General features: G+C 70.6%; 195 protein-coding genes, 2 pseudogenes and 1 riboswitch (2 of these 198 running past the window's edge). Of the genes and pseudogenes, 118 read left to right on the top strand and 79 right to left on the bottom strand.

Annotation, left to right across the window (positions count from 1 at the left end; genetic code table 11):
• Positions 1 to 1,421, top strand: the 3' portion of a protein-coding gene (locus ACFYP0_RS05915) for a M14 family zinc carboxypeptidase (RefSeq protein WP_356974793.1). Its footprint begins 1,060 nt before the window's first position; the window shows 1,421 of its 2,481 coding nt (coding positions 1,061-2,481); its start codon lies beyond the left edge, outside the window; its stop codon occupies positions 1,419 to 1,421.
• An 80-nt stretch (positions 1,422 to 1,501) separates the two neighbouring features.
• On the opposite strand, the gene ACFYP0_RS05910 is transcribed toward ACFYP0_RS05915, so the two are convergent.
• Complete coding sequence (locus ACFYP0_RS05910) at positions 1,502 to 1,969, bottom strand: cupin domain-containing protein (RefSeq protein ID WP_356974795.1); 468 nt, start codon at positions 1,967 to 1,969, stop codon at positions 1,502 to 1,504.
• Positions 1,970 to 2,080: 111 nt separating this feature from the next.
• On the opposite strand from ACFYP0_RS05910, the gene ACFYP0_RS05905 reads away from it, so the two are divergent.
• The gene (locus ACFYP0_RS05905; RefSeq protein ID WP_244219165.1) at positions 2,081 to 2,557 is read left to right on the top strand and encodes an RrF2 family transcriptional regulator; all 477 of its coding nucleotides are present in this window, start codon (positions 2,081 to 2,083) and stop codon (positions 2,555 to 2,557) included.
• Positions 2,558 to 2,596: 39 nt separating this feature from the next.
• Here the strand turns inward: ACFYP0_RS05905 and ACFYP0_RS05900 are convergent, their stop codons facing one another.
• The gene (locus tag ACFYP0_RS05900) at positions 2,597 to 2,950 is read right to left on the bottom strand and encodes a VOC family protein (protein ID WP_356974798.1); all 354 of its coding nucleotides are present in this window, start codon (positions 2,948 to 2,950) and stop codon (positions 2,597 to 2,599) included.
• Positions 2,951 to 3,009: 59 nt separating this feature from the next.
• Here ACFYP0_RS05900 and ACFYP0_RS05895 point away from each other — a divergent pair, with 59 nt between their 5' ends.
• On the top strand, positions 3,010 to 3,150 hold the full coding sequence (locus tag ACFYP0_RS05895; RefSeq protein WP_356974800.1) for a hypothetical protein: 141 nt from the start codon (positions 3,010 to 3,012) through the stop codon (positions 3,148 to 3,150).
• Between the two features lie 46 nt (positions 3,151 to 3,196).
• The gene (locus ACFYP0_RS05890; protein WP_356974802.1) at positions 3,197 to 3,859 is read left to right on the top strand and encodes a tetratricopeptide repeat protein; all 663 of its coding nucleotides are present in this window, start codon (positions 3,197 to 3,199) and stop codon (positions 3,857 to 3,859) included.
• A 58-nt stretch (positions 3,860 to 3,917) separates the two neighbouring features.
• On the opposite strand, the gene ACFYP0_RS05885 is transcribed toward ACFYP0_RS05890, so the two are convergent.
• Both ACFYP0_RS05885 and ACFYP0_RS05880 read right to left on the bottom strand, forming a co-directional pair.
• Complete coding sequence (locus tag ACFYP0_RS05885; protein ID WP_356974804.1) at positions 3,918 to 5,132, bottom strand: RNA polymerase sigma factor; 1,215 nt, start codon at positions 5,130 to 5,132, stop codon at positions 3,918 to 3,920.
• Positions 5,132 to 5,518, bottom strand: coding sequence for a YciI family protein (locus tag ACFYP0_RS05880; RefSeq protein ID WP_355496853.1), 387 nt, complete (start codon positions 5,516 to 5,518; stop codon positions 5,132 to 5,134). The genes ACFYP0_RS05885 and ACFYP0_RS05880 overlap by 1 nt, the downstream gene beginning before the upstream one ends.
• A 437-nt stretch (positions 5,519 to 5,955) precedes the next feature.
• On the opposite strand from ACFYP0_RS05880, the gene ACFYP0_RS05875 reads away from it, so the two are divergent.
• The 4 genes from ACFYP0_RS05875 to ACFYP0_RS05860 all read left to right on the top strand — a co-directional run bounded on the left by ACFYP0_RS05875 (position 5,956) and on the right by ACFYP0_RS05860 (position 10,544).
• Positions 5,956 to 7,155, top strand: coding sequence for a cellulose-binding domain-containing protein (locus ACFYP0_RS05875; protein ID WP_386994639.1), 1,200 nt, complete (start codon positions 5,956 to 5,958; stop codon positions 7,153 to 7,155).
• A gap of 256 nt (positions 7,156 to 7,411) precedes the next feature.
• Complete coding sequence (locus ACFYP0_RS05870; protein WP_386994635.1) at positions 7,412 to 8,053, top strand: GNAT family N-acetyltransferase; 642 nt, start codon at positions 7,412 to 7,414, stop codon at positions 8,051 to 8,053.
• Between the two features lie 132 nt (positions 8,054 to 8,185).
• Entirely contained in the window at positions 8,186 to 8,332 is a 147-nt protein-coding gene (locus ACFYP0_RS05865) for a hypothetical protein (protein WP_167362386.1), read from the top strand.
• 178 nt (positions 8,333 to 8,510) lie between these two features.
• A complete protein-coding gene (locus ACFYP0_RS05860) occupies positions 8,511 to 10,544 on the top strand; it encodes a hypothetical protein (protein ID WP_386994633.1) in 2,034 nt (677 codons plus the stop codon).
• A gap of 69 nt (positions 10,545 to 10,613) precedes the next feature.
• On the opposite strand, the gene ACFYP0_RS05855 is transcribed toward ACFYP0_RS05860, so the two are convergent.
• Positions 10,614 to 11,030: a hypothetical protein gene (locus ACFYP0_RS05855; protein ID WP_386994631.1), complete on the bottom strand. Its 417-nt coding sequence runs from the start codon at positions 11,028 to 11,030 to the stop codon at positions 10,614 to 10,616.
• A gap of 137 nt (positions 11,031 to 11,167) precedes the next feature.
• Between ACFYP0_RS05855 and ACFYP0_RS05850 the strand changes: the two genes are divergently transcribed.
• The 4 genes from ACFYP0_RS05850 to ACFYP0_RS05835 all read left to right on the top strand — a co-directional run bounded on the left by ACFYP0_RS05850 (position 11,168) and on the right by ACFYP0_RS05835 (position 15,114).
• Positions 11,168 to 12,196, top strand: a complete 1,029-nt coding sequence (locus ACFYP0_RS05850) for an NBR1-Ig-like domain-containing protein (RefSeq protein ID WP_386994629.1) — start codon at positions 11,168 to 11,170, stop codon at positions 12,194 to 12,196.
• A gap of 207 nt (positions 12,197 to 12,403) precedes the next feature.
• The gene (locus tag ACFYP0_RS05845; RefSeq protein WP_386994628.1) at positions 12,404 to 13,267 is read left to right on the top strand and encodes a peptidoglycan-binding domain-containing protein; all 864 of its coding nucleotides are present in this window, start codon (positions 12,404 to 12,406) and stop codon (positions 13,265 to 13,267) included.
• A 32-nt stretch (positions 13,268 to 13,299) separates the two neighbouring features.
• Complete coding sequence (locus ACFYP0_RS05840; RefSeq protein ID WP_386994626.1) at positions 13,300 to 14,184, top strand: peptidase inhibitor family I36 protein; 885 nt, start codon at positions 13,300 to 13,302, stop codon at positions 14,182 to 14,184.
• 6 nt (positions 14,185 to 14,190) lie between these two features.
• Positions 14,191 to 15,114, top strand: coding sequence for a peptidase inhibitor family I36 protein (locus ACFYP0_RS05835; protein WP_386994625.1), 924 nt, complete (start codon positions 14,191 to 14,193; stop codon positions 15,112 to 15,114).
• Positions 15,115 to 15,184: 70 nt separating this feature from the next.
• Here ACFYP0_RS05835 and ACFYP0_RS05830 read toward each other — a convergent pair whose 3' ends face one another.
• Both ACFYP0_RS05830 and ACFYP0_RS05825 read right to left on the bottom strand, forming a co-directional pair.
• Positions 15,185 to 18,058: an FAD-binding and (Fe-S)-binding domain-containing protein gene (locus ACFYP0_RS05830; RefSeq protein WP_386994622.1), complete on the bottom strand. Its 2,874-nt coding sequence runs from the start codon at positions 18,056 to 18,058 to the stop codon at positions 15,185 to 15,187.
• A gap of 23 nt (positions 18,059 to 18,081) precedes the next feature.
• Positions 18,082 to 19,278 (bottom strand): anhydro-N-acetylmuramic acid kinase, encoded by a 1,197-nt coding sequence (locus tag ACFYP0_RS05825; RefSeq protein WP_386994620.1) that lies wholly within the window; start codon positions 19,276 to 19,278, stop codon positions 18,082 to 18,084.
• Between the two features lie 377 nt (positions 19,279 to 19,655).
• Here ACFYP0_RS05825 and murQ point away from each other — a divergent pair, with 377 nt between their 5' ends.
• Positions 19,656 to 20,549: an N-acetylmuramic acid 6-phosphate etherase gene (gene murQ / locus ACFYP0_RS05820; RefSeq protein WP_386994618.1), complete on the top strand. Its 894-nt coding sequence runs from the start codon at positions 19,656 to 19,658 to the stop codon at positions 20,547 to 20,549.
• Between the two features lie 346 nt (positions 20,550 to 20,895).
• On the opposite strand, the gene ACFYP0_RS05815 is transcribed toward murQ, so the two are convergent.
• Entirely contained in the window at positions 20,896 to 22,134 is a 1,239-nt protein-coding gene (locus ACFYP0_RS05815; RefSeq protein ID WP_357007643.1) for an MFS transporter, read from the bottom strand.
• Positions 22,135 to 22,208: 74 nt separating this feature from the next.
• A complete protein-coding gene (locus ACFYP0_RS05810) occupies positions 22,209 to 22,874 on the bottom strand; it encodes a DNA alkylation repair protein (protein WP_208741114.1) in 666 nt (221 codons plus the stop codon).
• 110 nt (positions 22,875 to 22,984) lie between these two features.
• On the opposite strand from ACFYP0_RS05810, the gene ACFYP0_RS05805 reads away from it, so the two are divergent.
• Positions 22,985 to 23,698, top strand: coding sequence for an alpha/beta fold hydrolase (locus ACFYP0_RS05805; RefSeq protein WP_124857019.1), 714 nt, complete (start codon positions 22,985 to 22,987; stop codon positions 23,696 to 23,698).
• A 66-nt stretch (positions 23,699 to 23,764) separates the two neighbouring features.
• Here the strand turns inward: ACFYP0_RS05805 and ACFYP0_RS05800 are convergent, their stop codons facing one another.
• Entirely contained in the window at positions 23,765 to 25,648 is a 1,884-nt protein-coding gene (locus ACFYP0_RS05800; protein WP_158629592.1) for an alpha/beta hydrolase-fold protein, read from the bottom strand.
• 225 nt (positions 25,649 to 25,873) lie between these two features.
• Between ACFYP0_RS05800 and ACFYP0_RS05795 the strand changes: the two genes are divergently transcribed.
• Positions 25,874 to 26,266 (top strand): YybH family protein, encoded by a 393-nt coding sequence (locus tag ACFYP0_RS05795; RefSeq protein WP_112588689.1) that lies wholly within the window; start codon positions 25,874 to 25,876, stop codon positions 26,264 to 26,266.
• Positions 26,267 to 26,386: 120 nt separating this feature from the next.
• Here ACFYP0_RS05795 and ACFYP0_RS05790 read toward each other — a convergent pair whose 3' ends face one another.
• Complete coding sequence (locus tag ACFYP0_RS05790; protein WP_356974826.1) at positions 26,387 to 27,952, bottom strand: alpha/beta hydrolase; 1,566 nt, start codon at positions 27,950 to 27,952, stop codon at positions 26,387 to 26,389.
• A 69-nt stretch (positions 27,953 to 28,021) separates the two neighbouring features.
• Positions 28,022 to 30,853, bottom strand: a complete 2,832-nt coding sequence (locus ACFYP0_RS05785; protein WP_356974828.1) for an AfsR/SARP family transcriptional regulator — start codon at positions 30,851 to 30,853, stop codon at positions 28,022 to 28,024.
• 184 nt (positions 30,854 to 31,037) lie between these two features.
• On the opposite strand from ACFYP0_RS05785, the gene wrbA reads away from it, so the two are divergent.
• Positions 31,038 to 31,646: an NAD(P)H:quinone oxidoreductase gene (wrbA, locus tag ACFYP0_RS05780; RefSeq protein ID WP_356974830.1), complete on the top strand. Its 609-nt coding sequence runs from the start codon at positions 31,038 to 31,040 to the stop codon at positions 31,644 to 31,646.
• Positions 31,647 to 31,737: 91 nt separating this feature from the next.
• Here wrbA and ACFYP0_RS05775 read toward each other — a convergent pair whose 3' ends face one another.
• Positions 31,738 to 32,289 (bottom strand): class I SAM-dependent methyltransferase, encoded by a 552-nt coding sequence (locus ACFYP0_RS05775; RefSeq protein ID WP_356975348.1) that lies wholly within the window; start codon positions 32,287 to 32,289, stop codon positions 31,738 to 31,740.
• A 104-nt stretch (positions 32,290 to 32,393) separates the two neighbouring features.
• Between ACFYP0_RS05775 and ACFYP0_RS05770 the strand changes: the two genes are divergently transcribed.
• The 4 genes from ACFYP0_RS05770 (at position 32,394) to ACFYP0_RS05755 (ending at position 35,114) form a co-directional block, all read left to right on the top strand.
• Positions 32,394 to 33,185: a hypothetical protein gene (locus ACFYP0_RS05770; RefSeq protein ID WP_356974832.1), complete on the top strand. Its 792-nt coding sequence runs from the start codon at positions 32,394 to 32,396 to the stop codon at positions 33,183 to 33,185.
• Between the two features lie 79 nt (positions 33,186 to 33,264).
• Positions 33,265 to 34,101 carry an alpha/beta fold hydrolase gene (locus ACFYP0_RS05765; RefSeq protein WP_386994613.1) on the top strand — a complete coding sequence of 279 codons (837 nt, stop codon included), beginning with the start codon at positions 33,265 to 33,267 and terminating at the stop codon, positions 34,099 to 34,101.
• Entirely contained in the window at positions 34,094 to 34,684 is a 591-nt protein-coding gene (locus tag ACFYP0_RS05760) for a TetR/AcrR family transcriptional regulator (protein ID WP_386994611.1), read from the top strand. Before ACFYP0_RS05765 ends, ACFYP0_RS05760 begins: the two co-directional genes overlap by 8 nt.
• A gap of 115 nt (positions 34,685 to 34,799) precedes the next feature.
• Complete coding sequence (locus ACFYP0_RS05755) at positions 34,800 to 35,114, top strand: chorismate mutase (protein WP_386994609.1); 315 nt, start codon at positions 34,800 to 34,802, stop codon at positions 35,112 to 35,114.
• Positions 35,115 to 35,133: 19 nt separating this feature from the next.
• On the opposite strand, the gene ACFYP0_RS05750 is transcribed toward ACFYP0_RS05755, so the two are convergent.
• Positions 35,134 to 35,925, bottom strand: a complete 792-nt coding sequence (locus ACFYP0_RS05750; RefSeq protein ID WP_386994607.1) for an IclR family transcriptional regulator — start codon at positions 35,923 to 35,925, stop codon at positions 35,134 to 35,136.
• A gap of 161 nt (positions 35,926 to 36,086) precedes the next feature.
• Between ACFYP0_RS05750 and ACFYP0_RS05745 the strand changes: the two genes are divergently transcribed.
• From ACFYP0_RS05745 to ACFYP0_RS05715, 7 genes are all read left to right on the top strand, one after another.
• The gene (locus tag ACFYP0_RS05745) at positions 36,087 to 37,334 is read left to right on the top strand and encodes an ABC transporter substrate-binding protein (RefSeq protein WP_386994605.1); all 1,248 of its coding nucleotides are present in this window, start codon (positions 36,087 to 36,089) and stop codon (positions 37,332 to 37,334) included.
• A gap of 76 nt (positions 37,335 to 37,410) precedes the next feature.
• Positions 37,411 to 38,364: a carbohydrate ABC transporter permease gene (locus tag ACFYP0_RS05740; protein ID WP_124857043.1), complete on the top strand. Its 954-nt coding sequence runs from the start codon at positions 37,411 to 37,413 to the stop codon at positions 38,362 to 38,364.
• Positions 38,361 to 39,191, top strand: coding sequence for a carbohydrate ABC transporter permease (locus ACFYP0_RS05735; RefSeq protein ID WP_386994603.1), 831 nt, complete (start codon positions 38,361 to 38,363; stop codon positions 39,189 to 39,191). Before ACFYP0_RS05740 ends, ACFYP0_RS05735 begins: the two co-directional genes overlap by 4 nt.
• An 8-nt stretch (positions 39,192 to 39,199) precedes the next feature.
• The gene (locus tag ACFYP0_RS05730; RefSeq protein WP_386994601.1) at positions 39,200 to 40,381 is read left to right on the top strand and encodes a mandelate racemase/muconate lactonizing enzyme family protein; all 1,182 of its coding nucleotides are present in this window, start codon (positions 39,200 to 39,202) and stop codon (positions 40,379 to 40,381) included.
• Complete coding sequence (locus ACFYP0_RS05725) at positions 40,378 to 41,586, top strand: fumarylacetoacetate hydrolase family protein (RefSeq protein WP_386994599.1); 1,209 nt, start codon at positions 40,378 to 40,380, stop codon at positions 41,584 to 41,586. Before ACFYP0_RS05730 ends, ACFYP0_RS05725 begins: the two co-directional genes overlap by 4 nt.
• Entirely contained in the window at positions 41,583 to 43,100 is a 1,518-nt protein-coding gene (locus ACFYP0_RS05720; RefSeq protein ID WP_386994595.1) for an aldehyde dehydrogenase family protein, read from the top strand. The genes ACFYP0_RS05725 and ACFYP0_RS05720 overlap by 4 nt, the downstream gene beginning before the upstream one ends.
• Before the next feature lie 320 nt (positions 43,101 to 43,420).
• The gene (locus ACFYP0_RS05715; protein ID WP_386994593.1) at positions 43,421 to 44,995 is read left to right on the top strand and encodes an alpha/beta hydrolase-fold protein; all 1,575 of its coding nucleotides are present in this window, start codon (positions 43,421 to 43,423) and stop codon (positions 44,993 to 44,995) included.
• Positions 44,996 to 45,104: 109 nt separating this feature from the next.
• On the opposite strand, the gene arfA is transcribed toward ACFYP0_RS05715, so the two are convergent.
• Positions 45,105 to 46,628, bottom strand: coding sequence for an arabinosylfuranosidase ArfA (gene arfA, locus ACFYP0_RS05710; protein WP_386994591.1), 1,524 nt, complete (start codon positions 46,626 to 46,628; stop codon positions 45,105 to 45,107).
• Positions 46,629 to 47,337: 709 nt separating this feature from the next.
• On the opposite strand from arfA, the gene ACFYP0_RS05705 reads away from it, so the two are divergent.
• The 7 genes from ACFYP0_RS05705 (at position 47,338) to ACFYP0_RS05675 (ending at position 56,977) form a co-directional block, all read left to right on the top strand.
• Positions 47,338 to 48,360 carry a LacI family DNA-binding transcriptional regulator gene (locus tag ACFYP0_RS05705; protein WP_386994589.1) on the top strand — a complete coding sequence of 341 codons (1,023 nt, stop codon included), beginning with the start codon at positions 47,338 to 47,340 and terminating at the stop codon, positions 48,358 to 48,360.
• A 171-nt stretch (positions 48,361 to 48,531) separates the two neighbouring features.
• Positions 48,532 to 50,715, top strand: coding sequence for an alpha/beta hydrolase (locus ACFYP0_RS05700; protein ID WP_386994588.1), 2,184 nt, complete (start codon positions 48,532 to 48,534; stop codon positions 50,713 to 50,715).
• Between the two features lie 104 nt (positions 50,716 to 50,819).
• A complete protein-coding gene (locus ACFYP0_RS05695; protein ID WP_386994586.1) occupies positions 50,820 to 52,160 on the top strand; it encodes an ABC transporter substrate-binding protein in 1,341 nt (446 codons plus the stop codon).
• A gap of 76 nt (positions 52,161 to 52,236) precedes the next feature.
• The gene (locus tag ACFYP0_RS05690; RefSeq protein WP_386994584.1) at positions 52,237 to 53,178 is read left to right on the top strand and encodes a carbohydrate ABC transporter permease; all 942 of its coding nucleotides are present in this window, start codon (positions 52,237 to 52,239) and stop codon (positions 53,176 to 53,178) included.
• The gene (locus ACFYP0_RS05685) at positions 53,178 to 54,062 is read left to right on the top strand and encodes a carbohydrate ABC transporter permease (protein ID WP_386994582.1); all 885 of its coding nucleotides are present in this window, start codon (positions 53,178 to 53,180) and stop codon (positions 54,060 to 54,062) included. Before ACFYP0_RS05690 ends, ACFYP0_RS05685 begins: the two co-directional genes overlap by 1 nt.
• Before the next feature lie 88 nt (positions 54,063 to 54,150).
• Positions 54,151 to 55,878, top strand: a complete 1,728-nt coding sequence (locus ACFYP0_RS05680) for an IlvD/Edd family dehydratase (RefSeq protein ID WP_355579035.1) — start codon at positions 54,151 to 54,153, stop codon at positions 55,876 to 55,878.
• A 112-nt stretch (positions 55,879 to 55,990) separates the two neighbouring features.
• Complete coding sequence (locus tag ACFYP0_RS05675; protein WP_356975352.1) at positions 55,991 to 56,977, top strand: LacI family DNA-binding transcriptional regulator; 987 nt, start codon at positions 55,991 to 55,993, stop codon at positions 56,975 to 56,977.
• Between the two features lie 100 nt (positions 56,978 to 57,077).
• Here the strand turns inward: ACFYP0_RS05675 and ACFYP0_RS05670 are convergent, their stop codons facing one another.
• From ACFYP0_RS05670 to ACFYP0_RS05660, 3 genes are all read right to left on the bottom strand, one after another.
• Positions 57,078 to 58,793 (bottom strand): cellulose binding domain-containing protein, encoded by a 1,716-nt coding sequence (locus ACFYP0_RS05670; protein WP_386994579.1) that lies wholly within the window; start codon positions 58,791 to 58,793, stop codon positions 57,078 to 57,080.
• Positions 58,794 to 58,968: 175 nt separating this feature from the next.
• Entirely contained in the window at positions 58,969 to 59,904 is a 936-nt protein-coding gene (locus ACFYP0_RS05665) for a hypothetical protein (protein WP_386994577.1), read from the bottom strand.
• 111 nt (positions 59,905 to 60,015) lie between these two features.
• Positions 60,016 to 60,531, bottom strand: coding sequence for a hypothetical protein (locus tag ACFYP0_RS05660; protein WP_386994576.1), 516 nt, complete (start codon positions 60,529 to 60,531; stop codon positions 60,016 to 60,018).
• Positions 60,532 to 60,742: 211 nt separating this feature from the next.
• Here ACFYP0_RS05660 and ACFYP0_RS05655 point away from each other — a divergent pair, with 211 nt between their 5' ends.
• Positions 60,743 to 61,570: an SAM-dependent methyltransferase gene (locus ACFYP0_RS05655; RefSeq protein ID WP_124857158.1), complete on the top strand. Its 828-nt coding sequence runs from the start codon at positions 60,743 to 60,745 to the stop codon at positions 61,568 to 61,570.
• A 72-nt stretch (positions 61,571 to 61,642) separates the two neighbouring features.
• Here the strand turns inward: ACFYP0_RS05655 and ACFYP0_RS05650 are convergent, their stop codons facing one another.
• Complete coding sequence (locus ACFYP0_RS05650) at positions 61,643 to 62,149, bottom strand: MarR family winged helix-turn-helix transcriptional regulator (protein ID WP_386994574.1); 507 nt, start codon at positions 62,147 to 62,149, stop codon at positions 61,643 to 61,645.
• 161 nt (positions 62,150 to 62,310) lie between these two features.
• Between ACFYP0_RS05650 and ACFYP0_RS05645 the strand changes: the two genes are divergently transcribed.
• Positions 62,311 to 63,114: an LLM class flavin-dependent oxidoreductase gene (locus ACFYP0_RS05645; protein WP_386994573.1), complete on the top strand. Its 804-nt coding sequence runs from the start codon at positions 62,311 to 62,313 to the stop codon at positions 63,112 to 63,114.
• Between the two features lie 260 nt (positions 63,115 to 63,374).
• Entirely contained in the window at positions 63,375 to 64,589 is a 1,215-nt protein-coding gene (locus ACFYP0_RS05640) for an FAD-binding oxidoreductase (RefSeq protein ID WP_386994571.1), read from the top strand.
• 35 nt (positions 64,590 to 64,624) lie between these two features.
• On the opposite strand, the gene ACFYP0_RS05635 is transcribed toward ACFYP0_RS05640, so the two are convergent.
• The gene (locus ACFYP0_RS05635) at positions 64,625 to 65,335 is read right to left on the bottom strand and encodes a DNA alkylation repair protein (protein ID WP_386994569.1); all 711 of its coding nucleotides are present in this window, start codon (positions 65,333 to 65,335) and stop codon (positions 64,625 to 64,627) included.
• A gap of 265 nt (positions 65,336 to 65,600) precedes the next feature.
• Here ACFYP0_RS05635 and ACFYP0_RS05630 point away from each other — a divergent pair, with 265 nt between their 5' ends.
• Both ACFYP0_RS05630 and ACFYP0_RS05625 read left to right on the top strand, forming a co-directional pair.
• Positions 65,601 to 65,804 (top strand): hypothetical protein, encoded by a 204-nt coding sequence (locus tag ACFYP0_RS05630; protein WP_386994568.1) that lies wholly within the window; start codon positions 65,601 to 65,603, stop codon positions 65,802 to 65,804.
• 4 nt (positions 65,805 to 65,808) lie between these two features.
• A complete protein-coding gene (locus ACFYP0_RS05625; RefSeq protein ID WP_386994566.1) occupies positions 65,809 to 66,090 on the top strand; it encodes a GNAT family N-acetyltransferase in 282 nt (93 codons plus the stop codon).
• Here ACFYP0_RS05625 and ACFYP0_RS05620 read toward each other — a convergent pair.
• The 3 genes and pseudogenes from ACFYP0_RS05620 to ACFYP0_RS05610 all read right to left on the bottom strand — a co-directional run.
• A pseudogene (locus ACFYP0_RS05620) lies at positions 66,068 to 66,169 on the bottom strand (alpha/beta hydrolase-fold protein); the annotation flags it as partial. The gene ACFYP0_RS05625 and the pseudogene ACFYP0_RS05620 sit on opposite strands and share 23 nt — an antisense overlap.
• The gene (locus ACFYP0_RS05615; RefSeq protein ID WP_386994564.1) at positions 66,170 to 68,221 is read right to left on the bottom strand and encodes an N-acetylmuramoyl-L-alanine amidase; all 2,052 of its coding nucleotides are present in this window, start codon (positions 68,219 to 68,221) and stop codon (positions 66,170 to 66,172) included. It lies immediately after the preceding pseudogene.
• Between the two features lie 19 nt (positions 68,222 to 68,240).
• Complete coding sequence (locus ACFYP0_RS05610) at positions 68,241 to 69,062, bottom strand: FG-GAP repeat domain-containing protein (protein WP_386994562.1); 822 nt, start codon at positions 69,060 to 69,062, stop codon at positions 68,241 to 68,243.
• 243 nt (positions 69,063 to 69,305) lie between these two features.
• Here ACFYP0_RS05610 and ACFYP0_RS05605 point away from each other — a divergent pair, with 243 nt between their 5' ends.
• The 13 genes from ACFYP0_RS05605 to ACFYP0_RS05545 all read left to right on the top strand — a co-directional run bounded on the left by ACFYP0_RS05605 (position 69,306) and on the right by ACFYP0_RS05545 (position 85,744).
• Positions 69,306 to 70,433, top strand: coding sequence for a DUF4185 domain-containing protein (locus ACFYP0_RS05605; protein WP_124857082.1), 1,128 nt, complete (start codon positions 69,306 to 69,308; stop codon positions 70,431 to 70,433).
• 211 nt (positions 70,434 to 70,644) lie between these two features.
• The gene (locus ACFYP0_RS05600) at positions 70,645 to 71,178 is read left to right on the top strand and encodes a hypothetical protein (RefSeq protein WP_124857084.1); all 534 of its coding nucleotides are present in this window, start codon (positions 70,645 to 70,647) and stop codon (positions 71,176 to 71,178) included.
• 63 nt (positions 71,179 to 71,241) lie between these two features.
• Positions 71,242 to 72,126 (top strand): pyridoxal-phosphate dependent enzyme, encoded by an 885-nt coding sequence (locus ACFYP0_RS05595; protein ID WP_386994559.1) that lies wholly within the window; start codon positions 71,242 to 71,244, stop codon positions 72,124 to 72,126.
• 101 nt (positions 72,127 to 72,227) lie between these two features.
• Positions 72,228 to 72,503 carry a hypothetical protein gene (locus ACFYP0_RS05590; RefSeq protein WP_386994558.1) on the top strand — a complete coding sequence of 92 codons (276 nt, stop codon included), beginning with the start codon at positions 72,228 to 72,230 and terminating at the stop codon, positions 72,501 to 72,503.
• A 98-nt stretch (positions 72,504 to 72,601) separates the two neighbouring features.
• Entirely contained in the window at positions 72,602 to 73,792 is a 1,191-nt protein-coding gene (locus tag ACFYP0_RS05585) for an MFS transporter (RefSeq protein WP_386994555.1), read from the top strand.
• 65 nt (positions 73,793 to 73,857) lie between these two features.
• Positions 73,858 to 74,487: a VOC family protein gene (locus ACFYP0_RS05580; RefSeq protein ID WP_112588769.1), complete on the top strand. Its 630-nt coding sequence runs from the start codon at positions 73,858 to 73,860 to the stop codon at positions 74,485 to 74,487.
• Between the two features lie 311 nt (positions 74,488 to 74,798).
• Positions 74,799 to 75,623: an AfsR/SARP family transcriptional regulator gene (locus ACFYP0_RS05575; protein WP_124857092.1), complete on the top strand. Its 825-nt coding sequence runs from the start codon at positions 74,799 to 74,801 to the stop codon at positions 75,621 to 75,623.
• A 33-nt stretch (positions 75,624 to 75,656) separates the two neighbouring features.
• Complete coding sequence (locus ACFYP0_RS05570; RefSeq protein ID WP_386994552.1) at positions 75,657 to 78,974, top strand: type 2 lanthipeptide synthetase LanM family protein; 3,318 nt, start codon at positions 75,657 to 75,659, stop codon at positions 78,972 to 78,974.
• A 70-nt stretch (positions 78,975 to 79,044) separates the two neighbouring features.
• The gene (locus tag ACFYP0_RS05565) at positions 79,045 to 79,296 is read left to right on the top strand and encodes a mersacidin/lichenicidin family type 2 lantibiotic (RefSeq protein WP_112603060.1); all 252 of its coding nucleotides are present in this window, start codon (positions 79,045 to 79,047) and stop codon (positions 79,294 to 79,296) included.
• Positions 79,297 to 79,384: 88 nt separating this feature from the next.
• The gene (locus tag ACFYP0_RS05560; RefSeq protein WP_091399738.1) at positions 79,385 to 79,663 is read left to right on the top strand and encodes a mersacidin/lichenicidin family type 2 lantibiotic; all 279 of its coding nucleotides are present in this window, start codon (positions 79,385 to 79,387) and stop codon (positions 79,661 to 79,663) included.
• Between the two features lie 93 nt (positions 79,664 to 79,756).
• Positions 79,757 to 83,086, top strand: a complete 3,330-nt coding sequence (locus ACFYP0_RS05555; RefSeq protein WP_386994550.1) for a type 2 lanthipeptide synthetase LanM family protein — start codon at positions 79,757 to 79,759, stop codon at positions 83,084 to 83,086.
• Entirely contained in the window at positions 83,079 to 83,573 is a 495-nt protein-coding gene (locus ACFYP0_RS05550) for a hypothetical protein (protein WP_386994548.1), read from the top strand. Before ACFYP0_RS05555 ends, ACFYP0_RS05550 begins: the two co-directional genes overlap by 8 nt.
• Positions 83,570 to 85,744 carry a peptidase domain-containing ABC transporter gene (locus tag ACFYP0_RS05545; protein WP_091399730.1) on the top strand — a complete coding sequence of 725 codons (2,175 nt, stop codon included), beginning with the start codon at positions 83,570 to 83,572 and terminating at the stop codon, positions 85,742 to 85,744. Before ACFYP0_RS05550 ends, ACFYP0_RS05545 begins: the two co-directional genes overlap by 4 nt.
• Before the next feature lie 6 nt (positions 85,745 to 85,750).
• On the opposite strand, the gene ACFYP0_RS05540 is transcribed toward ACFYP0_RS05545, so the two are convergent.
• Both ACFYP0_RS05540 and ACFYP0_RS05535 read right to left on the bottom strand, forming a co-directional pair.
• Positions 85,751 to 88,588, bottom strand: coding sequence for an AfsR/SARP family transcriptional regulator (locus tag ACFYP0_RS05540; RefSeq protein ID WP_386994546.1), 2,838 nt, complete (start codon positions 88,586 to 88,588; stop codon positions 85,751 to 85,753).
• Between the two features lie 162 nt (positions 88,589 to 88,750).
• Positions 88,751 to 89,359, bottom strand: a complete 609-nt coding sequence (locus ACFYP0_RS05535; protein ID WP_355496995.1) for a TetR/AcrR family transcriptional regulator — start codon at positions 89,357 to 89,359, stop codon at positions 88,751 to 88,753.
• A gap of 116 nt (positions 89,360 to 89,475) precedes the next feature.
• On the opposite strand from ACFYP0_RS05535, the gene ACFYP0_RS05530 reads away from it, so the two are divergent.
• Complete coding sequence (locus ACFYP0_RS05530; protein ID WP_355496998.1) at positions 89,476 to 90,486, top strand: aldo/keto reductase; 1,011 nt, start codon at positions 89,476 to 89,478, stop codon at positions 90,484 to 90,486.
• A gap of 156 nt (positions 90,487 to 90,642) precedes the next feature.
• On the opposite strand, the gene ACFYP0_RS05525 is transcribed toward ACFYP0_RS05530, so the two are convergent.
• A complete protein-coding gene (locus ACFYP0_RS05525) occupies positions 90,643 to 92,223 on the bottom strand; it encodes a helix-turn-helix transcriptional regulator (protein ID WP_386994543.1) in 1,581 nt (526 codons plus the stop codon).
• A 197-nt stretch (positions 92,224 to 92,420) separates the two neighbouring features.
• Here ACFYP0_RS05525 and ACFYP0_RS05520 point away from each other — a divergent pair, with 197 nt between their 5' ends.
• The 3 genes from ACFYP0_RS05520 to ACFYP0_RS05510 are packed head-to-tail and all read left to right on the top strand — an operon-like array spanning position 92,421 to position 93,827.
• The gene (locus ACFYP0_RS05520) at positions 92,421 to 92,681 is read left to right on the top strand and encodes a hypothetical protein (RefSeq protein ID WP_124857110.1); all 261 of its coding nucleotides are present in this window, start codon (positions 92,421 to 92,423) and stop codon (positions 92,679 to 92,681) included.
• A gap of 13 nt (positions 92,682 to 92,694) precedes the next feature.
• On the top strand, positions 92,695 to 93,453 hold the full coding sequence (locus tag ACFYP0_RS05515) for a cupin domain-containing protein (RefSeq protein WP_386994540.1): 759 nt from the start codon (positions 92,695 to 92,697) through the stop codon (positions 93,451 to 93,453).
• Positions 93,450 to 93,827 carry a cupin domain-containing protein gene (locus ACFYP0_RS05510; protein WP_386994537.1) on the top strand — a complete coding sequence of 126 codons (378 nt, stop codon included), beginning with the start codon at positions 93,450 to 93,452 and terminating at the stop codon, positions 93,825 to 93,827. The genes ACFYP0_RS05515 and ACFYP0_RS05510 overlap by 4 nt, the downstream gene beginning before the upstream one ends.
• 68 nt (positions 93,828 to 93,895) lie before the next feature.
• Here ACFYP0_RS05510 and ACFYP0_RS05505 read toward each other — a convergent pair whose 3' ends face one another.
• The 5 genes from ACFYP0_RS05505 to ACFYP0_RS05485 all read right to left on the bottom strand — a co-directional run bounded on the left by ACFYP0_RS05505 (position 93,896) and on the right by ACFYP0_RS05485 (position 100,210).
• On the bottom strand, positions 93,896 to 95,371 hold the full coding sequence (locus tag ACFYP0_RS05505; RefSeq protein ID WP_124857114.1) for a PepSY-associated TM helix domain-containing protein: 1,476 nt from the start codon (positions 95,369 to 95,371) through the stop codon (positions 93,896 to 93,898).
• A gap of 279 nt (positions 95,372 to 95,650) precedes the next feature.
• Positions 95,651 to 96,214: a copper resistance CopC family protein gene (locus ACFYP0_RS05500; RefSeq protein ID WP_124857116.1), complete on the bottom strand. Its 564-nt coding sequence runs from the start codon at positions 96,212 to 96,214 to the stop codon at positions 95,651 to 95,653.
• Entirely contained in the window at positions 96,211 to 97,419 is a 1,209-nt protein-coding gene (locus tag ACFYP0_RS05495) for a Dyp-type peroxidase (protein ID WP_124857118.1), read from the bottom strand. The genes ACFYP0_RS05500 and ACFYP0_RS05495 overlap by 4 nt, the downstream gene beginning before the upstream one ends.
• Positions 97,420 to 97,442: 23 nt before the next feature.
• Entirely contained in the window at positions 97,443 to 98,045 is a 603-nt protein-coding gene (locus ACFYP0_RS05490) for a copper chaperone PCu(A)C (RefSeq protein ID WP_124857120.1), read from the bottom strand.
• A gap of 65 nt (positions 98,046 to 98,110) precedes the next feature.
• The gene (locus ACFYP0_RS05485) at positions 98,111 to 100,210 is read right to left on the bottom strand and encodes a copper resistance protein CopC (protein ID WP_386994533.1); all 2,100 of its coding nucleotides are present in this window, start codon (positions 100,208 to 100,210) and stop codon (positions 98,111 to 98,113) included.
• 121 nt (positions 100,211 to 100,331) lie between these two features.
• Positions 100,332 to 100,548: riboswitch (cobalamin riboswitch) on the top strand.
• 195 nt (positions 100,549 to 100,743) lie between these two features.
• Between ACFYP0_RS05485 and ACFYP0_RS05480 the strand changes: the two genes are divergently transcribed.
• The 3 genes from ACFYP0_RS05480 (at position 100,744) to ACFYP0_RS05470 (ending at position 103,922) form a co-directional block, all read left to right on the top strand.
• Positions 100,744 to 101,190 carry an acyl-CoA thioesterase gene (locus tag ACFYP0_RS05480; RefSeq protein WP_238684380.1) on the top strand — a complete coding sequence of 149 codons (447 nt, stop codon included), beginning with the start codon at positions 100,744 to 100,746 and terminating at the stop codon, positions 101,188 to 101,190.
• Positions 101,191 to 101,597: 407 nt separating this feature from the next.
• Positions 101,598 to 102,674: a cellulose-binding domain-containing protein gene (locus ACFYP0_RS05475; RefSeq protein ID WP_158629596.1), complete on the top strand. Its 1,077-nt coding sequence runs from the start codon at positions 101,598 to 101,600 to the stop codon at positions 102,672 to 102,674.
• Between the two features lie 183 nt (positions 102,675 to 102,857).
• Entirely contained in the window at positions 102,858 to 103,922 is a 1,065-nt protein-coding gene (locus ACFYP0_RS05470; RefSeq protein WP_124857124.1) for an ABC transporter substrate-binding protein, read from the top strand.
• Here the strand turns inward: ACFYP0_RS05470 and ACFYP0_RS05465 are convergent.
• The 5 genes from ACFYP0_RS05465 to ACFYP0_RS05445 are packed head-to-tail and all read right to left on the bottom strand — an operon-like array spanning position 103,843 to position 108,985.
• Positions 103,843 to 104,523 (bottom strand): ABC transporter ATP-binding protein, encoded by a 681-nt coding sequence (locus ACFYP0_RS05465; RefSeq protein ID WP_244218954.1) that lies wholly within the window; start codon positions 104,521 to 104,523, stop codon positions 103,843 to 103,845. The genes ACFYP0_RS05470 and ACFYP0_RS05465 overlap by 80 nt on opposite strands.
• Positions 104,520 to 105,524 carry an ABC transporter ATP-binding protein gene (locus ACFYP0_RS05460; protein WP_124857128.1) on the bottom strand — a complete coding sequence of 335 codons (1,005 nt, stop codon included), beginning with the start codon at positions 105,522 to 105,524 and terminating at the stop codon, positions 104,520 to 104,522. The genes ACFYP0_RS05465 and ACFYP0_RS05460 overlap by 4 nt, the downstream gene beginning before the upstream one ends.
• Positions 105,521 to 106,405 carry an ABC transporter permease gene (locus ACFYP0_RS05455; protein WP_124857130.1) on the bottom strand — a complete coding sequence of 295 codons (885 nt, stop codon included), beginning with the start codon at positions 106,403 to 106,405 and terminating at the stop codon, positions 105,521 to 105,523. Before ACFYP0_RS05455 ends, ACFYP0_RS05460 begins: the two co-directional genes overlap by 4 nt.
• A complete protein-coding gene (locus tag ACFYP0_RS05450) occupies positions 106,398 to 107,417 on the bottom strand; it encodes an ABC transporter permease (protein WP_244218955.1) in 1,020 nt (339 codons plus the stop codon). Before ACFYP0_RS05450 ends, ACFYP0_RS05455 begins: the two co-directional genes overlap by 8 nt.
• A complete protein-coding gene (locus tag ACFYP0_RS05445) occupies positions 107,387 to 108,985 on the bottom strand; it encodes an ABC transporter substrate-binding protein (RefSeq protein ID WP_244218956.1) in 1,599 nt (532 codons plus the stop codon). Before ACFYP0_RS05445 ends, ACFYP0_RS05450 begins: the two co-directional genes overlap by 31 nt.
• Positions 108,986 to 109,174: 189 nt before the next feature.
• Here ACFYP0_RS05445 and ACFYP0_RS05440 point away from each other — a divergent pair, with 189 nt between their 5' ends.
• Positions 109,175 to 109,675, top strand: coding sequence for a signal peptidase II (locus ACFYP0_RS05440; protein WP_124857132.1), 501 nt, complete (start codon positions 109,175 to 109,177; stop codon positions 109,673 to 109,675).
• Here ACFYP0_RS05440 and ACFYP0_RS05435 read toward each other — a convergent pair.
• Genes ACFYP0_RS05435 through ACFYP0_RS05420 form a run of 4 tightly spaced genes read right to left on the bottom strand, consistent with a single transcriptional unit; the run spans position 109,664 to position 113,164 of the window.
• Positions 109,664 to 110,266, bottom strand: coding sequence for a LutC/YkgG family protein (locus ACFYP0_RS05435; protein WP_244218957.1), 603 nt, complete (start codon positions 110,264 to 110,266; stop codon positions 109,664 to 109,666). The genes ACFYP0_RS05440 and ACFYP0_RS05435 overlap by 12 nt on opposite strands.
• On the bottom strand, positions 110,263 to 111,708 hold the full coding sequence (locus tag ACFYP0_RS05430; RefSeq protein WP_124857136.1) for a LutB/LldF family L-lactate oxidation iron-sulfur protein: 1,446 nt from the start codon (positions 111,706 to 111,708) through the stop codon (positions 110,263 to 110,265). Before ACFYP0_RS05430 ends, ACFYP0_RS05435 begins: the two co-directional genes overlap by 4 nt.
• A complete protein-coding gene (locus tag ACFYP0_RS05425) occupies positions 111,705 to 112,415 on the bottom strand; it encodes a (Fe-S)-binding protein (RefSeq protein WP_124857138.1) in 711 nt (236 codons plus the stop codon). The genes ACFYP0_RS05430 and ACFYP0_RS05425 overlap by 4 nt, the downstream gene beginning before the upstream one ends.
• A gap of 29 nt (positions 112,416 to 112,444) precedes the next feature.
• Positions 112,445 to 113,164, bottom strand: a complete 720-nt coding sequence (locus ACFYP0_RS05420) for a GntR family transcriptional regulator (RefSeq protein ID WP_124857140.1) — start codon at positions 113,162 to 113,164, stop codon at positions 112,445 to 112,447.
• A 124-nt stretch (positions 113,165 to 113,288) separates the two neighbouring features.
• On the opposite strand from ACFYP0_RS05420, the gene ACFYP0_RS05415 reads away from it, so the two are divergent.
• The 10 genes from ACFYP0_RS05415 to ACFYP0_RS05370 all read left to right on the top strand — a co-directional run bounded on the left by ACFYP0_RS05415 (position 113,289) and on the right by ACFYP0_RS05370 (position 123,765).
• The gene (locus ACFYP0_RS05415) at positions 113,289 to 114,338 is read left to right on the top strand and encodes a sugar ABC transporter substrate-binding protein (RefSeq protein WP_208741122.1); all 1,050 of its coding nucleotides are present in this window, start codon (positions 113,289 to 113,291) and stop codon (positions 114,336 to 114,338) included.
• Positions 114,338 to 115,426: a mandelate racemase/muconate lactonizing enzyme family protein gene (locus tag ACFYP0_RS05410; protein ID WP_124857142.1), complete on the top strand. Its 1,089-nt coding sequence runs from the start codon at positions 114,338 to 114,340 to the stop codon at positions 115,424 to 115,426. Before ACFYP0_RS05415 ends, ACFYP0_RS05410 begins: the two co-directional genes overlap by 1 nt.
• A complete protein-coding gene (locus ACFYP0_RS05405; RefSeq protein WP_386994526.1) occupies positions 115,423 to 116,496 on the top strand; it encodes an ABC transporter permease in 1,074 nt (357 codons plus the stop codon). Before ACFYP0_RS05410 ends, ACFYP0_RS05405 begins: the two co-directional genes overlap by 4 nt.
• A 5-nt stretch (positions 116,497 to 116,501) precedes the next feature.
• Complete coding sequence (locus ACFYP0_RS05400) at positions 116,502 to 117,443, top strand: ABC transporter permease (RefSeq protein WP_158629597.1); 942 nt, start codon at positions 116,502 to 116,504, stop codon at positions 117,441 to 117,443.
• Positions 117,440 to 118,972 carry a sugar ABC transporter ATP-binding protein gene (locus ACFYP0_RS05395; protein WP_124857148.1) on the top strand — a complete coding sequence of 511 codons (1,533 nt, stop codon included), beginning with the start codon at positions 117,440 to 117,442 and terminating at the stop codon, positions 118,970 to 118,972. The genes ACFYP0_RS05400 and ACFYP0_RS05395 overlap by 4 nt, the downstream gene beginning before the upstream one ends.
• The gene (locus ACFYP0_RS05390) at positions 118,969 to 119,946 is read left to right on the top strand and encodes an aldo/keto reductase (RefSeq protein ID WP_356974885.1); all 978 of its coding nucleotides are present in this window, start codon (positions 118,969 to 118,971) and stop codon (positions 119,944 to 119,946) included. The genes ACFYP0_RS05395 and ACFYP0_RS05390 overlap by 4 nt, the downstream gene beginning before the upstream one ends.
• Positions 119,943 to 120,788 carry an amidohydrolase family protein gene (locus tag ACFYP0_RS05385; RefSeq protein ID WP_356974887.1) on the top strand — a complete coding sequence of 282 codons (846 nt, stop codon included), beginning with the start codon at positions 119,943 to 119,945 and terminating at the stop codon, positions 120,786 to 120,788. The genes ACFYP0_RS05390 and ACFYP0_RS05385 overlap by 4 nt, the downstream gene beginning before the upstream one ends.
• Positions 120,785 to 121,624, top strand: a complete 840-nt coding sequence (locus ACFYP0_RS05380) for a fumarylacetoacetate hydrolase family protein (protein WP_356974889.1) — start codon at positions 120,785 to 120,787, stop codon at positions 121,622 to 121,624. Before ACFYP0_RS05385 ends, ACFYP0_RS05380 begins: the two co-directional genes overlap by 4 nt.
• Positions 121,624 to 122,928 carry an L-fuconate dehydratase gene (locus ACFYP0_RS05375; RefSeq protein WP_356974891.1) on the top strand — a complete coding sequence of 435 codons (1,305 nt, stop codon included), beginning with the start codon at positions 121,624 to 121,626 and terminating at the stop codon, positions 122,926 to 122,928. The genes ACFYP0_RS05380 and ACFYP0_RS05375 overlap by 1 nt, the downstream gene beginning before the upstream one ends.
• Before the next feature lie 81 nt (positions 122,929 to 123,009).
• Positions 123,010 to 123,765: an SDR family NAD(P)-dependent oxidoreductase gene (locus tag ACFYP0_RS05370; protein ID WP_356974893.1), complete on the top strand. Its 756-nt coding sequence runs from the start codon at positions 123,010 to 123,012 to the stop codon at positions 123,763 to 123,765.
• Between the two features lie 109 nt (positions 123,766 to 123,874).
• Here the strand turns inward: ACFYP0_RS05370 and ACFYP0_RS05365 are convergent, their stop codons facing one another.
• Entirely contained in the window at positions 123,875 to 124,594 is a 720-nt protein-coding gene (locus ACFYP0_RS05365; protein ID WP_356974895.1) for a hypothetical protein, read from the bottom strand.
• Between the two features lie 619 nt (positions 124,595 to 125,213).
• On the opposite strand from ACFYP0_RS05365, the gene ACFYP0_RS05360 reads away from it, so the two are divergent.
• The 3 genes from ACFYP0_RS05360 (at position 125,214) to ACFYP0_RS05350 (ending at position 127,983) form a co-directional block, all read left to right on the top strand.
• Positions 125,214 to 125,996 (top strand): hypothetical protein, encoded by a 783-nt coding sequence (locus ACFYP0_RS05360; protein WP_386994523.1) that lies wholly within the window; start codon positions 125,214 to 125,216, stop codon positions 125,994 to 125,996.
• Positions 125,997 to 126,235: 239 nt separating this feature from the next.
• Positions 126,236 to 127,237, top strand: a complete 1,002-nt coding sequence (locus tag ACFYP0_RS05355; RefSeq protein WP_386994850.1) for an RNA polymerase subunit sigma-70 — start codon at positions 126,236 to 126,238, stop codon at positions 127,235 to 127,237.
• A gap of 5 nt (positions 127,238 to 127,242) precedes the next feature.
• On the top strand, positions 127,243 to 127,983 hold the full coding sequence (locus ACFYP0_RS05350; RefSeq protein ID WP_356974901.1) for a DUF6069 family protein: 741 nt from the start codon (positions 127,243 to 127,245) through the stop codon (positions 127,981 to 127,983).
• Positions 127,984 to 128,043: 60 nt separating this feature from the next.
• Here the strand turns inward: ACFYP0_RS05350 and ACFYP0_RS05345 are convergent, their stop codons facing one another.
• On the bottom strand, positions 128,044 to 128,832 hold the full coding sequence (locus ACFYP0_RS05345; RefSeq protein ID WP_124862076.1) for a FadR/GntR family transcriptional regulator: 789 nt from the start codon (positions 128,830 to 128,832) through the stop codon (positions 128,044 to 128,046).
• 183 nt (positions 128,833 to 129,015) lie between these two features.
• Between ACFYP0_RS05345 and ACFYP0_RS05340 the strand changes: the two genes are divergently transcribed.
• From ACFYP0_RS05340 to ACFYP0_RS05295, 10 genes are all read left to right on the top strand, one after another.
• Positions 129,016 to 130,254 (top strand): ABC transporter substrate-binding protein, encoded by a 1,239-nt coding sequence (locus ACFYP0_RS05340; RefSeq protein WP_386994520.1) that lies wholly within the window; start codon positions 129,016 to 129,018, stop codon positions 130,252 to 130,254.
• A gap of 75 nt (positions 130,255 to 130,329) precedes the next feature.
• Complete coding sequence (locus ACFYP0_RS05335; RefSeq protein ID WP_356974905.1) at positions 130,330 to 131,283, top strand: carbohydrate ABC transporter permease; 954 nt, start codon at positions 130,330 to 130,332, stop codon at positions 131,281 to 131,283.
• Positions 131,280 to 132,095, top strand: coding sequence for a carbohydrate ABC transporter permease (locus tag ACFYP0_RS05330; RefSeq protein WP_356974907.1), 816 nt, complete (start codon positions 131,280 to 131,282; stop codon positions 132,093 to 132,095). The genes ACFYP0_RS05335 and ACFYP0_RS05330 overlap by 4 nt, the downstream gene beginning before the upstream one ends.
• Positions 132,096 to 132,102: 7 nt before the next feature.
• Positions 132,103 to 133,251 carry a galactonate dehydratase gene (gene dgoD / locus ACFYP0_RS05325; protein WP_356974909.1) on the top strand — a complete coding sequence of 383 codons (1,149 nt, stop codon included), beginning with the start codon at positions 132,103 to 132,105 and terminating at the stop codon, positions 133,249 to 133,251.
• 31 nt (positions 133,252 to 133,282) lie between these two features.
• Positions 133,283 to 134,512 carry a D-mannonate dehydratase ManD gene (manD, locus tag ACFYP0_RS05320; RefSeq protein WP_356974911.1) on the top strand — a complete coding sequence of 410 codons (1,230 nt, stop codon included), beginning with the start codon at positions 133,283 to 133,285 and terminating at the stop codon, positions 134,510 to 134,512.
• Positions 134,502 to 135,092, top strand: coding sequence for a gluconokinase (locus ACFYP0_RS05315; RefSeq protein ID WP_356974913.1), 591 nt, complete (start codon positions 134,502 to 134,504; stop codon positions 135,090 to 135,092). The genes manD and ACFYP0_RS05315 overlap by 11 nt, the downstream gene beginning before the upstream one ends.
• 56 nt (positions 135,093 to 135,148) lie before the next feature.
• Positions 135,149 to 136,855: an ABC transporter ATP-binding protein gene (locus tag ACFYP0_RS05310; protein ID WP_356974915.1), complete on the top strand. Its 1,707-nt coding sequence runs from the start codon at positions 135,149 to 135,151 to the stop codon at positions 136,853 to 136,855.
• Positions 136,852 to 138,678, top strand: coding sequence for an ABC transporter ATP-binding protein (locus tag ACFYP0_RS05305; protein ID WP_356974917.1), 1,827 nt, complete (start codon positions 136,852 to 136,854; stop codon positions 138,676 to 138,678). Before ACFYP0_RS05310 ends, ACFYP0_RS05305 begins: the two co-directional genes overlap by 4 nt.
• Before the next feature lie 170 nt (positions 138,679 to 138,848).
• Complete coding sequence (locus ACFYP0_RS05300) at positions 138,849 to 139,427, top strand: sigma-70 family RNA polymerase sigma factor (RefSeq protein WP_356974919.1); 579 nt, start codon at positions 138,849 to 138,851, stop codon at positions 139,425 to 139,427.
• Between the two features lie 183 nt (positions 139,428 to 139,610).
• Positions 139,611 to 140,072, top strand: a complete 462-nt coding sequence (locus ACFYP0_RS05295) for a hypothetical protein (protein WP_124857178.1) — start codon at positions 139,611 to 139,613, stop codon at positions 140,070 to 140,072.
• Positions 140,073 to 140,156: 84 nt separating this feature from the next.
• Here the strand turns inward: ACFYP0_RS05295 and ACFYP0_RS05290 are convergent, their stop codons facing one another.
• Entirely contained in the window at positions 140,157 to 145,619 is a 5,463-nt protein-coding gene (locus tag ACFYP0_RS05290) for an ATP-binding protein (protein WP_356974922.1), read from the bottom strand.
• A gap of 294 nt (positions 145,620 to 145,913) precedes the next feature.
• Here ACFYP0_RS05290 and ACFYP0_RS05285 point away from each other — a divergent pair, with 294 nt between their 5' ends.
• Positions 145,914 to 147,011: a winged helix DNA-binding domain-containing protein gene (locus ACFYP0_RS05285; RefSeq protein ID WP_386994514.1), complete on the top strand. Its 1,098-nt coding sequence runs from the start codon at positions 145,914 to 145,916 to the stop codon at positions 147,009 to 147,011.
• A 37-nt stretch (positions 147,012 to 147,048) separates the two neighbouring features.
• On the opposite strand, the gene ACFYP0_RS05280 is transcribed toward ACFYP0_RS05285, so the two are convergent.
• Positions 147,049 to 148,110 (bottom strand): hypothetical protein, encoded by a 1,062-nt coding sequence (locus ACFYP0_RS05280; protein WP_124857186.1) that lies wholly within the window; start codon positions 148,108 to 148,110, stop codon positions 147,049 to 147,051.
• 315 nt (positions 148,111 to 148,425) lie between these two features.
• Here ACFYP0_RS05280 and ACFYP0_RS05275 point away from each other — a divergent pair, with 315 nt between their 5' ends.
• Positions 148,426 to 149,160 (top strand): cellulose binding domain-containing protein, encoded by a 735-nt coding sequence (locus ACFYP0_RS05275; protein WP_124857187.1) that lies wholly within the window; start codon positions 148,426 to 148,428, stop codon positions 149,158 to 149,160.
• A gap of 56 nt (positions 149,161 to 149,216) precedes the next feature.
• Here ACFYP0_RS05275 and ACFYP0_RS05270 read toward each other — a convergent pair whose 3' ends face one another.
• The 4 genes from ACFYP0_RS05270 to ACFYP0_RS05255 all read right to left on the bottom strand — a co-directional run bounded on the left by ACFYP0_RS05270 (position 149,217) and on the right by ACFYP0_RS05255 (position 154,095).
• The gene (locus ACFYP0_RS05270; RefSeq protein ID WP_124857189.1) at positions 149,217 to 150,014 is read right to left on the bottom strand and encodes an SAM-dependent methyltransferase; all 798 of its coding nucleotides are present in this window, start codon (positions 150,012 to 150,014) and stop codon (positions 149,217 to 149,219) included.
• 129 nt (positions 150,015 to 150,143) lie between these two features.
• Positions 150,144 to 150,800 carry a response regulator gene (locus ACFYP0_RS05265; protein WP_124857191.1) on the bottom strand — a complete coding sequence of 219 codons (657 nt, stop codon included), beginning with the start codon at positions 150,798 to 150,800 and terminating at the stop codon, positions 150,144 to 150,146.
• Entirely contained in the window at positions 150,797 to 152,092 is a 1,296-nt protein-coding gene (locus ACFYP0_RS05260; RefSeq protein WP_386994511.1) for a sensor histidine kinase, read from the bottom strand. The genes ACFYP0_RS05265 and ACFYP0_RS05260 overlap by 4 nt, the downstream gene beginning before the upstream one ends.
• Positions 152,093 to 152,133: 41 nt before the next feature.
• Positions 152,134 to 154,095 carry a serine hydrolase domain-containing protein gene (locus tag ACFYP0_RS05255; RefSeq protein ID WP_386994508.1) on the bottom strand — a complete coding sequence of 654 codons (1,962 nt, stop codon included), beginning with the start codon at positions 154,093 to 154,095 and terminating at the stop codon, positions 152,134 to 152,136.
• Positions 154,096 to 154,405: 310 nt separating this feature from the next.
• Here ACFYP0_RS05255 and ACFYP0_RS05250 point away from each other — a divergent pair, with 310 nt between their 5' ends.
• Complete coding sequence (locus tag ACFYP0_RS05250) at positions 154,406 to 155,089, top strand: hypothetical protein (protein WP_386994506.1); 684 nt, start codon at positions 154,406 to 154,408, stop codon at positions 155,087 to 155,089.
• On the opposite strand, the gene ACFYP0_RS05245 is transcribed toward ACFYP0_RS05250, so the two are convergent.
• On the bottom strand, positions 155,086 to 156,450 hold the full coding sequence (locus tag ACFYP0_RS05245; RefSeq protein WP_386994503.1) for a serine/threonine-protein kinase: 1,365 nt from the start codon (positions 156,448 to 156,450) through the stop codon (positions 155,086 to 155,088). The two genes, ACFYP0_RS05250 and ACFYP0_RS05245, sit on opposite strands and share 4 nt — an antisense overlap.
• Positions 156,451 to 156,506: 56 nt before the next feature.
• On the opposite strand from ACFYP0_RS05245, the gene ACFYP0_RS05240 reads away from it, so the two are divergent.
• Positions 156,507 to 157,055, top strand: coding sequence for an RNA polymerase sigma factor (locus ACFYP0_RS05240; protein WP_386994501.1), 549 nt, complete (start codon positions 156,507 to 156,509; stop codon positions 157,053 to 157,055).
• Between the two features lie 156 nt (positions 157,056 to 157,211).
• Positions 157,212 to 159,293 carry a PQQ-dependent sugar dehydrogenase gene (locus tag ACFYP0_RS05235; RefSeq protein ID WP_386994499.1) on the top strand — a complete coding sequence of 694 codons (2,082 nt, stop codon included), beginning with the start codon at positions 157,212 to 157,214 and terminating at the stop codon, positions 159,291 to 159,293.
• Positions 159,294 to 159,317: 24 nt separating this feature from the next.
• Here the strand turns inward: ACFYP0_RS05235 and helR are convergent, their stop codons facing one another.
• Both helR and ACFYP0_RS05225 read right to left on the bottom strand, forming a co-directional pair.
• On the bottom strand, positions 159,318 to 161,465 hold the full coding sequence (helR, locus tag ACFYP0_RS05230) for an RNA polymerase recycling motor ATPase HelR (protein WP_386994498.1): 2,148 nt from the start codon (positions 161,463 to 161,465) through the stop codon (positions 159,318 to 159,320).
• 163 nt (positions 161,466 to 161,628) lie between these two features.
• Complete coding sequence (locus ACFYP0_RS05225; protein ID WP_208741144.1) at positions 161,629 to 162,009, bottom strand: YccF domain-containing protein; 381 nt, start codon at positions 162,007 to 162,009, stop codon at positions 161,629 to 161,631.
• A 449-nt stretch (positions 162,010 to 162,458) separates the two neighbouring features.
• Here ACFYP0_RS05225 and ACFYP0_RS05220 point away from each other — a divergent pair, with 449 nt between their 5' ends.
• From ACFYP0_RS05220 to ACFYP0_RS05210, 3 genes are all read left to right on the top strand, one after another.
• Positions 162,459 to 163,226, top strand: a complete 768-nt coding sequence (locus tag ACFYP0_RS05220) for a glycerophosphodiester phosphodiesterase family protein (RefSeq protein WP_356974937.1) — start codon at positions 162,459 to 162,461, stop codon at positions 163,224 to 163,226.
• 1 nt (position 163,227) lies between these two features.
• Entirely contained in the window at positions 163,228 to 163,776 is a 549-nt protein-coding gene (locus ACFYP0_RS05215; RefSeq protein ID WP_356974939.1) for an SLATT domain-containing protein, read from the top strand.
• A gap of 125 nt (positions 163,777 to 163,901) precedes the next feature.
• The gene (locus ACFYP0_RS05210; protein WP_356974941.1) at positions 163,902 to 164,498 is read left to right on the top strand and encodes a hypothetical protein; all 597 of its coding nucleotides are present in this window, start codon (positions 163,902 to 163,904) and stop codon (positions 164,496 to 164,498) included.
• A gap of 117 nt (positions 164,499 to 164,615) precedes the next feature.
• Here ACFYP0_RS05210 and ACFYP0_RS05205 read toward each other — a convergent pair whose 3' ends face one another.
• From ACFYP0_RS05205 to ACFYP0_RS05180, 6 genes are all read right to left on the bottom strand, one after another.
• Complete coding sequence (locus tag ACFYP0_RS05205; protein ID WP_386994495.1) at positions 164,616 to 165,353, bottom strand: hypothetical protein; 738 nt, start codon at positions 165,351 to 165,353, stop codon at positions 164,616 to 164,618.
• 74 nt (positions 165,354 to 165,427) lie between these two features.
• Positions 165,428 to 165,808: a DUF742 domain-containing protein gene (locus tag ACFYP0_RS05200; protein ID WP_124857205.1), complete on the bottom strand. Its 381-nt coding sequence runs from the start codon at positions 165,806 to 165,808 to the stop codon at positions 165,428 to 165,430.
• The gene (locus tag ACFYP0_RS05195) at positions 165,786 to 166,235 is read right to left on the bottom strand and encodes a roadblock/LC7 domain-containing protein (RefSeq protein WP_091399587.1); all 450 of its coding nucleotides are present in this window, start codon (positions 166,233 to 166,235) and stop codon (positions 165,786 to 165,788) included. The genes ACFYP0_RS05200 and ACFYP0_RS05195 overlap by 23 nt, the downstream gene beginning before the upstream one ends.
• Entirely contained in the window at positions 166,232 to 168,184 is a 1,953-nt protein-coding gene (locus ACFYP0_RS05190) for a sensor histidine kinase (RefSeq protein ID WP_386994491.1), read from the bottom strand. Before ACFYP0_RS05190 ends, ACFYP0_RS05195 begins: the two co-directional genes overlap by 4 nt.
• Entirely contained in the window at positions 168,181 to 170,742 is a 2,562-nt protein-coding gene (locus ACFYP0_RS05185; RefSeq protein WP_386994489.1) for a LuxR C-terminal-related transcriptional regulator, read from the bottom strand. Before ACFYP0_RS05185 ends, ACFYP0_RS05190 begins: the two co-directional genes overlap by 4 nt.
• 5 nt (positions 170,743 to 170,747) lie before the next feature.
• Entirely contained in the window at positions 170,748 to 172,007 is a 1,260-nt protein-coding gene (locus ACFYP0_RS05180) for an Hsp70 family protein (RefSeq protein WP_124857209.1), read from the bottom strand.
• Positions 172,008 to 172,307: 300 nt separating this feature from the next.
• On the opposite strand from ACFYP0_RS05180, the gene ACFYP0_RS05175 reads away from it, so the two are divergent.
• The 4 genes from ACFYP0_RS05175 (at position 172,308) to ACFYP0_RS05160 (ending at position 180,774) form a co-directional block, all read left to right on the top strand.
• Positions 172,308 to 173,192: an IniB N-terminal domain-containing protein gene (locus ACFYP0_RS05175; RefSeq protein WP_124857211.1), complete on the top strand. Its 885-nt coding sequence runs from the start codon at positions 172,308 to 172,310 to the stop codon at positions 173,190 to 173,192.
• Positions 173,193 to 173,388: 196 nt separating this feature from the next.
• The gene (locus tag ACFYP0_RS05170; RefSeq protein ID WP_386994484.1) at positions 173,389 to 175,164 is read left to right on the top strand and encodes a dynamin family protein; all 1,776 of its coding nucleotides are present in this window, start codon (positions 173,389 to 173,391) and stop codon (positions 175,162 to 175,164) included.
• Entirely contained in the window at positions 175,161 to 176,621 is a 1,461-nt protein-coding gene (locus ACFYP0_RS05165) for a hypothetical protein (RefSeq protein WP_386994481.1), read from the top strand. The genes ACFYP0_RS05170 and ACFYP0_RS05165 overlap by 4 nt, the downstream gene beginning before the upstream one ends.
• Positions 176,622 to 176,832: 211 nt before the next feature.
• Positions 176,833 to 180,774 (top strand): ThuA domain-containing protein, encoded by a 3,942-nt coding sequence (locus ACFYP0_RS05160; RefSeq protein WP_386994479.1) that lies wholly within the window; start codon positions 176,833 to 176,835, stop codon positions 180,772 to 180,774.
• Between the two features lie 114 nt (positions 180,775 to 180,888).
• On the opposite strand, the gene ACFYP0_RS05155 is transcribed toward ACFYP0_RS05160, so the two are convergent.
• Positions 180,889 to 181,173, bottom strand: a complete 285-nt coding sequence (locus tag ACFYP0_RS05155) for a hypothetical protein (RefSeq protein ID WP_356974960.1) — start codon at positions 181,171 to 181,173, stop codon at positions 180,889 to 180,891.
• Between the two features lie 327 nt (positions 181,174 to 181,500).
• Here ACFYP0_RS05155 and ACFYP0_RS05150 point away from each other — a divergent pair, with 327 nt between their 5' ends.
• Positions 181,501 to 181,692, top strand: coding sequence for a hypothetical protein (locus ACFYP0_RS05150; RefSeq protein WP_356974962.1), 192 nt, complete (start codon positions 181,501 to 181,503; stop codon positions 181,690 to 181,692).
• Positions 181,693 to 181,740: 48 nt separating this feature from the next.
• Here ACFYP0_RS05150 and ACFYP0_RS05145 read toward each other — a convergent pair whose 3' ends face one another.
• Complete coding sequence (locus tag ACFYP0_RS05145; protein ID WP_356974964.1) at positions 181,741 to 182,010, bottom strand: hypothetical protein; 270 nt, start codon at positions 182,008 to 182,010, stop codon at positions 181,741 to 181,743.
• Positions 182,011 to 183,829: 1,819 nt separating this feature from the next.
• Here ACFYP0_RS05145 and ACFYP0_RS05140 point away from each other — a divergent pair.
• Positions 183,830 to 183,997, top strand: a complete 168-nt coding sequence (locus ACFYP0_RS05140; RefSeq protein ID WP_356974968.1) for a hypothetical protein — start codon at positions 183,830 to 183,832, stop codon at positions 183,995 to 183,997.
• Between the two features lie 437 nt (positions 183,998 to 184,434).
• Here ACFYP0_RS05140 and ACFYP0_RS05135 read toward each other — a convergent pair whose 3' ends face one another.
• Positions 184,435 to 184,701 (bottom strand): hypothetical protein, encoded by a 267-nt coding sequence (locus ACFYP0_RS05135; protein ID WP_356974970.1) that lies wholly within the window; start codon positions 184,699 to 184,701, stop codon positions 184,435 to 184,437.
• Positions 184,702 to 185,125: 424 nt separating this feature from the next.
• Positions 185,126 to 185,605 carry a septum formation initiator gene (locus ACFYP0_RS05130; RefSeq protein WP_356974972.1) on the bottom strand — a complete coding sequence of 160 codons (480 nt, stop codon included), beginning with the start codon at positions 185,603 to 185,605 and terminating at the stop codon, positions 185,126 to 185,128.
• Between the two features lie 102 nt (positions 185,606 to 185,707).
• Between ACFYP0_RS05130 and ACFYP0_RS05125 the strand changes: the two genes are divergently transcribed.
• The 3 genes from ACFYP0_RS05125 to ACFYP0_RS05115 are packed head-to-tail and all read left to right on the top strand — an operon-like array spanning position 185,708 to position 188,275.
• A complete protein-coding gene (locus ACFYP0_RS05125) occupies positions 185,708 to 186,403 on the top strand; it encodes a response regulator transcription factor (RefSeq protein ID WP_356974974.1) in 696 nt (231 codons plus the stop codon).
• Positions 186,400 to 187,692, top strand: coding sequence for a sensor histidine kinase (locus ACFYP0_RS05120; protein WP_355499505.1), 1,293 nt, complete (start codon positions 186,400 to 186,402; stop codon positions 187,690 to 187,692). Before ACFYP0_RS05125 ends, ACFYP0_RS05120 begins: the two co-directional genes overlap by 4 nt.
• Before the next feature lie 28 nt (positions 187,693 to 187,720).
• Positions 187,721 to 188,275, top strand: a complete 555-nt coding sequence (locus tag ACFYP0_RS05115; protein WP_355499508.1) for a DUF5872 domain-containing protein — start codon at positions 187,721 to 187,723, stop codon at positions 188,273 to 188,275.
• Between the two features lie 111 nt (positions 188,276 to 188,386).
• Here the strand turns inward: ACFYP0_RS05115 and ACFYP0_RS05110 are convergent, their stop codons facing one another.
• Positions 188,387 to 189,481, bottom strand: coding sequence for an ROK family transcriptional regulator (locus tag ACFYP0_RS05110; RefSeq protein WP_356974977.1), 1,095 nt, complete (start codon positions 189,479 to 189,481; stop codon positions 188,387 to 188,389).
• An 87-nt stretch (positions 189,482 to 189,568) separates the two neighbouring features.
• Between ACFYP0_RS05110 and ACFYP0_RS05105 the strand changes: the two genes are divergently transcribed.
• Positions 189,569 to 190,843: a DUF1479 domain-containing protein gene (locus tag ACFYP0_RS05105; RefSeq protein ID WP_355499513.1), complete on the top strand. Its 1,275-nt coding sequence runs from the start codon at positions 189,569 to 189,571 to the stop codon at positions 190,841 to 190,843.
• Between the two features lie 118 nt (positions 190,844 to 190,961).
• Positions 190,962 to 191,498 (top strand): PepSY domain-containing protein, encoded by a 537-nt coding sequence (locus tag ACFYP0_RS05100; protein ID WP_386994473.1) that lies wholly within the window; start codon positions 190,962 to 190,964, stop codon positions 191,496 to 191,498.
• A 103-nt stretch (positions 191,499 to 191,601) separates the two neighbouring features.
• Here the strand turns inward: ACFYP0_RS05100 and ACFYP0_RS05095 are convergent, their stop codons facing one another.
• Complete coding sequence (locus ACFYP0_RS05095; protein WP_356974981.1) at positions 191,602 to 193,494, bottom strand: ABC transporter ATP-binding protein; 1,893 nt, start codon at positions 193,492 to 193,494, stop codon at positions 191,602 to 191,604.
• Positions 193,495 to 193,530: 36 nt separating this feature from the next.
• Here ACFYP0_RS05095 and ACFYP0_RS05090 point away from each other — a divergent pair, with 36 nt between their 5' ends.
• Positions 193,531 to 194,406, top strand: a complete 876-nt coding sequence (locus tag ACFYP0_RS05090) for an alpha/beta fold hydrolase (RefSeq protein ID WP_356974983.1) — start codon at positions 193,531 to 193,533, stop codon at positions 194,404 to 194,406.
• A gap of 125 nt (positions 194,407 to 194,531) precedes the next feature.
• Here the strand turns inward: ACFYP0_RS05090 and ACFYP0_RS05085 are convergent, their stop codons facing one another.
• From ACFYP0_RS05085 to ACFYP0_RS05075, 3 genes are all read right to left on the bottom strand, one after another.
• Positions 194,532 to 195,782 carry an HNH endonuclease signature motif containing protein gene (locus ACFYP0_RS05085; protein WP_356974985.1) on the bottom strand — a complete coding sequence of 417 codons (1,251 nt, stop codon included), beginning with the start codon at positions 195,780 to 195,782 and terminating at the stop codon, positions 194,532 to 194,534.
• A 63-nt stretch (positions 195,783 to 195,845) separates the two neighbouring features.
• Complete coding sequence (locus ACFYP0_RS05080; RefSeq protein ID WP_386994470.1) at positions 195,846 to 196,358, bottom strand: HAD domain-containing protein; 513 nt, start codon at positions 196,356 to 196,358, stop codon at positions 195,846 to 195,848.
• A gap of 703 nt (positions 196,359 to 197,061) precedes the next feature.
• Positions 197,062 to 198,273, bottom strand: coding sequence for a chitosanase (locus ACFYP0_RS05075; protein WP_386994468.1), 1,212 nt, complete (start codon positions 198,271 to 198,273; stop codon positions 197,062 to 197,064).
• Positions 198,274 to 198,536: 263 nt separating this feature from the next.
• On the opposite strand from ACFYP0_RS05075, the pseudogene ACFYP0_RS05070 reads away from it, so the two are divergent.
• Together ACFYP0_RS05070 and ACFYP0_RS05065 are read left to right on the top strand one after the other, a co-directional pair.
• Positions 198,537 to 198,758 (top strand): annotated as a pseudogene (locus ACFYP0_RS05070) (RNA polymerase sigma factor); the annotation flags it as partial.
• Positions 198,759 to 198,784: 26 nt separating this feature from the next.
• Complete coding sequence (locus ACFYP0_RS05065; RefSeq protein ID WP_386994466.1) at positions 198,785 to 199,408, top strand: hypothetical protein; 624 nt, start codon at positions 198,785 to 198,787, stop codon at positions 199,406 to 199,408.
• A gap of 46 nt (positions 199,409 to 199,454) precedes the next feature.
• Here ACFYP0_RS05065 and ACFYP0_RS05060 read toward each other — a convergent pair whose 3' ends face one another.
• On the bottom strand, positions 199,455 to 201,080 hold the full coding sequence (locus ACFYP0_RS05060) for a glycoside hydrolase family 43 protein (protein WP_124857245.1): 1,626 nt from the start codon (positions 201,078 to 201,080) through the stop codon (positions 199,455 to 199,457).
• Positions 201,081 to 201,388: 308 nt separating this feature from the next.
• On the opposite strand from ACFYP0_RS05060, the gene ACFYP0_RS05055 reads away from it, so the two are divergent.
• Entirely contained in the window at positions 201,389 to 202,372 is a 984-nt protein-coding gene (locus tag ACFYP0_RS05055; protein ID WP_386994848.1) for a LacI family DNA-binding transcriptional regulator, read from the top strand.
• A gap of 6 nt (positions 202,373 to 202,378) precedes the next feature.
• Here ACFYP0_RS05055 and ACFYP0_RS05050 read toward each other — a convergent pair whose 3' ends face one another.
• Positions 202,379 to 203,086 carry a SanA/YdcF family protein gene (locus tag ACFYP0_RS05050; RefSeq protein ID WP_124857249.1) on the bottom strand — a complete coding sequence of 236 codons (708 nt, stop codon included), beginning with the start codon at positions 203,084 to 203,086 and terminating at the stop codon, positions 202,379 to 202,381.
• Positions 203,087 to 203,608: 522 nt separating this feature from the next.
• Here ACFYP0_RS05050 and ACFYP0_RS05045 point away from each other — a divergent pair.
• A complete protein-coding gene (locus tag ACFYP0_RS05045) occupies positions 203,609 to 205,669 on the top strand; it encodes a cellulose binding domain-containing protein (RefSeq protein ID WP_386994464.1) in 2,061 nt (686 codons plus the stop codon).
• Between the two features lie 49 nt (positions 205,670 to 205,718).
• Here the strand turns inward: ACFYP0_RS05045 and ACFYP0_RS05040 are convergent, their stop codons facing one another.
• Positions 205,719 to 206,462: an AraC family transcriptional regulator gene (locus tag ACFYP0_RS05040; RefSeq protein WP_124857253.1), complete on the bottom strand. Its 744-nt coding sequence runs from the start codon at positions 206,460 to 206,462 to the stop codon at positions 205,719 to 205,721.
• Between the two features lie 54 nt (positions 206,463 to 206,516).
• Here ACFYP0_RS05040 and ACFYP0_RS05035 point away from each other — a divergent pair, with 54 nt between their 5' ends.
• Positions 206,517 to 207,662: an MFS transporter gene (locus ACFYP0_RS05035; protein ID WP_356975000.1), complete on the top strand. Its 1,146-nt coding sequence runs from the start codon at positions 206,517 to 206,519 to the stop codon at positions 207,660 to 207,662.
• A 67-nt stretch (positions 207,663 to 207,729) separates the two neighbouring features.
• Here the strand turns inward: ACFYP0_RS05035 and ACFYP0_RS05030 are convergent, their stop codons facing one another.
• The gene (locus tag ACFYP0_RS05030) at positions 207,730 to 210,453 is read right to left on the bottom strand and encodes a M14 family zinc carboxypeptidase (protein WP_356975002.1); all 2,724 of its coding nucleotides are present in this window, start codon (positions 210,451 to 210,453) and stop codon (positions 207,730 to 207,732) included.
• A 250-nt stretch (positions 210,454 to 210,703) separates the two neighbouring features.
• Here ACFYP0_RS05030 and ACFYP0_RS05025 point away from each other — a divergent pair, with 250 nt between their 5' ends.
• From ACFYP0_RS05025 to ACFYP0_RS05015, 3 genes are all read left to right on the top strand, one after another.
• Positions 210,704 to 211,087, top strand: coding sequence for an effector-associated constant component EACC1 (locus ACFYP0_RS05025; protein ID WP_386994460.1), 384 nt, complete (start codon positions 210,704 to 210,706; stop codon positions 211,085 to 211,087).
• Between the two features lie 201 nt (positions 211,088 to 211,288).
• Entirely contained in the window at positions 211,289 to 213,382 is a 2,094-nt protein-coding gene (locus tag ACFYP0_RS05020; protein ID WP_356975007.1) for a hypothetical protein, read from the top strand.
• Between the two features lie 10 nt (positions 213,383 to 213,392).
• The gene (locus ACFYP0_RS05015) at positions 213,393 to 215,654 is read left to right on the top strand and encodes a hypothetical protein (protein ID WP_356975008.1); all 2,262 of its coding nucleotides are present in this window, start codon (positions 213,393 to 213,395) and stop codon (positions 215,652 to 215,654) included.
• 116 nt (positions 215,655 to 215,770) lie between these two features.
• On the opposite strand, the gene ACFYP0_RS05010 is transcribed toward ACFYP0_RS05015, so the two are convergent.
• Complete coding sequence (locus ACFYP0_RS05010) at positions 215,771 to 217,099, bottom strand: glycoside hydrolase family 18 protein (protein WP_356975010.1); 1,329 nt, start codon at positions 217,097 to 217,099, stop codon at positions 215,771 to 215,773.
• Positions 217,100 to 217,244: 145 nt separating this feature from the next.
• Between ACFYP0_RS05010 and ACFYP0_RS05005 the strand changes: the two genes are divergently transcribed.
• On the top strand, positions 217,245 to 218,129 hold the full coding sequence (locus ACFYP0_RS05005) for a bile acid:sodium symporter family protein (protein WP_356975012.1): 885 nt from the start codon (positions 217,245 to 217,247) through the stop codon (positions 218,127 to 218,129).
• A 60-nt stretch (positions 218,130 to 218,189) separates the two neighbouring features.
• Here the strand turns inward: ACFYP0_RS05005 and ACFYP0_RS05000 are convergent, their stop codons facing one another.
• Positions 218,190 to 218,609 (bottom strand): PPOX class F420-dependent oxidoreductase, encoded by a 420-nt coding sequence (locus tag ACFYP0_RS05000; RefSeq protein WP_030337921.1) that lies wholly within the window; start codon positions 218,607 to 218,609, stop codon positions 218,190 to 218,192.
• Positions 218,610 to 218,748: 139 nt separating this feature from the next.
• Between ACFYP0_RS05000 and ACFYP0_RS04995 the strand changes: the two genes are divergently transcribed.
• Complete coding sequence (locus ACFYP0_RS04995; protein WP_356975015.1) at positions 218,749 to 219,642, top strand: NAD-dependent epimerase/dehydratase family protein; 894 nt, start codon at positions 218,749 to 218,751, stop codon at positions 219,640 to 219,642.
• Position 219,643: 1 nt separating this feature from the next.
• Here the strand turns inward: ACFYP0_RS04995 and ACFYP0_RS04990 are convergent, their stop codons facing one another.
• The 4 genes from ACFYP0_RS04990 to ACFYP0_RS04975 all read right to left on the bottom strand — a co-directional run bounded on the left by ACFYP0_RS04990 (position 219,644) and on the right by ACFYP0_RS04975 (position 222,687).
• A complete protein-coding gene (locus ACFYP0_RS04990; RefSeq protein WP_356975017.1) occupies positions 219,644 to 220,747 on the bottom strand; it encodes a glycoside hydrolase family protein in 1,104 nt (367 codons plus the stop codon).
• Between the two features lie 170 nt (positions 220,748 to 220,917).
• A complete protein-coding gene (trxA, locus tag ACFYP0_RS04985; protein ID WP_356975019.1) occupies positions 220,918 to 221,265 on the bottom strand; it encodes a thioredoxin in 348 nt (115 codons plus the stop codon).
• Positions 221,244 to 221,627 carry a MerR family transcriptional regulator gene (locus ACFYP0_RS04980; protein WP_124857271.1) on the bottom strand — a complete coding sequence of 128 codons (384 nt, stop codon included), beginning with the start codon at positions 221,625 to 221,627 and terminating at the stop codon, positions 221,244 to 221,246. Before ACFYP0_RS04980 ends, trxA begins: the two co-directional genes overlap by 22 nt.
• A gap of 97 nt (positions 221,628 to 221,724) precedes the next feature.
• The gene (locus ACFYP0_RS04975) at positions 221,725 to 222,687 is read right to left on the bottom strand and encodes an AraC family transcriptional regulator (protein WP_386994455.1); all 963 of its coding nucleotides are present in this window, start codon (positions 222,685 to 222,687) and stop codon (positions 221,725 to 221,727) included.
• Between the two features lie 215 nt (positions 222,688 to 222,902).
• Between ACFYP0_RS04975 and ACFYP0_RS04970 the strand changes: the two genes are divergently transcribed.
• The 4 genes from ACFYP0_RS04970 to ACFYP0_RS04955 all read left to right on the top strand — a co-directional run bounded on the left by ACFYP0_RS04970 (position 222,903) and on the right by ACFYP0_RS04955 (position 227,856).
• A complete protein-coding gene (locus tag ACFYP0_RS04970; protein WP_386994453.1) occupies positions 222,903 to 224,444 on the top strand; it encodes a flavin-containing monooxygenase in 1,542 nt (513 codons plus the stop codon).
• 116 nt (positions 224,445 to 224,560) lie between these two features.
• The gene (locus tag ACFYP0_RS04965) at positions 224,561 to 225,760 is read left to right on the top strand and encodes a low temperature requirement protein A (RefSeq protein ID WP_356975026.1); all 1,200 of its coding nucleotides are present in this window, start codon (positions 224,561 to 224,563) and stop codon (positions 225,758 to 225,760) included.
• Between the two features lie 158 nt (positions 225,761 to 225,918).
• Complete coding sequence (locus tag ACFYP0_RS04960) at positions 225,919 to 226,815, top strand: acetyltransferase (protein ID WP_356975028.1); 897 nt, start codon at positions 225,919 to 225,921, stop codon at positions 226,813 to 226,815.
• A gap of 75 nt (positions 226,816 to 226,890) precedes the next feature.
• Positions 226,891 to 227,856, top strand: coding sequence for an alpha/beta hydrolase (locus tag ACFYP0_RS04955; protein ID WP_356975030.1), 966 nt, complete (start codon positions 226,891 to 226,893; stop codon positions 227,854 to 227,856).
• Positions 227,857 to 228,013: 157 nt separating this feature from the next.
• Here the strand turns inward: ACFYP0_RS04955 and ACFYP0_RS04950 are convergent, their stop codons facing one another.
• A complete protein-coding gene (locus ACFYP0_RS04950; RefSeq protein WP_356975032.1) occupies positions 228,014 to 229,102 on the bottom strand; it encodes an aldo/keto reductase in 1,089 nt (362 codons plus the stop codon).
• Between the two features lie 132 nt (positions 229,103 to 229,234).
• On the opposite strand from ACFYP0_RS04950, the gene ACFYP0_RS04945 reads away from it, so the two are divergent.
• Positions 229,235 to 229,891, top strand: a complete 657-nt coding sequence (locus tag ACFYP0_RS04945; RefSeq protein WP_124862742.1) for a TetR/AcrR family transcriptional regulator — start codon at positions 229,235 to 229,237, stop codon at positions 229,889 to 229,891.
• Here the strand turns inward: ACFYP0_RS04945 and ACFYP0_RS04940 are convergent.
• Positions 229,873 to 230,466, bottom strand: coding sequence for a DUF305 domain-containing protein (locus ACFYP0_RS04940; RefSeq protein ID WP_355499592.1), 594 nt, complete (start codon positions 230,464 to 230,466; stop codon positions 229,873 to 229,875). The genes ACFYP0_RS04945 and ACFYP0_RS04940 overlap by 19 nt on opposite strands.
• A gap of 71 nt (positions 230,467 to 230,537) precedes the next feature.
• Positions 230,538 to 230,686: the end of a DUF1996 domain-containing protein gene (locus tag ACFYP0_RS04935; protein WP_355499595.1), read on the bottom strand. Its footprint extends 766 nt past the window's final position; only the last 149 of its 915 coding nucleotides appear in the window; its start codon lies off the right edge, out of view — the gene reads right to left on this strand; it ends in the stop codon at positions 230,538 to 230,540.

Here is a 230,686-nt window from a genome sequence, read left to right as displayed (position 1 = left end):
CGCCGACGAGCACGGCCGCCGAGGTGGCCGAGGCGCTGCGGACCCGCTCTGCGGGGCTCATCGACCGGGCGCACCCGTACCGCACCAACGAGGGCACCGGCATCGTCGCTCCGACGGCCGGCCCGGTCGCGCTGACCGACTTCCTCGACCAGAAGCGCGTCGGGGCACCGGAGGGCGAGGTGCCGCGCGGCCCCGCGACGATCCCGGTCCTGCGGATCGGCAAGCACCGTGACGGTAAGAAGCCTGGTGTCCTCATCCAGGCGCAGGACCACGCCCGCGAGTGGGTGCCGGCGACGACCAGCCTGGAGTCGGCCGAACGTCTGGTGCACAACTACCGGTCCGACCGGGAGACGAAGAAGATCGTCGAGAACACCGACGTCTTCTTCATCCTGTCCAACAACCCCGACGGGGCGAACTACAGCTTCTACAACTTCGCCTCGCAGCGTAAGAACATGACGAACCACTGCCCGGACGCGAGCGCCGATCCGGCGCAGCGGAACTCCTGGGGCGTCGACCTGAACCGGAGCTACCGGGTCGGGTCGGGCCACGACGGCTACGCGGGAGGGTCGACCAACTGCGTCAGTGGCACCTACCAGGGGCCGGGGGAGCTGTCCGAGCCCGAGTCGAAGAACATCATCTGGCTGGTCGAGAAGTACAAGAACATCAAGTTCATGATGTCGGTGCACTCCAACGGCGGCCAGCTCTTCTGGCAGCCCGGCGCCTACATCGCGGACGGCCGGATCACCACGCCGCGTCCGCCACTGGGTGACGAGGCGTTCTACTGGCAGTCCGCCGCCCGGATCCTGTCGCAGGTCAAGGCGCACCGGGAAACTGTCGTCACGCCGGAGAACGTCGGCGGCTCGTCCGACGTCCTCTACTCCTCGGCGGGCAACGTACGCGAGGACCTGTACCACACCTACGGGATCTACGCGTTCGGCTGGGAGGTCGGCGGCTCCGTCTACAACCCGGCCACCGGCGACTGGCAGGGCGGTTCGTTCCAGCCGGAGTGGGACGGGAACCCCGAGCTCGTCAGTGGCCACGCCGAGACGATGGAGTACGCCAACGGGATCATGGAGATGTTCCGGGTCGCGGCGGACTGGGGCAGGGACAACAAGAACCCGACGTCCCAGCTGGTCCCCGGTGCGGGTCGCTACTCCGGGCCTGTCGACGTGCACTTCGAGACCAGCGAGCCGGCCACCATCTACTACACGACCGATGGCAGCCGGCCCACGCTCGAGTCGCCCCGCTACGCGGCGACCGAGTTCCGTGAGCCAGGGCAGGTGTTCCACGTGACCGAGACGACGACGTTCCGCTGGTTCTCGGTCGACAGCGCCGGCAACATCGAGAAGAACTACGACCCGACGAAGAACGACAAGCGCAACAACTACCGCACCGCGACGATCAAGATCGCCAAGAGGTAGCGCCCCACGGCAATCGTTGCCCTGTCGGTGCGGACCACCCGCGCCGACGGGGCGACTTCTGCACGAACAGGTCGCGCCGGTCAGCCTCGTCGGCCGGCCCACAACGGGCTGTCCACGTAGTGGTTGTCGTAACGGTCCTGGGTCTCGGCGACGTCCTGCCAGGTGGCTTCGCCCTGGTGCACCTTGTCGAGCAGTCGGTAGTAGTCGAACCGGGGCTTGCCAGGGGTGATCACGACGAGGAAGTCGGCATCCTGGCCGTCGGCGGGGGCGAAGGCGTGCCGGGTGCGGGGCGGAACGAACAGCGTGTCTCCCTTGCGCAGGGTGCGCACCTTGTCGTCGACGAGCATGTCGAGGGCGCCGTCGAGGATGAAGAACAGCTCGCCGGACTGGGTGTGCAGGTGTGGCGGAGCACCGTCGCTGCCGTGCTTGAGCAGGGTGCGGTTGCTGGTCAGGGCGCCGCCGGTGTGCTCGGGGTCGAGGAGCAGCGTGATCACGCTGGCCGGGTCGCTGTCGAGAACCTCGGCCTGGGCTGCGCGTACCAAAGTCATTGTCGGCTCCTTCGTCGTTCAAACGATTCCTAGACATTAGATGTCCAGAATAAGGCGACGCCACCGTTCATGACCGACGTCCCAAATCCTGGACAGGTAGAGTCCAGGAACATGCGGATGAGTCAGGGTGTCGAATGGGCCCTCCACACGTGCCTCAACCTGAGCTGGCTGGACGCGCCGGTGCCGACCAGCACCCTCGCCGCCTTCTACGAGCTACCGCCGGCGTACCTGAACAAGCAGCTCCAGGCCCTCGTCCGAGCCGGAATCCTGACGTCGACCTCGGGGCCGCGCGGGGGCTTTCAGCTCGCCCGCACCCCGGCGGAGGTCTCCCTGCTGGACATCGTGGCCGCGATCGAAGGCCCCGAGGAGCTGTTCCAGTGCGACCAGATCCTCCGCAAGGGCCCGGGCGAGCACGCGGGCGTCGACTATCGACAGTCTTGCGCGTTCGCCCAGGCCATGCGCGGCGCCGACCTGGCCTGGCGGCGGGAGTTGGCCGGTAAGACCGTTGCCGACGTCCGGGCCGACGTCGAGCGCGGGCACCCCGAAGCACCAGCCAACACCCGCGCCAGGATCGTGGAACTGCGCTAGGCCGTGGTCCGGCCCGCGGTCAGAATTGTCGAGATCACCTCAGGTGCGGTGAGCCGCCACGTTGATGACATTGCCGTCCGGAGCGCGGACGAAGAACCTGCGCACACCCCACGGCTCGGTGGTCAGCGGGTGCACGATCTCGTAGCCGAGCCGCTGTGCCTCGACATATGCGCCGTCCACGTCATCCACCTGCACGCTGATGACCGAGTCCTCGGGTGCGGTCGCGTCGCCGGAGACGAGCTGCACGGCCACGTCGGGGTCGCGCGAGGTGTAGCGGGCCACCCAACCCAGGTTGAATGCCTCGGCGCTCAAACCGAGAAAGTCGGTGTAGAAGCCCTTCGCGGCGCTGACGTCAGCCACCGGAAGGTTGGGCAGAATGCGGATGACGCGCATGCGAACCTCCAGCTCGGATGTCTGAGGTCCCTGATTATCCGCCTGACACAGCATTCGCCATGGCGGATCCTGACGCGGTGGCAGCCGACGACATGAGCGATGCCGAGAACTGGACCGGCGGGTTCTACGAGCTGATCCTGATCCTCGGGGCAGCCGATGACGCCCGACTCGACCGGGCCGTGGACGCGTCTGCCGATTAGGCTGCCGGGCCTAGGACGGTAGCGGCGATGCCAGCGGGGGGCGAGGATGAGCACCGACGATCGGATCGTACGGGCCCGAGAGATCTATGAACGGGCGGTGTTCGGCGGCGACGCCAGCGGGCTGAGAGGCGCCGAGCAGGGTCTGCACGCCGTCGAGGCCGATGCGGCGTTGGCGCGGGGGATGATCCTGCACGCCCGGTTTCAGAGCGCGCCCGCCGACGCCGGCTCGTCGCCTACCGAGGATCCCGCCGAGCTGCCGCTGTTCGAGCGTGCGCTCGAGCTGTACCGGGCGCTGGGGGACCCGCGCGGGGAGGCCGAGGCGTTGTTCTGGATTGGTTGTCTGCACCAGTTCATCCGACGTGACGACGAAACCGCGGTTCCGTACCTGGAGCGGTCCTGCCGGCTCGCGGCGCAGACCGGCGACAAGCCGACCCGGTCGGAGGCGCTCCGGCATTTGGGCATCGCGGCGCACGCCGCCGGCCGGCTGGACGAGGCGCGCGAGCGGCTTGAGGAGTCGACCCGGCTGCGCCGGGAGGTCGGAGCGCTGGCGGGCGTGGCCTCCAACCTGGTCGGGCTGGCTTACATCGCCGCCGCCCAGGACCGCGGAGCGGACGCCCTCGCCATCCTCGACGAGGCGCACGTCATCGCACGTACGCACGGCGCGCACGCCATCGCCCGGCACATCGAGCAGGCGAGAACGCAGATCTGAGCCTGCGACCACGGGCGGGCGAGCGGCCTTCGGGGTTCGGTCGGCGGTGCTGGAGCAGTCAGCTCAGCGCGGCCGCCTTGCCGAGCAGCACCGCGCGTTCGCGCTGATTGGCGCAGAGCCGGGCGGCCAGTTCCAACTCGGCGCGCGCCTCCGGAAGCCGGCCGAGGCGGGTCAGCAGCTCGCCGCGTACGGTCGGGACGAGGTGTGACCCGGGGAGCCGGTTGGAGGCGATCAGCTCGTCCACGATGGCCAGGGCTGGCGCCGGACCCGAGGTCATGGCGACGGCGACGGCCCGGTTGAGTTCGACCACCGGCGAGGGCGCGACCCGGCCGAGAGTCTCGTAGAGCCGGACGATCCGAGCCCAGTCGGTCTCCTCGACCGAGGGTGCCGACGCGTGCGTTGCCGCGATCGCGGCCTGTAGACCGTAGGGGCCGAGGCCGCGCTGCGATGCCCTGGCCAGTGCGGCCAGCCCACGGCGGATCGCCGGGAAGTCCCACAGCCGGCGGTCCTGGTCCTCAAGGAGGATCGGGGTGCCGTCCGGGTCGGTCCGGGCCGGGAAGCGCGCGGCCGTCAGCTCGCACAGCGCGAGCAGGCCGTGCACCTCCGGCTCGTCCGGCTGTAGCGCGGCAAGTGTGCGGGCCAGCCGGATCGCCTCGTACGCCACGTCGAGGCGCAGCAGCCGGTCGCCCGACGTGGCCGTCGACCCCTCCGTGAAGATCACGTAGAGGACGCTGAGCACACCGCCCAGCCGCTCCCGGCGCTCGCCGGCCGGCGGCAGCTCGAACGGCACTCCGGCCGTCGCGATCGCCTTCTTGCCCCGGGTGATGCGGGCCTGCACGGTCGGCACCGGCACCAGGAACGCACGGGCGATCTCCTCGGTGGACAGGCCGCCGACCACCCGCAGGGTCAGCGCCACCCGCGCCTCGCGGGAGAGCACCGGGTGGCAGCTGACGAACATCAGCGCCAGCACATCGTCGTCGATCCGGTCGGGGTCGATCTCCTGATCGAGCGCGGGATCGGCCGCCAACAGGGCGTATCGCTCGTGGAGGGCGACCCGGCGGCGGATCGCGTCGATCGCCCGCCGCCGGGCCGTGGCCATCAGCCACCCAGCCGGATTGGCCGGAGAGGCACGTGGCCAGGACACCAGCGCCTCGGCCACCGCCTCCTGGGCGGCGTCCTCGGCCAGCCCGAAGTCACCGGTGAACCGGGTCAGCGCGGCCACGATCCGCGCCGACTCGATCCGCCAGACGGCCTCGACGTCGGCCGTACCCATCAGACCTGGCCGTTGCTCTCGCCGCCCTGCGGGACCTCGTCGGCCTCGGCCACCCGCCGGACCTCGATCTTGGACCCGCGGACCGCCGGGACCCGCCTGGCCCATTCGACCGCCTCCTGTTTCGTGGCGACATCGAGCAGGAAGTAGCCGCCGAACAATTCCCTGGTCTCGCCGTACGGACCGTCGGTGACCACCGGTGCCTCGCCACCGAAGTCGACCACGACGCCCTGGCGCGGATCGTCCAGCCCTTCGGCCGCGACGAGAACGTCGGCTTTCATCATGTCCTCGATGAACTGGCGGGTGGTGGCCATCATCTCGTCGAGGTTGGCCATCATGGCCGCGTTCGTCTCATCGGTGCCCCGCATGATCAACATGTACTTCGACATCGCGTTCTCCTCATCCGACGGGGCCGTCTCCCGGCCCCAGCATCCCCACGTCGAACGGGCGGCCCACGGATCGACACGAGCCCGGACCATTCTTTCCCTGTCCCTGCTCCGCGATCTTGCACTTGCTGTCCCGGCATAAGGGGCATCCCGCCTATGTCGACAACTGAAACTGCATGATCGACGCGGCGGGGGAGCGCCGCCGACGCTTGATTCAATAGGCGTTCGTCAATAGATTGAGGGTGGGCGCCGCCGGGGTCCGGGGGACCGGACCGTCGGCGACTGACAGGTCCACCCCCGAGCCGGGCATTTCGGTCGTACGCGCGACCGGTCGCTGTGGCGCACCGCCGCGCCGCATCCAGGGCACGTTGTCGCGCCGCGTCCGTCCAGGACGCGCCGCCGTGCCGCCTCCGCTCAGCTCGATGGCAGAAGGACCCTTCATGACGATTTTCCGTGCCCGCCCCGCCGCGACCCTGGTGGTCGTCGCCGCGCTGGCCGCCGCCGCGACCACCACCGGAGCGGCCCTGCTCACCGGCCCGGCCGCAGCCGCCCAGGGCTGCCGGGTCGACTACACGCCCAACCAGTGGCCCGGCGGATTCACCGCCACCGTCAAGGTCTCCCCGGGAGACGCGGCCGTCTCCAGTTGGACCGTCACCTGGACGTACGCCGGGGACGAGCGGGTCACCAACGGCTGGAACGCCACGGTCAGCCAGTCCGGCGCGACGGTGACCGCTCGCAACGCGTCGTACAACGGCAGTATCCCGGCCGGCGGCTCCACCGAGTTCGGGTTGCAGGGCACGTACGGCTCCAGCGGTGGCGCGCCGACCGGGTTCAGCCTGAACGGCGTGCCGTGCAACGGCGCCACCCCGCCGCCGACCACTCCGCCGCCGACGACGCCGCCACCCACCACCCCGCCGCCGACCACCCCGCCGCCCACCACCGAGCCGCCGACCGGGTGTGCCGGAGCGGTGCTCTGCGACGGCTTCGAGGGCCAGACCGGTTCGACGCCGTCCGGTGACTGGGCCGTGGTGAGCCCGGACTGCTCCGGCGCGGGTACCGCCACCATCGACACGGCGACCACGCACAGCGGCAGCCGGTCGGTTCGGATCAACGGCGCCGCCGGGTACTGCAACCACGTCTTCATCAGGTCCACGAAGAACCTCGGCAGCGTGGGCAACGTCCGATACGGCCGGGTCTGGGTCCGGCACACCACCGGCCAACCCACCGAACACACCACGATGATGGCGATGGCCGACGCCGCCGACGGCAACAAGGACCTGCGGTTGGGTGGCCAGAACGGCGCGTTGCAGTGGAACCGCGCCTCCGACGACGCGACCCTGCCCGAGCAGAGCCCGGCCGGGGTGGCGCAGAGCCTGCCATTGCCCACCAACCGGTGGACCTGCGTCGAGTTCATGGTGGACGGCGCGGCCGGTCAGCTGCGTACCTGGGTGGACGGCACCGCCGTCGCCGGGCTGACCGCGGACGGCGCGCCGACGCACGACATCGACGGCCAGTGGTACAACCGCACCTGGCGGCCGCAGCTCACCGACCTGAAGCTGGGCTGGGAGAGCTACGGCGGCGGGGCCGACACCCTCTGGTACGACGACGTCGCGCTGGGGTCCAGCCGGATCGGCTGCTGACCCTCGGAGGTCGTGGCCGGGGACCGTGAGCGGTGCCCATCCAGATCAGTGAATGTGTCAAGGGTGTGACCCGGAAGCCGGGTCACACCCTTGATCGTCATTGATCCTTCTTCACGATACGGCGGGCCCACAGCTGCTCACCTCACCCGGGAGGATGTCTGAACACTGTCTGCCCGCGCCGTGGCAAGGGGCGGGAGGCCAATCGCCGCGTCCACCCTCGGCAGCTGGGCGGTCGGAGACCGAGGGAGAGGCGATCATGGACCGCACGTTGACCGACATCCTGGACGCGGCGGCGCACGGGCACTTCCCGCCATCGGACGGCGGGACCACAGTGGTGCCACAGCCAAGCCGCCGCGATGCCGGAGTCATCGCCTTCACCGGGCATTCGGTCGTGTTCACCGACGAAGACCCCCAGTGGGTACGCCGTACGCTGGCGACTGTCGACTGCGACTCCCTGGCGGCCACGATGAATCCGCGTTTCCTGGGGGCGCTGCTCGACCGCACCCGGCGCTCCATGGACACGATCGACCTGCTGACCGTGGCGGGCAGCCTTGACGGGCCACCTCCATTGCACCTGGCTGAGCTGGCGGACGCCGATCACCCTCGAGAGGTCAGGGCACGTCGGCGTCGTGACGACATCCGCGTCTGGGCCGCCGAGGGTGGGGTGGTCGTGCTCGGCCGCGGGGTAGCCGGTCGTTGGGAGGCAGCGATAGAGGTCGACGACGAGTGTCGCCACCGGGGTCTGGGAAGGGCGCTGGCGACGGCCGCCCGCCATCTGGTGCCCGACGGCCAGCCGATCTGGGCCCAGCAGGCCGCCGGCAACGCGCGCAGTGTGCGCGCCTTCCAGGCGGCGGGCTTCCGACCGGTGGGCGCCGAGGCGCTTCTTCTCCAGGCGTAGGCACTCCACCGGGGGAGCCGCACGTGCCACTGTGGGCCGAACCGTGATCGGCAGGAGGGTTTCCGAGATCACGCCCGAGGGCATCTCGCGGATGACGTCAGCCGCCCGCTACCCCTGATCGAGGAGAGCACCATGTCGGTCCAGGCATTTCTCTACATCGTCGCCGTCATCCTGATCGTGCTCGCTGCTCTGCCGCTGCCCACGAGGGGTGTCTCGCTCGCGCTTCTGGGTGCCGCCTGTGCCCTGCTCGCCTACGCCTGGCCGGTGATCACCGACTGACCTTCCCGTGAGTCGTCGTTTGCGGCCGGTGGCCGGCAGCCAGAGCGTGATGGGCTGCCAGCCACCGGCCGCAAGCCTGTTGCCCTCACGGGGTCGGGGATCGCTTGCTGAGTTTCTTTCACGAGCGTAGGAAGAACACCACTCATCGATCCGCCGTACAGCATCGAAGGAGATGCCTGTGACCACCTCCAGAGGGCTCCGTCTGGCCGTGTCCGTGCTGGTGACAGCAGGCGCCGTCCTGCTCGGCACGGCGGCCCCTGCCGCACCGCCAACGACTCCCGCACCGACCGGGCACCCGTCCTGCGACCCGATCGACCCGACCGCCTGCCTGCTGCCGTTCCCGAACGACTACTTCACCGTGCCGGACCGGAGCAGCCCCACCGGCAAGCGGGTGCGGTTCCCCGCCGCCGCGATGCCCGCCAACGTGCAGGGAACCCCGGTCGACCCGACCGAGTGGAACCGGCAGGACGGGTTCAGTCCAGGCTCACCGATCCTGGTGCGCGTACCCGGCCTCGACGCCGCGGCGAGCGGGATCGCGCCGGTCACCGACATCGGCCGCTCGCTGGCGCCGAACGCGCCGATCGTGCTGCTCAACACCCGGACGGGTGAGCGCACGCCGTACTGGGCCGAGTTGGACGCGCACGCCGCCGGCCAGCCCGACCGGCAGCTGCTGATCATCCGGCCGGCGGTGGCGCTGGCCGAGGGCACCCGCTACGTCGTCGGGTTGCGCGGTCTGCGGGACGGCAACGGGGCGTTGATTCCGGCGCCGAAGGCGTTCACGGCGTACCTGACCGGTGCCGGCCTCAAACAGCGTGACGCGCGGGGGCCGAAACTGAGGCGGATCGTCGCCGAGCTGAGCCGGACCGGCGTCAAGCGGCACAGCCTCTACCTGGCCTGGGACTTCACGGTGGCCAGCCGGCACGGGCTGACCGGGCGGATGTTGGCGGTCCGGGACGGCGCCTTCGCCGACCTCGGCCGGGCCGCGCCGCCGGTCACCGTCACCCAGGTGACCGACTATTCACCGGAGCAGGACCCGCTGATCGCCCGGCAGGTCAGCGGCACCATCGGCGTACCGTCCTATCTGACCGGCGACGGTGGGCCCGGCTCCCGCCTGCACTACGGGCCGGCCGGCGGCGCCGGGACGCCGCCCACGCCGAACGCCCTGCCCACGCCGTCCGGCGCGACGGTGGCGGCGGACTTCGTCTGCAACATTCCGCGCAGTGCCTCGGCCGCGCGGCCGGCGCACCTCTCGCTCTACGGCCACGGACTGCTCGGCCGGCCAACCGAGATCAATGCCGGCAACGTCAGGACCATGTCGAACACCCACAACTTCACCTTCTGCGCTACCAGCTGGATCGGCATGGCCGCCGCCGACGTTCCCTTCGTGGCCAGCGCCTTCACCAACCTCAGTGTCTTCCCCGCGGTGGCGGACCGGTTGCAGCAGAGCTTCCTGAACTTCCTCTTCCTGGGTCGCGCGATGATCCACCCGGCGGGGTTCGCCGCCCACCCGGCGTTCCGGGACGCCACCGCCCGGCCGCTGATCAATCGCGTCGGCGGGCTGCACTACGACGGCAACAGCCAGGGCGGCATCAACGGAGGTGCGCTCACCGCCATCGCCCAGGACTGGACCCGGTCGGTGCTCGGCGTACCGGCGATGAACTACTCCACGCTGCTGCAACGCAGCGTGGACTTCGCACCGTTCCAGACCGTGCTGGACGGCTACTACCCGGACAAGGTCGACCAACAACTGGTCCTCGCGCTGCTGCAGATGTTGTGGGACCGGTCCGAGGCCAACGGGTACGCCCAGCACATGACCGACCGACCACTACCGCGCACCCCGGCGCACCAGGTGCTGATGCACGTGGCCTTCGGCGACCAGCAGGTCTCGCCGGCGGCGGCGGAGGTGCAGGCGCGCACCATCGGCGCGCGCCTGCACACCCCCGCGCTCGCCGACGGCTGGTCACTGGATGTGCGGCCGTACTGGGGCATCACGCCGATCCGCCGCTACCCGTACAACGGCTCGGCGATCGTGATCTGGAACAGCGGCGCGGCCTACGCGCCACCGCCGACCAACCTCGCACCGGCCGGGCCGGAGTACGGCGACGATCCGCACGAGTTCCCCCGCGCCCAGGCCGGAGCCCAGAAACAGAAGGCGGTCTTCCTGCTCACCGGCGAGGTCGTCGACGTTTGCGCGCGGACGCCCTGCCCTTGACGCTAGATCGGAACGAAGCGGGGCGCTGGCCGTGTCAGCGCCCCGCCGGGAAACGTCGACCCTGTCGGGTCAGCAGCGCACCTCGGTCTCCTTCTGCGCCACGTCCGAGATGCCGCCGAGGGCACGGGTGCACACCGACAGCGTGTTCGCGCCCAGGGACCAGACCTCCGGACCACTGGAACACTGCAGGTCGCGCAGCGTGCTTCCGGTGACGATGGAGGTGCAGACCTGGTACGAGCCGTGGCTGGCCCGGTACTGCTGCCACACGTACGTGTAGGCGTAGTTCTTGCCGCAGCCCTTGTACTGCTTGACCGATGCCGCGGTCTGACCGCCGACGGTGACGTACGCGGTGGCGCCGATCTGGACCGAGTCGACGCAGCGCGGGTTGGTCTCGGCGTGCGCGGGTCCGGCGAACGCCAGCGTCGCGGGCACAGCGAGACCGGCGGCCGCGAGGATGCGTACGCCGCGGCGGGAAAGGTTCCTCATGGGTGACCTCCTTCAATGCACCGGGACCGTGGCGCCCGGTGTCGTCGATGCACCACATTGATGGCGGCCTTGTCCCGTTCGGTACCCTCTGACACGCTCTGACAACGCCTGACGACGTCGTCTGACATGGGGGAGTGATGAAGGACCAGCGTGCCGCCGCCCAGTCGCTTCAGGACAGACAGGCGGCCGAGAGGTTCGCCGAACAGCTTCGGACCTTACGGACCAGCGTGGGTGACCCGTCGTTTCGGAAGATGGCCGGACGCTCGGGCCGGATCTCACACACCACACTGCACGAGGCCGCAGCCGGCACCAGGTTCCCGTCCTGGGAAACGGTCCGGGAGTTCGTCCGAGCCTGCGAGGCGGACGAGGCCCAGTGGCGGCGTCGCTGGGAGGACGCGCAGCGTCCCGCGTCCGCCTACGGTTCAGAAGACGGCGACACCGCCCCGGCCAGCACCGATTCCCCGACCGGCGCCGACACCCAGATCACCACGGGTGAAATGAAGTCCGACACCGGGACCCGCGCCCCGGAGACGAACGGGCCCGTCGTGTCCGTCGTTACCGTGCCGTCGCCGGAGCGGCAGAACCCGCTGCGGAACACTGACTATCCGCCGACCGACCAGGACGTCACGAGGGGACGGCGGCACCGGTTGCCGTGGCTCGCCGCCGCCGCCGTGGTCCTGGTGGTGGCGATGGTCGCCGTGCTGGGCGTCATCGTCCGCGGCCGGTCGTCCCGGGACGACCCCGGCACCGTGGCGGCGTCGTCCACACCGCCCGTGTCGCCGTCAGCGTCGGCGTTCTCGGACGCGCTGATCCCCGGCGACTCGAGCAAGTTCATCGCCGACGTCACCATTCCCGACGGCACCCGGGTGCGGGTGAACTCCCAGTTCGTCAAGGTGTGGGCCCTCAAGAACGTGGGGAAGGTCGCCTGGCACAACCGTTTCCTGGCGCGGACCAACCCGACCGCCGACGCCGACGGTTGCCAGGTGCCGGATCGGGTGGCGATCGGTGACACACCACCTGACGAGCAGGTGATGATCAGTGTTGAGGTCACCGCGCCGAGCCGCCCGGGGAAGTGCTGGGTGAGCTGGAAGATGGTCGACGAGAACGGGCAGGAGTTCTTCCCCACCCGCCGGCCGGTGTATTTCATGGTCACCGTCACCGCCTGAGTGCGCCCCCCGGTTGCCCTGGCCGGTGTAAGAGCGGCGATCGCTCGATGTCAGTCCCGGGTGCCACCAAAGCTGACAACAGCACATCCATCGAGGTCGGCGACGGCCTGACGGATCTGACAGACAGTGGGGGTACCGAACAGCAGGCCGATTCTCGCAAGGTGATGTCCGTTCCGAACGACTCACCAACTGCGAGGAGGATCGACCTTGCGCCGTCCCTGGTTATCCGTCGGGCTCGCCGCGCTCTGCGTGGCCGTCGGGGTTCCGGCCCACGCGTGGGCCGCGACATCCGGCGCCACAGCGCAGCGAACCGTCACCGCGGCCGCGCGGCCGGTCGTGGACATGGAGGCCACCGTCCTGGCCGCCCAGATCGACCCCCGCCGGGCCGACAACACCCTGACCCCGGGCGCGAAGAACTCCGTGCTCGCCGTCGAGCAGGCGTTGCAGGCGCAGGGACTGCTCAACGCGCAGTGGGTCGACGGTTACTTCGGCACCGTGACCGTCTCGGCGTACGCCGCCTACCAGCGTTCGCTCGGCTACACGGGGCTGGCCGCGAACGGGCTGCCCGGCACGACGTCACTGACGAAACTCGGGCAGAACCGCTACACGGTCGCCAACACGATCGGCCCGGGCGCGAAGGTCCCGCGTGACGGGTACGTCGTCAACGCCCGTACGCAGGCGATGTTGGCCGAGGCGCAGCGTCTGCTCGGCTACACCCTGGTGCTCGACCAGGGCTCGTACAACCCCGGGGGCGACCCCACCTCGGCCGGTACGCACGACGGCGGGGGTGTGGTGGACATCGCTGTCACCGGCATGACCGCGGCCAAGCGCACCGCCGTCGCCCGGGCGCTGCGCAAGGTCGGCTTCGCGGCCTGGGTCCGCAACCCGAATCAGGGCGACTGGCCGTGGCACATCCACGCCACGGCGATCAACGACACGGACCTGTCCAGCCAGGCGCAGCACCAGGTCGGCGACTACCACCTCGGCATGAACGGCCTGGCCAACCAGGGACCGGACGACGGCCCCCAGGTCCCGATCAGGACCTGGGAGCAGTACCAGCGCGGGCAGTGACCCGCACCCCTCACCGTTTTGGAAAGGACACCATGAACATCCGTAAGAGCCTCGCCGCCGTCGGCGTCGCGCTGGCCGCGAGCACCTCGATCCTCAGCGTCGCATCGCCAGCGTCGGCGGCGGCCCGCGACGGGGTCTGCGACAGCGGCGAGTTCTGCTACTACTACAACAGTGACAACGCGGGATCGGTCTCGGACTTCACCGGCTCGCTCGACGACTACGGCACCGAGCAGCCCTCGTGCTACGACTTCAAGGGCGCCGGCGCCGGCAAGGGCCTGTGCATCAAGAACGAGGCCGCCTCGGTCTGGAACCGCAGCACCAAGACCGTACGCGTCTACTACAACAGCGGCTACGCCGGTTCTTACCAGGACTTCGCGGCCGGCGCGAAGACCAACCTCAACGCCACGCTGAAGAACAACAACGCCTCGCACCAGTTCTCGCCGTCGACCCGCACGAACCTGTCGTACGCCCTGTACCAGGCCAGCGGCGGCACTGTCACGTGCGGCTTCGACGGCTACACCACCACGCCCGGCCGGCACGAGGGCATCGACATCGCCCGCAGCGTCGGCTCGGACGTGCGCGCCCTGGTCTCCGGAACGGTCATCTACGTCGCGCGGGGCGCCACCGGCAGCGGCGGCCTGTCCACGGTCTCCGTCTACAACTCCTCGCTCAACAAGACGGTGATCTACCTGCACACCGCGCCGAGGTCCGGGGTGAGCGTGGGCGACGCCATCAGCAAGGGCGAGATCATCGCCGATGAGTCGTGGCACGGGGTGTCCTCCAGCTCGGGCGCGCACACCCACGTCGAGGTCCGGGCCGGGCGGCAGACCCACGCGGCCGTCAGCGTCGGCGACCCCACCCTGGACAACGCCGACCCGACCGCGTTCTGGAACTCCCAGGGCTACAACGAGAAGTAGGACGCCATGAGTATCCGCAAGGGCCTCGCCATCGTCGGCGCCGTCCTCGCCATGTCCACCTCCATCCTGAGTGTCGCCTCGCCGGCAGCGGCGGCGGCACGGGACGGAACCTGCGACAGCGGCGAGTTCTGCTACTACTACAACAGCAACCAGGCGGGATCGGTCTCCGACTTCACCGACTCACTGGACGACTACGGCACGACCCAACCGACCTGCTACGACTTCAAGGGCGCGGGCAGCGGCAAGGGCCTGTGCGTGAAGAACAACGCCGCGTCGGTGTGGAACCGCACCGGCAAGACCGTGCGGGTCTGGTTCAACAGCAACTTCGCCGGTGCGAGCCAGGACTTCGCGTCCGGCGCGAAGGGCAACCTCAACGCCACGCTGAAGAACAACAACGCCTCGCACGAGTTGGTGAGCGGGCCGACGGGCTGTAGCACCGACGGCACCAACAGCAAGCTGCCGAGCACCATCCTCGTCTACCGGGTCGGTCTCGGCCGGGTCGACCGGGTCGACTTCAAGACGTACGTCAAGAACGTTCTTCCGAACGAGTGGGTGACGAGCTGGCCGGCGGCCTCGCTGGACGCCGGTGCGATGGCCGTCAAGAGCTACGGCTGGTACTGGGCGCTGCACTCGACGCGGAAGACGTCCGGCGGGCAGTGCTACGACGTTCGGGACGACACCGGCGACCAGGTCTACCGGCCGTCATCGGCAGTGTCGTCGACGTCAGCGGCGGTGGACCGGACCTGGTCGGCCCGGATGACCCGGAGCGGCAACATCCTGCGGGCCCACTACTGCGCGACGACGACCGCATGCGGTGGCTGGGTGGACGGGGACTGGCTGTCGCAGTACGGCTCGCGTGACCTCGCCAACGAGGGCAGGAACTACCAGGCGATCCTGCGCTACTACTACCGCGACATCGCGCTCTCCTGAAGTAAGGCACCAACCGACGCCGCCCGCCGCAGCTCTGCGGCGGGCGGCGCGCTCACGGGTACGGCACCGGCTACGCCGGCGGCTCGACCGCCTCGACGAGCACCTCGAGCACGTGCCGGTACGGCTGGCCGGTGGCCCGACTCATGCCCATCTCGCAGGTGCGGTTGCAGGAGGCGTACGCGTCGTGGTCGCGCTCATTGATCTCGGCGGCCTGCGCCGCGGTGGCGCCGGCGGTGACCTCGGGGTGCAGCAGCCCTCGGTCACCGGCGAAGGCGCAGCACCCCCAGCTGTCCGGCACCGTGACGGTGTCGGCGACGGCCCCGGCCACCGCGCGCAGGTCGTCGATGCCGCCGAGGTGCACAGTGGAGCAGGTGGGATGCAGGGCCAGCGAGCCGAGTCGCCGGGGCTGCGGCAGCGCCGGCAGGAGATGCTCGGCGGTGAAGGTCACGCTGTCGACGAAGCGCAGCGCGCCGTACCGTGCCCGGTCCTCCTCGGCCAGCGCGGAGGTCAGCTGCGTCAGGCCGTGCGTGCACGATGATGCGTCGCACACGACGGGCAGGCGACCCTCGTCGCTGGCCGCCCAGAGCGCGGCCAGGGTCCGCTCGGCCATCTCCCGGTGACCGGCGGGGTAGCCCTTGGACTGCCACGGGGTTCCGCAGCACAGACCCGCTGTGCCGGTCGGTACGACGAGCGGCACCCCCGCCAGTTCGCAGAGGCGCAGGAACGCCGCTGCCGAACCGCCGGACGAGCCGTCCTCGGGTGCGAAGAGACTGCCGACGCAGGCCGCGAAGAACACCGCCTGGGCGTCCGGCGCGCTGCGGGGGGTGGGTCGGGGCGCACCAGCGCGCGGCATGTCGTCGCTCCACAGCGGCACGAGCTCGGTGGTGCCGAGCCCACGGATCGCCCTGGTGGCGGCGCGGGTCACCGGTGCCGGTACGGCGTGCGCGGCGGTCAGTCCGACCCGGACGCCCGTCACGGCGGCCTTCCAGTGTCGCGCGGCAGTGCGGGCGGTGCGCTGGGCGCGAGGGGTGTGCCGCTCGGCGCGCAGCCGTTTCATCGCCGCCCCGGTGTCGATGCCGACCGGGCAGGCGGTGACGCAGAGGCTGTCCGCGGCGCAGCTGTCCACCGCTGCGTACTCGTAGTCGGCGGTCAGCTCCCGGCGGCGCTCCTCGTCGCCGGCAGCGGTGGCGAGGGCGATCTGCCGTTGCAGGACGATGCGCTGCCGGGGCGTGGTGGTGACGTCGGCGGTGGGGCAGACCGGCTCGCAGTAGCCACACTCGACGCAGGCGTCCAGCTCGGGGTCGACCGTCGGGACGGCCTTGAGCTGCCGCAGGTGCACTGTCGGGTCGTCGTTGAGCAGCACACCGGGGTTGAGCAGGCCGCTCGGGTCGCACAACCGCTTGAGTTCGCGCATCACGTCGTACAGCTCGTCGCCGTACTGCCGGCGGACGAAGGGTGCCATGGCCCGACCGGTGCCGTGCTCCGCCTTGAGTGTCCCGCCCTCGGCGAGCACCAGGTCGACCATGTCGTCGGTGAACCGGGCGTAGCGGTCGATCTCGGCCGGGGTGTCGAAGGACTGGGTGAGCATGAAGTGCAGGTTGCCGTCCCGGGCGTGTCCGAAGATCACCGCGTCCGGGTAGCCGTGCCGATCGAACAGACGGATCAGCCCGTCGCAGGTGCCGGTCAGGCGTGGCATCGGCACCGCGACGTCCTCCAGCAGGGCCGTGGTGCCGGGCGGGCGGGCCCCGGCGACGGCGGTGTAGAGGCCCTTGCGCAGGCGCCAGAGGTTGGCCCGTTCGCGCGGGTCGCGGGTCAGCTCGGTGCCGGTGACGGCCCGCAGCCGGTCGAGTACGGGCCGGGCGTCGGCCAGCGTCGCGGCCAACTGCTCCGCGCTGTCCTCGGCGAACTCCACCAGCAGCGCGGCGTGGCCGGTGACCGTCAACCCGCGCAGGGCCGGGCTCGCACCCAGGTCGCGCTGGCTGACCCGCAGCGCGGCCGCGTCGAGCAGCTCGGCGGTACGGGCGCCGGCGGCGAGCAGAGCCGGCAGCGCGTCGGTGGCGTCGGTGAGACCGGGCAGGATCAGCAGGCCGGTGGCGGCGTGGTCGTGGATCTCGACGGTACGGAAGACTGCCTCGGCCACGAAGCCGAGCGTGCCCTCGCTCCCGATCATCAGGTGGGCGAGCATCTCGACCGGGGTGCTGTGGTCGAGCAGCGAGTTCAGCCCGTACCCCATGGTGTTCTTCATCGCGAACAGCCGCTCGATGGTGGCGCGCGAACCCGGCGTCGATCGCACCCGATCGCGCAGGCGCAGCAGCCCGGCGTGCAGCTCGGGCTCGTCGGCCCGCAGCCGGTCGTCGGCGTCGCGGGCGCCGGAGTCGACGACGGTGCCGGACGGGAGCACGAAGCGCAGCGACTCCATGGTGCGGTACGCGTTGTCGGTGGTGCCGCAGGTCATCCCGCTGGAATTGTTGGCCACCATCCCGCCCACCGTGCAGGCGGCCTCGCTGGCCGGGTCCGGGCCGAGCCGGCGTCGGTAGCGGGCCAGCCGGGCGTTGGCCTGCCGGATGGTCAGGCCCGGCTGGAGCCGGATGCGGCGGCCGTCGTCGAGGACCTCGGCGTGCCGCCAGTCGGTGCGCACGTCGACCAGCACGCCCGCGCCGCCGGCCTGCCCGGCGAGGCTGGTGCCGCCGCCGCGCAGGGTCAGCGGCACGCCGGCCTCCCGGGCGCCGGCCATCAGCGCCCCCACCTCGGCGGCCGAGGCGGCGCGAACCACGGCCTGCGGCTCGAACAGGTACGGCGAGGCGTCGTGCGCCGCCGCCAGCCTTCGGGGCAGCTCGGCGCTGGCCCGGCTCGGATCATCGAGGCGCGAACGCAGCAGCTCGGCGACCGCGCGGGCGCGAGCGCCGGCCGCGGTCGGCGACGGTACGGGTACGACGGGTCTCATCGGCGGATCCTCCCGGAGCGTGGTCAGCCGGCCACCGGCGGCACGGCGGGACGGCCGGCGATCAGCAGTCGGCGGGGACCGGTGCTGGCCGGAGCCGGCAGCCGCAGCAGCTGCCGGCCGGGGGTGATGCTGCCGAGCACGGAGGCGTGTCGCGCGCCGGTGCCCGAGAGCAGAGTGCCCGGCAGCCCGTGCACGGTCAGGTAGCCCAGCAGCGCGAAGGCCAGCGCCTCCTTGGCGTCCGACGCGACGCCCAGGTCGTCGCTGGAGGACAGTTGGACGCCGGACAGCTCCTCGGCGATCATGCGCATCAGCGTCGGGTTGTGTGCGCCGCCGCCGGAGACGACGAGCCGGGTTACGCCGTGGTCGCGGCAGGCGCCGGCCACCGTGACCGCCGTCAGCCGGGTGAGCGTGGCCAACACGTCCCGCGGGTCCGGTGTGGGCGCGTCGTCGAGGGCGGCGAGCAGGTAGGGCAGATGGAACAGCTCTTTCCCGGTGCTCTTCGGGCCGGGCAGCCGGTAGTACGGCTCGTCGAGCAGCTGCCTCAGCAGCTCCGGATTCACCTGCCCGGCGGCCGCCCCGCGCCCGTCCCGGTCGTACTCCTCGGTGCCCCCGCTGAAGTGGCGCGCGGCGGCGTCGATGAGCGCGTTCGCCGGACCGGTGTCGAAGGCAAGCGGGTCCGCGTCCGGCGCGACGACGGTGATGTTGGCGATGCCGCCCAGGTTCAGCGCGGCCGGGACGCCGGGCAGGCCACCCAGCAGCAGTGCGTCGAAGAGGGCGACCAGGGGAGCGCCCTGGCCGCCGGCGGCCACGTCGCGGCTGCGCAGGTCGGACACGACCGGAAGGCCGGTGGCCTCCGCGATCCAGGCCGGCTGACCCAGCTGGAGGGTGCCCCGAACCGTGCCAGCGTCGACCCAGTGGTGCATGGTCTGCCCGTGCGAGACCACCAGGTCGGCCTGGCCGTCGCACAGCTGGGCGAGGGCTCGCACGCCGGCCTCGGCGAAGGCCTGGCCGATGCCGGTGTCCAGCACGCAGATCGCCTCGGTGGTGGTCGCCGCGGGCGGCAGGGCGGCGGCGATCTGCGTGCGCAACTCGTCGGAGTACGGGTGGCTGAGCCGGCCCAGCGGTCGCATCCGCAGGGTGTCCCCGCTCAGCTCGAACTCGGCCGCGGCGACTTCGATGCCGTCGTAGGAGGTTCCGGACATCAGGCCGATCACGCGCATCACGTCCTCCTTCACGCCGGCCGGCGGGCGCCGCCGCCGCGTCGTCGTCGACCTCGTCGGTACGTCCATGGTCGTACGGAGTCTTTGGGGCCGGGTGGAACCGGCTGGTCGAGTTGACGCACGGCTCGCTCCAAACCAGCGGGTGTCAATAAGCGACGTGGTCCCACCATAACGCGAAACTTTTTGCCACCGCCCGTCCGGGCTGGTTACGCTGTGGTTTCAGCCTGCTGATACGGGGATTGTTCGCAGCTGCGCCCTCGGCCTGGCCGCGGCGGCGGGTCGCGAGGACGCGCTCGACGGCGAGCCGCCGCCGGGCAACCGGAGCACCTCTCCCCGCTGGCCGGCGACTGCACACCAGCGAGAGGAACGAGCACCCCGTGGACCTCAGCACCCTCGGCACCGAGACCCGCAACGACAAGACCGGCGACCTCGACCGGATGTCTCCCACTGAGTTGCTTCTCGCGATGAACGACGAGGACCAGACGGTCGCTGACGCCGTCCGCCAGGCCGTGCCGGACATCGCCGCCGCCGTCGACGTCATCGTGGCGTCGCTCCGTCAGGGCGGACGGCTGATCTACCTCGGCGCGGGCACCAGCGGGCGGATCGGCATGCTCGATGCCGTCGAGATCCCACCCACCTTCGGTACGACGCCCGAGCGGGTCATCGGTCTGCTCGCCGGCGGGGCACGAGCCTTCGGTGTCGCCGTGGAGGGCGCGGAGGACGACCCGACCCGCGCCGTCGCCGACCTCGACGCCGTCGGCCTGACCGCCCGCGACACGGTGGTCGGGCTCGCCGCCAGCGGCCGTACCCCGTACGTGGTCGGTGGGTTGGATCACGCCCGCGCGCTCGGCGCGGCGACCGTCTCGGTGGCCTGCAACACCGACGCGGTGACCAGCCGGCACGCCGACGTCGCCATCGAGGTGCCCACCGGCCCCGAGGTGCTCACCGGCTCCACCCGGCTCAAGGCCGGCACCGCCGAGAAGCTGGTCTGCAACATGCTCTCGACCGCCACGATGGCCCGGCTCGGGAAGGTCTACGGCAATCTGATGGTGGACATGAACGCCACGAACGAGAAGCTCGTCGACCGGGCGCGCCGGATCGTCGCCGAAGCCGCCGACACCGACCTCGACACGGCCGCGCGGGCGCTCGCGGCGGCGCACGGGCATGCCAAGACGGCCATCGTGCTGCTGCTGGCGAACTGCACCGCCGAGGAGGCCGCCGCCCGGCTGCGCGCCGCCGACGACGACGTACGGGCGGCCGTCGCGGCCTGATCCAGACGTTCGCGGTGGCGCCCTGATCCGGTCAGGGTGCTCGTAGCCCGGTCGGGCGTCAGTTCCCCAGGTCGAACGCGAACGCGCCCGCCTCGACGCGGTCGATGAGCTGGCGGACGTCGTCGGCCTGCTGGACGGCGTTCTCCCACCCGCCGCTGGTGATGTCGACCAGCAGCACCGGGGCGGGGTCACTGCGCAGGTCGAGGACGAGCTGTTCTCTGGAGCCGTCACCGCCGATGATGGCGATACCAGGGTGCGCGACGCTTGCCCCGGCCGATCGCGGGCTACACCTCCGTCGATGTCTCGACTGAGCGATGTGGACAGACCGGGAGCGTGCCCGGCCGGGTCACACCCGAGCTTCGGTGGGTGTCGGCGTGGGGTCGAGCGGCAGGTCACGCAGCCGGCGGATCGGCGTCGACAGGTAGATGATCGGGGACAGCACGGTGAGCGCCCCGAAGATCAGCAGGGTGGTACGGGCACCGAGTGGCCCGGCCAGGACGCCGGCGAGCAGGCCGCCGACCGGGATGGCACCCCAGGAGACGAACTTGACCGTGGCGATCACCCGGGAGAGCAGTTCCGGTGGGCTGGCGAGCATCCGGTAGGTGCGGGTGGTCACGCTGAGCACCACGTTGGAACTCGCGAAGATGAGGTTTCCGACGGCAAAGGCCACGAACGCGGCGGTGCCGGTGCCCAGCGGGATGATGAGCGCGCCGGCCACACCGACGAAGGCCGCGATGATCAGGCCGCGTGCGGTGCCGAACCGATCGGTGAAGCGGGTCGTCAACGCCGCGCCGATGAGCGCGCCGAGGCCGTCGGCGGCGATCAACAGCCCGACCATGAGCGGCGGTGCGTGCAGCTCACGCACCAGGTAGAACGGGAACAGGGCGAGCATGGCGCCGTTGACGAAGTTCGTCGCGGTGGCGTCCCACATGGCCGGTCTGATGATCGGGTGCCGGATCACGAAGTGCCAGCCCTCGCGGATCATCGTGATCATCGGCGGCCGCTCGGCCGGTCGCTGCACCCGCCGGGCCGGCAGGGTGCGCAGCAACGTGGCGGAGAGCAGGTAGCTGACGGCGTCCACGAACAGCGTCGGCACGGCGCCCAGCAACTGCACCGCGAGACCGCCCAGGGATGGCCCGCCCAGCGAAGTGGCGGCGTGCGTGCCGGAGGTGAGGCTGTTGCGGGCCTGCAACTGCGCGGCCGGCACGATCTCCGGCAGGAAGGTCTGGTTCGCCACGTCGAACAGCACGTTGGCGAAGCTCACCACCAGGGCGACCGCGATCAGTTGGGCCACCGTCAGCATGTCGAACCACCAGGCCAGCGGGACCGACGCGATGGCGAGCGCCCGGACCAGATCCAGGGCGACCTGCATGCCGCGCAGCGGCAGGCGCTGCACGATCACGCCCGCCGGCAAACTGATCAGAAGGTACGCCAGATAGCTCGCCGCCGTGATCAGACCCATCTCGAAGGCCGACGCGTGGAGCACGGTCAACGCGGTCAGCGGTAGGGCCAGCGTGCCGACCGCCGAGCCGAGTTGGCTGGTCGTGCCGGCGACCCACCACCGCCAGAATGCAGTAAGTCTCATAATGGAACTCACTATAGGGGTGCACGGGAGACGCCGTCGACCCCGCCGATGCGGGATCGACCGGCATTCGCTGCCTATCGCGCTCGGCGCACCATCTCGCTGATCCAGGTGGGCGCGAACGGAGACGTACAGCCGGGGGAGGTGGGGTAGTCCTTGAGCACCTCGAGGCGTTCGCCGATGTCGATCGCCCGGGTGCGGTGCTCGGCGTGCTCGATGCCGATCTGCGCCAGGCAGTGGTTCATCGCCCACTGGAGGCGATCCGGCGCGTCCTTCATCTCGGTCTCGATCACATCGAGCAGTCGCGGGAGGTCGAGACTCTCAGGCTTCTTCGTCACGCGCTCGGTGGTCAGCGCCCAGCCGGCACTCGCGACCACGGGATCCGGGTCGGCGAACCAGGCCAGCCGCAGCTCTTCGGAGTGCGGGCTCTTCTTCACCACGTAGTTCACCAGCCAGTCGTGCACCTTCGGGGTGCGCGCCTCGCGCAACATGACGTCCACCTCGTCCCGCTCGAACGCCCGGGGACGGCAGATCAGGATTGCCAGCAGCCGCGCCGAGACGTCACCAGTCGCCCAGAGCTGGCGGGCGAGATCGTGCTGCGTCTTCAGCCGCTTCGCGAGCGCCCGAAGCGCGCCGAGGTTCACACCATGATCGTCACCGTGCCTGGCGTTCACCTCACGTGCCTTCGGGTCCTCCAACCCGGCCAGCTCGGCCATCACGTCGGTCACCGTCGTCGTATCCATCGCAGCCTCCTGCCACATCGGGGCCGGACGTTTCACACTCGCGTAACGGGTATCCAGGCGTACCAGTGCGACCGCGGTGAACAGCTTCACGGAGTGAGGGGGCACCTATCATGCCTGATCCACAGCCCACGCTCGTGCTCGTGCACGGCGCGTTCGCCGAGTCGGCGAGCTGGAACGGTGTGCTTGAGCGGCTGGGTTCGGCGTACAACTCGGTGGCCGTCGCGAACCCGCTGCGCAGCGTCGCGGGCGACGCCGAGTACGTGCGAGATGTCGTCCGCGGGATCGGCGGCCCGGTCATCCTGGTCGGCCACTCGTACGGCGGCATGGTGATCACGCAGGCCGCAGCCGGCGACACCTCGGTGCGGGCCCTCGTGTACGTCAACGCCTTCGCCCCGGACACCGGCGAGTCGGCGCTGGCGCTGTCCGCGAAGTTCCCCGGCAGCACCCTCGCCGACACGCTGGTGCAGTACCCGGTGTCGAGCGGTGGGAACGAGGTGGCGATCGGCCAAAACCAGTACCACGCGCAGTTCTGCGCGGACGCGTCGAACGACATGGCCGCGCTGATGGCCCGGACCCAGCGGCCGATCACCGAAGAGGGCCTGGGCGGCAAGCTCACCGGCGATCCCGCCTGGCGATCGCTGGCCAGCTGGTTCGTGTTCGGGGACGCCGACAAGAACATTCCCGTCGAGGTACACCGCTTCATGGCCGAGCGGGCCAACCCCCGGGGGCAGCGCGAGATCGTCGGCGGCTCACACGCGATGGCGGTGGCCCGGCCGGGCGAGGTCGCCGAGACGATCATCGAGGCGGTCCGGGGCGTGAGCTGACGGTCCGGGGCGGGCAGCTGACGGTGGGCCGACGACGAGCGGTCGCCGGCCCACCCGGTCGGCTGGTTAACGAACCCGCAGCTGCTGGTGGACCGCTGCGGTGGGAGCGTGCACCGGGTCACCGGAGTAGGCGACGTGCACCGGGTGCACCCCTGCGGGCAGCCCGTCGGTCGGCAGCGTGACGACGGCCGCGCCGGCGCGGAGCGGAACCACCTGGGTGGCACCGCCGAAGGTGACGGCGACGTCGCCGGTCACCTGCGGAGCCTTCCGGTGCGGAGACTGTGCCCGCACGTCGACGGTCAGCGTGAACGTGTCACCCCGGACGACCGAGGCGGGCGCCGCCTTCGCCTTCACCGCGACCCGTGCCGTGCCCGGAGGCGTCAGGGTGACCTGGGCCGAGCGTGACTTGGTCGGATCGACCACCGAGGTCGCCACGACGGCGAGCGACGACGCGGTCTCCGTGGCGGCGACCGAGAGCAGACCATTCGCGGAGATGGTGGTGCCGGTGGAGGTCGCTCCCCGGACCGACCACGTCACCGCTGGGCTCACGCCTGCGTTGGTCGTCACCTGAGCGGTGAACTGCCTGTTCCAGTTCCAGCCCTTCGTCAGGTTCACCGTCGCGGGCGTCACCGACACGGAGTCGACCCCCGACCACAGGTGGTCCCGGGCGAAGATCGTGAACAGCTGCCCGGCCGTCATTCCGTCGTGCGCGCCGGGGACCTGGGTCGTCGCGGCGGCGTACCCCCGGGCCCGGAAGTTGTCCGCGATGGCGTTCTGGGCGTTGAGGTTGCCCTCGAAGACGCCGTTGCCGAGGAAGACGGTGAGGTCGTCGTCCCCGACCGCGTTCGCGATGGTGTCGTAGTCCTGGGTGGTGAGCGACGGGTTGCCGGAGAAGTGTCCGTAGAACGCGAAGGTGGTCGGGTAGTTCCTGATGACGACGCCGCCCGTCATTCCACCGTACGAGAACCCGGCGTAGGCCCGCCCGGAGCGCTCGGTCGAGACGTTGTAGCTGCTCTCGATGAGGGGCAGGATCGTCTGGACCAGGTTGTTGGCCGCGTTGGTCTGGTTGTAGGACGCGAAGCCGAGGCTGGTGCCCGTGAAGTGGTTGCCCATGGTGACGACCACCGTCGGCTCGATCTCGCCCCTGGCCGTCATGTTGTCCAGGATGTTCGGGACGTTCGCGGGGACCATGAAGTCGGTCTCGTCGCCGAAGATGCCGTGGGCGAGGTACGCGACCTTGTACGGCTCCGCGCGGTTGGCGTCGTAGTTGGCCGGCAGGTAGACGCCGAGGTAGTGGCCGCTGTCGCCCAGGATCGTGGTGTACGGGATGTACTTGACGGTTCCCCGCTTCGCGCGGTCGGCCACCGGCAACTCGTAGTCCGCACGCGCCTTGAGCCCCGGGTCGTTCTGCTTCTTGGCGTACGGCACGTGGACGGCATCGAGGACGTCGTTGTTCCTGACCCGGAACGAGGACTCGCCTGGCGGCCGAGGGTTCGTCGAGGCGGGGTCCCAGATGCGCTTGTTCTCCCAGCCCTGGGTCGGGTCCCAGACGCGGTACCAGTAGCTGAGACCTCCGGCGTGCAGCGGGACCGAAACCGACCAGTTCCCCTTCGGGTCCCGGGTCATGTCCCGGAGGAACTCGGTGCCGCCCGCGTGGTAGCGCCCCGGCTGCCACTCTTCCGGCTGGTAGCGCGTGGTGCCGGTGTCGACGTCGAGCAGGGTCAGGTCCCCGGCGAGCCGGACCTGGGTGGCGTGGGGATTGCGGTAGACGAACGTGACTGTGTATCCGGTCGGTGACTTGCGGTCCGCCTTGACCGTCGCACCCGGCGCGGGCGCGGGCCTGCCGGCGGCGGCAGCCGGCGCGGGGACGATGGCCCCCGCACCGAGTGCCGTGAACGTGAGAATCGAGATCGCAAGCCGGAGCCTGCGTCTTCCGGTCGTTTCCCTCATGCGCGAAGACTCCTTTGTGGTGGTCGCTCGTCGCGGTCTGGTCCGGTGCTGGAGTTGAGGGCTTCGATGGCAGCTAAATCGAATTAGCATCGGGAGTGTGGCTGGATACCCCTTTCGATGTCAAGGGTGTCCAGGGCCGAGGCCGGCCAGCGCCTCGACGGGTGCGCCACCCGCGGCCTGCGGGTTTTCCCAGCTGACCGCCGCTCGGATGGCAGGGTGAGGGCCATGGACAGGAAGCACGTCGAGGATTGGCTTGCCACCTACGAGCGGCTCTGGCGGACCCCGGGCACGGACGCGTTGGTTACGCTCTTCACCGAGGACGCGAGCTATCAGCAGGGGCCGTACTGGACGCCCGTCGTCGGCCTGCCGGCCATCGCTCGGATGTGGGAGAAGCAGCGCAAGGGCCCCGACGAGGTGTTCCAGCTGACCACGGAGATCGTCGCGGTCGAGGGTGACACCGCCGTGTCGCGCCAGGAGGTCCGCTACGGCGACCCGGTCGACCAGGAGTACCGCGACCTGTGGGTCATGCGGTTCGCCGACGACGGACGGTGCCGCTCATTCGAGGAGTGGCCGTTCTGGCCGGGGCAGCAGCCGGCCGAGCCGTCCGACGGCTCCTGACCTGAAACGGTTGCGGTGGCGACGCCCCAGCCACCGGGTAGGGGACCTGACCGACACGCCGTCGGGGTGGGTCGCACTACCTACCGTGAGCTGGGGCGTCACCGTGACGATGTCGACCCGTCAGACCGGGGCGGCCGGGCAGCTCGCTCCGGTCGGCGGTGTGGTTCTGGTGATGAGGTACCGCTCCACCTGACGACGGGTGCACTCGGTCCGTGGGTAGCTGGCGTGGCCCGACCCCTCGTAGGTGACGAGGTGGCCCCGGCTGCCGAGCTGGCGCACCACCCGCTGAGCCCCGTCGTACGGGGTGGCCGGGTCGTACCGCCCGTTGAGCACCAGCAGCGGCGCGCTCGTCCGTACCCGCAGCTGATGTTGTGGGTTGGTCGCCGTCCAGCCCAGGCAGATCGCGCCGAAGCGGACGGCCAACGGGGAGGCCCGCAGGTGCGGTGCCGCGGCGCGGGACAGGTCGAGATACCGGTTCCAGTCGGCGAACCCGTCGACCGGCAGCGACCAGTCCTGGCAGAACGCCGGTAACGCGTACTCGGTCAGGGCCTTGTCGCCGTCGACCGGCACCATCGGGGACGCGAGTGAGGCGGGCTCGCCCCGCTCCAGCGCGAGCAGCATGTTCGCGAGATCGGCCCAGGTCGCGTCGAAGAAGTTGACGAAGGTCGCGAACCCAAGCTCGAACCAGGTCAGCGGGGTGCCGGTGGCCGCGTCGAGCAGCGTGCCCGCATCGGCGCGGCGCATCAGTTGGTCGTAGAGCGCCGGCACGTCACGTCCGTGCAGCGCGCAACCAGGGTTCCGCTCGCACCAGGTCACGAACTCGTGGAACAGCGCCTCGTTACTGGCCGCCCCGCTGCGGAAGTATTCCCTGACCCCCTGGCTGTGGTCCATCACGCTGTCCATGACCAGTGCGCGGACACGGTCGGGAAACAGCTCGGCGTAGGACTGCCCGATCAGTGTGCCGTAGGACCACTGATAGAAGCTCAGCTGTCGCTCACCGAGCGCGGCCCGGATGGCGTCCGTATCGCGCGCGACGCTCACACTGTCCAGGTGGTCGAACAGTGGGCCACTGTGGGCGCGGCAGTCGTCGCGCAACTGGCGGTTGTAGGTACGGAGTCGCTCGAACTCCGCCGCGTTGGCTGGCGTCAGGGAGGGATGCTGGCCCAGCAGCTCCGATGAGCAGCGCACCCGTGCGCTACGGACCGTGCCCCGGGGGTCGAAGCCGACGATGTCGAAGCGGCGTAACACGTCCGGCCCGAGCTGACTGGCGGCCGTCAACGCCACGTCCACCCCGGACAGGCCGGGCCCGCCGGGGTTGAAGACCAGAACACCGATGCGGGCGGCCGGATCGGTGGCGGGTCGCCGGGCCAGGGCCAGCGGGAAGGTCTCCCCGCCCGGTCGGGCCCAGTCGACCGGCAGGCGCAGGGCGCCGCACCGTGTACCAGGATCGTCGGGCTGTTCCGGGCACGCCTGCCAGTCGATCCGACCGTTCCAACCGCCGGCGGTGTCTGTGGCGACGGGCCCGGTGCCACCGGCCGTCGGCGTGGTGCCCGCGAGCGACGGTGGGGCGTTGAGCGAGAGGGCGACGAGGACCGCGACGACGGCCGAGAGGCTACCGAGGAGCCGCCGGCGTCGACGGGCGACCCCGCGGGGATGCCGGAAGGTGGTTCTCTTCGTGGTCAACATTCGTCCAGCCTGCCGACGCCCGGTCCACGTCGGATCCATGCCGGTCCGCAGACGCTCGGCGCAGGGCGATCATCGGTACGCCTCAAGCCGCTCGGACAGCATCGTGGCCTGCGGATGACCAACCCGGTCGAGGATCGCCAACGCCTGTCGCCACAGGTCGACCGAGGTGTCGTGGTCGCCCACCGCCTGATGGGTGTCGCCGAGGCGGACGAGTGTGTCCGCCCTTCCGCACGGGTCCTGGACGTCGGAATAGAGCGCCAGAGCGCGCCGGTAGCAGTCTGCCGCGGTCGGATGCTTCCCGAGGCCGTGATAGGCGAATCCGAGACTGTCCCAGGTGTGGGCCGCGCCGAGCTGGTCCTCGACCTTCTCGTAGAGCGCCAGCGCCTGCTCGCAGTAGGTGATGGCGCGGGCGTGCTCGTCCAGCCGCGCGTGGCTCCAGCCGAGAGCATTGAGCGCGGCCGCCTCGCCGAGCCGGTCGTCGGTGCTGCTGGCCAACGCCAGTGCCTGCCTGGCATGAGGCAGTGCCGCCCCGGCGTCGCCCTCGATGTCGGAGAGCCAGGCGAGGTGCAGGTGCGCGCTGGCCTGCCCCGGGAGGTCGCCGGCCTGGTCGTACCGCTCCATCGCGCGCCGGAGGTGATGATGGGCCGCACCGAACCGGCGGTGCTGGATGTGGGCCAGCGCGAGGTCCCGGTGGGCCAGCGCCTCGGCCCGTGGATCACCGCGGCGCTGCGCGACCGTGACCGCGATGGCCTGTACGGCGGCCAGGTCGTGCCACTGCGAGAGCCGGCTGAGCAGGGGAGTGAGGGCCTGGGCGAGGTGCCCGGCGTGGGCGTCCGAACGGTGCGCGACCGCGTCGTCGACGGCGGCCAGCAGCACCCGCTGTTCGATGGTGAACCAGTCCAGCGCGGCCCGGTGGTCGGCGAACGCCGACGGTGACGCGTCGGCCGGCAGGGGCGGCGGATCGAGCGGCTGCCAACCAGCGTCGACCAGCCTCGCCGCGTCACGGGCGACACGCAGGTAGTGGTCGAGCACGCGCCTGCGGACGGCGCTACGGTCGGCCGGGCAGTCGAGCGCGTACGTCAGCTCCTCCCCGTAGGCGCGGAGCAGATCGTGACAGCGGAAGCGGTTGGGGGACGGCTCGGCCAGCAGGTTCGCCCGGGTCAACTCGTCGAGCGCCGGCCGGATCAGGTGCGGCGTGGCCCCGGCGAGGCTGGCTGCTGCCGCCGCGCTGACGACGTCGGCGGCGGGGTGCAGGCTGATCTGCCGGAACAGTCGGGCCGCGTCCGTGCTGAGGAGTCGGTACGACCAGGAGAGCACGGTACGCACGTCGGTGGCGGCATCGTCGGTGGCCAGGGCGGCGAGCCCGCCCCGGCTCGCCGCGAGATCGTCGGCGATGGCCTGGAGCGGAAACGCGGGCCGGGCGGCGGCCCGCGCGGCCACGATGGACAGGGCCAGGGGCAACCGCGCGGTACGTCTGATCAGCTCGTCCACCGCTGCCGGCTGGGCGGCGGCCCGTTGCGCACCCAGTCGGCGAACGAGCAGTTGGCGCGCTTCGTCGTCGCTGGGCAGGTCCAGCGCGAGGGGATGGGCGCCATCGGTGGCGACCAGGCCGGGCAGGGTGTGGCGACTCGTCACGAGCACGCCGCAGCGGGTCGACCCCGGAAGCAGGGGCCGCACCTGTTCCGCGTCGCGGGCGTTGTCGAGCAGTACGAGCAGCCGTCGGTCCGCGGTCAGGCTGCGGTACAGGGCGAACTGGGCCGCCGGCTCCGTGGGGATTTCCAGGGGTTTCACACCCAGGGCGGGCAGGAGCGAGTGTACGACGACGGCCGAGGGGGACGCCTCCTGCGTCGCGGTGCCGAATCCACCCAGGTCGACGTGGAGCTGCCCGTCGGGGAAGTGATGCAGGTTGTCGTGCGCCCAGCGCAGCGCCAGCCAACTCTTTCCGACGCCGCCCGTACCGGTGACGACGACGGTGCTGGCCGAGCGGGAGTCACCGAGCAGCAGCGTGGTGAGCCGGGCCAGCTCCGCGGCACGGCCGGTGAACAACGTCGGTGGGGCCGGCAGCTGCCGGGGGGCGATTCGCGGCGCGACTCTTTCCGATGGCCGCTGATCGAATGTCAACAGCTCCCGCTCCGCTCGCAGGATGCGGGTGTGCAGGTGTTGGAGATCGGGACCGGGTTCGACTCCCACCTCCTCGGCGAGGAGGTGACGGAGCTGCCGGTACGTCGCGAGCGCGTCGGCACGCCGGCCGGTCCGCGCCAGGGCCACCATCAGTTGCCCCCATGGGCGCTCGCGCAGCGGATCGTCGTCGATCTGGCTCCGCAGCGGTTCGATCAGCTCGTGATGCCGTCCGGCGCGCAGCTGGAGGTCCGCGACCTCTTCCGCCAGGCTCGACCGCTGCTCCTGGAGCCGCGCTCGGACGGAGAGCAACACCCCCCAGCCGGGGAGGCCCGCGAACGGCTCCCCACGCCAGAGCGCCAACGCGGCCTCGAACGACTCCTGGGCGGCTGACCAGTGACCCTGCCGCAGCGCGGAATACCCGCGCTGGGCCAGGTCGTCGAAGGCCACGCTGTCCACCGTCAGCCCGTCCAGGGCGAGGCGGTAGCCGGTGGGCCCGGCGAGGATGGCGGGGTCGGGGAAGCCGGGGGAACGCAGCGCCCGGCGCAACGCCCAGACATAGGTCTTCACGTTGCCGGCTGCCGTCTTCGGTGGGCGCCCCTGCCACAGCTCGTCGACGAGTTGGTCGATGGACCACCCGGTGCCCGGCTGTGACATCAGCACGGCCAGGAGGCGCACCTGCATCGGCGTGCCGAGGACCAGCCGTTCCCCGCAGGCCGACCGCACCTCGACCGGTCCGAGCAGTTGGTACCGCGCCGCCGCTGGCGCCCCGGCGGGGTCCATCGCCTCATCGTAGGGGCCCGAACCATTCCGCCTCATCGGCTGGACGGCCGCGCCCGCGCCCCTCTCCTGGTGTGCTCCGTCACGCAGGTGGGCATGGTCAGGACGTTGGGGTGCGGCGAGGTGGCTGCTACAGTCGAGATTGTTGCGGCCGCAAATTTATCAGCGGCAACTACTTTGGGAAAGGATGCCTCCGATGACCAAGCTCTCCGTCATCTACTACTCGTCCACCGGAACCCTCCACGCCATGGCCAAGCGCCTCGCCGAGGCCGGCGAGAAGGCGGGCGCCGAGGTGCGGCTGCGTCAGGTTCCGGAGCTCGCCCCGGCCGAGGCCATCGCCTCCAACTCCGCCTGGAGCCAGCACTTCGACGCCACGAAGAACGAGCCGAAGGCGACCGCCGACGACGTCGTCTGGGCGGACGCTGTGCTGTTCGGCACGCCCACCCGCTACGGCAACGTCGCCAGCCAGCTCAAGCAGTTCCTCGACACCCTCGGTCCGCAGTGGGCGCAGGGCCAGCTCGCCAACAAGGTGTACGCCGGCTTCACCGCCTCCATGACCGCGCACGGTGGCCAGGAGTCGACCCTTCTGGCGCTCTACAACACCATCCACCACTTCGGCGGTCTGGTCGTCGCCCCGGGCTACACCGACCCGCTGAAGTTCGCCGACGGCAACCCGTACGGCGTCTCGCACGTCACCGGCGGAAGCAACGACGCCCCGCTGGGCGATGCCCAGTTCGCTGCCCTTGACCACATGGCCGAGCGGGTCGTCAAGATCGCCGGGAAGCTCAGCGCCTGAGCGCTCTGGCACCGTAACGCACGCCCGCGTCGACGCGGGTGCTCAGCTGGGCGAGGGCCGGTCTCCCGATGGGGGCCGGCCCTCGGCGGTCTCACACCGCGATCGCCGCGACGGCGGCAAGCGGCCGATGCTCGTCGGTGCCGGGCCGCCGGAGACGTTCCACCTCCCGGAAACCGGCTCGGCCGAGTCGTTCGGAGACCTCGTCGACCGGCCAGCGGTAGGCGGTCAGGACCTTGTGGTCGAAGGCGCCGACCTCTTCGGCGTCGAAGACGCCCAGGACCAACCGCCCGGCCGGGACCAGCACCCGCCGGAACTCCTTGAGCATGCCGTCGAACTCCGGCGGCGGAAGATGAATCAACGAGTACCAGGCCAGGATGCCGTCGATGGAGTCCTCCGCCACGTCGAGGCGTTCCATCGAACCGATGTGGAACTCGACGCCCGGGTGGGACGCCCGCGCATGCGCGATGAACTCGGGGACCAGGTCGATCCCCATCGCGTCGACGCCCAGCTCACGAAGGTAGCCGGTGAGGTGGCCAGGCCCGCACCCCAGATCGAGCACCCGGCCGGGCAGGTCACCCAGGTGTCGTTCGATGAGGGCGAGGTCGTCGGCGTCCACCTGCTGGCTCGTGCCGAACAGCTCGATGTAGAGCTCCGCGACCGACCCGTAAGCCTGCCGTACCGTGTCCGTTTGCGTCGCGGCACTATACGGGTCACCAGACCTTGCTGAGGCGGCCTACCGTGATGGCCATGACACGTCGAGCCACACTGGCCGGCATTTCTGCGGGCCTGCTCCTGCTGGGTTGCTCGGTTGGCGCGCCGACGAAGAGCGAACCCAAACCTGAATCCGCCCCGGTTTCGGCCGCCAGCGCCGATGCCGATGCCGATGCCACCACGACGGCCGAGGCGATCGGCCTGCTGCGTGGGGGGACGGCGTTCGTCAATCAGACGAGTTATCGCAGCGACGTCGACATCGCCAGCCAGGTCACGTCGCTGTCGCACACCGACAACGTCCACAAGCGTCTGACCGCCAAGGTTGCGGCGCCGGGTGGGGCCATCGAGATCCGGATGATCGACGACGAGGTCTACATGAAGACCAGTCTGTTCCGCGGTGTCGGCGACGGATGGATGGTCCTCGACCCAGCCCGGGTGCCGTCGGACTTCGCCCTCAGCTTCGCACCGGGCAAGAACGACTCCGGCGGCTCCGGCCGCCTCATCGACGCGATCGTCACGGCACGAGCGGACGGCCCGGAGATCTCCGGGACGATCGACGCGACCCGGATTGCCGCCGGTAACGGGATCAGCTTCCGCCCCGGTCCCGGTGGCGTCTTTCCGGACAGCGCGCGCAGGCACGCGTTCCGGGCATCGCTGGACACCGAGGGTCGGCTGGTCAGCTTCCTGATGCCGGAGGCCGGCGGGCTGCCGAACGCGTCCCTGCGCTACAGCGACTTCGGTACGACAGTCAGTGTCGCTCGGCCGCCCGGAGCGGTCGCCGCCCCCGACGCTCTCTATCCCCAGCTCGGTTTGGGCGGAGGGAAGTAGCGGCGACACCGGCGTTTGCCCTCTGCGGCTAATGCGGTTAGCCTTTAGCTAATCACGTTAGCTTCAGTGGAGGGGCGTCATGACCGAATACCTGGACATTGCCGGCAACACCATCGCCTACGAGGTCACCGGGCAGGGCCCACTGGTCGTCCTGGCACACGGGATGGGCGACAGCCGGCACTCGTACCGGTTCGTCGCTCCGGCCCTGGCCGCGGCCGGATACCGGGTCGCCAACGTCGACATCCGTGGCTGCGGCGACTCCAGCCTCGGCTGGGGCGGCTACAGCCGCACCGACATCGCGGGTGATCTCGTCGCCGTCGCGCGCCACCTGGGCGGTCCGGCCGTGCTCATCGGCCAGTCGATCAGCGGCGGTGCCGCGACCATCGCGGCCGCCACAGCGCCCGACCTGATCACCGGCGTCATCGAGCTGGCGCCGTTCACCCGCGCACAGTCCTTCGACCTCGGCGGATTGGTGCGGGTGAAGCGCTTCCGGGCCGGCTACCTCCAACTGGCGCAGGTACTCCTGCGGGGCAGCCTGGCGAACTGGAAGAAGTACCTCGACGTGGCCATCCCCACCAAGCCCGCCGACTGGCACAGCGAGCTGGCGCGCATCGAGGCCAAGATGAGTGAGCCCGGTCGGATGAAGGTCCTCCAGGCCATGGCCAAGACCACCCCGGCCGACGCCGGTCGGCAACTGTCCAACGTCACCTGCCCGGTCCTGGTGATCCAGGGCAGCGCCGACCCCGACTGGGCCGACCCGCGGGCCGAGGGCGAACGCATCATCGCCGACCTGCCGCGAGGGCTCGGCGAGCTGGCAGTCATCGAGGGCGCGGGCCACTACCCGCACGCCCAGACGCCCGACGAGGTCCTCGCCCTGGCCCTGCCCTTCCTCGCCCGGACGCTCACCAATGCCTAAGGCCCGGCTCACCCCGGCAACGGTCACCGAAGCCGCAGCCGCGCTCGTCGACGAGGTCGGCTTCGACAACCTCAGCATGGGTCTGCTCGCCGAACGGCTCGGGGTCAGGACCCCCTCGCTCTACAAGCACGTCACCAGCCAGGCCGAACTGGCGCACCGGATCGCCGTCCTGGCCATGACCGAGGCCGGCGATGTCATCCGCGACGCCATTCAGGGCCGGTCCGGCAGCAATGCCCTCGCTGCGGGCGCCCAGGCGATGCGGACGTACGTGCGGGAACACCCCGGCCGGTACGCGGCCGCCAACGCCACCCGCCCGACCGGCCCGGACGACCCGTTCATCCCGGCCAGCGAGCGGGTGCTCGCCTCCTGGGCGGCAATGCTGAGCGGGTACGGCCTGGATCCCGCCCAGGAGATCCACGCCATGCGGACGCTGCGCAGCGTCCTGCACGGCTTCGCCACCCTGGAGGCGGCCGGTGGGTTCCAGATCGACGCGTCCGTCGACGAGAGCTTCACCTGGCTGATCAACTTCATCGATCAGGGCCTTCGCGCCGGCGCCGCCAACGGCAGCGACGTCGGCCGCTGACACCGGGTCGCCTCGACCCGTACCGGCTGCCTCACCGTGCGGTGCCTACCCCTGGTGGCAAGTGGTTGGGTCCGGCAGGGCTCGCAGTACGTCGAGTTCGTGCGACGATTTCGGCTTGGCAGAGACTGCGGCGACGTTGACCGAGATCCGCGCTGGGATCGACGTACTGGATCGGGAACTGGTCTGCCTGCTCGCCCGGCGGGAGGCCCTGGTCCGGCAGGCCGCCCCGCTCAAGAGCGACGGCCAGGCGGTCCGTGCGCCGGACCGGGTGGCGCAGGTGATAGCCCGGGTCCGCACGTTGGCCAGCGAGGCCGGCGCGGACCCGGATCTGATCGAGCGGATCTACCGGGGCATGATCCAGGCATTCATCGACATGGAGACCGGCGAGCATCACCGCATCACCGGCGGGTCGGCGCCGAGAACGCGGTGATCGCCCGGGGCGTGCGCGCTCAGGTGGCGGAGCGGCTCTCACCGTCCGGGCTCGCCGAGGTGGGCGGCGCGTAGCCGAGCTCGTACGAGATCTTGTCGGCGGTCTCCAGGAGCAGCGGAAGGTTGCTCTTGAGCTGGTCGAGGCTTGCGATGACCTCGATCGCCGTGATCGAGGCGGCGGCGATGACCTGCCCCCGCGAATCCCTGACCGGCGCGGCCACGCACATCACGTACGCGTCGTGCTCGCCGTTGTCCACGGCCCAGCCGCAGTCGTTGATGCGGGCAAGTTCGGCTTCCAGGGCGTCGTGGTCGGTGAAGGTGGTGTCGGTGAATTTCTCGAAGACGACGTGCGAGAGAAGACGGTCGCGTTCCTGCCGGGGAAGGTAGGCCAGGATCGTCTTGCCCACGGCGCTCGCGTAGATGGACACCGCGCGTCCCACCCGCGAGGGCAGCTTGACGGCGTCGAACGCCGGGCTGTCCACCTTGTCGATATAGATGATCTCGTCGCCGGTCAGTTGCGCCAGGTGTACGGTGTGGCCGGTCGCGCGTTGCAGCGCACGCAGGTGTGCGGCCGCGGGCTGGCGGAGGTCCATCGAGCCGAGCGCCAGCTCGGACAACTCGATCAGGCCGCTGCCGAGCACGTAGGTGCCCGCGCCGGTGCGGCGGACGAAGCGCGCGGACTCCAGCGTCTGCAGGATGCGCAGGGCTGTGGACTTGTGGACGCCGAGCACGTCCGCAGCCTCCGTAAGGGACAGCGGGTGCTCCGCGGATCGACGGATGAGGTCGATCGCGCGACGGATTGATTGCGCCAAGGCTGTGTCTCCCTTCGCGCGACGGTAGCGCCGTCGCTTTCATTGCGCATTATGCAATATAGATGACGCCATGCGCAATCGCCTCTTGACACCGTTGCGCATGGCGCTACGATCGTTGCAATTTAATCGGTTCGGTGCCAACGCGTAACACTGGAGTAACGATGGGTAAAGAGCGCGCTCATTTCGGCATCGCCAGGGCGACATGTGCCCTCGGCCTGGCCGCCACCCTCCTGACCGGTTGCGGGTCGGACGGCGATTCCGGCGACGGCGTCACGAAACTGACCTTCGCCGCCTCGACCTTCGGCGACCCGGGTCGCGGGCCCCTGCTGACGAAGTGGCTCGACGAGTTCAACCAGAGCCAGACCAAGGTCCAGGTGTCCGCCGCTGCGGTGCCGTACCCGACCTTCGGCCAGACCGTGCTCACGCAGATGGGCAGCGGCAAGGGCCCCGACCTTGTCCGCTTCGACATGCCCGAGTTCGAGGCGGCCTCGGACGCCGGCCTCGTCGCGCCGCTGGACAAGGTGATCGACGCCAGCAAGTACGACCTGCTCAAGCAGCCGGACCAGTTCATGGTCCACGACGGTGTCCGGCACGGCGTCATCTTCGAGGCGTCGAACTACGCGATGTTCTACAACGCGGACCTGATCCCGACGCCGCCGACCACCTACGAGCAGTTCACCTCCACCGCGAAGTCGCTGACCAAGGGTGACGTCTTCGGCCTGGCGTTCCGTCAGACGGAGGCCGAGGAGGCCGGTGTCTGGCAGGACATCTTCAACTACGTCTACGGCTTCGGCGGGGCGTGGTCCGACGGCAAGAACCTGACGATCAACTCGCCGGAGAACCTCAAGGGCCTGCAGGCGTTCAAGGACCTGTACGACGCGAACGTGATCCCGCGCGGCGCGGACGCGGCCACGTTCCGGCGGATGTTCGCCGAGGGCAAGGTCGGAATGGAGCTCAACAACGGCGGCTACGTGACCGCCACCCGCGGCCAGAACGCCAAGCTGAACTTCAACGTCGCGCCCATCCCGTTCCCCGTTCGCAAGCAGGGCGCGATCCTCGCACCGATCGTCATCAACGAGGCGAGCGAGGGCAAGGATGAGGCCGGCACCTTCATCAAGTGGGCGCTGGAGCCGCAGAACCAGGTCAAGCTGCAGGAGATCCTCGGTGCGAGCAGCGTGGCCACGACCACGCAGCGCAGCGCGGAGGCGCTCAAGGCGACCCCGTTCCTCCCCGTCTTCGACGGACTCACCGAGACCAGCCTGCCGCAGATCGTGCTGGGGTTCGAGGCCAAGACGCCGGACATCCGCAAGGTGGTCGTGCAGAACGTGGTCGCGGCGCTGCAGGGCAAGGCCGACCTCAAGTCGGCACTGGATCGCGCCCAGCAGCAGGCGAGCGAACTGGTCCGCTGACCGCCCGACACGGCGACGCTGCCGGCGCAACGATCCGTGCGCCGGCAGCGTCCTTCCCCCAGAAGGATCGCACCCGATGACTGTGGTCGAGCAGACCGGAGCACCGAAGACAACAACCCCAGGCCGGCCCCGGCGTCGGCCCAGCCCGCTGGGTAGCAAGTGGACGCCGTACCTGTTCCTGGCACCCGCCGCCCTGTTCATCCTCGTCTTCCAGGTGGTACCCCTCATTCAGGAGGTGTACCTCAGCTTCACCAGGACGAGGCTGCTCAACCCCACCCGCAGCGAGTGGGTCGGGCTCGACAACTTCAACCGGATCTTCGGCGACCCCGAATTCCACCGCACCCTGCTGATCACAGTCGTCTACGTGATCACCTGTGTGGTCGTCGCGATCGGCGCCGGACTCGCCGTCGCGCTCCTGCTCAACAAGAAATTCCGCGGCCGGGGCGTGGCACGGGCGCTGGTGACCGTCCCCTGGGCCGCACCGGGCATCGCGGTCGCGCTCATCGCCACCTGGATGCTCAACGCCCAGTACGGCATCGTGAACCGGTTCCTCGACGCGGTCGGGCTCGGCGTCCCGGGTGGCGCCATCCTGGACAGCTCGCGCTACGCGCTCCCGGCGGTGCTCGCCACGACCATCTGGCAGCTGTTCCCGTTCACCTCCGTGGTGCTGCTCTCCGCCCTGCAGTCCGTTCCGCAGGACCTCAACGAGGCCGCGACAGTGGACGGCGCCGGACGATGGGCCACCTTCCGCGCGGTCACCTGGCAGGTCATCAAGCCGACCGTGGGCCTGCTGGCCCTGCTGATGACGATCTGGTCGCTGCGGCGGTTCGAGCTGATCTGGCTGATGACCAAGGGCGGACCGGTCGGTGCCACCGAGACGCTCGTCATCGACCTCTACTCGCAGGCGTTCGACTCGAAGGAACTCGGATCGGCGGCGGCCATCGGAATGGTCGGCGTCGTCATCTCGCTCATCGTCATCATCGGCAGCCGCCTGGTCGCCCGTGCCGTGGAGAAGGGGGACGTCCGATGAGGCGCTTCCGATTCGGTGTCACCGCACGGATCATCGCCGTGCTCGTCGTGCTGGGCATCGCGGTGTTCCCGCTGTACTGGATGTTCGTCACGGCGCTGTCCAGCAACAGCGACCTCTTCGCCGATCAGCCCCGGCTCACACCCGACCTCGGCCAGTTCGGGGTCTTCGTGGACGCCCTCGCCGAGGGCAAGGCGGCCGGGTGGCTGCTGAACAGCCTGATCATCGCCGTCGGCACGATGGTTCTCTCCGTCGGCCTGGGCATCCCGCTCGGCTACGCGCTGTCCCGGTTCTCGTTCTGGGGCAAGGCCGTGCTGACCGTCGTGCTGCTGTTCACGCAGATGCTCCCCGAGGCGCTCATGGTCGTCCCGCTGTTCGCGCTGTTCCGCCGCTTCGAACTGCTCGACTCGCTGACCGGCCTCGTCCTGGTGAACTCCGCCTTCGTCCTGCCGATCGTCGCGCTGATCCTCAAGGGCGCCATCGACGGCATCCCGAAGGAGCTGGAGGAGGCCGCGCGCGCCGACGGCGCCCGGCCCTTCACCACCCTGACCCGCATCAACGTGCCGCTCATCGCGCCGTCGATCGCGGCCACCGCTGTCATCGCCTTCTTCCACGCCTGGAACGAGTACGTGTTCGCGGTGACGTTCATCTTCAACCCCGATCTGCAACCCGCCTCCGTCGGAATCGCGAACTTCATCGGCGAACTGGGTACGCCGATCCAGACGGTGATGGCTGTCGCCTTCCTGTTCACGCTGCCCGCCGTCGCCTTCTACCTGTTGGTGCAGAAGTACGTGGTGTCCGGCATGACCGCCGGTGCGGTGAAGGGTTGAGCCGAAAAATGAAGATCGTCTCTGTCGACACACTGGTCGTCGACCTCTACCGTACGAACCTCGTCATCGTGCGGGTCCACACCGACGACGGGATCATCGGGCTCGGTGAGGCCACCCTGGAGGGCAAGGAACGCGCCGTCCAGGGTGCCATCGCCGAGCTGGCCGAGGCGGTGGTGGGCCTGGATCCCACCAGCATCTCGAAGATCCTCTACGAGACCGCGCGGGACTGGTACTGGCGCGGCGGGCCGGTGATCATGACGGCGTTGAGCTCGCTGGAGATGGCCCTCTGGGACATCTCGGCGCGTGAGCTCGGCGTACCGGTCTCCCGGCTTCTCGGCGGCGCGACCCGCGACCGGGTCCGCGCGTACGCGAACGGCTGGTTCTCGGGTGCCGTCACGCCGGAGGACTACGCCGCCGCCGCGCGCCGGACCGTGGAATCGGGCTTCCGGGGCCTCAAGTGGGACCCGTTCGAGAACTACGACCTGACCATCACCACCGCGCAGTTGGACCGGGTGCTGGCCCAGATCGACGCCGTCCGTCAGGCGGTGGGCCGCGAGGTGGAGCTGTTCGTCGAGGGGCACGGCCGCTTCGACGTCCGCCACGCCATCAAGGTCGCCAACGAGATCGCCCAGTTCGACCCGGTGTGGTTCGAGGAGCCCTGCCCACCGGACAACCTCGATGCGCTCGTCGACATCCGTCGCGCGTCGCCGGTGCCGATCGCCGCGGGGGAGCGGTGGTACGGGCGACAGGGCTTCGCGCCGGCGCTGGCCCGCCAGGCGGTCGACTTCGTCCAGCCCGACGTGACGCACGCCGGCGGCATCGCCGAGCTGGCCTTCATCTCCACGCTCGCCGCGACCAGCTACGTGGGCTTCGCGCCGCACAACCCGAGTGGTCCACTCAGCACCGCCGCGACGCTGCAACTCGGGGCGACGTTGCCCAACTTCCGGTACCTGGAGATCATGGCGACCGACGTGCCCTGGCGTCCCGAGATCACCAACGAGCGGCTGGTGCTGACCGACGACGGCGACATCCTCATCCCGACCGGGATCGGGCTGGGCATCGAGGTGGATCTCACCGCGATCGAGCAGCATCCGTTCACACCGCACCCGCTGCGGATGTTCCAGGACGCCGTCTTCGACATCCGTCCCCGCGACGAGCGGTCCTTCTTCAACCTGGAGAGCGACTCATGACGCTGCCACGGCCCCGGGGGTCGGCCGCGGCCGCGGACTGGGTCGGTACCGCCGCCGAAGCGTTGCCGGACGATGCCGACAGCGTTCTCATCGGCCGGATCTGGGACCCGTCCGGCGACGGCCCCTCACCGGTGACCGTCCGCGACGGCGCGGTCATCGACATCAGCCACCGGTTCCCGACCGTCCGCGACATCTGCGAGCTGCCCGATCCCGCCGCGACGGTGGCGGGGCTCGACGGGCCGAGGGTGGGCGACTTCGGGGAGATGCTGGCCAACACGGGGGCCGCGACCCGGGACCGCAGCCAGCCCTGGTTGCTCGCCCCGGTCGACCTCCAGGCGCTCAAGGCCGCGGGCGTGACCTTCCCGATTTCCATGATCGAGCGGGTGATCGAGGAACGGGCGCGGGGTGACCTGGCACTGGCGGCGGACATCCGGCACCGCATGCTCGCCGACGTCGGCGTCGACCTGCACAGCCTGGAGGCGGGCTCGCCGGAGGCGGATCGGCTCAAGAGTCTGCTGGTCGCCGAGGGCATGTGGAGCCAGTACCTGGAGGTGGGCATCGGCCCGGACGCCGAGATCTTCACCAAGGGACAGATCCTCTCCGCCGTCGGCACCGCCGTTCCGGTCGGCGTGCTCGCCGCGTCGACCTGGAACAACCCGGAACCCGAGGTCACGCTCATCGTCCAGTCCAGTGGCCGGATCGTCGGCGCCACCCTCGGCAACGACGTGAACCTGCGCGACATCGAGGGCCGCTCGGCGCTCCTGCTTCCCCTGGCGAAGGACAACAACGCCTCCTGCGCCCTCGGCCCCCTGATCCGGCTCTTCGACGACCGGTTCGGCATGGATCGGGTACGCGAACTCGAGGTGCGCCTGGATGTTCGCGGCGAGGACGGTTTCCACCTGGAGGCGGTCTCGGAGATGACCCAGATGTCGCGCGATCCCGAGGAGCTGGTTCGGCAGCTGATCGGGCCGCACCATCAGTATCCCGACGGCGCCGCCCTGATGCTCGGCACCATGTTCGCGCCCATCCAGGACCGGGACCGCCCTGGTGAGGGCTTCACCCACAAGGTCGACGACGTGGTACGGATCAGCTGCCCAGCGCTCGGCACCCTGGTCAACCGGGTACGGCACGCGGAGGAGTGCGAGCCCTGGCACTTCGGCGTCCGCGATCTCATGGGCAATCTGGTAAGGAGAGGCCTGCTGTGAACGTGGTCAACACTGTCGATCCGCGCGACGGTAAGAGTCGCGCGACGGATCTCACCGAGACCGACGAGTCCCGGCTGGAGGTGATCGCCGGTCAGACGTCGGCGGCGGCGCAGTGGCTGGCCGCGCGCGGGAGGCTCGGCCGCGCGGAGCTGCTGGACGCGATCGCAGCGTCGCTGGAGTCCCGCAGGGAGGATCTGGTCGCTGCCGCGGAGGCGGAAACCGGGCTGAGCCACGCGCGACTCGACGGGGAACTCACCCGGGCGGCGCTCCAGTTCCGGATGTTCGGCGATGTGCTGCGCGACGGAGCGTACGTCGAGGCCGCCATCGACCACGCCGCCGACACACCACTCGGACCGGGACCGGACCTGCGGCGGATGCTCGTACCCCTCGGACCGGTCGCGGTCTTCGGGGCCAGCAACTTCCCGTTCGCCTTCTCGGTCGCCGGAGGTGACACGGCCGCCGCGCTCGCCGCCGGGTGTCCGACGATCCTGAAGGCCCACCCGTCCCACCCGCTGACCTCACACGCCTCCGCCGCCGCGATCGAGTCGGCCGTCCGCGACCTCGGCGGGCCCGAGGGCGTCGTCGCGACCGTGTACGGGGAGCAGGCCGGTCGCGCGCTGGTGCGCCACCCGGCGATCCGCGCGGCCGCCCTGACCGGCTCGGTCAACGCCGCCCGTGCCATCCAGGCGGCCATTGACGAACGACCCGACCCCATTCCCCTGTACGCCGAACTGAGCAGCGTGAACCCGATCGTCGTCCTGCCCGACGCGGCCGCCACCCGAGCAGACCAGATCGCCGAGGGGCTGTTCGGCTCCTTCACGAACTCGGGCGGTCAGTTGTGCACCAAGCCCGGCCTGGCGTTCGTTCCGTCGGATCCGGGTGGCGACGGCCTGGTCGAGGCGCTGCGGGCGAGAGTCGACGCGTCGGGCGGCAGTGTCCTGCTCAACGAGCGCATCCGGGACGCGTACGAGAACCGGTCCACCGAGTTCGAGCGGGCCGGCGCCCGGGTGTCGGCGCGGCCCACTGTCGAACCCGGCGCGGGCTTCACAGTGGCCCCGACCCTCCTGGAGGTCGGCCTCGCCGGCCTGACCGCCGAGATCGCCGACGAGTGCTTCGGCCCGCTCCTGATCGTGGTCCGCTACGACGACGCCGCCGACCTCGACGCCGCGCTGGCCACCGTCCCGCCGTCGCTGACCGGCTCGCTTCACCGCGGGCAGGACGACGACGTCGACGTCGTGCGCCGACTGGTCGACGTGCTCGCCGCCCGCGCGGGTCGCATCGTCTTCGACGGCTACCCCACCGGTGTCCGGGTGTCGTGGGCCCAGCACCACGGTGGACCGTGGCCGTCGACCAACGCCGTGCACACGTCGGTGGGCGCCACGTCGATCCGACGGTTCCTCCGCCCGCTGGCGTGGCAGGACGCCCCGGCCTGGGTCCTCCCCGAGGAGTTGCGCGACGACTACACCGTCATCTCCCGGCGAGTCGACGGGAGGTTGCAGCCAGCGGTCGAATAACCGCGTCTGCCGGTCTCTTCCGGGCGCGTTTCCGGCCACCTGCGACTGGCGCGCGAATTCCTTGACGAAATTGACCCGACAGAGAATTCGCGCGCCAGTTGTCCTGGTGCCGCTGAAGCGCGCCCGAATTGTTTGGACGCGATTCTCCGCTCCGATTTCCGTCTTGACCGTCAATGCAATTCATGGTTCTGTTTTCGACAGGAACGATATTAGCGCTCGCATGGCTGCATCGCTCGTTACTGGTATCCCTTCACCTCACCATCGAATGTCGGTCGGCCGCTCGGTGCGGTCTGACCACATGCCGAAGAGGGAGCAGGAACATGCCCGTCGCACCTCCCCGTCCCCCGAGGCCGACACCGACACGCTGGCTGATGCTCGCGCTGCTCGCCGCCGTCACCGTGACGGCCGGAACGCTCGCCGCCCCGGCGGCCTCGGCGGCACCGCCCGCGCCGCTGGGCCCGACCGTCACCCGCACCGACAAGCCCCCGACCGGATACACGGTCACCTTCCGGTACCGGGCGCCCGAGGACGTCCAGCAGGTCCACGTCTACGGCGACTGGTTCTACTCCCGACCGGAGAACATCGCCTGCCAGGACTGCGGCGACGCGCGGCCGCCCGCCGAGTGGCAACCCGGCGACGTCGCGGCCACCCCGTGGCACATCCAGGCCATGCGGAAGGGCCCCGACGGGGTCTGGACCTTCACCACCCCGCTGCCGGCCGGCACCTTCCGCTACGCGTTCATCCACGACTGCGCCAACGAGCTCGCCACCGGCTGTGTCCTGCACGACGACCCGGCCAACCGGTGGCAGATTCAACCGCAGTACCCGGGAGCGCCCGGTGCGGTACGCAGCACGATCTACGTCCCGACCAGCAGGAAGTTCCCGACGTACGACACCGGTTACCAGGCGCCGGTCGCCAAGGTCGGCCGGCTGGAGTCCCGGCGGTACACCTCGCCGCTGTCGACCAACCCGGCGGGAGTCCACGACATCGTCGTCTACCTGCCGCACGGCTACGACCCCAACCGGGCCACGCCGTACCCGACCCTCTACCTGAGCCACGGCAGCGGCGACCACTCGACCGCCTGGACGATGCAGGGCGTGGCCCACCTCATCCTGGAGAACGCCATCAAGGACCGGGCGGCGCAGCCCATGGTGATCGTGTCCACCGATTTCAACGGCCTCCCCGGTGGCAACGAGGGCTACGTCGACGAACTGCGGAACAACATCTTCCCGTTCGTCGAGCAGAACTACCGTGTCTCGACCCGGGCGCAGGACCGCGCGTTCGCCGGCTTCTCCGCAGGTGGCAGCCGGGCGTACACGATCATGTACAACCACACCGACCTGTTCGGCTACCACGCGGCCTGGAGCGCGGGCGGCCCGGCAGCCACCCAGGCCCAGGTCGACAGCATGAAGTCGGTGGCCGGCGGCATCATGATCGGCACCGGGCTGCAGGACCGGCTGGGCAACATCGCCGAGAACTCGCAGCGCAACGCCGCCGCCCTGCGGGCCGCCGGCGTCGAGCTGGACGAGTACAACGTGCCGGGCGTGCACACCTGGCACGTGTGGCGTCCGCTGCTGAACCACTACCTGCGCACCCTGACGTTCCGGGCCACCACCACCGATCTCGACGTCACCACGTCACCGGCGGGCCTGTCGCACCACACGAAGGTCACCGCCACCGCGACGGTCGGCACGGTCAGCACCAGCACGTCGGCACCCTCCGGCACTGTCGACTTCTACGCGGGTGACACGCACCTCGGGTCGGCCCCGGTGCACCACGGCGTCGCCCGGCTGAAGAAGACCGTCCATGGTGAGCTGAACGCACCGGTGGTCGCCCGCTACCAGGGCGACGAGCTCTTCAACGACTCCCGCAGCGATCCGGTCGACGCCCGGTAGTCCCGGGCTGGACCCCGTACTCCCTGTGGTGGGGAAGCCCCGGCCGCGCGCCCCCGGTGAAGTCAGGGTGTGCGCGGCCGGGGCACGTCCGGGACCGTTCGTCAGCCGATCACGGGGTCGTGTCGGTGGCGCGCAGGCGCAGCATGGTCCAGGACGCTGGCGGAAGAGTGAGCTGGACGCTGGCGTCGGCGCCGCGTGCCGTGCCGTTTGGGCGCGGCGCGGCGTGGTCCGGACCGTCGGCCGTGTTCTTGGCGTGCAGGTCGGTGCCGCCGACGGTGACGCACTCGATGATGTCGCTGACCTGGGCGCCGGCGACGTCGATGGTCACTTCGGCCGGGGTCTCGAGGGCGCGGTTGACGAGGAAGACGGTCATCTCCCCGGTGGTGTCGTCCCAGGTGGAGACCGCGTCGACCGCGTCGATCTCACCGTAGCGGCCGGTGGTCGTCGTGCTGCCCTCGCGCAGCACGTCCAACACGGTGCCCTGAGCGTGCCGGGCGGTGCGGGCGAAGGGGTGGAAGATGGTCTGTCGCCAGGCCGAGCCGCCCACCTCGGTCATGATCGGTGCGATGACGTTGACCAGTTGGGCCTGGCAGGCCGCGCTCACCCGGTCGCTGTGCCGCAGCAGGCTGATGAGCAGGCCGCCGACGACGACCGCGTCGGCCACGCTGTAGTGGTCCTCCAGCAGCGGCGGCGCGACCGGCCAGTCCTCGCCGCTCGGCGGCGTGGACGGAGCGGCGGACTGGTACCAGACGTTCCACTCGTCGAACGCGATCATGATCTTCTTGGGCGACCGACGGATCGCTCCGACCGAGTCGGCGATGGCGGTGACGGCGTCGATGTACCTGTCCATGTCCTCGGCCGAGGCGAGGAAGCTGGCCAGGTCGTCGTCGACCGGCTGGTAGTACGCGTGCAGCGAGATCAGGTCCACGTCGTCGTACGCCTCGGTCAGCACGTCGCGCTCCCAGCTGCCGAAGGTCGGCATGCCGAGGTGGGAGGAGCCGCAGGCGACGAGTTCGAGGTCGGGATCGAAGCGGCGCATGGCCTTCGCGGTCTGCGCCGCGAGCCGCCCGTACTCGGTCGCGCTGCGCTGACCCACCTGCCACGGGCCGTCCATCTCGTTGCCCAGGCACCACAGCTTGATCCCGTACGGATCGACGGCGCCGTTGTCGCGGCGCTGGTCGGCGAGGTGGCTCCCACCGCGGTGATTGGCGTACTCGAGCAGGTCGACGGCCTCGGCGGTGCCACGGGTGCCGAGGTTGACCGCCATGATCGGATCCACACCGGCCTTGCCGACCCACCGCATGAACTCGTCGAGCCCGAACGCGTTGGTCTCCAGGCTGTGCCAGGCGAGGTCGAGCCTCGCCGGTCGTTCGTCGACCGGGCCGACGCCGTCCTCCCAGCGGTAGGAGGAGACGAAGTTGCCGCCGGGATAGCGGACCGTGGTGACGCCCAACTCCCGCACCAGCGCGAGGACGTCGCCCCGGAAGCCGTCGGCGTCGGCCGTCGGGTGTCCCGGCTCGTAGATTCCGGTGTAGACGCAGCGGCCGAGGTGCTCGACGAACGAGCCGAAGAGTCGACGTGGCACCGGAGCGACGCGTCGGCGGGGGTCCAGGGTCAGGCGGGCCGTGTTCACGCCGTTCTCCGGCGCGCTGTCGAGGTGGGTGTTCAGGGCTGGCTCCCTTCGTGCAGGTCAGACGCGGGCAGCACTGCCCGAGCGCCGGAACCGAGGGGTGGTGGAGGCAGTGTGAGCTCTGGACAAGGTGATCGTCTTCGTCTACGTTCTCGATCTATGTAAACGTTACCGATTACGTTTACGTAAGGGAACACGGCGCCTGGATCAATGTCCGGCCGACAGGGCCCCAGGGCCATGCCGCCCAGCGCGCGGCCGGGCGCCGGTGGCGTGGTGACCGACGAGGCCGAAAGACCAGCTTGTCGCGGTGATTGGGGTGACCGGGTGACCACTGTTGAGACGAAGATCGAGGCGACCTACACGGACGCGACCGCGCCCGTCGAAGGGGTCTTTACCGGGACGGCCGAAGTTCGGCAGCTGTGAGCGTTCACCCGGATCCGGGGAATGGCTCTTGACGGAGCGTGCCGTCCTGTTGCCAACGGGTGGCACCGGCGCTGAAATCGGGCCCCACTTCGACCTCGGCAGAGGATCCCGATTGCGTTATTCGCAACGGCGTCCACGGGTCAATCGCGCCCTTGCGATCGTCCAGGTAGGACGTTCTGTTGGACAGTCGGGTAAGGACCGAGAGGTCTTGTGTTCGTAATCGTTCTCAGTTACGTTGGCAACATCCTGGAAACGTAACCGATAACGATTGCAGTCCAGAGAGAGCGGCATGATTGAAGTCAATGCGCCGGTAACAATGAGTGATGTCGCCCGAGCTGCTGGCGTTTCCACCGCCACCGTCTCGCGCGTCGTCAACGGGCATTACGGCGTCAGCGCTCGCACAGTCGCTCAGGTGCGTTCCGCCATCGAGCAGCTCGGCTACGAGTCGAGCCTGGTGGCCACCAGCCTCCGGCGCAGCCGCACCAACGTTCTGGGCCTCGTGGCGCACAGCTTCCAGTCGTACACGGCGGAAGTGCTCAAGGGCGTGATGAAGGCACTGAGCCGCTCGGGCTTCGATCTGATCATCTACGCCAACAGCGACCTCTACGGGTCGTATTCGGAGGGTTGGGAGCAGCGCCACCTGACCCGCCTGTCGGGCACCCTCACCGACGGGTGCATCGTCGTCACGCCCTGGGGTGACATCCGGAGCCGGACGCCGGTCGTGGCCATCGACCCGGTGCGGGGCTCGACGGCACCCTCGGTGATTTCCGACAACCTCGCGGGCGCCACCACTGCGGTCGAGCACCTGCTCGGCCTGGGCCATCGGCGCATCGGGTTCATCGCCGGCCGCGACAGCCTGGCCTCGGCCTGGTCCCGGGAGGAGGGCTACCGGGCCGCGCTGGCCGCCGCCGGGGTTCCGGTCGACCCCACGCTGATCGGCCGGGGAGATTTCAACCCCGAGTCGGCAACTCCGCTGGCGCGCGTCCTGCTGCAACGACCGGACCCGCCATCGGCGATTTTCGCGGCGAGCGACGGGATGGCCCTCAAGGTTCTGGAGGTCGCCAGGGAACTGGGGTTCTCGGTGCCGGGGGACCTGTCCGTGGTGGGGTTCGACAACATCCCCGAGTCGGCGTCGACCCAGCCGGGTCTGACCACTGTGGACCAGTCGATGTATCAGCTCGGGTACGAAGCCGCGCGGATGCTGAAGTCACTGGTGACCGGCGAGTGGGACGAGCCGAGCCAGATCGTGCTTCCGACCAGCCTCGTCGTGCGCGACTCGACCGCACCACCGAAGAGCGCGGCACGACCATGACATCAGCCCATTGGCGCGCGAGCCTGATCGCTCCCGACACAGCGATCAAGGCAGGTGTGCCGGTGGCAGCAGCCTGAAGGAGGTGCACCCAGCACGCACGGCCAGATCCACCGTTGAGTTGAGCCGGTCAGACGGGTCGCATCCGCTGCCGGCGCATGGAGGGAGTGGAGTGTGGTTACCGAACAGTATCACGGGCGTTTACGTCGTCTGGGCGTACGCCGGCGGCTCTCGGCGGCGTTCACCGTCGGGGTCATCGCCGCCGCGGCCGTGCTCATCGCGCCGCAACCAGCCGCGGCGGACACGCCGTGGCTGAACGTCTCCGCGGACCGCTACGCCACGTTCGCCGTCCCGGCGGCGTACGTCCAGGAGAACCTGGGCACCGTCTCGCAGGTCGTCGTCGAGGGAAACTTCGGTCCGTCGGCCAGCTGGGCGGAGTTCGGTCTGACCCGTCGGGGTGACGTGTGGTCGGGTGTTCTCGGCGCGTTGGAGCCCGGGCTGTACAACTACCAGTTCACGGCCGACGACACCAAAACCATCAAGGACCCGACGAACAGCACCAGTGTCGCGTCCGTCCCGCTCCTGAGCACCTTCCTCGTCGCGGGTGACTCGGCACGGTGGCTGCTCGACGCGCCAGCCGGCACCGGCGGAAAGATCGAGACGCTGACCTATCGGGCGAGGAACGCGCAGCGCTCCGCCCTGGTCTGGACGCCGCCGGGTTACGCGGCCAAGGGCCCGAAGGGATACCCGGCGCTCTTCCTGCAGTCGGGTGACGGTGTCGCCGCCACCGACTGGCTCGACCTCGGCCGATCCAAGCAGATCCTCGACAACCTCTCGGCCGCCGGCGCCATGAGCCCGATGGTGGTGGTGATCAACAACGCCAACGCTTCGGACGACAAGGAGTTGAAGGACCTCCGGAAGGCGGTCACCGACAACTACCGGGTCCTTCGCGATCCGGCGCACCAGGCGATCGCGGGTGTGTCCGACGGCGGCACGCAGGCGCTCCGGGCCGCGCTCACCAAGCCGGGTCAGTTCGGTTACGTCGGTTGGTTCTCGGGCACGTCGGCTCCGGAGATCGACCGGAAGGACGCCAAGGCGATCAACCACGGCGTCAAGCTGCTCCGCCTGTACACGGGCAACGTCACCGATCCCGCGTACAACACCACCTACCGCCTGACGAAGGCGTTGGGCCGAGCCGACGTCCGGTTCGAGTTCGACGGGGTCAACCCGGACGGCGGCGCAACCTGGACCACCTGGCAGGAGAACCTCGTCGACTTCGTGCCGCGGTTGTTCCGGCACGTGGCCGATCACGGGCCGAGCCCCGGTCACCAGCCGCTCAAGCGGGAGTTCACTCCGCCGCAGGCCGGCACCACCCCGACGCCCTTCGTCGCCGAGGACGGGTTCGTCACCTTCGAGACCACCACGGACTTCACTGACGCTCAGCACGTCACGGTCTGGGCGAACGTTGCGCCGGGCGGCAGCTGGCTGCGACTGCCACTGACCCGCGACGGTGACCGGTGGCGGGCAACTGTGGGCCCGCTGAAGCCCTGGTTCTACTACTACCGGCTGATCGTGGACCGGGTCGCGGTCAAGGACACCTCGAACCCGACGAAGGTCACCACCGAGCCGATGTGGAGCACCTTCTTCATCCCCGGGCCGGGTGCCCGACTGCTGTCGGACGTACCCGCCGGTCGTGGCGGGAAGGTCGAGAGCATGACCTACACCAGCACGGTGGCCGGCCAGGACCGCACCGCGCTGGTGTGGACCCCACCCGGGTACGAACCCGGCAGGGCGCAGCCGTACCCCGTCCTCTACCTCCAGCACGGCGGCGGCCAGAACTACACGGACTGGGTCGAGATGGGCCGCGCCAAGCAGATCCTCGACCATCAGTTCCTCGACGGCGACCTCACGCCGATGGTCGTCGTGATGGGCAACGGCAACTCGTCGAACTTCAACAGCGAGTTGCGGGAGAACATCCTTCCGACGGCCCGTGCCCGCTACAACATCTCCAGTGATCCGTCGCAGCAGGCCCTCGCCGGCCTGTCGATGGGCGGCGGGCAGGCGTTCGGGGTGCTGCGGGCCTACCCGGGCGAGTTCGCCTACGTCGCCGCGTTCTCGGCCGGTTTCGGCAGTGGCACCGGCGTCGACGTGGCGGCGATCAACAACGGCACCAAGATGCTGCGCCTCTACGTCGGTGACCAGACCGACTTCGTGTACCCGAGCTTCATGGCATCGCTGACCACGTTGGACAACCTCGGTATCCGCTACGAGTTCGACGGGGTCACCCCCGGGCCGCACGGCTGGGACGTGTGGCAGAAGAACCTCATCGACCTGGCGCCCCGTCTGTTCAAGCGCTAGGAGCCTTCGCCGGCGACGCCACCGGGAGCAGGGCTTCCTGGCCCCGGTGGCGCCCGCCGACGCATGGATGCAGTGCACCGCCATCGCCGAAGGGAACGATCTCAATGAAGAGAAGACGAATACTCGCCACGGTAGCCATGCTCGCGGCGGGGACCGGCCTCGTCGCCTGCTCCTCCGACGAGGGCGGCAGCGACGCGAGCAATTGCACGAACACCATCACCAAGCAGAACGTGCCGGTCGTGACGATGTGGGGCTGGTACCCCAACACCCAACTCGTCGTCGACAACTTCAACAAGCAGCACGACGATGTGCAGGTCTGCTGGACCAACGTCGGCCAGGGCAGCGACGAGTACGACAAGTTCCAGACCGCCATCTCGGCGGGCACCGGCGCACCAGACGTGATCATGGTCGAGGCGGACCGGATCCCGACGTTCCAGATCCAGGGCGCGCTCGTCGACATCAAGCAGTACGGCTTCGACGCGGTCAAGGCCAACTACGGCGAGGGCGCCTGGAAGGACGTGTCGGTCGGCGACAAGGTCTACGGCGTCCCGGTCGACGGCGGCCCGGTGGCGATGATCTACCGGAAGGACATCTTCGACAAGTACAAGATCACGCCGCCGAAGACCTGGGCCGAGTACGAGCAGGCCGCCCAGAAGGTCAAGGACGCCGGCGGCCCCCTCTTCGGTGACCTCGGCGCGAACGTCTCGGCGCTCACCATGGCGCTACAGATCCAGAAGGGCGCCTCGCCCTTCACCTACGACCCGGCGCAGCCGAAGGCGATCGGGGTGAAGCTCAACGACCAGGCGTCCAAGGACGTGCTGGACTACTGGGGCGGCCTCGCCAAGAAGGGCCTGGTCGGTACGCAGGACCAGTTCACCCCGGAGTACATCTCCGGCGTGATCAACGGCAACTACGCGACGTACATCTCGGCGGCCTGGGCGCCCGGCTACCTCACCGGGGCCGGCGTCGGTAAGGGGAAGGACACCGGCAAGTTCGCGGTGGCGCCGCTGCCGCAGTGGGACCCGGCCAACCCGGTGCAGGTCAACTGGGGTGGGTCGGCCTTCTCGGTGACCAGGCAGGCCAAGAAGCCGGAGCTGGCCGCGAAGGTCGCCTACGGGCTCTACGCCGACAAGGAGTCGCTCACCGACGGCTGGACCAACCAGATCATCTTCCCGCTGAACCTCACGGCGCTCAAGGACCCCGCGTTCGTCGACCTGAAGGTGGCGTTCTTCGACGGCCAGCAGGCGAACAAGGAGGTCTACCTTCCCGCCGCAGACGCCTACAAGGGCGTCGCGTACGCCCCGTTCGGTCAGTACTACCTCGACGCCATGACGAAACAGGTCAGCGAGATCATCAAGGGCTCCGTCACCGGTTCGCAGGCTGCCGACCGGCTCCAGGAGGACGTGGCGAAGTACGCCAAGGAACAAGGCTTCACCGTCCAGTGACCGGATTGGTGGGCCGCGCCGACACTGGCCGGCCGGCCCACCCGTCCCGCTCAGCGTCCACGTCCCGGAGACCAAGATGACACTCCTGACCGAGAAGCGCGCACGGCGTCCTCAGCCCGAGACGCGCAAGATCCGTGGCAAGGTGCACCTCCGCGAACACCTGATGGGGTGGCTCTTCGTCGGGCCGTTCGGGATCGTGTTCCTGGCGTTCCTCATCGCGCCGCTGGGGTACGCGCTGTACCTCAGTCTCTTTCAGAAGAAGCTGATCGGCGGCACCAGCTTCGTTCTCTTCGACAACTACGTGAAGGCGTTCACCGACCCGAGCTTCCTGTCCGGGGCGTGGTTCGTCATCCGCTTCTCGCTGGTCTCGATCCCGCTGCAGATCGTCATCGCGCTCGCGCTGGCCCTCATCCTGGACTCGGTGACCACCCTGTTCGCTCGCTTCTCCCGCCTCATGATCTTTCTGCCGTACGCGATCCCCACCGTGATCGGGGCCGTGATGTGGGGGTTCCTCTACAGCCGGGGCTTCGGCCCGCTCACCGACATCTTCGGGCTGTTCGGTGCCACCGCACCCGACTTCCTGAGCAGCGACCTGATCTTCTACGGGCTGCTCAACGTCGTCACCTGGCAGTGGGCCGGCTACTACATGATCATCCTGTACGCGGCGTTGCAGGGCGTCGACCCGACGCTCTACGAGGCGGCCCGGATGGACGGCGCCGGGCGGTGGCAGATCGCGACGCGCATCAAGATCCCGCTGATCGCTCCCGCCCTGATCCTCATCCTGGTCTTCTCGCTCATCGGCACCCTGCAGTTCTTCAACGAACCGCAGATCCTGCGATACCTCGCCGCGGGCACGATCGGCTCGGACTTCACCCCGAACATGTACGCGTACCAACAGGCGTTCTCCCTCGCCAACTTCAACTACGGGTCGGCGATCTCCTTCGCCCTCGGCGGGCTCGTGTTCATCTGCGTGTACGCCTTCCTGTTCTTCACCCGCAAGCGGAGGAGCTTCCTCTGATGACCGACCACACCAGCGTCCGCGCCGGCGCCCGCCGACCGCAGCGCTATCTCCCTATGCAGATCCTCCTCGGCTTCCTGGTGATCTACTTCCTCGTACCGTTCTGGTGGGTCATCGTCAACAGCTCCAAGGACGCACCGGGTCTGTTCGGCGGCGGCAACACCCTCTGGTTCACCGACCAGATCGACTACCTCGGGAACCTCCGGCAGCTCTTCACCTACGACGGTGGCATCTACCTGCGGTGGATGCTCAACTCCACGCTCTACGCCATCGCCGGCGGCATCGGCGCCACCGTCCTGGCGGTCATGGCCGGCTACGGGTTTGCCAAGTACCGGTTCGCCGCCCGACGCTTCAGCTTCGCCGTCGTGCTCGGCGCGCTGATGGTGCCCGCCACCGCTCTGGTCATCCCGACCTTCATCATGTTCTCCCGGCTCGGCCTGACGAACACGGTCTGGGCGGTGATCCTCCCGTCGCTGCTCAACCCGTTCGGCGTCTACCTGATGCACGTGTACGCGCGTGACGCGGTGCCCGACGAACTCCTTGACGCGGCGCGGGTCGACGGCGCGGGAGAGATACGGACGTTCATCCAGATCGCTCTTCCGCTGATGCGTCCCGCGGTGGTCACCGTGCTGCTCCTGTCGGCCGTGGCGTCCTGGAACAACTACTTCCTGCCGCTGGCCATGCTCTCCGACAACCGGCTCTTCCCGGTCACCGTCGGTCTTGGCCTCTGGCAGGGAATCGCGTCCGCGAACAACGCGGGAACCACCTCGCTGTGGAGCCTCATCATCCTGGGTTCCCTGGTGTCCGTGATCCCGCTGATCATCGCGTTCTTCAGCCTGCAACGACACTGGCGCGGCGGACTCTCCGTCGGAGGTCTGCGGTAGGCCGCGCCGACGCCACCAGCCCAATCCACCACACGCGCATTGATCGCCGCGCAGAACGCGGCCGGACGGATGACAGAGAGGTGTGCTGATGTCGACGACGAATCGACCGCTGCGCAGCGGGGAGTGGTTCGGTGCGGAAGGCCGCAACGGGTTCATCCATCGGTCCTGGATGCGCAACCAGGGGTTCGCGGACGACGTCTTCGACGGTCGCCCGGTGATCGGTATCGCCACCACCTGGTCGGAGCTGACACCCTGCAACGCCCACCTGCGCGACCTCGCCGAGTCGGTGAAGCGGGGCGTGTGGGAGAGCGGGGGCCTGCCGCTGGAGTTCCCTGCGATGAGCCTGGGCGAGCCGCTGATGCGGCCCACGACAATGCTCTACCGCAACCTGCTGGCGATGGAGCTGGAGGAGTCGGTCCGCGCCAACCCGCTCGACGGGGTGGTCCTGCTCTCCGGCTGTGACAAGACCACCCCCGGCCTGCTGATGGGAGCGGCGAGCGTCGACCTGCCGACCCTGATGTTGACCGGTGGCCCGATGCTCAACGGCAAGTTCCGTGGCCAGGACATCGGCTCGGGAACCGTCGTCTGGCGCTTCACCGAGGAGATGCGGGCCGGTCGGATGACCGCGGCCGACTGCTCCGAGGCGGAGGTCGGCATGTCCCGGAGCCGAGGCCACTGCATGACAATGGGTACCGCCTCCACGATGGCCTGTGTGACCGAGGCGCTGGGCGTGCAACTGCCGGGGGCGGCCGCCGTGCCGGCGGTCGACTCCCGGCGGTACGCGCTCGCGCACGCCGCCGGACGCCGGATCGTCGCCATGGTCGAACAGGACCAACGGCTGTCCTCGGTGCTCACCAGGCAGGCGTTCGAGAATGCCGTCCGGGTCAACGCCGCTATCGGCGGCTCCACCAACGCGGTCGTGCACCTGCTCGCGATCGCGGGACGCCTCGGCGTCCCCCTGTCGCTGGAGGACTTCGACACCCTCACCGCCGACGTGCCCATGCTCGTCAACCTCATGCCGTCCGGGACGTACCTGATGGAGGACTTCGCCTACGCCGGCGGCCTTCCGGTGGTGATGAAGGAGCTCGCCCCGCTGCTGCACATGGACCACATCACCGTCAGCGGCAGGAGCGTGGCGGAGAACGTCGACGGCGCCCAGTGCTGGAACCGGGACGTGATCGGCACCATGGAGGAGCCGTTCCAGCCCGCCGGCTCGGGCACCGTGGTGCTGCGCGGCTCGCTCGCCCCGTCCGGGGCGGTGCTGAAGGTCTCCGCCGCCTCCGCCCACCTCCTCACGCACACCGGCCCGGCGCTCGTCTTCGACCGGATCGAGGAGTACGTCGTCGCCGCCGACGATCCGGACCTCGACGTCACCCCCGACACGGTGATCGTCGTCCGCAACGCCGGCCCACGGGGCTACCCCGGCTTCCCGGAGGTGGGCAACGTGCCCATGCCACGACGGTTGCTCGCCGACGGCATCACGGACATGGTGCGGATCTCCGACGCTCGGATGAGCGGCACCGGCTACGGCACCTGCATCCTGCACGTGGCACCGGAGGCGTCAGTGGGTGGCCCGCTCGCGCTGGTACGCACCGGTGACCTGGTCGCCGTCGACGTCGCGACGCGCCGCCTGGACCTCCTGGTCGACGACGCGGAGCTGGCCCAACGCCGCTCCGGCTGGCAACCGCCGAAGCCGGTGGCCGACCGGGGCTGGGTGCGGCTCTACAGCGAACACGTGCTCCAGGCCGACAGCGGCGCGGACCTCGACTTTCTGGTCGGTGGCAGCGGCAGTGCGGTGCCCCGTCACTCACACTGACGGCCACCGACGGCCGAGGCCCACGAAGAACTGATTCCACGGAAGAACGGACGGCCCGCCAGTGCGAGTTCACGCAAAGGCCGCTGTGACAGCGGCCGACCGGCCACCGGTCATGGCCGACGTCGCTCGCCTGGCGGGCGTGTCACACCAGACGGTGTCCCGGGTCATCAACGGGGCACCCAGCATCAGGCGCGAGACGCGGGAGCGGGTCCTCGAAGCGATCCGACGGCTCGACTATCGCCCCAACACGGCCGCCCGCGCGCTGGTGCGCGGACGGTCCGGGATGATCGGCATCATCGGCACGGCCAGGACGCTGTTCGGTCCGACGAGCATCCACCGCAGCGTCGAGGACGCCGCCCGCGCGGCCGGCTACTTCGCCACCTCGGTGAGCCTCTCCGAGGTGACGGTACGGGCGCTCAGCGACGCCACCGAACACCTCATGCGCGTCGGCGTGGAGGGCGTCGTCATGATCGCCGGCAACGACGAGGCCCTCGAGGTGGTGCGGATGACGCGCTCGGGTGTCCCCTTCGTCGTCGTGGAGGGCGATCTGTCCAGGGCCAGCGTGACCGTCGGCGTCGACCAGGTGCTCGGCGCCCGGATGGCCACCGAGCACCTCCTCGACCTCGGGCATCGGGAGATCGTGCATGTGAGCGGTCCGCTCAACTGGGCGGAGGCCCGCGCTCGCCTCGAAGGTTGGCGTCAGGCGATGAGCGCGGCGGGCCTACGCCCGCCGGAGCCGGTCGAGGGGGACTGGAGAGCGCACAGCGGCTACGCCGCCGGGCTGCGGATCGGTGCGATGCGCGCGACCACCGCGGTGTTCGCCGCCAACGACCAGATGGCCATCGGTGTACTGCGCGCGTTGCACGAGCGTGGACGGCGGGTGCCGCACGACGTCTCCGTCGTCGGATTCGACGACGTGCCCGAGGCGCCCTACCTCATCCCGCCGCTGACGACGATCCAGCAGGATTTCGACGCGGTCGGTCGGCGGGCCATCACCGCCGTCACCCAGGCCATCGACGACACGGTGCCGCAGCGTCTGCCGCTGGTCGTCCCCAAGCTCGTGGTGCGGCACAGCACGGCGCCGCCGACCGTTACCTGAACAGCGGTTGATCTGCACCGGCTGCCCGCCGACGGGCGGGAGCCCCAGCGTGTGGCCGGGGCTCCCGCGCAGTCGATGGTGCTCGGGGCGAACGAGGTGTTCAGAGGGTGAAGACGAGCGTGGAGATGCTGCGGGCGCCGACGTTGATGGTGGCCTGGCCGCCGTTCACGCTGGTCGGCTGGCTGGCCGCGTTGGCGTTCTGCGAGGTGAGGTAGTGCTCGGCCCGGCTGACGTTCTGCGGGGCCTGGATCACGGCGTTGTTGACCGCGCTGTTCGAGCGGTTGAGGATCACCAGGGTGATCTTCCCGTCCCCCTGGTAGGCCGTCACCTCCAGCGGTGCGGCCTTCGAGCTCTTCGTCAGGGCGACCCGCTGGTAGCCGGGGCGGACGTACTTCGCGTACTGCGAGAAGGCGTACCCGCGCTTGAGCGGAGCGCCCGCGACGGTGCCGAACGTCGACTCGCCGTCACCGATGAAGGAGTAGTAGCGCTTGCCGTACCACCAGATGTAGGCGTTCCAGTTGGCCTCCATCGACTTGTGCACGGTGCGCATGATGTCGTCGAGGGTCTCGTTCCAGACTGCCGCGTTGGCGGGGTTGCCCCAGATGTTGGAGCCGCCACCGTCGGCGGCGTGCAGGTTCCACTCGGTCATCCACACCGGCTTGTTGTGCTGCTCCGCCAGCGAGTACGGCCGCAGTCGGCCCGACTCCTCGGTGCCGTACAGGTGCCCGCCGATGTAGCCGATGTTGTTGCGGGCGGACGCGTCGTTGAGGGTCGGATCGGTGTAGCCGTAGTTCATGTTGACCGCCTCGGCCACCATCAGCTTGGTGTTCTGCACCTTGCTGCCCTGGTCGCGGACGAAGGTGCGCAGCTCGGTGCCGCTCCAGTCCATCGAGTCGTAGTCCGGGTGCCAGTCCGGCTCGTTCTGCACCGACGTGACATCGATGGGTACGCCCTGGCCACGCATGTACTGCACGTAGCTGTTCAGATGGTTGGCGTAGTCGTCGTAGTAGTCGGTCTTCAGCTTGCCGCCGTTGACCCGGCTGTTGTTGGTCTTCCACGCCGCCGGCGCGGTCCAGGGCGAGGCGAGGATCTTCACGTTGGACCCGTACGACTTCGCCGTCTTCAACGAGTTCACGTGCGTCGTCCACTCGCTGGACACTGGCGACAACCCGGTCCGCACGATCGACAGCCCCAACTGGTTGGCACCCATCCCGACCAACGTCTGGGTGTCCGTCGTCGACCAGGCGCTACCCCAGATCGACTGCGCGGCCCCGAACCCGTCGACCGTCTGGTACCTGGTCGCGCTGTTCACGGTGACGTCCGCCGGCCCGTTCGGCGGCGGAGTCGTGGGCGGTGGGTCGGTCGGCGGCGGAGTCGTCGGCGGCGGAGTCGGCTCGGTGCCACCGGTGCAGCCCACCCCGTTCAACGCGAAGGTGGTGGGATCGGGGTTGCTGCCGGTCCAGGATCCGTTGAAGCCGAACGACACCGTCCCGTTGGTCGGGATGGCCCCGTTGTAGCTGACGTTCCTGGCGGTGACCGCGGTGCCGCTCTGCGTCAGCGTCGTGTTCCACGCCTGCGTGACGGTCTGTCCGGCGTTGTAGTTCCAGGTCAGCGTCCAATTCGTCACCGCGTCACCGAGATTGGTGATGGTGACGTTGGCGCCGAAGCCGCCCTGCCACTGCGACGACACGCTGTACTTCACTGAACAGCCGCTGGCTGCGGCCCCCGCTGGCATCGCCACGGCGACCGCTGCCGACGCCAGCAGGACGGCACCGGCCGACACCAGGGCGGCGTTGGTCACTCTTCTTCTTCTCATGAAACTCCTCCTGAGGTGGTGGTGGCTTCCAGGCCTCGGGAGGGCTCGTCTGCGGCGAGATTCAGCGATGGTGTGGGCGGCGGAAGGATTGGGAGCGCTCCCAGGTGCTGATTCCAGCAAGTTAATTCGTCCAACGACTCCTGTCAATGCAATCGACCCACGGTCAGTGGTGCCGTCACCGGCCGCAGGTGCCGCACTGCCGCCGATTGCGCAGGTGGTAGTCGGTGGACCCGATTACCAGACCCACCCCCATGACGAGGTACGCCGACATCGCCGCCCACAGGAACGCGTCGGAGAACTCGCTGTGCGAGCCCGACGTCACCTGCACCATTCCCATGCCGAAGTAGGCCACGATGCCCGCCCCGAGCCCGAAACCGGGCACCAGCAGCAGCGGACGAGGAATGGTGCGCCCGGCGAGCAGCGGCACCCACCCCGGCCAGACCTCACCCCAGTGGTACACCAGCGCCAGCGGCAACAGCACTCCGGCCAGCACCAGGCCGATCTCCAACCCCAGCAGGGAGGCGCTCTGGTCGACCTGGTCGAACCCCACCACGAACTGGGCCGCGAAGCGGGTCACGAGACCGCCCACGGCGGCCCACGCGGCCCAGCGCGCCCATCGCGCGGGTGCCGAGCGCCGCGTGCCCGGTCGGACCGTCCGGCAGCAGGCTGGGCAGTCGCCCCGGGTGCGCCGCTGATAGCGCGCGGTGGCCAGAGCGAGCAGTGCCGCTCCGGTGACACAACCGAGCCGGCTGACGAACGCCAGCGGGTCGAAGAACGGGCCGACGGTGAACAGCAGGAAGCCCACCAGCTCCGGCAGCAGGATCGCGGCGGCCGCGACCAGCGCTCCGGCGACCGTCCAGGCGAGCCCCGCGAGCGCCGGCCGCCAGGTCGCCACCCGGTCCAGGGCAACCGCCAGCCCGCCCGCTGCCGCACACAACGCCACCGACCACCAGCCGGTGAAGCCGAGCAGGTCCAGCCCGAGCCGCCCGAACTCCGGAGCCTCGCCGACCGTCCAGGCCAGACGCACGCCCCCGTATGCCACGGCCCAGCCGAGCACTGCGTACGTCAGGCCATGGAGGCTCCGCCTGACGATTCGTGTCGATGTCGTCATGCACCGATCCTGCCGGCGGGCCGCAGTGGGCGGACCCCGCTGACAGGGGAAGGCGCTCCCTCGCAGGAGGGACGTACCGACGGGGCCGGCGGCGATCGGCGTGGGCAGGCCCTAGCCGGACTGGGTCGGGTCGTCGGACCCGAACAGCGCCGAGGTGGGCGGTGCCGAACGCGGATCACGGACGGTGTGAGTGATGCCGGCTGCCTGTTCGTGCGCGCGGTTCACGATCGCCTCCGCCTCCCGGCGAGCGGCGCTCACCGTCTTCTCGGCGTCGAGCTTCGCGGCGTTGAGGTGGTCTTCGCCTTGCTTCTCGGCGAGTTGGAGGATCTGCTCCACCCGGTTGCCCAGGCCGCTGAGTGTCGGCCTTTCCGGGCTCGATCGCTGCCGTTTCGCGACGCCCGAGGTGCCCGTCCCCGTTCCGTCGCCGGACACGCCGGTCGGCTCGTCGCGGTTGGCCAGGCCGTCCTCCACCAGGTCGGACTCTGTCGTGCCGATCAGGGAGAGCCCGATTCCGAGTGCGGCGACCGCGACTCCGGGCCAGACCGCGTCCGGCCCGAGGGAGGGTCCGACCGCGACGCCGACGCCCAGCCCGAAGAGGGCTGTCGCGGTCTTGACCGGCTTACGCATGGGGTCCTCCTGAGGTGGTACGGGAACCGGGCCTCCCGTTCCAGCATGGCGAGCGAGTCAACCAGGCTCGGTCTCGTGTGGAGTGACGGGTGTGGTGAGAATCCTCGGCCTTCTATACCGTGGCACGGTCACGGGTGGCCACTTCCTCGACCGGGCCGTCCCGCGACGACGTCGCTTACGCGTTCGACATGGGGGGGGTTTCGTCGTGACCATGGAATCGCCGACGACCGGTCGGCACGAGGCCGGTGAGGCCGATGTACAGCAGAAGATCGACACGTCGGTGCCGCATTCGGCGCGGATCTGGAACTACTGGCTCGGTGGCAAGGACAACTTCGCTGTCGACCGCGAGGCCGGGGACCAGTATCGCCAGGTCTTCCCCGGCGTCGTCGACGTGGCCCGGGCCTCTCGGCAGTTCCTGGTTCGCTCGATCATGTTCCTCGCTGCCGACGCGGGCATCCGCCAGTTCCTCGACGTCGGCACCGGGCTGCCGACCGCCAACAACACGCACGAGGTGGCCCAACGGATCGCCCCGGACGCGCGGATCGTCTACGTCGACAGCGACCCACTGGTGCTGGTGCACGCCCGCGCGTTGCTGGTGGGCACGGCCGAGGGCAGGACCGCCTACATCGACGGCGACCTGCACGACCCGGCCGCGGTCATCGCCGAGGCCGGCAAGACGCTGGACTTCGCGCAGCCGATCGGTCTCATCCTCAGCGGCGTCATGGGTCACGTGCCCGACTACGAGGCGGCCCGTTCGGTCACACGGCAGCTGGTGGCGGCACTGCCGAGCGGCAGTTACCTCTCGCTGAACGACGGCACGAGCCTGATCAGCGCCGAGATGCAGCAGGCGCAGGACGACTACAACGACACCGGCGCGACCCCGTACACCCTGCGCTCGCCCGACGAGATCGCCGGCTTCTTCGACGGCCTGGAGCTGGTCGAGCCCGGCGTCGTGCCGTGCCCGCAGTGGCGCCCGGACGACGCGGTCGACACGCCGGCCGACATCGACGCCTTCGGCGGGGTGGGCCGTAAGCGCTGACGCTGTCGCGCGGCGGCGTCGCCACCAGGGTGGGTCGTTCCTGGTGGCGACGCCGCCGCGCGGTACGGACGGTCAGCTGGCCTGGTCGGCTGGCGGAAGGACGCTCTGCACCGCCACGCAGGGGTCCGTGGCGGGTGCGGCGGCGTGGATCGCTTCGGCGGCCCGGGCGGCGAGGTCGCGAAAGACCCTGCGCTGCTCCTCGGGTAACCCGCCCAGCACGTGGTCCTCGGCGTGGGCGACCCGCCGCTCGGCCTCGGCGAGCGTCTGGCGTCCGCGTTCGGTGGCCACGACCCGTCGGGCCCGCCGGTCCTGGGGGTCAGGCCTGCGCTCGATGAGACCGGCGTTCGCCAGGTCGTCGATGACGTAGGTCAGCACGCTGCGGTCGATGGCCAGGCGAGCGGCCAGGGCCCCCTGCGTGGGCACCTCTTCGTGCACGACGACGGCCAGGATGTGGTACCCCCACTGCCGTGCGGCAGGTCCTTCAGCAGCTCCTCGACGCGCTCGTGCCAGCGGCGCAGCACCATGCCCAGCGACCAACCGAAGTTCGAACCGCGCTTGCGGTTGGCCGGCAGTTCGCACGGATCGGTCACGGACATGTCCCGATGCTAGTGGCCGATACGTTGATCATGATCCGACATTGCGGCACCCCAGGAATGATTGGCGGCGAAGATAGGTTGTCTGACAAACGATAGGCGTATCACATGATAGGTTGATCAAACGATCGCGTGGATGGTGAAGCAATGTCGGACTACGGGCACGAACTCCGGTTTGGGTCGTTCCTGACACCCAGCGTGCACGACCCGGATCAGGTGGTGGCGCTCGCCGAGCTGACCGAGGCGGCGGGGCTGGACCTGGTCACCTTCCAGGACCACCCGTACAACGCGGAGTTCCTCGACACCTGGACCCTGCTGAGTTGGGTCGCCGCCCGCACGGAGCGGCTCCGGATCTCCGGGAACGTCCTCAGCCTGCCGCTGCGTCCGCCGGCCGTTCTGGCCCGGGCCGCGGCGAGCCTGGACCGGTTGTCGCACGGCCGTTTCGAACTGGGCCTCGGCGCCGGCGCGTTCTGGGACGGGATCGAGGGCATGGGCGCACGTCGGCTGACCGCGGGGCAGGGAGTCGCGGCCCTGCGGGAGGCTGTCGACGTCCTGCGCGGCGTCTGGGACGACACCGCCACCGGACCGCTGCGGCTGGACGGGGAGTACTACCCCGTACCCGGCATGCAACGCGGCCCGAAGCCGGCACATGACATCGACATCTGGCTCGGCGCGTACCAGCCGAAGATGCTCGCCCTGACCGGCCAGAAGGCCAACGGCTGGCTGCCGACGCTGGAATACCTGCGATCTCCGGACCGGGTGACCGCCAACCGGCTCATCGACGATGCGGCCATCGCCGCGGGCCGCGAGCCCCGGGAGATCCGGCGGCTGCTCAACCTGTTCACTGTCGACGTCTCGTCGCGCAGCCGCGGCTTCCTCCAGGGCCGGTCGAGCAGTGGGTCGACCAACTCCTTCCGCTGGTCCTCGAGGAGGGGTTCAGCACCTTCCTGATCGGGCGCGACGACCCACGCCTCATTCAGACCCTCGGGCAGGAGATCGCCCCCGCGCTGCGGGAGGCGGTCGCCAAGGAGCGCACCGGGGGTCAGGTCGGCACCGGGCCGGTCCGCACGACCGTCGCGCTGGCCGAGCGGCACCCCGGCCTCGACTACGACGCGCTGCCGCCGTCACTGACCGCCAGGTCCGTCGAGCCCGGTGACCAGGAGTACGAGCGGGTACGCCACACCTACAGCTGGCACGGCTCGCCGGCCCTGGTGATCCGTCCGCAGAACGCCGCCGAGGTGGTCGCCGCCGTGTCGTACGCCCGGACGCAGGATGTCCCACTGTCGGTGCGCAGCGGCGGGCACGGCATCAGCGGCCGGTCGACGAACGACGGGGGAGTCGTCATCGACATGTCGAGGATGAACAAGGTCGAGGTGCTCGACCGGGCAACCCGTCGGGTGCGACTGGAGCCGGGTGCCCGGTGGGGCGACGTGGCCCAGACGCTCGCCCCGTACGGCCTGGCCATGAGCTCGGGTGACTACGGAGACGTGGGCGTCGGTGGTCTCGCCACCACCGCCGGCGTCGGCTACCTGGCGCGCAGGCACGGCCTGACCATCGACCACGTCGTCGCCGCCGAGATCGTCACCGCGGATGGGCGTCTGCTCCGCGTCGACGACGAGCATCACGCCGACCTGTTCTGGGCCATCCGCGGAGCCGGTGGAAACTTCGGTGTGGTCACCGCGCTGGAGCTGGAGGCGTACGAGGTCGACAAGGTCGTCCACGCCCAGCTCGTCGCGGACGCGACCGACACCGCCGGACTGCTGCGCCGGTGGGGCCGACTGGTCGAGGACGCGCCACGGGAGTTGACGAGCTTCGTCTCCCTCTTTCCCGGCCGCCGTGGCAACCCCCCGGCTGCCCAGGTCACCCTCGTGTACGCCGGTGACGACGTCGAGGCGGCGCAGTCCGCCCTGAGCCCGTTCCTGGAGATCGGGCCGATCCTCGACCAGCAGGCGCAGCTCGTGCCGTACCCGGCGATCGTCGTGCCGCCGGGCAACCAGCATCGGGGGCAGGGGCTGAAGGACACCCGCAGCGGCCTGTTGCACCACGTCACACCGCAGGCGGCCGACCTCATGGAAAACATGATCCATTCCGGCGATGTGATGATCATGCAGTTGCGATCCGTCGGTGGGGCGGTCAACGACGTCGCCCGTGACGCGACCGCCTACCCACACCGCGAGCAGAACTTCTCGGTGCTCGCCGCCACGGTCCCGGACCGCCGGCCCCAACTCGACAAACTGTGGGCCGAGCTGTACCCGTACCTCGACGGCCTGTATCTCAGCTTCGAGAGCGGCACCGATCCGGCTCGACTGCTGGATGCCTGGCCCGAGCCCACCCTCGGCCGGCTGCGCGCCATCAAGGCCAGCTACGACCCGGACAACGTCTTCAACCGGAACTTCCCCATCCCACCGGCTGAGCCGGTCGACTAGGAAGTGTCGGCCGGCCAGCACTTCCGGAAGACGCCCTAAAGGGCGCCGGACAGGTAGTCGCGGCGACGCTGCGGTTCGAACTTCTCGATCGCGTACCGCAGCATGACCCGTGGCATGACCCGGTAGCGGCGGGCGAGGAACTCCTCCTCCGCCGCTCTGTCCCGGTTGCCCACCTCGCGCAGCATCCAGCCCACCGCCTTCCGGACCAGGTCGTGCGGGTCGTGCAGGAGCCGGTCGCCGAGTCGGAAGGTCCACTCGAAGTCACCGGCCCTGATGAAGGCGAAGGTCGCCATGACGGCGATGCGCCGCTCCCACACGAGGCTCGACTCGGCCAACCGGTCCAGGACGCTCCGGTCCCTGTCGAGCAGCCAGGGGCCGACGATGTACGGCGCGGACGAGTCCACCAGGTCCCAGTTGTCGATGCGGGCGGTGTTGGCCAGGATGGTGTCGAAGATCCGACCCCGCTCCTGCTCGTCGCCCTTGGCGAACTTCCGCACCAGGATGAACAGCGCGGTCAAGCGCTCCTCGTGCGCGCCTTCGATGAGCAGCTTCGTCGTCTCGGCCAGCGAGAGGTCGCGCCAGAACCGGGCGGCCACCGTGCGCTGGTCGGGCACGGAGACACCGAGGGCCCGGTCGCCCTCGCCGTACCCACCGGGGACCATCTGGAGGAACCGGCTCGACGCCTCGGCTCGACGTGGATCGGCGAGGCTGGCGAGTGCCCGACGCACGTCGACGCTGGTGGCCATGACCGTCGACGCTACCGGGGGTCAGCCCGCGCGGCGTAGGCGTCCGAGCATTCCATCGAGGTCCTGAACGAACAGGTCGTGGCGGAAGAAGTGCCCACCCGGCGCCTCGCGCCACTACGGCGTCCGGGTTGGGTCGTAGTACCAACTGATGAGGCCGTTTTCGTTCCCCGTGTCGATGGCACGGCCGACATTCGGGGCCAGAGTGGATGCAGCGTCGCCGCACGGTCGGCGGGGGTCCTGGCACCAAGGTCGAAAGAGGTCATCCGTGAGCGGGGAAGAGCAGCAGAACGGCAAGTGGGCGCCCTGGTGGATCTATGTCCCCGTCATCCTTGGCAGCAACTACGTCAAGCAGTACCTCGTTCAGGACCTGCCCGTGGCGGTCAACGCCGTGATCACCCTCGTGCTCGTCGGCACGCTCTTCCTGATCATCACCGTGGTGTATCGCAGCATGAGACACGTCGACCGGTAACGACGTGGAAGCGGGCGCGGTGGGGGTTCTGGCTACGCTCAGGGCATGTTCCGGGCGGCTCGGCGTCGTCGTGGAGGAATCACGGCGAGGCACCGGTCTGGGGCGGCAGATCATGGCCGACACACTCCGGACGGCATGGGATGCCGGCTGCCACAAGGCGATGCTGATGACGGGTTCGCGCAACCCCGCGACGCACGGTTTCTACCGCGCCTGCGGGTTCTCTCCCGACATCAAGACCGCGTATCTCGCCCGACCAGCGGCCTTGCCGGCCCGGAGTGCGAGCTGACCGAGCAGAAGTGGCCGTAGTACTTGGCCGCGTACTTCAGCGCACCGAAGTCGCCCATCGAGAAGCCGGCCACCGCGCGTCAGAAGGTGGTCTCGTTGGGCAGGCCGAAGAAGTCGTGCCATTTGGTGGCGCCGAGGAAGTTGGTGCCGGTGGAGAGGCCGACGTGGACGTCGTTGAAGCTGCCCTTGGTGAAGGCGACGATGTCGTCCTTGCCGTCGCCGTTGTAGTCGCCGAGGTAGGGGAACTCCCCGGGCAGGCAGAAGAGGTCGTTCCACTTGACTGTGGTGCCGACGAACGAGGTGCCGGTGGAGACGGCGGCGTAGACGTCGGCGTCGGCGTTGCAGGTGAAGGTGACGATGTCGTCGCGGCCGTCGCCGTTGATGTCGCCCACGCGGGGTTGTTCTGTCCCGACGGCGAACAGGTCGTGCCACTTCTGGGGCGCGCCAAATCTGCTTCCTGTGGAGAGGGAGACGATCACGTCGCTCGCCGTGGCCGGCCCCTGGGTGAAGGTGATGATGTCGTCGCGGCCGTCGCCGTTGACGTCGCCGAGCGCGGGAAACTCGCCGGGGATGGAGAAGTAGTCGTGCCACTTCAGGCCGGGGCCGAAACCCGTGCCGGTGGACAACGCCACGTACACGTCGGCGTTGGTGTCGTGGGTGAAGGCGATGATGTCGTCGCGTCCGTCGCCGTTGACGTCTCCGACCGCGCCGACCTCCGCGCCCGGCGCGAACCACTCGTGCCACTTCTGACCGCCGCCGAAACTGGTACCGGTGGAGAGGGCCACGTAGACGTCACCGAGAGTGCCGTGGGTGAAGGCGACGACGTCGTCCCTGCCGTCGCCGTTGACGTCGCCGCTGAGCAGGGTCTCGCCGTTGAGGCCGAAGAAGTCGTTCCACTTCACCGAGGTACCGTCGAAGGCGCTGCCGGTGGAGGTGGCCACGTAGACGTCGTTGAGGCTGCCCTGGGTGAACGCGACGATGTCGTCACGGCCGTCGCCGGTGAAGTCCGTCGGTGAACCGGCCAGGTACCGGCCCCCCGAGCCGCCGGCGTTGACCAGGGAGATGTAGTAGTTCCAGTTCCAGTTCGGCCCCGGGTCGGTGTGGTCGTTGCCGGGCAGCTCGTTGTGCCCCTTGATCGACGCACGGGTCTTCGGCAGCCCGTACTTGTCGCAGAGGTAGCGGGTCAGCGCGGCGGACGACCGGTACATGGCGTCGGTGAACCAGGCCGGATTGTCCACGAAGCCCTCGTGCTCGATGCCCACCGCGTATGGATTGGCCGAGCGCGCGTGGTAGGCCGTGTCGCCCTCGCGCACCATCTGCGTGATCTCGCCGTTGCTCGATTTCACCACGTAGTGCGCGCTCACCCCCGCCGACGGGTTCTGGAACCAGCTCACCGTGCCGGCGTACGACCCCTGCGTCACGTGCACCGCCACAGTGGTTATCCGCGCCGACCGGCCGGCCTGGTAGTTGCCGCCGTAGGCGGACACCCACCGGGCCGGCGCGTACTCCGGCACGGCCGCCGCGACGTTCGCGCCGGCGGCGCCCGCAGGGGCGACTCCCGCGTAGCGACCGAGTTCGGGTCGGAGCGGTCGAGGCGCGACCCGTACCGCTCCGGCGGCGATTCCGGTACGCAGCAGGTCGTAGACGTGGTCGGCGTAGAGCCGGGCGGTCGACGCGTCGACGGCCGCGCTGTAGCGCGCCACCACCGGATACCAGGCGGAGAGCCGGTCGCGTGCCCCGCCGGTCAGCCCCTCGTCGTCGGCCAGGTCGCGGAGCACCGCCGCACCGCCGCGGATGTTGGCGGAGGTGACCGAGCGCAGGCGGTCGACCGGTTCACCGGTGAGCGTGGCCGCCCGCTCCAGGCTGTGCTGGGTGGGATTGCTGACCAGGTGCATGACCCCGTACCCGTTGGCCTGACTGGGCAGGCCACCGTGCCCGTCCAGCCGGGACTCCCCGTAGGCGACGGCGACCAGCAGGTCCCGGGGTACGTCGAACTCGGCGGCTGCCCGGGTGAAGTCAGCGGTGAGCGAGCCGGGTGCCGCGGGTCCGGCCGCGTCGGCCGGCGCGACCGCCACCTGGCCGGCCAGCGCCGCCGCCAGTAAGAGGGTGCACGTGCGCCTGGTCAGTCGCATGAGATCTCCAATCCACTGATCACAGCGTCGTCTCGCCGTTGAGGCCGAAGAAGTCGTGCCATCGGGTGGCGCCGAGGAAGCCGGTGCCGGTGGAGAGCGCGACATGGACATCGTTGGTGGCGCCCTTGGTGAAGACGATGAGGTCGTCCCTGCCGTCCCCGTTGGCGTCGCCGAGGTAGGGGAACTCGCCGGCCAGGCAGAAGAAGTCGTGCCACTTCACTGTGGTCCCGGCGAAGCCGGTGCCGGTGGAGGTGGCGACGTACACGTCGGCGTTGGGATCGCAGGTGAAGGTGACGATGTCGTCCCGGCCGTCGCCGGTCACGTCCGTGGCGGATCCACCGGCGATGGCGTGGGTGCGGGCCGCCTCGTTGAGCTGGGCCCGGGCGGTGGCGGCCGCCTGGTCGTACCGGTCGGGGAAGCCGGACCGTTGGACGCACTGGGCGACCTGGCCCGCGCTGAATCCGGGGTTGTCACGGTCGCAGACGATGGCCCGGGTGACGTACTGGGTGCTGGCGTAGACCGGGTCCATGATCTGCTCCGGAGTGCCCCACCCGTAGTCCCAGCGCTGCTGGAACACCCCGAGCGACGACTTGTCGCCACACGGCAGGTTGTTCATGCGTGACTCGACCCAGCCCGCCTCGAAGGCGGACAGCGTCACCTTGTCGTTGGCGTTGTAGGCCCGGGCGACCCGGTAGACGACCAGGGTGACCGCCGGGTCGCGGTTGGCGGGGATGGAGGGGCAGGCCAGGGTGCCGACCGGGTCCGCGTGCGCCGGCATGGCCGGGACCGTCGTGCCGGCGACGCCGAGGGCCATCAGCAGGGCCAGGAGAATACGTCTCACGCTGCTCCTCGTCGGGTCGGGATGGCCGACGATGGCGTAACGGGACCGCCCACGACCGGGGACCGATTGCTGAGAGTTTCTTCAGCGCGCTGATGAGAGTCAATGTTCTATGAAGAATTCCTTCAGAGCATCGTTCAAGGCGGGCAGGTATTGACAGCGGTTGTCGTCGGCGGGTTTACTCGCCCGCAACCGCTGTCCAATCACGCGGCAGGGCAATGACGAGTGCGACAGGAGAGGGCAGCCATGGGCATACGTCGTCGCTCGTTGCTCGGCCGCGCCGCCGCGATCGGGGCCGCCAGCGCGGTCGGTTCCGTAGGCGCGATCCTGACCACGGCCGCTCCGGCCCAGGCGGCGGTCTGGAAGAAGCGGCTGACCGGTGCGGACCTGGACACCAGTCGCCGATGGCGGGTAGCCGGCACCGATCTGGGCATCCCGTACGTGCTGGAGAACGGATCCATCGGCTACCTCTTCGGCGACACCTTCGACACGCCGTGGCCCGAGGGCCCGCCCCTGCCGAACGACTGGCGGTCGCCGGTCATGTTGCGCTCCGCGGTCCACCCCGGCGCGCCGGGCGGAATCGTCTTCGACAGCGCCGCACGCGTCGCGGGCAACGGACGGGCACCGGAGCTGATGCACAACGGCCACTATGGCATCGGCATCGACGGTCTTCCCGAGGTGACCGTCATCCCCAACGACGGCATCAGCTTTCCGGAGACCGGTCGGCAGCTCATCTCCTACATGAGCATCGAGAACTGGAACTCCGCCGGCCCGGCCGGGCCGCAGTGGAAGTCCCGCTACGCGGGGTTGGCCTACTCCGACAACGGCAACGACTTCATCCGTACGCCGCTGAAGTGGTGGAACAGCCCGGACAACAAGGACCCGTTCCAGATGTGGACCATGCAGCGCGACGGCGAGTACGTCTACGTCTTCTCGGTCCGGTCCGGGCGGCAGGACGGTCCGATGATGCTGCGACGCGTCCGGTGGGATCGGCTGTTCTACCCCGAGTCGTACGAGGGCTGGGGCTGGAACGGCACCAACTGGGGCTGGGGGAGGCCCTGCACACCCATCCTCACCGGCCGCTTCGGCGAGCCATCGGTGCGCCGGCTGGCCGACGGAACCTGGGTGATGTCCTACCTCAACTGTCAGAACGGGTGTCTGGTCACCCGTACCGCGTCCGGACCCGACCGGGCCTGGACGGGGGAGAAGATTCAGCTGACGGGCTGGCAGGAGCCGGCGCTCTACGGTGGGTTCATTCATCCCTGGTCGAGCCGGAACGCCGACGACCTGCACCTCATGGTCTCGAAATGGACCCGCACCCCGGACGGCCGAAGCACCGCCTACCACGTCAGTCAGTTCACCGGATCGGTGTGACGGGCCGCCGAGCCGCCTTCGTCGTGGCCTCACACTCGCGTCTCTGAACCGTTGGACGCGCGTGCACGGCAGGGCTGACAACTGGAGGGGGCATGTCTTGACCCGATTGGGCGGTACCCGCCCCGAACGGTGGCGCACCAGGCAGTCGTCCGGAATGAGGTCCGCTGACGATCGCGAGTGTGGGTGCCTGATCGCTGGGTAGGGCTGAACCATGCTGAAGCGAGCGGTGTGGCAGGGACTGGTGGCGGGCATGGCCGGGGCGGTGGTGATGACGGCCGCTGAGAAGATCGAACAGCGGGTGACCGGTCGGCCCGACTCCTACGTGCCCGCCCAGGTTCTGGCCAGGCTTACCGGCCTGCCGGAAACCTCCGGGCAGCAGCCCCGGTGGCAGAATTTGGCGATGCACTACGGCCAGGGCGCACTGGTCGGTGTGCTGCGCAGCGTCATGGCGCAGGCCGGGCTGCGCGGCCCCTGGGCCTCAACGATGTTCACGGCGGTGCGCCTGACCAACGACCAGATCCTGGAGAACGCCACCGGCGTGGGGGCGCCTCCGCTGACCTGGCCCCGCCCCGAGCTCGCCATCGACGTGTTGCACAAGTCCATCTACGCGTTCGCCACCGGAGCGGTGGCCGACGTGCTCGCCGCCCGCGACGGAGCGGGACCCGGGCAGCGGCACGCGGCGCTCCGTCCCGGTCGCCACGCTGACGTCGGTCCGCTGCCCCGGGCAGCAGCACGTCGGGCATAGCCGCGGAGGTGCGCCCACGGCCAGGAAGCTGCGTGCGGGGCCGGGGAGTGTTTAGCTGCACGGATGAGTACACCCGTTCCCCTCGGTACCTGGCCAACGCCGTTGGAGGCCGCGCCCCGGCTCGCCGCCCGGCTGGGGTTGGCCGAGCTCTGGTTCAAGCGTGACGATCTCACCGGCCTCGGCGGGGGCGGCAACAAGATCCGCAAGCTCGAGTACACCTGTGCGCAGGCGATAGCCGACGGCGCCACCACTGTCATCACCTCGGGGGCTCCGCAGAGCAACCACGCCCGGCTCACCGCGGCCGCGACCGCGCGGCTCGGCCTCTCCTGTGTGCTGGTGCTCGCCGGCCCGCCCCCGGAGAGTCGGCGAGGCAACCTGCTGCTCGACGGGTTCGCCGGCGCTGAGATCGTCTGGAGCGGAGAGCGTCCGCTCGCCGAGGTGGTGGCGGCCGAGGCGGAGCGACGATCGGCGTACGTCATCCCGTTCGGCGGCACCGCTCCCGCGTCGATCCAGGGTTATGTGGACTGCGGTCGGGAGCTGCGGGCCCAGTTGCCCGACGCCGACGGGGTCGAGGTCGTCGCGGCGCTCGGTTCTGGCGGGACGATGGCCGGCCTGGTGCGGGAGTTGGGCGTGCAGCGGGTGATCGGCGTGGATGTCGGTGCCGTGCCGGACCCCCGGGCGACCGTCGCCGGGCTGCTCGTCGGCGAGGTCGAGCCGCACGCCCTGCGGATCGACGGCACCCAGGTGGGTGCGGGGTACCGCACGCTGACCGACGCCGTCCGGGCGGCGCTGGAGGTGACCGCGCGTACGGAGGGGGTCTTCCTCGACCCGACGTACACCGGTCGGGCGATGGCGGCGTTGCTGGCCGGCAGCTTCCCGCACGGCGACCGGGTCGTTTTCCTGCACAGCGGCGGGCTGCCGGGGCTCTTCGGTCACCCCGAGCTGTAGGGGCACCGACCGGGCGCGCGCGGCGGTGCCCTCCGGCGGAGTCGCGTCGGAGGGCACCGCGCCGAGCTGTCGACGGATCAGACGCTGGCGAAGTGCTCGCGGTGATCGCGAACGAACTCGGCGAAGGTCCGCGGCTGCCGACCGACGATCCGCTCGACATGGTCGTTGGTGAAGTCGCCCCACCCGGAACCGTAGGCGACCCGGTACTCGGCGAGGACCTCGGCCGACCACTGGTCGAGGTCGGCCTGGAGCAGGCCGTTGGAACGGCTGGGCTACGTCCGGCGTACGCCCGACCCGGCCGACCGCCGGGCAGAGTTGATCGTGCGGCCCGTGGCGTGGCGAGCCTCCCGGCGACCGGCGACGACACCGAGGGCTGAGCTGGCATGTGCCGGCGCCAACCGGGTAGGCCGCCGTGGCCCCGAGGGCCGGCGGAACGCCCAGGCTGACCGCTTTCACGCAGCCGAGGAGCACCGACATGCCTATCGCCGGGCGGGCCCGACTCACACCGACGGTCTCCCTGGTGCTGCTGGCGTCGATCCTGGTGTCGTTCCTGGCCGCGTCGGCGGCCCCGACCCCGCTCTACGGTGTGTACCAGGAACGCTGGCACTTCTCGCCGGTCACCACCACCGTGGTGTTCGCCGTCTACGCCCTCGCGGTGCTGGCGTCGCTGCTCACGTTCGGCAAGTTGTCCGACCACGTCGGTCGGCGGCCGGTGCTGGCCGTGGCGATCGCGGTGCAGATGCTCGCGTTGGTCGTCTTCATCTTCGCCAACGGCGTTGCGGCCCTGCTGGTCGCCCGCCTCGTGCAGGGGCTGGCAGCAGGCGCCGCCACCGGCGCGGTGGGCGCCGCCATGCTGGACATCGACCGGGCCCGGGGCACGCTCGCGAACTCGATCGCCCCCGGCATCGGAACCGGAAGCGGCGCCCTGCTCTCGGCGCTGCTCATCCAGTTCCTGCCCGCGCCGACGCGACTGGTGTACCTCGTGCTGCTCGTGATCCTGCTGATCCAGGCCGTCGGGGTCGCGCTGATGCCGGAGACGGTCACACCGATGGCCGGGGCCCGAGGCAGCCTGCGGCCGGACATCACGCTGCCCCGCTCGGTGCGCCAACCGGTCCTGGTGGTCATCCCGGTGCTCTTCGCGGTCTGGGCGCTGGCCGGGTTCTTCGGCGCGCTCGGCCCGGCGCTGATCCGCAGCCTCATGAACACGTCGATCGTGATCGGCGGTCTGGTCCTCTTCGTCTTCGCCGTCTTCGGGTCGATCGCCGTGCTGGTACAGCGCAACACCGCCGCGCGGACCGTGATCCTGACCGGAATCGTCGCGCTCATCCTGGGGATGATCGTCACGTTGGTGGCGGTCATGGCGCAGTCCATCCCGGTCTTCTTCGCCGGCCTCGCGCTCGGGGGCGTCGGCTTCGGCAGCGGCTTCCAGGGCAGCCTCAAGACAGTCATGCCGCTGGTCGAGGCGCACCAACGCTCCAGCGTGCTGTCCGTGCTCTACGTCGTCTGCTACGTCGGCTTCGGTCTCCCCACCGTGATCGCCGGCTTCCTCGTGGTCTACGCCGGCGGCCTGCCGAGGACCGCCGACGAGTACTCCGTCGCCGTCATCCTCCTCGCCCTGGTCGCCCTGTTGGGGGTGCGCAGGGCAACCCGGATGGCGTCGGGCTGATGCCGGGAAGCCGGCGCCGAGCAGGGACTCAAGCAGTAGCGTGGTGATCAGGAAGGGGGGCGGCGATGAGCCCGAAGGTGGCCCAGGGCGACGCGAGTGCGACGTCGCGGATCGAGAGCCTGGACGTCAAGCTTGAGGTGATCGTCATCCCGGTGTCGGACGTCGACCGGGCGAAGGCGTTCTACGAACGGCTCGGGTGGCGGCTCGACCAGACCCCTCCCGGCATCGTCCAGTTGACGCCGCACGGCTCCGCGTGTTCCGTACAGTTCGGCCCCGGGCTGACGTCGGCGGCACCCGGCTCGGCCATGGCGTACCTGATCGTCTCCGACATCGAGGCGGCCCACGACACCCTCGCCGCCGCCGGCGTCGAAGTCGGCGACGTCTTCCACGTCAGCCCGGACGGCCCGGTCGACGGGCCGGACCCGCAGCGGCGCAGCTACTTCTCGCGCGCCACGCTGCGCGACCCGGACGGCAACACCTGGCTGATGCAGGAGATCACCACCAGGCTTCCCGGACGCATCGAGGGCGGCCTCACGTCGTTCGGCTCCACGAGCGACCTGGCGAGCGCGCTTCGACGCGCGGCCGCCGCGCACGGCGAACACGAGAAACGTACGGGCGAGCATGACGACAACTGGCCCGACTGGTACGCGGCGTACATGGTCAGCGAACAGTCGGGGGCCAAGCCGCCCGAGTGAGCTACGCCCACGCGTAAGACCAGCTGATCGACGTGCTGCCGGTGAGTCACCTGATGACTCACCGGCAGCACCGTTTCCGTTTCGGAGTGCGCGTCGCTGTCCGCTGGGCGCTGTTCGTACGGGCGATGTACGCGAGTTGTACGCCGACCGTCCTACCATCCCCTGGACACGATGATCTTCGATCCGTGCGGCACCGCCGGATTCAGCGCCGACCCAGGTGCGTGCCGTGCCTCGTCGCCTGTGTGCGGTCCCCCGGCCGCCGGTAGGGAGGAGACCTCGATGACGAGTCCTGGTGCGGGCGGTGCGATGCCGTGACGCGGGTACGGTTTCTCGCCCTCGGCCCGCTGCACGCCGAGGTCGGCAGAGAGTGGCTCGACCTCGGGCCCGTCCGGCAACAGGCGGTCTTCGCGATCCTGCTGTTCAACGCGAACCGCGTGGTCACACCGGCGTCGATCCTGCAGGGAGTCTGGGGCGGCCAGGCCCCGCCGACCGGCACGAAGCTGATCCCGCCGTACATCTATCGGCTGCGACGCACTCTCGAGGCGGCGTGCGTCGGCCACGACGGTCCCGCGATCGACAGTTCCCGCATCGGCTACCGGCTGCGTCTCGGTTCGGCCCGTACCGACGTCGCGGACTTCGACGAGGCGGTTGAGCGGGCGGCTGCCGCCGAGACGGCCGGCGACCTCGCCGGGGCCGCGGCGCTACTGGCCGAGGCCGAACAGAGCTGGGCGGGCGAGCCGTTGGCGGGCCTGACCGGTCCGTACGCGGAGAGCCGTCGGCAACACCTGCTCGAACGCCGCATCGTCTGCCTGGAACACCGGCTGGAACTGCACCTGCGGCTGGGCGACTGCCACCGGGCGATCCCCGCGCTCATCGCCTTGCAGGCGGAGTATCCCCTGCGGGAACGGCTGGCGATCATGCTGATGACCGCCCTGTACCAGACCGGCAGGCAGAGCGAGGCGATGGACGTGTTCGGCGCCTTCCGTACCCGTCTGGCGACCGAGTTGGGCGTCGAGCCGACCCCGGCGCTGCTCGCGGCGTACACCTCGATGTTGCGCGGCGACCTGGGCCCGCCCTGGGTGTCGGGCCGTTTTCCCGAAGGACCCGCCCGGGCACGGGCGGCCACCACCACGTGATGCGCGGCGATGCCGCGCGGTGAGGCGGAACAGATGGACGACGGCCTTGCCCCGGTGCAGCCGGGGGACGCCGGATGGTTTCTGGGTCACTCCCTGCGGGAGCGGCTGACCGGCGCGGTGCCGACCGGCCCCGTCGACGAGGATCTCGGCCGGATCCGGCTGAAGATGTGGCTGGACGAGCCGGTCCACGCGAGGCGGCCCGACCTGATCGCGCAGCGGCTGGCCCAGCACGGGCTCGACGAGGCTGGTCTGATCCGGGTCCTGGGCGAGCAGCCCGAGACCGTTCGGGCCCGGTTCGACACGGCACCGGATTACGCCCGTCGGCTGGTCGAGGCCGCGCGGCGGCAACCGGCCGCCACTGTGGCGCCTGGCCACGGCGCGGCCGGACACGATGACGGCGCGGGATTCGCGGTGCTCGTCGGGCCACTGATCGCCGCCGCACTCGAACGGTTGGGCGCGCGGGTGGCGGCGCTGGTCGACGGCCACCCCCACCTCTCCGCCGAGGCGCTGACCACGCGGTTGGGCCCGGGGCCGGTCGACACCGTCAACATGCTGGTGGCCCGGACGATGGCGCTGGAACTCAACGTGCTGCGGATCCGGGGCGAGCTGTCCGGGAGCAGCCCGCACGAGCGCTTCCACGACTTCCTCCACCGGTTGGAGCAGCCGCAGCACGCGTTGCGCCTGCTGCGCGAATATCCGGTGCTGGCCCGGGATCTGGTGCGGGTCGTCGACAACTGGGAGGCCAGCCGGCTGGAGTTCGCCGAGCGCGTAGTCGCCGACCACGCGGAGCTGTCCGACCGGTGCGGCGGGCCGGACTCGCTCGGCGACCTGGCCGAGGTGAGCTTCGGGGCGGGGGACAACCACCGGGGCGGTCGCTCGGTGGCGGTCGTCCGCTTCGCGACCGGCGAGCGGGTGATGTACAAGCCCCGGCGCCTCCAGGTCGACGGCCACTTCCAACACCTGCTGGCCTGGCTCAACGAGCGCGGCGCGCACCCCGCGCTGCGGACGTTCTGGGTCGTCGACCGCGAGGTGTACGGGTGGACCGAGTTCGTCGAGAGTGGACCCTGCGCCGACCGCGACGCCCTCGGCCGGTTCCATCGGCGGCAGGGCGCGCTGCTGGCCCTGTTGCAGGCCCTCGGTGCGACGGATTTCCATCAGGAAAATGTGATCGCCTCCGGTGAGCATCCGATGCTCATCGATCTGGAGGCGATGCTGCACAACTGGCAGTGGGAGCGGCCGATCGGCGACCAGGCGGGCTACCTGCAGAGCGCCGGGGTCGGGTTGATGAGCAGGTCCGTCGTCACGGTGGGGCTGCTGCCGGCACCTGTGATCTGGACCGAGGGCAACCAGGTCAACCAGTTCGACATGAGCGGGATGTCCGGGGCCGGTGGGCAGTTGACCGCCCGGCCGGTCACGGTCTGGGACGGGTTCGGCACCGACGAGATGCGCCTGGATCGGCGGCGGGTCCCGCTCCCCGGTTCGGGGAACCTGCCCACCCTGGGCGAGCAGCGTCTGGACGTGACGGAGTTCGCGCCCGAGATCGGCGACGGATACCGCACGCTCTACCGGATCCTGCTGCGACACCGGGACGAGTTGCTGGGGCCGTCCGGCCCGTTGGCCGCGTTCGCGCACGACGAGGTGCGGGTGGTCCTGCGCGCCACCGAGTCGTACGTCCGGCTGCTCGCCGAGGCGCAGCACCCGGACCTGCTGCGTGACGCGTCGGACCGGGACCGGTACTTCGAGAACCTGTGGGCCGGGCACGAGCACCGCGAGGACCGCGACCTCCTCATCGCCGCGGAACTGGCCCAGATGTACGCCGGCGACGTGCCGATCTTCGTGACCACACCGTCGTCGACGGACCTCACCGGTGGCGACGGCACCGTGGTGCCGGGGGCACTGCGAAAGACCGGCCTGGACGCGGTCCGCGACCGACTGGTGGGCATGTCCGAAGACCACCTGGCCCAGCAGAGCTGGATCATCGAAGCCTCGCTCACCGCGCTGATCATGGGAGACCCGTCGCGGTGGCGTCCACCGAGCCGCCCGGGCGCGGTGGTCCTGCCGCCGCCGGTCGTACCCGCGAAGGTCGTGCACTCGCCTGTTGCCCCCGCCACGGTCGCACCCGAGCGCTTCGTCGACGCGGCGCGCATCATCGGGGATCGGTTGCTGGCGACCGCGCTCACCGAGGACGACCGAATCTGCTGGCTGGGCCTGAGCCTGATCGCCGACAAGGTGTGGATGCTCGGCCCGAGCGCCATGGACCTCTACAACGGCATCAGCGGCATAGCCCTGTTTCTCGCCCGGCTGGCGGACGTCACCGGCGACACCGTCTACCGGCAGGCCGCCGACCGGGCCGCCACGATGATGCTCCGCGAGGCGCGGAGCTGGCTCGCCGGCCCGACCGCGACCGCGGGCGTCGGCGGCTTCGACCACCTGGGCGGGTCGGTGTACGCCCTGAGCCACCTCACCGCTGTCCTGGACCGCGCCGACCTGGTCGACACCGCCGTGGGCCTGGCCGCGTCGATGGTCACGCACGCCACCGAAAGCCGCGAGTACGACATCATCAACGGCAGCTCCGGTGGGCTGCTGGCCCTGCTGTCGCTGCACCGGGTCACCGCGGACCCCAGCGTGCTCGACGGCGCCCGGACGCTGGCCCGGCACACGCTCAGCGGCGCGCAGCCGGTCGGCGACGGGGTCGGCTGGTCCGGCACCCTCTACGCGGACACGCCGCTGGCCGGCTTCTCCCACGGCGCGTCCGGTATCGCGACCGCCCTGGCCCGATGGGACCGGTACACCGGGAAGCGCGAGCATCGCGACACGGTGGACGCGGCGCTGCGCTACGAACGCACGGTCTACGACGAGGCGACCGGCAACTGGCGCGACCTACGCCCGGACACGCCGGAGGGCGACTCCATGGTCGCCTGGTGCCACGGCGCGGCCGGGGTCGCGATGGCACGCGCCGAGCTCCTGGGCTACGCCACCGACGACGCGCTGCTGCGCGACGACCTGCGGCGTGCGCTGACGGCGACCCTCAAGCCGAGCAACCTGCTGCACAACCACTCGATCTGCCACGGGGACCTCGGCAACGCCGAGGCCGCACTGGCCGCCGCCCGAGCCCTCGGGGACGACGAGGCGGTCCAGCGCGCCGCCGCGATCGGGGCGACCGCCGTCGCGGACATTGAGAACCGTGACTGGCGGTGCGGCGTGCCACGGGGGGTGGAGACACCGGGGCTGATGAGCGGCCTGGCCGGCATCGGCTACGCGCTCCTGCGGTGGGCCGATCCGGCGGGTGTGCCGTCGGTGCTGCTGCTGGAGCCGCCGACCGACCATCGCGGTGCCATCGATCTGCCATAGCGCGGTCCTACGGTTCCGCCGTGGAGGTCCATCCACGTATCGCGTCACCACCTATAGATGGGAGTTTCACATGGACTACATCAGGGCGTGGAAGGACCCGGTCTACCGGGCGTCCCTCAGCGCCGAGGACCGGGCCAGCCTGCCGGCGAACCCGGCCGGCTTCGTCGAGCTGAACGACCAGGAGCTCGACGGCGCCGACGGCGGCACGTGGACCCCGACTCCCACGATCACCGTGGTCACCGGGGCCGCCGGCTGCTTCTCCTTCAACGGCACCTTCTGCAACGGCACCTGCGCGGCGTTCACCGCCGGCTGTTGCGGCTGACCGATCCACCTCGGCGGGGAACCCGAACCGTCCCGCACGGGCGCGTTTCCTCGCCGGTACACCCCGAATTCCCTGAGGAGAGCCCTTAATGAACATCGTGCAAGCCTGGAAGGACCCCGAGTACCGGGCGAGCCTTTCCGCCGAGCAGTTGGCGGCGCTGCCGGAGCACCCCTGCGGCGTGGTCGAACTCGGTGACGACGTCCTGGCGCACATCGCCGGTGCGCGCACCGAGGGCCTGTGGACCCTCGGCTGCTGCGGCGGCTTCACCGCTCGCGAAACCCCGTGCGGTTCCTGTGGCGCGACGTGCGGCGGAACCACCTGTGGCACCTGCCAGACGCAGTCGACCTGCGGTCTGTGCACCGCCTGATCCACCCGCTCCACCGGCGGTGCCCGGACATCTGAGGTGTCCGGGCACCGTCCCCCGCGAGACCCGACCGCTGCGCGAGAGAGAGCACCCCCGATGACGCAGTCGCACCTGCCCGGCCACGACCCGGTGGACGTTTCGAACCCCTGCTGGTACCTGGCGTACTCCCTGCCGGAAAGGCTCGGCGGCGCGGCGCCGACCGGCTCGGTGGACGAGGACCGGGGGCGGCTCCGGCTCGATCGGTGGAAGAACGAACCGGTCTTCGCCGGTGACACGGACCTGTTCGAGAGCTGGCTCGACGCCCTCGACCTCGACGACGAGCCCACCCTGACCAGAGTGCTCGGCGAGACGCCGGAGACGGTCCGCAGCAGGTTCGCCGACATCCCGGACTACGTGCGCACCATCGAGCGCGCATGGCGCAACCACCGGCCGGGCGAGACCGCTGACAACGACCACCACGGGCACGACCATGACCACCACCACGAGCCGCACCCGCACGCCGCGTTCGTCGAGCTGGTGCGCCCGCTGGTGGACGACGGCGTCCGTCGGGTACGCGAGGCGGTGCATGCGGCCTGCGCCGAAACGCCGGGCCCACACCTCGATGCCGACCTGCTCGCCGACCAACTCTGCGAGCCGCCCTACGGGGCGATCAACCTGCTCGTCGGTCGGGTGCTCGTGCTGGAACTCAACGTCCTGCGGTTGCAGGGGCAGTTGGAGGGGGAGACCTCGCAGCAGCGCTTCCAGGACTTCGCCCGGCGGCTGCGCGACCCGAAGTACACACTCGACGTCCTGATGGAGTACCCGGTGCTGGCCCGGGACGCGACCATCCTCATCGACAACTGGGTGGACGCCCGGATCGAGTTCGCCCAGCGCCTCACCGCGGACGCCACCGCCCTGACCGCCCGGCTGGGGGACCCGGCGGAGCTGGGCAGCGTGACGGAGGTGTCGTTCGGCGCCGGTGACTCACACCGCGGTGGCCGCTCGGTCGGGTTCGTCCGCTTCGCCAACGGCGCACGCGCCGTCTACAAGCCCCGAGGACTGCAGGTCGAGCTGCACTTCCAGCAACTGCTGGACTGGCTCAACACCCGCGGCGCGCAACCGTCGCTGCGCACCATGTGGGTGCTCGACCGCGGCGACTACGGCTGGTCGGAGTTCGTCACCGCCGGGCCCTGCGCCGATCACGACGCGCTGCGCCGTTTCTACACCCGGCAGGGCAGCTACCTGGCATTGCTGCACAGCCTCGCGGCCGTCGACTTCCACCTGGAGAACATCATCGCCGTCGGCGAGCACCCGATGCTGGTCGACCTGGAAGCCCTCTTCCACCCGCAGGGCGAGCAGACGGACCAGCAGATCGGCGTCTCGGCGGAGTCGTTCCGGACGATGCGGGAGTCGGTCCTGGAGGTCGGGCTCCTGCCCCGGCCCATCATCTACCAGGACGACGACGGCGTCGGCGGCGTCGACTTCAGCGGCCTGGCCGGCACAGCCGGGCAGCTCACGCCCACCCCGGTCGCCACCTGGGAGGAGTCCGGCACCGACGAGATGCGCCTGGTCCGCAAACGGATCGAGATGGGCGGCGGGCAGAACCTTCCCAGCCTGAGCGACGCGGCACACCACACCCTCGACTTCAGCGCCGACATCATGGCCGGGTTCGAACAGACCTACCGGCTGCTGCACCGCCACCGCGACGAACTGCTGGCACCGGACGGGCCGGTGGCCGCGTTCGCCGGTGACGAGGTACGCGTGATCCTGCGCGCCACCCGCACCTACGGCAAGCTGCTGCAGGAGAGCCGCCACCCCGATCTGCTGCGCAACGCGCTGGACCGGGAGCGGTTCTTCAGCTTCCTCTGGTTGCAGGAGGAGTGGCCCGGCGCCGAGGCCCGGATCGCCACCGCCGAGCAGGCACAGCTGAGCCGCGGCGACATCCCCTTCTTCAGCACGACGCCCGCGTCGCACGACTTCGTCGCCGGAGACGGCTCGGTGGTCGCCGGGGTGCTGCCCACCAGCGGTCTGGAGCGGTCGCGGCAGCGCATCGACGCCCTCTCCGAAACGCACCTGGCCCAGCAGACCTGGATCCTGCGCAGCTCGCTCGCGGCGCTGACGATGGGCGTGGAGAGTCAAGGGCAGTGGTCGGAGTACCAGGTCACCGCCGCCACCGTTCCCGCCGACGTGGACCGGTTCGTCGCCGCCGCGTGCGCCGCCGGCGACCGACTGCTGCTGTCGGCCGACACCGGCGAGGACTCGATCGCCTGGCTCGGGCACACCCTGGTGGCCGACAAGATCTGGCAGCTGGGCCCGGTCGGGATCGACCTCTACAGCGGGTTGTCCGGGATCGCGATGTTCCTCGGCTACCTCGGCGAGGTCAGCGGCGAGCAGCGCTTCCGCAGCGCCGCCGAGGTCGCCGCCGGCATGCTGGTACGTCAGATCGACCTGCTCGACGAAACGCCGACGGAGAGCCTGGAGAACTTCACCGTCGGCGCCTTCAACGAGCTGGGCGGACCGCTGTACGCGTTGAGTCACCTGGGCGCCCTGTGGCAGCGCGACGACCTGTTGGACGCCGCCGGACGCATCGTGCCCGTCCTGCTGCACCTCGCGCCGCAGGACGAGGCGTACGACGTGATCAGTGGCGCGGCCGGAGCGATCCTCGCGCTGCTGGCGCTGCACGCGGCGCGGCCGTCGGAGCCGGTCCTCGACGCCGCCCGCACGTTCGCCCGGACCCTGAGGGACAAGGCCGAGCCGGCCGGCGACGGGATCGGCTGGGCGGGCGCGGTGAACCCGAGTCGGCCGCTGGCGGGTTTCTCGCACGGGGGGTCCGGCATCGCGGTCGCCCTGGCCCGGCTGGACCGGGCCCTCGGCAACCGCGACCATCTGCCGCTGGTCGAGGGAGCGATGCGCTACGAACGCTCGGCCTTCGACCCGGAACACATGTGCTGGCTCGACCTGCGCGACACCACGCCGGAGCGGTACTCCATGGTCGCCTGGTGCCACGGCGGGCCCGGTATCGCGCTCGCCCGCGCCGACCTGGCCGGCTACGTCGACGACCACGAACTGCTCGATCGCGACCTTTCCGACGCCAGCACCGGCATGCTGCGGTTCGGCCTGACCGGCGAGGTCATCACGGGCACCGGCAACCACAGCATCTGTCACGGCGACCTCGGTAACGTCGAGGCCCTGCTGGCCGCCGCACGGGTCCGTGGCGACGAGGACGCCGCCCGGCAGGCCGAGCTGGTGGCCGCCAGCATCCTGGACTACATCGACCGGGACGGCTGGCTGTGTGGGGTTCCGCTCGGTGCGGAGACTCCCGGCCTGATGAGCGGCATCGCCGGCATCGGCTACAACCTGCTGCGCCTGGCCTTGCCGGAGCGGGTTCCGTCGATCCTGCTGGTCGAGCCTCCGGTACCGGCGGTGGGCGGTGACCCGCGTGGCTGAGCAGCAGGTCTGGCCGTACCGGCCGCAGGCGTTGGCGACCTACCGAGGTGGCGTGCACGACGGTCAGGGGCGGAGCCCGATCCGGTCCTCACGACGGCCGCTGGTCGCGCTCGCCGTGCTGCTGCTGATCGGCGTGGGCTTCGCGGCGGTCATGCGGGTGCCGCGGACGGCCGACGGTGCCGTGATCGGTGCCGACGGGCCGAATCTGGTCTCCATGTTCGCCGGGCGCCTCAATCCGCAGCCGGCGCCGGGCACGGAGGTCACCCTCGTGCAGGAGGGTGGCCGGGCGACCCTGCGGGTCGTCCGGGCCGAGGTCGTCGACGACACCGCCGATCGGCGCTGGAACATCCCGGCGGAGGTGCCCCGGCCGATCACCATCGTCTGGCTCGCCGGAGACGCGAAGGAGAGCTTCGGCCGGCTCAGTCTCGTGGTCGCCAACCCCACCCTGCTGGAGCTGGTGCCGGGCGTTGAGGGGGTCCTCCGATGACGATGAGCTGGCTGCGACCGCGTCGCCGGGTGCCGATCATGCTCCAGATGAGCGCCACCGAATGCGGTGCCGCGTGCCTGGCCATGGTCTTCAGCTCCTACCGGCGGTGGACCTCTGTCGCCGAGTGTCGGGAGCAGTTGGGCATCGGCCGCGACGGGGCCACGGCGTTGCAGATGACCCAACTCGCCCGCCGGACGGGGATGCGGGCCCGAGGTGTCAGCGTCGACCTCGACGGACTGCCGCAGTTGCGGTTGCCGGCGATCGTGCACTGGAACTTCCGGCACTATCTGGTGCTGGAGCGGTGGGACCGACGCGGTGCCGTCGTCGTCGACCCGGGGATGGGCCGGCGGCGGATGAGCCGCGAGGAGTTCGGCGAGGGATTCACCGGCATCGCCATCGAGCTCACCCCGGGCGAGGAGTTCGAACGACGCCCCAGCCCGGGACGGCTGGCCTCGCTGCGGTTCGCCCGCAGCATGCTGACCTTCTCCCGTCCATTGCTCGGCCTGGTCCTGGTCGTCTCGCTGCTGCTCCAACTGGCGGTGCTGCTGCCCGCACTGATCACCAAGTTCGCGGTCGACACGGTGATCGGAAAGGGGCAGGTCGACGCCCTGACCGTCCTTGGCCTGGGCATGCTCCTGCTGTTGGCCACCCAGGGGGTGGGCACCTACGCCCGAGGTGCCGCTCTCAACGTGTTGCACGCGCGCATGGACGACACCATGATGCGGCGCTTCTTCGACCACCTGCTCGCCCTGCCGTACTCCTACTTCCAACTGCGCAGCAGCGGCGACCTGCTGATGCGGATGTCCAGCAACACCGTCATCCGCGACCTGGTCACCAGCCAGACGATGTCCCTCGTCCTCGACGGCCTGTTCGTCGTCGTCTACATCGGCATGCTCCTGGCGTTCACACCGCTCTACGCCTGGCTGGTGCTGGGCCTGGGTCTGCTGCAACTCGGCGCGATCGTGGCGACGTACCGGGCCATGCGGGAGCGCACGCACCGGGACATCGCCGCCCAGGCCGAGGAGCAGAACTACGCGGTCGAGGTGCTGGCCGGCGCCGAGACGGTGAAGGCGATGGGCGCCGAGCAGCAGGTCCTCGGTCGCTGGTCCGGGCTGTTCCAGACGCGGCAGTTCGCCTCGCTGCACCGCCGTCAGCTGGAGACCGGGTTGGAGGCGACGCTCGGGGTGTTCCGGATGGGGTCGCCGCTGCTCCTGCTGTGGGTCGGCGCGCACCAGGTCGTCGCCGGTGCGATGTCACTGGGCACCATGCTGGCGCTCAACGCCCTCGCCGCAGCCGTGCTCACCCCGCTGATGGGCCTGGTCAATACAGCCCGTCAACTACAGACGGTCGGCACCCACCTGGAACGGATCCGGGACGTGATGGACGAGGCCGCCGAGCAGGACCGGTCCACGTCCCAGCCACCGGGCCGCATCTCCGGGCAGGTGACGCTGACCGGGGTCGGCATGCGCTACAGCGCCAACGCCGCCTGGGCCGTACGCGGCGTCGACCTGACCATCCCGCCCGGCGCGAAGGTGGCGCTTGTCGGGCGGACCGGATCGGGCAAGACGACGCTCGCCAAGACCATCATCGGGCTGTACGTGCCCAGTGAGGGCGAGGTCCGATTCGACGGGCGTCTGCTCCAGGACCTCGACTTCCGCGAGCTGCGCCGCTGGTGTGGCATGGTCACCCAGGAGCCTGCCCTGTTCGCCGGGTCCGTCCGCGACAACATCTCCCTCGGGCATCCGTCGGCGACCTACGACGAGGTCGTCCTCGCCGCCGAGCGCGCGCAGATCCACGACGAGATCATGGCGATGCCGATGGCGTACGAGACCCGACTCACCGAGGGCGGCGGAGGGCTCTCCGGCGGCCAGCGGCAACGGCTGGCCCTCGCCCGCGCCCTCGTGCACAACCCGCCGCTGCTGCTGCTCGACGAGGCGACCAGCCACCTGGACGTGGTCACCGAGCGTCGCGTGGACGAGGTCCTCTCGGCGCTGTCGTGCACCAGGATCGTCATCGCGCACCGGTTGAGCACCGTGCTCAACGCGGACCTGATCGGTGTGATGGAGGAGGGTTCCCTGGTGGAGCAGGGCACGCACGACGAGCTGATCGCGCACGGGCGCTACTACGAGGCGCTGATCCGCGACCAGCTCCAGACGGCCCGGCCGCTGTAGCCGGGTCTATCCGGCCGGGGTCACCGGGCCGGAGTGGCCGGGCGCGACGCGTGCCAACAGCTGTCGCACCACGTCCGCGGCGGGGTCGCCCAGGTCGTCGTAGATCCGGATGGCCCGCTGCCATGCCTCGGCGGCGGCCGGAGGGTCCGCCATCGCCTCGCGCGCCTCGCCGAGCCGGACCAGGGTCAGCCCTTCGTGATACCGGTTGGCCGATTCCTGGAAGCGTTGGACGGACTGCTCGTAACAGGCCGCCGCCCTGGCCGGGTCACCGAGCCGGTGGTACGCGAAGCCCAGACTGTCCAACGTCGCGGCCTGCCCGACGCGATCGTCGATCGCCTCCTGTTGGGCCAGCGCCTCGGCGCAGTCGACGACGGCCTGGTGGTAGTCGCCGGTCAGGGCGTGCAGGTAACCCTTGACGTTCAGCGCGCGCGCCTCGGCGTACCGGTTGCCGATGAGCTGCGAGACACGCAGCGCCTCGGCACTGTGCTTGAGCGCCTCGTCCAGCCGGCCGTACTGGGTGCAGTGCTCGGTGTACTGGCGCAGGATCAGCGCCAGGCTGTCCAGGTCCTCAAGCTGTTCGTACAGTTCGAGCGCCCGCTGCACGTGGTGCTCGGCCGCGTGCTGGTCGCCGAGCCGCATGAGCGCGCGGGCGAGCATCCGGCTGGCCTGCGCCTGCGCCCGGACGTCGCCGATCCGCTGTGCCGCCGCGAGCGCCGCCTGCTGGGCCGCGAGCTGCTCCTGGAACATGCCCCGAGGCGCGAGGTACGCGGCCAGGGCCCAGGCGAGCTGGCAGGCGTACCGCTCGAAGCCGGTCTCCGCGGCCTGACGCAGCACCCGCAGCAGGACGGGGTGCTCGGCGTGGAACCAGGCCGCCGCGACGACCCGGTCGGGCATCGGCACGTGCACGTTCGCCGGCATCGGTGGTTCCAGCTCGATGGCTGCCCAGGTCGGCTGGAGCAACACCGCGCCGGGGTGCGCGCTGTGCAGGTAGTGGTCGTACATCCGGCGCGCGGCGGCCCGGCGCTCCTCGGCCAGGTCTGATGCCTGGGCCAGTTCGGCCGCGTAGGACCGGAGCAGGTCGTGCAGGGCGTACCGCTCGGGCAGGTGCTCGGTCAGCAGGTGCAGCCTGGTCAGCTCCTTCAGCAGCGGGGTGACGGTTGCCCGGGGACGGCCGAGCAGCGCGGCGGCGGCGTCTCCGGTCAGGTCGGGGCCCGGGTGCAGGCCCAACAGACGCAGCAGGCGGGCCGCCTCGGTGCTCAGCGCCCGGTACGACCAGGAGAAGATCCGGCGGACGTCCCCGTCGGCCAGTTGCTCCAACCGGGACTCGGACGGGCGCAGTTGGGCCGCGACGGCGTCGATCGGGAAGGTGGGCCGGGCGGTCAGCCGGGCCGCCACGATGGACAGGGCGAGCGGGAGGCGACCGGTCGACTCGATCACCTCGCTGGTCGCCGCCGCTTCCGCGATCACCCGGTCGTCACCCAGCCGGCTGCGGAGCAGCCTCGTCGACTCGGCGGCCGTCAGCACCTCAAGCGTCAACGGTCGGGCGCCCTCGGCCACGGTGAGGCTGCTGAGCTGGTCGCGGCTGGTCACCAGGACCGCGCACTGGCCGACGCCGGGCAGCAGCGGTCGTACCTGGTCGGCGTCGCGCGAGTTGTCGAGGACGACGAGCATCCGACGCGAGGCCAGCAGGCTGCGGTACAGCCCGGCCCGAGCGTCGACGCTGCTGGGGATGCGGCCGACCGGTACGCCGAGCGCCTCGAGGAAGTCGACCAGGGCATCGGCGGGGGACACCGCGTCCGCGTCGTCGTAGCCGCGGAGGTTGACGTACAACTGACCGTCGGGAAAGCGGCCGGCGGCCCGATGGGCCCAGTGCAGCGCGAGCGTCGTCTTGCCCACGCCGGCCATGCCGCTGATGGTGACGATGTCCACCGTGGCAGGTCGTTCGGGGCGGGCGCCGAGGGTCGCGTCGAGGAGGTCGAGTTCGGCGCTGCGCCCGACGAAACCGGGCAGGGCCAGTGGCAGTTGCTGAGGGCGGCCCGGTGCAGCGCCGGCCGACGCGTCGTCCGCGGGCCTGGTCGTCGCGCCCTGCTGGCCGAGGCGGTGGTGCAGGATGTCGTCGTGCAACCGGGTCAGCTCGGGGCCGGGGTCCATCCCGGTCTCCTCGGCCAGCGCGCGTCTGGCCTGCTGAAACGCTGCCATAGCTCCGGCGATGTCGCCGATCTGGTAGAGGCCGGTCATGAGTTGGGCCCAGGCCCGTTGCCGCAGTGGGTGACGGTCGAGCAGTGCCCGCAACCGGGGGATCACCTGGGCCGCCTCGCCAAGTGCGAGCCGCGCCGCGGCGTGGTCCTCCTCGGTCAGCAGCCGCCGCTCGGTGATCCGCGCGACCCGGCCGCTGAGGAGCCGGGGCAGCGGCAGCCCGGCGAAGGCGGGCCCCCGCCACATGCCGAGCGCGAGGGCCAGCTCCGGCTGCGCCGCCGCCGGGTCGCCGGCGGCCAGCGCTGCCCGTCCGCGCGCCGCCGCCGCGTCGAACCGGTCCACGTCCCGCTCGTCCGGCTCGACGCGAAGCAGGTAGCCGCCCGGTGTGGTGAGGATCCGGCGGCGCTCGCCCGCGGCGCAGTCGAGTGCCTGGCGCAGCCCCCGCAGGTAGGTGCGCAGGTTCGCGGCGGCCGAGGCGGGGGGCTGGTCGCCCCACACCATCGTCATCAGCTCCTTGGCGGAGATCGCCTCACCGGGGCGTAGCAGCAGAGCGGCCAACACCAGCTGCTGTTTCGTCGACCCGAGGGCGACCGGTCGGCCGTCCCGTGACACTGTCAGCGGCCCGAGCAGGTCGAAGTGGAGGGGCATCCTCACCTCAGGTTGCGGTGCCGGCCGGGCGAGAGTGGCGATCGTATGAGCATCGATCAATGACGTTAGCACCGATTGAACATGATCTTCATGTTTGGTCGGGCGGCCGCCCGCGGGGCCCGGTCGCTCCGTGGCATGCGCGGTGGCCGGACCGGTTGCCGGTCAGCGCAGTCCGCGGATGAGGTTGTCGACCAGGGTGCGGGCGAAGTCCTCGGTGAGCGGCAGGTCGGCGATGAGAAGCCGGTGGTAGCAGGCGCCCCAGAGCTGGTCGACGACGGATTCGGGGTCGATGTCGGCGCGTAGCTGCCCCCGGGTCATGGCCCTGGTGAGGGTTTCGACGGCGAGGGCCCGGCGGGGGGCGGAGTAGCGCTCGCGGTAGGCGGCGGCCAGTTCCGGGTCGGTCTGCGCCTGCCCGATGAGTTGGCTGATGACGCGCCCGGCGGTGGTGTCCCGCACCAGGTGGACGAAGGCGACGAGCTGGTTGGTCAGGTCGGCCACGATGTCGCCGGTGTCCGGGAACGCCAACGTGGGCGCGACGACGGTGAAGTAGCCGTCCAGGGCGAGCGCTCCCTTGGAGGGCCACCACTTGTAGATGGTCATCCGGCTGGCTCCGGCGTGGGCCGCGACCTTCTCGATGGTGAAGCCGGCCATGCCCTCGGCCAGTAGGAGTTCACCGGCGGCCGTGAGGATTTCCGCGCGTACCTGATTGGCCGGCCGGCGGCCGCGACCACGGCGCGCTGGCGTCTGGGCATCCGGCGTGAGTTCGGCCACTGGTCCTCCTGGTTATATGGACACGCTGTCTACTTGCTGGTTATATGGACACAGCGTACACAGCGGTGCCCGGACGCCACGAGGCACCGCGACGACGACCGAAGGAGACGAGGGACATGACGGGTCTACGACGGCGACGGTTGGGCGCCTCCGGGCCGGAGGTGTCGATCATCGGGCTCGGCGCGATGGGCATGTCCGACCTGTACGGGCCGGCCGACGAGGCGGAGAGCGTCGCGACGCTGCACGCGGCGATCGACGCCGGTGTGAACCTGATCGACACCGCGGACTTCTACGGGTCGGGTCACAACGAGATGCTGATCGGCCGTGTGCTGCGGGAGCGTCGCCGGGACGAGGTGGTGCTCAGCGTGAAGTTCGGCGCGCGCCGGACACCCGACGGCGGCTTCCAGGCGGCACCGTACGACGTGTCGGCGGCGGCGGTGAAGGACCGGCTGGCGTACTCGCTGCGACGGTTGGGTACCGATTACATCGACATCTACCGGCCGTCCCGGCTGAACCCGCAGGTGCCGGTCGAGGAGACCGTGGGCGCGCTGCTGGAGATGCAGCAGGCCGGCTACATCCGGCACATCGGGCTGTCCGAGGTGGGCGCGGACAGCATCCGCAGGGCCGCGGCGGTGGCGCCGATCAGCGACGTCCAGATCGAGTACTCGCTGCTCTCCCGGGGCCCGGAGGCCACCATTGTGCCGGCGCTGCGGGAGCTGGGCATCGGGTTGACCGCCTACGGGGTGCTGTCCCGAGGTCTGCTCAGCGGCCACTGGTCGGCGGACCGTGCGCTGACCGGCACGGACTTCCGGGCCAACAGCCCACGGTTCCAGGGCGAGCACCTGGCCGCCAACCTGCGCCTTGTGGAAGCGCTCGGCCGGGTCGCGCAGCGGCTGGGTGCGACCACGAGCCAGGTGGCGATCGCCTGGGTGGCCGCACAGGGCGAACAGATCGTGCCGTTGGTCGGGGCACGGCGGCGGGACCGGCTGACCGAGTCGCTGGCCGCGGTCGACCTGGTGCTCGACCAGGACGCCCTGGACGAGATCGAGCGTGCCGTGCCGGCCGGCGCCGCCTCCGGCCAGCGGTACGCGACCGCCATGATGGCGCTGCTCGACAGCGAGAAGTGACAGCGGCGGGCGCCTCAGGAAGCTGCTCGCCAGACCCAGTTGCGGCGTTCTTAGAGCGGCACCAGCCCGGCCCGACGCATGTTATAGGAGTGCATGAATTCGCACTCCACGGCTTCGGCGAGCGGCGTCAGGTCGGCTGGCGCGGTCATCGGTTGATTATCGTCTGGTCCGTTCCCAGGCCCGCACCAACTGCATCCGATTGCGAATGCCCAGCTTGTGGTATATGGAGCGGAGTTGGGTGTCCACGGTGTGGAAGGAGACGAAGAGGCTCTTGGCTGCCTCCTTCTTCGTGGCGCCGGCGGCGAGCATCTCGGCCACCCGCTCCTCGGCGGGGGTGAGCGCGCCGATGCCCCGGCTTGGCGGCCCGTCGATCGACGGCCGGTGGCGCGGGGTAGCGGCGAGGTCGGCGCAGCGCCGGTCCGCGATCGCCTGGTCGCCAGGAGCGCCGATCCGGGCGTAGAGGGCAGCCGCCTCGTGCGCGGCATCGCGCCCCTCCCCGGATCGCGCCCGGGGACTGTTCGCGAGGTCGAGCAACGCGTCGGCCAGCGCCGGCCGCGCGGCGGTGGCGCGCAGCCGGTCGACCGCCGAACGGAGGGCGTCCGGGTCGCCGTCGCGCAACCCTCGGCTCTGGTCGGCCAGCGCCTGCCACAGCGGCACGGGGGTACGGGTGGAGACCAGCTCGACCAGCTCGGTGACCCGGCGGGCGGCCCGGGTGTCGTCGGCCGCCACCGCCGCGCGCACCAGTCGGGGGCCGAAGTGCGGCACGGGCAGGAGTGACCGGACCGACCGGTGTAGGTCGGCAACGACCCTGGTGAGCAGGCCGGTCGGCGCGCTGAGGGCGGGGTCGCGCACCGCCACACAGAACGCGTACGTCCACATTGTTCGGTCGGGCCACCGGTCCTCGGCGAGGCAGGCGCGGAGGACGGCGCGGGCGTCGTCGGGTTCGCCCCGGCGGTAGCGGACCTCGCCGATCACCGCGACCAACAGGGCACGCACCTCCCTGCTGAGGTCCGCAGAGCCGGAGCTGAGCGTCGTCACGGCCAGCGCGGCCGCCTCGGGCAGCTCTCCCACGGCCACCATGCGCAGGCAGTCCAACGCGGTCAGGCCGGTGAGTGAAACGTCGGCCGCGTCGGGCGCCTGGCGCGTCGCGGCCCGCGCGTCCTGGTGCCGGCCCAGACCGAGCTGCACGAGGATCCGTTCCGCCCGGATGGACGGGGCGTCGGCGCGTGCCGCCCAGGAGCCCGGGTCGAGGGCCGCCAGCACGGCCTGGGCACCCGGAAGATCACCGTGCGCGAGCGAGCGGGCGGCCCGGCCGAGGGCGAGGTGGCGAGCCGACGTCGGGTCACCCGACGCGGCGTGCGCGGTGCCCGCGTCGCGCAGCAGGGCATCGGTGTCCGGATGACCCGTGCGGGCCGCGATCGTGGCGACCAGGGCGAGCAGGGTGCCCCGGCTGTGGGTTTCCAGTCGGAGGTTCAGCGCCTCCCGCAGACCGGCGAGGGCGATGCTCGGCTGCTCCAGCGCCACGATCTGCGCCAGGCGGCCGAGCAGAAGGGCCCGGTGGCGCTCGCCGCTGCGACTGGTGGCGAGCTCCGTCGCCAGGACGTGCAGCGCCTCCATCCCGCGTCCGGCGAGCCGGAGCTGGTCCGCCGTGGCGAACAGCCGGTGCCGTCGCTGCTCGGCGTCGCCGGCGATGTCGTCGGCCGGAAGGGTCCCGGCATTGAAGGGTGATTCGGACAATGGCGTTCTCCCCGGTTGTTACCAGGCGCGTCGAAAGGCCGTCCTGCGACCGAGCCTAGCCACGGCGACAGGTACGGGCGACCAGATCGACGAACCGACGGGAGTGCGCCGAATGACCCCACTGTCCGGGATTCGACCTGCGGTAATGGCGCGATCACGTGATGCCACGTACGACGTTCGGCACCGATCATCGAACCATGGCCCAGCTCACCGAACTTCCCGGTCTGCATCGGCTCCGGGTCGTACTGCTGATGTTCGTCCTCTACGCCAGCACCGGGGCGGCTGGTCACGCTCCGGTGTGGACCCGCCTGGTGCTGACGGCTGCCGCCGCGGCGATTCCGGTCGCGATCGCGGTCCAGTACGGCTGGCCCGGACTGCGTGCCCTGCTGGGGATCTCGTCCCGGCTACGGCTGCGGGGCGGATCCGTTTCCGCACCCAATCCGATCCGACCCGAGTGAGGAGACAGCGATCATGGCGAACAGCGATCCAGAGCCGCGACGAGGCGACCAGGGCGCCTCGCCCTTCGCGGGCCGCAACGTCGAGCTCGAACGGCAGAACCCGGACCTCCTGGTTCCACCGACGACCGACAGCCGGCTGGTGCCCAACCTCAAGTTCTCCTTCTCGCAGGCGCACACCCGGGTGGAAAAGGGCGGCTGGACCCGGGAGGTCACCAGCCGCGACCTCCCGATCGCCAGCCAACTGTCCGGAGTTCAGTTCGGTCTCGAGCCGGGCGCGTACCGGGAAATCCACTGGCACCAGCAGTCGGAGTGGGCGTACATGCTCAGCGGCAGCTGCCGGATCAGCGCCGTCGACCACGAGGGCCGCAACTTCATCGAGGACGTGAAGGCCGGCGATCTGTGGTTCTTTCCGCAGGGCGTGCCGCACAACATCCAGGCGTTGGAGGACGGCGCACAGTTCCTGCTGGTCTTCGACGACGGGGCGTTCTCGGAGAACAACACGTTTCTGCTCAGCGACTTCTTCGCACACACCCCTCGGCACGTGCTGGCCAAGAACTTCGGCTGGACGCTGGAACAGATGGAGAACCTGCCCGAGCGGGAGAAGTACATCTTCCAGGGTGATGTCCCACCGCCCCTGCAACAGGACCGGGTGGTCAGCCCGACCGGTGACATCCCCGGAGCTTCAAGCACCGAATGCTCGCGCAGACCCCGCAACGATTCCGCGGGGGTACGGTCCGGATCACCGACTCGACAAACTTCGCCGCCGCCGTGACCACCGCGGCGGCCCTGGTGGAGGTCGAGCCGGGTGGGATGCGCGAGTTGCACTGGCATCCCACCACCGACGAGTGGCAGTACTACATCTCCGGCACCGGGCGGATGGGCGTCTTCGCCGCGCAGGCCGCCGCCCGGACGTTCGACTTCCAGGCCGGCGACGTGGGTTACGTCCCCTTCGCGTACGGCCACTACATCGAGAACACCGGCGACGAGCCACTGGTGTTTTTGGAGATGTTCCGCCATCCCCGGTTCGAGGACATCTCGGTGATGCAGTGGATGGCGAACACGCCCCACGAGGTCATCGCCGACACGATCAACGTGCAGAAGTCGATAGTCGACGGCCTGCCGAACACCAAACAGGTCGTGATCTGAGCCAGCCAGCCAGCCAGCCAGCCAGCCGTCCGGCCGTCCGTCGGAGGACGGACGGCCGGTCCGGTGGGTCAGCTCCCCGCGGGTGCCGGGGAGGTGGGAGCCGCGGCAGGTCGTCGGCGTCGAGACACCGCACCCACCGCCACGTCGATGACGAGGAAGGCGAGCAGGGTGAGCCCGAACAGGGGCAGCGCCCAGCCGATCGCCACGGTCACCGGTACGCCGATCAGCAGCGCCCAGAGCGGCAGACCGCGTACGCCGCCGCGGGCTGGCGGGGTGCCGGCGATCGCACGGCGGTCGACACGGGTGGGCCGGCGTTGCCACCACATGCGGTAGCCCCAGAAGATGACGCAGAGCAGGCCGAGGGCGAGCGCGGCGAGCAGGATCTGGTTGACCAGGCCGAAGAGGATCCCCATGTGGGCCTGGATGCCGAGGCCGCTCAGTTTGGCCAGCAGGGGCCAGTCGGCGAAGTCGCTGCGGGCGGTGACCGTGTCGGAGGCCGGGTCGACGGCGATGCGGTCCTTCTTGACCGGCCAGGTGTTGTCGACCTGCGTGACGGTCCAGGCGGAGCCGGGCTCCGGCGCGGGAGTGATCTCGACCGGCCCGGAGAGGCCCGCGCCGCGAGCGACCGTCAGGACCCGATCGAAGGCCGCCGACTCGACGAGCCCGCCTGCCCCGGCGGCGCCGTGCTCGTGGCCCCCGCCGGTCTCGGCAGGGGCGGGGGGACCGGCGGTGAGGCTGGTGGAGATCTCCGGAGTGCGGGCGCTCAGCGCGTCGAGACCGGCGGCGAAGTTCGCGCCGGCGTAGCGGGACCAGGTCAGGCCGGTGACGGAGAGGAAGAGGAGTCCGACGGTGAGCCAGATGCCGGTGGTGGCGTGCCATCCTCGGGTGCGGCGGACACCCTTACCGGTGGACAGGTCCGGCACGAGCAGGTGCCGAGCGGCGGCTCGGGCTGCGCCGCGTCGACGCCACCAGAGGATGACCCCGCCGAGCGCCATCACCCACAGCCAACTCGCGGCCAGTTCGGAGTAGTGCTCGCCCACCGTGCCCAGGTGCAGGTGGCGGTGCAGGTCGTCCAGCCAGGTGGTGATCGGCGTGGACCCGAACCAGGTGGTGAGCTGCCCCTGGGACTCGCCGGTGTACGGGTTGATGTAGACGGTGTGCTGGTTCTCGCCGAGCTCGGGCAGGGAGAACACCACCTTGGTGGTCCGGTCGCCGTCGCCGGGTTGCACTGTGGTGATGCTGCCGTCGGGGTGCGCGTTGCGCGCGGCCCCGATCTGCGCGGCCAGTGGCAGCTGACGGTCACCCACCTGGGCGACGGTCAGCTGGTCGCCGTAGAGGATCGAGTCGAGTTGCGGGGTTGTGGTGTAGGCCAGGCCGGTCAGTGCGGCGACCACCAGGAACGGGGCGACGAGGATGCCGGCGTAGAAGTGCAGCCGCAGCAGCAGCGCGCCGAACGGCGACGTGCGCCGGGCGGCTCGGGCCGGTTTCTCGGCGGTCGTGGCGGGCTCCGGCGTCGGTGCGCCGGACAGTTCAGTCAGAGACATGGTGATCCGATCGGAAGAGTCGGGAAGCACGAAGGTGTTTCCCGTACTGGTCTGGTCGCCCGGTGAGGTGTCGCGTCGGCCCTGACTGGTAGTCGGGGGAGAGACGCCGGCGGTTCCCCGAAGACGGTTCCCGATGTCAGGGCTGGTCCGGCCGGACCGTGCGGCCCTGTTCACGCTGGTCGGCGCGGATCCACTGGCGAATCAGGACGATCATGACGACGATGGCGGGCAGCTCGCCAGCGCGACGAGCGGATGGGTGAGCAGTTTCGCGAGCCGGGATCAGCGTCGGGCCGCCCGCCGCCACAGCAGCGCAGCCGTTACCAGGACGAGGAGGGCCAGCACGGCAGCCGCGACGAGTACACCGGCGCTCGGACCACCGCCGGACTCTGCCGCTGCTGCGGCCGGGGCGGGCGCTGACGCGCTGACAGCGACAACCGGCGCGACGGTGGACGTCGGATCGGCCACCGTGAACGGATAGGACCCCTGAACCGGGTGCCCGTCGACGGAGACGACCCGGTAGGCGACCGTGTATGTCCCGTTCGGCAGGGTGTCGGTCACCTGCACCGTGCTCTTCGCTCCGGTGACCACCGGTTCGCCGGTGGGAAGCTTCCGCTTGGCGGCGTCGGTGAGCACGATGGTGGTGAACGCGGGGTCGAGTCGCTGCATGAATTCGAGCGTGACCTCGGTCGGTGCGCTCGGCACTGTCGCGTCCCGAGCGGGCGTGGCCGTTCGGAGCGAGTTGTGCGCCCAGGCCGGGCTGGCCGGGACGAGCACCGCCACGAGGACGGCGAGCACCGCCGCGCCGAGTCGGACGGCTGCGGGACGGGACGGCGGCACGCTCATGCGAGCACCTGCTCGCCGATCCACCCGCCCGGTTGACATCCGGGCGGGATGGCGAAGACAGCGGACCCGATCGGCGTGGTCCACTCGTTGAGCAGGTCCCGGTCGGCCAGCCGGCGCTGGATGGGCAGGAACTGTCTTGCGATGTCGGCCTGGTACGAGGCGAAGATCAAGCCGCTGTCCGCGTGGCCCTCCGCCGTCGGCACCCCGTCGTAGTTGTAGGGCCGGCGCAGGATCTTCAACCGGTCGTCGGTGACGTGGGCGCGGGTCATGTGCGAGAAGTCGGGGATGACGGTCAGGCCGTCGGCGTCGGTGGCGGCGAAGTCGGGTTCGTCGTGTTCGGCGGTCCCGGTGAGCGGGGCGCCGGTGTCGAGCCGTCGCCCGACGGCGAGTTCGCGGTCGGTCCGGCCGAGCAGGTCCCAGGTCTCCATGTTCATGCTGATCCGCCGGAGCACCACTGTGGTGCTGTCGCGCAGCCACGCCGGGCCTTCCGGGACCCAGAGCGCGGTGTCCATGGGCGCGCCGGGTCGGGGGTTGGCGGTGCCGTCGAGCTGACCGAACAGGTTGCGTTGGGTGTGGCCGCCCGGCTCGACACCGGGGCTGCGCCGGAAGCCCTGCTGGACCCACCGCACTGTCGCGAACGGTCGGCTGTCCTTGATCAGGACCCGCTGGGCGTGGGCGACGGAGATCGCGTCGTCCGCGCAGATCTGTAGCAGCAGGTCACCGCCGGACCAGGCCGGCTGGAGTCGGTCGATGCGGAACGACGGCAGTTCGGTGACCGATGCCGGCCGGCGGTCGTCGACGCCGGCCGCCCGGTAGAGGCCCGGCCCGAAGCCGAAGGTCACTGTCAACCGTGCCGGCAGCAGCCCGAGTTCGGCCTCGGTGTCGGCCAACGCGGGTCGGCCCTGGGTGAGCCGGGCGGCGTCGTCGGTGAGCAACCGCAACATCCGGCCCAGCGCGGCCCGGTCGGTGCCGCGCCGCAGGGTGAGCGCCACGAACGACGCGTGCGCCTGCGGTTCGGTGGACACCCCCGCCTGCCGGGTGCCGTGGAACGGCTCGACCAGGCCGCCGACGCTCGCCACCGGCGTGGTGTCGGCGGAGGCCGGTGGTGGCCCGCTGCCGGTACGAGTCGTGGCGATGGCGGCACCGCCGGCCAGGGCTCCTCCGGCAGCCAGGGCTCCGCCGGTGAGCAGGCCACGCCTGCTCACCGGCCGGACGGGTGGCGTCTGCGTCACGATGACGGGCTCATGCTCATCTCCGGCGTGGCACTCACGCCGGGCATGGGCTGACCGTGCCCGGGGGCGTAGCTCTCCTGCGCGCCGGTGAACGGCTTGGCCACGGCGCTGAACTGTTGGGTCTTGCCGTCGGCGAAGGTCAGCGTGAAGGTCAACTCGTCGCCGGCCTGAACGGGCTTGGTGAGGTTCATCAGCATGAGGTGGTCGCCGCCGGGCTCCAGCGCATGCGCGCTCTTGGCCTTGATCACGATGCCGCCCTGCTTCTGCCGCATGACCATCTTCCCGTCCTTCATGGCCATCTCGTGCAGCTCCATCGGCGACAGGGAGGTCGTGGCCCCAGTCACCGTGACATCGGTGTCGCCGTCGTTGACCAGGGTCCCGAAGGCCGCCGTCATGCCCTTGTCGGCCGCCTTCACCCACGGGTCACGAATGCCGAGCACACCAGCGTCCGGGTTGGCCGGGGCCGACGCGGACGGGCCCGCCTGCGCGGTCGACGGAGAGTCGGACGACCCGCACCCGGCGGCGCCCACCGTCAGGATCGCGGCGGCGAGGATGGCGGCCGAGCGACGGCGTGAAGCGTTTGGGCTGGTGGTGCGCATGTGTTCTTCCTCCGATGGTTGCTGCTGGGAGGTTGGTCGGCCGCAGCTGGGAGAAAGTTCCGGACTCAGGGAAGGTTGATCGTGAACTCCCCGGTGTGCACCTTGCCGGCGACCTGGAAGTCGAAGAAGGCCCGGTACCGGCCTGAACTCGGTGCGGTCAGCCAGAACTTGACCGTCCCGTCGACCAGCTCCTGCTCGGGGTGGACGTGCACGTAGCCGAGGTCACCCTCACGAACCACTACCAGGTGCCCGTACGCGGCAAGGTATCGCTCCAACTGCACGGGGGTGGTGGTGTCGGCGCTGGCGACCTGGAAGTGGATCGGCGCCGTCACCCCCACCGTCGGGGTGCCGGTCATCGACACCGCGTACGGACCAGCCGTCGCCTGGGCCTGTGGCGGCGGCAGCGCGGTCGGGGTGTGCGCGCCGGGCACTGTGTGGTCGACGCCCAGCACGAGCGGCAGCGGCGTGCCGTTGGCAGCGGTGACGGAGAAGTCGGCGTAGACGCGGTACCCGCCGGGTCGGGCCAGCGTCATCGGGACGCTCCAGGTGCCGTCGGGTGCCATCGTCGGGTGCAGGTGCTGGTAGCCGGTCAGGTCACGGCCCACGACGATCATGTGCAACGGCTTGTCGTGGACGACCGCGAAGCGTGTCGCCGGCTGCCGGTCGGTGCCGACGATGCGGAAGCGGTAGTCGGCGCGTACCCCGGCGGGTTGGGTTCGTTCCAGCGGTTGCAGCGTGTACCCGCCGGCGCTGACGGTCGTCCCGGTGGCAAGCGTCTCGCCCGTTGCGCCGTCACCCCGGTGCGTGTGCGGTCCGGTGCCCTCCGGGTGTTGGTGTCCGTCGTTCGCGGACCCTGCCGGGCCGGAGGCGGGCGGACCGCCCGCCGGCTGCCGGGCGTTGTTGGCGGCCGGGCCCTCGTTGCCGCTGATGCGCGCCAATCCGAACCCGCCGAGCAGGGCCAGCACCAGGGTACCGACGAACAGTGCCAGGCTGGTGTTGCTCAGCCGGGACCCGGGCGTCGCCGTGGCCAGATCCGGGTCAGGCGATGCCCCGGAGTCGACGGGCGGTCGACTGTCCGTCGTGGCGGGGGCTTTCGCGTTCTCGTCGGTCGGAGTCGGATCGACAGCCACGCCCGTCCGAGCCACGACGACGGCGGCGTCCTTACGGGCGGCCGGCACGGCGCTGGGTCGCCGCTTACCGTCCGAGGTCTGCGTACCGCTGCCGGTCGCCGCGACGGTCCTGTCTGCTCCGGTCCTGTCACTGACCGCTCTGCCGCCGCCAGTCCTGGCAACGGCGGGCTTGCTACCGGTGGCCTTGGCGCTGGCAGTCCTGGTGCCGGCGGTCCTGGTCCCGGGACGGGTGCCGGCGCCGCGTCGAGCGGATGTCGCCGACGCGGTACGGCCCCGGCCGGCGGGTCTGCCAGTGGGGGTCGTCCGCCGACGCCAGACGACGAATCCGGCCGCCGCGGCCGCCACCGCGACCACCGCCAGGCCGACCCACGCGACCGCTCCGGGGCCGCTCTCGTCAGTCGATCCGGTCGGCGCAGCCGCTGCCGCGGACGGTGGAACCGCCGTCTCGGCCGCGACTGTCGGCACTGCCGACGCCTGCCCGGACGACCCGTGTTGCTCGGCGGTGGCCAACAGCGCCGGATCTGGCTGGGTCGACGGTGGGCTCCACCCCTTGGGCGCCGCCGTCACCGGCCCGTCGTAGCGGAAGGTCAAAGTGCCGCGTACGGGGTCGCCGTCCGAGGCGACCGACAGGTAGCTCACCGAGTACTGCCCCTTGGCCGGCAGGTGCGCGACCGCCACCGTCGCGGGGAACCCGGTCGTGTACTCGCGTGGCTCGAACTGCCCGTTGACCATGAAGTACTCGCGCACCGGCTTGTCCAGCGGCTTCGGCTCCCCGTACGACCAGCCATTGTCGACCCGGATGCCACCCGGCGCGGTGATCGTGAAGAACGCGTTGACGGCGGCCTTCTCGGTGAAGAACAGCTGCACCGACGTCAACGGCTCGCGCACCGTGGCGCCACCCGCCGGCGTGGACATCGCGAGGGTCCCGTGAGCTGCGGCGGGCTGAGCGGACGCGAGGAGAGCGACCGCCGAGGCGAGGAGGAGCGCGAGGAGGCCCGAGACCACCCGCCCAGGAATCTGAGGGTGACGACGCATCTGAATATCCTCACTGCGCTGAGACTTTTTACAAGAGGTGACGAACTTTTTCCTCACATGGCTAAAGTCGAACACCTTCCGGGTGGTAGGCCGGCCTGAGAGGCCGTCGCCCCTGGCCAGCTATGCTCCCGGTGGCGCTGGTTCGCCCGGTCATGAGCTGGCCGGGCGTCGTAAGAGGGAACCCGGTGGGAATCCGGGGCTGCCCCGCAGCGGTGAGTGGGAACGACCGCCGTCATCAGCACTGGGCCAGTGGCCTGGGAAGCGACGGCCAGTAGGGGACCGGCGTGGAGCCGGTCGGGCCCGCGAGTCCGAAGACCTGCCCGCGCCGCGTACACAACCGTGTGCGCTGCCGTCGGCCTCGCGGGTGGGCTGAGCGGGTGACGTGCCGGGCGGTGTGCGCCGGTGTGTCCTCGTCAGCGTGTGCCCGTGTTCCGGCGGTGTGGTTTCCCGAGGGACGGACTACCGCTGTGCACGACACCACCACGATCGCCGGCCGAGCGCCGTCGGCGTCGCACCTGACCCTGTCGCAGATCATGGATCAGCACCACACCAACCTGATGGGTACGGTCCACGGCGGCCGGATCCTCAACCTCATCGACTCCGTCGCTGGTGTGGTCGCCGCCCGCCATTCCGACGGGCCGGCGGTCACCGCCGCCATCGACGAGACCGCGTTCCTGCGGGCGGTGCGGGTCGGCGACGTCGTGCATGTCGACGCGCGGATCACCTGGGCCGGTCGCAGCTCGATGGAGGTCGCGGTCAAGGTGACCGCCGACCGGTGGGACCGGGCGGTGCCACCCACCGACGTGGCCACCGCCCACCTGGTCATGGTCGCCATCGACGACGACGGCCAGCCTCGTACGGTGCCGCCGCTGCTACCGGAGACCGACGGTGACCGGCGGCGGTACCGGGAGGCGGAGATCCGCCGGAAGCACCGGCTGGCGCTGCGGCGCGCGCTGCTCGACGGTGCCGAAGACGACTGACCCGGCTGGTACTACCGCTACCGGCGCCCACATCACGAGAGGGTGCACCCGCGCTGTGACTCGCAGGCTGACTGATGGCCGTCAGTCTGGTGATCTGCTCACTCGCCGGTCCACATTGCAGGCTCGCGTACCCGGCGCTCGGTTTTCTGCCGGGACTTGGCCGCCCACTTCGTTGCGTTCTTTGACGCGAAGTCGTCCAGGACCTGGCGGTCAGTCGCGGTCCAGGCGGGAAGCTGCGCTGTCCACTCTTCTGCCTGTTCGGCGCTGTGGCCGCTACCGATCAGCCATGGCGGGCTGTCCGTTGTCCTGCCGGCGGCAGGACTGCCGTGCGTGCCTTGACAGGAAGGTGGAGCAGCAGGACAGTCGAGATATTCATAGACGTCCAACTATTTACGGCGAGGTGTGCCATGCGGAAGTCGCTGACTGCTGTGGCCGCCATCGCTGTTGCCATGGTCGCGATGATGGCCGCGATCTCACACGCCAGTGCGGCGAACGCGGCGGCCGGGTGTCGGGTGAACTACGTCGTCACCAGCCAGTGGACCGGTGGCTTCCACGCCGACATCGCGGTCACCAACTTGGGTGACCCAGTCAACGGGTGGACGCTGCGGTTCGCGTTCCCAGCAGTCGACCAGCGGCTCACGCAAACCTGGAGCGCCACCTGGGCCCAGGCGGGCCAGCAGGTCAGCGCGACCAATCTGGGCTGGAACGCGACCCTTGGCACCAATGGCTCCGCGAACATCGGTTTCGTTGGCGCCTGGTCGGGCAGCAACCCCATACCAGCGTCGTTCACGCTCAACGGCGTCACGTGCACCGGCGGCGTCCTGCCCAGCGTGACGCCGACCCGGACGACCACACCGCCGGTCGCTGACTGGCCGGCGATCGTCACCTGGCTCAGCCCGACCGCCGGCGCGGTGTACACCACGCCGGGAACCGTCCCGCTGGCTGCGACCGCGACCGTGGGAGGCGGACACAGCATCACCTCGGTGTCGTTCCGGGTGGACGGCGTCACGGTGGCCCGGGGGGTGAGGACGACCGGTGACCGGTTCGAGGCGCTGTGGACACCACCGATCGGGGAGCCCGGCACCAGCACCACCTTCGTGCTGTACGTCTCGGCCGGCACCGACCAGTCGCTGTCTGGCGCTGCGCCGCCGTTGCTGGTCACGGTGGTGACGCCGGCGTCCACCGGCACCAACCACCCGCCGGCAGTGGCGTTGAGCACCCCCGGCGGGCAGACCTACTTCCTCGAGCCGACGACCGTCACGCTGGTCGCCGACGTCGCCGACACCGACCCCGGGGACCTCGTCAGCCGCGTGGAGTTGTACCTCGGGGCGACCCGGCTGGCCGTGACGCCGACCAACAGCGGACAGCGCTACCAGTTCCAGACGGCCCTGTCGGCCGGCACGTCGTCCACCTTCACCGTGCGGGTCCATGATTCCCACGGCGGTATCGGCATCTCGAACCCGCTGACCTTCACCATCCGTTAGCGCCTCGGCCCTCCGTCAAGGGCTGACCAAGGTCCTTCCACTGGCCGTCGACACGTTTGCGAGTCGGCACGCTTCCTCAGCTGGCTTCGGTGAGCATCCTGCGGCCCGGTGACGAGAAGTTCCCCTACAGCGACGGCTCGCACAAGTGGACGTGGCGCGGTCGCGCCTGGTAGGCAGGCGGTTGTGCGCATCGTTTCCCTGCTGCCGGCGGCCACGGACATCGTGGCCATGCTCGGCCTGACCGGGCACCTGGTCGGCCGTACCCACGAGTGTGACTGGCCGCCGGGGGCCCTGGCCGACGTCCCGGCGGTGACCGCGACGTCCCTGCCGGAGACCTTGACGAGCCGGGAGATCTCGGCGGCGATCGCCGGTGACGCGCACCGAGGCTCGTCGTTGTACCAGCTCCACGTCGCCATGCTGGAGCGGTTGAAGCCGGATCTGATCCTGACCCAGGATCTGTGCGACGTGTGTGCGGTCTCCTACGAGCGGGTCAACGACGCGGTTGGTCTGATCGATCTCGACACCAGGGTAATGTCCCTGGAGGCGCGGACCATCGACGGGATCCTGGACACTGTCGATGCCGTGGCCGCGCTGACCGGCACCGAAGGCAGGGCGGCGGAGATCCGAGCCGACGCCGAGCGTCGCCTCGCCGCGTTGCCAGGGCCGGTGCCCGGCGCGCCGACGGTGCTGTTCGTCGAGTGGCTCGACCCGTTGATGCCGGGCGGGCACTGGGTTCCGGAGCAGATCACCTACGCGGGTGGGCGGTCGCTGCTGCTCGGGCCGGGTGCGCACAGCACCCCGCACCCGTGGTCGGTGGTCGCGGACCTGGCCCCCGACGTGGTGGTGTTCGGGCCGTGCGGGTTCACGCCGGAGCGAACCATCGATGAGCTGTCCGTGGCGACCGCGCAACCCGGCTGGGCGGACCTGCCCGCGGTTCGTCAGGGGCAGGTGTGGGTGGTCGACGGGCCTGCCTACTTCAACCGCCCCGGCCCGAGGGTCGTCGACGGCGCGGAGATCCTCGCCGGCATCCTCGGCGGGCCGCCCCGACTCCCGCGCCCGGCGGGTGCAGCTCGACGTCGGCTGACGCTGTCGCGCCCGAGTGGCGGAGGCGGACCTCCGATGCCGATCGCCCGTTGCCCCTGGCATTCGCGACGGCCCGGAGTGCGGGTCAGGTGCGCGCCCTCGCTGCACCGGCGAGGTCGACGATCCGGTCACTCCAGTGGTCCAGCAGGGTCTGGTCGTGGGTGATGACCAGGACGCCAGCCCGCTGGGTCCGCTGGTAGTCGCGGATGACGGCGGCGACGTGCGCCTGGGTCGAGGCGTCCAGCATCGCCGTGGCCTCGTCGCAGAGCAGGTAGTCCGGCCGGTGTACGAGGGCCCGGGCGAGGCAGGCGCGTTGCAGTTGCCCGTCGGACACCGCGTGTGGCCGTCGGCCGCGCAGGTCGGCGGTGAGGCCGACGAGGTCGGCGAGTTCGGCCACCCGCTCCCGAACCGTCGCCTCGGGGGTTCGGACGGCACGTAGCGGTTCGGCGATCAGGTCGTCCAGGCTCAGCCGGGGATCGGCGGCGGCGCGCGGGCTCTGGAACAGGACGGCGACGCGGGTCCGCAGGTCGACCGGCACGGCGTACCGCACTCCGTGGACCGGCGTGCCGTCGATGCTGACCTGGCCGTGGTCCGGGCGGTGCAGGAGGGCCAGGACCCGGACCAGTGTCGACTTGCCACATCCGGACGGGCCGCGGAGTCCGACCGTCTCGTCCCGGCCGACCCGCACCGTGACACCGTCGAGCACGACCTGACGGCCGTACCCGACGGTCACCTCGTCGGCGAGCAGGTGTTCTGGACTGGTCACGTGACGGCTCCGGTGCGGATCGGGTGGTGGCAGGCGACGGTGCCGTCGTCGGCGATCGGCGTCGGCGGCGGCTGGCTCGCGCAGGTGTCGGTGCGGTGCGGGCAGCGGGGCGCGAACGCGCAGCCCGGAGGCAGCGCGGTGAGCATCGGCGGGTCGCCCGGCACCGGCCGGAAGGCACGGTCCGGCAGGGCGTCGAGCAGCGCCGAGGCGTACGGGTGGGCCGGTGCGGTGAAGAGTCGGTCGGTGTCGCGGTGTTCCACGATGCGGCTGGCGTACATGACGGCGACGGTGTCGGCGACCCGTTGCGCGGCTGCCAGGTCGTGCGTGATGAGCACGACGGCCGAGCCGTTGTCGCAGCGGCGTCTCAGCAGGTCGAGGGTGTGGTCGACCAGGGGTCGGTCCAACCCGGTGGTGGGCTCGTCGGCGATGAGCAGCGACGGGTCGGGTGCCAGCGCGAGCGCGGTGACCAGACGCTGTGCCATGCCACCGGAGAGTTCGTGGGGGTAGCGGTCGAGGTCCGCTGGGTCGAGCCCGACGTCGACAGCCAGTTGGTCGGCGTCGGCGCGGTCGTGGCCGTGCGCCCGCAGCGTCTCGGCGAGCAGTCGGCGTCCGGTGCGCACCGGGTTCAGGGCGGTGGCCGGGCTCTGCGGCACCAGCCCGACCCGGCGCCCACGCACTCTGCGCGCCAGGTGGCGCTGACCGCAGGTGATCAGGTCGACCGGTTCGCTGTCCGGCTCGTGCAGGACGGCGTGGCCGGTGGTCGTGGCGTTGCCGGGCAGCAGGCCGAGCAGGGCGTGGGCCAGGACGGACTTGCCGCAGCCGGACTCGCCGACGATGGCGAGCAACTCGCCGGCCCGTACGGTGAGGTTGAGGTCGCTGACGGCACGCACCGTCGCGTCGCGGAGTCGGAACTCGACGCCGAGGCCATCAACGGTGAGCAGCGGCTCACTCGTGCCGGCGCGGGGCGACGCGATGGCGGGACCGGATTCGGTGGTGGTCACAGGTGCAGCTCCGCTCGGACCCGGGGATCGAGGCGGTCGCGCCAGCGGGCGGCGAGGACCGCGATGGCCAGGGTGACGACGACGATGACCGCGCCCGGCGCCAGGCTGGCCCACCAGGCACCTGTCAGCAGCGACCCCTGACCGTCATTGATCATGTTGCCGAGTGAGGCGAGGTGCGGCGGTAGGCCCAGGCCGAGGAACGACAGGGCGGTCTCGTGCCATACCGCGTGCGGGATCATCAGGGTGGTGGCCAACGCCAGCCGGGGCAGGACGTGCGGCAGCAGGTGTCGGGTGAGGACCCGGAATCGGCCGGCCCCACCGCTGATCGCGGCGTCGACGAACGGTCGGGTCCGCAGGCTCAACAACTCGGATCGGACGATGCGGGCGGTGGAGAGCCAGTGGGTGAGCCCGACGGAGGCGATCACCGCGCCGAGGCTGGGACGCAGCATGGCGACGATGAAGATGCCCAGCAGCAGGTGGGGCATCGCGGCGATGGTGTCCACCATCCGCATCAGGAGCCGGTCCACCCGGCCGCCGAGCATGCCGGCGATCCCGCCGACCACGCCCCCGAGAACCGTGGCCACGAGGGCGGCGACCGCGCCGACGAGCAACGAGACCCGCAGTCCGTAGACGGCCCGGTGTGCCACGTCGCGGCCCAGGTCGTCGGTGCCAGCGAGGTGGGTCCAGGACGGTGCCAACCGGGTCTGGTCCAGCGCGACCGCGCTCTGGTCGAGCGGCCAGACGAGCGGAGCGAGCAGCGAACCGACGACGGCCACCAGCAGGACCAGGCCGGCGATGACGACGCCGGTCTGGCCGGGTCGCAGCCGCAGCCGGGACCGGGCCAGGTGGAGCAGCGGCGGTCGGGTTGCAAGGTCAGCCATCGAGTCGCACCCTTGGGTCGGCGGCGGCGTAGGCGAGGTCGGTCGTGAGGTTCGCGGCCAGCACCACGGCGGTGGTGACCAGCGTGATCGCCGCCAACAGCGGGAAGTCGCTGCCCAGCGCGGCGGCCACCGTGACGGCACCGAGGCCCGGCAGCGAGAAGACCGTCTCGACAAGCACCGCCCCGCCGACCAGCTCGGGCAGGTGGGTGCCGACCAGGGTGAGGAACGGCAGCAGCGCGGTCCGTAACGCGTGCCCGAACAGGACCGTCCGCCCGGGCAACCCGCGGGCCCGCGCCGCGAGCACGTGGTCGTCGCGCATGCTCTCCGCTACCGCGTCCCGGACGAACAGCACGAACCACGGTGCCTGGGAAACGGCCAGCACTCCGACCGGCAGGATCAGGTGGTGCGCCACGTCGGCCCACGAGGTGCTGGTCGCTGTGACATCGGTGAGCCCACCCGCCGGAAACCAGCCCAGGGCCAGCGCGAACACGGCGATCGCGGCCAGGCCCAGCCAGAACACCGGCATCGACTGCACCGCATAGGCGGCAGTCCGCAGCGCGCGGTCGAACAGCCCACCCCTGCGGTACGCGGCCAACGAGCCCAGTAGCAGGCTCCCGACCAGGGCCAGGGCCAGGGCAACGCCGATCAGCAGCAGCGTCCAGCCGGCCCGGGCGGAGAGCACCGAGGCGACCGGCTCGTGACGACTCGTCGACCAGCCCAGATCGCCCTGGACCAGGTTGCCGATCCAGCGCAGGTACTGCACCGGCAGCGGGTCGTCGACACCCCAGTTGGCGCGGATCTGTGCCAGGTTCTCCTCGCTGGCGGTGAAGGCCGCCGCGCCCGCGTACTGCTTGGCGGGGTCGACAGGTGAGGCGGCCCCCAGGGCGAACATCCCGATGCTCGTCGCGGCGAGCACGGGCACGGCTACCAGGAGGCGGCGTCGGACCACCGCCCCGGCCCCGGCCAGTCGGCCGGAGCGGGTCATGAGCGCGTCCAGGTGTTGATGTTCCACCAGATGCTGTTCGCCACCCCGTGCTCGTGCGCCTCGACCCGGGGGGCCGTGCCCTGGACGGAGGACTTCAGCACGTAGGTGTGCCGCAGGTAGGTGAGGAACAGCCACGGCACGTCAGTGGCCAACTGCTTCTGGAACTGCGCGTACGCGGCCTTGCGAAGAGCCGGGTCGATCTGGTCGCGGCCCTCCTGAAGAGCGCGGTCCGTCACCTCGGAGCGGTACGAGCCAGGGTTGAAGTAGCCCTGCCCTGCGAATTGGGAGCTGAACAGCTTGTACGAGACGAAGTCCGGGTCGTACGGCGTGCCGTAGCCCATCAGCAGGGCGTCGGACTTCATCCGCGGGTCGATGGCGTCCCAGGTGAGCCCGGCCGGCGTGACCTCGATGCCGATCTTCTTCGCGTCGGCGGTGACGGCCAGGGCCAGGTCCTTGCGCAGGGTGTCGGTTGCCGGGTACATCAGCGTGAACCGGGCCGGCCGGCCGTCCTTGGCCCGCACCCCACCCGAACCGGGCTTCCAACCGGCCGCGTCGAGCAGCGCGCTCGCCGCCGTCGCGTCGGCGGTCGGCGTGCCGACTGTCGAAGGGTCGGCGAACTCGGAGGTCGGGGGGACCGGCCCGAACGCCGGCTCGCCGGCGCCACCGAGGATGCCGGAGACCATCGCGGCCCGGTCGACGGCGAGGTTGAGCGCCCGGCGGACCGCCGGGTCGGCGAGGACCGGGTTGCCCATCGGCAGCATCACGCCCCGGTAGTCGGCGGTCGGCACCCGCTGCACCCGGTACGCGGTGTCGGAGTCGAATCCGGAGGCGAGCTTCGGCGGCAGCTCGGCGGCGTCGAACTCGCCGGCCCGCATCCGCTGGGCGCGGACGTTGTCGTCGGCGACGAACGCCACCACGACCCGGTTGTTCGCCGGCCGGCCACCGAAGTAGCGCTCGTTCGCGGTGAGCACCAGCCGGTCACCCGGCGTCCAGGACTCGACCTTGTACGGCCCGGTCCCGATCGGCTTCCGGTTGAACCCGGTGGTGTTGATGTCCTGCCCGCTGAGCAGCTTCGACGGCACGATGCCGAGGGTGAGTCGCTGCAGGAACGGCGCGTACGGGTAGCGCAGCCGGAACACGACAGTGGTCGCGTCGGGCGCGGTCACCGACTCCACCATGTCCAGGTCGGAGCGGAGCGTGGAGTCCACCTTCGGGTCCAGCACCGCCTGGTAGGTGAAGGCGACGTCCGCCGCGCTCAGCGTGGCGCCGTCGTGGAACTGCACCCCGTCACGCAGTGTGGCGGTCACGGTGCGTCCGTCCGGCGAAACCGTCGGCAGGGCCGTGGCCAGCGCGGGGACGAGGCGGTTGTCACTGTCGCGGGCGACGAGCCCGTCGAAGATCAGCGCAGCGCCGTCGACGCCGAAGTTGAGCACCGGGTTGAGTGCGTCCGGCTCGTCGGAGGTGGCCACGACCAGTGTCGCGCCGCCGGCTGGGCTGTCCGGACTGGTCGGGGTCGAGCAGGCGGCGAGGACGAGCATCCCGGCCGCTGCTGTCGACGCCACGAGCCGTCGGAAGGTCGGACGGATCCGGGTCACGGAACGCTCCTGTGGTGTGGGGAACTCGGCGTGGGCATGCAGGTGCAGCCGCAACAGTTGATGATCACGGTGGCACAGTTGCAAGTTCTTTGCAATTGCCACATGCAGGCATCACGCCCGGCGGGATCCGTCGGACAGGCCCTCGCGCTCCGGTGGTGACGGCCCGCGGTGACCGGCTAGGGTTCCGGGATGTTCCGCGCCGTCGTGTTGATCGCTGCCGTGGTGCTCGCCGCCGATCAGGCCACCAAGTACTGGGCCGAGTCCGCGCTGTCCGACGGGCAGACCATCACCCTCCTCGGTGACCTGCTGCAACTGCGGCTCTTGTACAACCCGGGCGCGGCCTTCTCGGTCGGCTCGGCGTACACCTGGATCTTCGCGGTGTTCGCGGCGGCGGCGGTGGTCGCGGTGACGGTCGTGGCGTGGCGGGTCACGTCGCGCGCCTGGGCGGTGGCGTTGGGCCTGGTGCTCGGCGGCGCGACGACGCACCTGCTGGACCGGCTCTTCCGGGAGCCGGGGTTCGCGCGGGGGCACGTGGTGGACTTCATCGACTACGCCGGGTTCTTCGTCGGCAACGTCGCCGACATCGCCCTGGTGGTCGGCGTGGGCATCGTCATGCTGCTCAACGTGCGCGGCGTCCCGCTGCGGGACCCGGCGGGCGAGACCCGCGAGCAGGTGTCGTCAGACTCCTGAGCCGATCAGGACGACCTCCAGGCGGCGCGGGCCGTGCACTCCCTCGACCCGGTTCAGCTCGATGTCGCTCGTCGCGGACGGGCCGGAGATCCAGGTCAGTGGCGCGCGCGGGTCAAGTCGGGTCAGCGCCTCCGGCAGCAGGCCGACGACCTGGTCGGTGCGGACGACGCAGATGTGCCGGTCGGGCACCAGGGTGAGCGCACGTCGACCCTGCGCCGGGCCGGCGTCCAGGATGATGGTGCCGGTGTCGGCGACCACGACGGCGCAGCCGGTCAGGACCGCGTCCAGGTCGTCGAGCGCGGCCGGTGACAGCGGGGGCGCGTCGCGGTGCAGCTCTCCCGCGTAGCCGGCCAGCCAGTCGGCGGGGACGTCGATGGGTACGGCGAGCCGGTCGACCTCGCTGAGCAGCCGAGGTAGGGCGTCGATGCCGTGGTGGACGACCGCCCGGTAGTCCTCCAGGCGGTCGACCAGGGTGTCGATCAGATTGGGGCGGTCGTCGACCCGGCGGTACCCGCGGGGCACCTGCACCGGCGGCGGGCTGTCGGCCAGCGCCGTCCGGAGCCGCGCCAGGATCTCGTCACGTGCGCTCACTGTTTTCCCCACCATTCCCGGAAGGTCTGCGGCGCGGGCAGCGGCACGTCACGCGACCGGGTCCACGCCGACGCGGGCCAGGGCAGTCGCCGCAGCGTGCGAGCGCCGGTGCGCCGCTCACGGTACGCCCCGAGCGGCCCCGCGCCGGCCCGGGCCAGGCGCAGGGCGGCGGCCCAACGTCGAGGGCTGCGCATCACCCAGGACAGGACGCGCATGGTGGCCCGTTCGGCGGGCGGGTGCGGTGCCTGCTGGCGGAGGTGGACCAGGATCTCCGGAATATTGATCTTCACGGGGCACACGTCGTAGCAGGCGCCGCAGAGGGTCGACGCGTACGGCAGTGAGGCGTTGTCGGCAACACCCGTCAGCTGCGGCGACAGGATCGCGCCGATCGGGCCCGGGTACACCGAGCCGTACGCGTGCCCGCCGGCCCGCTCGTACACCGGGCAGACGTTGAGGCACGCGGAGCAGCGGATGCAGGACAGCGCGGGCCGCCCGACCGGGTCGGCGAGCACAGCGGAGCGGCCGTTGTCGACGAGCACCACGTGCACGTCCTGCGGGCCGTCCCCGGGGGTGACGCCGGTCCACATCGAGGTGTACGGGTTCATCCGCTCACCGGTCGAGGACCGCGGCAGCAGTTGCAGGAAGACCTCCAGGTCGGTGAAGGTCGGCAGCAGCTTCTCGACGCCGACGACGCTGATCAGCGTCTCCGGGAGGGTGAGGCACATGCGGCCGTTGCCCTCGGACTCGACCACCACGAGCGTGCCGGTGTCGGCGACGGCGAAGTTGGCGCCGGAGACGGCGACCCGGGCCGAGAGGAAACGCCGTCGCAGGTGGGCGCGGGCCGCCTCGGCCAGCGCGGCCGGTTCGTCGCTCAGGTCGCTCGGCGCGTCGGCCATGCGACGCTCGAAGATCTCCCGGATCTGGGCCCGGTTGTAGTGGATCGCCGGCACCAGGATGTGCGAGGGGGTGTCCTCGCCGAGCTGCACGATCAGCTCGGCGAGGTCGGTCTCGTACGCGGCGATCCCGGCGGCTTCCAGCGCCTCGTTGAGCTCGATCTCCTGGGTCGCCATCGACTTGACCTTCACGACCTCGTCGGCCCCGGTGGCCCGGGTCAGCTCGACCACGATCCGGCACGCCTCGGCCGCGTCGCGGGCCCAGTGCACTGTGGCGCCGGCGGCGGTGACGGACGCCTCGAACTGCTCCAGCAACTCCGGCAACCGACGTTGGACGTCCGCCTTGATCGCCGAGCCGGCGTCGCGCAGAGCCTCCCAGTCGGGTACCTCGTCGACGACCCGGGCTCGCTTGGCCCGGATGGTGCGGGTGGCCCGGTGCAGGTTGGCCCGGAGCTGCGTGTCGGCGACAGCCGGCTTCGCGGCGGTGGGAAAGGGCAGCGGCGTGCGGATCCGCCCGCCCCCGGTGGCGGGTGCGACCGGATGGCTCATGAGGTGGCTCCCGTCTCGGCGAGAATCTCGGCGTAGTGCACGGCCCGTACGCCTGAGCGGTGGCGGTCGAGGCCGCCGCCGATGTGCGCCAGGCAGGAGTTGTCGGCTGCGGCGAGCACCCGTGCGCCGGTGTCGCGGACCCGGGCGCACTTGTCGGTGAGCATGGCGGTGGAGACGTCCGGGTTCTTCAGTGCGAACGTGCCGCCGAAGCCACAGCACTCCTCGGCGTCGCCCAACTCGACCAGTTGGATCCCGCGCACCTGGCGCAGCAAAGTCAGCGGCCGGTCGCCGAGGCGCAGCATGCGCAGGCCGTGGCAGGTCGGGTGGTAGGTGACCGTCTCCGGGAACTCGGCGCCGACGTCGGTGACGCCGAGAACGTCGACGAGCAACTCGGACAGCTCGTACGTGCGGGCGGCCACCGACGTGGCCGGCGCGTGCAGGCGCGGGTACTGGTCGCGGATCATCGCGGTGCACGACCCGGACGGCGCGACGATGGCGTCGTAGGAGTCGAAGACGTCGACGTAGTTGCGCACCATCGGCATGGCCTCGGCCCGGTAACCCGTGTTGGCGTGCATCTGCCCGCAGCAGGTCTGGTCGGCGGGGAAGTCGACGGTGTGGCCGAGTCGCCGCAGGATGCGGGTGACCGCGATGCCGGTGGCCGGGAACGCGAGGTCGTTGACGCAGGTGATGAAGAGGGCGATCCGCATGGCGGCTCCTCGGAGGTGTGGGGGGTGGATCACGCCGAGTCGCGCGGTGTTGCGGGGGCGGGGAGCTGGTCGAAGGCGGGCAGGTGACGCTCCCGGGCGGCGCTGAGGTGGGCGCGCATCGCCTCGGTGGCGGCTGCCGCGTCGCCGGCGACGATGGCGGCGGCGATGCGCTGGTGCTCGGTGTTGGTGTCCGGTGCGCCGGCGACCGGGAAGTACAGCCGGTGCAGGTGCAGGTGTGAGTGCAGCCGCGTGATGGTGTCCCGCAGCAGAGGGCTGCCGGAGACTTCCGCGATCAGGTCGTGGAACTTCGCGTCCAGCGCGGTGAAGGCGGCGTGTCGGCGATAGCCGTCGCCGGCCTCCACGTCGATGCTCGCAGCCGCCTCGGCGCTGATCCGTTCGCGGGCTTCGGCGGAGGCGTGCGTGGCGGCCCGTCCGGCGGTGGCGCCCTCCAGCAGTTGGCGGACGTCGAACAGGTCGTCGAACTCGGCACGGCTCAGCAGCGGCGTGGTGGTGTAGCCGGAGAGCGGGCGTTTACGGACCAGGCCGTCGGCCTCCAGCCGGGCGAGGGCCTCGCGGACCGGGGTGGGGGAGACGTCGAGCTCCCGGGCGAGCGCGTCGATGTTGACCCGCTCGCCGGGCGGAAGGATGTGGTCCATGACCAGCGTCTTTATCGACTCGTAGACGTCCTCGGCGAGGGTGAGTCGACGGGCGGGACGGAGTCGACCCTCGCGAGGTTCCTGCTGGGCCATCTCGTCTCCTCAGCAACCCCTTGACTGTGCCGGTGTGAGCGAGTACACACTAGCAAAGCAACATCCTATAGGAAATAGGTTCCTCCGCCACCGTCTCGCCACCACCACCCCCGAGGAGACGAACATGTCGCGCAGAATGCTGTCCCGAATCGGCTCCGGCCTGACCGTCGTGGCCCTCGCCACGACCACTGTGGCCTGCACGAAGAAGAGCGACACCACCGACGCCGAAGCCGGTGGCCGGGAACCGGCGCAGGTCAAGGTCGCGCTCGTGCCCGGCGGCTCGCACCCGTACTTCCAGCCCTGGAAGGACGCCGGTGCCAAGGCCAAGACGGAGCTGGCTCTCGGCGACGTCACCTTCAACGAGACCGCGGGCTGGGACCAGACCAAGCAGAACGACGTGCTCAAGTCCCTGGCAGCGCAGGGCTACAACGCCTTCGGCGTCTTCGGCGTCTCGCCGGACAACATCAACTCCACCTTCGAGGACCTCAAGCGGCAGGGCTTCCCCGTCGGCTCGCTGGCCTCCTGCCCGGCCGGGGCCAACAAGGCCGACTTCTGCCTCTCCACGGACGTGGAGGTCGCCGCCTACAAGGGCGCCAAGGCCGCCATCGACGCGATGGGCGGTCAGGGCAACCTGGTGCACCTGACCGGGAACAAGGTCGACTCCAACACCCAACGCCGGATCGCGGGCGTGGAGAAGGCGGTCGCCGAAACCGGTGGCAAGGTGACCCTGCTCCAGAGCGTCACCGACATCGACAAGGATCTGCAGAGCGCGCAGAGGGCCGTGGCCGACCTCCTCGCCGCGAAGGGCCGCCAGATCCAGGCGATCGTGAACACCGCCTACAACCCGGCGGTCGCCTCGGCCGAGGGCGTCCGCCAGTCGAAGCTGCCCATCAAGGTCATCGCCATCGACGACGACCCGACGGTCCTCGACGGGCTGCGCGGCGGCTCGGTGGCCGCCACCGTCCTGCAGAACCCGGTCGGTCAGGCCCAGGTCGGCTCGTACGCCCTGATGAAGCTCAGCGGCGGCTGCACCATGGCCGAACCCGGAGTGACCATCGACTCGGGCTCGTTCGTGGTGACCAAGGACAACCTGGACGGCTACGAGGCCGACCGTACCTCCACCACCGAGGCACTGCGGAAGAAGTTCGACGGCGACCTGCTCAAGTGCAGCTGATGTCGACCATCACCAGGGCCGAGGCGTACCTCGTCGACATTCCCGTCGAGACCGTCCGCACCGACGCGGTACAGGCGTTTCTGAAACAGGAGACGCTCTTCGTCGAGGTGCGCACGGCCGACGGCGGGCACGGCACGGGGTACGCGTACACGATCGGGACCGGCGGCACGGCGGTGCTCGCACTGCTGCGCGACTACCTGTTGCCGCACCTGGTCGGCCGAGATGCCGCCCGGGTGGAGGCGCTCTGGCGGGACCTGCACGCCGCCACCCGCGCCACCGCGGTCGGGGCCATCACCTCGTTGGCGCTCGCCGCGATCGACACCGCGCTGTGGGACCTGCGCGCCCGCGCCGCCGGCCTGCCGCTGTGGGTGCTCGCCGGCGGCGCGAAGGACCGCATCCCGTTGTACGACACCGAGGGTGGCTGGCTGCACCTCACCGAGGACGAGCTGGTCGCCGGCGCGAAGGCGTCCCAGGCGGCCGGCTGGCCCGGCGTCAAGCTGAAGGTCGGCAAACCCAACCCGGCCGAGGACGCCGCTCGCATCGGCGCGGTCCGGGCGGCCCTCGGCGACGACTTCGACGTGATGGTCGACGCCAACCAGTCGCTGACCGCCGCCGAGGCGATCCGCCGGGCCCGGCTGCTCGAACCGCACCAGCTCGCCTGGTTCGAGGAGCCGCTGCCCGCCGACGACGTCGCCGGGCACGAGCTGCTGGCCCGCGCGACGAGCATCCCGGTGGCGGTGGGGGAGTCGATGTACTCGATCGGCCAGTTCGCCGAGTACCTACGCCGGCAGGCGGCCGGCGTCGTCCAGGTCGATGTCGCACGCATCGGTGGCATCACCCCGTGGCTCAAGGTGGCCCACCTGGCCGAGGCGTGCAACGTGGTGGTCTGCCCGCACTTCCTGATGGAACTGCACGTGAGCCTCTGCGCGGCCGTGCCGAACAGCCGCTACGTCGAGCACATCCCGCAACTGCGCGCGATCACCCGGACCGAGATCGCGATCGTCGACGGCCACGCGCTCGCCCCCGGCGAGCCGGGCCTCGGCATCGACTGGGACCGCGACGCGATCGAGGACAGGAGGGTGGCGTGAAGACGGAAACAGCGCCGGAGGCGCCGGCGGTGCCTCCGGCCGCGGAGCCCAGGCCGTCGGCCAGGGCCCTGCCGGTCTGGGCGAACCCCCGGCTCGGCCTGCTCATCGTCATCTCCGTGCTGGTCGTCCTCTTCTCGTCGCTCACCCCCGCGTTTCTCGACCCCCGCCTCACCCTGGCACCGCTGCAGGCCGACATCAGCGTGTACGTCGTGGTCGGTCTCGCCCAGCTCGCCGTGCTCTCGCTCGGGCACATGAACATGGCCGTGGGCCGGATGGCCGCGCTGTCCACCTTCGCGATGGGCCTGGCCTACGACCGGCTCGGCGTCCCACTGCTGGTCGGACTGCTCGTGGGTCTCGCCGTCGGGGCGGGCATCGGCGCGCTCGCCGGCCTGCTCATCGCCAAGACCGGCGTGAACTCCTTCGTGGTCACCCTCGCGCTCGACTTCGGGCTGCTGGGCCTGGTCACGATCCTCTACACCTGGGCGACCGGCGGGGTGTCGTTCGCGGTGCAGCCGAGTGGACTCTCCGCCCTGCGCTTCGACACCTTCGCCGACTACTGCATGGGCGAGGTCTGCGGGCCGCGGATCCCGCTGGTCGTGCCGATCGCGGTCGCGGCGGCGCTCGGTGTCGGGGTGCTGTTCCGGCACGCCCGGCTGGGCCGGGAGATCCTGATGACCGGCTCCAACACGGTCGCCGCCGAGCTGTCCGGCATCCCCACGCACCGCCGGGTCGTCGCCGCGCACGCGTTGAGCGGGCTGCTCGCCGCACTGGCCGGGTTCCTGCTCGCCGCCAACAACGGGGCCTTCTCCGCCAACATCGGTGAGTCGTTCCTGCTGCCGTCGTTCCTGGCCCCGGTGCTCGGCGGGACGCTGCTCGCCGGTGGTGCGGTCAGCGTCCTCGGCACCGCGCTCGGCGCGACCCTCACCCAGGTCATCTACAAGGGCCTCAACCTGCTCCAGTTCTCCCTGGAGGAGCTGAAGCTCTACATCGGACTCGTGCTGCTCGCGGCGCTGTCGCTGGACCGGCTACGGGCCCTGCTCGCCGAGCGAAGGGCGGTGTCATCATCATGAGGAGCGTGATCCGGACCAACGAGTTCACCCTCGCGGTGATCGCGGCGCTCGGGTTCGCGGCACTCGCTGTCGCCACCGACTTCAACCTGCTCACCGCCGGCACCCTGGACGCCTTCCTGCGCTTCCTCGCCCTGCCGATCGTCATCGGCCTGGCCCAGATGGTGGTGCTCGCCGTCGGTCAGATGAACCTCTCGGTGGGCGTGCTCACCGGTTTCTGCGCGGTGGCCTCGGGCTGGCTGATGGTCGACGCCGGGCTGCCCGCCCCGGTCGCGGTGCTCGCCGCGCTGGCCCTCGGCGCCGTTGTCGGGCTGGTCAACGGCCTGTTGGTGATCTTCACCCGGATCAACGGGTTCATCGTCACCCTCGCCACCATGACGATCCTCGAAGGGCTGCGGTACGGGGTGAACGGCACCGGCACCTACCAGGGCTACTCGCCCGGCCTGCGCGAGTTCGGGCAGGCGTCAGTGGCCGGCGTACCCGTGGTCTTCCTGCTGGCGGTCGCGATCGCCGTCGCGGTCGCCCTCTTCTTCCGGCGCACCGTGCCCGGACGGCATCTGCTCGCCTCCGGCGGCAACCCGTTCGCCGCCCGGCTGTCGGGCATCTCCAACGACCGGGCGTTGGTGCTGGCCCACACCCTGTCGGGGCTGCTGGCCGGCTTCGCCGCGGTGATCGTGGTGGCCGCCTTCGGATCGGTGAACGCCTCGATCGGCGACGACCTGCTGCTGCCCAGCTTCGCCGCGCCGATCATCGGCGGGGTGGCCCTGGCCGGCGGCATGATCAGCGTGACCGGCACGGTGCTCGCCGCCTTCCTGGTGCGGCTGGTCGATGTGAGCCAGTCGCAGTTCGACATCAACCGACGGTGGGTGGACCTCATCATCGGCGCGGTCGTCCTCGGCGCGGTGCTGCTCGGTCAGTTCCGCGACAAGCTCTCCGGAGGTTCACGATGACCGTCGTGCTGTCCGCCGAGAAACTGGTCAAGACCTTCCCCGGGGTACGCGCCCTGGACGAGGCGACGCTGACTCTGACCGCCGGCAGCGTGCACGCGCTGCTCGGCGAGAACGGCGCCGGCAAGAGCACCCTGATCAAGATCCTGACCGGGGTGTACCGACCGGACGGTGGGCAGTTGCGGCTGCCCGGGCCCGACGGTGAGCTGCGCGCGGTGCAGCTGGGCAACCCGCAGGACGCCCAGCGGGCCGGCATCGGTGTCGTGCACCAGGAGCGGAACCTGATCCCGGCGTTCAGCGTCGCCGAGAACATCTGCCTGCAACACCTGCCCCGCCGCGCCGGCCTGCTCGACCGGGCGGCGCTGCGTACCGAGGCCCGCCGTTGCCTCGACCTGCTCGACCTCGACCTGGACCCCGACCTGCCGGTGTCGCGGCTGTCGGTGGCCCAACTGCAACTGGTGGAGATCGCCAAGGCGCTGTCGGCGGACTCGACAGTGCTGCTGCTCGACGAACCGACAGCGTCGCTGACCAACGACGAGGCCGACCGGCTCTACGGCATCGTGCGTCGGCTGTCCGAGCGGGGTCACGCCACCGTGCTGGTCAGCCACAAGCTGGAGGAGGTCTTCGCGGTCGCCGACACGGTGACCGTGCTGCGCGACGGGCGCAGCGTCGCCGAGGCGGAACCCCTCGCCGACCACAGCCGCGAGGAGATCGTCGACCTGATGGTCGGCCGGGCGTACCAGCAGGTGCACCTCGCCCCCAGGACCGTCGCGGCGGACGTCGAACCGGCGCTGGTCCTCGATGCCGTCGCCACCACCGCCGGCCACCACGACGTCAGCCTCGCCGTCCGCCCCGGTGAGATCGTCGGCCTGTACGGATTGGTCGGCGCGGGCCGCAGCGAGCTGGCCAAGGCGCTGCTCGGCCTCGACCGGATCAGCTCCGGGGAGGTGCGGGTACACGGCCGTCCGGCCCGGATCCGGGACGTGGGCGACGCCCTGCACCGGTACCGGATCGGCTACGTCACCGAGAACCGCAAGGAGGAGGGCCTCTTCCTCGACCAGACCGTGGCCCGCAACACGGCGGTGACGGTGTGGCGTCGGCTGGCCCGGCTGGGGCTGGTCCGCGACCGCTCCGAGCGGCTGCTGGTCAACGAGTACGCCGATCGGCTGGGCATCCGACTCGCCTCGCCCGACCAGCACGCCGGTCAGCTCTCCGGCGGCAACCAGCAGAAGGTCAGCCTGGCCAAGTGGCTGGCGGCCGACTGCGACGTGCTCATCATCGACGAGCCCACCGTCGGCATCGACGTGCGCACCAAGGCCGCCTTCCACGAGTTGATCGCCGGCCTCGCCGCGCGCGGAATGGCCATCCTGCTGATCTCGTCGGACCTGCCGGAGATGGTCACCCTCGCCGACCGGATCGCGGTGATGCGGGTGTTCGCCATTGTTGGTGAACTGGACAACGACCACGACTACGACCGGATGAGTCAGTCGGTGATCCGGTTCATCCATGACGGGCAGGGGGTGGTCGCGTGAAGGCCACCGAACCAGTGACCCTGGGGCGTACCGATGTGGCGGTGACCCGGCTCGGGCTGGGGCTCGCCCCGATCGGTGGAATGTTCGACGCCGTCGGTGACGAGGTAGCCCACGCCACAGTCGAGGCGGCCTGGGATCTCGGGCTGCGTTACTTCGACACCGCCCCGCTCTACGGCTGCGGCCTCTCCGAGCGGCGCGCCGGGGCGGCCCTCGCCGGCAAGCCGCGCGACGCGTTCACCCTCTCCACCAAGGTGGGTCGGCTGCTCGTCCCCGACGGTGGTGACCGGCAGGAGTTCTGGGCCGAGCCGACCGACCTCACGCCGCAGTTCGACTTCTCCGCCGCCGGGGTACGTCGTTCCCACGCGGAGAGCCTGGCCCGGTTGGGGCTGGACCGGATCGACATCGCGCACATCCACGACCCGGACGACCACCTCGCCGAGGCGGTCGCCGGAGCGTACCCGGCGTTGGCGCAGTTGCGGGAGGCCGGCGAGATCGGCGCGGTCAGCGCCGGGATGAACCAGGCCCCGGCGCTGGTCGAGCTGGCCCACGCCGGCGACTTCGACTGCTTCATGCTCGCCGGCCGGTACACGCTGCTCGACCAGTCCGGCCTCGACGAGCTGCTGCCGCTGGCTCACGCGAAGGGGATCGCGATCATCGCCGCCGGGGTCTACAACTCGGGCCTGCTGGCCGACCCGACACCGGGCGCCCACTATGACTACGCCCCGGCCGGGCAGGGGCTGCTGGACCGGGCCACCGCGATCCGGTCGGTGTGCGAGCGGCACGGCGTACCGCTGCGGGCCGCGGCGATCCAGTTTCCGCTCGGGCATCCGGCGGTTGCCAGCGTGGTGGTCGGCGCCCGGGACCCGGAGCAGATCGCCGACAACGTGGCGATGTTCGAGTGGGACGTGCCTGGCGCCCTCTGGGCCGATCTCAAGGCCGAGCGTCTGCTGCCGAGCGAGGTGCCGACGCCGTGATCATCGACGCGCACCACCACCTGTGGACCGCCGACTACCAGTGGCTCGCCGAGCCCGGCCTGGAGGCGATCCGGCGCGACTACACCATCGCCGACCTCCTACCCCAGCTGAACGAGGTCGGGGTGACGGCGACCGTGCTGGTCGAGGCGGGCCGCTGCGCCGCCGAGGAGACCGCCGAGTTTCTGGCCCACGCCGCCACCACGCCCCGGATCGCCGGCGTGGTCGGCTGGGCGTCGCTCACCGACCCGGCGATCGCCGCCACCCTCGCCGGCTACCGCGAGCTGCCCGGCGCGACGAAGCTGGTCGGGCTCCGCGACCAGGTGCAGGGAGTCGCCGACCCCGGGCACCTGGCCCGCTCCGACGTCCGCGCCGCCCTCGCGGCGATCGGGGCCGCCGGCCTCACCTTCGACCTGGTCGTCCACGTCGGACAGCTGACCAGCTGCGCCGAGGCGGCGCGGGCCACGCCGGGCACCACCTTCGTCCTCGACCACCTGGGCAAGCCGAGGATCGCCGCCGCCGCCGGCCTCGCCGAGTGGCGCACGGCGGTACGCGACCTGGCCGGCTGCGACAACGTCGTCGCGAAGCTCTCCGGCCTGCTCACCGAGGCCGGCCCCGGGTGGCGGGTGGCCGACATCCGGCCGTACGTCGACACCGCGCTGGAGCTGTTCGGCCCGCACCGGCTGATGGCCGGCTCGGACTGGCCCGTCTGCGACCTCGTCGCCTCGTACGCCGAGGTGTGGACGGCGATCGACGCCGGCTTGGGGGAGCTGTCGGCCGCCGAACGGGCAGACGTCCTGGCCGGCACCGCAATTCGTACCTATGCACTGGAGGTTGGTTCGTGAGACTCATGCGCGTCGGGCCCGTGGGGCGGGAACGCCCCGTGCTGTACGTCGATGGGCGGCACTTCGACCTCTCGTCGCTCACCGCCGACATCGACGGCGAGTTCCTCGCCGGCGACGGCGTCCGGCGGGTCCGCGAGGCCACCGACCTGCCCGAGATCGACGTCACCGGTCAGCGGGTCGGCGCACCGATCGCCCGGCCCGGCGTGGTGCTCTGCGTGGGGCAGAACTACGCGGCGCACGCCGCCGAGTCGGGCGCCGCGCCACCGACCGACCCGATCATCTTCTACAAGGCGCCCAACACCGTCGTCGGCCCGTACGACGAGGTCCTGATCCCGCGCGGGTCGACGAAGACCGACTGGGAGGTGGAGCTGGCGGTGGTGATCGGCCGGACGGTGCGCTACCTCGCCTCACCGGCCGACGCCCTCGGGCACATCGCCGGGTACGTGCTGTCCAACGACGTCTCCGAGCGGGACTTCCAACTCGCGGTCTCCGGTGGCCAGTGGTCGAAGGGCAAGTCCTGTGAGACGTTCCAACCGCTCGGCCCGTGGCTGGTCACCGCCGACGAGATCGGCGACCCGCAGGCGCTGCGGCTGCGCTCCTGGGTCAACGGCGAGCCCCGCCAGGACTCCAGCACCAAAGACATGATCTTCGACGTGGCGTACCTGATCTGGCACCTGTCCCAGTACACAGTCCTGGACCCGGGCGACGTCATCAACACCGGCACCCCGCAGGGGGTGGCGCTCTCCGGCCGGTTCCCGTACCTGGCCGTCGGCGACGTGATGGAGGTCGAGATCGACGGCCTCGGCCGGCAGCGCAACACAGTCCGGGACGCCTGATGGCGGTGATCACCTCGGTCGACACGTACGACGTCCGGTTCCCGACCTCGCGGGACCTCGACGGCTCCGACGCGATGAACCCCGACCCCGACTACTCGGCCGCGTACCTGGTGCTGAGCACTGACGACGGCCTGGACGGGCACGGATTCACCTTCACCATCGGGCGGGGCAACGACGTCTGCCGGGCGGCCATCGACGCGCTGGTGCCGTACGTGGTCGGCCTCGACCCGGACACCGTGGACCTCGGCGCGTTCGCCCGCTCGCTCACCCACGACTCGCAGCTGCGCTGGCTCGGCCCGGAGAAGGGCGTGATGCACCTGGCCGCCGCAGCGGTGATCAACGCGATGTGGGACCTGGTCGCCAAGAGGGCGGGCAAGCCGGTCTGGCGCTACCTGGCCGACCTCAGCCCCGAGCAGATCGTCGACCTGGTCGACTGGCGCTACCTCACCGACGCCCTCAACCCCGACGAGGCGCTGGAGATCCTGCGCGCCGCCGAGCCGGGCCGGGCCGACCGGATCGCCCGGCTGACCGAGCGGGGCTACCCCGCGTACACCACGTCACCCGGCTGGCTCGGCTACTCCGACGACAAGGTGGTCCGGCTGGCCCGGCAGGCCGTGGCCGACGGGTTCAGCCAGATCAAGCTGAAGGTGGGCGCGGACGCCGCCGACGACGTCCGCCGCCTGAAGATCGCCCGCGAGGCGGTCGGCCCGCAGATCCGGATCGCGCTCGACGCCAACCAGCGCTGGGACGTCGCCGAGGCGGTCGACCGGATGCGTGAGCTGGCGCCGTACGACCCGTGGTGGATCGAGGAACCGACCAGCCCCGACGACGTGCTCGCCCACGCGGCGATCCGATCCGCCCTGGCCACCAGCGCACCCGACGGCGGGCCGATCCGGGTCGCCACCGGCGAGCACGTCGCGAACAGGGTCGTGTTCAAACAGCTGCTCCAGGCCGACGCCATCGACGTCGTGCAGATCGACGCGTGCCGGGTGGGTGGCGTGAACGAGAACGTCGCCATCCTGCTGCTGGCCGTGAAGTACGGGGTGCCGGTCTGCCCGCACGCCGGGGGAGTGGGCCTGTGCGAGCTGGTGCAGCACCTGTCGATGTTCGACTTCGTGGCGGTGTCCGGTTCGATGCGCGACCGGGTCGTCGAGTACGTCGACCACCTGCACGAACACTTCCTCGATCCGGTGGTGATCAAGGACGGGCACTACGTGGCACCCAGCGCCCCCGGGTTCTCCGCCGCGATGCGTCCGGAGAGCCTCGCCACGTACGCGTACCCCGACGGGCCGGCATGGGTCTGACGAACCTCGACACGCACGACCGCACGGCCTCATCGACGGCGGTGCGTCACCTCAGCGGACCACTCGGAAGGGGAGAGCAGTATGCGGTGTGACGGTCTCGTGGCGGTGGTGACCGGAGGTGGATCGGGGATCGGCCTTGCCTGCGTGCGGGCGTTCGCCGCCGCCGGCGCCCGAGTGGGTGTCCTGGACCTGGAACTGGCCGGGTTGCCGGAGGATCCCGGCGTACTCGGCGTCCGGGCGGACGTGGCCGACCGGTCGTCCCTCAGCGCGGCCGTCGCCTCGGTCGCGGAGAGGTTCGGCGGCATCGACATCCTGGTGAACAACGCCGCCGTCTCGGCCGTGGGCACTGTGGAGGAGAACGACGACGAGCAGTGGAGCCGGGTACTCGACGTCAACGTCTCCGGCGTGGCCCGAACCAGCGCCGTCGCCCTGCCGTACCTGCGCCGGTCGTCGTCCGCGGCGATCGTCAACATCTCCTCGATCGCCGCGACCACCGGTCTGCCCAAACGCGCCCTGTACTCGGCGTCGAAGGGTGCCGTTCACGCCCTCACCCTCGCCATGGCCGCCGACCTGGTGACGGAGGGCGTCCGGGTCAACTGTGTCGCCCCTGGCACTGTCGACACGCCCTGGGTGGCCCGCCTGCTCGCCGGCGCGGCCGACCCGACGGCGGAGAAGCGCCAGTTGGCCGCCCGCCAGCCGACCGGCCGACTGGTGACCGCCGACGAGGTGGCCGCCGCCGTCGTCTACCTCGCCTCGCCCGCAACCGGGTCGGTGACGGGTACGTCGCTGGCCGTCGACGGAGGCATGTCCGGCCTGCGATTGCCTGCCCAGCGCTGATCGTGGCGCTACCCGAGCACTCCTAGGAGTTCGACAAGCCGGCCATGGAGATCATCAACTGCGGCGACACCCGTACCCCTACCACGTGAAGGATGGGGTTCGCCGGCCGTCAGGCAGCGTGGCGGGCGCGGCGGCGTGCTCGGAAGAAGGCGGTGTCGCCGCGCATACGATCACCCCACCAGGACCACGGAACGCTTGTCATGTACCGGCCGATCGACGCGAAGACCGGCGCGGCGTCGGCGTCGCGGCCAGTGCGCGCCAGCCCGTACGCCAAGACGTTCGCGTCGTTGAGCCAGTCGGCGTGCCGGGTGGCTGGCTGGTGAAACCACAGGGACAACGCGTTGTCGAGATCGGATTGCATGATCGGATCCTGTCGCCATCGCTGGCCGATCTCGTCGGCGGTGCTGTCCGGCGACTCGCGATCCTGCTCCCACAGCGCCCACTCGGCGGCGGCCAACACGGGCAGCACGTGCAACGGCGAGCCTGCGGGCGCTGCGGCGGCGACCGACCTGGCGAAGTCGAACATCGCCTCGTGAGAGCCGCTCCACTTCCTGCAGTGGTAGGTCAGCTTGAGGGTGTGCCCTCGCCGATGCCAGGGGTCCAGCCGGGTCAGCTCACGCCACGTCTCCTCGATGTCCTCCGTCGACGCGCTCTGGTCGATCATGAGCTTCAACTGGTTTGCCCACGGAGTGGGGTCCTCGGGTGCCAGCCGCATGGCCAGGTCGTTCACCTGTCCGGCCAGGTGCTGTAGGCGGCGGAACTCGGCCCACTGCTCTGGACGGACTGCGGCGGCCCAGTCCCCGCCGCGTACCTCCCACGCTCGTGCCATCAGGGAATGAGCACGTACGAGCTGAGCGTCCGGACAGCTGGGCGAGCGTGCCGCCCACCGGTCGGTCCAAGCGGCCTCCGTGTCGACCCGGCCGGTCGTACGGTCGACTCGGGATCCCAGCCCACCAGCGGTCGATTCGGCCAGCACGCGGACGCATCGCGCCCGGCGGTCGTAGTTTCCCCGGGTAGCAGCCATGACCTTGCGGGCAGGCTCGATGTCAGAGCCGTACCGCGCCTGCGTGCATGCCTCGCGCAGCACGGTGTCGTCCTGAGCCTGGTTGGTATCGATCTGGCGGGTGAGTAACCGCCACACAGTCGAGATCACAATCGAAGAGGATAAGCGTCGTTCGCGTGTGTGTCCGGCCCGGAGCCGGCCCCGCGTGAGCCTGTCCAGCGGTCGTGCAGACCACCGTGTACGGGCAGGGGCCGTGACGAGAATCAGGTCTGGCCTGCGGCTGCCGAACGCCAGATCGGGTGCGTGACATGATTGCGCCATGGGGAAACAGCAGGACGTCGGCGCATCCGACCGTCACAGCGAGTCCGGCACCACCGCCCACCGTCCGATCGGTGGCAGCGTTGACGCTCGGCTCGCCCTCGCCCAAGACCCCACAACGCCACAAATGACCCTTATCGACCTGGCGTCCGACCCATCGGAGCTGGTCCGCAAGGCGGTCGCCTCGCGGGCCGACGCACCCGCGCAGGCCCTTCGACCGCTCACCCGCGACCATGATCGTCAGGTCCGGGAGGCAGTGGCGAGGAACCCCTCCACGTCGATCGCCAACCTCATGCGCCTGGTCAAGGACGCCGACCGGTGGGTCCGCTGGGCGGTCGCCGGCAACCCGGCCTGTGACGAGTCGATCCGCAAGGTCATGTCGGAAACCTCGGACAAGGAGCTTCGCGGCCTCCTCGCGGAGAGTCGTGAGCTGGAGCCGGAGCTGGCCGCCAAGCTGATCGACGACGTGTCACCCGAGGTACGGGAACGACTCGGCACGCACACCCACGACCCCGACGTGATCAACGCCCTGCTGGCCGATCGCACCGCACGCGTACGCAAGGGGGTTGCCCGCAACCCGCGGACCACCGCCGCGCAGCGCAGTGCGCTCGCCGCGGACCCGGTGGTCGACGTCCGTGCCGCGCTGGTGCGGGCCGTCGAGCTGAGCGAGGCGGACCTGGCCCGTCTGGTCGACGACCGCGCGGTGCAGGTCCGACTGGCGATGGCGACGTCCGAGTTCGTTCCGCCGCACATCCGGGAGACGCTTACTCGCGATGCCGACGAGATGGTGGCCAGCGCGGCACGGGACTACCGCCCCGGCGCCGGCAACGCCTCCGCCGTGCGGGCACCCCGCATCGCGCACCGGCCCTCCGCCGGTGCGGGCCGATCGGGTGGCGGCACCGCGCGGTAGGACCACGCTCGCGCGTCACCGCTTTAACCAAGATCAGGTGATGAAAAGTAGCGTCCAGGCACCTTCCTGACCTATTTTTCATCACCTGATCATCGTGCTCCGGCATGGGAAGTCGCGATCGCCGGGGCCCACTCTCCGCGTCGACCCTCGCGAGGATGACGTCCGCTCACTCCAGTGATGAGTTGTCGCGTCCGCGCCCGTCATACCTACGACAGGACATGACGAGGCGGAAGGATGACGTGATGAGTGCGGACACGCGGCTGGAGGAGCTGGGCGTGAGTGGTCTGGGCGAGGTCGACGAGCCGGCGTTCTCGGGGCTGGCGCAGCGGCACCGGCGGGAGTTGCACGTGCACTGCTACCGGATGCTCGGCTCGTTCGAGGACGCCGAGGACACCGTGCAGGAGACGTTCCTGCGTGCCTGGCGGCGGCGGGAGACCTTCGAAGGGCGGTCGACGTTCCGGGCCTGGCTGTACCGCATCGCCACCAACGCCTGCCTGGATCTGCTCGCCAAGCGCCGCCCGGAGCCGGCGACCGGCGGCGAGGTGCTGTGGTTGCAGCCCTACCCGGACCGGTTGCTCGACGAGCTGCCCGCCGGCGACGCGGACGAGCCGGAGACCGTCGCCGTCGCGCGGGAGACGATCGAGCTGGCGTACCTGGTCGCGGTCCAGCACCTCGCGCCGCGTCCACGGGCCGTGCTGATTCTGCGGGACGTGCTCGGCTGGCCAGCCAGGGACGTCGCGGAGCTCCTCGGGGACTCGGTCAACTCGGTGAACAGCGCGCTGCAGCGGGCTCGCGCCGGCATGCGGGAGCACCTGCCCGCCGAGCGGCAGGACTGGACCGGCGGCGACGAGGACGCCGGCACGCGCGAGCTGGTGCGCCGCTTCACCGACGCCAGCGTGGCCACGAACGTCGACGCGCTCGCAGCCATGCTGCGGGACGACGTCCGCTACTCGATGCCGCCCACGCCGGGCCTGTACGTCGGCCGTGACGCGGTGGTGAACAGCTGGGTCGAGGACGGCTTCGATGGCATGAAGGGCCTGCGTGCGGTCCCCACCTCGGTGAACCGCCAGCCCGCCGTCGCCTTCTACCACTGGCGGGAGCAGGAGGGCGCGTACCTGCCGTTGACGATCGACGTCCTGCGCATCACCGGCGGCGCGATCACCGAGGTCTTCATCTTTCACGACGACCAGTTCCCGCGGCTCGGGCTGCCGGAACGTCTGCCGGCGGACGGCACGGAGTAGTCCCCGTGCGGACGCTCACGCTGCGCGGTGGCGCGCGTGCCGAGGTGGTCGCGGCGGAGTGGCACGACGCGTTCGGCGTGGTCACCCGCGGGCGGGTGCAGTTGGAGCTGCGCGACGGCGAGCCCGGGCCGGTCCTCGGGCGCGATGCCGGCTTCTGGCTGCGCGGCACCGGCGTCCGCGCGCTGCGTAACCCCGACCGTCGTACGGCGAGAGTGCGTGTCTTCACGCCCGGTGCCGTCACACGCCAGGCAACACATTCCGTACGCCAGGCTCCGTATGAAGGAGACGACATGAACAGCATGAAGGACACCGGGATCGTCGCCGGTCCGGCATCGGGCCTACCCCGCTACACGCACCGATTCCGTGGGCTCGCCGGCACCGGATTGATTGCCACGCTCGCGGCGATGGTGAGCACCACCCTCGCCGCCGCGTTGGCCCGGGCAGCTGGCGTCGACTTCGAGATCCCCGATGGTGGCGAGACGATTCCGTTGTCCGGCTTCGCCGTGGTGACCGGCTTCTTCTCGATCGTGGGCGTCGTCATCGCCGTGGCTCTGCTCCGGTGGAGCGCTCGACCCGCCGACCGTTTCGTGTGGACGGCGGTGGCCTTGACCGTGATCTCGCTGGTCCCGCCCCTGATCTCCGGGGCGAACGCGGCCACCGTCACCGCGCTGGTCGGGCTGCACCTCGTCGCTGCGGCGGTGGTGATCCCCGTCCTGACACGGAGCCTGCGTACCCGGACCGACTGACGACAGCTCGCGCCCACCGAAACCGCGCAGGGGGCCGGCCCATCGGGCCGGCCCCCGGCCTCATGCGCCGCTCGTCGGGCCGCCAACCGCGTCCCGGTCAGGTGGGCCGGTCTGCTCCCACAGTGACTTCATCTCGTCGAAGGCCTGCTCCATCAACTGCACCATCGCCTGCCGGGCACGCTCCCCGTCGCGCCGCTGGATCGCCTGGGCGACGTCGGCGTGCATCTGGAGGGCCTGCTCATGCGGGTGGTGCGGCATGAGGTGGTGCTTGTGCCGGCCGGTGAGCACCTCCGCGACCAGCTCCTGGAGCCGGACGAACATCTCGTTGCCGGAGGCGAGCAGGACGCGCCGATGAAACTCGATGTCGAGGTGCAGGAACCGCTCCTCGTCACCGGCCTCGCCGGCCGCCCACATCTTCGCCGCCAGGCCGACCAGGTCACTCGCTTCGTCGCGGCCGATCCGGCTGGCGGCCAGGTAGGCCGCGTGCGGCTCGACGGCGGTGCGCAGCTCGGTGATCGAGCGGAGCTGGGCCATCCGGCCGGCCGAGGCGAGACGCCAGCGGATCACCTGCGGGTCGAAGACGTTCCACGCGCTCGCCGGTCGGATCATCACACCTACCCGTCGGCGCGCCTCGATGAATCCGATCGAGGCCAGCACTCGCAGCACCTCGCGGACGACCGAACGGGACACGGCGTAGCGGTCGACCAGCTCGTCGATGTTGAGGACCGATCCGGGTGCCAACTCGCCGCCGCAGATGGCGGTGCCGAGGTGTTCGAGGACGCGCGCGTGCAGCCCGGACTCGGCGGGGAGGGCCGGAGCGGCTGCAACCTCTGGTGAGGACGGTTCCACTCAAAGATCATATCATTTGCATCAACCTCTTGAGGTAATCAGCTTTTTCGGCCTAGCATCCCGATGTTAAGCGGATGTAACACCGAGGTAGCGGCTCTCTCGGGGGCGGCGACCACGACAGAAGGAGAGACAAGCGTGCGACGTCGATCGATAATCGGCACTTCTCTGGCTGTGGTCACCGCCATGAGCCTGGCCGCATGCGGCGGCGATGGCGGCGGCGAGGGCTCGAAGACCGTTCGCGTGACACTTGTCAACCACGTGTGGACCGAGAACATCAAGAAGGCCCTGCCGGAGTTCGAGAAGCAGTCCGGCCTCAAGGTCGAAGTCACCCAGCTCGGCGAGGACCAGCTCTCCGACCAGTACAACGTCAAGCTGAACGCCGGGTCCACCGACCTCGACGTGATGATGTACCGGCCCCTGCAGGAGGGGAAGCTGTTCGGCAAGAACAAGTACCTCGCCGACCTGAGCGAGAAGGTCAAGTCCGACAGCGCCTTCGAGTTCGGTGACTTCCAGGCTGGGCCGGTGCAGGCGACGACCTATGAGGACAAGGTCGTCGGCCTGCCGATCATCACCGAGCAGGAGGTCCTCTACTACCGCAAGGACCTTCTGACGAAGTCCGGCTTCACCGCGCCGCCCAAGACCCTCGACGAGCTCAAGGCGCAGGCCGCGAAGATCGAGGCCGACAACCCGGGCGTCGCCGGCTTCGTCGCCCGTACCGGCAAGGCCGCCGCGGTCACGCAGTTCTCCAGCTTCCTCTTCAGCTTCGGCGGCGACTTCGTGGACGCCAGCGGGAAGGCCACTGTCAACACCGAGCAGGCCAAGCAGGCGTACGCCTACTACGGCGGGCTGCTCAGGGACCACGGCCCGGAGAACATCAGCACCGACATGAGCTGGTCGGAGGCGATGGCGATCTTCACGCAGGGCAAGGCCGCCTTCTACACCGAGGCCAACTCGCTCTACAAGAACGCCACCGACCCGACCAAGTCCAAGGTCGTCGACTCCGTCGGCTTCGCCGCCTTCCCGGCCGGCCCGGCGGGATCGAAGCCGTACAACATCCCCTCCTGGGCGCTCGGCATGAACGACAGCTCGGAGAACAAGGACAACGCCTGGAAGTTCATCCAGTGGGCGGCCGGCAAGGAGCAGGCGCTGGCGCAGCAGACGGCCGGCGTACCCGGTGCCCGTACCTCGGTCTGGGCCAACCCGGCGAGCACCGCGACCCTGCCGAAGGACCTTGCCGAGGCCAACACGGTCAGCACCGCCAACGGCGTCGGGCACGACCGTCCGCTGGTGGTCAAGGTGGCTGAGGCGCGGGAGATCGTCGGCCAGCCGATCGTCGACGCGATCACCGGCAAGGACGCCGCCAGCTCGGCGGACGCGGCGAACGCGGCGTTCCAGAAGTTCCTCGACGACGAGGCGAAGTAACCCACGCGCAGGGCGGCGGGGCCGACCGGCTCCGCCGCCTCGCCGGGACCTGACCCCTCCAACCCGGAGATCTCAATGTCAGCGGTTCTCACCCCCCGTACCGATTCGCCCGAGGCCCCCGCGGCGTCCCTGGATACGACGTCGGCCTGGTCGCGTTGGGCCAACGAACACCGCAAGTGGCTCTTCGCTGCACCCGCCATGGCGTTCGTCGCCGTGTTGATCATCTTTCCGGTGGCGTGGACCGGGTACCTGAGCCTGACCGACGCCGAGGGTTCGGTACGCGCCGAGTCCGAGTTCATCGGTTTCCAGAACTACCTCGACGTGCTCACCGACACCGACCGGTTCTGGCCGGCGGTCTGGCGTACGGTCCTCTTCACCGGCGTCGTGTTGTTCTTCGAGGTCATTCTCGGCATGGCGATCGCCCTGCTGCTGTGGCGGCCCTTCCGCGGTGAGAAGTGGGTCCGCGTCGCGATCCTCCTGCCGCTGGTGGCCACTCCGGTGGCGGTCGGCATGATGTGGCGCCTGATCTTCGACCCCAACATCGGGATGGCGAACCAACTGCTCGGCTGGATCGGCATCGGCCCCCAACCCTGGCTGGCCGGGCAGCACTCGGCCCTGCCGACGACGATGTTCATCGACATCTGGCAGTGGACCCCGATGGTCGTGCTGATCCTGCTCGCCGGGCTCACCTCGCTGTCCGACGAGCCCCAGGAGGCGGCCCGGATCGACGGCGCCAGCAGTTGGCAGCGGTTCCGGCACGTCACCCTCCCGCTGCTGATGCCCACGGTGATCGTCGCCATCCTGCTACGTGGCATCGACGCGTTGAAGACGTTCGACATCCTCTACGCCACCAAGGGGCGCGGCGGCGGATCGTTCCACGAGGTCGAGACCCTCAACGTGTACGCGTACGGCCTCAGCTTCGACTACAACGACTACGGCGTCTCCTCGACCGTCCTCATCATCTTCTTCCTGATCATCATCGGGGTGATGTGGGCCCTCACCTATCGCAAGAAGGGGCTGGGCCGATGAAGCCGAGCAAGCCGTACCGGGTGTTCCGCAACTCGGCTCTCGTCGTCGTGGTGCTCGCACTGATGGCGCCGCTGCTCTGGATGATCGCCGCGTCGTTCAAGACCAACGTGGACATCTACGACACCGCCAAGGCGTTCGTCTTCTCGCCCAGCCTGAAGAACTACGAGACCGTCCTCCAGCAGGCCAACTATCTCGAGTTCATCGGCAACAGCCTCTGGGTGGCGTTCGCGGCCACCACGCTCTCGCTTCTGCTGGGGGTGCCCGCCGCCTACTCGATGAGCCGCTTCAACATGAAGAAGTCGGCGCTCGTCGTGCTCATGGCCCGGGTGATCCCGGGCGTCTCGCTCCTGGTGCCCTGGTACTACGTCTTCTCGAACCTGAAGCTGGTCGGCGGGTTCAGCGTGCTGATCCTGAGCCACATGTTCGTGTCGCTGCCGCTGATCGTCTACATCATGATGGGCTACTTCGACGGCCTGCCGACCGAGCTGGAGGAGGCGGCGCTGGTCGACGGGCTGACCCACATCGGCGCCTTCCGGCGGATCACCCTGCCGCTGTCGGTGCCCGGCGTCGCGACCGCCGGCATCCTCTCGTTCATCTTCTCCTGGAACAACTTCATGTTCGCCCTGGTGCTCTCCGGCTCCGACACCAAGACGCTGCCCGTGGCGATCTTCGACTTCGTCGGCTACGCCAGCATCGACTGGGGCGGCCTGATGGCCGCCGCGACAGTGGTCACCCTGCCGATCATGCTGATCGCCCTGTTCGTGCAGAAGTACGTCGTCTCCGGCCTCACCGCCGGTGCCACGAAGGGCTGACCGCGACATGACGACGATCGCGAAGGTGGAGACGTTCCTGGTCGCGCCCCGCTGGCTGTTCGTCCGGATCGAGACTGAGTCCGGCATCGTCGGCTGGGGCGAGGCGACCTGCGAGGGTCGGTCCGAGACCGTGCGCACTGCCGTCCAGCAACTCAGCGAGCTGCTGACGGGACGGGACGCCCTGCGCATCGAGGACCACTGGCAGGTGCTGACCAAGGGGTCCTTCTACCGGGGCGGCCCGATCCTGGCCAGCGCGGTGTCCGGTCTGGACCAGGCGCTCTGGGACATCGCCGGTAAGCACTACGGCGCTCCCGTGCACCAGCTCCTCGGTGGGCCGGTCCGGGATCGGATCCGGGTCTACGGCTGGATCGGTGGTGACGAGCCCGCCGAGATCCGCGACCAGATCAGCGCCCGGATCGAGGCGGGCCTGACCGCGGTGAAGATGAACGCGTCCGGGCGGATGGGCGCGCTCGCCTCGGTCGCCGACCTCGACGCGGTGGTGCAGCGGGTGGCCGTCGCCCGCGAGGTCCTCGGCGACGACCGCGACGTCGCTGTCGACTTCCACGGCCGGTTCACACTCGCCAACGTCCGGCGGGTCGCCCCGCTGCTGGAGCCGTACCGGCCGTTCTTCCTGGAAGAACCGGTGGTGCCGGAGAACTCGCACCTCATCGGTGAGGTCGTCCGCTGCACCACCACCCCCATCTCGACGGGGGAGCGGCTCTACAGCCGGCAGGAGTTCCTGCCCGTGTTGCAGGCCGGCATCGCCGTGGCCCAGCCGGACCTCGCGCACGCCGGCGGCATCACCGAGGTTCGCAAGATCGGCACGTTGGCCGAGCTGTACGACGTGCAGATCGCCCCGCACTGCCCGCTCGGGCCCATCGCCCTCGCCGCCTGCCTCCAGGTCGGCTTCGCCACACCCAACTTCCTGATCCAGGAACAGAGCATCGGCATCCACTACAACCAGGGCGCCGAGGTGCTCGACTACTGCCTCGACCAGACCCCGCTGACCTTCGTCGACGGGTACGTGCAGCGGTTGACCGCGCCCGGTCTCGGCATCGAGATCGACGAACACGCCGTGCGGACCGCGGACAAGCGCGGGCACGCCTGGCGCAGCCCGACCTGGCGGCACCCCGACGGCTCCTACGCGGAGTGGTGAGACCCCGACCGGCAAGAACGAAAGGCACCCCGTGAAGATCGTCGCAGCGGACATCATCGTGACCAGCCCCGACCGGAACTTCGTCACCCTCAAGATCACCACTGATGAGGGCATCACCGGTCTGGGCGACGCCACGCTCAACGGCCGCGAACTCTCCGTCGCCTCCTACCTGCGCGACCACGTCGCCCCGCTGCTGATGGGACGGGACCCGCACCGGATCGAGGACACCTGGCAGTTCCTCTACCGCTCGGCGTACTGGCGGCGGGGCCCGGTCACCATGGCGGCCATCGCCGCGGTGGACGTCGCGCTCTGGGACATCAAGGCCAAGGCCGCGGGCATGCCGCTGTACCAACTGCTGGGCGGCGCGTCCCGCACCGGCATCATGGCGTACGGGCACGCGTCGGGGCGGGACATCCCCGAGCTGTTCGACTCGATCCGTCGCCACCTCGACGAGGGCTTCCGGTCGATCCGGGTGCAGACCTCGGTGCCGGGGATCAACGCGGTCTACGGCGTGGCCGCACAACCCAGTTCCACCGGCCAGCGCTACGACTACGAGCCCGCGCAGCGCACCCCGCTGCCCGCCGAGGAGGACTGGGACACCCGCGCGTACCTGCGCCACCTGCCGTCGGTCTTCGAGGCGGTGCGCGGCGAGTTCGGCCCGGAGTTGCCGCTGCTGCACGACGGTCACCACCGGATGACCCCGATCCAGGCCGCCAAGCTCGGCAAGGCCCTCGAACCGTACGACCTGTTCTGGCTGGAGGACTGCACCCCGGCCGAGAACCAGGAGGCGCTGCGGCTGGTCCGCCAGCACACCACCACCCCGCTGGCCATTGGTGAGGTCTTCAACACGGTCTGGGACTACCAGACCCTGATCCGGGAGCAGTTGATCGACTACGTCCGGTCGGCGGTCACCCACACCGGCGGCATCACCGCCATGCGCAAGCTGCTCGACTTCGCCGCCCAGTACCAGATCAAGTCCGGCATCCACGGACCCACCGACATCTCCCCGGTGGGCATGGCCGCGGCCCTGCACCTGGACCTGGCGGTCCACAACTTCGGGATCCAGGAGTACATGAAGCACACCCCGCTGGCCAACGAGGTGTTCCGGCAGTCGTTCACCTTCACCGACGGCTACCTGCACCCGGGCGACCAACCGGGGCTCGGGGTGGAGCTCGACGAGGAGGCGGCGGCACGGTTCCCGTACGAGCCGGCGTACCTGCCGTTCAACCGGCTCAAGGACGGCACGGTCCATGACTGGTGAGCGGCGCGGCGCCCGGCCCACCCGGCATGTCGTGGTGATGGGCGTCTCCGGGGCCGGCAAGACCACTGTGGCGCGTGGGATCGGCGCGGCGACGGGGCTGACATTCGCCGAGGCGGACGAGTTCCACTCCCCGCAGAACGTGGCGCGGATGCGCTCCGGCGTACCGCTGGACGACACCACCCGGTGGCCCTGGCTGCGGGACATCGCCGGGTGGATCACCGATCGCGGCGCCGAGGGCCACTCGACGGTGCTGGCCTGCTCGGCGTTGAAGCGGTCGTACCGGGACGTGCTCCGTCAGGGCCCGCTCCGGGTGGACTTCGTGCACCTGGACGGGCCGGTGGAGGTCATCCGAGCCCGATTGGCCCGGCGCGAGGGGCATTACATGCCGGCCAGTCTGCTGGAGTCGCAGCTCGCCACGCTGGAACCGGCCGAGCCGGACGAGTCGGTGCTCGTACTCGATGTCTCGCTGGCCCCGGAGGCGCTGGTCGCGGCGGCCGTCAAGGGTCTCGGTCTGCCGGCTGCGGTGCCGTCGGGGGATTACCGGGACCGCGGGTCAAATCCCACGTCGGGGGCATGTTAGGTTAGCCTGCCCTAATCATAAGTGGAGTCCGTCGCCGTGCCCTCATCGATCCGAGCATGACAGTCGCCGAGACCACCGGTGGCGTGGTGCTCCGTCGCGCGCTGCGTCGACAGCGCGCCCGGGTGGCCGGCGGCATCGCGCTGCTCTGCACCCACCAGGCCACCGAAGCCCTCGTCCCGGTGGCCATCGGCGTGGTCATCGACCGTGCGGTGGCCACCGGGGACGTCCGGGCACTGCTGCTCTCGCTGGCCGGCCTGGCCGCCCTGTTCACAGTGCTCGCCTTCGCCTACCGGGCCGGCGCACGACTGGCGTTCGCCGCCGTCGAACACGAGGCGCACGCCACCCGGGTCGAGATCGTCCGCAGCGCCCTCGATCCGCGTGGACGCCGGTCCGGCATGCGCGACGGTGAACTGCTCTCCGTGACGGCCTCCGACGCCGAGCTGTCCGCGCTCGTCGTGCGGGTCGCGGGACTCACCGCCGCGGCGCTCACCGCCATCGTGGTCGCGGCCGTCGCGCTGCTCGTCGTCGACATTCCTCTCGGCCTCGGGGTGCTCATCGGCGTACCCCTGCTCGTCTTCGCCCTCCAGCGGATGGCGCCGCTGCTCACCCGGCGCAGCACGTCGCAGCAGGAGGCGCTCGCCGCCACGACCGCCCTCGCCGTCGACCTCGTCAGCGGCCTGCGCGTGCTGCGCGGCATCGGCGCACAGGACCACGCCGCCCGGCGGTACGCGGGAGCCAGCCGTCACGCGCTCGACGTCACCCTCCGCGCCGCCACCACCAAGGGTCTGCACCTCGGGCTCACCACCACTGTCAACGGCCTCTTCCTCGCCACGGTCGCCGGATTCGCCGGTTGGCTCGCACTACAGGGCCGGCTCACCATCGGCGAGCTCGTCGCCGTGGTCGGGCTGGCCCAGTTCATCGCCGAGCCGGTGCAGACGCTCGGGTACTGCGTCCAGCTGTTCGCCATGGCCCGAGCCTCCGCGGGGCGGGTTGCCCGGGTCCTCGGCGCCGCGCCGGCCGTCCAGCCGGGCGACGCCGGGCCGCCCGCCCCGAGCCCCTCCCGGCTCACCCTCGACGGGGTCTCGTACGCGGGCCTCGACGACGTCAGCCTGCGCGTCCACGCCGGTGAGATCCTGGGCGTGCTCGCCTACGACCCGAGCGAGGCTGAGGCGCTGGTCGCGCTGCTGGCCGGTCGGGTGCCCCGCGCGGACCACCGGGGGACGATCCGCGTCGACGACGTGCCCGCCGACGATCTGCACATCGACGCCGCGCGCACCGTGGTCCTGGTCGAGCAGCATGACGTGGCCCTGTTCGAGGGGACCCTGCGCGCCAATCTCAGCGCCGGCGCCTCCGTCGACGACGAGGTGCTGCGTGCCGCCGTGCGGGCTGCCGCAGCCGAGGACGTGCTCGCCGCGCACCCACACGGATTCGACCGCCTGCTCACCGAACGCGGAGCGAACCTCTCCGGTGGGCAGCGGCAGCGGATCGGGCTCGCGAGGGCGCTCGTCGCCGATCCGCCGGTGCTGGTGCTGCACAACCCCACCACGGCGGTCGACGCGGTGACCGAGGGGTTGCTCGCCACCAGGTTGGCCGGGGCGCGCGGGGCGGGAAACCGCGGCACGGTGTTGATCACCACCAGCCCGGCGCTGCTGCGGATCACCGATCGGGTCGCGGTGATCGACCGGGGACGGGTCGTCGTCGAGGGTCCGCACGAGCGGTTGCTCGCCAGCGACGCCCGCTACCGGGAGGAAACCCTGCGATGACGTCCGAGCCGATCACCCGGCACCTGCTGCCGACGGCCACCGGCCGGCAGACCTGGGTCGCTCTCCGTACCGAGCTGGCGCTCCTGCCGGGGCTCAGCGCCGTCGCCGGCACGTTGCTGGTCGTCGCCGCCGCGACCGGGCTGGTCGCCCCCTGGGTCCTCGGGCGCCTCGTCGACGACGTCATCGCCGGGACCGACACGCCCCGGGTGATCGCCTGGGCCGCCGTGATCGCGGGCGCCGCCGTGATCGCGGGGCTCCTCACCGCGGCCGGAGCGGCGGTCGCCGCGCGCCTCGGCGAGACCGTGCTGGCCCGACTCCGGGAGCGGGTCCTCGACCGCGCCCTGCACCTGCCGTCGGCCACCCTGGAGCGAGCCGGGACCGGGGACCTGGTGGCCCGTGCCGGCGACGACGTGGCAGTGGTGACGAATGTGATCGCCACCAGCGGCCCCGCCTTCCTCGGCGCGCTGCTGTCCGTCGTGCTGACCGCGGCGGGGCTCTTCGCCCTCGACTGGCGGCTCGGCATCGCCGGCTTGGCCGCGGCCCCGGCGTACGCGGTGGCGCTGCGCTGGTACCTCAAGCGGTCGGTGCCGTACTACGCCCGCGAGCGGGTGGCGACGGGCGAGCGCGCGCAGGCGACGGCCGAGGCGCTGCGGGGGGCGGCCACCGTGCGTGCCTACCGGATGGAGGACGCCCACGTCGCGCGGATCGCGGAGCGCTCCGGCGTCGCCCGCGACCTGTCGCTGGAGATCTTCGGTCTCTACACCCGCTTCGGCCTGCGCATCAACCGCTCGGAGTTCGTGGGACTCGCCGCCGTGCTGCTCGCCGGCTTCCTGCTGGTACGCGGTGACCTGGCCACCATCGGCGCCGCCACCACTGCCGCCCTCTACTTCCACCGCCTCTTCAACCCCATCGGCCTGCTGCTGTTCGAGTCGGACTCGGTGTTGCAGGCCGGGGCCAGCCTGGCCCGACTCGTCGGGGTCACCACCCTGCCGGACACCGCGACCCCCGCCGGCACCGAGCCCAACCGCCACGATCGGGGCGTACCGGCGGCACTGGAGGTGACCGTCGGGCAGCACCGCTACGACGACGGGCCGGTGGTGCTGCGGGACATCCGCCTGCGTCTCGCCCCCGGGGAGCGCGTCGCCCTGGTCGGCGCGAGCGGCGCGGGCAAGAGCACCCTCGCCGGCATCATCGCCGGCATCATCGCGCCCACCGACGGCGCGGTGACCCTGCGCGGCGTGCCGCTGACACAGCTCGACGAGCACCGCCTCCGTCGCGAGATCGCCCTGATCAGCCAGGAGGTGCACGTCTTCGCCGGGCCGCTCGCCGACGACCTGCGCCTCGCCGACCCGGACGCCACCGACGCCGAGATCGCCGCCGCCCTCGACCTCGTCGGCGCCACCGAGTGGGTGCGGACCCTGCCGGAGGGCCTCGCCACCGCGGTGGGGGAGGGTGGGCGGCAGCTCACCTCGGCCCAGGCCCAGCAGCTCGCGCTGGCCCGCCTCATCCTCGCCGATCCGGCCGTCGCGATCCTCGACGAGGCCACCGCCGAGGCGGGCAGCGCGGGCGCGCGCGACCTCGACCGCGCCGCCGTGGCGGCCACCGAGGGCCGTACCACGCTGATCGTCGCCCACCGACTCAGCCAGGCGGCCACCGCGGACCGCATCGTCGTCCTCGACCAGGGGCGCGTCGCCGAGCACGGCACGCACGCCGAACTGCTCAGGGCCAAGGGCGGGTACAGCCAGCTGTGGCGCTCGTGGAGCATGCCCGACCCCGTGGTCCCGAGAGAACGCGAGAGCGCGGACCAGCCCGTCTGGAGCTGAGCGGCCCCGGTTCCCGTCACCTCGGACATCCGCGAGATCAGTCGAACGTGGGAACCTCGGGAACTTTTCCGGACCGGCCGGCGACCACCAGAGTGCGCGGCCGACCGGCGGCGTTCCGACGACGGCCTCTCGGCATGAAGGAGCGCCCGTGGCACACAGGACGGTGGTCTGTGCGGAACGGCGTCGCTGACGACGACCAGGTGACCCGGTGGGCACGGGAGGCGGGCCAGGGTGACCGGCAGGCCGCCACGGCGTTCATCCGGGCCCTACAGGACCAGGTCTGGCGGTTCCTTTCGCACCTGGCCGGGCCGGGAGAGGCCGACGACCTGACCCAGGAGACGTTCCTACGGGCGATTCGCAACCTGCCCGGCTTCGCCGGTCGCTCGTCGGCCCGTACCTGGGTGTTCACCATCGCCCGGCGCGTTGCCGTGGACCACGTCCGGACGGCGGTGGCCCGGCCGAGGATGGCGTCGGTGCCAGACTGGCAGGCGGCGGCCGAGGCCGCCGGCGCGATCACCGCCGGTGCCGACGAGGGCGTGACCCTGCACCAGTTGATCGCCGGACTGACCCCGGAGCGCCGCGAGGCGTTCGTCGCGACCCAGGTGCTCGGCCTGTCCTACGTCGAGGCGGCGGACGTCTGCCAGTGCCCCGTCGGCACGATCCGTTCCCGGGTCGCCCGGGCGCGCGAGGATCTCGTCGCCGCCTGGCAGGCCGACATCGACCCGAGCCACGGGCGACGGACCGGCTGAGGGTGGATCCCACAGTCGCCGTGCGGCGATCCTGACAGCGTCGGTGAGAACGCCGTGGAACTCACACCGGACGACGTCGTCACATCCTCCACCGACTGCTGGGCGACGCCACCTGACGTGGGGACCGGCCCCGCATGATCAACGGGATGGACGAGGGGGGCCGCGCTTCCTAAGATCACGCCGGTGAACACCGAACCGCTCAACGTCGCCGGCGTAGCTGGCCCGATCGTCATCGCCACCAAGGCATTCTTCGGCCACCCTGCCGTCACCGTCGGCGGAGTGCCGGCCCCCAGGACGGGTAGACGCTACGCGTTGCCGGCAGTGGACGGTGGTGTCGTCCAGGCCACGGTACGCAACGTTCTCGCCGACCCTTACCCGACCGTGGAGGTCAACGGTGTGCAGCACCGGACCGGGCCTCCCATGCCGATCTTTCTGCGCATCCTGGTTCTGCTGCCGATCCTGCTGTTCACCGTCGGTGGCATCCTGGGCGCGCTGGTCGGTGCGTTGGGCGTCTGGGCGAACCTGACGCTCGCCCACACCCGGATGACAACCGCCGTCAAGGCGCTCGCCATGGTCGGCGTCGGTATCGGCACGGTCATCGTCTGGCTCGCCGTCGCCGTCGCGCTGAACGCGGCGCTCAGCTAGGCCGCCAAGCACCTCACCCCCATACGGTCAGCACCACCGGTCGACGACCGGTGGTGCTGACGTGGTGCGGGGGTTCCGGCCGTTCTACCCCAGGCGGGCCTCGATGGTCTCGATGATGCGCGGACGCAGCTCGGCGGCGCGGACGACGGCGTCCACCGAGCCGACCTCGACGGCCCGGTGGATGTTGTGCACCCGGTCGAACTCCGCGGCCACCTCGCTGAGTTTCTCCGCGCGCACCGACGAGCGCAGCTCGTCGAGTTCCGCGGTCAGCGCGGCGCGTTCGGTGCCGGCCGAGGCGGCGGTGCGGGCCTCCAGGTCCCGCACCCTCGGGTCGGCCGCCGTACGGGCGTTGACGTCGGCGGAGAACACCACCGCGGCGGCGGGTGCGCCACCGAGCACCGAGGCGAACGAGCCCTCCAGCGCCAGCACTATCATGTTCGGGTTCAGCGCCTTCGAGAACACCACGAACGCACCGCCGTGGTAGCGCGAGATCACGCAGAAGACGATGGGCCCCCGGAAGTTCACGATCGCCCGGCCGATCTCGGCGCCGTACTCCAGTTGCAGCTTGCGCATCGACTCCGGGGAGCCGTCGAAGCCGGACAGGTTCGCCAGCACGACGAGCGGCCGGTTGCCGCTGGCCGCGTTGATCGCCCGCGCGGCCTTCTTCGACGAGCGGGGGAACAGCGTGCCCGCCGTGTAGGTGTCCGGACCGTCGGTGGGCGGGAAGCCGTGCCGGGGCACCGACCGGGACTCGATGCCGAGCAGGCAGACCGGGATGCCACCGAGGTGGACGTCCTGCACGACAGCGGTGTCCGCGTCCGCCATGCCGGCCCAGCGCTCCAGCACCGGGTGGTCCTGGTCGGAGAGGGCCCGCATCACCGTACGGATGTCGAACGGCTTCTTGCGGTCCGGGTTGGACTCGACGGAGAAGATCTCCCCGACGGTGGCGAAGGCGCTGCCCGCCACGTCGTGCGGGAAGTCGGAGATGTCGCGGTCGGCCGGGTCGGTGGTGACCGCCCGCCGGGGCGCGTCCTCGCCGGGCGCGACGTACGTGTGGTCGTAGTGCGCCATCACCACGTCCCGTGCGGCCGTCAGGTTCGGCGCCCAGTACTGCGCCTGCCCGTTCGGCCCCATCACCCGGTCGTAGCCGCCGATGCCGAAGTTGTCCTCGGCAGACACACCACCGGAGAAGTCGAGCGACTGCTTGCCGGTGAGCACCATTGCCGAGTCGGGCGTCATCACCAGGATGCCCTTGGTGTGCATGAGCATCGTCGCCTCGGCGTTCCAGTACGGCTGCGCGCCGACGTTGATGCCCGCGACCACGATGTTGATCTCACCGCCGGCCTGGGTGAACTCGACGATCCGCTTGAGCGCGGCGGCCACCCAGTCCATGTTCTCCGTACCGGAGGTCATCGAGATCCGGGCCCCGGCGGACAGCGCCCACCACTCCAGCGGCACCTGCATCCGCTCGGCCAGGTCCAGTGCGGCGATCACGCGCCGGCACTCCGGCTCGGACAGGGCGCCCAGCGACTTCGTCGGGTCGCCGAGCAGCACCACCCGGGTGACGCCCTGGGGGTAGCGCTCGGTCGGCGTGGTGACCACTCCGGCGACGATGGCGGCGCTGTTGCGTCCCTTCGCCCGGTCCACCGGCACCAACACGTGGTCGTCGTCGAGGTCGTGCTCGACGAAGTCGCCGAGCCGGCCGGTCAGCTCGTACGGGTACACGGTGTTGCGGCTGCTGGCCCGCAGCACCTTGAGCCGGTACTCGTCGAGTGGCTCGATCGGCTCGACCGGCGGCTCCCCGACGGCCAGTTCGGCACCGCCCGCGGCGTCGAACGAGATCCGTACTGCGATCTTCGTCAGCTCGCCGGTCCGGCGGTCGCGCTGGCGCGCGATGAACAGGATCTCCTCCAGGCCGGCGCCCGCGGTCGTCGGGCGGACCCGCCCGGCGATCATCTCCATCTCCTCGCGGGTCAGCTCGCTCGGCGGCCACACGTAGACCACGATGCGGTTGATGTTGAAGCGCGTCTTCGACGGCCGCCGCGACTGGGCGCGGCGGATCGAGTCGAGGCAGGCGGCGATGGCGTCCTCGGTCGTCGGCAGCGCGACCAGGCGGCCGTCCTGCTCGCGAAGCTCGGTCAGGTCACGCACCTGCGCGAACGCGACGAGGCGCTCGTCGGCGCGGTTCTCCCGGGCCACGCACTGGAAGAGGTAGACCTCCTCGTCCGACGACGGCAGCCGGGTCAGGTCGAACTTGTGCAGCCGCTCCAGCTGCATCCGCTGGGCGATGTACGGGTGCAGCCCACGGATCAGCCGGTCCTCGGTCAACTGGGCGCCGGACGGGCGGAAGGTGAAGTGGTGGTGCATCACCGCCCCGCCGCGACCCGCGACGGTGGTGGTGACCCGACGGACCTGGGGCGGCAGCGGGTGCGCGGCGATGACCTCGGCCAGCGCGGCCGCCATCGCGTCGAAGTCCTCCGGCTGGTTCTCCCAGCCGAGGTAGATGTCGGCGTCCACGGCGTCCTCGCCGGTGGCCAGCTCGGCCAGCCCACGCAGGGCGCTGCCCAGCGCGTCGAAGCTGACCGCGGCGGAGACCACGCTCGAGTCGGCGCGCTCGGCGACCACGAACGTGCAGCCCGCGACCTCGCGGGTGAGCACGCTGGTGAGCGACCGGTTGCCGTAGTACCGCCGGGTCAGCACCTCCAACATGACCGCGTTGTCGAGGTGGTCGCGGACGAGCCGCTGGCCGAGCAGCCGGACCAGCGGCTCGGTGCTGCGCACCATCTCGGCGATCCGCTCGGCGCGGTCCGGCGCGTCCGGGTGCGCGTCGAGGTGCCGCAGGTGCCCACGGACCTCGGCGTAGACGCGGGCGCGGTTGCGGCGCAGCAGCGGCTGGGCGAACCAGGCGAACACCACGCCGCGGGCGAGGTCCGCGACCACGGGGAAGCGGACCTGCGTCGCGGCGATCAGCCGCTCCAGCGCGAGGCCGGCCGGTTCGCGCAGCGTCTCGTCCGGCGGGGTCTCCCGCAGCCACGCGCGCAGCAGCGCCGTGATGACCTGCGCGTCCGCGGAGGCGCGCTGCTGGGCGAGGAAGATCCGGAAGACAGCGGCTTCGAGGGCGGGGGTGCGGTCCAGGTCGGTGACGCCGTACCGGCCGAGCGCCTTGCCGAGCCTGGTCTGGAAGGCGTCCGGCAGCCCGGCCCGCTCGACGTCGAGGCTCTGCAGGTAGGTGTGGAAGTACTCCCGGGCGCTGTGCACGTGCGCGGCACCGCCGTCCTCGCCCGTCGGCCGGTTGCGGCTCAGTTCGGCGAGATCGGCGAACACCTCGATGAGGTCGAGTTCGGCGGCCAGGGGCCGCTGACCTGCTTCGGTGGCCGCCCGCCGCGCGGTGAGGTAATCGTCGAGCACCCGGCGGTCGTCGTGCGGGTCGACGTCGAAGCCGAGCAGCAGACCTCTCAGGTCCTCCTGGCCGCGCCTGCTGCGCTCGTACGCCGGGATGTCCGCGGCGGAGGTGGGCAGGTCCAGTTCGACGGTCTCGGTGCTCGGGTCGTCAGCGGTCTCCTCGGCGTCGTCCGCGAGCGGCTCCAGGCGCAGCAGCGGCGCACCGGCCTCCACCTGGCTGCCCACCGACACGGCGCACTCCTTGAGCCGCGCCTTGAACGGCGCCCGCAGCACCGTCTCCATCTTCATCGCTTCCAGCACCAGCACCGGCGCGCCAGCCTCGACCTCCGCGCCGACCTCCAGCGGCGTGGCGACGACCAGCGCGGGCATCGGGGAGCGCAGGACGCCACCCTCGTCCCGGCTGACCCGGTGCGTCACGCCGTCCACCTCGACCAGGTGGGTCGGCCCGTACGTGCCGGTGAGCAGGCGGTAGCGGATGCCGTTGACGACGATCTGACCGGTGTGCCGGTCGAAGCGGTCGAGCTCGACGTCGGCGGTGCGCACGACGGGGCCGGTCTCGATGCCGACCCGGAACCGGTGCGCGCCGACCCGCGCCACGCGGGTGCGGTAGCCGACACCGCGCAGCTTGAGGTCCAACGGTCGGCCACTGGCGTGCTGCACCTGCGGGCGCCCGCCGGCCGCCGTCGACAGCAGTCGCTGTCGCTCGACGCGCTCCTCCTCCTCGTACGCCTCGATGGCGGCGGCGGCCAGGGCGACGGCGGAGTGGCGGTGCGTGACGAGGCGGCCCTCGCCGCGGACGCGGTCGATCCAGCCGGTGTCCGCGCTGGCGTCGATCACCTCGGGCTGGTCGAGCAGGTCGAGCACGAAGCTCTTGTTCGTGGCCCCACCTTCGATGATCACCGTGGTGTTCGCCATCGCCCGGCGCAGCCTGCCGAGGGCCTCGTCGCGGTCACGGCCGTACGCGATGATCTTCGCGATCATCGAGTCGAAGTCGGCCGGGATGGTGTCACCCTCGCTGACACCGGTGTCCACCCGGATGCCGGGGCCGCTGGGCAGGTCCAGCCGAGCGATGCGGCCGGGGGACGGGGCGAAGTCGCGGTCGGGGTCCTCGGCGTTGAGCCGCGCCTCGATGGCGTGCCCGCGCTCGGCCGGCGGCGCACCTTCGAGTCGCCCGCCTGAGGCGACGTGCAGCTGCGCCTTGACCAGGTCGAACCCGGTGGTCAGCTCGGTGATCGGGTGCTCGACCTGGAGACGGGTGTTGACCTCGAGGAACGCGAACAACCGATCCCCGGGGTGGTAGAGGAACTCGACGGTCGCCGCGCCTCGGTAACCGACAGCCACTGCCAGCCGCTCGGCCGACGTCTTCAGCTCGGCGGCCTGCGCGGGGTCGAGCACCGGCGACGCCGACTCCTCGATGACCTTCTGGTTGCGTCGTTGCACCGAGCAGTCGCGGACGCCGAGCGCCCACGCGGTGCCCTGCCCGTCGGCGATCACCTGGACCTCGACGTGCCGAGCCCCGGTGACCAGGCGCTCCAGGAACACGATGCCGCTGCCGAACGCCCGTGCCGCCTCCTGGCTGGTGCGCTCGTACGCGTCGACCAGCTCGGCCTCGTTCCTGATCACGCGGATGCCGCGCCCGCCGCCGCCAGCGGTCGCCTTCAGCATCAGCGGGTAGCCGACCTCGGCCGCCGAGGCCTGGGCGGCGGCGAGGGTCTCGACGGCGCCGCGGCTCCACGGCGCGACCGGCACGCCGACCTTCTCGGCGATCAGCTTCGAGCCGATCTTGTCGCCCAGTTGGCGCATGGCGTCCGCGCTCGGCCCGACGAAGGTGACGCCGATCTTCTCGCACAGCTCGGCGAACGCCGGATCCTCGGCGACGAAGCCCCAGCCGACCCACGCGGCGTCGGCCCCGGTCTCGGTCAGGGCGCGCTCCAGCACCGCCAGGTTGAGGTACGGGCGGGCGGAGGCCGGGCCGAGATCGTAGGCGATGTCCGCTTCGCGGACGAACGTGGCGTTGCGGTCGACATCGGTGTAAAGAGCCACGGTTTCGAGCTGGATGCCGGTCTCCGCGGCCAGCTCGCGGACCGCGTGGATGAGCCGCATGGCGGCTTCACCACGGTTGACGATGGCGACACGGTTGAACACCCGAAGAACCCCTTAGCTAGACCTCGACCTGCGCGCCGGGAGACGACGGCTCCCAGCAGTGATCCACCTTTCCGCGTGGCGGCGGCCAGCGCTATGGCGCAACCACCGAACCCACCGTCCCTCAGTTGTAGGAAGTCCACAAAACTTTTTGGCACCCCGGGGACGCGCCGACCCGATCCGGCCGCTCCGGCAGTTGATCAAGACGGTGTGGGCGGTTCACGTCCGCAGCCTCCCCTGCCGGGCAACCAGACTGTCGGCCCCCGGCCGGACAATGAGGTCGACCGAAGGGACCCGATGACCGTTCTCGACACGCGGGCGCTCAACCGTGCGACGCTCGCCCGGCAGCTGCTGCTCGACCGCGCCGACCTGCCGGCGCTCGACGCCGTCGCCCACCTCGGCGGCCTGCAGGCCCAGGAGCCGCAGGAGCCGTTCATCGGGCTGTGGTCACGGCTGCGCGCGTTCGACCCGACCGTGCTCTCCGACCTGCTGACCCAGCGACACGTGGTGCGTACCCACCTCATGCGCCGCACCGTCCACCTGCTCGTCGCCGGCGACATCGTGGCCTGGCGCACCCGTCACGACGCCATGCTGCGGCAACGCGTGCTCGGGGTCTACCGCGGCGAACTCGACGGGGTGGACCTCGACGACCTCGCCGCTGCCGCGCTTGCCGTGGTGGCCGACGGTGAGCCCCGCTCGATGCCCGACATCGGGCGGGCGCTCGTCGAGCGGTGGCCGACGCCGGGGCTGCGCGTGCTGGGCGAGATCGCTGTCGCGCTGCTACCGATGACGCAGGTCCCGCCGCGCGGGGTGTGGCGGGCGAAGGGAGGCGCGCGATACGTCCTGCTCTCCGCCTGGCTCGGCCGGGAGATCGACCCGCCGACCGCGACCGGGGTCGATGAGGTCGGCCGGCTGCTCGTACGCCGTTACCTGGCCGCGTTCGGCCCGGCGGCCACGGCCGACCTGCGCGCCTGGTGCGGTCTCGCCGGGCTGCCGGCAGTGGTGACGGCCATGCGGGACGAGTTGGTGACCTTTCGCGACGAGCGTGGCCGGAAGCTCATAGACCTTCCCGACGCGCCGCGCCCCGACCCTGACACCCCCGCCCCGGTGCGGTTCCTGCCGGCGTTCGACAACGCGATCCTCGGCTACGACGACCGCAGCCGGATCATCGACGACGCGCACCGTAACCTCTCGGTGGCCGGTGAGCGCGTGGTGCTCGTCGACGGCCGGGTCGCGGCGACCTGGACCGTCGATTCGGGGACGGTTGTCGTGAGACCGCTCGGCGGCCTCTCCCGGACGGAGCGGGATGCCGTGGCCGAGCAGGGGCAGGAATTGGCGTCCTTCCTCTCCGACCGGGAGAGTGATCGGGTGCGGGTCGATCCGTCTCCCCGGTGACGGACCAGGACGGTCCGACCCCGGGGAGACGACGGCGTCAGTCGACGGTCGGCGGAGCCGTCCTCGCTGCCTCGGCGAGCGCTGCCGCCGCGCCGGCGTACGGGTTGTAGCTGTAGGCGCGTGCCAGGCCGCTCGGCACCGTGAAGTACGCGGCCGCCAGCTTCGCCGGGTCGCTGGCGATCTCGCCACGCGCGGGGGCGTCGTTGCCGTCGTCCCAGCCCCAGGGCGCGTTGGCCGAGTTGGCCGAACAACTCCAGGTGCCGACGCCGCAGTCGCCGGACGTGTCACCGGCGAACGTGCCGAGGCTGGCGAAGAGGCTCGCGTTGGACCGCTGCGCCCACAGGCCGCCGGTGGCGAAGATGTCGATCAGTTGATACCGCACGTCGCGGTCGTTGCCGTTGCTCGGCGTCTCGGCGCTGGTCGACGGGTAATAGACCAGGCCGTCGCCGTTGATGTCGTACTGCGGGTGCGCCTTGAGGCCGTGGCCCTGCGCCTCCTGTGCCGTCACCGGGTGCTGGAACGTGTCGTGTGGTGACGCCTGGAACCTCAGGGTGCCGTCGATGCTCTCCCCGCCGCTTGTCCAGGTGCTGCCGGTCGGCGTGTAGGAGAAGAAGTCACTGTGCGCGACGGTGACAGCCGAACGGAGAACGCCGTACGTGGAGCCGTCGCGTTCGATCGCGAACAGCGCGCCCTCGCCGTCGTTCTCGTGCTCGGTCTCGAAGAACGGGTGGTCGGTCCAGTCGCGGGGGTGGAAGAAAAAGTACGTGATGTACCAGTGGGTGCTCGTCTCCACGACGGAGTAGTACACGTGCGCGGCGAGTGCGGCGCCTGCCTGGCCGGCCCGGTCCCAGTTGTTGCGCCCGTCCAGGTCGCCGTCGAAATCGACCCGGGTGACGTAGTCCGACTGCCCGCTGAGGGCGTGGCTGCCGGTGGCGTCGACGTCCTGGTAGTGGATGGGCGCCCAGCGGAGGGCAAGTTCGGCCCGGCTGACGGCGGCGTCGGCGGGGCTGGGCGCGGCCAGCGCGGCGGCCGTCAGCATCACCGCGATCAGGAACCTCACTCCCCGGGGTCGCCGGTTCGTGCTGCTTGCGTCGAGCATGGTGTGCTCCCGTGTCCGAATGAATAGATCATGATGGATCATTCTCGGGGCGAGCGCCCGGCGGATGTCCCTTCGGCGACGAGAAAGCAGACGATGCTCGACGGCTTCGGGATCGCCTTGTATCGATTCCTGTCGACTGCCATGCTGTGGTTCGGTCGTGCTCGGGGAGCCAGCGCGCACCAGATCTCCTCCGGTCCACGGGGCGCGCGAGGTGACCATGTCACCCGTGCCGGGCAGCCTCGTCGATGACCGGAATCCCGAGCGCGCACCGGCTACCACCGTGGTCATCGGTGCCCGCTGACCACGGAGGTTCCGATGCTTCGCATGTTCCTCGCAGTCACCACCATGGCGCTGGGCGCCTGGACCGGGACGACCAGCGGCACCGACGCGACGCCCACCCCCGCCCTGTCGGCCACGCCGTCGCCGTCGCCGACCATTGCCTGCCCGCCGGCTCTGCCGATCACCGGGAGCGTCGCCGGGGTCACCACCACGAGCGTGACGATCTCCTACTCGATCTTTTTCCGGCCGCCCTGCGGCTACGACCCGCCGATGACCGTCAGCCTCTTCGCCAGCCGCGAGGACGCCCAACAGTGGCGGACGCCGGTGGCCGAGGCCGTTTCCGGGCCGGAGCGCTTCGGCACGGTGACCATCGGGGGTCTGACGCCCGACACGGAGTACTGGTACCGGTTCAGCGACCCTGACGGCAAGCGCGACCCGTACATGATCGGGTCGGCGCGGACCGCCCCGCTGGCCTCGTGCCGGGCGACGGCCACGATCGACGCCCGCTGGGGCAACGGTTTCGTCGCCACGGTCACGGTCCGCAACACCGGGACGCAACCCTTGGACCGCTGGCACGTCTCCTGGCGGTGGTCCGGTGACGAGCGGGTCCAGACCGTCTGGGGTGGAGTGGTCGAGACCACCGGCGTCGACGTGTCGGTCCGCAACGCGTCCTACAACGGGACGCTGGCGCTGGACGGGGCGACGACGTTCGGGATGCTCGTGACGGCCAGTGCGGTTCCCGACGGGCTGACCATGAGCTGCGCCCGGTGAACGACGTCCGCCCCGCTTCCGGCGCGACGGCGGGAGCGGGGCGGACGTCGTGTCGGTCAGGGCTTGCGGGCCACCGCGCCGTAGGCGTCGATCCCGACGGCGTCAGCCTCGTCCGGTCGCCACAGCGGGATCGGCACCAGGCCCGGCTCCACCATCACCAGCCCGTCGAAGCAGCTCGCGAGGTCCTCCGGGCTGCGCAGGATGTACGGAACTCCGCCGCTCTGCGCCAGCCGCTCGGCACCCGAGACCACCGCCGGGCTGGTGTTGGTGCCGTCCCAGAGCACCAGGTGGGAGCCGGACGGCGCCGCGTCCATGGTGCGCCCGACGATCGAGCGCACCACGTCCAGGTCGGGCTCGTAGCCCATGACGCCCATGTACATCACGGCGATGGGCTGGCTGAAGTCGAGCGTCTGCGCCGCCTCGGCGAGGATCTTCTCGGGGTCGTGGTAGTCGGCCGGGACGTAGGTGGTGACACCCTCCGACGTCGTGCTGGCCAGCAGCGCCCGAGCGTGCACCAGCACCATCGGGTCGTTGTCCACGTAGACGATGCGGGAGTCGGGCGCGATGCCCTGGGCGACCGCGTGCGTGTTCTGCATGCTGGGTAGGCCGGTGCCGATGTCCAGGAACTGCCGGATGCCCGCCTCGGCCGCGAGGTAACGCACCGCCCGCACCAGGAACACACGGGACTGCTGTGCCATGAGGACGATCTCCGGGTAGACCTCGGCGACAGCGTCGCCGGCCGCCCGGTCGGACTGGAAGTTGTCCTTGCCGCCCATCCAGTAGTTCCAGATCCGTGCCGCGTGCGGCACGTCGGGCTGAAGCTTCGCGGCGAGTTCGGGGTCCGGACCGGCCATGCCTGGCTCCTATCGAGGGGTCGTCAGCTGGAGGTCACCACAGCGGTACGCCCGGGATCGTACTCCGGCAACGTCCACTCTCGACCCAGGGAGGACCCACTGCCGCCGGGCAGGGGACCAGGGTCGCTGTCACCGCTGGACCACCCCGTTCTGGTACGCCCAGACGACGGTCTGTAGCCGATCCCGCGCGCCGATCTTGGCCATGGCGCGCCCGAGGTGCGACTTGACAGTGCTGGTCTCGATGAAGAGCTGCTCGGCGATCTCGACGTTCGACAGGCCCTGTGCGAGCAACTCCACGATCTCGGTCTCCCGCGCGGTCAGCTGGTGCGCTGCCGCCGCGTCCGAGCGGGGAGCGGGCGTACGCCTGGCGAACTCCGAGATCACCCGACGGGTGACGGCCTGGTCGACGAGCCCGTACCCGCTGGCGAGGCGACGGATCGCCTCGATCAGCTCCTCGGGCTCACAGTCCTTGAGGATGAACCCGCTGGCGCCGGACTCCAACGCGCCGAAGACGTACTCGTCGAGGTCGAAGGTCGTCACGACCAGCACCGCCGGTGGCGTACCGGTCGCCTCGGCGACGATCTGGCGGGTCGCGGTGAGCCCGTCGCCGTGCGGCATCCGGACGTCCATGCAGATGACGTCCGGTTGCAGCCGGCGGGCCAGCTCGACGGCGGCGGACCCGTTCGACGCCTCGGCCACGACCTCGATCTCGCCGGCCTGCTCCAGGATGACGCGGAAGCCGGCGCGGACGACCGCCTGGTCGTCGACGAGCATCACTCTGATCATGTTGAGGCCTCTTCCTTCGACCGGGTTGCGGCGGAACCGTTCGTCGGGAGTGTCGCGGCGACCGACCAGCCACCGGCCGCCGTCGGACCGGCGGTGAAGGTCGCCCCGATCAGCTGGGCGCGCTCGCGCATGCCCACCAGGCCCACGCCACCGGTCCGTGCCGCCGGTACGCGTCGTGGCGCGGCGGGTTCGTTCACCACCTCCAGCGACACCGAGCGGGGCTCGAAGCGCAGCACCACCCGCGCCGCAGCGCCCGGGGCGTGCTGGCGGGCGTTGCTGAGCGACTCCTGCGCGATCCGGTAGAGCGCCACGTCGGCGATCGGCGACACCTCGCGCTGCTCGCCCTCCAGGACGAACTCCACCGGACCGGCGAGGTTGCCCGCGGTGTGGACGAGATCGTCGAGCATGCTCAGCCCCGGAACCGGGGCGGCACCGTCGCCGCCCTCGTGCCCGGGCCTGCCGCGCAGCACACCGACGACCAGCCGCAGGTTGTCCAGGGTCTCCTTGCCCTGACTGCGGATCCAGGCCACACCGGCCTTCGCGGCCGTCGGGTCCCGGTCGATCAGCCGTTCGACCGCCGCCGCCTGCACGACCATGCCGGAGAGGTGGTGCGCGGCCACGTCGTGCAACTCCCGGGCCATCCGGGAGCGCTCCGCGCCGATCGCCGCCTGGACCTTCGTGCGCTGCTCCCGGATCGCTTCGTCCGCTCGCACCCGGACCAACTCGACGTAGCGCCGGTAGGTGGCCGCGTAGCCGCCGACGAAGGTCGCGCCGGCGTAGGTCAGGGCGCTCGCCGAGACGTACGCGAGGGCCGTCAGCAGGTCCGGGGTCACCACGACGGCCGCCCCGATCGACTCCACCACCACGGCCGCGCTGACGGCCAGCAGTGCACGCCGAACCGGCAGCAACGACCCGACGGTGTACGCCACGACGAACGGTGCGAGGCCCCTGATGGTCGCCTCGGGCAGCGAGAAGCCGATGATGGGCAGTTGGAGGCCGACGACGAGTGCGAGGCAGAGTAGTGGCCGGACCCGACGCAGGCACAGCAGCATCGCCTGCGCACAGCAGATGGCGACGAGCAGCCAGGCCCGCGCCGGGTCGAACGACACCCCGTCCTCCGGTGCCACGAACCAGAACAGCGCGGTGAGCAGTACGAACGTCAGGACGGTCAGCACCGCGGCCAGCAGGCAGTCCCGTGGGAACACTCCGGTCACCCCGAGCCGGGTGAGCCGTCCGTCGATCCACTTCGTCAGTCGTGGTGTGCCGGGTTCGGTGTCGGCGTGGTCCCTCATGGGGTGCGCATCCTTGCTCCGGATCGTCCCGGGTCGGAGGGTCAGTAGGAGATGCTAGGCGCGAGCAGGTGGAACTCCACGGCGAACCAGCCCGCCCCGGCGAGAGCGAACAGGATCAGGCCGCTGGCGGTGATCCGCCGCCAGCCGAGGTGGCGTCGCACGTCGTCGACGAGCCGGACCGCGGCGGGCAGCACTCCGAGCAGGCCGACCAGTTGCAGCACCTGAATGGTGCGCAGGACGGGCCCGGGAACGTCCTGCAGGCTCATGATGCTGCCGATGCTCAGCACCCAGCCGGCGAACGCGAGCAGCGTGCCGGCGACGGCGAGGCGGCTCAGGATCCGCGCGGTGCGCCCGGCCCGCTCCCGGGGAGCGCGGCCCAGCCGACGGCGGACGATCGCGCCGACCGGCCAGGACAGGACGGTGAGCAGCAGCACGACGGTGGACAGGGCCAGCACCGGAACGGCCACCACCCAGGCGCGGGCGGGCTCGACGGGCAGCAACGCGAACGCGGAGTCGAAACTGATCGCCTCCACCCGGTCGTCGGTTGCCCGCATGGCGATCGTGCGCTGCCCGCCGACCTCGCGCCAGACCCAGGGCGCCACCTCCTCGTAGAGGGCGGGGGAGTCCGACAGCGGGCCCGGCTCCACCAGCAACCGGTCACTGTCGGCGACGCTGACCGTGGTCCGACCGACCAGACCGATCGCCGTCAGGAAGTTGCTCTGGATCGCTCGCGAGGACTCGTACGTGCCGGCGGCCAGCGCGGCGTGCTTGGCGGTGGTCGCCGGGTCCACGCCGGTGGTGGCCTGGTCGTCGCGGGCCGGGAAGTAGCGGTCGGCGAAGCCGTTCACGATCGACTCGCGAAGCTCCTGGCTGTCGAGGGCGCCGGAGCCGTTGCTGTTGAGGGACAGGAAGATGCCGGCCCGGTCGTCGGGGTAGATCTGCAGGTGGGAGTGGAAGTACTTGGTGTCGCCGCCGTGGCCGAGGATCCGGTGGCCGTTGCGGTCCTCGGCGAAGAATCCGAGGGTCATCCGGGGCCCGTCGGCCAGCGTGCCCAACGACGTCGCGTCGAGTGCCGGCCGCTGCATCAGCTCACGGGTCGGTTGGTCCAGCAGGGGCGCGAATCCCACCGGCTCGCCGAGCTGGGCGAGCATGAATCGTGCCATGTCCGTCGCCGGGGCGCTGAGCGCACCGGGCGGGGGTGTGCCGACGATCTCGAACGGCGCGGCAGGCCCGGCGGAGGTGTCGTACCCGTTGGACATCCGGTCGCGCAGCGCCGCCGGGAGGGGTTGCTCGAAGGTCGACGACGGCATGCCAGCGCGGTCCAGGACGTTGCGTTGGACGTATTCCTCGAAGCGCGTCCCGCTGACGCGTTCGACGATGTAGCCGGCGAGCGCGTTGCTGTAGTTGGAGTAGGCGGGGACAGTGCCGGGCCGGTAGATCTGCTCCGGCGGTTCGGTCATCAGGGCCTTGCGCAGGTTGAGGTCGCTGCCGTCGGTGCCGATGAGGCCGGCGATCCGCTCCTCGAAGCCGGCGGTGTGCGTGAGCAGGTGCCGCAGGGTGACGGCCCGCTCGTGGCGGAGGGGCAGTTCGAAGTCAAGGTACGTCTTGACGTCGGCGTCGAGGTCGAGCTTCCCGTTCTGTACGAGTTGCAGCACCGCGGTGGCGGTGACGAGCTTCGACACCGATCCCATCCGGAACAGATGCCGGTCCGGGTCGACCGGCACGGCCGCGTTCCCGCCGGCGCCGGTGTCGGCGTACCCGTACCCCCGGGTGGTGAGGATCTTGCCCTTGTTCACGACGGCGACCGTCGCGCCGGCGATGTCGGTACGGTCGAGCGCCGCCGGGAGCAGGCCGTCGAGCCAGGCGTTGACGTCGGCTCCCGTCAGGGCGGAACCCGCCCCGCTCGCGGGTGCCGCCGGAGCGTCGATGGGCGGTGCGGGGTTGTGCTGCGGCGCGCCGCAGCCAGCGGCGCTGACAGCGATGACGACAGTGGTCAAGAGCACCGCGCCGAGTCGGACGACCAGACGGGGTGTAGCGGGGGCAAGAAGGGAAAGAGAGCGCATCGTCTGCCAGTGCCTTTCCTGGGCGAACGGGTGTCCGGAGCAGGTCCGTACGGCGTCACCCGATGCCTTGGAACAAGCCTGTTCGAGTGACCGCCTCGAGCCATCTGGCGCGAGACGGCAATGCGCTTACGACTTGAGGAGGAGGGCGGGTGCACCGATGGTGGGCAGAAGTGCCGCCCCGGTCGCGTGAACCACCGCCCGTACCGGTGCATCAGACCCTGTGACAGACCCCGCGAAGGAAGGACCACCTATGCGCGGCAACCTGCTCATCGGTGCGATGCTCGCCCTCACGTTCGTCGCCGGTTGCACGTCACCGGTGAATCGGGTCGGCGGCGACGCCGGGCCCGCCGGCTCTCCGTCCACCAGCGCTAGCCCGCCGAGCCCGTCGGTGTCGAGCGCTGCGGCGACCGGCAGCGCCGGCCCGGGTGCTCCGGCCACCCGCACCTCCCGGCCGGCCACGCCGGTGAGCGAGATCAGGCGGACCGACTGGCCCAACGCGGTCATCCGCGATCTGAAATTCTGCGGCGAGTCCGACGACTCCGTGAAGTTCCGGAACGGGTCGAACGGCCTCGACGTCCCCTGCCGGATCCTGCCGGACGGCGCCCGGCCGGTGTACGCCGACTTCGTCACCGAGGAGCCGGCGAACGCGCCGTCGACCGAGGACGCGCTCGTCCTCGTCGAACTGGGCAACCCCGACGCGGCGCGGCGGCAGGCCCTCGTGCCGGTCCAGCTCTCGTACAACGGTCGAGAGCGGTACGCACGGCCGATCATTCTGGGGGACGATTCCAGCCCGTCGGGCGACCGGGTCATGACGTTCATCTCGTACCGGGTTGTGGGCCAGAACGTGCAGGCCACCGTCCGCAAGCTGGACGGCGGTACCGAGACGCGTCGGTGGCGCACCGTCAACCTCGCCGGCAACTGGGAACGGTACTAGCGTTGCGTGACCCGCGGCGTGTCCACTCGCAGCGTGCCGAGGATCTCGTCGGTGCGGTCAACGTCGTCGATCTGTTTGACCTGGACGTACACCCCGAAGGTGCCGGCGGCAGCGACCAGGGTGACCTCGCTGAACGACGTTTGCGTGCCCCCGCATCGCGCCCAGTGCCGGACGGTCCCACTGAACGCGGCGACGCTGACCGCCCGACCGGCGACGGGCGCGCATCCGCTGTGATCGGGCAGCGCCGGCTGCTCCGCTCCGCGCAGAGCACGGCTCACTCCCACGAAGACCCCCGGTGTCACGCTGTCGACATCGGACCAGTCGCTGAGGTCCGCCCCGACGAGCAGGCCGGGGCGGCGCTCGTCCGGGAGACCGATCACCGCCGGGTCCCAGCCGCCGTCGCGCAGTTGCCTCGCCCAGCCGTCCGGAACGGCCACCGAGACAGCGCCGGTCGCGTCACCCACCCGTGTCCAGCCGTGCGGCGCGGTGGAGGCGGTGGCGGATCCGGCCATGACCAGTGTCGCGGCCACGGTGCCGACGGCGGCGAGGAGCCGGCGGATGCGCCGCGGCGGCGGGCGGGCCGCGAGCTGTCGACTGGCCAGCAGACCCTCCAACGCGGAGGCGTACGCGGCCGCAGTGGGCCAGCGGCGGCCCGGATCGCGATGCAGGGCCCGGCGGACCGCGCGCTCGACGGCGACGGGCACGCGGGGTGCCGCCACCACCGGCTGCCCGGGCGGCGAGCCGGTCACCATGTGGTGCGTCAGCGCGCCGATCGCGTACACGTCGGCGCGCACGTCGATCCCACCGCCGGGGACGAGCTGCTCCGGTGCCATGTAGGCGGGCGTGCCGGCGACCACTGTGAACCCGGACGCGTGCGCGAGCGTCTTGGCCAGCCCCAGGTCGGCCACCAACACCCGGTCGCCGGTCGGGGTGGGGTCGAACAACACGTTGGACGGCTTGAGGTCACGGTGCAGCACGCCGTTGTCGTGCAGCACCGCCACCGCTCTGGCGATGTCGGCGGCGATCCGCAGCGCCTCGCGCACCGGCATCGGCCCGCCGGTCAGCCGGTCGGCGAGCGTGCCGCCGGCGGCGTACGTCATCACCAGGTACGGCCGGCCGTCTGGCAGCTCACCCACGTCCAACACCCGGACCAGGTGATCGGAGTCGACCTGCCGCATGAACCGGGCCTCCTGGCGGAAGCGCCCCCGGATGTCGGCCCGCTGCGCCCAGTTGTCGGCGAGCACCTTCACGGCCACCGACGAGTTCAGCTCGTCGTCGTACGCCAGCCACACGGTGGCGAACGCCCCGGCGCCGACGGGGCGCGCGATGCGGTACCGGCCAACCTGCGGCGGGATGGACACGGTCTTATTATCCGGCGACCGGGGCTCCGGTGACGCCCACGACCGGGGGAGCGCGAGTGGCGAAGGAATCTGACACCGAGGAGCTGGCGAGGCGGGCGGCGGCCGGGGACAACGTCGCACTCGACGCGCTGCTGGCCGCGGTCGGTCCACGGGTGCTGGAGCAGTGCGGGCGGTTCCTGCCCTGTCGGCAGGACGCGGAGGAGGCGGCGCAGGACGCGTTGTTGCAGGTGGCCCGGCACATTCAAGGCTTCGAGGGGCGGTCGCTCTTCTCCACCTGGTTGCACACTGTGGTCGCCAACTGCGCCCGCCAGACCTACCGCTCGTTACGGCGACGAGCAGCCGAGCGGCCCAGCGCGCTGCTGCCCGTCGACGTGGCCGACCCCCGTACGACGAGCGTCATCGCCGGGTTGCGCCTCGACCTGCTGGACGCGCTGGACCGGCTGGAGGCGCACCGGCCGGACCTGGCGACGGCCCTCGTGCTCCGCGACCTGTGTCAGCTCGACTATCAGGAGATCGCCGGGCAGCTGGGCATCCCGATCGGCACGCTGAAGTCCCGGATCCATCACGCCCGTCGCCACGTCCGGGAGACGATGCGGGACAGCTGAGCGATGCGTACGCCGTTCCGCAGGTTTGTCCCCGATCGAGGGACATCGTTTGACTTGTGCGACGAATGCATCTTTGATGGTCGATGTGCTTGTTCGGCGTGGTCGGGCGCTTGGTCGTCTGGGTGGGCCGGTCGATGCCCTGAGCCTGGAGGACGGATGCGAGTCATCGCGCGGAGAAACCCAGCCCGCCCACGACGGCGGCTGTTGCCGGCGGCGATGGCGGTGGTGACGCTGCTGAGCCTGGCCGTCGGTGTGCCGGCGGCCGCCGCGGCGCCGTCGACCGTCGTCGGGGTGGCCAGCGGTCGTTGCCTGGACGTGGTCGGCAACGTCAGGACCGCCGGTGCCGGCATCAACATCTACGACTGCAACGGCCAGGCCAACCAGGCGTGGACCTTCACCTCAGGTGGTGAACTGCGGGTGTACGACGACACGATGTGCCTGGACGTCGTCGGCCAGGACACCACCGCGCCGGCCGCGATACAGATCAACGGCTGCACCGGCGGCGCCAACCAACGCTGGCGGATCACCAGCTCCGGGACCATCGTCGGGGTCCAGTCCGGCCTGTGCCTGGACGTGACCGGCGCGGGCACCGCCAACAGCACCACCGTCGGCCTCTGGACCTGCAACGGGCAGTCCAACCAGCGGTGGACGACGTCCTTCGGCAGCGCCGACAGCCAGCCTCCAACCGCGCCGGGCAGCCCCCGGGTCAGCGGCCTGACCTGCAACTCGGTGACGTTCGCGTGGAACGCCTCGACGGACAACGTCGCGGTTGCCTTCTACGACATCTACCACGACGGTCAGCTGATGACGTCGGTGAGCGGCACGACGCTCTCCACCAACCTGACCGTGGTGCCCGGGGCGATCTGGGGCCTGTACGTCAACGCCCGCGACGCCGCCGGCAACGTGTCGCAGGCGAGCGCCACCGTGTCGATCACTCCGCCGCCCTGTCAGGCCGACAGCCAGCCACCGACGGCGCCGCAACAGCTCACCGGCACCGCTTCGGGCACCACGGTGACGCTGCGCTGGACCGCGTCGACCGACAACATCGGGGTGCGCGCGTACGACATCTACCGGGCCGGCGCGAAGGTGGGCACGGTCACCGGCGCGCCGCCGGCGACCACGTTCACCGACAGCGGTCTGGCGGCGAACACCTCCTACCAGTACTACCTGGTGGCTCGGGACGCGCAGGACAACGTCTCGTCGCGCAGCGGCACCGCGACGGTGACCACCGGCGCGGCGTGCGCCAACCCGGTGTGCGGGGTGCGGCAGGTCACCACCGACACCGACATCCCGTGGGGTCTGGTGACGTTGCCCGACGGCAGCGTGCTCTACAACCGCCGCGACGCGCACGACATCATCCAGCTCAACCCGACCACCGGGGCCAAGACCAACCTGGGCACGGTGCCGAACGTGCAGAGCACCGACGGTGAGGGTGGCCTGTTGGGGCTCGCCATCTCGGCCAGCTACTCCAGCGACCGCTGGCTGTACATCATGCACACCTCGCCGAGCGACAACCGCATCGTCCGGATCAGGCTGGAGAACGGGCGACTCAACACCGCCAGCGAGCAGGTGCTGCTCAGCGGCATCCGGCGTAACAAGTACCACGACGGTGGTCGCCTGCGGTTCGGGCCGGACGGCAAGCTGTACGCCAGTACCGGCGACGCCCAGAACGGCAACTATGCCCAGGACCGGTCGAGCCTCGAAGGCAAGATCCTGCGACTCAATCCGGACGGCACCGTCCCCTCGGACAACCCGTTCGGCAACTACGTGTGGAGCTACGGCCACCGCAACCCGCAGGGGCTGGCGTTCGACTCGCAGGGCCGGCTGTGGGAGCAGGAGTTCGGTAACTCGGTCATGGACGAGACCAACCTGATCACCAAGGGTGGAAACTACGGCTGGCCGGCATGCGAGGGCACCAGTGGCGCCTGCGGTACGGCCGGGTTCATCGCGCCGGCGCGCACCTATCCGACCGCCGAAGGGTCCTGCTCCGGCATCACGATCGTGCGCGACGCGCTCTACGTGGCCTGCGCCCGGGGCGCTCGGATGTACCGCGCGGTGATCAGTGGCAGCAGCCTGACGAACGTGCAGACGTACTTCAGTGGCACCTACGGTCGGTTGCGGACGGTGGAGCCGGCTCCCGACGGCGGGCTGTGGCTGACCACCACCAACGTCGGTGACAAGGACAGCACCCCGAACAACAGCAACGAGAGGATCCTGCACGTCACGCTCGGCAACTAAACCCTGATAGCTGGCGATGGGCCCTCAGCTGCTGGTCAGGAGCACGAGTTGCTGGGTGGCCCGGGTCATCGCGACGTAGCGGTCGACCGCCCCCGAGACGCCGCTGCCGAACGTTTCCGGGTCGACGAGGACGACCAGGTCGAATTCGAGGCCCTTGGCCTGCTCCGGGCTCAGTGACCGGACCCGGGCCGTGGGCGGGAACGTCGGGTCGCCGATCACGCAGGCGATTCCGTCGGCCTGGTCGGCGAGCCAGGTGTCGAGGATCGACCCCAGGTCGGCGACCGATCCGTGGACGACGGGAAGTCCGTTGCCACGGATGGAGGTGGGCACGTTGGCGTCGGGGAGCACGGCCCGGATGACCGGTTCGGCCTCCGCCATGACCTCGGCTGGCGTCCGGTAGTTGATGTTCAACGAGGCCACTGTGACCCGGTCGAGCCCGATCCGCTTGAGGCGTTCCTGCCACGACTCGGTGAACCCGTGCCGGGCCTGGGCGCGGTCTCCCACGATGGTGAAGCTGCGCGACGGGCAGCGCGCCAGCAGCATCTGCCACTGGGCGTCGGTCAGCTCCTGCGCCTCGTCCACGACGATGTGCGCGAACGGGCCGGCCAGCAGGTCCGGGTCGGCGTCCGGCAGCGCGGACTCGTCGACCAGGACGTCGCCCAGGTCGGGTTGGCGCAGCATCGCCAGCAGGCCCTCGCCGTCGTCGTAGGTGTCGGCCGCGAGCAGCTCGTCGACGACCCGGGCCATGTGCTCGCGTTCGACAGCGGCGGCCGGGTCACGCCGACGGGTGCGCCCCGACCTCTCCGCGTCGCCGAGTCGCTGCCGCGCCGCGTCGAGCAGCGGCAGATCCGACACGGTCCAGGCCCGGGGCTCGTCGCGTTGCAGCTTGCGGACCTCCTCGGCACTGAGCCACGGCGCGCACCTGCGCAGGTACGCGGGCACCGACCACAGGTCACCCACGAGATCGGCCGCGTCGAGCAACGGCCAGGCACGGTTGACAGTCGCCCGCAGCTCCCGGTTACGCAGCAGCGAGTCGCGGAGCACGTCGTCCGGCTCATCGCCGTCGTACCGGTCGATGAGGATGGTGAGCAACTCCTCCCAGATCTCCTCGCGCGCCTCGTTGTGCGGGGTGCCCGGACCCGGTGCCTGGAACGCGTCGGCCCAGTCGTCGGCGCTCAGGCGGACGTCGGCGTCGCCGACCGTGACCGTCATCGGGGCGGCCGGTGGGTCCTCGTAGAACCGGACGGCCGCGTCGATCGCCCGGACCACCTCGGCCGAGGACTTCAGCCGGGCCACCTCCGGGTCGGTGTCGGCGGCTGCGGTGGCCCCCTCGGGGACGAGGTCGCGCAGGGTGCAGGTCTGCACGTCCTCCTCTCCGAGGCTGGGCAGGACGTCGGCGACGTAGGCCAGGTAGGGCTGGTGCGGTCCCACGAAGAGCACCCCGCCCCGGCGCTGACCGAGGCGCGGGTCGGAGTAGAGCAGGTACGCGGTGCGGTGCAGGGCGACGACGGTCTTACCGGTGCCCGGACCGCCGTCGACCACGAGGGCGCCGGCCGACCCTGCCCGGATGATGGCGTCCTGGTCCGCCTGGATCGTGCTGAGCACGTCGCGCATCCGGGCCGACCGGGCGCTGCCCAGACTGGCGATGAAGGCGGACTGGTCGTCGAGCGCGACGGCGTGCCCCACGAACCCGTCCGGGGTGAACACCTCGTCCCAGTAGTCACTGATCCGGCCGCGGGTCCAGCGGTACCGGCGGCGGCTCGCCAGGCCCATCGGGTTGGCGTGGGTTGCGCCGAAGAACGGCTCGGCGGCGGGTGAGCGCCAGTCGAGCAGCAGCCGTCGGCCCGTGCTGTCGGTGAGACCGCGACGTCCGACGTACACCGGCTCGGGGTTGTCCGCCTCGACCACGTGGCCGAGGCACAGGTCCAGCCCGTAGCGGCTCAGCGAGCGCAGGCGGGTGGTCAGCCGGCGGACCTCCTCGTCCCGGTCGACGGCCTGCCGGCCCTTGCCGCCGGGTGCCCGGCGCGCGGTGTCCAGACGGTCGGACAGCTCGGCGCTCAGCTGCGCGAGGCCCTGCGCCATGGCCGCGAAGTGCCGCTCGTCGTGGGCGATGAGCGCCGGGTCGGCCTTGGGGGCGAGGTGATCGGGAAGTTCGAACACGGAGGTGGGCAAGGAATCCAATTCATGACTTCCATTTCGGCAGAATTTGGCCTCGGCCGACGATTCTGCGTCATAAACGGGGTCTTGCCGCAAGCCCCCCAGTGCGGTATAAGTTAGAAGTGGCGGGAGACCAGGTGTCTCCCGTTTTCCGTTGCCGACCGACCCGGAGTGCTGGTCACGGCGCGTCGACGACCTCGCGGCCGAGCGGCCAGAACGCGGCCGGAACGAGCTTGAAGTTGGCGATGCCGAACGGGATCCCGATGATCGTGACGCAGAGGGCGATGCCCGCGAGAATGTGGGAGAGCGCCAGCCACCATCCGGCCAGCACCACCCAGAGGATGTTCGCCAGGCCGGAGCCGACGCCCGCGCCCGGCTTGGGCACCAGGGTGCGGCCGAAGGGCCACAGCGAGTAGACCGCGAGGCGCAGCGACGCGACGCCGAACGGGATGGTGATGACCAGGACGAAGCAGATCAGCGCGGCGATGCCATAGCCGACCGCCAGCACGAGGCCACCGCCGAAGACGAGCCACAGCACATTCAGTACGAAACGAATCACCACCCCATCATGAAACATGCTCGCCACCCGGTCGGTTCGCCCTGTTCCCTCAGGGGGAACGGCCACCGCATGCACCGTCGTCTCGCCCCGTTGACCCTCGACGAACCCGCAGAGGTGGGCGGTCGCAACGACGAGGTCCCTCGCCTACGGGTAGATCGTCTGCACTCTCACGAGCCGCGAGAACGTCTCCACAGTGGCCTTCCTGCGCGACGGCAAGGCTCTCGACCTGCCCCGGGCCGACGACTCCCTGTCCAGCAGGCCGCTCACCCGCGGCGACTACGCCCCTGATCATCGACCGTTGAGCGCGCGTACCACCGGGAGCACGAGGACCGCCACATCGACGCCGCCGCCCACCGCCGACGCGGGAGCGGCCGCTGTAAGGTACGCGAAAACCCTTCCACGGCGTGCTCTGGAGTGCGGTAACCCGGCCGGAAGCTCAGGAGGATCGCGTGTCGTCCGACGACCGTTGGCTGCTCGACATCCCGATCGCGCACCGCGGGCTGACCGGCGACAACCGACCCGCCAACTCGCTGGCGGCGTTCGAGGCGGCCGCTGAAGCTGGCTACGCCTGCGAACTGGACGTGCAGCTCACCCGCTCGGGCGAGCTGGTCGTCGTCCACGACTACGACCTGACCGCGCTCACCGGTGCGGCGATCGCCACCGCGGAGCTGACCCCGACCGATCGGCAGCTGCTCCGGTTGCAGGGCACCGACCAGCGGGTGCCCACGCTGTCGCAGGTGCTGGACCTGGTCGCCGGCCGGGTCCCCCTGCTGATCGAGCTGAAACGGCCGACGCTCGCCCTCAACTTCGATCTCGTCGACGAAGTGCTGCGACAGACCGCCGACTACCCGGGGCGGTACGCGGTCGAATCCTTCGACCCGTTGCTCGTGGCGGCGCTGCGGGTCGCGGTGCGAAAGCTGCCGCCGCACCGCCGGGTGCCGGTGGGGCGCATCTGTGGCCTGCTGCGCACCGCCGGGCCACTGACCCGGATGGTGGGTCGCAGTATGGTCAGCAACCTGGTCACTCGGCCTGATTTTCTGGCCTACGAGGTGGACGCATTTCCGTCCAATCTGACGGCGTGGTGGCGTCGCCGCGGTGTTCCGGTGATTTCCTGGCCAGTCGCTTCACCGGAGCGGGAGATGTTCGCCCGTCAATACTCCGACAACATCGTTTTCTCGGGCTATAGACCGTCGCATGGCCAGCACCTAGCATCGTGACGTGTCTGTTGACCAAGGACAGAGCGGGTTGCTCGCCGAGTCGCAGAACGGCGCTCCCGGCGATCCGTTGCAGGTCTACCGCGCGTTGGCCGAAGAAGGCATCAACAAGCTCAGGGACCATTACGACTGGCGGGCGAAATGGCATCGACGGCTGTTTCGTTTCACCGGCATCCTGGTCATCGTCGTCAGTGCGTCACTGCCACTGCTCGCCGGCTTCAGCTATCCGGGTAAGAACCTGGTAATCGCGGTCTCGGGCGTGGTCATCGCCACGGCCACCGCGCTACGCACCTTTTATCAGTGGGATCAGATGTGGGCACTGCTGCGGCGTACCCATTTCGCCCTCATCGAGGCGAGCAACCAGTGGAGACTCGCGTTCGGTCGCGCCGAGGCGACCGCTGATCCGGCCGAGCGGGAGCAGCGCGCGTACGCGGCGACAGAGGCGCTGCTGGCGAAGATCGAGGGCATCCGCAGTGCCGAGACGGAGAAGTTCTTCAGCTCGTTGGCGTTTCCGGAGGAATCCGCGCTGACCGGCAAGCCCTTTCGCCCCTGACCGCCGGCACGTTGCGGTCGGGCGGGTCTCGGGGTTGCTCGGTGGAAGACCTGAGACGAAAGCCAGGGCGACCCGAGGGAACCTCCCGGAGGTCGGCCAGGGTCGGCGGCCACATGCTGGCTGGCATGAAACGCGCTGCGCTCTACGTGATCGCCGGACCGGTCGGCATCGTGGCCTACGGCCTGGTCCGGCTGTGGGGAAAGTCCGACGGGGTGTACGGCCCCGGGCTCGACTGGCAGGCCGCCCACCTGCTCGCCCTCGCCGGCATGGTGTGCTTCGTCCCGGGTGTGCTCGCGCTGTCCTGCCTGCTGCCCCGCAGTCCGTGGCGCACCGGGGTGGTGGCCGGCACCTTCGTCGGCCTCGCCGCGACGATGGTGCAGTTCGGCGCGGACATCGTCGAGGGGCTGCTGGCCGAGGACCGGGCGGAGATGTCGAGGCTCGGCGCGGAATTCAAGGACATCCCCGGCGTGGAGGTGGCCTTCTACGACGTCGTACCCCAGTTTTTCTTCCTCGGCCTGCTCGTTCTCACGGGCATGCTCGCCTCCCGACGGCGGCTGCCGTGGTGGAGTGTGCCGCTGCTCCTCGTCGGCATCGTCCTGCCGGCGGTCACCCTCGATCTGCTTCCCATCGGCGGCCTGTGCATGGCGCTGGCGTTGGCCCCGGCGCTGCCGCTGGTGCGACAGCAGGGCGGCCGTGCCGAGTCGCCCGTGGCCGTCCAGTGAGGACGCGGGCGGCGCCGGTCCGTCGGACCGGCGCCACCCTTCGAACCGCTACTTCAGAGCGAGGGTCTGCCGCCGGAACGCCGGGTGTACCGCGCTCGCTCGGGCGTCCCGGACTGGTCAGTTCGGGAGGCCGGAGCAGGCGACCCCGTCGATCGTGCACGCCTTCGGGGCGGCACCGGTCAACGAGCCGTTGACCCGGAACGTCACCCGGACCGAGGCGCTGCCGGGCACCTGAGCGGTGTTCGGGTCCGGCACGAACGTCCACACCGCACCGTCCCGGCTGCCCTGCGCCCCCTCGACCCCGCTGATCCCCAGCGACTCCCGGGGCAGGGTGACGACCAGCGTCCACCCCTGGGCCGGGACCAAGCCGGGATTGCTGATCGTCACTGTCGCGCCGTAGCTGAGCAGGGCGTTGTCCGTGATGGCGAAGTCCGCGCCCAGGGCCGCCGGGGTGGGTTCGGTGGTCGCACCGGTCGGCGTGGGCCTGGTCGACGACGTGACGGCCGGTGGGGCCGAGGAGGCCGAGGCGGGCGGGGAAGCGGGCACCGCGGGGCTGGTGGCCGCCGGTCGCGCCTGCGCGCGGGGGGTACCGGACGGCGACGCGCCCACCTGCTCGACCGACGGCGGCGGGTCGAGGGTCACCGGCGTCAGCTTCTCCGGCGTACGCAGCACACCGACGACGGACACGGCCGTCGCGATCAGCACCCCGAGCGCCGCGACGACGGCCACCCAGGTGGCCCGCGAGACGTCCTCCCGACCGGTGAACACCCGCCGTGCGGCCGTGACGAGGGCCACGACCCGATCCAGCAGGATGATCGCCACGGTACGGCGTGGCTGAGGTGGTGTTGCCGGCACTGCCAGTCTCTCCTTCAGTTCGTCGCCGGGTGCGCGCCCACGATCCGTCCCGGTCGCGGGTGGCGCCTGCCCGGTCACAACCCGCGAAGCCCGACGAGTATCGCCTCGAGCAGATCCTCGGTCGGCAGCTCCGACAGCATCGGCGGTTCGTGCGTCTCGATCAGCCCGGCCGCGAGAAGGTCACCGAGCAGCACCCGGACCGTCCCCAGCGGAAGATCCAGCTCGGCACCCACCTCGGCCACCGACACTGGATGGTGACACAGCTCGACGATCCGCGCCTGCTCGGGGAAGAGCGGTGCGGGAGGCGTGACCCCCCTCCGGGCGACGACCAGCGAGATCAGGTCGAACTGGCCGCGTGCGGGCGCAGTGCGCCCCCCGGTCATCGTGTAGGGCCGGGCGACCGGGCCCGCGTCGTCGTCGTACCACGCCTCGTCAGTGGTGCCGCTGGTGTGCACCAGTGTCCCCGATCGTCACCGAGGAGGCCGGGCCCAGCGTGATCGGCAGGTGCTGCTCGGCCTGCCCCACGAAGAGCGCCACCTCGTACGCCATGTCACCGACCTCGACGTCGTCGCCGGCGATCCGCACGGTGAGGATGGTCCCGTTCGGGATGGTGGCGATGAACAGGAACGCTCGCGACATCTGCACCACGACCTGGCGCAGCCGACCCGCGTCACAGGTCCGGGTGGCCGCCAGCCCCAACGCGATCAGTCCGGCGACCACGCCGGAGATCTGCTCGGCCAGCTTCGCTCCCACCCGCCGTGAGCCGCCGAGCGGCAGCCCGTCCGGTGAGAGCACCACTGCGAACTCCGCGCCGTGTACCCGGTCGACCAGGTTGTTCAGGGCGTCGGTCAGGCCGTCCTCGGTGACCACTGCAGACGTCATCGTTGTCTCCTTGCTGTTCTGGCGACTGGCAACTCAACCGTGTCGAGGCTGGTCCTGCCGTGTTCCGGGCCGTTCGGCCCGGGTTGGCGGACCCGCGTCGGCAGCGTGCCGTTGCCGTTGGGGTCGGTCAGGTCGGCGCCGGTGCGGGCCGGTGGGTACGGGCTGTCGGGTGGTGCGTCGGCCGGTGCGCGGCCGGTGTCGGTGACCGTGATCAGCCGGGAGGGTAGGAGCACGATGGCGGCCGTCCCGCCGCGCCGGCTGGGGCGTAGCGAGACGTGGGCGCCGCAGCGGCCGGCAAGTACGGCGGCGGCGTACCAGCCGGCGAGGCCCGCCGGCGGGCCGTCCGGTGGGGGATTGCCGAGCAGGTGGTTCGCCTCGGCGAGCGCGGCGGCGTCCAGGCCGGGCCCGTCGTCGACGACGAGGACGGCACACCCCTGCGGTCGCTGTTCGCCGCTGACCCGGACGGTGGTCTCCGCCCCGGAGAAGGCCAGGGCGTTCTCGATCAGCTCCGCCAGCAGGTGGATGACGTCCGTGACTGCCGGCCCCGCGAGCGACCACGGCCAGTGCGGCGCGATCAGGACCCGGTGGTAGTCCGGCACTTCGGCGACCGCGCCGCGCGCCACGTCGAGCAGCGGCACCGGGCGTCGCCAGCGGCGGGCGGGTGTCGCGCCGGCCAGGGCGATCAGTTTCTCCACGTTGCGGCGGACCCGGGTGGTGAGGTGGTCGAGTTGGAACAGCTCGCCGGTCTCCTCGGTGGACCGTTCCCGACGTTGCATCCCGTCCAGCAGGCTGAGCTGGTCGCGCAGCAGGACCTGGTTGCGTCGGGTCAGCCCCAGGAACAGCTCCCGCTCGGCGTGACTCCCCGGCGTCGCGGGTTCCTGGGCTGGGGCCGGCGTGTCCGGCACCGGAGCCGGGGGGTCGGCGTCGGTCCTGGTCAGCTCGTCGGTCAGGCGTCGGACGGTGCCCGCCCAGCTCAGCAGGAGCACGAGCACGACGATGAGGCCGAGCCCCACGACGGCCCCGGTACGCGCGATGAGCACGGCGGCACCGGGGGCGGCCCGCTCGACGCTGCTGCGGGCGGTGTCCGTCACCAGCGTCTGCAGCGCGCCGAGGGCGGCGTCCGCCGCGACCCGCCAGCCCTGGACGGTGAGACCGGCCAGGGCGTTGGCGGTGCCGGGCTGGAGCAGCAGCCGGTCCTCCAGGGCGAGCAGAGCCGCGAACTCGGGGCCGGCCGCGAGGCGCTGATGCTCGTCCTGGCCGTCGGGCGGAAGCCCGGCCGCGGCCTCGGTGCGCGCGTACCGCTGGATGCTGACCAGTGCGGTCAGCCGGCGCCGCTCGTCGGCGCCGAGCCGTGCGCCGGTCAGGGCCGCGCTGACCACCGTGTCCTCCCGGGCGAGCAACTCCCGGGCGCGGGCCAGCGCGATCACCGCGCGGGTGTCGGCGGCCAACCCGCTCTCGTACGCGCCCCACTCCGGGCCGTACACCCGGAAGGCGACGTCGACGATCTCGTCGTACCCGTCGACTGCCGCGCCCTGGTCGAGCCGGCCGGTGTCCACCTGGGACCGGGTCGTGCCCAGGCCGTCGAGCCGTCGGACCAGCTTGCCGGCCCGGTCGCGGACGGTGCCGGCGCTGAGCAACCGGAGGTCGCGGCCCTTGGTGAACTCGCGGATCTCGGCGGCGGCCCGGTCGGTGCCTTCGCGGGCCCCGACCAGCGCGGGGGTCGTCTGCCCCGCCCCGGCGATCGTCTCGGCGGTGATCCGGCGTTCCGTCTGGACGCTCAGAATCAGGCGGTCGATGGGCTGGCCCAGTGTGTCCGCGAGCGCCCGGACGCGCAGCAGGTCGACCGCGTCCTGGCTGGACACGTAGGCCGCGTACGACCAGAGCGTGATCAGCACGGCGGCCAGCACGGCCAGCCTGGTCCGGATCAGCCGAACGTCGTTACGGGTCATCGGGTCGCCCGCTGCGGCCACGGTTGCCCCGCCGTGTCGCTGGCCCGGTCGGCGACGAGGGTGCGCAGCAGCGCCAGCAGTTCGGTGCGGTTGGCGCAGTTGAGCCGGTTGCGCATCCGTGCCACGTGGTGTTCGACGGTCTTGGCCGAGATGAAGAGCCGATCGCCGATCTCCCGGTAGGTCAATCCGGCCAGCACCAGCTCGGCGACCTCGTACTCGCGGTCGCTGAGACCGTGCTGCGTGGGGCCGGCGACCCGTGCCGTGCTCGCACCGGTCGTCGGTGTCTGCCCGCTCTGCCCACCGGAGGGCCGCCCCTGCAACGCTCGGGCGCACTCCAGCAGGGTGGTCATCGCCCGTCGGTCCGCGGTGCGGATGGCGGCCTGCCCGGCGAGGCGGGCGCCGTCCCAGCACAACCCGGTGTCGTGCAGCCCTCGGGCGGCGGCCTCCACCCGGGTCGGGTCGACGACCCCCCGGAGCACCTCCACCCAGCTCTCCGCGGCGGCGGCGACCACGGCCGCGTACCGGCTGTGGCCAGCGGCGGCGAGCAACGCCGCGACGTGTTCGTCGGCGATCGTCGGCTCGCCGGTCAGGATGGCGGCGTGCAGCCCGCTCCAGTGCAGCGGCACACTCCACAGTGGTGGGTTGTCGAGGCGGTCGAGCAGCGCACGCCCCTGGTGCAGGTACGGCTCCAGCCGGGCCAGGTCACCCAGCCGCGCGCCCGCGATGGCCAGCTCACCCAACGGCAGCAGGGTGAACAGGTCGACGGGGTGCCGCACCACGGCCTCCAGCGCCTGCCCCCAACCCCGCTTGAGCGCACCCAGGTCACTGTTGCGCCGGCCGATGCCCATCCGGATCGCGGCGGCGAAGAGGTGGTCGCGTGACTCCAGTGGTCGCCCGTCGAGCGTCACCGTGGCGAGCCGCTCGCCGGCGGCGTGGATCTCGCCACGGACCATCAGGATCCAGGCCTGCAACAGCCGGTGGCGGCGGGCCATCAGCGGGCCGCCGACACCGGCGCCCAGGGCGCGGTGCAGCACCCGCTCGGCGATCTCCAGCTCACCGCAGTGCACCGCCGTCAATGCGGCGAGAGCCGCCGGGCTGTCCGGCAGCAGCGCCGCCCGGCCGTCCGGCTCCAGCAGCGCCGCGGCCTGCACGAGCGCGGAGAGCGCGGCGGTCGGCGGGCCGGTCACGCTCTCCCGTACACCGTTGGCCATTAGTCGGGCGGCGCTGGCGTGCAGGGTCGGGGGTTCGCCCGCCGGGGCACCCGCCGGTGACTCGGTGCTGGCGGCCGGGTCACCGGCGGCCAGCCCGCCGACGATGGCGAACGCCGCCGCCGAGGCGGTGCCCGACCACCGGAACAGCTCGACGCTGCGACCGACGTGACCACGGTGGGCCAGGGCGGTGGCGGCGACCACGGCCGCCTCGGAGCGCTCCGGGGGAGCGGCCGTGGCCAGGAGTCGGTCCGCCAGCCGAAGCGCGTCGTCGAGGTCACCGGCGAGCGCGGCGGCGAGCGCCTGCCGCGCGTTGGGTGGGCGCCCCGCCGCCGTGGCCGCCGCGAACAGCTCGGCGGCGAACGCCGGCTCCTCGGCCAGCGCCTCGTCCGCCGCGGCGGCCAGGGTCGCGGCCGGGCAGTCGGCGAGCGCGCCGACCGCGAGCAGGGAGCGGACCAGCGGCAGCACCGCGCCACCCCGAGCGAGCTGCAATTCGGTGAGCCGCCGCCAGACCGCTGTCCGCTCGGTGGTGGGGCTGAGTGTCGCGACGGCCCGCCGGACGATCGGTGCGAGCCGGCCGTCCGCGCCGAGCAGCCCGGCCGCCCTGGTCGTGGCGATCAGTTCGTCGACTCCGGCCGGGTCCCGGCCCAGCAGCGCGCCGAGCATGCTCACCGGCAGCGCCCCGCCGGCCGCGACAGCGAGCAGCAGTCGTCGTACCGCGGCGGGCTGGACGTCCAGGTCCGGCCCGAATTCGAGGATGACGGACCGGGGTGGGTCCACCGCGCCGGTCCGGGTCTCCGCGCCCGCCAGCCCGCGGGCCAGCCGTTCCACGTCCCGGGGTACGCCGGCGGTCTGCGTGTGGACGAAGTCGACCAGGTCGGCGGGGCGGCCCAGCTCGGGTGTGGCGGCGAGATGGGCGGCGGTCTGCTCCCGGGTGAACGGCGTGAGCAGCACGGCCTGCCCGTCGCGTCGCAGGGCGTCGACCAGCTCACTGAACGCCGCTGAGCGGGGCCACGGGCGGTGGGCCACCACCAACCGGTGTCGCCGGCCGGCGACCAGACGCAGCAGCGCTTCGGTCCGCGCGTCGTCGAGCAGGTGCGCGTCGTCGACCAGCACCACGGTGTCGGGGTCGACCGGCTCGTCCGGCTCGGGGGCGGCCGTGCGGACGGCGATCCCGGCGCGCTGGTGAATGCGCTCCAGCTCGGCGAGGAGCGCGGTCTTTCCGTGACCGGCCGGGCCGGCGACGCCGACGGCGAGCGGGCCGGTCGGGTCCTGCGCGACCGTGTCCAGTAGCGCCTGCAACCCCTTGTCCAGGGTCAACCCTGGTGCGGCGAGGTCATTCATGATCATCGGGGTCATCCTTCGCGTCCACGACCGCGGGCCAGCGCCAGGCGGGACGGCTTCGGCAGTTCCAGTGGGAGGACCCGGACCGGGGGCCGCGGTGGCGGTTCGCCCGGAACGGTGTGATGGGCTCGGCGTGGTGCCGGGAGGGTTGCCCGCCCGGCACCGCTGACCGGGGCCGGGACGCGGGCCGGCGGCGGCTGGCGAGGGCGTGGTGACACCACCTGACAGGCGGCCATCGCCGCCCCGGTGGCGGCGGTCAACTGTGCGTCCGGCTCCACCTCGACGGGCACCGGGAGGGCCGCGCCGATCAGCTCGGTCACGAGCGGGACCCGGGTGGAGCCGCCGGCCAGCAGGACGCCGTCGAGCTGCGCCGAAGTCAGGTCGGCGCTGCGCACGGCCCGGAGCAGGAGGTCGACGGTGGCCTGCACCGTCGGGCGGATCATGGCCTCGAACTGCGCCCGGGTCACCGGCACCCGCGCCGGGCCGCTCGGCAGCGTCAGCACCACGTCGGCCGTGAGGTCGACCGTCAGCACCCGCTTGACCCGGTCACACTCCGCGCGCAGCCCGCGCAGCGCGGCCTGGGCCCCGCGACGTCCGGTCGCGGCCAACTCCCGGGCCAGCACGGTACGCGCATGCTCGGCGAGCGCCTCGTCGAAGTCGGCGCCTCCGATCGAGTCGAGACCCTGGGGGGTGCCGAACGTCTCGTACGTGCCGCGCGGGGTGCGGCGCACCAGAGCCGCCTCGAAACTGTTGCCCCCCAGGGCGTAGACGACGGCCGTGCTGCCCGCGAACCCGCGAGCGGCGTGGCTCTCGGCGACGGTGACCGTGCGGGGCAGCAACGTCACGTGTCGTAGGCCGAGGTCCGACAGGGCCCGGTGCAGCACCTCCCGCCGGTAGGGCCGCCACCCCGCCGGGTGGCTGAGCACGATCGCCTCGGCCGCCCCACCCTCCAGGGCGTGGACCCGCTCCACCACCCACGCCGCCAGCTCGGCGGTCAGCGTCTGCGGCGCGCACGGCTCGCCGCCGAGCAGCACCGGCACGTCGTCGCCGATCCGGTGGACGAAGTCCCGGGTGGTGCGGCTGCCGTCGTCGGTCACCGGCTCGCCGACGCGCAGCGAACCGTCCTCGGCCAGGCACAACACCGACGGCATGAGAGGTGAGCCGGCGCTCAGCGGGACGGCCTCGGGACGGGTCCAGGTCGCGCCACGTCGCCGTGCGACGGCGGCGGCCGTGTTGCTGCTTCCGATGTCTATCCCCAGGACGTACGGCATCGTCTCTGTCTCTCCCCGTGAGTCGGCCGGTCGGTGGCGATGGCGTCGGCTGCCCGACGACCCACCCCCGGCGAACCCCGCGGGCTCCTACGTTCGTACCAGAGATCAGTCCCTGGTCGGGACCCTAATCTCGGCGGGACGGTTTCCCCCTGTCCCCCTAACGTACGAGGTGGCGGAGCCCCTAGTTCAACCGGCCCGGATGCGGGCTCAGCCCCGATGCCCGGGGGCGGGCGCCCGCAATAGCGTCGTCACTGTCGACGTACGACACCCGCCAATGCCACATCCGAGGAGAACCGGCACATGGACTCGCAGCAGACGCTCCACGACTTCGTGCTCGACCTACTCACGAACCCGGACGCGCGGTCGGCCTTCGACCTCGACCCCGAGGGCGCGTTGCGGGGCGCCGGGCTCACCGACATCACCGCTGCGGACGTGCAGGACGTCGTACCGCTGGTCGTCGACTACGCGCCGGGTGCGGGCCTCGCGCCGTTGGCCTCGCCGGTCGGGCAGCTCGGGCTTGACCCGCTGCTCACCGACACCACCGACGTGGTGGGTCAGTTGCAGAGCGTGGCGCAGCAGATCAGCGTCACCAGCTCGCCCAGTGGCGTGGACGTCAAGGCCGGCGTGCTCGGCGCCATCGCGGTCGACCCGTCGACTGCCGCAGCCGGGGTCACCGTGCTGCCGGGCATCGGTCTGGGTGTCGGTCCGTACGGCCTCGACAGCGACCTGGCCGGTGTCTCCGACGTGGCGCACACCCTCGACGCCGACGTGGTGCAGCCGGTGGACGCGATCGCGGACCCGGTGCTCGGGGACGTCACCGGCACCGTCGGCGACCCGAGCGGTCTGCTCGGCGTCACTGACTCGAACCTGATCGGCGGCGACCTGACCGGCGGTGCCCTCTCCGGCACCCACGGTCAGATCGGCGGGGTCGTCAGCTCGCTGGGTGTCGACGACACCCTCAACGGGCTGGGCCTCGGGCACGGAGACGGCATCGTCGGCGGGGTCCCGCCGCTCGACGTGCCGTCGACGGTGGGCGGCGTGACGCACCAGGTGGACAGCCTCCTCCCCGGTGTCACCGACACGGTCGGTGACGTGACCGGTGGGGTCACCGATGGTGTGCTCGGCGGCGACTCGCACGCCTCGTCCGATCACGGGCTGCTGGGTATCACCGGCGGTCTGCTCTGATCCGGATCTCCGGGCGGAGCGGAGGGCCGGATCGTCTCGGGCGATCCGGCCCTTCCCGGTTCCACATCCGGTCCCTCTTGATAATTGAGCCGAAATCCGCACACTTGGTGCGGTGATGGCCGGGATCTGGTTGGACGTGCTGGACGAAATCGCTCGCACGTGCACTGCACACGGTCGCGGTGACCTACTTCAGACGGTGCGGCAGAAGCGCGCGCAACTGCTGGACCCGACGCTGCGTGTCCTGGTCATCGGTGAGCCGAACCAGGGCAAGAGTCAGCTGATCAACGCGATCATCAACGCTCCGGCCTGCCCGGTGGGCGACGGCCGGACGACCGTGCTGCCGACCGTGGTGCGGCACGCCGAGGCCCCCACCGCGGCGGTGGCGCAGGCGCCGCCACCAGCGCCGGGGCACCCCACCGGCACCGTCGACGCGGTCGCCGTCGAGCGGACCCCGGTGGCGCTCAACCAGGTCGCGGCGGGCGTGGCCGGCCTGGTCGGACGTCGGCCGGGCGGCGGCCCGGCGTACGTCGAGATCGGACTGCCCCGTGCCCTGCTCGGTGCCGGGCTGGTGCTGGTGGACACTCCCGGCACCGACGAGGTCACCAGCATCGGCGCCGCCGCTTCGGTCGCCGCGCCGGCCCGCGCGGACACCGTGCTGCTGGTCTCCGACTCGACTCGGGAGTTGTCGGTCGCCGAGCTGAACATGCTGCTGCACATCATGCGTTCGCATCCGAACGTGGTGGTGGTGCAGAGCAAGACCGATCTGGTGGCGGACTGGCGTACGGTCGCCGAGCGTAACCGGCAGCACCTGGCCGAGGCGGGCGTTCCGGCGACGCTGATCCCGGTCTCGGCGGCGCTGCGACTGCGCGCCGCCGCGGCCGACGACCGTGGGCTCAACGCCGAGTCGGGTTTCCCCGCGCTGATCGCCCGCCTGCAACGAGACCTGGCCGGCAAGGCCGACCACCTGGCCCGGGCGGCGGTGCAGACGGTGGCCCGGACGGTGGTGGAGCAGTTGGCCGCGCCGCTGCGCGCCGAGTTGGCGACCCAGGAGGCCGAGGAGCAGTCCGGGCCGATCTCCCGGCTGCACGCGGCGCAGCGCGAGGTCGACGAGCTGCGCCGGTGCTCCACCCGGTGGCAGAACACGTTGACCGACGAGATCACCGACCTGCTCGCCGACCTTGAGTACGACCTGCGTGACCGGACCCGACAGATCCTGCGCGCGGTGGACGAGGCGTTCGACACCGCCGACCCCTTGGTCGCCTGGGACACCTTCCAGGACTGGCTGGAGCGGAGCCTGGTGGAGGCGGCGGAGGCGAACCACGAGTGGCTGATCCAGCGCTGTGACTGGATTGCCCGGCGGGTGGCCGCCAACTTCGACCGGTACGGCTACGACGTGCTGCCGCCCTGGTCGATGACGATGCCGGACGACATCGGCGAGCGACTGCCCGAGCTGCAACGGCCGACGATCGACCGGTTCACCACCGGCCAGAAGCTGTTCACCGGCATGAAGGGCTCGTACGGCGGCATGCTGATGTTCGGTCTGGCGACCACCCTGGCCGGCATGCCGATGATCAATCCGGTCTCGGTCGGCATCGGGGCGCTCTTCGGCGGCAAGAGCATCCGGGACGAGAGCAAGCAGTTGCTCCGTCGTCGGCAGTCGACGGTCAAGACGGCCATCCAGCGGCATGTCGACGACTTCTTCGTCCGGATCATCCGAGACTGTCGCGACGCCGCCCGGCAGGTGCAGCGGATGCTGCGGGACCACTTCACGGGGCTGACCGAGGAGCTCCAGGAGGCAATCGTGCAGTCGTTCCGCAGCGCGAAGCAGGAGGCCGACACCGACGCCTCCCTGCGCGAGCAGCGGCAGCGCGAGATCCGGTTGAAGATGACCCGGTTGGCGGCGGTGTACGAGCAGGCTCAGCAGTTGACCGGTGCCCGTTCCGCCCCGCTGCTGCTGGAGCCGCAGGCATGACGGTGGGAGTGCGCCTGGATGAGGCGGCGTGGGGGTTGCTGCACCAGGCCATCGAGCTGTACCAGGACAATCCCCGGGCCGTCGCTGAGCTTCGGCAACAGGTGGCCCGGTTGGAGCAGCCGCTGCGGATCGCCATCGTCGGCCCGTGGCGATCGGGTAAGTCGACGGTGCTCAACGCGGTGATGGGCGAGGAGGTCGCGCCGGTCGAGCGGGCGGACGGGGCCTTCACCTGGTACGAGGACGGGGCCGCGCCGCGAGCCACCGCCTACCCGGTCGGGCAGCCGCCGCAGGAGTTGGCAGTGGTGAAGTCGGCGACCGGGCTGCGGGTGGACCTGGGCTGGGGTGCGGGGGAGGTGCGGGACATCGTGGTGCGGTGGCCGACGCGGGCGCTGCGGCAGATCACGCTGATCGACACCCCGGCGGTCGCCGGCGGCGCCGAGCAGGGCCGGGTGCCGGTGTTGGAGCGGGTGCTGCGCGACTCGGACGCGGTGTTGTACCTGACCCGCGACGGTCGCGACAGTGACCTGCGGGTGCTGGAGTCCGCACGGGACAGTGCCGTCGGGCAGTCCGCTGCGGTCAACGTGATCATGGTGTTGTCCCGCGCCGACGAGACCGGCGGCGGCCGGATCGACGGTCTGCTCACGGCCCGCCAGCTCGCTCGCCGGCACTACCGCGACCCGAGGGTGAACGCGCTCAGCGTCAACGTCGTGGCGTGCAGCGGCATGATCGGCCTGGCCGGCCGGATGCTCGGTGAATCGGATTTCGCCGCGCTCGCGACCCTGGCTCAGGTGCCCCGGGCGGAGCTGGACGCGCACCTCATCTCCGCCGACCGCTTCCTCCGCGGTGAGCTGCCGGTACGGCTGGACACCGAGGTGCGCGCCGCGCTGCTGGGCCGGTTCGGGGTCTTCGGTGTCCGGCTGGCGGCCACGCTGGTGCGTAGCGGGTTCGACAGCCGGGTGAAGCTCTCCGCGGAGTTGATTCGGCGGAGCGGTCTCACCGAGCTGCGCGAGTCGGTGACGCGTTGTTTCATCGATCGCCGCGACGCCCTGAAGGCGCGTTCCGCGCTGGCCGCGGTGGAGGCGCTGCTGCGGGCCGAGCCCACCCGGGGGTCCACCGAGCTGGTCGGCGCGGTGGAGCAGATCCTCGCCGGTGCGCACGAGTTCCGGGAGCTGCGCCTGCTGGTGGCGTTGCGGAACACCCGGCTGGGGTTCGACGCGGAGTTGGCCGCCGAGGCGCAGCGGCTGGTCGGCGGCGACGGGGTGGGCCTCGCGGCTCGGCTCGGTGTCGAGCATGAGGCCGACGTGCGGCAGCTCTGGGAGGTCGCCGCCGAGGCGCAGTGGCGGTGGCGGGACCGGGCGGAGGATCCTCTGCTCCCGCTGGCGCAGCGGCGCGGCGCCCAGGTCGTGGTCCGCAGTTGCGAGGGGATGATCGCCGAGTTGGCCGCGGGCGGGCGCTGAGCGTCCGAGTGTGGATCGCGGCCCGAAAACCGTTATTCGATCTCACGCCGCACGGTCGCCGCTGACCTGCGGAGATAACGCTCTCACGGATGGTGGGAGAGTGCTTGACGCGCCCCTGATCCGGACGCAACGATGCATTCGCATGTCTCGTCCCACCACCGCCAGGCGTGATCGGCGCACGCCGTCCCTCGCACCGCGAAAGGACCCCACTGTGCGCAGATCCCTGAGATCGTGGCTCGGCCTCGCGCTGAGCACGATCCTCGTGGCGGGCGGCATCGTCGCCTCGCCACCCACGGCCAGCGCCGCACCGTTCACCGTGCTGGTCTTCAGCAAGACCGCCGGATTCCGGCACGGATCCATCACCCCGGGCATCGCCGCGATCCAGCAACTCGGTGCGGCCAACGGCTTCACCGTCGAGGCCACCGAGGACGCCGCCCAGTTCACCGACGCCAACCTGGACCGGTTCGCCGCGGTGATCTGGCTCTCCACCACCGGCGACGTGCTCAACGCCGCCCAGCAGGCCGCCTTCGAGCGCTACATCACCGGCGGCGGCGGGTACGTGGGCGTGCACTCCGCCTCCGACACCGAGTACGACTGGCCGTGGTACGGGGGACTGGTCGGGGCGTACTTCGCCTCGCACCCGGCCGAGCAGAACGTCACAGTGAAGGTCGCCGACCAGGTGCACCCGTCCACCGCGACGCTGCCGCAGCGGTGGAACCGGTTCGACGAGTTGTACAACTACCGCACCAACCCTCGCGGCAACGCGCACGTGCTGGCCACCCTGGACGAGAGCACCTACACGGGCGGGAGCATGGGCGCCGACCACCCGATCTCCTGGTGCCAGAACTACTCCGGCGGCCGAGCCTGGTACACGGGCCTGGGGCACACCGACGCGTCGTACACCGAGGCGAACTTCCGTCAGCACCTGCTCGGCGGCATCCGGACGGCCGCCGGCGCGGTCGACGCCGACTGTGGCCCCACCGTCACCAGCAGCTTCCAGCAGGTGGAGCTGGCCAAGGGCGCGGCCGAGACCGGTGAGCCGATGAGCCTCACCGTCCTGCCGGACCGGGGCGTGCTGCACACCTCCCGCAACGGCGTGATCCGGCACACCGACGCCGCCGGCAACACCAAGATCGCCGCGACCCTGCCGGTCTACACCGGCGACGAGGAGGGTTTGCAGGGCATCAAGGCCGACCCGAACTTCGCCACCAACCGCTGGGTGTACGCGTACTTCGCCCCACCACTGAGCACCCCTGGCGGTGGTGCGCCCGCCGAGGGCACGCCGGCCCAATTCGCCGTCTGGGAGGGCGTCAACCGGCTGGCCCGGTTCACCGTCAACGCGGACAACACCATCAACCTGGCCAGCGAGACGTTGATCCTGAACGTGCCGACCAGCCGGGGCATGTGCTGCCACGTCGGCGGTGACATGGACTTCGACGCGGCCGGCAACCTCTACCTGTCCACCGGTGACGACACCAACCCGTTCGACTCCGCCGGCTTCACCCCGATCGACGAGCGGGCCGGGCGTAACCCGGCCTTCGACGCGCAGCGCACCTCGGCGAACAGCAACGACCTGCGCGGCAAGGTTCTGCGGATCAAGCCGAGCGCGGCCGGCGGCTACACCATCCCGGCCGGCAACATGTTCGCCCCGGGCACCGCGCGGACCCGCCCGGAGGTCTACGCGATGGGCTTCCGCAACCCGTTCCGGATGAGCGTGGACAAGGCCACCGGCATCGTCTACCTCGGTGACTACGGTCCCGACGCGGGCACCGCCGACCCGAACCGGGGGCCGGCGGGCAACGTCGAGTTCGCCCGGATCGACCGGCCCGGCTTCTACGGCTGGCCGTACTGCACCGCCCGCAACGACGCCTACAACGACTACACCTTCCCGTCCGGGCCGTCCGGCGCGAAGTTCAACTGCGCCGGTGGGCCGGTGAACAACTCGCCGAACAACACCGGCATCACCCAGCTGCCGCCGGCCGTCTCGGCCTGGTTGCCGTACGGCGGCTCCGGCTCGCCGCCGGAGTTCACCGGCGGTGGCCTGTCGCCGATGGGCGGGCCGGTCTACCGGTACGACCCGAACAACACCTCGCCCGTGGCGTTCCCCGAGTACTACGACGGGACCTACTTCGCCGGCGAGTTCGGTCGCCGCTGGATCAAGAACATCAAACTCGACGGGTCCGGCCAACCGCTGAAGATCAACCCGTTCCCGTGGACCGGCACCCAGGTCATGGACATGGAGTTCGGCCCGGACGGCGCGCTCTACGTACTCGACTACGGCACCGGCTGGTTCAACGGCGACGCCAACTCGGCGCTCTACCGCATCGAGTACGCCCGCGAGGGCAGAGCACCCATCGCCAAGGTGTCCGCCACCCCAACCAGTGGCACGGCGCCGCTGACCGTCGCCTTCTCCTCGGCCGGCACCCTCGACCCGGACGGCGACCCGTTCACCTACGCCTGGGACTTCGACAACAACGGCACCACCGACTCGACCGCCGCGAACCCGAGCTTCACGTACACCACCAACGGGACCCGCAGCCCGACGCTGACGGTCCGGGACACCACCGGCAAGACGGCCACCGCGAGCGTGGTCGTCACGGTCGGCAACAGCGCCCCGGTGGTCACCGTCAACACCCCGTTGAACGGGCAGACCTTCACCTTCGGGGACGCGGTGCCGTTCTCCGTGACGGTCACCGACGCCCAGGACGGCGCGATCAACTGCGCCCGGGTCAAGGTGAACTACGTCCTCGGCCACGACTCCCACGGCCACCAGCTCGGCAGCGTGCAGGGCTGCACCGGGGTCATCCAGACCTCGGCCGACGGCGAGCACGACACGGCGGCGAACATCTTCGGCATCATCGACGCCGAGTACACCGACCTGGGTGGAGGCGGCCAGCCGGCGCTGACCACGCACACCCAGGCGGTGCTGCAACCTCGGGTACGCCAGGCCGAGCACTTCGGTGACTCGTCCGGTGTCCAGATCGTCGCCGGGGCGGCGGGGCACGGCGGCGCGGCGGTCGGCTACGTCGACAACAACGACTGGATCTCGTTCCGTCCCTACAACCTGACCGGCGTCCAGTCGTTCAGCGCCCGGGTCGGTGCACCGGCCGGCGGTGGCGGCACGTTGGAGTTGCGGGTCGACTCGCCCACCGGGCCGCTGGTCGGTTCGGCCACGGTGGTGCCCACCGGTGGGTACGCCACCTTTGCCACGGTCACCGGTGGGGTCACCGCCCCGACCGGCACCCGGACCCTGTTCCTGGTCTTCAAGGGCACGGGCCCGTACTTCGACATCGACGAGTTCACCCTCTCCACCAGCCCGGGCGGTCCCGGACCTGACCCGGATCCGGATCCCGAGCCGGGTGCCAACCTGGCCCGGGGCAAGCCGGCGCGCGCGTCCAGCTTCGAGGGCGCGTTCACCGCGGCCAACGCGTTCGACGGCGTGGCCGGTACCCGGTGGGGCAGCGCCTTCGGCGACCCACAGTGGATCGACGTGGACCTCGGCGCCACGTACGCCATCAACCGGGTCAAGCTCACCTGGGAGGCGGCGTACGGCAGCGGATACCAGATACAGACCTCGCCGGACGGGGTCAACTTCACCACGATCCGTACGGTGACCGGTGGTGACGGCGGGGTGGACGACCTGACCGGGCTCAGCGGGTCCGGCCGGTACGTCCGGCTGCTCGGCACCACCCGGGGGACCGCCTGGGGCTACTCGCTGTTCGAGTTCGAGGTGTACGGCGGCAGCGGTGGAACCGGTCCGCCCGGTGGCAACCTGCTGCTGAACAAGCCCACGTCGACGTCCAGCAACGAGGGGGCCGACGTGTCCGGCGCCCAGGCGGTGGACGGCAGCCTCACCACCCGCTGGTCGAGCACGTTCTCCGATCCGCAGTGGATCCGGGTGGACCTCGGCAGCCCCACCGCGATCGGTCGGGTCAAGCTGAGCTGGGAGGCGGCGTACAGCAGCGCGTACCAGATCCAGACCTCGAATGACGGCACCACCTGGACCACAGTGAAGACGGTGACCGGGGCCGACGGCGGCGTGGACGAGCACACCGCTCTCGGGGCCAACGGCCGCTACCTGCGGATCAATGGCACGGCGCGGGGCACCGGATATGGCCACTCGCTCTGGGAGGTGGAGGCGTACAGCAGCTGACCCACCACCTGAGTCCGCCCCCACCGTCGATCGGGCGGTGGGGGCGGAGTCGCCTCGATCATGTGATGCTCAGTAGCTCCGGCGGCGCCCGGGCAACTACTCCTCATCACATGATCACGGCGCCGCCCTGCGCGTGGTCCGCACCGGCGGGCCGCTGGTTTTGAACAGCGCGGCTAGGTGTCGACGCACGGCTTGGCGATTGTGCAGATGAGGGGTTTCGGTAACGCTGCCACCGTTGTCGGCCACCCGGCACGCCTTGATCCGGTCGCGCGCCCACCCCAGCTCGGCGCAGCCGTCCGGCCGGCAGCGCCGGCACGATCCGTGCGTCTGGTGCTCCGTGATGGTCTGCCGGGCCAGCATCGGTACCCACACCGACCGGGGCAACTCCCGCTCGATCACCTGCGGTGCGCCCTGAGCGTGTCCCGCGCCCACGTCAGCATCTCGCACCCGCTGTCCTGGCACTGCGCGCATCGGCTCGGTGGCTCGTGATGCTGGGTGATCACCCGTTGCGCGGTCCAAATCACCAGCGCTGGCGTCATGGGTCCGTCGTCCATGGGCACGGCTCCACCTCCAGGAATGGGCAGGCCCGGCCACCGATCCCCGATCAGGTGACCGGACCGCATCCGGTTATCGCCCCACCAGCCTCCCTTGCAACGTGCACACCGTCAAGCTTGCAAGTGGCAATGTGTGCCCCCGGCACGTGCATACGGTCATGGCGTGAGACTCGTGGCGCTCTCCGACATCGCAGACATGCTCGGCGGCATATCGCGTACCCGGACCACCGAGATCACGAACCGCGCCACCTTCCCGGCACCGATCGACACGGTGGCCAGCGGCAAGGTTCGGGTCTGGAACCGCGCCGACGTGGAAGCGTGGATCAAGGTCCACCGGCCGCACCAAGCGCGCGACGAAAGCTGAGACGGCCCGCACCCCCGGACAGGGTGCGGGCCGCTCGCCTTGGTGCCGTTAGCGCTTGGAGATCTTCTCTAGCGCGTCCGAGATGTATCGCGCGTGCGCGCCGACGCCTATGTGATCCTGATCTTTGAGGGCGCTTTCCACACCGCTGACGGCCTCGCGGAGCTCGCTCAACTCGTGCGCTACGGCCAGGGCTGCGTACGCAGCGCCGTAACGGCGAAAGTCGTTGGAGTCCAGCTTGACTCCCAACTCGTCGTCTCGCTTCTCTGCGCTGTGCAGATAGTCCGCCGCCATCGTCTTGTAGTCCTCGCGCTTGGCCACGTCGCGTCCTTCCGGGTGCTTGGCATGTCTCGCGATCCTGACCGCCCGCGCCGGTATGGCGGTGGCTGTGTCCGCTGGACGACAGAACGGGTGCGGTCAATCGACCGCGCCCGTTTCCTGTAACCGTTCAAACCTTTTCGGCCTCCGCCTTGGTTGCGCACCGCTCCAGCCCGGCCAGCGCCTCTGCGGCGCTCTGGCGCGTCTGCTGGGCCGCCTTCCATCACGTTGCCCGCAATGAACGATGCGGCGTTGAACATCAGACCGGCGCTGGGAGCCGTCACCGTCTGCCGCACCCGGTCGATCTCGGCCGGTCTGCCACCGCCACGTTCAGCTCGGCCACGACGAGATCCAGCCGTGCCAGTCCGGCAGCGGCCTGGCCGTGAAGGTAGGTCAGCCACTCCGCCTGGCGCTGTTCGATTCAAGCGACACCTGGCGGCGGACCTGACCAACCGCGTCCCGGGTGCCGTCCGCCGTGATCTGCGCGGCCTCTGCCTGTTCCTGCCGCTCCCGGATCGTCCGGGTCACCGCAGCGGCATCCATCAGTGTATCGGCGGCGGCAGCGTCAGCGGACAGCCGCCGCGCGTCCGTGCCTGCATTCTCCGCGTCCGCCTTCGCGGCACGCGGGCCCGGTCCAGCTCGGCGGACCGGTTGGCCAGCGCGGCAAGCCGCTTTAGGTCCGCCCGGGTGTCCGGGTGTCCGGGTGCACGTGCCGGTCCGGGACGGTCATTCCGGCCACAGTGACCGGCACGCCTCCCCACGTGGCCGGAACCTCCGTGCCCGGCTCGGCCGGCTGGAGCAGCCCCGGCGCGTCCGGGAACGGCACCGTGAGCGAGTGCAGTTCCTCCCACCGTCCCTCGCGCGCCAGGTCTCACGCCCGTTCCTTATTGTAGCAAGCTTTGTGCCAGATGGCGTGCACGGGAACAACGGTTTCGGTGCTCGCTCCGGGTCGATCCGGTACCGCAAGCGGCCCGGCATGTACATCACGTTCGGGCGGATCGCGGGTTTGCGGGGGAGCGCGGGCCGGGTGTTGCCCGTGGTGCAGCCCAGCGGCAACATCTCCGTCAGAACCTCTGAGGCGGAAACAACCACCGCACCCCTTCGGGCGGTGAACCGAGACATGATCGCGATTGCCGAGAAGACGGACCAAGGGCTGCGCCGGTCGGGCTACCAGGACATCTCTGGCAAGCTGCGCCCCTGCGCGCCGAATTCGGGTAAGTGTCACCCCACGCTGCTGCGACCAGCGCTCCTGCATCACGTCGGCTCGGTATTGCCGTCCGCGCTACGGGTCCGAGGTGATGCATTACAAGGACGGTGCGCTGCTGCGCAAGAAACGTTCGCGTACCGCGTTCGTTCTGATGGTGGGAGGCGGGGCGGCGAAAGTACCGATCCATCAGACAGCGTCCACATGCTTATCCACAGCGGCGCTCCGGAAGTTGTCGCACTGATGTGCAATTGCCCGTTGGCTGCGACGCTCTGGCGCGCGCGGGGCGGGACGGTAGTGGGGGGAGGTGCCATTACAGTCCAACCGAGCGCGGAAGAGAGGGCTGCCGAACGCTCGGTGGTGGGATCGCTGTCCACCCCGAGGGCTAGATTGCTCCAACGGAAGTAGCCGGCCTGGCTCGCCAGGTCAAAGCGGCGGGCTCCCGGGGACTGCCATCCCCGGGGCCGCCTTGAACGGTCACGTCCGCTCATGTCCGAGGCAAGGACTATCTCTGAGGGAGAACGAAACCAAGTGACCACGGTAACGAGAGGTACCGGGCCGCGCCAGCCCGGGGGACCCGGCAGCACGGAGAACGCCCTGATCGCAGGGTTGCTGCTGGTGACGGTGCTGTCCATCGGGGCGTTGCTCTGCATCGTCCTGAGCAGCGCTGAGGAGATGGGCAACGTCGCTCCGGTGGCGATTCCCGCCATCAGCGGCATTGCCTTGGCCGCGATCGGGGCGATTGCGGTGGTGCTGCGTAGGCGGCCTCCCCGGGGCCGGCGGTAGCACGGGCGGTAGCACGGGCGGCAGTGCGGGTTGTGACTGGCAGCCCGCACTGCCAGCCCTTCGTCCACCACTTCATCAAGGCGGGCGGCACCTACCTAAAGCCTTTGCCGGATTAGGTGCCGACTCCCGGACAGACTGTGAGTTGTCCGACGGACCCGATCGGGTGCGTTGAGTTGGACACGGACAGCGGCTGACAACTACTGCTATGTGTACGAGAAGGACGACCAAGGGCCCTTGGACATGTCCGGACGCCGGACACCTCGGACGGCGGACACCGCGGGAACGTGGACCACGCCGACGGCGGACACTACGACACCGGGGTCAGAGCGGATCGTGGTGCACGCGGTGACCTTCATACCCCGGGTTGCGCAGCATCCGGTTCAGGTGGCCACCACTCACTGACCGCGTCCGGACGGGGGTGGGCAGACCGTTGGCGTTCAGCTTGCGCGCCTACGTGTGCAACGGATGCCGGCCAGGGTGTCTCGCGCGGCCTGGCGGACGACCTGCGCCTGATCCTCGTTGATGACCTGCCGGACCTCACGCCGCCGGGAGCCGGAAGCTGACACGCTCTCGCCGGTCGGCGCACCGTACTCCCGGGCGTAGCCGTAGAGCAGGGGACCGCTTGGCCTGCCCTGGCTGGCCGCGTCCGCGATCCCGGGCAGGACGCGCGAGCGTAGGCGCTCCACCTCTGCCTCTGCCGCCATGCCTTGCCGCAACAGGGCTTTCCGGTCGGCTGCCGGCGCGGGTCGTACGTCTGCGGGTCTTCGGCGTCGCCGAACACCCGGATGAGCACGCCGCGATCCCGCACAGATCGAGGAACGCACCCACTCGCCCATCTGCCGGGAGCCGCGCGACGACTCCCCCAGACTCACCATGTCGCACTGGCTGCTTCGGATGTACTCCAGCAGGGCGGCGTGGTCTGGACGGGTCCCGGCGGGCGTGCCGGCTGGCAGAAAAGTCAGGGTTAATGAACACGCGTCCCGGCTCCGCACCGGCCTCTACGCAGTCCCTGCGCCATGCCGTTCCTACCGGACGACGCTGCGCCCCTGGTCAGAGGTACTTTTCCGTGCTTACAGGTCCGATCGCATGTGGACCAGATAGGGGAAACAACCCTCATGTGTACGGTCGTCAGTCGTCGGCGACGGCCACCGGCTCCGAGCCGATGCAGCGCACCTTCAACTCGTACTCCCGGGCCGCCCCCTGGAACGTGACCTCGACGTCGTCGTCCGGGCCCCGGTCCACGTCGCGGACCCGGTAACCCTGCGCGGGCGCCCAGGAGACCAGGCGTACGCCGCCGACGCCGCACTCGGCGACGGCCGTGCCGCCGTCCGTGGCGAACCCCCGGCGAGCCCCGGAGCTGGCGCTCGGTGCAGAGCCCGGCGCGGCCGAGGCGGTGCCTGTGGTGCCCGGCGCGGCCGAGGCGGTGCTCGTGGTGGGCGTCGGCTCCGGTGCGGCGAGCGCCCGTTCGATCTCGGCCTCGCTGCGCACCCCGCCCGGAGTGCCGGTGAGGCTCTCACCCACCAACCGGATCGCGCCCAGGCCGATCAGGGTGGCGATGGCGGCGGTGGCCACCCAACCGGTGGCGACGAGGATCGAACGACGGCCCATCCCCTGACTATCCCCGATCCGTCCTTGTCGTTTGCACATCCGAACGCTAAGGCGTGGTTAACGTGCGCTGCGCTGCCGGCCGCAGCGGTTAGCCTGCCAGCTGTGGCCCGCCTGTTGCTCATCGAGGACGACCTGACGATCCGTACCCCGCTGATCCGGGCCCTGCGCGAACGCGGCCACGCGGTGGCGGCGGCCTCGACCGCGATGGCCGGGCTCCGCGACGCGCTGGAGGACCGACCCGACCTCGTCGTGCTCGACCTGGGCCTGCCCGACCTGGACGGCCGCGAGCTGCTGCGGATGCTGCGCGCGGTCAGCGCGGTGCCCGTCATCGTGGCCACCGCGCGTGACGACGAGACCGAGATCGTCCGGGTGCTCGACGCGGGCGCCGACGACTACGTGGTCAAACCGTTCACCGCGGCGCAGCTCGACGCCCGCGTCCGGGCGGTGCTGCGGCGGGGTCCCTCCGGCGCCGACGGGCAGGTCCCGGCGCTGGTTGTCGGTGGGCTCCGCGTCGACCCCCGGGCGCGGCAGGTGACCCTGGACGGGGTCGCGGTCGAGCTGACGCCCCGTGAGTTCGACCTGCTGCATCACCTCGCCGGCCGACCGGGCCAGGTGGTCACCAAACGTGAGCTGCTCACGGAGGTGTGGCAGATCCCGTACGGCGGTGCCGACAAGACTGTCGACGTGCACCTGTCCTGGTTGCGTCGCAAGTTGGGGGAGAACGCCCAACAGCCTCGCTACCTGCACACCGTGCGTGGTGTCGGGGTGCGTCTCGAAGCCCCGGCGGCGCAGCCGTGAGGGCGCGTCTCGCGCTGCTGGTCGCCGCGGTCAGCGTCCTCACCCTCATCGCGTTCCTGGTGCCGTTGGCGCTGCTGGTCCGCACCGTCGCCGAGGACCGGGCCACCGTTCGGGCCACCGCCGACGCGCAGAGCCTGGTGCCGGTGGTCGGCACCGCCGACGCGGCGACCATCCGCCTCACCGTCGAGCAACTCGCGGCGGAGTCCGGTCGACCGGTGAGCGTCTTCCTGCCCGACGGCACGGTGCTCGGCGCCCAGACACCGCGTACCCCCGCGGTGGCCCTCGCCGCGCGCGGACAGAGCCTCACCGGGGAGTCGGCGGCCGGTCGGGAGGTCGTCATCGCCGTGCAGGGCCGGGCGGACGGCACCGGGGTGATCCGGATCGCGGTGCCGCAGCACGAGCTGACCGCCGGGGTCACCCGGGCCTGGCTGGTGCTGGCGCTGCTCGGCGTGATCCTCGTGCTGATCGGGCTGCTGGTCGCCGACCGGCTGGCGCGCACCCTGGTCCGGCCGATCAGCGACCTCTCGGCCGTCTCACACCGGCTGGCCAACGCCGAGCTGGACGCCCGGGTCACGCCGGCCGGCCCGCCCGAGCTGCGCGAGGTGGCCGGCGCGCTCAACCATCTGGCCACCCGGATCCAGGTGCTCCTGGTGCAGGAGCGCGAACAGGTCGCCGACCTGTCCCACCAACTGCGTACGCCGCTGACCGCGTTGCGGCTGGAGGCGGAGTCGTTGCGTGACCCCGACGACGCCGCCCGGATCACCGCCGCCGCCGACGGGCTCGAACGCGCGGTCACCGGGCTGATCCGGCAGGCCCGGTGGCGGCACGCACCGGCGCAACCGGCCTCCTCGGACGCGGCGGCGATCGTCGCCGACCGGGTCGCGTTCTGGTCGGTGCTGGCCGAGGACACCGGCCGGGCCGTCACCCTCGACCTGACGCCCGGCCCTCTTCCCGTCGGTGTGGCCGCCGACAACCTGACGGCGGCCGTGGACGCCCTGCTCGGCAACGTCTTCGCGCACACCCCCGACGGGACGCCGTTCGCCGTCCGGCTCGCCCGTGCGGCGGGCGAGGCGGGTGAGGTGGTCCTCACGGTCGCCGACGAGGGCCCGGGCATGCCCGCCGGGGCGATCCGGCGGGGCGCCAGCGCGGCCGGGTCCACCGGTCTTGGCCTGGACATCGCCCGGCGCGCCGCGCAGGCCGCCGGCGGTCGACTGGAGTTGCGGGCCGGCCCGCAAGGCGGTGCGCAGGTGCTGCTCCGGCTCGGGCCTCCGACGTCGCCGAACGCATAGCCGCTGCGGTGCCGGGTAGCTGCCAGTCATGGCGCGGTATACGAAACCCGAGCTCAGAGAGCAGATCAAGGAAGAGATCAAGGCTTCCGACAAGGGCGGCCGGCCGGGGCAGTGGTCGGCGCGCAAGTCGCAGCTGGTCACTCAGGAGTACAAGAAGCGCGGCGGCGGATTCCTGGGCGAAAAGGACGAGCGGCAGAAGTCTCTCCAGCGCTGGGGCAACGAGAAATGGCAGACGAAGGAGGGCGACACCCGTGCGCGCAAGGGCGCCACGACGAGTCGCTACCTGCCCAAGAAGGCCTGGGAGAAGATGTCGGAGAACCAGAAGCGCGCGACCGACACGAAGAAGCGGGAAGCGTCCCGATCCGGCAAGCAGTACGTCGCCAACACCGGGCCGGCCAAACGGGCGCGTCGGGACGCCACCACGGCCGGACGGATGACGGAGATGTCGGTCGCGGAGGCGGCCAAGCTGGTCCGTGACCTCGACACCCGACAGCTCAAGACCGCGCTGCGTAACGAGCGCGCCAGCAAGGACCGCAAGACGCTCGTCCAGCGGCTGGAAGCGGAACTCAACCGGCGCGGCTGACCCGCCCCTCGACCGCCTTGATGCTGCAACGGCAGTTGGTCCGGGGTAGCCGTGTCGTCGGTAGTGGCAGGTTCGGACTCCTGGCGGAGTGCACGGATTCCAGGGCGATCGTCAGCTGTTCGCCGTGATGACTGACCGTAGACGGCTGAGTGCCTCGGCGCGCACACCGGACAGGACCGGCTCGCCGGTCAGATCGGCGGCCCGTACGGGAACCGAACGCGGCATGCGGGCCGTCTGCGCCCGGATGTCGTCGACCAGGGCCGGCCCCCAGGCGCCGCCGACGACGATCTCTTGCGGGTCGGCGAGCGCGATCACGGCGGCGACCGCACCGCCGACCGCCTCGCCGACAGCTGCCCGGGTGCCGGCATCACTGGTGAGGAGTCGCTCGACGTTGATCGCCGTGGAGCCGGGGCGGCGCAGACTCAGTTCGGTGAAGACCTCGATGAACGGTATGGCGCGGCCGCCGGGTCCCACGGTGAGGAGGTGGGCGATCTCGCCGACCAGGCCGGTGTGCCCGCGGCGGACTTCGCCGTCGCTGACGATCGCGCAGCCGAGCCCCTCACCCAGGAACAGGTAGCAGAAGTCGTGGCCGGTTCCGCTTTCCGCCCGCGCTGCCCAGTTGACGTCGTTGTCCACGACGACGGTCCCGGCGACGTGCGGCGCGAGGATGGCGACGGGGTCGAGGTCGCCGACCAGGAACGGCGAGTCGGGTAGCTGCACCAGCCGGCCGGTGGCGCGATCCACCGGGTCGGCTGCGCTGACCACGGCCAAGCGGACCGGCTGTCCGGAGGCGGCCAGGACTTCGCCGGCCGCGGCCTGCAACGCCTCGGCGGCCTGGCTCGGGCGGGTGGGACGGTCGACCGGCCGGACCGCGCGCGCCACGGTGTCGCCGTAAATGTCCAGGCGTTCCGCCACGACGCCCTCGGGGGCGATGACGACGGCCAGGGCCACACCGACGTCGGGAGCCAGCGCGTAGTACGAGCCCACCCTGCCGCGCCCGCGGCCACCCGGGGTGCGTTCCCCGGTGTCGGTGACCAGGCCGCGCTCGGCGAGGCGGCGCACGCTCTCACCCGCGGTCGGCTTGGAGATGCCGATCTCGGTGGCCAGCTCGGCCCGGGTCAGCCGGCGGTGCTGCATCAACGCGCGGAGCACGTGCTCGTCGGTGAGCGACCGGATGAGCTCCTGAGACGGCATGGCGGGATCCATGCCGACATTCTAGTCAGGGCTGTTGCCTAGATAGGTCTCAGCCCGGTAGGTTCTTCCAGTAACGAGAGCTGACTAGAAGGAGTTGCCGTGTCGACCGCCACTGCCCTGCCGCACTGGGAAGAAACCCCGACTGATCTCAAAGGCGCCACCCGCGAGATCAAAGCCGCGCTGCGCGCCCAGATCGAAGCCTCCGGGCGTACGGTCGATGAGGTTTTCGCCGTCGTCGAGCAGCGCGTCCATGCCGCGGTCGACGACATCAACGCCGCCCGCCGTCGTGGCGAGAGCGTGTGGCCGGTCATCGACTACGCCGACATCGCCAACGGCACCGTCACCGCCGAGCAGGTGGACTTGCTGCGCCGCCGCGGCTGCCTGATCGTGCGCGGGCACTTCGACCGTGACCAGGCCCTGCGGTGGGATCAGGACATCGTCGACTACGTCGAGGGCAACCACTTCTTCGAGAACTACCGCGGTCCCGCCGACGACTTCTTCGGCAGCGTCGGCTCCAAGCCTGAGATCTACCCGATCTACTGGTCACCCGCACAGATGCAGGCCCGCCAGAGCGACCGGATGGCGAACGTCCAAGCCTTCCTCAACAGCCAGTGGAAGCACGAGTCCGACGGCGTGCAGTGGTTCGACCCCAACCGCGACTCGCTCTACCCCGACCGGATTCGCCGCCGCCCCGAGGGCGCCGACTCGGCCGGCCTGGGCACCCACCTCGACCCCGGCACCCTCGACCTGTGGATGACCCAGGCCTACCAGAAGGCGTTCCGGCACCTGTTCGACGGCAGCGTCGAGCAGTACGACCCGTGGGACGCCGCCCACCGCACCGACGGCCCGCAGTACCCCGGCTCCACCATGTGCTCCGCGTTCCGCACCTTCCAGGGCTGGACCGCACTCTCCGACATGGCCCACGACCAGGGCGTCCTGCACACCGTGCCGATCCCCGAGGCCATGGCCTACCTCATGCTTCGCCCGCTGCTGTCCGACGTCCCCGACGACGACATGTGCGGCGTCACCGTCAACCAGGTCTTCCCAGCCGGCCACAAGTGGCACACCCCGCTGATGGAGGCACTGGTTGGCATCCCTGACGTTCAGGCCGGCGACTCCGTCTGGTGGCACGCCGACATGATCCACAGCGTTGCCCCCGTCGAGGCCCAGAAGGGCTGGGGCAACGTCATGTACATCCCCGCCGCGCCCTGGTGTCCCCGCAACGAGCGATACGCCGCCAGCGTCCGCGAGGCGTTCCTCAGCGGCTCGAGCCCGTCGGACTTCCCCGCCGAAGACTACGAACGCGCCTGGCCCAACCGCTTTCAGCCCGAAGACCTCAACGAAACCGGCCGCCGCGGCCTCGGCCTCGCGTAAGACCCCAGCTCCACAACCCCGTTGCGGTATTAACCCGCCCTTAGGGTCCGGACAGCGCGGTGCTATCCACATCTGGCCGATCCTCGGAGTCAACAACCGAGGAAAGGTGGACACCACGATGAAGCGCACCAATCTGCTTCTGGCGTCGGTCGGCGGGTCGGCGGTGCTGGCGGTGGCCGGGGTCGCGCTCGGCGTCAGTGCCGCGAACGACTCGCGGACCGGCGGCACGGCACTCGCCGCGGCAACCGTCGCGCCGACGGCCACCGACGCGCCGGTAGTCACGGGTTCGCCGTCGGCCGGCACCCCATCGGGTACGCCGTCGAGCGGAACGCCGTCCGGTACGCCGTCGACCGGCAGCGCGCCCGCGGGCAGCGCCGTCGACGAGAAGCGCGCCGGTGAGATCGCGCTTGCCAAGGCCGGTGGTGGTCAGATCGTCGAGGTCGAGGCCGAGCAGGAGAACGGCCGACCGGTGTGGAGCGTCGAGATCGTCGCCGGCGACACCGAGCACGAGGTGGACGTCGACCGGGACAACGGCTCGGTGGTCAAGGCCGAGCAGGAGCCGGTCGACGACGACAACGACGACGACGCTGACGACGACAACGACGACAACGACGACGACGACGACGCTGACGACGACGACAACGACGACAACTGACCGCGGTCGCCGCTCACCCCCGGAGCTTTCATGGGGTGAGCGGCGGCGCGCTGTGACGCGGTGGTCGGACTGTCCCTCGTGGGCGGACCGACCACCGCGTGCGTCATATGGCGACGCGTTGCTCCTGGACCGTCGGCTGGTCCTGGGCGAACTGGGTGCGGTACAACTCGTGGTAGCGGCCACCAGCCGCGAGCAGGTCACTGTGCCGCCCGCGTTCGACGATGCGTCCCGCCTCGACGACGAGGATCTGGTCGGCCGCCCTGATGGTGGAGAGCCGGTGCGCGATAACCACACTCGTCCTGCCGGTCAGCGCCTCGGCGAGGGCGTCCTGAACCGCAGCCTCCGAGGTGGAGTCGAGATGCGCGGTGGCTTCGTCGAGGATGACCACGCGCGGACGAGCCAGCAGCAGTCGCGCGATGGTGAGCCGTTGCCGTTCCCCGCCCGACAGGCGGTATCCACGCTCGCCGACGACGGTGTCCAGCCCGTCGGGAAGTGAGCGGATCAGATCGTCGAGGCGGGCCCGCCGGAGCACCTCCCACATCTCGTCCTCGGTCGCGTCCGGCTGGGCGAACGCCAGATTGGCGCGGATGCTCTCGTGGAAGAGGTGCCCGTCCTGGGTCACCACGCCCAACGCCGTCCGGATCGACTCGGCCGACAGCTCGCGTACGTCGACGTCGGCCAGCTTCACCGCGCCGTCCTCGACGTCGTACAGGCGCGGCACGAGCTGCGCGATTGTCGACTTGCCCGCCCCGGAGGAGCCGACGAGCGCCACCATCTGCCCCGCCTCGGCGCGGAACGACACCCCGTGCAGCACATCCTCACCGCCGCGGGTGTCGAGCTTCGCCACGTCCTCCAGGGACGCGAGCGACACCTTGTCCGCTGAGGGGTAACCGAACCGGACCCCGTCGAACTCGACCGCGACCGGCCCTTCCGGAAGGGGCCGGGCGTCGGACCTGTCGAGGATCAGCGGCTTGAGGTCGAGGACCTCGAACACCCGCTCGAAGCTCACCAGCGCGCTCATCACCTCGACCCGAGCACTGGCCAGCGAGGTCAACGGTGCGTAGAGCCGCGACAGGAGCAGCGCGAGGGCGACCACCGTCCCGGCGTCGAGGCTGCCCCGTAGGGCGTAGAGACCACCCAGCCCGTAGACCAGGGCCAGTGCCAACGAGCCGACGACGGTGAGCGCGGTGATGAAGACCCACTGGAGCATCGCTGCGCGGATGCCGATGTCGCGGACCCGACGTGCCCGCGCCGCGAACTCGGCCGACTCCTCGGCCGGCCGGCCGTACAGCTTGACCAGCGTGGCACCGGGTGCGGAGAAACGTTCCGTCATCCTGGTGCTCATGGCGGCGTTGTGCTCGGCCGCTTCACGCTGCAACTGAGCGAGCCTCGAACCCATCCGGCGAGCCGGGAGAACGAAAATGGGCAGCAGGACGAGCGCCAGCAGCGTGATCTGCCAGGAGAAGGTGAGCATCACGGCCAACGTCAGCATCAGCGTGACGGCGTTGCCGACCACACTCGACAGGGTGTCGCTGAAGGCCCGCTGCGCGCCGATCACGTCGTTGTTCAGGCGGCTGACCAGCGCACCCGTGCGGGTTCGCGTGAAGAACGCCACCGGCATGCGCTGAACGTGGTCGAAGACAGCCGTCCGCAGTTGGACGATCAGCCCCTCACCGATGCTGGCGGAGAGAAATCGCGTCACCAGACCCAGTCCGGCCTCGGCGAGAGCGATCACGGCGATCAGTACGGCCAACCGAATCACGACGCCGCTGTCGGCGCCGTCGACGATCGCGTCGACCACCCGACCGGCCAGAACAGGCGCCGCCACCGTGAGGACCGCCGTCACCACACTCAACAACAGGAACCTGACGATCAAGGCACGGTGCGGCCGTGCGAACTGCGCGATCCGCTTCAATGTCGCGCGGGACAGCGGTCGCTCGTCCTGCGCGTTCATCGCGTGGTGCAGCGACGTCCACGCGGCAAATTCCATGCTCATGCATTACCTCCGATATTGGAGGCTAGGACCTCACCCGTGCTTGAGGTCAAGTCGCCACGCGATACTGGCGATATGGACCCGGGCGTGCGCGGCGACGACGGCTGCCGTCTGTGGGCGGAACAGACCGGCGCCGGGCCGCCTCTGGTGCTCTGTCACGGGGGTCCGGGTCTGTGGGATTATCTTGCACCGGTAGCCCTGCTGCTCGAAGAGCATGCCCGCACCATCCGGTGGGATCAGCGCGGCTGTGGGCGCTCGCAGCGGCGCGGACCGTATGGCATCGCCCGCTTCGTGGCCGATCTCGACGCGGTACGTGACCAGATGGCCGGTCCGCGGACGGCCCTGTTGGGCCATTCGTGGGGTGCACACCTGGCGTTGCGGTACGCCATTGAACACCCCGAACGGGTCAGCCATCTGATCTACGTCTCCGGGACCGGCATTGATCCCGATCGCGGCTGGCATCCGCACTACAAGCGGAATCTGCGGCTGCGGCTCGGGCCTCACCTGGACCGATGGGAGGCCCTCAGCGCGCGCGACCGTACGCCGGCAGAGGAACGTGAATGGGCGGTGCTGCAATGGTCGGCCGACTTCGCCGACCGCGGGTTGGCACTGCGCCACGCCGATCGCATGGCCACGCCGTGGCTGGGCATCAACTACGACTGCAGCCAGGCTGTCAACGCCGAGGTCAAGCAAGAGCTCCGCAACCCCGGCATGGCCGTGCAGTGCCGAGCGCTCGACCTGCCCGTGCTGATCATCGACGGCACCGAGGACATCCGGCCCCGCTGGGCCGTCGACTCGCTGCACCGCGCGTTGGCCAACAGTCAGCGCGTGAGCCTTGTCGGGTCCGGCCACCTTCCGTGGGTCGAGAATCCGCACGACTTTCGTCGGGCGGTGGCCGCCTTCCTGAGGCAATAGGGTCACCAGATCTCCAGCCGGTCCTACCGCGATCTCCCGGATTCGCGATAGCGCCGCTACGCGGCGGGGTTGGCTCCGATGGATCGGCTCACCGACCGAAAGGGTGCTATTTCTGCTGGCTGTTCCTACGTTCGTCGGTGGTAGTGGTTGCGGCGGGGGAGTTGTTCGGGGTCGAGCCAGGCGGGTGGCACAAATTCGGGGCGGCCGTCGCTGCCGAGTCGGACCGTCCAGTCGCTGTGGTGCAGGTGTCGGTGGTGGTGGCCGCAGAGTAGGACCGCGTTGTTCAGGTTGGTCGTGCCGCCGTCGGCCCAGTGGTGGATGTGGTGGGCGTGGCACCAGCGGGGTGGGCGGTCGCAGCCGGGGAAGGCACAGCCGCGGTCGCGGAGGACGAGGGCGCGTCGGAGTGGGCCGGTGATGAGGCGGCGTTGTCGACCGACGTCAAGGACCTGGCCAGCTCCACCGAGGACGGCGGGCAGGATGGTGGCGTCGCAGGCGAGCCGGCGCACGGTCTCGGCGGTGAGCTGCTGGCCGATGTCGAGGGCGCCGGCGCCCAACTGCCGGGTCAATACGTCGTAGCCGGTGGTGACGACGATCTGGGTGGCGTCACCACCGCTGTCGGGCAACTCACCGGTACGCAAGCTGAGTCGGCAGAGGTCGGCGAGGGCGTCGTGGCGGCGTTGGCCGGGGGAGCGCTGGTCGTCGGGGCCGGTTGGTGCGGTCAGTGGGTCGATGGCGGCGCGGAGGAGGCCGGCGGCTTCTGCGTCGAGGGTGCCGGTGAGTCGGAGTCGGCCGTCGGTCTGCTCGGAGAGGGTGAGGTGGCGGTCGCGGCTGGCGCGTCGTGCTTCTGCTTCGAGGGCGGCGCGGGCGGCGGCGTCGGCGATGTCGGGGGCGACGTGGTCGAGGATTCGGGTGCCAAGTTTGCGCAGGTGGGTGGGGTCGAACTGGGCGGCCCAGCCGGTGAGCAGGCTGACGGCCTTGTCGGCTGCCTCGGGGCCGGCGGCGGCCTGCACGGTGTCGACGGCATCGGTGATGACCTGGGCCTGATCCAGGCTGATGGCTCCGTCAGCTAGCGCTTGTCGGATGCCGGGGTTGCCGGTGTCGAGGGTGGTGGCGAGGTCGACGAGTCGGCGGGCGGCGGGAACGGTCAGCTGGAGTCGTTCGCGAAGCCACACTGCGGTGCAGGAGGCGCCCTGCGCGCGGGCCGTGCCTCGGCCGTCGATCTCGCGAACCAGGGCCAGGGTGACGGCGGCGAGGCGTTGCTGAAGGCGGTGCGCGGCGTCGAGCGCGGCGATCAGGTCGTGCTCCGGGAGGGCCCAGGCGGCGGCGTCGGCGCAGGCGGCGACGGCGTCATCTGCCTGCGACAACTCCTCGACCATGACGCGAGACTAGAACAGGCGTACGACAGTTCCAGTCAACATGATCGATTGGTGAGACCGGCTTTACGGAGGGCTGGGGGTGTCGCTCGGGGTTGTCCACGGGCGTTGGAGGGCCTTGGCCCAGGCGATGACGTGATCGATGGAATCCCGGGTGAGGCCGATCGTCGGGTTGGTGGTGATCAACAGTGTGGGGCTGCTGCGTCCTGCGGCCCACGTGCGGGCTTGAGCTGTGTGGAGGTCGTCCACCCACGCCGCAGGCCGTCGCTGGGCGTAGGCGGCGACGAGCGGAACCTTGTCGCTGGGGTGGAACGGCGTGGGTGGCATGGTGATCACGGGCAGAGAAGCGATGTGCAGAAGCGGCGCGAGGAGCTGGTTGGCTTCGTCGTTCCAGCTCGTGGCCCATGTGACGTCCAGGATGGTGCTCGCTTCGATGATCCAGGCGCCGTGATCGGGGTTGATGCGGACGGGTTCCTCACCGGGGAACAGGTGGTGTTCGGTGTAGCCGGAGGGCGGTTGAGAGGTTCCGTAAGGGTTGAGGACACCGTCGACGTCGAGCAGGAGCAGGGGGCGATCCACCCGGAGGATTCTGCCGCATCGGTCCGCCGGTAATGACCGCGCGAGAGATCAGCGGCTATGGTCCTGGGCGCGGAGTCTGGTCGAGCGGATGCCGAGGAGTGGGCGTCGGTGCTGGTGGAGTCCTTGGACACTGCCGCTGTCCGAGCGCTCGGGGTCGGCGAGACCATCCACCGGCGGATGATTGCCTGTGTCGCGGCCATGCACTACTTCGGCGTACGCGCCGGGGACCCGGTGCGCGACCCGGAGTTGGTGTTCCGCCATCTCGCCGCAGCGCTGGTGGTTCGCCGGACGTCTACTTCGAGCGTTGCCGATCAGCTCTCGCCGGTACGCTGGCGAATTCGACCGGTTCCGGGCCGGCGCGGGCGGCGACATGCGGAGGGTGGCCGCCGCGGGGAGCTGGCTGGACGGCACCCGGGCGGCACTGGTCCAGCTGTGTCGGGAGGTGGCAGTTCGCCTCGTCGAGGCGCCGCCTGAGCGCGCGCCTGGGCGGGCCGACAAGGGCGTGAGCCTGCGGGATGAAGCTTCCCGGTGGTGTGCGGTGTTGCCGCAGATCGAAGCCGTTCGCAGCGCCGCGAGAGCCGCGAGAGCCGCGCAGGCAGCCGAGCAGGGGACGGCGACAGGTGGCACTTGATGTCGCCGTCCCGCTCAAGCTCTTACCAGCAGGAACGTGGCTGCGGGAGGTGACGTACCCGCGGGACTGGACCTAGCCGATGCGGAACTGCTCGCCGTACACGGCGAACACCAGTGGCGTGTTGAGGTTGAAGTTGCCGTTGTTGAGGAACACCCGCTGGGCGGTGTCGACGCGGGAGGTGTCCGAGTGGGCCTCTTCCTTCTTCATCTCGATGACCCGCTCGTCGAGGAACGCGTTGAGCCAGGTCCGCTCGTCACCGCCCTGGGCTGGCGGCTTGGCCCGGTTCAGGGCGCGGTTGCGGATCTGGCGCATGCCCTCGTACCCGTGCATGACCGCCGCGTCGTAGTAGGCGAACTGGCCGAGTGCCCGGACCTGGTCGTTCTTGCCGTCGCGTACCGATGGGTTGAAGTAGACCCGGTCGCGTTCGGCCTCCTGGGCGGCCTGGAACACCGAGTCGGTGGCCGCGGTCCGCCAGTCACGGGGGAAGTTGGGGTCGAGGCCGGCGTGCGACGGGGTGCCGTTGACGTTGCGCAGCGCCGGCAGGTAGCCGGCGAGCACGTTGCCCGGCTTGGTGCGGGTGTACGCCTCGACCAGTTCGAGCATGTCGCCGGTCCCGGAGCAGAAGCCGATGATGCCGGCGGTGTAGCCGCGCCCGTCGCCGATGTCCTCGATGTAGGAGAACTGGGCGCGCCAGTCGAGCGAGGAGTTCTCCGCGGCCGAGACGAGCTGCATGGCGACGTTCTTCTTCGCCGGGTCGTCGAGGTTGGTCCCGCTCGGGGTGGTGGGCGTGGGCGTGGGGGTGCTGCCGCCGCCCGGCAGGGTCCACCGCTGGTTCGTGGTGCCGCCGCAGGTCCAGATCTGCAGCCGGGCGCCGTTCGCGGTGCTCCGATCGGTGACGTCGAGGCACTTGCCGGAGCTGGAGTTGACGAGCGCACCGTTGCTGGCGGTCCACTTCTGCGCGCCGGTGTCGTTGCAGTCGTACAGCTGCACCTTGGCGCCGTTGGCGGTCGACGCGGCGGTGACGTCGAGGCACTTGCCGAGTGCCCGGATCGAGTTGTCGGTGTTGCCGACGGTCCACGTCTGGGCCGCGCTGCCGTTGCAGTCGTAGAGCTGGACGGGCGTCCCGTTGGCCGAGCTGGCGCCGGCCACGTCGATGCACTTACCACCGAGGCCGGTGATCGGGCCGGCGGTCGCGGCGCTCGCCGACGGCAGGCCGTAGCCGACGGCGGCGACGCCCACCAGCAGGGTGCCCACGACGTAGGCGGCTGTTTTCTTGTGAACCATGGGTGTTCCTCGGGGAAGGGGCGGCGTGCCGCCAGCCGGTCGGTGGCCCGGCGCGACGGTTCGGCCCCGGCGGGCACCGCGAGCATCAGGAAACTGTATTAACAGATACCAGTACGTCGATTTATCGTCAATCGACGACCGCGAGGCGTGACGGCGTCTGTTCATCCCGTCGTTGGAGGGACGTACCCGCCGGTGACTATCGTCGGGCCGTAACTGATCAACGGGCCGGTCCGTCGGAACCAGCACCGTCCGACGGACAGAAGATGGTCATGGAGTCGACTCTGCGTGCTCGGGTGCGAGCTGGTGACCCCGGCGCGTTCGCCGACCTGTTCGACACGTACGCGCGCTCGGTCTACAACCACGCGTTCCGGCTGACCGCCGACTGGGCCACGGCGGAGGACGTCCTGGCCGCCACGTACCTGCAGGCCTGGCGTTCCCGGGAGCGGGTCACCCAGGAGGGCGGGTCGCTGCGGCCCTGGCTGCTCGGCATCGCCGACGCAAGGAGCGTTCCATGGCAGTCGACCTTCGCCGTACCCGGCCGCTGTGGGCCACGGCCGCCGCCGTGCTGTCCGCTGCCGCCCTGGCCGCCTGCGGCAGCGGCGGTGGCGCCGACCCGGCCGCCGCGCCCGCCCCGACCAGCGCCGCCCCGAGCAGCGCGACCACGTCGACCGACGTCGCGCCCCCGCCGATCAAGGGCAAGCTGCGCGGGTACGCCACCGTGCGGCAGCTCAGCGACACCGCGGACCTGGTCGTACGTGGTGAGGTCGAGGAGGCCGGATTTCGGGTCGACGAGGTGCTGCGCACGACGACCGGATCGACAGTGCGGGCCGGGGCGCGGATCACGCTCGCCCCGCTGCCCGCCGGTGTGCCGGACATGGCGCACATGTCGAAGCTCGACGCCGGGCAGGTCGTGGTGCTCTACCTCGCCCAGGACCCGGCTGCCCCGACGTTCCGGACGCTCAGCGGCGACTTCGGCGTGTTCGACCTGACCGGGTCCGGCGCGGAGGCCGTCGCCACGACCCGCTCGCAGACCATGGCCGTCAGCGGCCTGAACGCCGAGGACCCGGCCGCGTCCGGCCACGGTTTCCGCACCACTCTCGGCCAGTTGCGGGCCGTGGCCGCCCAGGCCAAGTAGGACGAGTGGGCACGCGGACGGCACCCGCCGAGTGCCGTCCGCGCGGTCACTGTTCCCGGTAGGTAGCCAGGTCGAAGTCGGCGTGCACGCCGTCGCCGCCCAGGTCCTGCACCCACAGACCGAGAAACGCCCCGGTGAAGCCCCACGCCGCCGGCTCACCGTCGATGATCAGTGCGGCATGCTCGTCGGACAGGATGGTCGCGTCCAGCTCGACAGGTAGCCGCTGCCAACCGGCGCCGAGGTCGTAGTCGAAGCGCACCGCCGGCCCGTCGAAGACGGCCCGCAGGCCGACCCGGGTGACGCCGTCGGCATCGACGGTCAGCTCGGGGTACGCGGTGCGCCGCCCGTTGTCGGAACTGAGCAGCTCCAGCACCGTCCGGCCGTCGTCGGCCCGGGTCAGGTAGAGGTGGTGCCAGTTGAGCGTGTTGTAGTAGGCGGTGATCCCGGCGAGTTGACGGTGGTCGGCCGGTTCGAACTCCACCACGGTCTCCAACGAGCACTCCCTTGCGCCGACGCGTCGCCCGACCAGGCTGGGTGCCTGTCGACCGACCGGCGACTGCCCGCCGTGGACCCGCAGGTACGACGGGCGGGTGTGCAGGTCGACCCAGTCCGGGGTGGCCGGCCGACGCAGCGTCGACCAGCACCGGCCCAGCTCGGGGGCGTCGAAGTGGTCCGTCTCGGGCTCCGCCGGCCAGGGGTGCGCGGGCAGGTCGGGTGCGACGACGTCGTCCGCGGGCACCCCGCCGGAGATCCGCGGCCAGCCGCCCGACGGCCACTCGACCCGCTGGATCGCGGTCTCCCGACCCAGCACGCAGTTGCCCAGCGGGGAGTACGGGCGGCCAACCAGGTGGGCCAGGTACCACTCGCCGTTCTGCGTGTGGACCAGGCTGCCGTGACCTGCCTTCTGCAACCGCAGGTCGGGCCGACCGAAGGAGGTGAGCAGTGGCCCGTCCGGGTCCACCTCGTACGGTCCGAACAGCTCCCGGGACCGCGCCACGGTGACCTGGTGCTCCCAGCTGGTACCGCCCTCGGCGGTGATCAGCCAGTACCAGCCGTCGTGGCGGTACAGGTGCGGACCCTCGGTGACCCCGACCGGTGAGCCGGTGAACAGGATGCGGGGGCTGCCGACCAGACGGCGTGCGGCCCGGTCGTACTGCTGGATCTCGATGCCACCGAAGCGGTCGCGGCCGGGCCGCCAGTCCGCGCTCATGCCCAGCAGCCAGGTGGTGCCGTCGTCGTCGTGGAACAACGACGCGTCGAACCCGCGCCCGTGCAGTTTCACCGGATCGGACCAGGGGCCGGTGATGTCCTCGGCGGTGACCAGGAAGTTCTGCGGATCCCAGTAGCCGCTGGCGAAGCTGGCCACGTCGCTGTAGACGAGGTGGAACTGACCGTCGTGGTACGTCAGGTCTGGCGCCCACACCCCGTTGGAATCGCCGCATCCGCGCAGATCGAGCAGGCGCCGGTCGGTGATGATCCCACCCAGGCTGCGCCAGTTCACCAGATCACGCGAGTGGTGCACGAGGACGCCCGGATACCACTCGAAGGTCGAGGTGGCCAGGTAGTAGTCGTCGCCGACGCGCAGGATCGACGGGTCCGGGTGGAACCCGGCGAGGACGGGATTGCGGATCGACCGGGTAGCGGTCGCCACGTTAGCGATGTCGGTCGACACGAGCACTCCTCTGCACGGGCTGTCTGGAACTTCCGGAAAATCGTGGTCCCGGATCGCTGGAATCCCTGCTTACGCTAGCCGGTCTTTTCGCAATAGGACAGAGGTCTTGACCGCTGGGACAACAGCTCGTAGCGTGCCGGCCATCGATCGACATTACCGGCGAAGCATTGAAAGTTTCGGAGATCCATAGCTCACCGCCCCGCCCGCTCAGCCGGATGACGAGGCTCCACCGCGAGCAGACCTGAAGTTTCCAGCAGGACGCAGGGGGGACCGTGGGCACGGAGAACGGCCGAAACGTCACCATCGCCATGATCGCGCGGTTGGCCGGAGTCTCCGTGCCCACCGTCTCCCGGGTCATCAACGGCCGTTCCGACGTCGCCCCCGACACCCGGGAGCGCGTCGAGGCGCTGCTCAACCGGCACGGCTACCGCCGCCGCTCGCCGGCCCGGCGTACCGACGCCGCCCTCATCGACCTGGTCTTCAACGACCTGGACAGCCCGTGGGCCGTGGAGATCATCCGTGGGGTGGAGGACGTCGGCCAGACCAGCGGCGTCGGCACTGTCGTGTCGGCCATCCACTGGCGCATCTCCTCGGCCAAGCAGTGGCTCGACAACATGCGTACGCGCTCCACCGAGGGAATCATCTTCGTGACCTCGATGGTGAACCCGCCGTTGCAGGCCGAGCTGCGCCGACTCCACCTGCCGGTCGTCATCATCGACCCGGCCGGGGTCGACCCGCAGGAGTCACCCACCATCGGCGCCACCAACTGGGCAGGCAGCCTCAGCGCCAACCAGTACCTGATCAGCCTCGGCCACCGCCGCATCGGCTTCATCGCCGGCCCGCCGCACCTGATGTGCAGCAGGGCCCGGATGGACGGCTACCGGGCCGCCCTCGGCGCCGCCGGGATCCCCGTCGACGACGCCCTGATCCGCCCCGGCAACTTCTACCACGAGGCCGGCTTCACCGCGGGTACGCAACTGCTGGCGCTGCCCGACCCGCCCACGGCCATCTGCGCCTCCAGCGATCAGATGGCGCTGGGTGTCTACGAGGCGGTCCGCAAACGGGGTCTGCGGGTGCCCGACGACGTCAGCGTGGTCGGCTTCGACGATCTGCCGGAGGTGCGCTGGTGCTCGCCACCGCTGACCACCGTCCGGCAACCCCTGGCCGAGATGGGCATGCTGGCCGCGCGGACCGTGCTGCGCCTCGCCGGCGGCGAGAGGACCGAGAGCCCTCGGGTCGAACTCGCCACCGAACTCATCGTCCGCGACAGCGCCGCACCACCACGCTGGTGACCTCCCTCAGCTGACGCGCAACGCGTCGTCGACGCCCGTCTCCCGGCGGCCGAGGTGCGCCGGATCCCGACCGGAGAGCAGATCCAGTGCGGCCTTCAGGCAGGCGCCGTTCTCCCGGGACGAACTGAACCACCACGTCTGGGCGTACCGCTTCGCGCTGTCGTCGCCCACGCCGTTGGCGTCGATACCGAGGCGCCGGCACAGCGCCACGGCGCGCGGAAGATGGAAGGACTGGGTCACCACAGTGGCCCGCCGCACCCCGAAGATCCGCTCAGCGCGCGCGCACGAGTCGTACGTGTCGAAGCCGGCGTAGTCCGGCACCACCTTGTGCGCTGGTACGCCCCGCTGCACCAGCCAGTTCCGCATCGCGGCGGGCTCGTTGTAGTCGGCGTTCATGTTGTCGCCCGAAACGAGGATCGCCCGCACCTTGCCGGCGTCGAACAGCCGCCGCGCGATCTCCAACCGGGCGGTGAGGACGGGTGAGGGCGTGCCGTCGGCGTCCACCTTGGTGCCCAGGACGAGGGCGACCGGCGCGTTTGGCACCTCGGCCTCTCCGTAGAGGTGGCCCTCTGCGGTGTCGCGGATCCACGACACGCTGGCCACCGTGCCGCCGGTCAGCACCACGATCCCCACCGCGAGCGCGAGGACCGTACGACGGGCCAACCGCCGGTGCTCCCCGTACCACCGTCTGGCCGTGCCGAATCGTCCCCGCATGCCGCAAGGCTATTCCGCCCGCGCTCACGACTCTCGTCGGCGTACCCGCGACCGCCCCGAGCAGCAAACGAAGACCGTTGTCTATGGACAATCGCTCACTGTTAGCGCTAACGTGACGGACAGTCGTCGATCCTCGACCGACCTCGGGCCGCCCTGATGGCGACCGTCGGCCCCAGCCCTGGCCGCCGGGTCGCGTCCCGCTGTTCGGAGTCCGGGCCCGAGCAGCGGGACGCCACCCCGCACGAGCAACCGACGGGGTACGGCGTCGGTCACCGCGAGCGCGGCGAAGACGACGCCTGACGCACCTTGAGATTGTCGAACCGACAGTGCCATTGTGGTACGTCGATGAAGAGCCGCGCGGGGCTGATGTCCGTCCACTGGGCAGCCGGGATCCAGATGTGATCTCCGGGGGACGGTGACACGACCGATGGACCAACGAGAGTCTGCCGTCCACGAGATCGCCCGTCACCAGGTCGCACCCTGACCGGCCGGGCGGCTCATCTGCCCGAAGGAACCCCGCCCATGCGTAAACCGAAGACCCGAGCAGCACTCCTGGCGGGCCTGCTGCTCACCGCGAGCGCGCTCGCTGGCGTCAACCCACCAACCGCCACAGCGGCGGCCGACCCGGTCACCGTGACCGTCAACACCCGCGCCGGTCTGGCGACCGTGCCGGACACCGCTCTCGGCGTCAACCACGCCATCTGGGACTCGAACCTCGGCACCTCCGAGACGTCGGACCTGCTCCGCGGTGCCGGCGTGCAGATGATGCGCTACCCCGGCGGCTCGTACGCCGACATCTACCACTGGAAGGACCACACCGCGCCCGGCGGTTACGTCGCGCCGGGGACCGACTTCGACACCTTCATGGCGGCCGTCCGGCGCGTCGGCGCGCAGCCGATGATCATTGCGAACTACGGCACCGGTACGCCAGCCGAGGCCGCCGACTGGGTGCGGTACGCCAACGTGACCAAGGGCTACGACGCGCGTTACTGGACCGTCGGCAACGAGAACTACGGCAACGGCCACTACGGGTCCGCGTGGGAGGCCGACGACCACCCCGACAAGAGCGCGACACAGTACGCGAGGCTGGTCGTCGAGTACGCCGACGCGATGAAGGCGGTCGACCCGAGCATCAAGGTCGGAGCGGTGCTGACCATGCCGGGCAACTGGCCGGACGGGATCACCGCCGGCAGCGATCCGGGCCCGTGGAACCAGACAGTGCTCTCCATCGCCGGCCCGAAGATCGACTTCGTGGACGTGCACTGGTACCCGGGCGGCAGCGCCGCCGAGTCGCTGGCCCGCGTCAACCACCTCCCCGACGCCACCTACCTGCTGCGGCAGCAGCTCGCCCGGTACGCCGGGCCGAACGCCGACCGCATCGGCATCAGCTTCACCGAGCTGAACGTCGACGCCGGCCGGAACACCCAACCCGCCGCGCTGTTCCTCGCCGACGTCTACAGCGGACTGCTGGAGAACGGTGTCTTCACCGCCCACTGGTGGAACGTGCACAACGGCATGGGCACCGTGACGCAGGTGGCCGGTCAGACCGACTACGGCGACTTCGGGATGCTCTCCAGCGGGGCCTGCACCGAGGACGGCTCGGTCTGCCAACCGCCGCTGAACACACCGTTCGCGCCGTACCACGGGCTGAGCATGATGAAGCTCTTCGCGAAGACCGGCGACCAGTTCGTTCGCGCCGGCACCGACGAGCCCCTGGTCACCGCCCACGCCGTCCGCCGGAGCAACGGGGACCTCGCCGTGCTGCTGGTGAACAAGGACCCGGACAACGACCACCCGGTCACCATCGACTACGCCGGGTTCACCCCGTCGGCCGTCGCGCCGACGGTGTCCACCCTCACCAACGGCGCCACCGGCATCGTCACCAGCCAGTCCGGCTCGGCGACCAGCCGGACGCTGCCCGCGTACTCGTTGACCACGCTCGTGCTGCGCCCGGCCGGCGCGACCGCCGGACGGCCGGCGGCACCGGGCCAACCGACCGCGAGCGGCGTCACCGACCGCGCCGCGACGATCACCTGGCCGGCGTCCACCCCGGGCGCCAGCCCGATCGCCAAGTACGAGGTGCACCGGCAGAACGGTTCGGTCAGCGAGCAACTCGGCGAGACGGCGTCCACCTCGTTCACTGTCGGCAACCTCGTGCCGGGCAGCAGGTACACCGTCAACGTGCTGGCCCGCGACACCGCCGGACGGGTCTCCTGGGCCTCACCGCCGCTCACCTTCGCCACCGGCAGCCCCGCCGCCAGTACGTGCACCGTCCGGTTCACCACGGCCAACGACTGGGGCAATGGCTACATCGGCGGCGTCGAGATCATCAACAACGGGTCCCGCCCGATCAACGGCTGGACGCTCACCTGGACCTGGCCCACCGGTTGGCAGCAGGTGAGCAGTGGTTGGAGCGCCACCTGGGAGCAGGTCGGCACTGCGGTGCGGGTAACGCCCACCGTCGACAACCGGCAGATCGCCGCCGGCGGCACCGTGAGCGCCGGCTTCGTCGGCGCGTACGGCGGGCCGAACGTGCTACCCACGGCGTTCACCCTCAACGGCACCATCTGCGCCACCGGCTGACGCCGCGACGGTCGGCTGGCCCGTTCGTCGGGTCAGCCGACCGTCTCTGCTATCCGCGCTCGTGTCTGCCCGGGGTGTGCCCGAAGGCCCGGCGGAAGACGTCGATGAACGCGCTGGCGGAGGACCATCCACACCGGTGCGCCACGGCGGTGACTGGAACATCCTCTGCCAGCATCACCAGAGCACGGTGCAGCCGCAGTTGGGTACGCCACTGCGGAAAGGTCATGCCGAGGTCGGAGCGGAACAGGCGGGACAGCGTACGGTCGCTTCCGCCGACCTGCCTGCCGAGCGCGGCCAGGGTGCGGTTGTCGGCCGGGTCGGCGTACAGGATCGCGCAGAGTGCCTTCAGTCGGGGTTCGGTGGGCGTGGGCAGGCGCACGGGCTGCGTGGCCGAGGACCGTAACTGGTCGAGCAGAACGGCCCGCAGCCGCGCACGCGCGGGGCTGTCATCCTGGGGTGCGCGGGTGTAGGCGAGGATCAGCTCGCGCAGCAGCGGCCCGACGGCCAGCACGGTCGGCTCCGTCAGATTCAGCGGGTCCTCGGTCGCGGGCAGGCCGATCAGGTGCAGTTCGAGTGCGCCGTGGGCCTGGTGCGCGTGCGCGGTTCCGGCGGGCACCCAGATGGCGCGGCTGGCGGGGACGACCCAGGAACCCGCGTCGGTGGTGATTGCCAGCACGCCACGGGCGGCGTAGACGATCTGATGGTCGTCGTGGCGGTGCACGTCGATGACGGACCCGGACGCCAGCTGCTGGGCGCGAGTCGGTGCCACCGGCCGATGGCGGATTTTCGTCATTGGTTGGCAGGTTATCGGAAGCCCGACAGGCCGGGAAGCCGCGAGCATGGCGGCGTGCCGAGAAAAAGAACGATCATCCTGCTGTCCGTCGGACATGGTTGCGTGGACGTCTACCAGGGGGCTGTGGCGGCGCTCGTACCGTTCTTCATCGCCGAGCGTGCCTACACCTACGCGGCGGCCTCCGGCGTGGTGCTCGCCGCCTCGCTGCTCTCCTCGGTGGCGCAACCGTTGTTCGGTGCGCTGACGGACCGGTGGGCAATGCCCTGGCTGTTGCCACTGAGCACGATCCTGGGCGGACTGGGAATCGCGTGCAGCGGAATCACCGGTTCGTACCCGATGACGCTGGCGTTCGTGGCCGTCTCCGGGATCGGAGTCGCGGCGTACCACCCCGAGTCCGCCCGGGTCGCGCGGATCGCCAGCGGCGGAAGCCACGCCGGGATGGGTTGGTTCTCCCTCGGCGGCAACCTCGGCTTCGCCGTAGCGCCCATTCTGGTCGCCGCCGTCGTCGCCAGTGGCGGTCTGCGACTCACTCCGTTGCTCGTGGTGCCGGCCCTCGCGGGCAGCGTGCTGTGCCTACCCGTCCTTCGCGCGCTGCGCCCGACGACGGGGGCCGGTTCCGACACCCCGCGGTGGATCGGGACCGACGACAGGGCCTCGTTCGGCCGGCTGTCGCTGGCCGTGGTCTGCCGCGGCATCGCATTCGCGGGTCTGAGCACATTCCTGGCGCTCTACGCGCCGCAGCGCACCGGCGGGGGAACTTCGGCGGGAACGGCGGCGCTTGTGGTGCTCTACCTCGGTGGAGCGGTGGGTACGGTGCTCGGGGGCAACCTGGCCGGCCGCTGGGACCGGGTCACCGTCGTGCGCTGGTCGTACGTGGTGAGCATCGCCGCCGTCGCGGGGGTAGTGCTCGTCCCCGGGCCGGCGTTCTATCTGTTCGTGGCGCTCACCTCGGCCGGGCTCTACATTCCGTTCTCTCTCCAGATCACCCTTGCCCAGGACTATCTTCCGACCCGCGTCGGTACCGCGAGTGGCATCACACTGGGCCTGACCGTCAGCGTCGGCGGCCTGGTCAGTCCACTCATCGGCGGTGTCGCCGACGCGATCTCCCTCCAGGTCGCCCTCGCCCCGCTGATTCTGATGCCCGCGCTGAGTTGGCTGCTGTTCCGTACCCTCCCCGAGCCTGCCCCGCCGAGGCGCTGAAGCAAGCACCTGTCGAAGCGCCCGCCCCCAGGTCGAGGGGACGGGCGCTTCGCTGTGCACGGGTTGGTCAGCCCACCACCGACCGCAGTGGGACCTTGGCGGCGTTCAGCGCGCGTACCAGATCCCTCGCGAACGGGTGTTCGTCCACCTGGAGCCCCTGCGGGTTCGGGATCACGACGTACGCCGAGCCGTTCTTCTCGGACGCCTGCGCGTCGGCAGTGAAGCGTTCGACGATCGCCCGGGTGCGGGGCAGGTCGCCGGCCGCCACCTGGATGGTGATCGGCCGCCAGCCGCCGCCCAGGTCCGGCGGCACCGGCGCGGCGGCGGCGCTGGCGCGCGCCGCGTCGACGCCGGCCGTGCGCCGGGCGTCGGGCGCGGCGGTCGCCGGGTAGAGCAGCGCGTTGGCGACCAGGTGCAGACCATTTTCGTTGTACGCGCGGAAGAGCGGATTGAACGCGAACAGCACCGCCCGACCGGCGCCGGTCGGCTCGTCGACGACGGCTGCGGTGCCCTTCAGCGTTTCCGCCCCGACGGTGAAACCGTTGGCCCAGAAGGTGTCACCCGTCGGGTAGGTGAGCACGTTCGTCCCGGTGGTGCTCGGGGTGAGGATCGGGTCGCTGTTGTTGAACTCGAAGTCCTCCGCCGGGCGACCCAGCGCCACCGGGCTGTCCTGGTCGACGTCGACGCGCAGGTGCGAGCCGATCACCAGGTAGTCCGCCGGCTTGGTCTTCTCCGTGGTCGAGGTGAGCCCGGCGGCGCGGGCGACCCGGGTGCCCTCGTTGCGCAGCCCGAGGTAGGTGTGGCCCTGGCCGATCCAGTCGCGCAGGTTGGCCTGCCCGGCGGCGGTCAGACCGCCGGTGGCGCTGCTGCCGTCCGGCACCAGCAGCACGGTACGCCCGGTGAACGCCTCGGTGTTGTCGTTGATGTCGGCCGTGGTGACCGGTTTGAGGTCGAGCCCCCACCGCTTGCCGAGCACGTAGCGGGCCTCGCCGTGCGAGCCGGAGGTGGTGGAAATGCCGGTGCCCTGGAACAACCCCACGTCGGGCAGGTCGAGGCGGGTGCCGGTGGGCCGGCCGCCAGGGGTGAGGGTGACCCCGAGGGATTCGGCCAGCCCGTCCACGGTCCGGCTCACCTTGGCCGCCGGGATGGCGACCCTGCTGGTCGTGAGGTCGCGGAGCAGGGGTACGCCACGGCCGAGCAGGCTGAAGGTGAACTCCGCGGCGGCGGCCGAGTCGAGCGGGTACGTGTACGAGCCCCAGGGCCACGCGGCACCGGTGCGACCGCCGGAGACCTTGCGTACCAGTTCGGCCCTCGGCCGGACGGTGTCTCCGGTGTAGATGGCGTTGACGCCCATCAGCAGCGGGTTGCTCCAGGACGACACGTCGTAGAAGTACGGGAACGGGACGTACGGGTCCTCGCCCATGACGGCCTGGATCCAGTGCTTCTGCGGTTGGTCCATCGGGATCCAGTACGCGCCCTTGGGCACTGTCACGTTGGTGGCGCTGCGCCCGCCGAAGACCCGCGCGGTGGGCACCCGGGTCGCCTTCTGCACCTCGTACACCTCGACGTCCATCCGGCGCAGCCGCTCGACGAGTTGGCGGACGTCTGCGAGCTGCCGGTCGGGCATCAGGAAGTACGAGCGGATGGTGAGGTCCGGCACCGGGAACTGGACCTCGTTGGTGGGCTGCACCACCTCGTTCGGTTCGAGGGTGCCCGCCCTGCCCTGGGCGAGCGCGTCGGTCCAGATGTCGAAGTAGCCGTCCAGCACCTCGCGCTTGTTCGCGGCGGCCCAGCCGAGCGTCGACCACTGGGTGTGGAACTGCTGCTGGACCCGGTCGGCCACGGCCGACGCGCTGCCCTTCTCGTACGTCATGCCGGCCGCGCCGAACCCGGTGGTAGGCACGGTGTCGCCGTAGCCCATGAAGAACATGTCGTACGTGTCGTAGTTGAAGTAGCACTCGGTGGTGACGGTCTCGTCGCAGGCCCCGTTGAAGCCGAAGCCAGCCTTGTTGGCCTCGCCGATGCGGTTGATCCAGTCCACCGCCTCACCGGCGATCTCGTGGTGGATCGGGTCGGCGTTGGGCGGGAAGAAGTACTGCCGGCCGCCCATCTCGTGTGCGTCGATGAACACCTGCGGCGGGTAGCGGCGCAGCAGTTCGAGCTTGCCGTCGGTCTCCTGCTGGGTGCGGGCGAACCAGTCCCGGTTCAGGTCGAAGCCGAACTCGTTCTGCCGGCGGGTCGCGTCGCGGCCGTCCGGGTTCTGGGTGGGGACGATGATGGTGACCAGGTTGTCGTTGCGCTGGGCGACCGCGCAGGACAGGCCCGCCGCCAACTCGTACAGCGTCTTGAGCGCCGCGTCGGCACCGCTCTTCTCGCCGCCGTGCACGTTCGCGGTGACCCAGACGATGGCCGGGCTGTCCTTCGCCGTCCGGGCGGCAGTTCGCGCGCTGGTCCGGCGCGGGTCGCGCAGGTCCCGGATGTCGTCGGCGATCTCCCGCAGCGCGGCGGGCCGCACGTGGCGTTCGTTGGACACCACCGCGTACGGCAACGGCTGGCCGAGCACACTGGTGGTCATCACACCGGTCACGACCCGGTTCGAGGCGCGATCGACGGCCCCGAGATAGGTCCGGACCTCGTCGTTGGTGACGACGCGCTCCTGCCCCGCGCCGAGCGGGAAGCCGAGCACGGCGTCCGGGCTGGGCACGGTGCTCAACCGGGCGGTGGGGTCGTTGCTGCAGGAGGAGGGGCGGGTGGGGCTCGCAGCCGCCGTGCCGCTGAGCAGGGGAGCCATGCCGAGTAGGAGCGCAATCGTTGCGGCGCCCGCCAGCCGCTTCGGAGGGACCGTCCAGAACGGACGCGACGATGGGGCCATGTCTCGGGTTCCCTTCCTGGGGGAAAGCCTCGCAGTGGCCGGAGCCTATGGACGGGCGGACGGGGAGGTCAAGCTCTGATCGACTTCGGTGACTGCGAGGGCTGCCCGAAGGTCGCGCCGGCTGGCAGGATGACGGAGTGGGGTTGGCCTTCACCGGAGGGAGAAGACGTTGCCCGCTTCTCAGGAGACGATCACGCTCTCGGTCTATCCGGATCTTCCCTCCGCCGATGCTCGACGTTCTCTGGGCTCCTGGCTGCGCGCCGAGGACCGGCTCCGTGAAAAGGTGATCACCGCACCCGACGCGGGTGCCACTGACGTACTGCTGGTCGCCGTCGACAGTGGCGGCGCCGCCATGGTGCTGGTGCAGGCGATCGCCGCCTGGCTGACCCACCGCCGCGAGGACGTGACGGTGAAGCTCACCCGCGCGGACGGCTGGTCGGCCGAGTTGGACGTACGCCGTGCTCGTGACATGGATCAGGTGACCGCGCTCATCGAGGCTGCGGTGCGTGCTGTGGCCGATCATCAACCGTCGGTCGAGACGAACGACCGCTGAGCGGCCCGACCCGACCACGTCGACCGCGCTGCCCGCACCCGACGGCCGCTCACGGCCGACGACAGGCCCGGGCGATGATGACCGATATCGATCGCTGCGCTGACACCCGGCCGGTCGCTCCGAAGTGGATCGATGTCGGGTTCTCGACCCAGCGCTACCGCCCGAATCCCCTTGCCCGGACAGTGCACTGCGCCGGAGGAGGTGGGGAAGTTGGGGCAGCCGACGGGCGAGACCGTCATGATCCGGGAGTGGTTCAGTGTGCCGCGGGTGTCCGCCGAGAACCGGGCGGCGGTCTACGGCGTACGGACCCAGGACCCGCGGGTGGAGTTCGTCGCGCTGACCGTACGGTACTGGGTGGACGCGCACGCCACCCGCTCGATGACCCGCGACCGGGTGTTGCAGGCGATGACCGGCCGGATCTCCGCCGACAACGTCTGGGACCTGGTCGCGATGCTGGCGAGGCTCGGGCTGGCCGAGGAGTTCTTCGACCTGACGGCCTCCGACGTCGACGCGGACGGCGCGTTCCGACGATTCCTGCTCGGCCTCGACCCCGCGCTGTTCGACGCGATGCGCCACTACGCGGCCTGGAACGGCATCAATCCGAAGCTGTTCCTCGACGGGTTCCTGGTGGGCGTCGGGGAGTCGTTGGCGACGGTGGTGGTCGACCTCGGAAAACTCGTGCAGCTGGTCGGTCGACTCCAGCAGGAGCAGCTGACCACCCTGATCGTGCTCACCGTGGACCCCCGGGCCGGCCTGCAACGTCTTGCCGAGCAGGCCACCGTCGTCCGCGAGGCGCTGGCCGGCGTCGTGGCCGCGCTGGACCCGAGCACCGTGCCCGAGCGGCTGCTGACGCTCTGGCGCGGCTGGGCGGCGGAATTCGGGCGGCACCTGGAGGAACTCGACCCGTTCGCCGCCGGCCGACTGCTCGGCAGGATCGCCGGCGACCTGTTCCAGATGCTGACCGGCCTGGTCCAACTGGTCCGGCTACTCGGTGGCGTGGCGGTGCGCGCCGCCATCCGGTACGTGCCGCTGCTGATCGTGGGCGCCCGGGAGGCCGCCGCCGAGGTCCGTCTCCTGACCACCCAGATCGCCGCGCTGCTCGTCGCGATCGGCCGGGCGGCACTGCTGGCAACGCCACAGGTGGGCCTGGCCGTGCTGCGTACCCTGTTTCCGCCGAAGGTGCTCGACGCGTTGTTCCGGCAGGGCCGGGCGCTGCTTGTCGACGCCGAGCTGACCCTGACCGTGTTCAACCAGGCCGCGCACGCCGAGGCGTTCGCCGGGGCGGGTGCGGGAGCCCGGCTCAGCGCGCTGATCAGCGCCGACGGCAAGCCGGTCCTTATGGCGTGCATGTCGGAGACCGTGTCGTCGGCCGGTCGTTCGGCCACCCGAGCGGAGCTGAACCAGGCGCTCGACGAGATCATCAAACGAGTCGAGGACCTGCGCGAGCTCAAACCGCCCAAGGCCCCCCGCGACATCCGGGCCGCCGCAGTGCGGGCCGCCATCGCCCGCCAGCTCGAGCAGCGCCTGACCACCGTGTTCAACCGGGCCTTGCAGACCGCCGCGTACGAGGAGTTCCGCGCGCTGCGCAAGGCCGGGCAGGCGCAACCCTGGCGGCTCGGCCAACAGGTACACCGGCGGATGGCGGCCGAGACCGCTCAGTTGGTCGCTCGCTCACCGGGGTTGCAGCCGTTCGCGGAGAAGTCGCTCGCCACTGTCGTCGAGGCGGTCCGCGCGGCCAACCCGGAGCTGGCTGCCGCCCTGCGCGGCTCCGACGCGGTGCTACGGCAGACGGTCGCCCAGCTCCTGCTCAGCCACCCGGACCGGGACCTGCTGCTGCGTCTCGTCGGGTTCACCCGGAGCCCGTCCGCGGCCGGCGCGGAAAAGGCGTTGGCCGCCCACCTCGCCGAGCGGTTCGGGTGGAAGGCGTCCACGACCGTCGGTGAGCTTCGCAGCGACCTGCTGTTGGTCGACTCGGAGGCGGCCCGGGTCACCAACGTGGACTGGACCGCGTCGACGAAGTTGGAGCGCTTCGAGAAGACGTGGGGCACTGTCGCCGACGACCTCGGCGAGGCGTTCGACGGTCGCTGGGAGGCGATCGCGGACGCCTACCAGCGGGCCAGGAAGGGCGGGGTGCCGGCTGAGGTCGTCGCCGGCCTGGAGGAGCTGACGGCGCACGCAGTGCGGGAGACCGTCGTCCGGCAGGCCGCCCTCAGCCAGTTGTTCCCCGGGTTCTTCGTCACCTCGCACGAGATGACGTACCAGGGCCTGCAAACCCTGTTCAAACTGCCACTTTAGAGGAGCACCGATGGGTGAAGTCGTCGTCGCCGACGCGGACCTGGCGACGCTGGGGTTCAGCACCGCGCACTCCGACCGCTACGTCTACTCCAACTACTTCGTGCCGGTCCAGCTCACCTTCGACGACGGGCAGACGCCCCTGCTGCCCTTCTACGTCAAGCAGGCGCTGATCGAGGCAATGCGGTACGGCGGGCTCTCCCATGACCGGCTGCCGCACCTGCTCAAGGAACTCGGCCTGTCGGGGCTGTGGAAGGCCAACGACATGGACGCCGCCGAGGCGGCGCTGCCGGGGCAGGACTCCGGCATGATCAACCGGGAACCGCCGGCCCGGCGCCAGAGCATCCTCGGCGACCAGGAGGCGGAGTTCGTCGCCGGCCTGCTCCAGTCCGACGTGGGCATCGCGTTCCTCGACCGGACCCGGATCAGGCCGGTGGGCTTCGCGCTCGGCGAGCACGTCTACGCACTGGCGCTCGCGCCCGGCGAGGAGGCGGTGCTGGAGCAGCGCACCTACACCAAGCGTGAGCTGACCCTTGAGGAGCAGGACGAAACCGAGAAGCAAACCGATGTCGAGCTGACCAGCGCGCTCACCACGGAACTGCAGGAGGGCTTCGAGCGGCAGAAGTCGCTCACCGACACCTGGGGGCTCAACGCAAGCCACACTGGCCAGTACACCAGCCCGACCGGCGTCTGGGGCACCTTCAACGCCAGTCACACGATCGGCTACACGCGCAGCGTGACGGCGGCCAGCCAGGAGACCAGTCGCCGTGCGGTCAAGGACAGCCAGACCGCCACCTCCAAGGTCGCCGCCCGCTACCGCACCCAGCACAAGACCGACTTCAAGTTGGTCAGCGAGACCGGCATGGAGTCGACCTCGAAGCGGACCGTGCGCAACCCCAACCGGGCAACGCCGATCACCTTGCACTACTTCAAGGTGCTGCAACGGCTGGAGCTGGCCCACGAACGGTACGGCGCCCGGGTGTGTTGGGCGCCGACGGTGAAGGACCCGGCGCTGGCGTTCGCCAAGAAGATCACCGACGGGCGCCAGCGGATCAAGGACAATGCTCTCGCCGCGCTGCCCACCATGCCGGTCAAGCCGGTGCCGCCGGCACCCGGCGTGCCGGCCGCCGTGGAGACCCGCACCATCTACTCCCCGGTGGTCACACTCGACAAGTGGGGATTCACCGGCGACATGAGCGCCGACTACGACGTCGACGTCGCCTTCGACAGCGGGTGGGAGTGGGACGGCGACATCGAGACCATTCGGCAGAACCTGACCCTGATCACCCGCCGGCCGCCGTCTGGCATCGCGGCTCGGGTGGTCGGCGTTCCGGTGGTCACCGACGCCAACGGTCAGCCGGCACTGCGGGTACGCATCCACGTCGGCGCGGCCAGCTGGTTCGCCGGTCCCGGCGCCGACGTGCAGCTCGCCGCCACGTTCCGGCGTACCCCGACGCTGGTCGCCGAGAACGCCGACGACGCCGCCTACAACGCGCTGATCGCGGGCTATCTGACGGATCTGCAGGACTGGCAGGACAAGCGGGACGCGGCGCTGGCGGCGGCTGAGGAGGCCGCGGACGAGTTCGAGGCGCGGCTGCGCGGCGGGTTCTCGCCGGTCAACGAGATGGTCTCGCAGATCGTCGAGTCGCACTTCCCGGCCAGTGTGCGGGACGAGGCGTGGGAGATTGACTTCTGGCACCGCGTCTTCGACTGGGAGCGCGCCTCGTTCGTGTCGTACCCCGGCTGGTGGTCAGCCGGTGACGCCCGCGCCCCCGAGCGCGACCCGAGTGACTTCCTCAACGCCAGCTGGGCAAAGCTCTACCTGCCGGTGCGGGCCGGTATGGAGCTGGCCGCGCTGCGGTGGATCTTCGGCAAGGCCGTGGCGACCCGGCTCGCGCCGGCGGTGGAGCAGCAACTGGCCGCGTTCGTCGACGAGCTGGGCGCGTTCCGCACCAGCCACCTCGGCTCTGGCGACGAGATGCCGGACCTGACCAGCGAGTGCCAGGAGGTGCCGGAGCGGGTCTACTGCTTGGCCAAGTGGGCCGAGCTGATGCCCACCGACGGCACTCACCTGGAGGTCGTGCAGGGCGCGACAACCGCGGCCGACGCGGTGACCAGCAAGGAGATCACGGATGCGGAGGCTCTGCGGGCGGCGCTGCTCGACGGCGAGCTGCAGACCAACCGGCTCAAGACCAAGGCGTACGACCAGATGACCGGAGCCGCGGACGTCGACATCCACCTCGGCACGTCGGGTAACAGCAGTCCGACGGCGTGACACAGCGGCGGTCCCCTCTGCGGGCACACGCATTCTGAAAGGTCGCGACCCGGTTCCGCCCGGTCCGCCGCCAGCCGAGGAGTCGGCCGGTGACGGGCCGGGCGGATCGGGTACGTCTACCAGGTGGTCAGGCCGAGGCCGATCGTCTTGGTCAGCGTGGCGTTGTCGTCGTCGCCGTCGAGCGACCAGATCATGGCGCCGGCCAGGCCGGCCCGTCGGATGTAGAGCGTCTTCTGCAACATGACCGCCGGATCGTCGTACGTCCACAACGTCGTACCGTCGAACAACCAGGCGTGTCCGGCACGCAGGTCGCGGTGCACGGTGTAGCCGTTACCGGCCAGGGTCTTGAGGATCTTGTAGTCCTCGTACCCGGCCTCGAAGGTGGCCGGCGCGGGCCCGGTGGCCGGCTGGAACAGGCCGTTGCCGCCGCCGGTGATGCCGGTCCAGCCGCGACCGTAGTAGGGGATGCCGAGCACGAGCTTGTCCCGCGGCGCGCCACGGGCGATCCACCCGTCGATGGCCACCTCGACGGAGAAGTCCGGGTTGTCCGGGGCACCCGCCGGGACGCGCAGCGCCGACTGCTGGTTGGCCCGTGCGTCCCAGCCGCCGTGGAAGTCGTACCCCTGCACGGTGGCGAAGTCCAGGTACTTGAAGATCTTGCGGCCCTCGTAGCCGGCGTCCATGGTGGCCGGGCTGGCCGGCAGGAACGCGGTCAGCGGGTGGTGCGCGCGGGTCGTGCGCCCGTACGCGTCGAGTTGCCGGCGGAACTCGGCGAGCAGTTTGGTGAAGTTCTCCCGGTCCTCCGGGCGGATGACGTTGCCGGGCTCACCGTCTGAGCCGGGCCACTCCCAGTCGAGGTCGATGCCGTCGAAGACGCCGGCCCCGGCACCGGGGGTGGTGCCCGGCAGGTTGCCCTTGAGGTAGAGGTCGATGCAGGACGTGACGAACGCCTTGCGGGACGCGTCGGTGCGGGCCGCGTTCGAGAAGTACGTCGACCAGCTCCAGCCGCCCAGCGAGATCAGCACCTGCAGTTTCGGGTGCTTGGCCTTGAGCTTGGCGAGCTGGCCGAAGTTGCCGTTGAGCGCCTGGCCCGGTGCGTCCGCGACGCCGTCGACGCTTTCCTCGGCCGGGACGGGTCGCTGGTAGTCGGCCCAGGCGTCGCCCTCGCCCGGCCCGCCGTCCACGTAGCAGCGGCCGTCCTCACTGACGTTGCCGAAGGCGTAGTTGAGGTGGGTGAGGCGGCTCGCCCCACCGGAGGTTTCGAGCTTCTTGACCGGGAAGGCCCGACCGTAGATGCCCCACTGGGTGAAGTAGCCGACCCGGTGGTAACCGGTGCGGCGCTGCTGGTTGTCGCTCGCGCTGGCGGCGCTGGGCGGGGCGGCGGTGAGCAGCAGGGCCGCCAGGGTGACCACGGCGGTGAGACGGCGGTGGCGGAATGGTCGCATCGGCACACTCCCACGAGGCATCAAGCAGAATTAGTAAAGAGACTTATCTGATTGATGAAGTTAAGCCGCTCACCGTCCGGGGTCAAGAGCGTCCAGCCACATGGGGGATTGTTGCGGCGTTACCCGGTGGTAACGATGTTGTGCCATGGACTCCGCCCTGACTCTGATCGGCCTGCCCATCGCCCTCGGCATCATCATGCTCGGTCTGGGTCTCGGACTGACCATGGCAGACTTCCGCCGGGTGGCCCAGCATCCACGCGCCGCCGTCATCGCCCTGGTCTGCCAGGTGCTGGTGCTGCCGGCGCTCTGCTTCTGCCTCGTCCTCGCGTTCGACCTGGCACCCGAGCTGGCCGTCGGCATGATGCTGCTGGCCGCGTCCCCGGGCGGCACCACCGCCAACCTCTACAGCCACCTGTTCGGCGGGCACGTGGCCCTGAACATCACCCTGACCGCCATCAACTCGGTGCTCGCCGTGTTCACCCTGCCGATCCTGGTCAACCTGTCGGCGGCGTACTTCCTGCCCGACGGCAGGAGCATCGGCCTACAGTTCGACAAGGTGCTGCAGGTCTTCGCCATCGTGCTCGTCCCGGTCGCGATCGGCATGCTCATCCGGGCGCGGATGCCGCAGGTGGCCGAGCGGCTGAACCGCCCGGTCCGGATCCTCTCCGTCGTCGTACTCGTCGCGGTGATCGCCGGCGCGGTGCTCGGCGAGCGGGAGAACATCGCCGACTACTTCGTCTCGGTCGGCCTGGCCGTGCTCGCCTTCAACCTGCTCAGCCTCGCCATCGGGTACGGGGTGCCGCGCCTCGCCGGTGTCGACCGGAGCGCCGCGACGGCCGCCGGTTTCGAGATCGGCATCCACAACAGCACCCTTGCCATCACGATCGCGCTCAGCCCGGCGCTGCTCAACAGCACCCAGATGGCGATCCCGGGCGCCGTCTACGGCATCGTCATGTTCTTCACCGCGGCGGCCTTCGGCTACCTGGTGACCCGCGTCGGCGCCCGGTCCACCACCGCCCTGACGCCCTGACGGCTGGTGCCCCTGTCGCCCTGACGGCAGCCATCAGGGCGACAGGCCGGGCGGCAACGGTCAGCCGACCTGGTTGTTGTCCTTCTGCGCACCCCAACCGTGCCAGCGGTCGATCTCGATCAGGGCACTGACCCGGGCACGTTCCCGGCGCGGGTACGCGTTGCCCGTGTAGTGCTTCGACAGCCGGTCGATGTCCGCCAGACCCTCGTCGGGGCGCAGTTCGGTGACGTGCCCGATGATGCTGACGTGGGTGTACCAGCCGGCCTCGTCGAGCACGGTGAGAGACACCCGGGGGTCGTTGCGGACGTGCTCCAGCCGACGGCGGCTCTCGTCCATGTTCACCAGGATCCGGCCGTCCTCCCACAGGTACCAGGTGGCGGCGGACACCGGTTGGCCACCGTTGCGAAGGGTGGTCATGACGGCGGGGTTCGGCTTCTGGAGCATGGCGACCGCGGCCTCGGGAAGCGGTGGCTTGGACATGAAGTCTCCTCGTCGCGACAACGTTTACCCCTGCACGTTACGCACCTATCAGTCCGATCGCGCTCGGATCGTGATCGCGGCGAGGCGGCCGGGTCGACCCCGCGGCCCGGCTGCCGCCGCATGCGGCGAAGATGGGGTCATGAGCATCTCCGCACTGCCCAGGCGTGTCGTCGTCACCGGTGCCACCGGCAAGCTCGGCCGTGCCGTGGTCGCCCACCTGCGCGCCGTGGGCGTCGACGTGCTGGCGGTGGACCGCGCCGGTGGCCGCGACCCACGCGACGTGAACGGCGAGTTCCTGCTGGTCGACCTGACCGACTACGGGCAGGTGGTGGAGGCGTTCACCGGGGGTGCCGACGAACACGCGGGCGGCGTCGACGCGATCGTGCACCTGGCGGCGGTCCCGGCCCCCGGGCTGATGTCGAACGCGGCCACCTTCGCGAACAACTCCGCCGCCACGTACAACGTGTTCGCCGCGGCCCGGGCGGCCGGAATCAAGCGGGTCGTGTGGGCGTCGAGCGAGACGGTGCTCGGGCTGCCGTTCGACAACCCGCCGCCGTACGCGCCGGTGGACGAGGAGTACGCGCCACGGCCCGAGTCGACGTACTCGTTGAACAAGGCCCTGGAGGAGGAGATGGCCCGGCACTTCTGCCGGTGGGACCCGGAGCTGGTCATGGTGGGGTTGCGCTTCTCCAACGTCATGGACGTCGAGGACTACGCGCCGTTCCCCTCGTTCGACGCCGACCCGCAGCTGCGCCGGTGGAACCTGTGGGGCTACATCGACGCCCGCGACGGGGCCCAGGCGGTCGAGCGCGCCCTCGCGCACGACCAGCCCGGTGCCGACGTCTTCGTCATCGCCAACGCCGACACCGTCATGAGCAGGTCGAGCGCCAGCTTGATGGCCGAGGTCTACCCGGGCGTCGAGATCCGCAAGGAGCTGGGTGAGCACGAGACGCTGCTCAGCATCGACAAGGCCCGCCGGGTGCTGGGCTACGAGCCGCAGCACTCCTGGCGCGACCACGTCGACGTGCTGTAGGTCAGCGCGCCGCCTGGTAGGCGCGGCCGACGGCGGTCGCGGTGCTGCCGGTACGGAACAGGCCGGTCTGGTCCTTGTCCGTGGCGGGCAGGCCGAACCACGCGTACCGCTGTAGCCAGGACAGGCCACCCAGCATCCGGGTCGCCGCGGTGAGGAACGCGGCCTGCTGTGCCTGGGTGGGGAAGCGGACGCCGTTGGAGAAGTCGATCAGGGCGAACTCGGTGAGCCAGACCGGCAGGTTGTACCTGTCGTGCACGCCCTGCAGGTACGACTTGAGCTGGTTGACCGCGTTGGCTGTGGTGAAGTCGCCGCCGTACCAGTGCAGGGCGATGAAGTCGACGCGGTAGCCGCGCTGCTTCGCCCCGGCCATGAACCGGTCGAGCCACTCGCCCTGCCGGTCGCCACCCCAGGCCACCGCCGGGCTGCCCAGCGGCAGGCCGGTGGCCTGCAACTGCGGCCACAGCTCAAGCGCCTGCTCGACGGTCATCTCGGCCTGGCCCTTCAGGTCCGGCTCGTTGAAGCCGAGCAGGTAACGGCCGTTCTGCTTGGCCTGTTGCAGGTTGCTCGCGGTGACGCTCTTCGCCCCCCAGATCATCGGGACGAACTCGGTGCCCTGCGGGCTGGTGACGCCCTGGTGCTTCACGTCCCAGGTGTAGTACCAACTCGCCCCGGAGTTGGCCAACGCCTGGCTGACCCCGTCGAAGGTCCACACCCCGACGCCCTTGCGCTTCGAGGTCGCCGCCGGGCCCGCCGGAGCGACCGGGCGTCCCGTTGTCGGCTTCGCCGCGGGCGTCGGAGTCGGGGTCGCTACCGCCGGGCTCGTCGTGGCGCCGGGCGTGGTCGCGCTGGGCGCGCCCGGCTGCGGGCTCGTGGGCGGCGGCGCGTCGAGCGCCTGCGTCGCCGCCGGGGCGGGCGTCGGCCCGGTCGGCTGCACCACGACGATCACACCCGTCACCAGTACGGCGACCGCGGCGGCCACGAGGAGCGGCCACAGCAGCCGCCGCGCACCGATCGGGAGGCGGCCGAGCATCGCGCGTCGGGGTTCCGCGTGGACGCCCCGGTGTCCCCTCGCGGCGGCCGCCTCACCCTGACCGGTTGCGCGCATCGTCTCGACTCCCTCGTGTGGTCGTACCCGCTGACTGACGGAGACGATGACGAAAGATCCGCCACCTGCCTCCCCTCAGGAGACTGGCCGGCCGCACCGGGATAACGATTTCCACCGCTGATGTCGGCCGTCGATCACCACCTGGTCTCCGACGGCACCAACGCTGGCCGTTACCACCCGGCCTGCGCGGTCAGGGTCTGTCGTAGGTACGTCTTCGGCCTGGACCCCACGGTCGAGCCGACGACTTCGCCCTGACGGAACACGAGCAGCGTCGGCAGGGACATCACCCGGTAGCTACGGGTAGCTCCGGGGTTCTCGTCGGAGTTGAGCTTTGCCACGACCATCCGGTCACCGAACTCTTGGGCCAGTTCGGCGAGGCTCTTCTCGATGGCCTTGCAGGGCGGACACCAATCCGCCCAGAAATCGACGACCACGGGTCGGTCGCTGGCCAGCACCAGCTCCGCGAATGTGTCGTCCGTGACGGTGACCAGCGAGCCTATTTCCGCTTCCTGAGGCATGTCTTCTCCCGATGTGCGATCGCCTGAGTGAGTTGACTGTGCAGTTGCTGGCGCACCGCGCCGAGCCGATCGATGACGGCGTCGACCTCGACGATCTTGCGCCGCAACACCAGCACCGAGTCCGGGCAGACGTCGCCGGACGTGTTGCCGGCCCGGAGGCAGGCGACGAACGGCCGGACATCGTCGAGGCCGAACCCGACGTCGAGCAGCGCCCGGATCTCCCGCACGACGCGTAGCTCCGACTCTTCATATTCGCGGTAGCCGTTGGCGGAGCGCTGCGCCCGTACCAATCCGTGCTCCTCGTAGTAGCGCAGCGTGCGGGGGCTCGTGCCGGCCCGCTCAGCCAGCTCGCCGATCAGCATCCAACCTCCTCCATCGGCCCGTCGCGACCACGCTAAACCTTGTCGTCAGCGTCAAGGCAAGGGCCGACCGTATGGAGGCGGGACGAGGCGACGGTCGTCAGCGGCGCAGGGTCGTGGACGGTGTCTCGCCGAAGCGGCTCCGATACTCGGTCGCGAACCGGCCGAGGTGCACGAAGCCGTGTTGCAGGGCAACCGTCGTCACGGACGCCCCCGGCGCGGCCGAGCGGAGCGTGCGGTGCGCCGCGTCGAGCCGGCAGGCCCGCAGGTACGCGGTCGGGGTGGTCTGCAACTCACGGCGGAAACAGTCCTGCAGTGTTCGTACGCTCACCCGTAGCGCCTCGGCGACGTCACCGACGGTCAGTGCCTCCCCGTGGTGTTCGGAGATCAGGGCGCAGGCCCGGCGGACGAGACGCCCGGGGTGGGCGTGCTGGCTCGGCTCGGCCAGCAGGTGGGAGTGGCTGTGTCGATGGGCCAGCAGCAGCTTGCCGATGAGCCCCTGTTCGAAACGGGCGGCTACCTGCGGGTGGTCGAACAGGGACGCGTCGGCCGGCTGGGACAGCTCGTCGGCGAGGAACGCCACCCCGCGCGCCCATGCCTGCGCGGTCGGTGTGGTCATGAGCATGCCGACGTCGAGGCGGACCGGGTCGTCCACCGGGTGGCCCAGCAGGCGGGCGAGTTCCCGGTCGACGGCACGCCGGTCGGCGTAGAAGATCCGGTGGGGCGATCCCTCGGACCACCGCATGTCCGAGGAGTCGTACGGGGAGAGCACCGAGGCGACGTCGGGAGTCGAGGTCACGGTCTGACCGGCGTGCCGGACCATCGTGCTGCCGGCGCTGGGGATCTGGACGAGGTAGAAGCTCTCCAGCGCGGGCGGTTGGATGCGCACCGCCTGCCCGTAGTCCAGGTCGATGACCCCCACACCACCGGCCCGGCGGGCCGCCATCCGCAGTTGCACGCTGTGCACACCCGCCTGCGGGGTGAGCCGGTGTGGGCAGAAGACCCGACCCACCTCGGCGCGAGCCCGGTCGACGTCGTCCGTCCGGACCGTCACCGCATCCATCCGACACCTCCCGGGCGTCCCGTCGCGCCGACCGTAAGGCGTGACCGGCCCAGACCAGACCGGAAAGCCGTCGACCCGACAGGAAAAGGGTCCGGCTGCGTACCGCGGACAGCGCCCGCGTCGAGCGGATAGCGACCTTCCCGGTCTGCTCGCTAGCGTGCGACCACCGCGGGCGGTCAGCGCCGGCACGGTTCGTACGTCCTTCGGAGGAGATCATGAGGATTGCCGTCGTCGGTGCCGGATTCGCCGGTGTGAGCGCTGCGAAGGTGCTGCGGCAGAGCGGATTCGACGTCACCGTGTTCGAGCGCGCGCCCGACGTCGGTGGGGTGTGGAGCCGTACTCGGCGATACCCCGGCCTGAACACCCAGAACGACAAGGGCACCTACCACCTCTCCGACCTGCCGATGCCCGCCGACTATCCGCAGTGGCCGTCGGGAGAGCAGGTCCAGCGGTACCTGGAGAGCTACGTGGAGAAGTTCGGGCTGGCCGGCGCGCTGCGTCTGTCCACGGAGGTCGCCTCGGCCGAGCTGGTCAACGACGAGACCGGGTGGCTGGTCACCTCGCGGCCGGCGGGCGCCCAGGACCCGCTGACTGTGGAACGGTACGACCACCTGATCGTCGCCAACGGCATCTTCTCCGACCCGTTCGTCCCGTCCTTCGACGGGCACGCGAACTTCACCGCCGCCGGAGGGCGCGTACTGGCGACGGGGGAGTTCCACGACATCGAGGCGGCCCGAGGTAAGAACGTCCTCGTCGTCGGGTACGGCAAGTCGTCCTGCGACGTGGCGGTCCCGGTGAGCGAGGTCGCCGCCCAGACCCACGTGGTGGCGCGCGAACTGCTCTGGAAGATGCCCCGCAAGCTCGGTGGAGCGCTCAACTACAAGTACCTGCTGCTCACCCGGATGGGTGAGGCACTCTTCCGCTACCTGCACCTGAAGGGCTTCGAGCGGTTCCTGCACGGCCCGGGGAACGGTCTGCGCCGGCGCATGGTCGACAGCGTCGGCTCGGTCGCCACCCGGCAGTTCAACCTGCGCGAGCTGGGTCTCGTGCCCAACGGCAGCTTCGAGGACATCGCCCGCAGCACGGTCAGCCTCGCCACCGAGGGCTTCTTCGAACGGGTCACCGACGGCCGTATCGCCGTGCACCGGGAACAGGTGATCACCGAGTTGCTGGTCGACGGTGGCCGGCCCGCCGCACGACTGGCCGACGGCACGGTGCTCCCCGCCGACCTGGTGATCTGTGGCACCGGCTTCCGCCAGCACGTGCCGTTCCTCGACGACGCGTTGCACGCCCGGCTCCAGGACGAGGCCGGTAACTTCATGCTCTACCGGCAGATCCTGCCGATCGGCGTGCCGCGGCTGACGTTCGCCGGTTACAACTCGTCGTTCTTCAGCCCGCTCAGCGCGGAGATGGCGGCGGTCTGGACGGCCGCATACCTGCGGGGTGGGATCACCCTGCCGACCGAGGTCCGGATGCGCGACGAGGTGCGCGCCCGGCTGCTCTGGATGACGAAGCGCACCAACGGACGGCATGCTCGCGGCACGAACATCATCCCGTTCTCGATGCACAACGTCGACGAGGTGCTGGACGAGTTGGGGCTCAACGTCGGCCCGCTGACCCGGGCCCGGCAGTGGCTTTTTCCCGTCGACCCGGGCTCGTACCGCAGGGTGACGGCACAGATGATCCGGCGTACCGCCGACCCGGTATCGGCCATCAGCGACGGAGACCCGATGAAGCTGGATAAAATACGCAGATAGGGATCAAGCGGGGGCCGGTCGGTGAGGGAGGCTCGGGGACGATGGCAGCGGAACAGGGTCACCACCGTGCTGTGCCCGTACCGGCGGCCCTGGCCGGCTGAGCTGTCTCTCCCTCCGTGCTGACGCGCCCCGAGTTCTTTCGTGGGCTCGGGGAAAGCAAGAGCCCCCGCTCGGCGACCGTCCTGGAACTGCTCTTCGACATCGTCTACGTCTTCGCGCTGGCCCGCCTCGCCGGGCGGGTCGCGGACGACCTGACCATCGTCCGGCACACACTGCTGTCCGAGGCGGGCCAGACTGTCCTGTTCTTCACGGCGATGTGGATGATCTGGTCGCTCAACGCCCTGCTGGCGAGCACCTACGACCCCCGGCGCCCGGATCTGCAGGCCGTCCTGCTGGCGACGATGTTCGGCACGCTGGTGCTGGCGGTCACCTTGCCGCAGGCCTTCGGCCAACGAGGCGTCGTCTTCGCCTGCACCTACGTCGTCATCCAGGTCGGTCGACCGCTCTTCCTGGCGTTCGCCCTGCGGGGCCACGCGGCGCACGCGTTCTCGCTCCGGGTGCTGACCTGGCACCTGGCGTCCGGCGTGCTCTGGATCAGTGGCGGCATCAGTGGTGGCCTCGGTCGGGGCATCTTCTGGACCCTCGCTCTCGCCATCGAGCTGATCGGCGCCGCCGCCACCTACCCCCTGCCCCGGATGGGCAAGCGACAGCTCCACAGCCTGGGGGCCACCGTCTCGCAGGAGCATCTGGCCGAGCGGTACAACCAGTTCTTCATGATCGCTCTCGCCGAGGTGGTGCTCGAAGCCGGCGCCGCGGTCAGCTTTCCGGGCTTCTCGACCGAGGGAACCATCGTCCTCGTCGCCTCGTTCGTGGCGGTCGTCTCGTTCTGGCGGATGTACTTCTACCACGTCAGATCCGGCCATGCCTCGACCCCGAGCGGGGAGGGGGTCCAGCTGTCGCGGTGGGCTAGCTACAGCCTGCTGTTGATCGTCGGTGGCATCATCTGCATGGCCGTCGGCTTCGGGCAGGTCATCGAGGATCCGCACCCGCCGATCGACTGGGCTCTGGTGGCCATCATCTTCGGCGGACCGGTGCTGTTCCTGATCGGGCGGAGCACCCTGGAGCAGGCGAGCCCATCCTCGCCGCTGTGTCGGGCGCTGTACGTCGGCGTGGTGGCGCTGGTCGTGGCCGCCCCGCCGATGGTGCTGCTCCCGCCGGTCGCCGTGGCGGCCGTCGCGGCGGTGATCCTCGCCGGCATCACCGTGTACGACCAGCGTGCCCACAAGCGTGGGTCGCAGACCAACCCGACGCTGTGACGATCCGTTGCGGGCCGGCGACACCTGCGCGTATGGTCGTCGGGCACGCCGTCGAGCTGGAAGGAGGTCAGAACAATGTCCAATGTTCTGCGCCCCCTCCGCGCTCCGGCGTCCGCGCGGATCTGATCCGGGGCGCGCGCTTCCCGGAGGTCCAACCCATGACTGATCTGGTCATCCGTCCGCTCGTCGCGGGCGAGGAAAACCTGTTCGACTCCATGCCTGATCCGCTGCCTCAGCTCCGCCAGGTCGCGTACGCCGACGGGATCGCCGGCGGCGGCTACCGGCCCGAGAACACCTGGGTCGCACTGCGCGGCGGCCGGTTGGTGGGCCGGGCCGCCTGGCTCCTTCCGCCGGGTGCCATCGGTGCCCCCTGGCTGGAACGGTTCGACCTGGACGCCGAGCCGGAGGTGGGCGCCGAGCTGCTGCGCGCCGCCCACGAGGCGCTGGGCGGTCCCGGTCTGTACTACGCCGCACTGCCCGCGCACTGGCGGCGTCGACCCGAGGTGCTGGCCGTGGTGCGGACGCCCATGGAGGCCGCCCGGCTCGCCGGGCTGGTCGAGCGGGGGGAGCGGGTCCGCTGTTCCTGGACGGGCACCCCCCTGCCGGCATCGTCCGGGCGGTACGAGTTCCGCGCGCCCGTCGACGTGGCGGAGGTCAGGGCCCTGGTCGCCAGGGTCGCCGAGCCGGACGTGCTGACCGGCGTCGAGATCGCGCGAGCGGTCGGCGGCGTCGACCTCGCCACCGACCCGCTGGCCTGGTTGGGCGAGAACACCGAGGAGTGGCGCGTCGTGGTGGACGCAGGTAAGCCGGTGGGCCTGGCCGGAACGGCCGGAGACGCATGTTTCCCCCTGCTCGCCTATCTCGGCCTCCTCGACGAGGCGGCCCGGCCCGAGCTGTTGGCCGAGGCGGTCCGGGTGTTGGTCGCCGGCGGTGCCCGCGAGGTCATCGCCGACGTGGAATCGCACCGGGTGACGGTGCTGGCGGAGTTGGAGCGGACGGGCTTCCGGCAGTTGCGCTCCCGGGTCGTCTTCGCGCCGCCGAACAGCCCGGAGTAGCTGACCGGGTGCGCCCGGTCACCCGGGCGCACCCCCTCGGCCAGCGCCGAGCGCCGCCCCTGCCAGCATCTGACCATGGCGGAGATCATCGCGCTGCTCCTCGGCGGGTTGGCGCTCGTCGGGGCGGCGGTCGCCGGGCTCTACCTCTGGCCGGTGGGCCGCCGTGGGCTACGGGTCGCGCCGGCCCGACCGCTCGACTTCGACACGGCCACCCGTGCCGCCACGGCCGTCATCGCCGCCGAGACGGCCGATCCGGAGGTCCGACCGGAGTCACGCAGCCGCCTGCTGAGCCACGGTTCCCGTACCGGCCGGGCCGTGCTGCTGTTGCACGGGTACACGCTCGCCCCCGAGCAGTACGCGGGGTTGGCCGAGGAGTTCTTCGACCGCGGATACAACGTCTGGGTTCCCCGGGCACCCCAGCACGGGACCGTCGACCGGCGGGCCCACCACCGGGTCGAGGCCGGTGAGCTGACGACGTACGCCGCGCAGGGGTGGGCCGTCGCGGCGGCCCTGGGAGACGAGGTCGGCGTCGTGGGGATCTCCGGCGGCGCCGTACTGGCCGCGTGGCTGGCCCAGGTCCCGGGCAACGTCGTACGGCATCTGCTGTTGCTGTCGCCGTTCTTCGGTCCGAATCCGCGACAGGCGCCGGCCTACGCGGTGAAACCGCTCATCGTGCTGTACGGGCGTCGCGTTCTCCGCGACCGCGTCACGTCGCGCGGATATTCGCTCGCCGCCGTCACCCAGTACCTGACGATCGCCCGTACCCTGCCGAACCCGCCCCGGCGGACCGGTCTGCGGACCGCGGCGGTCGCGATCAGCCCGCTCGACGGCGTGGTGGACCTCAGGGCAGCGGTCGACGTGCCGCGCCGGATCGCCGACGCGAACGCGATAACGCTGCAGGTGTGCACCCTGCCGGAGACGTTGGGCGTCGAACACAACACCCTCAACCTCGGCGCGGACGGCGACGAGTGGCGCCGGCGGTACGTCGCGCTCTACGAGGGTGAGCCAGCGCCGACGAGCGACGCGCCGATCCATCGCTAGCGCCGCCGCCCCGCCCCGCCCCGCCCCGCCCGCCGATCTTGCGCTTGTGGTTGTCGACATGAGTGGGATGGCCCTTATGTCGGGACAGCAAGTGCAAGATCGCGGGGCAGGGGGCGCGGGCAGGAACGGGGCGGGCGCGATCTCGCCTGGCGAGGTTCTACCTGCCGTTGAAGACCGGAGGGGCGTAGCCGGCCGGCTTGTCGCCGATGCCGAGGCCGGGGCTCACCACCCAGGACTGGTACTGCGGGGTGAACATCACGTAGGGCACTTCGAGCTGCGGCGCGCTGGCCTCCTCGAGTTGGCGGCGGGCGTCGGCGGGGATGTCGAGATTGAGGGCCTCGAAGTTGCTGCCGACCTGCTCGGCGCTGCTCGCACCGATGATCACCGAGGCCACGGCGGGTTGGGTGGCGACCCAGTTGATCGCGACCTGTGCCATGCTGCGGCCCAGTTCGGCGGCGACGCTCTCCAGGGCGTCGATGACCTGCCACTCGCTGGCGCTGACCTCGCGGCCGCCGGTGTCGGGGTTGGTCAACCGGCCGGTCCCGCTCAGGCCGTCGCCGCTGCGCCGGTACTTGCCGCTGAGCAGGCCACTGGCGATCGGGCTCCACGCGGTGAGCCCCATGCCCATGGTCTGGGCCATCGCCGCGTACTCCGCCTCGATGCCGCGACTGACCAGGGAATACGGCAGTTGCAGGTTGATCATCGGGGCCAAGCCGTGCGCTTCGGCGTAGCTCTGTGCGCGGGCTGCGTACCAGGCCGGTACGTCGGAGAGGCCGGCGTACCGGATCTTGCCGGCACGCACCAGGTCGTCGAGGGTGTGCACGACCTCCTCGACCGGGGTGATCCGGTCCCAGGTGTGCAGCAGGTACAGGTCGATGTAGTCGGTGCCGAGCCGGCGCAGCGATGCCTCCACGGCCCGCATGATGTGCTTGCGCCCGTTGCCGCTCGCGTTCGGGTCGCTCGGGTCGACGGTGTTTGTGAACTTGCTGGTGAGCACGAGCCGCTCGCGTACGCCGGCCCGCTCGATCAGCCGGCCGAGGATCTTTTCGCTTTCGCCTGCGGTGTAGAAGTCCGCCGTGTCGATGAAGTTCCCGCCCGACTCCAGGTACTGCCGGAAGATCGGCTCGGCCTCCTCCTCGGTCTTGCCGTACGCGGCGTGGAACCCGTCGACGCCGAAGTTCATCGTGCCCAGCGCCAGCCGGCTCACCCGCAGACCGGACCGCCCGAGCAGGTAGTAGTGGTTCATCGTGGTGCCCTCCCGATCGTGGTGTCGGCCCGCTGCGGACCGCGCGTTCCAGACCTTTGCTCGGCAAAAATGGACCTGCAAGTCCAAAAACCGAGATAGGGTCGGACCCGCAGGTCCAGACGAGGAGGTCTCATGACACGGGCGTTGACCCGTAAGGGCGAGGCGACCCGGGCGCGGATCGTCGCCGGGGCCGCCGCCGAGATCCGTGAGCGCGGCGTCGACGAGGTACGCCTCGAGGACGTGATGGCCCACACGGGCACCAGCAAGGGCCAGCTCTTCCACTACTTTCCGGACGGAAAGGAAGAACTGCTGCTGGCGGTGGCCCAACACGAGGCCGACCAGGTCCTGCTCGACCAGGAGCCGATGCTCAGCAACCTGACGTCCTGGCCGGCGTGGCTGGCGTGGCGCGAGCGACTGATCGAGCGCTACCGGGCGCAGGGGGTGAAATGCCCGCTCAACGGCCTGCTCGGCCAGACCGGGCGGCGAGCGCCGGGCGCACAGGCGATCGTGACCGGGCTCATGTGGCGCTGGCAGAACGCGATCGCCGACGGCGTCCGGCACATGCAGTCGACCGGAGACATCTCCGGAGACGTGGACGCCGACCGCGCCGCCGCGGCGCTGCTCGCCGGCATCCAGGGCGGCGTACTCCTGCTGCTCTCCACCGGAAAGACCGACCACCTGGAAGCGGCCCTCGACCTCACCATCGACTCCCTGCGGGCAAGTGCCCGGACGCAGACGTGGCAGGTGACGACGACATCTCCGGGTGACGGCTACGCGGGGTCGAGGTGATCGAGTCGTTCGAGGTCGGCGGTGCCGGACCGGACCACGGCCGACGCCAGCGCGACGGTCGCCGGCTGGACTCCGCTCTGCTGCTCCGCGGTGGCGATCCGGACCGACTGCGCGAGATGCGCCCGCAGGTGCCCGGCCAGCAGGCGGTGAAACGGCCGTCCGCTGGCCGCCCGCAGCACGGTCATCTCCTGCGCGGTGACCATGCCCGGCATGTCGTGCCCCTCGTGCGGATTCGTCGTCGGGGCGGCGGCGTCGGCCAGTAGCCGGCGGGCGCGGTCCAGATCGGCGCGCCGGGTGGTCGCGACCTGGGTGGCCGTCTGCCGCCAGGCCCGATCGGTGGTCCGCGCCGGCACCAGATCGAGGACGGGCAGCAGACGTTCGGTCATCGCCACCGTCAGTTGCAGCCAGGCGATGTCGGTGGGGTTGAACGCCGTACCCGTGGGTGTCGGCACGGTCGTCGCCGGTGGCGCGGTCACGGGTGGTGTGGCGGTGCTGGCCGCGTCTTGTGGCCCGGCGCCGCAGCCGGCGACGAGCAGCACCGCGACGAGCAGCGTGGACGCCGTGGGCTGGCGCATCCGATCTCCCTTCCCGACCAGGGCGGCGGGCCCGGGTGACTGGACCCGCCGCCGTGGTGTGGAGTTGTCGCTCAGATCGGTCGGCCGTCGTGACCGCACTTGATGACGGGACGGATGCAGTCCTGGACGCGGCGGGCCAACTCCGCCACCGGCCAGGCGTTGAAGAAGTCGCCGTGCATCGTGTAGCCCGGCCCGGAGGCCAGCCGGAACCGCGACGGGT

It is taken from the genome of Micromonospora arida, assembly GCF_042873195.1.
Taxonomy (GTDB): domain Bacteria; phylum Actinomycetota; class Actinomycetes; order Mycobacteriales; family Micromonosporaceae; genus Micromonospora; species Micromonospora arida.
Note: the sequence above shows the minus strand (reverse complement) of the source record. Positions and strands in the feature narration are given on the sequence as shown.

Coding starts and splice junctions, on each gene's coding strand:
- ACFYP0_RS05395 (WP_124857148.1), top strand. CDS start 117,440: ATGACCGTCGTGCTGTCCGCCGAGAAACTGGTCAAGACCTTCCCCGGG.
- ACFYP0_RS05715 (WP_386994593.1), top strand. CDS start 43,421: ATGCCCGTCGCACCTCCCCGTCCCCCGAGGCCGACACCGACACGCTGG.
- ACFYP0_RS05875 (WP_386994639.1), top strand. CDS start 5,956: ATGACGATTTTCCGTGCCCGCCCCGCCGCGACCCTGGTGGTCGTCGCC.
- ACFYP0_RS05250 (WP_386994506.1), top strand. CDS start 154,406: ATGCGCGGCAACCTGCTCATCGGTGCGATGCTCGCCCTCACGTTCGTC.
- ACFYP0_RS05270 (WP_124857189.1), bottom strand. CDS start 150,014: ATGGCCGGTCCGGACCCCGAACTCGCCGCGAAGCTTCAGCCCGACGTG.
- ACFYP0_RS05330 (WP_356974907.1), top strand. CDS start 131,280: ATGAAGCCGAGCAAGCCGTACCGGGTGTTCCGCAACTCGGCTCTCGTC.
- ACFYP0_RS05520 (WP_124857110.1), top strand. CDS start 92,421: ATGGCCCAGCTCACCGAACTTCCCGGTCTGCATCGGCTCCGGGTCGTA.
- ACFYP0_RS05085 (WP_356974985.1), bottom strand. CDS start 195,782: ATGGTCGAGGAGTTGTCGCAGGCAGATGACGCCGTCGCCGCCTGCGCC.
- ACFYP0_RS05880 (WP_355496853.1), bottom strand. CDS start 5,518: ATGTCGAAGTACATGTTGATCATGCGGGGCACCGATGAGACGAACGCG.
- ACFYP0_RS05055 (WP_386994848.1), top strand. CDS start 201,389: ATGATCGCGCGGTTGGCCGGAGTCTCCGTGCCCACCGTCTCCCGGGTC.
- ACFYP0_RS05905 (WP_244219165.1), top strand. CDS start 2,081: ATGCGGATGAGTCAGGGTGTCGAATGGGCCCTCCACACGTGCCTCAAC.
- ACFYP0_RS04975 (WP_386994455.1), bottom strand. CDS start 222,687: ATGGATGCGGTGACGGTCCGGACGGACGACGTCGACCGGGCTCGCGCC.
- ACFYP0_RS05680 (WP_355579035.1), top strand. CDS start 54,151: ATGTCGACGACGAATCGACCGCTGCGCAGCGGGGAGTGGTTCGGTGCG.
- ACFYP0_RS05175 (WP_124857211.1), top strand. CDS start 172,308: ATGGACTCGCAGCAGACGCTCCACGACTTCGTGCTCGACCTACTCACG.
- ACFYP0_RS05570 (WP_386994552.1), top strand. CDS start 75,657: ATGGACGACGGCCTTGCCCCGGTGCAGCCGGGGGACGCCGGATGGTTT.
- ACFYP0_RS05840 (WP_386994626.1), top strand. CDS start 13,300: ATGAACATCCGTAAGAGCCTCGCCGCCGTCGGCGTCGCGCTGGCCGCG.
- ACFYP0_RS05855 (WP_386994631.1), bottom strand. CDS start 11,030: ATGAGGAACCTTTCCCGCCGCGGCGTACGCATCCTCGCGGCCGCCGGT.
- ACFYP0_RS05770 (WP_356974832.1), top strand. CDS start 32,394: ATGACACGTCGAGCCACACTGGCCGGCATTTCTGCGGGCCTGCTCCTG.
- trxA (WP_356975019.1), bottom strand. CDS start 221,265: ATGCCTCAGGAAGCGGAAATAGGCTCGCTGGTCACCGTCACGGACGAC.
- ACFYP0_RS05415 (WP_208741122.1), top strand. CDS start 113,289: ATGTCGCGCAGAATGCTGTCCCGAATCGGCTCCGGCCTGACCGTCGTG.
- ACFYP0_RS05030 (WP_356975002.1), bottom strand. CDS start 210,453: ATGGCTCCCCTGCTCAGCGGCACGGCGGCTGCGAGCCCCACCCGCCCC.
- ACFYP0_RS05635 (WP_386994569.1), bottom strand. CDS start 65,335: ATGGCCACCAGCGTCGACGTGCGTCGGGCACTCGCCAGCCTCGCCGAT.
- ACFYP0_RS05760 (WP_386994611.1), top strand. CDS start 34,094: ATGCCTAAGGCCCGGCTCACCCCGGCAACGGTCACCGAAGCCGCAGCC.
- ACFYP0_RS05615 (WP_386994564.1), bottom strand. CDS start 68,221: ATGCGACTGACCAGGCGCACGTGCACCCTCTTACTGGCGGCGGCGCTG.
- ACFYP0_RS04960 (WP_356975028.1), top strand. CDS start 225,919: ATGACTGATCTGGTCATCCGTCCGCTCGTCGCGGGCGAGGAAAACCTG.
- ACFYP0_RS05235 (WP_386994499.1), top strand. CDS start 157,212: ATGCGAGTCATCGCGCGGAGAAACCCAGCCCGCCCACGACGGCGGCTG.
- ACFYP0_RS05870 (WP_386994635.1), top strand. CDS start 7,412: ATGGACCGCACGTTGACCGACATCCTGGACGCGGCGGCGCACGGGCAC.
- ACFYP0_RS05900 (WP_356974798.1), bottom strand. CDS start 2,950: ATGCGCGTCATCCGCATTCTGCCCAACCTTCCGGTGGCTGACGTCAGC.
- ACFYP0_RS05420 (WP_124857140.1), bottom strand. CDS start 113,164: ATGGCCCAGCAGGAACCTCGCGAGGGTCGACTCCGTCCCGCCCGTCGA.
- ACFYP0_RS05800 (WP_158629592.1), bottom strand. CDS start 25,648: ATGAGGGAAACGACCGGAAGACGCAGGCTCCGGCTTGCGATCTCGATT.
- ACFYP0_RS05480 (WP_238684380.1), top strand. CDS start 100,744: ATGGATCAGCACCACACCAACCTGATGGGTACGGTCCACGGCGGCCGG.
- ACFYP0_RS05485 (WP_386994533.1), bottom strand. CDS start 100,210: ATGCGTCGTCACCCTCAGATTCCTGGGCGGGTGGTCTCGGGCCTCCTC.
- ACFYP0_RS05190 (WP_386994491.1), bottom strand. CDS start 168,184: ATGACCCGTAACGACGTTCGGCTGATCCGGACCAGGCTGGCCGTGCTG.
- ACFYP0_RS05600 (WP_124857084.1), top strand. CDS start 70,645: ATGCTGAAGCGAGCGGTGTGGCAGGGACTGGTGGCGGGCATGGCCGGG.
- ACFYP0_RS05850 (WP_386994629.1), top strand. CDS start 11,168: ATGAAGGACCAGCGTGCCGCCGCCCAGTCGCTTCAGGACAGACAGGCG.
- ACFYP0_RS05595 (WP_386994559.1), top strand. CDS start 71,242: ATGAGTACACCCGTTCCCCTCGGTACCTGGCCAACGCCGTTGGAGGCC.
- ACFYP0_RS05580 (WP_112588769.1), top strand. CDS start 73,858: ATGAGCCCGAAGGTGGCCCAGGGCGACGCGAGTGCGACGTCGCGGATC.
- ACFYP0_RS05835 (WP_386994625.1), top strand. CDS start 14,191: ATGAGTATCCGCAAGGGCCTCGCCATCGTCGGCGCCGTCCTCGCCATG.
- ACFYP0_RS05790 (WP_356974826.1), bottom strand. CDS start 27,952: ATGTTGACCACGAAGAGAACCACCTTCCGGCATCCCCGCGGGGTCGCC.
- ACFYP0_RS05440 (WP_124857132.1), top strand. CDS start 109,175: ATGTTCCGCGCCGTCGTGTTGATCGCTGCCGTGGTGCTCGCCGCCGAT.
- ACFYP0_RS05005 (WP_356975012.1), top strand. CDS start 217,245: ATGGACTCCGCCCTGACTCTGATCGGCCTGCCCATCGCCCTCGGCATC.
- ACFYP0_RS05725 (WP_386994599.1), top strand. CDS start 40,378: ATGACGCTGCCACGGCCCCGGGGGTCGGCCGCGGCCGCGGACTGGGTC.
- ACFYP0_RS05475 (WP_158629596.1), top strand. CDS start 101,598: ATGCGGAAGTCGCTGACTGCTGTGGCCGCCATCGCTGTTGCCATGGTC.
- ACFYP0_RS05765 (WP_386994613.1), top strand. CDS start 33,265: ATGACCGAATACCTGGACATTGCCGGCAACACCATCGCCTACGAGGTC.
- ACFYP0_RS05110 (WP_356974977.1), bottom strand. CDS start 189,481: ATGGATCCCGCCATGCCGTCTCAGGAGCTCATCCGGTCGCTCACCGAC.
- ACFYP0_RS05515 (WP_386994540.1), top strand. CDS start 92,695: ATGGCGAACAGCGATCCAGAGCCGCGACGAGGCGACCAGGGCGCCTCG.
- ACFYP0_RS05910 (WP_356974795.1), bottom strand. CDS start 1,969: ATGACTTTGGTACGCGCAGCCCAGGCCGAGGTTCTCGACAGCGACCCG.
- ACFYP0_RS05740 (WP_124857043.1), top strand. CDS start 37,411: ATGACTGTGGTCGAGCAGACCGGAGCACCGAAGACAACAACCCCAGGC.
- ACFYP0_RS05605 (WP_124857082.1), top strand. CDS start 69,306: ATGGGCATACGTCGTCGCTCGTTGCTCGGCCGCGCCGCCGCGATCGGG.
- ACFYP0_RS05430 (WP_124857136.1), bottom strand. CDS start 111,708: ATGAGCCATCCGGTCGCACCCGCCACCGGGGGCGGGCGGATCCGCACG.
- ACFYP0_RS05540 (WP_386994546.1), bottom strand. CDS start 88,588: ATGCCCCTCCACTTCGACCTGCTCGGGCCGCTGACAGTGTCACGGGAC.
- ACFYP0_RS05425 (WP_124857138.1), bottom strand. CDS start 112,415: ATGCGGATCGCCCTCTTCATCACCTGCGTCAACGACCTCGCGTTCCCG.
- ACFYP0_RS04940 (WP_355499592.1), bottom strand. CDS start 230,466: ATGCGCCAGCCCACGGCGTCCACGCTGCTCGTCGCGGTGCTGCTCGTC.
- ACFYP0_RS05135 (WP_356974970.1), bottom strand. CDS start 184,701: ATGGCGGCAGAGGCAGAGGTGGAGCGCCTACGCTCGCGCGTCCTGCCC.
- ACFYP0_RS05865 (WP_167362386.1), top strand. CDS start 8,186: ATGTCGGTCCAGGCATTTCTCTACATCGTCGCCGTCATCCTGATCGTG.
- ACFYP0_RS05335 (WP_356974905.1), top strand. CDS start 130,330: ATGTCAGCGGTTCTCACCCCCCGTACCGATTCGCCCGAGGCCCCCGCG.
- ACFYP0_RS05825 (WP_386994620.1), bottom strand. CDS start 19,278: ATGCGCGTGATCGGCCTGATGTCCGGAACCTCCTACGACGGCATCGAA.
- ACFYP0_RS04970 (WP_386994453.1), top strand. CDS start 222,903: ATGAGGATTGCCGTCGTCGGTGCCGGATTCGCCGGTGTGAGCGCTGCG.
- ACFYP0_RS05375 (WP_356974891.1), top strand. CDS start 121,624: ATGGCGGTGATCACCTCGGTCGACACGTACGACGTCCGGTTCCCGACC.
- ACFYP0_RS05285 (WP_386994514.1), top strand. CDS start 145,914: ATGACCGTTCTCGACACGCGGGCGCTCAACCGTGCGACGCTCGCCCGG.
- ACFYP0_RS05410 (WP_124857142.1), top strand. CDS start 114,338: ATGTCGACCATCACCAGGGCCGAGGCGTACCTCGTCGACATTCCCGTC.
- ACFYP0_RS05555 (WP_386994550.1), top strand. CDS start 79,757: ATGACGCAGTCGCACCTGCCCGGCCACGACCCGGTGGACGTTTCGAAC.
- ACFYP0_RS05830 (WP_386994622.1), bottom strand. CDS start 18,058: ATGAGACCCGTCGTACCCGTACCGTCGCCGACCGCGGCCGGCGCTCGC.
- ACFYP0_RS05100 (WP_386994473.1), top strand. CDS start 190,962: ATGAAGCGCACCAATCTGCTTCTGGCGTCGGTCGGCGGGTCGGCGGTG.
- ACFYP0_RS05340 (WP_386994520.1), top strand. CDS start 129,016: ATGAGCCTGGCCGCATGCGGCGGCGATGGCGGCGGCGAGGGCTCGAAG.
- ACFYP0_RS04980 (WP_124857271.1), bottom strand. CDS start 221,627: ATGCTGATCGGCGAGCTGGCTGAGCGGGCCGGCACGAGCCCCCGCACG.
- ACFYP0_RS05530 (WP_355496998.1), top strand. CDS start 89,476: ATGACGGGTCTACGACGGCGACGGTTGGGCGCCTCCGGGCCGGAGGTG.
- ACFYP0_RS05895 (WP_356974800.1), top strand. CDS start 3,010: ATGGCGGATCCTGACGCGGTGGCAGCCGACGACATGAGCGATGCCGAG.
- ACFYP0_RS05305 (WP_356974917.1), top strand. CDS start 136,852: ATGACGTCCGAGCCGATCACCCGGCACCTGCTGCCGACGGCCACCGGC.
- ACFYP0_RS05130 (WP_356974972.1), bottom strand. CDS start 185,605: ATGGGCCGTCGTTCGATCCTCGTCGCCACCGGTTGGGTGGCCACCGCC.
- ACFYP0_RS05505 (WP_124857114.1), bottom strand. CDS start 95,371: ATGTCTCTGACTGAACTGTCCGGCGCACCGACGCCGGAGCCCGCCACG.
- ACFYP0_RS05655 (WP_124857158.1), top strand. CDS start 60,743: ATGGAATCGCCGACGACCGGTCGGCACGAGGCCGGTGAGGCCGATGTA.
- ACFYP0_RS05885 (WP_356974804.1), bottom strand. CDS start 5,132: ATGGGTACGGCCGACGTCGAGGCCGTCTGGCGGATCGAGTCGGCGCGG.
- ACFYP0_RS05195 (WP_091399587.1), bottom strand. CDS start 166,235: ATGACGTCTGCAGTGGTCACCGAGGACGGCCTGACCGACGCCCTGAAC.
- ACFYP0_RS05185 (WP_386994489.1), bottom strand. CDS start 170,742: ATGATCATGAATGACCTCGCCGCACCAGGGTTGACCCTGGACAAGGGG.
- ACFYP0_RS05370 (WP_356974893.1), top strand. CDS start 123,010: ATGCGGTGTGACGGTCTCGTGGCGGTGGTGACCGGAGGTGGATCGGGG.
- ACFYP0_RS05730 (WP_386994601.1), top strand. CDS start 39,200: ATGAAGATCGTCTCTGTCGACACACTGGTCGTCGACCTCTACCGTACG.
- wrbA (WP_356974830.1), top strand. CDS start 31,038: ATGCCTCCGATGACCAAGCTCTCCGTCATCTACTACTCGTCCACCGGA.
- ACFYP0_RS05665 (WP_386994577.1), bottom strand. CDS start 59,904: ATGACGACATCGACACGAATCGTCAGGCGGAGCCTCCATGGCCTGACG.
- ACFYP0_RS05115 (WP_355499508.1), top strand. CDS start 187,721: ATGGCGCGGTATACGAAACCCGAGCTCAGAGAGCAGATCAAGGAAGAG.
- ACFYP0_RS04990 (WP_356975017.1), bottom strand. CDS start 220,747: ATGCGCGCAACCGGTCAGGGTGAGGCGGCCGCCGCGAGGGGACACCGG.
- ACFYP0_RS05280 (WP_124857186.1), bottom strand. CDS start 148,110: ATGCTCGACGCAAGCAGCACGAACCGGCGACCCCGGGGAGTGAGGTTC.
- ACFYP0_RS05275 (WP_124857187.1), top strand. CDS start 148,426: ATGCTTCGCATGTTCCTCGCAGTCACCACCATGGCGCTGGGCGCCTGG.
- ACFYP0_RS05050 (WP_124857249.1), bottom strand. CDS start 203,086: ATGCGGGGACGATTCGGCACGGCCAGACGGTGGTACGGGGAGCACCGG.
- ACFYP0_RS04950 (WP_356975032.1), bottom strand. CDS start 229,102: ATGAACCACTACTACCTGCTCGGGCGGTCCGGTCTGCGGGTGAGCCGG.
- ACFYP0_RS05365 (WP_356974895.1), bottom strand. CDS start 124,594: ATGGCACGAGCGTGGGAGGTACGCGGCGGGGACTGGGCCGCCGCAGTC.
- ACFYP0_RS05805 (WP_124857019.1), top strand. CDS start 22,985: ATGCCTGATCCACAGCCCACGCTCGTGCTCGTGCACGGCGCGTTCGCC.
- ACFYP0_RS05785 (WP_356974828.1), bottom strand. CDS start 30,853: ATGGACCCCGCCGGGGCGCCAGCGGCGGCGCGGTACCAACTGCTCGGA.
- ACFYP0_RS05735 (WP_386994603.1), top strand. CDS start 38,361: ATGAGGCGCTTCCGATTCGGTGTCACCGCACGGATCATCGCCGTGCTC.
- ACFYP0_RS04945 (WP_124862742.1), top strand. CDS start 229,235: ATGACACGGGCGTTGACCCGTAAGGGCGAGGCGACCCGGGCGCGGATC.
- ACFYP0_RS05645 (WP_386994573.1), top strand. CDS start 62,311: ATGTCGGACTACGGGCACGAACTCCGGTTTGGGTCGTTCCTGACACCC.
- ACFYP0_RS04955 (WP_356975030.1), top strand. CDS start 226,891: ATGGCGGAGATCATCGCGCTGCTCCTCGGCGGGTTGGCGCTCGTCGGG.
- ACFYP0_RS05000 (WP_030337921.1), bottom strand. CDS start 218,609: ATGTCCAAGCCACCGCTTCCCGAGGCCGCGGTCGCCATGCTCCAGAAG.
- ACFYP0_RS05455 (WP_124857130.1), bottom strand. CDS start 106,405: ATGGCTGACCTTGCAACCCGACCGCCGCTGCTCCACCTGGCCCGGTCC.
- ACFYP0_RS05815 (WP_357007643.1), bottom strand. CDS start 22,134: ATGAGACTTACTGCATTCTGGCGGTGGTGGGTCGCCGGCACGACCAGC.
- ACFYP0_RS05045 (WP_386994464.1), top strand. CDS start 203,609: ATGCGTAAACCGAAGACCCGAGCAGCACTCCTGGCGGGCCTGCTGCTC.
- ACFYP0_RS05260 (WP_386994511.1), bottom strand. CDS start 152,092: ATGAGGGACCACGCCGACACCGAACCCGGCACACCACGACTGACGAAG.
- ACFYP0_RS04995 (WP_356975015.1), top strand. CDS start 218,749: ATGAGCATCTCCGCACTGCCCAGGCGTGTCGTCGTCACCGGTGCCACC.
- ACFYP0_RS05180 (WP_124857209.1), bottom strand. CDS start 172,007: ATGCCGTACGTCCTGGGGATAGACATCGGAAGCAGCAACACGGCCGCC.
- ACFYP0_RS05265 (WP_124857191.1), bottom strand. CDS start 150,800: ATGATCAGAGTGATGCTCGTCGACGACCAGGCGGTCGTCCGCGCCGGC.
- ACFYP0_RS05660 (WP_386994576.1), bottom strand. CDS start 60,531: ATGCGTAAGCCGGTCAAGACCGCGACAGCCCTCTTCGGGCTGGGCGTC.
- ACFYP0_RS05745 (WP_386994605.1), top strand. CDS start 36,087: ATGGGTAAAGAGCGCGCTCATTTCGGCATCGCCAGGGCGACATGTGCC.
- ACFYP0_RS05490 (WP_124857120.1), bottom strand. CDS start 98,045: ATGCGCACCACCAGCCCAAACGCTTCACGCCGTCGCTCGGCCGCCATC.
- ACFYP0_RS05360 (WP_386994523.1), top strand. CDS start 125,214: ATGACCCTTATCGACCTGGCGTCCGACCCATCGGAGCTGGTCCGCAAG.
- ACFYP0_RS05695 (WP_386994586.1), top strand. CDS start 50,820: ATGAAGAGAAGACGAATACTCGCCACGGTAGCCATGCTCGCGGCGGGG.
- ACFYP0_RS05690 (WP_386994584.1), top strand. CDS start 52,237: ATGACACTCCTGACCGAGAAGCGCGCACGGCGTCCTCAGCCCGAGACG.
- ACFYP0_RS05565 (WP_112603060.1), top strand. CDS start 79,045: ATGGACTACATCAGGGCGTGGAAGGACCCGGTCTACCGGGCGTCCCTC.
- ACFYP0_RS05310 (WP_356974915.1), top strand. CDS start 135,149: ATGACAGTCGCCGAGACCACCGGTGGCGTGGTGCTCCGTCGCGCGCTG.
- ACFYP0_RS05010 (WP_356975010.1), bottom strand. CDS start 217,099: ATGCGACCATTCCGCCACCGCCGTCTCACCGCCGTGGTCACCCTGGCG.
- ACFYP0_RS05810 (WP_208741114.1), bottom strand. CDS start 22,874: ATGGATACGACGACGGTGACCGACGTGATGGCCGAGCTGGCCGGGTTG.
- ACFYP0_RS05795 (WP_112588689.1), top strand. CDS start 25,874: ATGGACAGGAAGCACGTCGAGGATTGGCTTGCCACCTACGAGCGGCTC.
- ACFYP0_RS05015 (WP_356975008.1), top strand. CDS start 213,393: ATGGGTGAAGTCGTCGTCGCCGACGCGGACCTGGCGACGCTGGGGTTC.
- ACFYP0_RS05095 (WP_356974981.1), bottom strand. CDS start 193,494: ATGAGCATGGAATTTGCCGCGTGGACGTCGCTGCACCACGCGATGAAC.
- ACFYP0_RS05500 (WP_124857116.1), bottom strand. CDS start 96,214: ATGAGCGTGCCGCCGTCCCGTCCCGCAGCCGTCCGACTCGGCGCGGCG.
- ACFYP0_RS05685 (WP_386994582.1), top strand. CDS start 53,178: ATGACCGACCACACCAGCGTCCGCGCCGGCGCCCGCCGACCGCAGCGC.
- ACFYP0_RS05705 (WP_386994589.1), top strand. CDS start 47,338: ATGATTGAAGTCAATGCGCCGGTAACAATGAGTGATGTCGCCCGAGCT.
- ACFYP0_RS05210 (WP_356974941.1), top strand. CDS start 163,902: ATGAAACGCGCTGCGCTCTACGTGATCGCCGGACCGGTCGGCATCGTG.
- ACFYP0_RS05075 (WP_386994468.1), bottom strand. CDS start 198,273: ATGGTTCACAAGAAAACAGCCGCCTACGTCGTGGGCACCCTGCTGGTG.
- ACFYP0_RS05560 (WP_091399738.1), top strand. CDS start 79,385: ATGAACATCGTGCAAGCCTGGAAGGACCCCGAGTACCGGGCGAGCCTT.
- ACFYP0_RS05585 (WP_386994555.1), top strand. CDS start 72,602: ATGCCTATCGCCGGGCGGGCCCGACTCACACCGACGGTCTCCCTGGTG.
- dgoD (WP_356974909.1), top strand. CDS start 132,103: ATGACGACGATCGCGAAGGTGGAGACGTTCCTGGTCGCGCCCCGCTGG.
- ACFYP0_RS05065 (WP_386994466.1), top strand. CDS start 198,785: ATGGCAGTCGACCTTCGCCGTACCCGGCCGCTGTGGGCCACGGCCGCC.
- ACFYP0_RS05165 (WP_386994481.1), top strand. CDS start 175,161: ATGACGGTGGGAGTGCGCCTGGATGAGGCGGCGTGGGGGTTGCTGCAC.
- ACFYP0_RS05040 (WP_124857253.1), bottom strand. CDS start 206,462: ATGACGAAAATCCGCCATCGGCCGGTGGCACCGACTCGCGCCCAGCAG.
- ACFYP0_RS05670 (WP_386994579.1), bottom strand. CDS start 58,793: ATGAGAAGAAGAAGAGTGACCAACGCCGCCCTGGTGTCGGCCGGTGCC.
- ACFYP0_RS05315 (WP_356974913.1), top strand. CDS start 134,502: ATGACTGGTGAGCGGCGCGGCGCCCGGCCCACCCGGCATGTCGTGGTG.
- ACFYP0_RS05890 (WP_356974802.1), top strand. CDS start 3,197: ATGAGCACCGACGATCGGATCGTACGGGCCCGAGAGATCTATGAACGG.
- ACFYP0_RS05545 (WP_091399730.1), top strand. CDS start 83,570: ATGACGATGAGCTGGCTGCGACCGCGTCGCCGGGTGCCGATCATGCTC.
- ACFYP0_RS05675 (WP_356975352.1), top strand. CDS start 55,991: ATGGCCGACGTCGCTCGCCTGGCGGGCGTGTCACACCAGACGGTGTCC.